This window comes from Vibrio panuliri (assembly GCF_009938205.1).
GTDB lineage: Bacteria > Pseudomonadota > Gammaproteobacteria > Enterobacterales > Vibrionaceae > Vibrio > Vibrio panuliri.
The window spans coordinates 2,076,017-2,306,702 of the sequence record NZ_AP019654.1; the positions used below are offsets into that span (position 1 = coordinate 2,076,017).

Here is a 230,686-nt window from a genome sequence, read left to right on the forward strand (position 1 = left end):
CGACCTGCAACGTCAACACAATAAGCGCTGAAATTGCCACCGCAACAAGGTTTGAACGTTTGGAAGAGATCACCATCAACAACGGAAAGAGGATCCAGACACTCACTGACAGAGTAATCGGCTGATGCGGCAGGGTTAAACCATAAACCAAAACGGAGACAAAAAAGACCGCAGAAGCAAAGCTGCGTTTCTGGATGAGCCACAGCGCAGGCACCAGCACAGCGACTAAAGGAATGTCTCCTTCACTCACTCCAAGTACTCGCGCACACACTATAGATAGTAGTGCTGCTATGAAAAACTGTATGGTAGAAACCAACATTCCCGCTCCTTATTCCTTCCTGGAATTTATGAAATCGGTTATTTATGTATTAATAGACCTTTAGAAACCAGTACCGAAGCATCCCCTTGCTTAATCGGTACTTTATTAATATTACTCTAGAGTAACTCAATAAGTATGGATCAGTTTTTAGCGCAAATCTTTGCAGTAATTCAACAAATTCCCACAGGAAAAATTACGAGTTACGGCGAAGTCGCCAAAATGGCGGGTTATCCAGGCTATGCGCGCCATGTCGGCAAAGCTCTGGGCAACTTACCCGAAGGTTCAAAGCTACCATGGCATCGTGTGGTCAACAGTCAGGGTCAAATTTCATTAAAAGGAAATGACTTAGAAAGACAAAAAAAACGGCTGCATGCTGAAGGTGTGGAATGCAGTGAACAAGGAAAAATAAACCTCCGAAAATACAAATGGCAACCGTAAGGCTGCCATTGGTTCGTTGTGAGTGCGCGTTTACTTATCGCCCTACGCCCACTAACATCAAATCACGGTGTTGTGTTTTCGCTTCATCGTTAATCACTGGATATACCGTATCAGTTGTAAAGTGAAGCTTACCGTTCACCTCAATGCGCGCGCTAACGGCATAAGTGTGGCCTGGTAAAATGGTGTCTGCATCATAATCAAGGGTAAACGCAAATGGCACTTGCTTGCCTTCGGTTTCCATCACTTGTTCCGCCACCAGTTTAGCTGGTGCGTCGGCCAATGAGATGTCTTGCAGACGAACGGTCACCACCGCGTTGTCTGGCAAAAGAATGCGCTCACGATACGCGACCGTACCTGTAACAGATTGCTGCATTTGAACTTGTGAAGTTGGTTCAGATTGACAACCGATTAGAGTCGCTCCGAAAACAACCGACGCCATTAACATCAGTGCTTTTTTCATAATGCCTCACTATGAGATTGAATACGGCGAAAATTATAGTCGCGATTATGCATAGTGTCATGAAGATTTAGCGTCTCTTGACGAACAATTAACTATGTTAGATTTTATGTCAGAGGCAATCAAAGCGCTTGAAGCTGCCATTCATTTAGCTATACGCTAAAGTCAATTGAGAAAAATATATATTGGAAAACAACGCTATGAGTAAACCTCTTAACGAACTGCTAAGTTTGCTGCAATTAGAGAAACTGGAAGAGGGGCTATTTCGCGGGCAAAGCGAAAACCTTGGTCTTCCTCAAGTCTATGGTGGTCAAGTGATTGGCCAAGCACTCTCAGCGGCTCGCTATACCGTAGACCCAGACCGCACCGTGCACTCATTTCATAGCTATTTCCTTTACCCTGGCGATCCGGAAAAGCCAATTATTTACGATGTCGAAAATCTACGTGATGGACGCAGTTTTAGCACCCGCAGAGTCAAAGCGGTGCAAAATGGACGCCCAATCTTTTACCTAACTGCCTCTTATCATGGTGAAGCACCTGGCTTTGAACACCAAAATACCATGCCGGATATTCCAGGGCCGGAGAACTTCGCCTCAGAATCTGAGTTAGCAGCAAAAATCGCCCATTTCCTACCGGAAAAGCTGCAGAAAACATTCTGCGGAGAGAAGCCTATCGAAATGCGTCCGGTTACCGTGGTCAACCCACTCAAACCTGAAAAAGTCGAGCCGAAACAATATCTTTGGATGAAAGCCAATGGCGAAATACCAGACAACCAACTGATCCACCAATACCTATTGGGTTACGCGTCTGACTGGGGTTTTCTTGTCACAGCTCTTCATCCTCATGGGGTTTCACTACTTACGCCAAAACTGCAAGTCGCGACTATCGACCACTCTATTTGGTTCCATCGTCCGTTTAAAATGGATGAGTGGTTGCTGTATGTTATCGACAGCCCAACTGCGAGTAATACCCGTGGTTTGGTTCGCGGTGAAATCTATAACCGCCAAGGCGATTTGGTTGCGACTGCCGTTCAAGAAGGGGTTATGCGCTTTACCAGCTAGCACTTTAATTCCACCAATAGGCGCAACAATAAAACACAACGCTTATTTTACCTTAGTTAATAGAAAAATTTTCTACTCGCGTATGAAATTGTAGGAAACAAAGCAAAGTATTTCTCCTCAATTCTGGCTAAATTATACCTAAGCAAATTGAGGAGAAAGCCAATGCCTAATCACCATGACTGGATCAACAATGCGGTACGTAAAATCGAAGCAGATTACCAACGCTCGGCCGACACGCACCTAATTAAACTCGATTTACCTAGTATTCAGGGTATCGATATCTATTTAAAAGACGAAAGTACCCACCCAACGGGTTCACTGAAACACCGTCTCGCTCGTTCACTATTTCTCTATGCACTCAGTAATGGCTGGATTGACGAGAACACAACCATTATTGAATCCTCCTCTGGTAGCACCGCGGTTTCAGAAGCCTACTTTGCTCGACTACTTGGCTTACCCTTTATCGCTGTCGTGCCACAAAAGACCGCACGAAAAAAAATCGAACAAATCGAATTTTACGGTGGTAAAGCCCATTTTGTAGAACGTTCTGACCAAATTTATGCCGAGTCCCGCCGTTTGGCTAAAGAGTTGAATGGTCACTATATGGATCAGTTCACTTATGCAGAACGCGCGACAGATTGGCGCGGTAACAACAACATCGCGGATTCGATCTTCAACCAAATGAAACTCGAAGATCATCCAGTACCAACTTGGGTTGTGATGAGCCCGGGCACTGGCGGTACATCAGCAACGATTGGACGATTTATTCGTTATCAGAAACATACCACTCGTCTGTGCGTCGTTGATCCAGAACATTCCGTATTCTATGACTACTACCAAACAAGAAACTGTGACATTACCTCTGATCAAGGCAGTCGAATTGAAGGTATTGGCCGTCCGCGCGTTGAGCCAAGCTTTATCGCAGGCGTGGTCGATGAAATGCGAAAAATCCCCGATGCCGCCTCAGTTGCCACCGCGCAATGGCTAGAAACGCTGCTGGGTAGAAAAGTAGGTGCCTCCACCGGCACCAATCTTTATGGCGCTTTACAATTAGCGTGCGAAATGAAGCAGCGTGGTGAGACAGGTTCGATCGTCACTCTATTATGTGACAGTGGCGAACGTTATTTGGATACCTATTACAACCCATCTTGGGTAGCCGAAAATATTGGCGATCTGCAACCCTATCTCGACAAACTCGCCGTAATTGAAACGACGGGTTGTTGCTAGTGTAGCGAACAAAACGGGTATCCATAACGATACCCGTTTTTATAGGGACACACACCTCTACCTAAAGGAACTGCTTATAGGGACAGACACTTTAATATCTCTGTAAATCAATAAGAGTTATAAGGACAGACATCTTAAGTAAACTGTTAGGCTTCACTTAATGCTTATAGGGACAGACGCTTTAATATCTCTGTAAATCAATAAGAGTTATAAGGACAGACACCTTAAGTAAGCTGTTAGGCTTCACTTAAAGCTGGAGGTAGACAGTCGAAAAAGATAGGTTCTGCTTGCTTGATAATCCCGTCACCTTGATGCCATGACACGCGACCATTAATCAGGTTGAGCGCTGCCCGCAACCACTCCCCATGTCCGACAACCACCACTAAATCCTGCGCATGGCCAGATGATAAACCCGAGAGAAATGTGCGAATTCGATGCTCAAACACGCTCTCGTCCTCAACGCAAAACTCGCCATTACACGGCTTGTGATAGCGCTGGTGATACCATTGCCAAGCGGCTTTTAACTGCGGTTTTTTATCAATCTGCTCACCTTGCAGCAAGCCAAAGTTACGCTCACGCAAGCGAACGTCATACCTAACTTGTGTGCCCAACTTATCGGCAAGAATTTGCGCGGTGTGAGCCGCACGCCCCAAGTCACTACTCCACACCACAAAACTGGCGGCAGTGGGAAGCTGAATATGATTGATTTGCTCAATAGCTGCTGGAGTTAAAGGACTATCAAGCCACCCATGAATACGACGCTCGATGTTCCAACTTGTCTCCCCATGGCGTAACAAGACCAGTTTCAAATCTCACCTTTGAAAATTTTCGCTGTCAACGCAGCGTTATAAGGGAAATACCAATGAACATACGATGCCACCACTTTGCGGTGAATCCACACCGGATCAAGTTTCTTTCCTCTTTGTGAGATAGGATGACATAACACCTCTTCATTCGAGTCTGTTTTTGAATAATGGAATGTGTGTCCTCGCAATGCTGCATCATGCAAGCTTGCCTCAAATACCCCTTCTACCAAGCCCAGCGCTTGCAGTGAGTTCTCCATTCGTGAGTGTGCATCCAACACCCCACACATATCGCCAATCTGGTCACTGCAATCTGTTAGGGTTTTATTCAAAAAAAGCATACCGCCGCATTCGGCAAGCACCGGTTTGTTGGTCTCGATATGCTGCGCAATCTGAGCGTACAACTGAGTGTTACTTGCCAGCTTATCAAGATATAACTCTGGATAGCCGCCCGGTAGATACAGCGCATCACAATCCGGAAGCCCCTCTCTAGCAAGTGGTGAAAAGTAAACGATCTTTGCCCCCATCTGCTCAAGCAGTTCAAGATTAGCTTGGTAGAGAAAGCAAAACGTATTGTCTCGAGCAATCGCAATGGTCACACCTACCAACTGCCGGGGGATAGGATTTTCAGCAAGCGCTTCAAATTCAATTGCCGGTGGCATATGGATATCCCCATGCTCGGCAAGCAGCGCAGCCGCAAGATCGAGCCTTTGATCAAGGTCGTCCAACTCTGAAGCTCGTACGAGTCCAAGATGTCGCTCGGGTAAAGTTAGGCCACTATTTTTTGGAAGATAGCCACAAAAAGCTAATGAGTGTGGCAGCGAATCTTTTAGCATTTGAGCGTGAGCAGATGAGCCCACTCGATTGGCAAACACACCATACATATCAATGTCTGAACGGAAATGCGCCAGCCCATAAGCTATCGCACCAAAGGTCTGAGCCATTGCACCTGCATCAATCACAGCCAACACGGGAATACCCAATGTTGCCGCAATATCTGCACTGGAGCACTGACCATCAAACATCCCCATGACACCTTCAATCAGAATTAAGTCCGCTTGCTGCGCCGCTTTGGCGATCATCGCTTTACAATGTTCTTCGCCACACATCCAAAAATCCAGTTGATAGACCGGATGACGAGACGCAAACGCTAAAAAGTCTGGGTCAATAAAGTCTGGTCCAGTTTTAAACACCCGCACTCTCTTGCCCTGATTTGTAAAGTAGCGAGCAATCGCTGCCACCACCGTCGTTTTTCCACTGCCAGAACTAGGGGCAGCAACGACCAGCGCAGGACAGCAGACCTTGGTTGAATTAGATATGTCAGGGTTCATCCATTGTCTCCTTGGGGTAAGTCGAGCGCTCTGTTGCGACGCTCAGAGAGTTTGAGCAGCGCCGCTTCAAGTGTTGCAAACTGCTGTGGATTTGCCGGCAGACCAAAACGCAATGCGTTGTTCTCATCACACAGTCGGGTTAGTACTCGGCTTTGACACAACCACTCATGGCACTGACGTGCATCGTGTAAGTAGACTGTGGTAAATAGATCGGTTCCCACTCTCTCTGACGGTAAATATTGGTCGAGTAGCCGATTTAAGGCTTGCGAAGCAAAGTGGATGTTTTTCCGCGCTTGGGTTTGCCAATCCCTATTTAGTAACGCTTGTTTAACGGCCCAACGTGCGGGGCCCGCTACAGTCCATGGTCCAAGGAGATCCTGCATTTGGTCAAGCGTTGTTTGCTGAGCAAAAACGAAACCGACCCGCGCGCCTGCCAAGCCAAAAAACTTCCCGACCGAGCGCAGCACAATAACGCCAGACAACATCCTTTCTTGCATATGATTAAACAGCGAGACATTTGGCGTGCAGTCGACAAACGCCTCATCAACAACCAAAAAACCGCCCTTTTTTGTCATGATGTCACCGAGATGCATCAACTCCGAAGGCTGGTAACATCGCCCATTGGGATTATTAGGGTGAATAATCACCACCACATCACAGTGCTCAATTTGCTGCTGGGATTGCAAGTCATCATAGAGTTCCACACGCCATTGATTCTCACCCAAGCGCATTTCTTGCCAAGCATGTTGATGTTCTTTGTAACCTATACGCGGTAGTGCGACAGTGCCACATCGTCCCAATGATAAAGTGACCAACTTGGGCAACACCATAATTGCGGCTTGTGTCCCCGCAACGGCCAAGGGTGAGCAAGGCGCGCCGTAGTATTCTTTCGCAGCGACAGCCAAGCCATCGTCTACCTCTGGTAAACGATTCCATACCGACAAAGGAATGCTCTCAACAGGATAAGGAAAAGGGCTAACCCCTGTTGAAAGATCAAGCCAATCCTTTGGATCACTGTGATATTTTCGGGCAAATTGATTGAGCTTGCCCCCGTGATCTATCGCCATTTACTCTCCTTAAGGAACATGGTTTCATCACACCTAATTAGCGACATAGCCATGCCATAATCAACAAACCATGGCTGAAATAGAGGCTGCCTCGAAAGACTAGTTGATTCGCCAGTGGAATTTCTCGCCAAGTTGCGACAGAGCCAATCCCCATCGGTTTCTTGTCGTGCAATACACCATGATAATAAGTCGGTCCACCAATAGTGACTTTTAACGCTCCGGCTCCGGCTGTCATCACGACTCCACCATTAGGACTACTGCACTGTCTCGCTTGCAGCCTCCAGCATCGAAGCGCAGTGAAGAAGCTACCTTGAATCGCGTAGAACAACGCTGTCACTCGAGCAGGAGCCCAACCCAAAACATCGTCTATTCGAGCGGCGCACCATCCAAAGTGAAAATAGCGCTCCGTTTTATAGCCCCACATCGCATCTAAAGTATTGGCAAGACGAAACAAAACCGCTCCAGGCGCACCGAGGATTAAAAACCACACGACCGGTGCAAACACGGCGTCGTTACCATTTTCCAACACCGACTCAATCGCAGAAGAAGCCATCTCTTTTTCACCCATCTTGTCGGTATTGCGACTCACAATCATTGAGACGGCATAGCGCGCACCTTCAAGGTCACCTGCTTTCAACGGGACAAAAATCGCTTGCGCATGGTCGAGCAAACTTCTGCCCCCAATAGTCATCGATAGAATGACTATGTTTAGCACTAACCAAAGAGATGGGGATTGTGATTCAATCTCGCCCAGAGCGAGATTGCAGATTGCGACCCAAGGCAAAACGCTAACTGACCATGCCAGCACGCCTTGCAAACGGACGTTGAGCGCGCTGAAACCCCGGCAGCGTTTTTCAACCGCATTAGCAAAGGCACCAAATCCCACCAACGGGTGGTACTTGCTTGGCTCACCCAACCAATAGTCAAGCCACAGTGCGCCAACAACAATCAGCGCTGCGACCAATAATGGCGCGTCACCGATGCCTATACCTGCCATGATATTGAGATCACTCATCAATCACTTTCGCTTTGCGACATCCATGCGAGAAGCTAGGGTCATACAACTTGGAATCAACGAAGTCATCAATTGCAAACACCTTGCTGACAATAATCATCGCCGTCGAGCGAATCTTAGCCTGATGCATTTTCTCAGCAATATCGGCCAGCGTTCCTCGAATGATCCTCTGCTCAGGATGAGAGGCCTTTTCGACCACACAAACTGGCCAGTTTTGCGGATAGACCTCACTCAGCTCTCGCACAACTTTTCGAATCAGTGTCGCACTTAAGAACAAGCACAGCGTCGCTTCATGTTGAGCAAGAGATTTTAAGTTCTCCTTGTCTGGCACAGGAGTTCGCCCGGATGCTCGACTCAAAATGATAGTCTGACACTCCTCCGGCAAGGTGAGTTCCTGCCCAAGCGCCGCGGCGGATGCCTGAAAAGATGAGACACCTGGAATCACTTGCCAATCGATACCCAGTTGATTCAAACGGCGAGTTTGCTCAGCCAATGATGAATAAATAGAAAGATCGCCAGTTTGTACCCGAGCCACATCTTGATTATTTTGCTGCGCTTGTTGATAAACAGCGGTTATCTCATCAAGATCCATATCTGCCGAGTTGAGCACTAAGGCGTCAGGGTGGGCACGTTCAATCACCGCTTTGGGCACCAAACTGCCCGCATAGAGAATCACTGGGCATGTTTCCACTAACTTAGCCCCTTTTACGGTGATTAAGTCGGGGTCACCCGGCCCAGCACCAATAAAGTAAACCTTCATCGCCATTACCTCTTATTTATCTGACATCACGGGGAATTCGATATCGTTAAGTGAGCGCCCCGGCGTCTGTCCATCACGGGTTTCACCATCCGCTAGGCTGTATTTGTTGCGATATCCACGTGGTGTCACAATCCAATCATCAAAGCGAAAGCTACTGCTATTCCCCACAATCACCGCCGCATTCATGCCAAACTCTAACTGAGTGAAGCTCTCTAAAGTGGAAAGCTGGACTGACTGCTCATCGCGATAGGCCGCATTGACCACTGCGACAGGCGTATTGACCGCTCGATGCTTAAGCAATATCTGTTGCGCTTCAACAATATGATGTTGCCGCTTTTTAGAGCGAGGGTTATAGAAGGTAATGGCAAAATCCGCTATCGCGGCGGCCTCTATGCGTTGGGTGATCACCGTCCAAGGGGTCAATAGATCTGACAATGAAATGGTACAACTGTCATGACCCAGCGGCGCACCAACCAATGATGCACACGCGTTGGCGGCGGTGATCCCCGGAATGGTTTCTACCTCAATATTGATCGCCTGTGAGGCCAGCAGTTCAAAAATAAGAGGGGCCATGGCATACATGCCAGCATCACCGGAACATACTAGCGCAACCTTATACCCTTGCTGTACCAACTGAATCGCTGAGTCAGCCCTTTGCCACTCTTTAGTCATCCCCGTTTTGACCAGCTTCTGCCCATCAATCAATGGTTCAACCATGTTGACATAAGGCGCATAACCGACGACAACATCCGCTTGTTTGATCACTGACTGTGCCCGAATCGACATAAGATCTAAGCTTCCTGGCCCAAGTCCCACTAATGATAATTTAGCCATTGCTATACTCTCCTGTCGCGGACTCCACCGTCGCGAAATACTTTTGGTCTAGTACGTCTGTCACCAATCCCTGATTCGCTAATGCATTAAACATTGCGCGCCACTCTGCATCTGACAGTTGGTCAACATTTTTAAGCCACAGCGCATTGTTTGCAGTGACCGAGCCCGACTGTTTTCTCTCATAAATCACTAACGTCGCGCGGTTACGACACGCTCCAGCACACAGGGTACGGCTAATTTTTATCCGCCGCTCGCCGCTCGCAAGATCCATTTCTTTAAGGATATTACGCAGATCATGCGCCAAGTTTTTACTGCCCGCTTTGGCACAACGCGTCCCCTCGCACAGGAGCAGATGATGACTGTGGTGAAGCATCGGGCGATTGAGGTCTACATGCTTGGGCTTGCACTGATACCCCTCAACCACCTCATTTCCATACGCGTTGAGTTTTACAGGGACAGGCACCTTATCATCCCCCGACGCAGGCTTTTCACCATATCGCTGCGCACTGCCGTGGATTTTGCTGCCAAACCAGTTTTTCTTTTTTTGCTGCACTAACGATTCTGAATAGGAACGTCGACAACAGGCGATGGTCATGTTGTATCCATCCAACTTGAACGCCCATTTCGCCACCAGCAAATGATCACTCTGGCAGTGCTTTAACGCCGCCGCCTCAGCGACTGAGTTACTCCCCGTCACCTGCTTAACGTAATCGGAAGGGTTTTCAATCCCTTCAATACCATCGAGCTGCTCGGCAGGATAAGTCACATAGGGCCATTGGTTTTGCTGAGAAAGAGCAATCAACCCCAGCTCATTCGCTTTAAGGTCGATACTGGCAATCGCCCCAACAGAGTCTAATGAGAGATCAAACTTATGGCTGAATGCACGAAGTCCTGCTTGGAGCGTCGACAGCGGCGTATTTCGGTCACACCCTAATCCCAAAACCAATGACTTAGGCCGCCAAACAACCAACTTACGTGACCACTGCTTGATAGGAATTTCATGTTTATCACTAATTAGAATCGCGCCTTGGTAATCACTCGGTTCAATATCTTGCAAGGTAGAATGGCAAATCACATTGGCAGGCATGCGCTTGTCATATTTCCACCAACTTTTCTCCCCGGTTTCTTGGGCGATCACCACAGGCTGTTGATTAACCAAGGCCGCTGATACTGGAGTGAGCGATGCTTCCGATACAGGATCTAACACCCATCCAAACGGGGCGCCTAGCATATCCGCGGCTATCCCCTCCGAGACATCAGAAGCCGTCGTGATAACTGGCGTCGCTTTTACAATATGAGCAATGCGCTGCGTTAGCTCGTTGGCCCCCCCTCGGTGACCAGAAAGCAGTGAAATAGCGAAGGTCGCTTGTTCATCAAGGCAGACAATAGCCGGATCTTGTCGTTTGTCTTGAAGTAAAGGACTGATCACGCGGGTGACGATTCCCGTGGCACAAATAAAGACATGACCATCATAGTGATGAAACTTTTCTGCCACAAAACGAGCCAGAGGTAGCACAAGCTCTTGGGCTTCACTATTGCTGGATTTAACCGCATCAGAAATAAACAAATCAGCAAATGGCAATGCTCTTTTTAAACGTTCTGCTTGCTGAGCACCATTGACCGTAATGGCGTAAATCGCGAGTTTTTTCATAGTGATTACGCCACCGCCGTTGAAGTGCCACGCAATACACCCTGTCTTGAGCGTATTGAAAGCTGCACCATTGAGAAATAGCGGTTTTCTGCTGGAACATCTTCAAGGCAGGCATAAATTTCTTCTTGTTCAGTGCTGGCATGAGAAACGTAAGTGGCGCACTCCAACAAACCAAGCGTCTTAAGCTTAGCGGTCAAGCTATCAATCACCCGACCGGCCTTAATCAACATGATGGTATCAAACTCATCCACTAGATATTCCAAACACTCGATACCATAAGTGGCAGGGACGACACAAAATCGCTCTTGTCCTTCAGCCAACGGAATTTTAGTCGCCGCTGGAACGGCGGTAATCGACGTCACCCCCGGCACAACAATCGGCTCAATCTGCGGCGCAATCAGGGCAAGTTCTTGTTGGACATACGCCCATGTACTAAACACGGAAGGGTCACCCTCAGTCACAAACACGACATTTTTCCCTGCTTGCAAAAAGGAGAGAATAGTTTGCGCAGCCTGCTGCCACGCTGGCACATTAAGTGCGGCATTGCGCGTCATCGGAAAGTGCAAAAAACAACGCTCGCCACTTAATTGCTCTAAAGGGATAGCACCTGAAATGATCTGCCATGCAAAGGAGTCCGCTTTACCTTTACTTTTTTCTGGCAAGGCGACGATATCCGCTTGTTTGATCAGCCGAACCGCCTTGAGCGTTAACAGTTCACTATCTCCGGTACCAAGACCCACTGCGTATAGCTGGCCTAATCTGTTATTGTTCATTAACGACTCCTACGCAGTCTTGTTGTGGTGTTTTTTCCAGTGAAAATATATGAATTGGGTTTTCTGCTTGATAGCGCTGATAATGCGCAAGCGGCTGGGTTTGTGAGATATTGGCAAGTAACGTGTTGATGTTCAAAGCGTGTTGTTTTGCCCACTGATAGACTTCTGTCACGGTATCAATCGTCACCGCCGTGATCACTAAGCGACCTCGCGGTTTTAACTGTTGCCAAGCCATATCTAAAATCGCGACCATCTCTCCGCGACTGCCACCGACAAAAACGGCATCTGGCTGAGGCAAATCGACCAATGCGACAGGTGCTTTGCCACGCACTAGCTTGACATGATCCGTACCATGGCAACGGATGTTTTCTTCAATCGACTCAAAGCACTGTTCATTGCTTTCAATAGCAAATACGCGACCATTCCAACACAGCTTTCCTGACTCAATGGCCACCGAAGCCGAGCCTGCTCCTATATCCCAAACGGTGTCATCGGGGCTGATTTTCAAACTGGTCAGAGCCAAATGGCGAACCGCCATTTTGGTGATCAATCCATTTTGTGGCATACGTTTGGCAAAACTGCTGTCAGCCGCAAATTGTCCGTTACCACCCCACCGCTGACTGTCCCCTCTGATTGCCACAATCACATTGAGTGGCGCAAACTCAGTTTCACAACATGCCAGTGCGGCGACGTCAAATCGACGCACTCGTTCGTCAAGACCTCCCAGTTGCTCGCAAACCGCTAGAGTCCAATGCGTTTCGTGATAGTGAGTTAAGTGTTGCGCAATCACTTGTGGGGTGTTTTTTCCATCCGTAAGAATCGCAAATAGATCGCCTTGTTGCAGTTTGCTGGTCAAACCGTCTAATGAGCGACCATGGCAGGATAAAAATCGCGCGTCATGCCAAGGCAAACCCAAACGGGAAAACGCTAACTGAGCGCAGCTCTGTGAGGGGATAAAACGCAGCTCCTTCGCATCCAATATGGTCAGCAAACGCGTGCCAATACCAAAAAACAGCGGATCACCTGAGGCCAATACCACAACATCGCCTTCTTCACTCTCATCAATCACTTGATTAAACCAAGTCGCGAAGCCTTGCGTCATATCGAGGAACAAACCATCAAACTGTGGAAACCATTCAAGATGTCGAGGATGACCAGCGACGACTCGTGCCGATGAGACCGCATTGCTGGCTCGGCTAGTCAGCCCCAGACAACCATCTTCCGGCACACCCACAACGGTAATACTAATTGGGCTAGGTGTATAACTCATAAGCACTAAACACTCTGATATAGAAGGGCGTGAATGGTCGATACCACAATAGGGCTGCCTCCTTTACGCCCTAAACTGGTGATAAACGGCACTTTAGCTTGACTCTCCAGTGCCAATTTTGACTCTTCGGCCTTAACAAACCCAACCGGGATGCCGATGATAAGCGCAGGTCGAACCTCATTCGCTTCGAGCATTCTGATCACTTCATACAGCGCAGTAGGCGCATTACCTACCGCAATAATTGCGCCATCCAAAAGTCCAAGATCACGCGCTTTACGCATCGCCCATATGGCTCGCGTCGTGCCATGTTGCTTGGCACTTTCAATCACATCTTCATCACTAATAAAACAGTGAGCCTTGCTGCCATGCACCGCGAGTCGTTGAGCGCTAATTCCGCTGGTTATCATCGTCACATCACTGATGATCGGACATCCCGTTTGCAGAGCTTCTATCCCCTTTTCCACCGCGTTAGTGCTAAAGCGAAACAGCTTAGCAAACTCAAAATCGCCAGTGGTATGAATGGCGCGCCGAACGACTGGCCACTGCTTGCTATCAAACTGATGCCCACCATGAAGCGTGGTAATTTCTCGGTCAATAATCGAGAACGAACTATTTTCAATGGCTTGTCCGCCTCGCGTCATTTGCTGCATCTTTTCCATATTCTTACCTATTGAGGTTATCTGTGGCTTTGTGCCAAAGCGTCGCAGCGTTTAGCCGCGTCATTGGGATAGCCAGCGAGCTTCACACCATCAAAATCAATTAAGGTGATATCAATGGTCAACTGATGGGAGGTGTAGTGATTCGCGTGCTGCCATGCCTCTTGGCATAACCCTTCTAAAAAAGCACCACCTTCGTCACCACCAACCAACTGTTGACGAACTAAGTCCAACACATGCCTACCTGTGTTTGCGCTGGCAATTTGCTGACAAAGAGAAGGCGAAAGCCCAGCTTGCTGAGCAAGTGCACTCATCAAGGTAAAATCAATCGCATGACCAGATACATGTGTCATCATTCGTCCTGAGATCAACTTACCCAACTTACCAATCATGACCACCAAAGAGACTCGGGAAACGCCATATCGTTTTGCCGCTCTTAACCCAATACCACTAAAGTCTCCGGCTTGCACAAAAGCTAAGTTCGTCAGTTCTGGCAGCAAAGCCATTGCCGCTTTTTCTGAACGGCTTCCTGTGGTTAACACCAGATGATTCAAACCATTCGCAGCGGCAATCTGCACAGACTGCCTCACCGAAGACGCAAATGCTGAGGTTGAATAAGGTTTCACCGTTCCTCTGGTGCCTAAAATTGAGATCCCACCCACTAAGCCAAGCCGCTCGCCTATCGTTTCTTTGGCTACTAGCTCACCTTGCGGAACGACTATCTCCAACTCCAAACCTAAGTTGTGCTCACCGCGACGACCATGCTGCTCCAACTCCAACATTGCCATTTCATGGATGTTAGCGCGGGGGACTGGATTGATCGCTGGCTCACCGACTGGCAGTTCCAGCCCTGGTAAAGTCACCGTGGCGACGCCTTTCCCCCCTTTTAAGTGGATACCGGGAGTTGTCACCCACTGCGCAATACATTGAATCTCGATGCCATGGGTGCAATCAGGGTCATCCCCCGCATCTTTAACGACACCAGCAATCACCGCAGCACGGTTGCCAGATTGATCAACAGTCCCGAGACGAGCGAGTTGAAAGCTTGCCAACTCACGGTTAGGCAACTGGATTTCAATCTCTTTAAATGCCTGCTCCGTTAGCAAAAATCGAAGTGCTGCTCTCGCCGCCGCCGCCGCACACGCGCCGGTGGTATACCCTCCACGCAAATCTTGATTGCTTCTAGAACGCTTTAGCTTCGCCACGATTCAAACCCTGTTTCTATTGCCCTTGTGGTGCAAGTTAACGCTCATTCGCCCGTTCACTAACAGGTGCTTTTAGCCGCTCAAGTCCTTGATCAATCTGAAGGAAAATAATCTCCGTAACCCGCTGGAAAGCCAATAAGTTGAATGACTCACCCTGTTCGGTCATAGCAATCTCAACTCGGCACAGCGAAGATAACTGCTGCTGAATCTCGACCATATCTTTGACAAAATGGTTTCCCGATACCAAAAGCAGCGGCACAATTCGCACCACAGGTACGCCATCGCAAGTGATAGATTGAATTCGCTGCTTGATGGCAGATTGCAGCACTTCAAAAGGCAACGCACCTTCGAGTGAACAGGAGAGGTTTTTATGCGAAAGCTGGCTCAATAATGTGTCGCAGTAGCTGACCGCTTGATGCCCTGCGTTATCTAAGTAAGGCGCACCATGATGAATAAATAAGTTGAGGTCTGAACCTTGAGAGAAGTGTTGATTAAGCTCGGATAACAGCTCATTAGCGCGATGGGTATGATGGATAATGGCTGGCGTATAATCGATGTGAGCAAGCGAAAAATGACGGAAACCATCAACTATCATTTCAACCTGCTTGTGTTCGTCGGTTGGGAACAAGTAGCAAGAAACCACTAAAATCCGTTGATACCCAGCAAGATCCAGCGCGGCTAACACCGCAGGAAGATGCTGATAGTCTCTATCTTGTTGTTTGAGCTTTTTTATCACCATACGCGAGCTCACCGCGAGTCGTACATCACACTCAGGGTAACGACTGGCAACCTTGCGCTTAAGTTCCTCATAACGGTCTTGTTCAACAACCGAGCCAAAGCAACTCAATACAATTGCGGTCCCTTGATCGTAATGCCTTAATCTTTTCATTTCTCTCCCTTAAATCGTCGTTAACGATAATTTTCCATCTTTAAAATGATATTCGCGCGTAGTTAATGCTCGGCGCAATTGTTCATCGTGACTGACCAGTACCATAGGCAGGTCGAGTCGTTGAATAATGTCGATAAACAGCTGACAGTTCTCTTCATCTAAGTCGTTAGTCGGCTCATCTAAGAGCAACACTTCCGGTTTCATCACTAAAATAGTGGCAAGTGAGGCTAGCCTTTTCTCCCCTCCAGACAAGTGGTAACCCACGCTTTGCGCTAGATGCCCAATCCCGAGTTCATCTAAAGTTTGCAGCGCCATTTTGTTCGCTTCTTGATTGCTATAACCTTGATTAAGCGGTCCAAAACAAACGTCTTCGAGTATGGTGGGGCAAAACAGCTGATCATCAGGGTCTTGAAATAACATTCCGATTCGCGTCCGTGCGTGAGCAAACGCCGCTTCACTGTCACATCGCTGACCAAACAGCCTAACCTCCCCGTCTACCCCATCAATCAAACCGAGCATCATCATCAAAAGGGTACTTTTTCCGCAGCCGTTACTACCGGTTATCGCCACCTTTTGCCCAGCACTAAGGGCTAAATTCACCCCTTGCGCACATAGCTTGCCATTGGGGCGCTTATAGGTCAGTTGTTTGAGTTCAAGCAGTGGTTTCAAATCCGTTTCCTTACTCCGTTTTGCTCATGCGCCAGTGGTAAGCCAATCAAGCGCCACCAGAATTAGCGCGAGTAAAATCCAGCCTAGCGCCTTAGGCGGAATCAACGCCGTGGCACGCTCACCTGCCGTAGCGGGGAAAATGCCGCGGTAACCGCGACACTTCATTGCCAACCAAATACGGTCTGCTCGCGCTAATGAGCGAATCAGTAGCATGCCAAACAGATAGCCATAATTTTTCCAATTTCGTCTCATCGAAGCGTTACCAAAGCCGCGGGCTCGCATTGCGGTTTCCAGCACCAATAACTCTTGCTCAATCACTTCAAGGTAGCGAATGCAAAACTGTAGGATCAGGATCAATTTATTCGGCACTCTAAGCACAGAAAGTGCGCGTGCCAGTTCAAGACTGGAGACCCCGCTGCATTGGCTCATCATCACAATGCTGCTAATGGTCGTTTTGATTAGAATGTCGAGCGCTTTGTCTACCCCGACTTGTGATAGCGTCAATGGCCCGAGTTCGATGATTTGCCCGCCAACAAAAGTAAAAGGCAGCGGAAGTATGGTGAGCACAACCACACTATCAATCATGGCAACTCTTTTTAAGCCCGCGCTTACGCCCATTGAACTCTGTATCCACAGCACACAGGCAATCAACGCAAAGCAGCCGTATACCCATGTTTGCTCTGACACTACCGTGGCGACAGTCACCACCACGGCGACCAACAGACGCGCGTGAACCGGCATCAGACTGAGGGTATTTTTTGAGGTTGAGCCAGAGAGCAATGCTTCCATCGGAGTCTCTATGGCCTGCTCAGTTGTTTGCGATTTCTGACCATAACCAGTACACCAAATAGGCCAAATATGTATCCGATTCCACCTAAAATATCGTGTAAGCGAGTTTTCGCCTCATAGCGGTCAATCTGTTCACGCAACGGGCGGATAGCTTGCGCTATCGCTTTTTGCAATTCTTGTTGTGTCAACGAGTTAGAATGCGAGCTCTCCTGCTGCGATGGTTCATTATCAGCGATGGCTTCTTGGGGTAAGAACTCTGTCACTTCGAGGTCGTAGAGTGCGACATGCCCCTGTCCTCCATCCGCTCGCACGGTGTAAGTGTCCGGAGCTATCTCACCAAAACTAAACAGTCCTTCCTCATCGGCAATCGCAGATTGAACCACCGCGCCTTGTTTAATCAATTCAATGCCTGCCCCTGCTCCCGGAGGACTGCCGCCTCCAACATAGTAGACCTCTCCTTCAACCAGGTTACCTTCAACGTACACTGATAAACGAAACTTGTGCGCGTTCGCAGCACTGCTGATGCTAAGTAATAACAATACGAGTGCGGCATATCCCGCCCGATTTATGAGATTTTTCATTGAAATTCACTCTGACAAGGTTGCTTAACCAGCTCGGGACGGACTTTCTTGAGAAGAGAAAAAGCGTAGGCACAAACGAAGCCTTCTAATAAGGCGATGGGTAAGTGCGTGATGATGACCAAAGAAGCGCTGTTTACGAATACATCTCCAGAGAGAACTAAAGCAATCGAGACCAGCACACTGGTTAAGAACACGGCCAAAAAGCCGGCAAGAAAACCAACCCGAGAAGGCGGCCATTTATCGATATAGGGTTTAAGCATCACGCCAACGACAACCGCCGGCAAAGCGATGTTTAACGTATTGACTCCTAAAACTAGAATGCCACCAAAACCAAAAAACACCGCTTGTAGAATCAGTCCCACCAAGACGACAGGAAAAACACTCCAGCCCAATAATAAGCCGATCAAACCATTGAAAATAAGATGGACACTCGACGGTCCAACGGGGATATGAACTAGAGAAGCAACGAAGAAACAGGCAGCCAACATCGCGGCTTGAGGAACCTTGTCATCGGTCAGATGGCGTAGTCCGATCACGGTGCCGACAACGCTCACTATGATGCCACTTGCCACGACAGGGATACTGAGTACACCATCGACAATATGCATGAATTACCCTTAATTCATTAATATGACGTCAAGACGCCATTAGATTTGCACTAATAAACCTGGGGTAATCATTCTGAATAACCTTCTGAGTGCTCCCGCCCAGATAAATACGTTTTGCTATCTGCCGGGATCTGACTCACGGTTATCACCGTTTACAGTTGCGGGTACAGTTTAGGATTCTCACCTAATTCACTTATGACAGATAGCGAGAGACAGTCTCTCACAGCACTCCATTAACATTATTGATACTGATCAATATAGAAAATTTCAACGAAATTTCATGACGTTGTCGCGTTGCTGATAACAATACTAGAGTTGAGTTTAATCGAGAGGTAACTAACTTGCGTTAGATGGCTAGACCGGATTTAAACAAACGGGTATCAGTGATGATACCCGAGCGCTTGAACACTATTTTTTCTGGCGCGCTTCAAATGCCGCCAACTGCTCTGGCGTCGCCGCTGGCTGATGGTTTTGCTTCCATTCATCATACGTCATGCCATACACACGCTCACGAGCATCATCGATGTCTAAATCTAAACCTTGGTTTTCCGCCTCAGCTTTGTACCACTTACTAAAGCAGTTACGACAAAAGCCAGCCAAAATCATTAAGTCGATATTCTGCACATCTTTGTTTTCATCAAGATGAGCGAGAAGTTTACGGAAGACCGCTGCATCCAACTGGTCTTGCTGCGATTGAGATAACTCTTTGTATTTAAAATCAGCCACTTTACTTTCCTTATTGGTATTTTATCTGCCAGTATACGCCAACTGGCAGATAAAAAAACGCCCAAGCGATTGGCTTGGGCGGATTGTTATTTGTTTGTCGTTAACCTTGGATACCAACGATTAACCACGGCGCGTTTGGCGCAGTTAAATCACGTTCAAGGTGCCAGATATCGGTGATATCTTCTTCGATACCTTCAACCGCGTCACGGTAGCGACCGCTGAACTGCAAGCTCAGTTGAGCTTTGCTTGCATCGTAGTCCGCTCGAACAATCTCTGCATCTACGTACATTACGTCAGTGTGCTGATCGCCGTCTAGCTTGGCACGTTCTTGCACCAAATCTGTGTATAGGCTTGGCGAAACATACTCTTCGATAGTATCAAGCTGGTTGTGGTTCCAAGCACCTTGAAGAATACGGTAGTGTTCACGCGCACCATTCACAAACGCCGCTTGGTCGAAACCCGGTGGATAGTTATGTGGTACGTCAGTCTGTGCACCGAAACCGCCAAAGCCGCCTTGATTAACGTTTTGAGGTTGCTCAAAGTTGTGTACGTTTGGTTGCTCAAACTTAGGCGTTGAACCACCATAAGCGTGTTGCTGACGCTGCTGATTCATGCTGCCTTGCTTGGCACCAAGCATCCCTCGCATCAGTTTGAAAATCACAAAGGCAATAAGGCCGATAATAAGAATATCCATAAACTGGATACCCTCAAACGCGCCACCGAAGAATGCCGCGAGAAGACCACCGGCTAACAAACCACCTAAAATGCCGCCCATCAAGCCTTTTTTGCTTGAAGACTGCTTAGCAGCTTGCTCTTTACCTATGGTATTGGTGTTCTGCTTTTGCTGTTTAGGCGCTGGTGCCGTCTTGAAGCTTTTACCAAAAGACTTACCACCACCGAACCTTTTAGCTTCCGCTACGGGCGCGACTACCACGGAGACCGAGACCATCAACAACGCCACTAGAGAAAAAAGTCGTTTCATGTATTTCCTTTAGGGTACTGGACTGAGTTGTACTTACTCACGTTCATTTTAGTTAGGATCTTAATCTTAGCTTTATAGATAGGAGAAAGATAGATACCGCAACTGTAATCATGTATCAGAATATTGCAATTTAAATGTGTTGTTTGGTTGACGCTCAAAAAACCGCCCCATAGAATATTGAACAACGTTCATTATATTTGATTCATTATGGCTAGAAGAAACGACCACACAAGAGAACAGTTGGTCGCATTAACACTTAACGAAGTGAAGCAGTTTCTCAATGAAAACTCTTATCACGAGTTGAGCTTACGCAAGATTGCCCAAATGATTGGTTACGTACCAAGCACGCTGGTCAACGTATTTGGTAACTATAACTTGTTGCTGTTGCATGTTGTCGCACAGACCTTAGATGAACTCTCAGCTGAGGCAAAAGTTGTGGTTGCCAAAAGCTCGGCACCTAACGAAGCGCTCTATCAACTCGCGTACTGCTATCACGACTTTGCTTTGCGTCATCCTTTTCGGTGGCAACTGATCTTCGAGCACAATATGAACGGGGATCCATTACCAGAATGGCAAGATGCCCGCATCAACCATATGACCGGAATGTTAGAAAGCCTACTAAGAGCATTAGCGCCAAACCGTTCTGACAACGAAGTGTTACAAGCCAGTCGAGTGTTATGGGCAGGAGTTCACGGTATTACTCTTCTAAGTGTCGATGACAAGTTTTTCGCTGCCGAGCCTGTCGATGGCAAGGAACTGATCGAAAACTTGATTTCTAACTACTTGAAGAACTGGTAAGACAAACAAGGAAGAGCAATGCCTCAGCAAAGCCAAACGTCTCTGTTAAAGCAGCGCCGTTTTCTGCCCTATTTTATTACTCAGTTTTTTGGGGCATTTAATGACAACATTTTTAAGAATGTTTTACTCCTGTTCGTTGCGTTTGCAGGGGCCGGAGCATTGCCGGTTTCAAGCAACCTCTTTATAAATCTCGCTGCTGGCTTGTTTATTCTGCCCTTTTTCCTTTTTTCAGCCTCTGCCGGAGTGTTGGCTGATAAATATGAAAAGTCTTGGTTTATTCGTAAAGTAAAGCTGGCTGAAATCGCCATAATGACCTTAGGTGCCATCGGCTTTATCACTCAAAGCTACCTTATTCTGCTGCTCCTGCTGTTTTTGATGGGAACGCAGTCTGCTTTTTTTGGGCCGGTAAAATACGCCTTACTGCCGCAGCAACTCAAAGCAAAAGAGTTGGTCCCCGGCAATGCCCTTGTAGAAACGGGCACTTTCTTAGCCATTTTGCTGGGAACACTTGGCGCAGGCATTATTGCTTCTGCTGAGTCTGCTAACTATGTCGCCGCCGCTTGCGTGGTGCTCTTTGCGGTGTTGGGGTATTTATCCAGCCGTTCGATTCCTGAAGCGCCTGCTTCTGCGCCTGAGCTTGAGTTCCGCTGGCAACCGATCAAACATACCAAGCAAACCCTCGCTATTGCCAAAGCTGACCGCGTAATTTTCCAAGCGTTGATGGCAATCAGTTGGTTTTGGTTTTTAGGTGCCGCTTACCTAACCCAGTTCCCCAACTTCACTAAGGTGTACCTTCACGGCAATGAGAGCGCTGTCTCTTTCTTGCTAGCCTTGTTTTCTGTGGGCATTGCGGTTGGGTCATTGGCGTGTGACAAATTGTCCAATCATCGTATCGAGGTGGGGATCGTCCCATTAGGCAGTTTTGGTATTACACTGTTTGGGTGGTTAATGGCCAGCTCAATACCTGCTGATCTCCCTCAATTTGAAACCTTTACCCAGTTTATTAGCCACCAAGCGTTGTGGCCTGTATTTGCCTACCTATTACTGCTAGGTGCATCTGGCGGTGTATTTATTGTTCCACTCTATGCGCTGATGCAACAACGTGCGAAAGCAACTCAGCGTGCACAAGTTGTCGCGGCGCTGAATATCTATAACTCACTGTTTATGGTAGGGAGTGCTGTGTTAGGCATTGTTTGCCTATCAGTGCTTGAGTTATCGATTCCGCAACTGTTCTTATTACTCGCGGCACTGAATCTGCTGGTGGCAGTTTATCTGTTTATTCAAGTGCCTATTTTTGTTGTGCGCTTTTTAGTCTGGGTGATCACTCATACTATGTATCGCGTTCAGCACAAAAACTTGCACCATCTACCAGAGAAAGGCGGTGCCTTAATTGTCTGCAACCATGTAAGCTACATGGATGCCTTATTGCTTAGTGCCGTATGCCCACGCTTGATCCGCTTCGTTATGGAGGAGGATTACGCAAACCTGCCACCGATTCGGGGCTTCCTTAAGCGAGCTGGGGTTATTCCTATCTCTGCCACCCGCCGAGGCAGCATTCGCCGCGCCTTCGATGAGGTGGAACAGGCGCTAAGTGAAGGTCACATCGTTTGTATTTTCCCAGAGGGACGATTGACCGCCGATGGCGAAATGAACGACTTTATGCGAGGAATGGACATTGTGTTGCGCCGCAGTCCGGTTCCGGTAATACCGATGGCACTCAAAGGGTTATGGGGCAGTTACTTCAGCCGCTATAAGGGACGGGCCTGCCAAGGACGCCCTACCCGTTTTTGGTCGAAAATTGAGATTGAAGCTGGGGTTCCAGTTGCACCACAAGATGCAACAACGCAGCTAATGCAACACAAGGTCGCGGAACTTCGCGGTGATTGGTATTAGATCAACCTGAGTAGTTGTTCAATTAAATTGAACTATTGTTCAAAACATTCAGACTTACTGATCTCAACAACTCAGTTAGAATGCCATCCTTTCTAAAAGCGAGGAGTACTTCCTCGCTTTTCTCTCTTTTTAACACAGATGAACCATGACCAATTATAAACGCACTCTTCCTTTTTTCTTCGCTTTAATGGTGTGTGTCACGCCTTGGGTAACCTCGCCAACGGCCCTGATTATCGGCTTTTTACTCGCGTCACTTGGCCTTGTGCCTGAACAGTTCAACTTGACTAAAATCACCAAAAAACTTTTGGCGTACTCGATTGTTGGTCTCGGGTTTGGCATTCATTTTGAGCAAGCACTGGCGGTCACCTCAAACGGAATTGGCATTATCATTACCAGTATTCTTGGCACCTTAACTGTCGGCTGGTGGTTAACCAAGTTACTCAAACTTGAGCAAAAGTTGGGCTATTTAATTTCGGCGGGTACCGCGATTTGTGGAGGTAGTGCAATTGCGGCGGTATCTCCAGCCATCAAAGCCAAAGATGAGGATATTGGTTTAGCTTTAGCAACGGTATTTGTACTTAACTCGCTCGCGCTATTTATTTTCCCTGTAATTGGTCACGCCTTAGGACTGGATCAGCAGACTTTTGGTACTTGGGCAGCGATTGCAATTCACGACACTTCGTCTGTGGTGGGTGCCGCTTCTGCCTACGGTGAAGAAGCACTGACTACCGCAACCACACTTAAATTGGCTCGCGCGTTATGGATTATTCCAGTGGCGTTTGTCAGTGCGTTTATTTTCCGCAATGACTCAAAAAAAATCACCATTCCATACTTTATCTTATTTTATTGCGCTGCCATTGCATTTAGCGATTTACTGCCACAGTTTGAGACGATTTACACCCTTATCTTCGATATCTCAAAACGCGCTTTGGTGATCTGCTTATTCTTGATTGGTTGCGGAATTTCGGTGACTAAACTAAAAGCAGCTGGCATGAAACCATTGATGTTTGGTGTGAGTTTATGGGTGATGATTTCGGTCAGCTCACTAGCTTGGCTGATGCTCGCTTAAGCAGAGTACAGCAATCACGAATATGAGCCTGATGTTAAAGATCTTCAGGCTCAATAACTAAGCGGCTTTTTTTCTCTTTCCGATAGTTCACCACCAAAGCAATCACCGCAATAAATCCAGCCAGTTCTGCTAACGCGCGATAAAGCCCTTCCGTCTGTGTCGCCAGTGCGATTTGCAACAAAACAAACACTATCAATCCAATCTTCATCGCTTTATATCCATATCGCTATAATTTAGCGGTAATTATGAATTAGAGTTATAAAGATGAGAAATTCAGTTTTGCTCTATTAAATAACTGTAAAGTCTGTATTGGCACTCACCCAAGCTTTGAGTTCGCTGCGCGACACCTTAATCCCGCCAGTCTGCAAACTCTGCGGCAGAGCGAAATAATGAGAGGGATGCTTAAACTTAACCAAGCGCTCGGCTAACCAAACGCTGAGATCCAGTTTCTCAATAGCAACTGAAGTGTCGATAAATGCAATCGGGCGAGCACCAAACTCGGCGTCTTGCACTGCAACCACCAAAGCAAGTTGCACGTCTGAATGGGAATTAATGGCTTGCTCAATCTCTTCACAGTGGATGTTCTCGCCACCAGAAATAAACTGATTGTCCGCTCGACCTTTGATCACCAATTCTTGATTATCCAGCCACCCCCCCAAATCTTTGCTATCAAACCACCCTTGCGGGTCAACAATCGGAGTAAGCTCTCCTTGCTGATAGTAACCACTTGCTAATGTATCACCAGCAATAAAAATGCGCCCATTTCTGAGCTCAATTTGGCGTCGTGGCAAGACTCTTCCAGCACTGTACTGAGCATCAATTTGCTTCGCGGTTACTGTCGATGCGGCTTCAGTCATACCGTAGCCGAGCCATGTTTCTATACCTTGCTGCGCAGCTTGCTGGCTCAGGGCTAGCGGCACATGGCTCCCCCCAAGCAAGACATGGCTCAGAGTAAGTGATGCCTCTGTTGCCAGTAAACGGCTAAGTTGGGTCGCGACCAGTGAAGCGTGCGTCACACCTTGTATATCCGCAGTCAATTCTCCACTACCGACTTTTAAACCCGCACCAGCCAATAGCCAACGATAAATAATCGCCAGACCAGAAACATGGTACATAGGCAAACTTAGCAACCAAGTATCTTGTGCAGTAAAGCTAAAACGCTCCAGCAAACCTTGAGCGGACGCGAGATGTTGTTGATGGGTGTGTGCGACAGCCTTGGGTGCCCCGGTAGAGCCTGAGGTGAAAATAATTGATGCCAAGCCATCGGCACGATAGCCAACAACTGTGTCGCTGCTGGCTTCATCGAAATCTATCAATTGAATGTTCGATAGTCGATAAGGCTGCGCGCCATTGCCAAACCAAACCCTAGCGATTTCGTCCTTGGCGTATAGGGTCGCCAACTTACTTTGCAGGCTAGCTCGAGGCTGAGGCATAGTAATCGCACACACTGCCCCAATCTCCATGCACGCAAGATAGATGAAAACCAGTTCAGCGCTATTTCTCGCCACGCAAGTGACCACGTCCCCCGCTGCGATTCCCTGTTGCTGCAACGTGGCAACGCAGCGCAGTACCGCTTGCTCAAGCTGTTGCCAAGAGTAGCGTCGGGCTTGGGTACTTAACGCGAAACAATTTGGGCTCTTACGAGCCCAATAGTGCAAAGGTGATTCGGTATCGAAGTCTGGTTGCATTACACTTGCCAGATGAGCGCTTGATCTGACAATTTAGCAAGCGGCAGTGGGCAGTCTGGCCAAGGCGTTTCAAGTTGCTGCGTAAACAAGCCAATCGTATCTAACCCTGGCACTTCATCAGGCAACTGCCATTTAGCTAGACGAGCGAGCTGCGTTAAGCCTAAGCTCGATTCAATACTTGAACTGATCACCGCCTTGATACCTAGCGATTTTGCACGCGCGATCAGTTCTAAACAAAGTTGCACTGAGCCTATCAACGTCGGTTTGATAATGATGGTCTTAACACCAGTAAAATCTTCCAGTTTAAAGTCAGGCTTGCGCACCGAGTGTTGTAAGGTTTCATCCCAAGCAATCGCAATGCCTGTACTGATGGCAAACGAGAAGCTGTCGCCTGGAACTTCACAAGGCTCTTCAATAAACTCGATACGTTGACGGAATGACGGGGTGATATAGCTGGCGAACTTCAGCGCTTTTTCTTTGGTCCAAGCGCGATTCGCATCTAAGCGCAGATTAAGATCTGGAATCGATTCAAGAAACAGATTCGCCACCATACCATCACGAATTGGCTCATAGAGACCAACTTTAATTTTGGCGACTTTTTTACCTTCCATCGCCATCAGTTTTGGCAATAGTTCATCAGGGTCACCACTGCATAGTGGTGCGGAGCGATAAATCCCCTCGAGAGGTAGACCTTCTTCTAGCTCCAGTAATGCCATCGATAAACCAAACGCTACCGAAGGAGCAAGTAACTGATAGTCTGGCTGATTGCCTTGTTTCCAACTCGTCAGTTGTTCGACGATTTGCGTGTAAGCCTCATCCATGGTTTCGGTGCTGAAACCGGGTAATGGCGCGATTTCTCCGCGACCCACTCGACCATTTTCGGTCAGTTCAATGACAAAACCTTCACGTTCTTTTAAGCGGTTGTCACGTAGGATCACGCCACTGTCCATTGGTAATGCGTAGCGATACAGTTTGGCAGATCTCATACCAATCTTTCCCTTGTTCTCTTTTTTATTGTTATAACTAACTGGTGCAACATTTAAGTAGCACTTAATAAATCAGAGTCATTGTAGCTAGGAGAAGAGGCGCTATTTACAAGCGTAAATGAGCATCTTCGACAACGCTAGAATGGCTCTGACGACCTAAGTGTTCTTAAATTACGGGTTGCGAGGAAACTTGTTAAAGTCCGGACGACGCTTCTCGTTAAACGCGTTGCGACCTTCCTGACCTTCATCTGTCATGTAGAACATCATGGTTGCGTTACCGGCAAGCTCTTGTAGACCAGCTTGACCATCGCAATCAGCGTTTAGCGCAGCTTTCAAACAACGTAGCGCCATTGGGCTGTGCTGGAGTGTCTCACGACACCAACGAACTGTCTCTTTCTCAAGATCTTCAAGCGGCACAACTGTGTTGACTAGCCCCATATCCAATGCTTCTTGAGCGTTGTAGAAACGACATAGGAACCAAATTTCACGCGCTTTCTTCTGGCCAACGATACGCGCCATGTAAGAAGCACCCCAACCGCCGTCGAACGAACCAACTTTAGGACCCGTTTGACCAAACTGTGCATTTTCAGCCGCAATGGTTAGGTCGCACATCATATGCAGAACATGACCACCGCCGACTGCCCAACCCGCTACCGAGGCAATCACTGGTTTAGGACAAGTGCGAATTTGACGTTGGAAATCCAACACGTTTAGGTGATGAGTGCCACCTTCATCGCGATAGCCGCCGTAGTCACCACGAATCTTCTGGTCGCCACCAGAGCAGAATGCATCTTCGCCAAGACCCGTTAAAATAATGACACCCACTTGCTCATCATAACGAGCGTCAGCAAGCGCGTTGATCATCTCTTTGACGGTTTGCGGACGGAAAGCATTGCGCACTTGAGGACGCGCAATCGTGATCTTCGCGATACCATCGTCTGATTTGTGGTACTGAATATCTTCATATTCACCGCTGCAGTCATTCCAGTTTACTGGTGCGTATAGTTCTTCTTCTGAAATACCTACTGTTTTAGCCATGGTGATTCCTGTTGTTGTTAATCACTCGCCTTCGCGAGTTTGAATTGATTTAATACTTCGACCGCAAAAGCTCTCGGGTGTTCATAATGAACATTGTGTCCAGCTTGTGCAATCTGGGAGAAAGACAACCCACTCTGTTTAGCAAGTTGGCTAAACTTGTCGTCTTTCTCACCGCAAATATAGTGCAAATCGATGTTAGCTGCGCTGAGCGCTGATAACAGATACGGCTGTTTTGCTAATGAGGTCGCTTTAAGCATTCGACTAATCGCTTCCCCTAGATTAGCACTGCGCTTGGCGATCAGTGTTTGTCTTTGCTCATGGTTTAATGAAGAAAACACCGCTTGTTGATACCAATCGGCTAAAACCCGCTCAATTGGTTCTGCGGCAAAACGCTCAGCCCAGACAAGATCGTTTTGCCATCGTGCGTGGCGTGCATCATCGTCAGGTAAACCAAAATTACCACCTTCAATAATCGCCTTGATTAGGTTTAGCTCATCAAAATGGTGTTTGGCAATACCATACATGGCAATGCGCCCGCCAAGCGAATAACCGACTAAAATAACCGGTCGCTGCGGTGAGACCACGCTCTGTACGGTTTGCTTAACTTGCTGGCAGACTTGCTCAAAGCTATCACACGAGATAGTTTGACTGTGCCCATGTCCGGGAAGATCAAGAGTAAGAATTGGCATATGGCGGAGGTGTTGAACACACCCCTGCCAATCAGCACCACTGCCCAACAAGCCATGCAGAAACACCAAGACTGGTGTCTCTTCATTATCCTGTTTTGGGCGGTGGTAACTATAAGCGAGCATGAAGGTTTTGGATAACCGCTTTAATCTGTTGTGAAGCTTGTTCTGGTGGCGTTTGCACTTCCACCAACAAACAACCTCTACCTTGGGTTAGGTGTTGCTCAACCCGCGTTTGATACTCAGCAAGTGTGGTCACTCGATGATAAGCGAGCTTGAACTGCTGAGCTGCTGCCGCAAAATCGTAGCCATGTGGCATTTGATACAAACTTTGCTTTTGAGCTTGAGGGACTGGCAATAAGTCAAATATCGCCCCGCCATCATTATTGGTCACAACAATCACACAAGGTGTTTGCTGCTGGGTAAATAGTGCTAGCGAGTTAAGATCATACAGCAAAGAAGTATCACCAATGTAAAGTACACTCGGTTTGTCACTAATGCGCATTGTGCCGGCGGCAGTCGCAACCAAGCCATCGATCCCTGACGCGCCACGGTTGGAGTAGACTTCGCTTTCTACGCGACCAAACATATCAACCATGCGTACAAACAAGCTATTACCGAGAAAGACATCGGTATCTGCCGGTAACTCAACTAATGAAGTCGCAAGTGCCATTTCAGTTAAACGGCTATCTTGATGAGTTTGTTCTAACACCGACTGAGCAACATGATCACTGAGTTGCTTACCAAACTCAGCCCATCCCTTTCCAGTCTCACGCCACTGATGACTCAGTGATTGATTCAACCAAGAGGTAATGTCCGTCAGATGGTGAATCTGCATTCGATGATCTTGGTTATTGCGCGCCGCACTGGGACTCACATAGTGATATTCAACATCTGCCTGCGCTAGCCATTGATTAAAACGTTTTGCAACAATGCGTGAGCCAATTTGCAGGACTAAATCCGCTTGATTGAGCAAACGACGACCCGCTTCTGTTTGTAACCATGCATCGTAGTATGCCCAGTCACTGCTTGCACCGGATTGGGGATCGCACAGCACTGGCCATGCCAATTTTTCCGCTAACTTTTTAGCAAGCTCAGCCTGCGACTTAGAAACACTACCAACAATGATTAGCCCTTTGCGCCCCTGCCATTGCGACACATCAAACCACGGGGTTGAAACCGCGCAATATTGCTCAGTGTAACGTTCCCCACTCTGCTGCCAATGAGCAACCGAGTCGAGGTAATCTTGATAGAGTGATTTAGCTTGATCTGAATATAGCGGTTCAGGGAAGGCACAATTAATGTGGATCGCACTGCCCTCACGAGCTTGCTGATGCATAACGTCATCAATCGAAGTCAGCAACCAGCGCAGAGGAACCTGTTGTGATGGGCTGGGTAATGCCAGCTCGGCGCAGACATGGCTGGAATAAATGCCCGCTTGAACAATCGCTTGGTTCGCACCACAGCCGACCAACTCCACAGGGCGGTCAGCAGTCAACACCACCAATTTTTCACCCGTTAACTTCGCTTCAGCAATGGCGGGTAATAAGTTGGCGACAGCAGTCCCTGAAGTCACTATCACCGCGACCGGTTTTTGGCTCGCTTTTGCCATTCCCAATGCAAGGAAACCTAATCCACGCTCGTCGAAATGAGTATGGATAGTCAATTTACTATTTGCATCAGCTTCTAGCGTCAGTGGCGTAGAACGCGAACCTGGGGCAACACATACTTGCTCAACGCCAAAGCGCGTGAGCTCTTCGAGCAATGTTTGACACCAAATTCTATTTAATACGGCTTGATCATGCATTATGACGCCACTCCTAATGGGGGCTGATCAGAAATCAGTGATAACAAGGTCGCCATTTTTTTATCCAATTCTTGCCATTCGTGCTCTGCAACTGAGCCCGGAACGATACCCGCTCCTGCATAGAGTGAGATTTCATCATCCACCACTTGCGCACTGCGAATCGCAACACAAAACTCGGCACGTTGTAAGCTAATAAAACCCATCGAACCGGCATACCAACTGCGCTCAAATGGCTCATGTTGCTGAATAAAGTCCATCGACTCGCGACGCGGCAAACCTGCCACAGCAGCGGTTGGCTGCAACGCGCCAAGTAATTGTACTCCGTTTACGCCATCATTAAGGTGTGCGTGAATACTGCGCTTGAGGTGCTGAACTTTACGCAATCTCACTAAACGCGCTTCTGGCTCGACTTCCACTAAGTCAGAGTATGGGGTAAGACGGTCAATAATATCGTCGACCACATATTGGTTTTCATTGAGGTTTTTGCTGTCTTGAGTCAACCAATTAGCCAACGCCATATCGTGAGTGGCGTTGTCACCACGACCGATAGTGCCTGCAAGTGCTTCCGTATAGAGGTCTTTGCCCTCTCGATAGTAAAGACGCTCCGGTGTTGAACCAAGAAAGCTATGGCGGTCATTTTGCGCCAACATAAAGTGAAAACTATGTTGATTATGCTCAGAACTGGATTTCAGCAATTGAGCCGCACAAATTGGGGAATGAAGCCCTAAGGTAGTACGGCGCGCTAACACCACTTTTTTATACTCATCCGCATCGATACCTTGAAGCACTTTCTCAACCAACCGATTCCACTCAGGTTGGGTTGGCGTATGCTCAATATGATCAATATGAGCAGATAGAGGCAGCAGACGAGGCACCTCGCAACGAAGCTGCTGTAAGCTTTTTATGACACATGACTTAGATCCAGCAACAATATTTGCCACCAAAGACCAAGTGTGTTCCTCACGAACCAACTCCACTTGTGGTAGGAAAAAAAACGATGCTGGGCAATGTGGATTTTTGGCACTTTGACCATCAAATGAGCGCCCACCCCAGATTCTTTGGGAGCCAGAAAGATAAGCGTATGCTGGCGCTGGCTCTTTGAAGGTTTTGAGTTGACCTAATGCGACCACTTCTTCGCGCGTATCGCGCGACTGCCAATAAAACTTGGGGAAAAGAGGCTGAGCTTGCAACCAATCAATGAAAGCAAAATCAGGCTTGTACTCCAGAACTTGAACCAGACGAGTCGCCTCGTCTTTTGCATCCTTTACTCGTTCAATCAGTTCGGTAATGGCTTGCTGAAAATATGACAAATAAACCTCGTTCACTGGAGATTTCGAACCATGCCTTGCGGCTAAAAGTTGCAACGGCGTTGACGGCGACAAAACCCATTATATAGCCACCTATACTCTGGGACTTTTACGTTGCTCATCTACCGACAACTCAAAAGTTGTTCAGGTTTAACAAAATAATTGAGTAATGTATTTCTACCGCGAGCCCAAATCAAGGATGTACTCAATCTTTTACAGATTCCTGTGATAATAAACAAACCTGAGCCAATTAAAAAAAGCCTCTTTTACAGATTTTAATTCTACCAAACATGATTTTGGTGTACTTTAATAAAGGATTTTAATAATTTTTAGGTTTTACACAATGCAAAATATCGGGATGTCGTCAAAACTTGATAATGTCTGCTACGACATTAGGGGACCAGTACTCAAACATGCTAAGCGCATGGAGGAAGAGGGGCATAAAATACTGAAGCTAAATATTGGTAACCCGGCCCCGTTTGGTTTCGACGCCCCAGATGAGATTTTAGTTGATGTAATCCGTAATTTGCCAACGTCACAAGGTTACTGTGATTCAAAAGGCATCTACTCGGCTCGTAAGGCCGTTGTACAGCACTACCAGAAAAAAGGTATCCGCTCACTGGATGTAGAAGATGTGTATATCGGTAATGGCGCGTCTGAACTGATCGTTATGTCGATGCAAGCACTGCTGAACAACGGTGACGAGATGCTGGTACCCGCACCGGATTATCCATTGTGGACAGCGTCAGTCGCGCTATCTGGCGGTAAAGCTGTGCACTATATGTGTGATGAAGAAGCAGACTGGTATCCAGATCTTGATGACATCAAACGCAAGATCACGCCGAAAACGCGTGGTATTGTGCTGATCAACCCGAACAACCCAACGGGCGCAGTATATAGCCGTGACTTCCTCTTAGAAGTGATTGAAGTGGCTCGCCAGCACAAGCTGATCATTTTTGCTGATGAAATCTACGACAAAGTCCTTTATGACGGTGCAACGCACACATCTGTTGCGACGCTGACTGAAGATGTCTTGGTCGTGACTTTTAACGGTCTTTCCAAAGCATACCGTGTCTGTGGTTTCCGCGGCGGTTGGATGTTCCTAACGGGGCCAAAGCAAAACGCACAAGGCTATATCGCCGGCCTAGAGATTCTCTCTTCAATGCGTTTGTGTGCTAACGTTCCAATGCAGCATGCGATTCAAACCGCGTTAGGCGGTTACCAAAGTATCAATGAACTGATTCTGCCGGGTGGGCGGCTGCTTGAGCAACGTGATCGCGCATGGGAACTGATCAACCAAGTACCGGGCGTATCGTGTGTGAAACCAAAAGGCGCAATGTACCTTTTCCCGAAAATCGACACGAAGAAATACAAAATCCATGATGACCAAAAAATGGTGTTTGATTTCTTGGTTCAGGAAAAAGTGTTATTGGTACAAGGCAGCGGCTTTAACTGGCCAAAACCCGACCACTTCCGTATAGTCACGCTACCGCATGTCGAAGATCTGGAAACAGCGATTGGTCGTTTTGAACGCTTCTTATCTACTTACAGCCAGTAATGGCAGTAGCAAATTAGCGCTAAGTTACATATTCTTAAAGGCACTCACTGAGTGCCTTTTTATTGTCCAACGCGCTACCCATTCATTGCGCAAAAGCGCTGGGCATTTTTCAAGTAGTAAGGGAATACAATGCAAGAGAGCCATTTTTTCGCCCACCTCGCCCGCATGAAGTTAATTCAACGTTGGCCATTGATGCGTTCAGTTTCGACTGAAAACATCTCTGAACACAGCCTCCAAGTTGCTTTTGTTGCCCATGCATTAGCATTGATTAAGAATAAGAAGTTTGGTGGGACGCTCAATCCTGAACGGATTGCCATACTTGGTATGTATCACGATACCAGTGAAGTGCTCACAGGGGATCTACCTACTCCGGTTAAGTACTACAATCCAGAAATAGCCAAAGAGTATAAAAAAATTGAAGCAGCAGCCGAGCAGCGCTTGTTATCAATGCTACCGGAAGAGTTTCAACAAGACTTTGCCCCCTATTTGCTGAGCCACTCAGCCCATCAAGAAGATGCCGACATCGTTAAACAAGCCGATACCATTTGTGCTTACTTAAAGTGTTTAGAAGAGCTCAGCGCAGGCAACCATGAATATGCATTAGCCAAAAAACGTCTCGATATTACGTTAAAAGAACGCCATAGCCCTGAAATGGAGTACTTTCTGCATACGTTCGCCCCAAGCTTTGAACTCTCTTTAGATGAAATAAGCTAACGGTTACTGCTTAATGGCGCGATTGGAACGACGTTAAAAGAAAATCAATTAGCGCTTTTTTGCGTTTAGGCATCAATTGACGGTCGGTATAGACCAAACTGACTTCGACTTCTGGCATGGCGTAGTTCGGTAACAACCGCACTAGCTTGCCTGTCGCAAAATGCTCCCGGCAAATAAACTCGGGTAAAATTGCGACCCCCAAACCATCTAGACAAGCTGTTAAGCAGGCAGTAATCGTATTCACTCTTAATCGATTAGGCAGTTCAAATGGATAGCTCTCACCGTTTTCAGCTTCAATGGTCCACTTAGGAATCCGCGCAGCTTTGTTCACGACCTCCACTTGTTGATGGGGAGCTTTCAGGTCAAGGTAACTTTCTATTGTGCCAAACTGCTGCAAATATTCCGCGCTCGCCACCAGCACTCGGGGCGACTTCGTTAAGTGGCGAGAAACTAGCGTTGAATCAACCAACTCACCGATTTGAGCATAGAGATCGATCCCCTCACCAATAATGTCCACTTCACGGTTACTCAACTCTAAGTTCATCGTCACATGAGGGTGTTGATGAAGAAATTGGTGTATATAAGAGCCCAACACCTGATGACCAAGCTCAACTGGCAAAACCACTTTCAGCGGCCCACGCACCAAATCTTGGTTGGCCGACACTTCTAGCTCCGCTTGATTAAGCACCTCCAACATTTGCATGCTCGCTTGATGAAATTTCTCTCCCTCCGGCGTCAACACTAAACTGCGTGTCGATCTTGTGAGCAGCTTCACACCTAAATGCTGCTCAAGCTCCGCCACCTTGCGGCTCACCGTAGATTTAGTCATGTCTAGATTTTCAGCCGCTTGAGTAAAGCTGCCGCAATCAACCACCTGAGCGAATACCGCAATTGCATTTAAATCCATCGCATGACTCCAATTCATCATTAGTAATATCTGTGCAACAGTGTTTCCTTTTTTTCCTATCTTATCAACCAATGTCTCAATCATTACACTGCCCCTCTTCAAAAAGTAGAGAGCAAGAGACGAAAATATGGCTGACAGCACTGCCCCAACCCAAGCACCGAAAACAAAAAAAACGCGCAAAGCCCCAATGATAGCAACAGCAATTATGCTTTCACTTGGTCTGCTAGGTGGCAGTTACTGGTTTGGCTACGGACAGTACTTTGAATCTACCGATAACGCCTACCTGCAAGGTGACATTACAAACATCAGTCCAAAAGTCTCTGGCTATATCGTCAAATCTTACGTAGTCGATAACCAGACCGTTAAGCAAGGGGATCTGCTGGTTGAAATTGATGACCGCGACTTTCAGGCTGCATTAGACCAAGCCATTGCGCACCTTAGTGTCACTAAAGCGAGTGTCGATAACCTTATCGCTCAGCAAAATCTACAACATAGTCAAATCAACCAAGCGCAAAGCCGTGTTGACTCAGCCCAAGCTGAATATGATCGTGCCATTCAACAAGTGGCTCGATCACGCAGCCTGTTAAAGCGCAACTATGCGTCCCAAGACGAAGTCGACAGCATGTTAGCGCAACAAAAAGTCACCCGTGCCGAGCTAGAAGAAGCTAAAGCAAACCTTGTCGCCAGCAATGATCAATTGGCGGTAATCGCCAGCCAGATCAAACAAGCGCAAGCGTCGGTCACCGAAGCTCAAGCACAACTGGAGCAAGCTCAACTCAATATTGATTACACCAAAATTTATGCCCCTGCCGACGGTATTATCGGTAAACGAAGTGTGCGCCAAGGCCTCCTTGTCCAAGCGGGCACACCATTGATGAGCTTAGTACCAAACAATCAGATCTGGATTGAAGCAAACTTTAAAGAAACGCAACTTAGCGGTATTCACAAAGGGCAAAAAGTCACCGTAGAACTGGATGCTTTCCCCAGGCAGCCATTAGAAGGGGTAGTAGACAGTTTCTCCCCTGCCACTGGTGCAAAGTTCGCTTTGCTACCCCCTGAAAATGCAACAGGTAACTTCACTAAAATTGTGCAACGTGTACCAGTAAAAATCGTGTTGCCTGCAGATAACGCATTGCAAGGACGACTGCTTCCTGGGCTATCGGTGGTTGCGACTATCGATACTCGAGGCTAAACCATGAGTAGCGTTGCTTCTTCGATGCCGAGTGAATTAGAACTCGAAAGCTCGAAAGTGCCGATGCGCAATTGGATCGCTTTATTTGGCGGTCTGATTGGCGCGTTTATGGCAATCCTTGATATCCAAATCACCAACTCATCGCTCAAAGATATTCAAGGTGCCCTATCGGCCACTCTCGATGAGAGTTCGTGGATTTCGACCTCCTATCTAGTTGCAGAAATGATCGCCATTCCACTCAGTGGTTGGCTATCTAAATCACTGGGTAAACGCCGCTATATTACTTGGACTACCGTTATTTTTACCCTTTCATCACTGCTCTGTTCTTTCTCTTGGAACATGACGTCGATGATCGTTTTTCGCGCAATGCAAGGTTTTAGCGGCGGCGCCTTAATCCCATTGGCGTTCTCTTTGGTGGTGCAGTTGCTGCCAATCCATAAACGTGCTGTTGGAATGGCGTTGTTTGGTATTACCGCCACCTTTGCGCCATCTATTGGCCCCACCTTTGGTGGTTGGTTAACAGAAAACCTGTCATGGCACTATATTTTCTATATCAATATTCCGCCAGCACTGTTGATGATCGCCATGATTCGCTATGGCTTGGATGATGAGAAACTCGACCTTAATCTACTAAAAAAAGCAGACTGGTTTGGTATCACTACCATGGCGATGGGTCTTGGCTGCTTAGAAGTGGTGCTTGAAGAAGGCAATCGCGAAGAGTGGTTTAGCTCTAGCTTGATCGTCACTTTGAGCATCATATCCACGGTGAGCTTGGTCTATTTTGTGATTAATGAACTTCAGCACAAAAAGCCCCTAGTTAACCTACGCTTACTTGCTAACACCCAGTTTGCAATGGCTTGTACAGCCTATCTTATTTTGGGTATGGCATTACTTGGCTCGATCTATGTACTGCCGCTTTATTTGACGCAAATTCAGCACTATAACGCGATGGAAATTGGTCAAGTCCTGATGTGGATGGGGCTTCCGCAACTGCTGATTTTCCCGTTAGTGCCGAAACTGACTCAGGTCATTAAACCCAAATATCTAGTCACGTTTGGTTTTGTCATGTTTGGCTTTAGTTGCTACGTGAACACGCATATGAGTGTGGATTTTGGCGGACAACAACTGATCCTTTCTATGGTTCTTCGCGCGGTAGGTAGCCCATTTATTATGGTGCCACTCTCTTTGGTTGCGATGAAAAACATTAAAAAGATCGATACGCCCGATGCATCTACCCTAACGAATGTGATGCGCAACCTAGGTGGCGCGTTTAGTATCGCGATTATCGCGACGTTGTTGGATAACAAAACCCGTGAGCATCTTGGCCATATCAGAGAGTCGATCACGAGTGTCAGTCAAACCGGTTGGCAAACGCTCCATCAACAACAAGCGTTCTTTATGCAATCAGGTAGTGACGCTGCAACGGCGATGCAGCAAGCCCAAGCCAGTTTGTTGGCTACCATGCAACGTGACGCCGCCATTATGGCGTACAACGATGTGTTTCTGGTAATGACCGGATTTTTGGCTCTCGCAGCGCTGCTAATCTTAGCAATGAGAGATTAATATCGCGCTCAAGCATAGATAAGCGATTAATATTTGCACAAACCCACGGAAGGGTGTACGGTTAGAAAAAACATCGGAGAGCAAGTATGACGTTTGAAATCAGCACCTTATGGCAACAACGTCATGATGACGAACATAAGATTCGCCGCGATGACCACCGTAGCCCCTATCAACGAGATCGGGCAAGAATACTGCACTCGGCTGCGTTTCGTCGCCTGCAAGCCAAAACTCAGATCCACGGCACCAGTATGGATGATTTTCACCGTACTCGCTTAACCCATTCGCTGGAAGCGGCTCAAATCGGTACTGGGATTGTTGCACAACTCAAGAAAAAGCAGGCTGAGTTTCGTACCCTACTTCCCTCTGATAGCCTAATTGATTCACTCTGTTTAGCCCACGATATCGGCCACCCTCCATATGGGCATGGTGGCGAAGTGGCGTTGAACTACATGATGCGCGACCACGGTGGTTTTGAAGGTAACGCACAAACATTTCGTATCGTCACCCAACTTGAGCCTTATACCGAACATTTTGGTATGAATCTGGTTAGACGCACACTGCTCGGGCTGATGAAATATCCGGCATTAATCAGCGCAACGCAATCAGACTCAAGGCCCGCGCCAGTGACTCACCAACGCAAACTGCGCGCCAAAGAGTGGTCACCAGCCAAAGGGATTTATGATTGTGATAGTGCCTTGTTTGATTGGGTCCTCCAACCGCTTTGTAGTGAAGAGAAAGCCCTTTTCTCCCAAATGCGTGAAGAATCGCTCGAGAGTCACCAACATCAAAAGACTCGCTACAAGTCTCTCGACTGCTCCATTATGGAGTTGGCCGATGACATCGCGTACGGTGTTCATGACTTGGAAGATGCGATTGTACTTGGGATGGTCACGCGTCATCAGTGGCACGAAGCCGCTGCTAGTCAATTAGCCGAGTGTGGTGCGCCATGGTTTGAAGAGCACGTAAAATCCCTAAGTGAAATGCTGTTCTCTAACCAACATCATCAACGTAAGGACGCGATTGGCGGCATCGTGAATGCGCTACTCACCAGTATCTCCATCAAACCGATTGATGCGCCATTTCAAACCCATTTACTCGCGTTTAATGCTGTGTTGGAGCCAAATATGGCGAACGCACTCGAAATACTTAAACGCTTTGTCAGCCTCTATGTCATCCAAGCACCGCATGTTCAGGTGATGGAGTATAAAGGGCAACAGATCATTATGGATATCTTTGAGGCACTCAGTGCCGATCCAGAACGCTTACTCCCACTAGAGATTCGTCACTCATGGCAAAGCCTTGAGTGTGAGACCCAAGGAATGCGAATTATCGCAGATTACATCTCAGCGATGACTGATGGGCGCGCTAAGCGATTACACCAGCAGTTATTCTCCGCTCAGTAACAGCGAAACCCCAGCCATATTGATTACAAGGCTGGGGCTTTCTTGATTAAACTTGCTTCGATCGTTCAACAAATGCATGCAACTTAGCTAAAAGTTGCTGCTTTTCTTGATTAGAGATAAAGCTTGCTTCAATCGCATTTTGAGTAAACTGCGCCATTTCTTGCAGCGTCACATCATGACTTTGTGCGACCGCCATAAAGTTATCGGTCATATACCCACCAAAATAGGCAGGGTCATCTGAGTTAATTGTCACTCTTACCCCTTGGCGCAATAACTCGACAATATTGTGTTGCTCCATTTTCTCGAACACTTTCAGCTTAGTATTCGACAGTGGGCATACGGTTAACGGCATGGATATTTCTGCCAGTTCCGCAACCAACACCGCATCATCAGAGCAGCGCACACCGTGGTCAATACGCGAAACATTGAGTAGCTCCAAACTATCATAAATATTGCTGACCGGGCCTTCCTCTCCGGCATGAGCCACGCTGAGAAATCCTTCCTCGCGAGCTTTAGCAAAGACTCGCATAAACTTTTCCGGTGGATGACCTAGCTCCGAAGAGTCCAAACCCACGGCAATAATTTTCTCTTTGTAAGGTAGTGCCTGTTCGAGTGTCTCAAATGCACTTTGCTCATCAAGATGACGAAGGAAACACATAATCAAACGGCTGGTAATACCAAGCTGTTTCTCACCCTCTTGCAGCGCGCGAGAAATTCCCTCGATGACCGTGGCAAAGGCGATACCGCGTGAAGTGTGTGTTTGTGGATCAAAAAAGATTTCTGTGTGTATGACGTTGTCCTGCTGACAGCGCTTTAAATAGGCCCAGGTCAGATCATAAAAATCTTGCTCATGAACCAACACATTTGCCCCTTGATAATAAATATCTAGAAAGGACTGTAAGTTATTAAACTCATAAGCAGCTTTGACTTCTTCGGGCGTTGCAAATGGCAATTCGATATTATTGCGCTGAGCTAGAGCAAACATCATTTCGGGTTCGAGTGAACCTTCAATATGCAAATGAAGTTCAACTTTTGGCAGTTGTTGGATAAATTGAGTTTGATTCACGCTTGTCTCCCCATTCATTAATTAGATTGGTCTGCAACAAGCACTTTTCTCGGCAAGAATTTTAGACATTACAAAGAGAAAAGCGCTAGGCACTTAACTCTTCGTAATCTGGAATTTACGGCTCCAGGTAGAGACTCCTGCACCTTATCAGCAGGATTATACGAAGCATCGCGATTGGTTAACTAAATTATAGACACCAATCAATCGATTGCGCGAGATTATAGTCAGCGTTATCGCAACTGACAAGCATGCTAAAACTTATCCGCGATAATTTCGTTCAAACACCCCGTGTGGCATCTGCTCAATTTGAAACTGAATCATATTGTCAAATGCTGTCAGTAAGGGGGTAAAGTCTCGTTGGGGTTCAAGCAGCGTCAGAATATGAAATCCCGCTTCCACCGTAGACAAGGCATTATCACTCGGCGCTTTACGAATGCGGTAGTTCCCCTTCAGCTCGGTCGGTAAACGCAACAGTGGTAGCGCTTGTAAGTTGCTCGACAGTTGCCAAATTTTGTAGGCCTTCTTCCAGGTACCATCAAGCAAAATCACCCGCATTTTGTGGTTCTTCTTCACCAACTCAGTTTGAACTTCTTGGGATGACTCTCCAGGATATAGCACAAAATGAGCGACATCTTGCTGCGATAATAACTGATTTAGCGGTTGATGCTGGCTAAAATCTTCACCAACAAAATAGTGGCTGTTGGGCAACGAAAGCGTCAAAATACGCGCGGTACCCATCGGGCGCTTGGCTTCAGATGGATGTTGCAGGATGATTAACTCAACATTCGATGATAGGCTTTGTATCCATTGACAAATACACGCTTTGAGTGACTTTCCGCATTGAGAACAATATCGAGACATGATGTGCAGTTAATCTTACTGTTAGTGATAGTGAGTGTTGTCTGTATAACGCTGCAAACTCCAAGCCTTTCGACACTTTACGAATGGCGGGCCGATTCTATCGCACAAGGAGATTGGTTGCGCATCCTATCAGGAAACTTCACACATACCAACTTTACCCACCTTGCAATGAACCTTGCCGCATTGTGGATTGTCGCATTTATTTTTCGTCCTACTGCTCGGATTTATGGACTATTGCTTCTGATCATAAGCGTCGCCGTTGGATTCGGGCTCTTGTTTACCGATACCCAAGCCTATTTAGGTCTCTCTGGCTCGTTGCACGGTATGTTTATCTTCTTTGCATTGACAGAAGCATTAAACGGACGCAAAAGCAGTTGGCTGCTCGTTGCTGGCGCGATAATTAAAGTGACGTGGGAACAGTATGCTGGCTCACCACTGTCTAGTGAAGTTGCAATCAACGCGCCAGTGGCAGTGGATGCGCACCTTTTTGGCTTACTCAGCGGAATAGGCTTTGCCCTTCTCTATCACTCAAGGTATAAAAACGTACCCTAAGTCGCACTCGTGCTATCCGGCACTATTGCCAAAGCGATAAAGCCTGATATGCTACACGCCCCATATTTGACCATGTTAATTAATGACCACCACAGCTCAACGTCGCGAAGAAATTCTTCATCATATTCAAACCCACCAGAAAGGTGAGGTGAACTATTTTGCCGAACGTTACAACGTATCGGAAGTGACTATTCGCAATGACCTCAATCATTTAGAAAAAAGAGGCTGTGTCACTCGATGCTATGGTGGAGCCTTACTTAATAACCAGTTTGCCTTTGACCAACCTCTTAACGACAAAAAACAACTTAACAGCACAATCAAAGCCAAACTCGGAGAATACGCAGCCTCTCTGATTAATGATGGCGATAAGGTGATCCTCGACTCTGGTTCAACAACCGAGCAGATTGCTTATCATCTTGAAGAAAAGCATAACCTAGTCATTATGACTAACGGCATTAACATCGCTTACCATCTGGCAAACCAAAACAACGTTTCGGTTATGATCACCGGAGGCGCGATGCGCAAGAACTCTTATTCAGTACATGGTACTGGTGGTGAAGAGTTTCTTACTGGTTACCGCTTTAATAAGTTGTTTCTCGGTGTGGATGGTTTTGATAAGTCCGCAGGGGTGACCACGCCCCATCAAGGCGAAGCTGATATCAACCGTAAAATGATAGAAGCGGCACAAACTGTCATTGCTGTGACTGACTCATCGAAGTTTAACCGCCAAAGCTTTTGCCTTATCGCACGCCCTGAGCAACTGAATATGCTGATCACCGACAGCGGTATCCCACAAGACTATGTTGATGAACTAACAGCGATGGGTGTCGATGTGCGAATCGTGGCCTGATCTTTGAAAAGGCTCTTGGGCATAAACAAATCAGAATTCATTTCTAGCGCGTTGATTTGACATACCGAAAGTAGACCTAGAGTCTAGATTATCATTCCATTTTGTTTAGCAAACTCTCGTAAACTGGCGATATCACCTTTCACCAAGATTGGTATGGCTTGCTCAATGATTTCTACTTCCCAATCCCACCATGCAAGCTTTAGTAGCCGTTCTTGGTCTGCATCATTAAACCTAGTTTTAACGACCTTTGCCGGATTACCAACCGCGATGCTATATGGTGGGATGTCTGTTGATACGACCGATTTAGAACCAATAATTGAACCATGGCCAATGGACACTCCGGGCATGACGGTAACGTCGTAACCCAACCAAACGTCATTTCCTATAACAGTGTCCTTGTGCTTTTTAAATGGGTAGTTTGATAAGGGCAAAGCGTCAGCCCATTTATCGCCAAAAATAGCAAATGGAAAGGTCGTGATACCAGAAGTGGCGTGATTTGCATCAGGCATTATGAATTGAACGCCACTAGCAAATGCACAGAATTTTCCGATATAAAGTGAGTTCCCTGAAATACCAAAATTGTACAGCACATTCTTAGTTAAGAAGTTGGTTGGGTCTTCAAAGTCACTGTAGTAACTATATTCTCCAGCATGTACATTAGTCACACTGCTTTGAGCGATAAGAGGTTTCAATAAGACAGTGTTCTTGAAATCTTTTATAGGGAAAAGGTTGTTTTCATCCATTACGCAACTCTCCGTATAGTTTGCGATGATTATTCCATATTGTCAGAAACAGCCACTATTTCAGTTGCCGACCTGTTTGAACAATTTCAGTGATATTAGATACCAACGAAAAGATCCATGTCGATTCTATGCATCCCCTTTCCCCATCCATCCGGTATGTTGGTCACTTCTGTCGCACCATATCTTGCAAAAAAAGGAGCCGATAAGTGACTGGTCGCTATTTTTATTTGCTTGGCGCCTAGCTGTTCTGCTTTGTTCATTGCTCTTAGCATAAACTGATGACCAAGCCCCTTACCGCGATAGTTAGACGAAATTAAAATCCAGTTCAACCCTTGAATATCACTAGTGCGGGAGCTCAAACCAAACGCACCAACGACATCGCCATTTAGCAGGCAAACTTCATAACCCTCTGGGTTACTATCCAAATAGTCTGCGTAGTCCTGTCGCTCATTTGTTGCGAAATACGCAGGACAGTTTGTATCAAAAATGTCCAAGCAAGCACTCTTATCATTTGAAGAATAAGCTCTAAAGCTAACGTCATTTCGCATATAGTTATTCCGTCCTAAGTCTTTGTTACTCATCATCTTAACACGTTCTTTGCTCACCATATTGACTAAACGTAAGTATCGGTACGACGACACTATGGCTTTCGCCTGAATTAGAGACTGAGTTGAACTTATCTGTTTGGCAGTCCCACATTGAGTGTGTGTCCTTATAAGCGCGTCCGTATAAGCGTGAGGCGGAAGTAATTTATTTACGAACTCTTGACTATAGGTTGATAAATACACTAACATCCAAAAACCGACCGGACGGTCAGTTAGGTACGCGAGTTAATACAATGGATAAACGGCAACAGATCATTGAAGTGGCAACACAGTTATTTTCGGAACACGGGTTTGAAAAGACACCAGTCTCGACTATCTGTGAAAAAGCGGAAATTTCAAAAGGCTTGGTGTTTCATCACTTCAAAAATAAGAATGAACTGTTGAGAGAAGTGTTTATTTACATCTCTCAAATTATCGAAGAAGCGGATAAGGGTGATGAAGATGCTGTTGAGAGTGATCATGCCCTAGAACTCATGATCAATTCAATCTTTGATGCAATGACGGTTGCTGAGCATCGTAAAATTTATCAGTTCAATTTTAGCGTAATGGTTCATCCAACAACCAGAGCCATCGTTGTCGATTTGATTGATGAACGATATCAGGGTTTGCAGGCATCGACTGAAGCAATCTTTCATGCTTCAGGCTATTCAAACGCCGCTGTTGTGACAAAAATGTTCATTGCTGAGATAGATGGTATAGCCATGAACTACCTACTTAATGATGACTTTCCAATTGAAGAAATCCGACAAGAGTTCATCAAAAAATACTGTTAACAAAATCAAAAGTCATGCCAATTTCAGTGCGTGATTTTTTTGACCAAACACACTGACCGACTAGACGGTCAGCATTAATATCAAACAAAAGGAAAGACAATGAATACACCATATGAAATTCAATACCAAGCGTTTGCTAACGCAGGTGGGTTATACGATGAAAGACACGCAAAACTCTACGCCGAGTTTGCCGATAATCTTATTGAAGATGGCAGTTTTTCAATCGTTTACCAAGGAGTAGCACACGCATGCTATACCCCTATAAAGATTGATGCGGCACCACACTTAAAATGTTACGTACTAGCACCACTTGCCGTGCTACCCGAATATCAAGGGAAAGGTTATGCGACAAAACTGATGGAAGAAGCAGAAAAGCAACTAGACGCTGATGTCATCTTTGTGATGGGTGAACCCTTCCACTACGGAAACCGTTACAACACACCTCACAAGGTATTGCCACCAGTAACAACTCAAGCACCTTTGGAGTGTTGGTTCGCTCGCGAACTAACTCCAGGCGCACTAGACGGCATCGGTGAATCAACCTCATCGATTAAAGGACCTTATGCGGAGCCATTAATGTGGGGACACCCAAGCGAGCAGGTTTAATTCAGCAAGCCATTCGCACCTAAAACATATTATTTGGGTATACACAGAACGATAAGGTTATTTTTTGACTAAAAAACTATTTAGCATTGTATAAAAGCGGTGTTTGACGCCGAGAGCGACAGGCACAATTTCCAAACAACCAGAAGGAATAATTTTTAAACATACCTGGAGAGATCCTGTGAATATATCTAAACAAGAACAACGCGTTCTTCATACTCTAGCAATGGGCGGGGAAATTCGTCGCTATATAGGCGACGACAGAAAATTAGCTCAAATCACTTGTTTCACCCGTGAGGGTTATGGTCTATCTAATTGCAATATAGACATTTTTAATAAGTTAAAAAGCAAGAAACTAATAAGCTCTAAAGGTGGAAAACCTTACCGCATCACCAAGCTAGGAGCGACTTCGGTACAAGCACAAATGAACCAACGTTAAAGCATACAATAGTCAACAATATTAAGCTCCGAAGTAAAATACAGCATCATCGCTTATAGTCGCGATGGATGCTGTATTTATATCGTTACCCACACTTTCGGCTAGGCGTTGTTCTATCTCGCCAAACCCCGAATCATTAACTGTCTCAGAACTCTTTCAAATCTCTTTCCCTACTTTTTATCATCACAGTAATTACAAACTCAGCAAGTTGAACTAAAGGGCTTATTTCGGCTCACGCAACAAATAGAGCATCAGTTTGAGAGGCGTATGAGCAACAATACTGTGCGGCAGGTGTGCATCCATTAGCACCCAAGCTCCTGCTCTCATCTCTTTTGTTTCGTTTTCTAAAGTGAAAGTACATTCGCCTTCAACTATCTGAGCAATTGCTGGTACTGCCGCGGTATGCTCGCTCATTTCTTCACCCGCCGCGAAACCAAAAATTACCGCTCTAAGCCGGTCGCTTTTATATACTGGTCGGCTGGTAATACCTGCTTTGGGGATGTCTACTGTATCTGCCAAATTTTCGTAATAGGTATACTCAAGCATTATTTATCATCCTTTATCTTAGTGGTTCTTTTTCTTCGCAACGAGTGTGATTGCCGCTAGGTGAGACCTGTGTTTACGGAAAATCTTACGCATACCTACCACTCGAGCTCTTGCTTCAGGCCTAATGAGGAGGTTCTTAACGATTTTTAGGAGACCTAATATGCCTTCATCATCGATCATTCGCTTTGGTTCAAGCAGATGCATTGGGGCGATCGCTTCAAACTCTATCTCGAAGCCGTTATCTTCCATCAACTGTTTCCATTCGGAAGGAGTGACAGGCTTCGCAGGGTGCTGGATGGTCTCAGAAATCTCTCTCTGAATCGCCCTCATTGTCCCAAGATCAATATCATCAGGGACAATACACAACTCATGAATACCGTAACGACCACCAGCGGCTAAGACACGACATGCTTCAGCAATGATTTCATTTTTTCGGTTGTCTGATTGCATAGTGAGCATCGCTTCACCGTACACAACCGACGCAACTTCAGCCTCAAGCCCCGTCTGCTGAGCATTGCCAACTTTGCACTCCTGCTCTACACCATTTAGGTAGCTACGTACAATTTCTACTGCTTGCTCATTTTGCTCAATCGCAGTATAGGTTTGGGGGTGTTTTTCAAGGCATAGGCGTGCGGTGTACCCCATCCCCGGCGCGAACTCAATTACCCTATCTGATGAGGTAATATCGAGAGCGTGCAACATTTTCTGCGTTAACTCCTTGCCGCCGGGTCGTAGAACCTTCTTGCCTAGTTGGGCAAGAACCCAGTGACCGGGGGTCTTAGACACCTTTCTACCTTCATTAGGTGTAACTAGCTTTTGTGCCATCGGTGCTTTCCTCTCAGGCAGATAACACTAAGGGTATAAACAATGCCAATATGGCGACTAAAAATATCCATCGAAAAACTGGGCTTACCGTCTCCATTGTTAATCCTTATGTCAGTTGCACTTTAGTTGATAATGGTTATCATTCTATGCAGTGGTACAACGATTACAGCTTGATAATTATCAAGCTAAGGAAAGCAGTGTGCCAGGCTCGATCATTTCTCTGCTCAATGAAGAGCAAAAACAACTATTGTTTGCAACGCGAAAGCAAATTACCTTGCAAGCAGGGCAGCAGCTGTTTGAATTAGGTGAACGTGCGGATCATATGTATCTTGTTGATAGAGGTAAGATTTCTCTTTATCGCCTGATGGCAAATGGTGACGAAAAGCTATTTAAAGTGTTTACTGCAGGTGGTCTTATTGCCGAAATGGCAATGTTTATGCAGCCGAGAACGTACCCGATGAGTGCTCGAGTTGACCAAAGTAGTGAACTGTCCATTTTCCACTATCAAGACGTGCTTGATTTAATCAGTAGTTCACCTGAACTATCACTCAAGGTGATGGGGTTTATGAGTAACCGTATCTGCCATTTAATGGATACCATGGATATCCTGACACAGGTAAATGCAAACCAAAGGTTGGTAATGAAGCTAGCAGATATTTACCGAAATCAAGAGACAAAACAAGATTGGGTTAACCTTCCGGTGACTAAAAGGCTCCTAGCAACTCAACTAGGTATGACACCAGAAACCCTTTCTAGGAGCATCAAAAAGCTTAAAGACGACGGTTATATCATCGAATCAGGAAATCATATCACTCTCGTCGATATTCCTTCTCTATGTAGTTCTGTCGATCTTACACCGGAGATTTTCGGTGTCGGAAACAACTAAAACAAGGTGGATAACAACAACGAAACCAAAGCGCCTTTCTAATGACTCATTCTTAAGCAGGACATTCCGATACAACGGATTGTTGTGGAGCAGACCTTAAGCCTGTGATTAAGCAAAAGTTAGATTCACACCAGTTTATGGTTATTGCATAACATTCAACTCATTTATCCTTTAAAGCAGCAACAAATCGGCGGGTTTTCCTACAATTTCACCGTCCAAAAATGAGCTAAAGTCCCATTTTGTGATCTCACGCATGTTGCATTCCGAAACCCTTTCACTTGATTGCATTTTCATCCCGCTTTCACTGCTTTAACCGCCAATACTAGCTTTCATGCCCCTTTCAGTGTCTTATTTATACAACAAAGTGAAAGTATGACCTTTCACTTTTCTTAAAACGAAAGCAAATAAGGCTTAAAACCGAAAGCAAGGCGAGTGTGATCTAGCTTTCATTTTTCCTTCGTTTGCCCTGCTTTAATACCAATCAAAAGAAATCGAAACATTTCAATCTTAAAAATGAAATGCAACGAAAGAGGAATTGGTAAATGACCAGTGCAGAACGAAGACAACAAATCATGGCGCATATTCGCAGCCATGGCGCGGGCAAAGTCGACGAGTTTGCCTCACAGTACAATGTTTCCGCTGTCACGATTCGCCATGACCTCAACCTGTTGGAAAAAGAAGGCTGTGTTTTCCGCTGCTATGGTGGTGCAACACTTAACCCTAACTTCGCTTTTGACCAGCCTCTTTATCGTAAAGACCAACTTAATCGCAGTGCAAAGCAGTCTATTGCTCAAGCAGCTGCCAACCTTATCCATGATGGTGAAGCGGTCATTTTAGATTCAGGTACCACCATCGGCCTGATGCCTCAGTATTTAGTCAATAAACAACATCTCGTTGTCATGACTAACGCACTGAACACCGCTTACCAGCTCAGCAAACTCGACAATGTCGATCTTCATGTCGTAGGAGGCAGCTTACGCCGAGCCTCTTGCTCATTGATTGGCAATCATGGCGAACAACAAATTCGTTCTTACTTGTTCGATAAGCTGTTTTTAGGCGTCGATGGATTCGACCTACAAGCGGGAATTACCACCCCCGACAACCATGAAGCTCAAGTGAACCGCGCAATGTGCGAAGTTGCTCGCCAAGTGATCGCTGTGACCGACTCAAGCAAATTCGGTCGCAAAAGCTTTTGCATGATCCGAGCGGCTAATCAGATCGACGTTTTAGTCACAGATAGCAACATTCCACATGCCACTCATCAAGCTCTGATTGAAATGGGTGTCGAAGTCATTCTCGCTGACCAAACTGTTAATTAGGAATCAAAATGAAAGCGTTACTTTCTCTTATCGAACAACACAAGCAAGGTCATGCAACAGGCATCTACTCTGTCTGTTCTGCACACCCCTTAGTGCTTGAAGCAGCAATTAAACAAGCTGCACAAGACAAGCAACTCGTGTTGATAGAAGCCACCTCAAACCAAGTCAATCAATTTGGTGGCTACACGGGAATGACACCGCAAGATTTTGCTAACCACGTATTTTCGCTTGCTGAGCGTCTAAACTTCCCCGCTGAGAACGTGGTACTCGGCGGCGACCACCTTGGTCCAAACTGCTGGCAAAGCCTTCCAGCAAGCCAAGCGATGGAATATTCCGCGCAGATGATTCATGACTATGTCAGTGCTGGATTTAAGAAAATTCACCTTGATTGCTCAATGCCATGTGCCGATGACGTGACACCGCTAAGTGAAGAAATCATGGCGCAGCGTGCCGCACAATTATGTCTAGTAGCTGAAGATGCGTGGAAAAAGGTGGGTGGCGAAGCGCCAGTTTATGTCGTAGGAACAGAAGTCCCAACGCCAGGTGGTGCTCTTGAATCTTTAGAAGAAGAAGGTATTGAGGTCACCAAACCTGAACAAGCACTTGCAACCTTAAATGCCCATCACCAAGCATTTAGCGATTTAGGATTGGGCTACGTTTGGCCTCGAGTGATTGGTTTAGTTGTGCAGCCGGGTGTTGAATTTGACCATCATACTGTCCACCACTACGACAGCAGCGAAGCGCAATCATTAAGCCATATGATCGATAGTCAGCCAAATCTTGTGTTTGAAGCACACTCTACTGACTACCAAAACCCACCGGCATACCATCAATTGGTGCGCGACCATTTTGCGATTTTGAAAGTTGGCCCAGCACTCACCTTTGCCCTTCGCGAAGCCCTTTATGGCTTAGAACGAGCAGAAATTGAATGGCTAGGTACTCATCACGCCTCGCATCTACGCGACACCATTGAACAGGTAATGCACGAACAACCCAATTACTGGCGTTCTCATTACTCAAGCAAAGGTCATCAACAATATCTTGATTGCAGCTATAGCTTGAGTGATCGCATTCGTTACTACTGGACTCATCCAGAAGTGAAAGCGGCGCAGCAAGCACTATTTGACAACTTAGCAGCTAAGCCGCTGCCAGTAACACTCCTTAGCCAATATCTCCCTAATCAGGCTAAGGCTATCTCTCAACACCAAATTCAGAATCAGCCCGCTGAGATTGTCATACACAAGATTATGGAAGTGACACAAGTCTATTCCGAAGCCTGTTATGCAAACGCAGTGGCTAGCAAGGAGACTATCAAATGAGTTCGTTTTTAGGCTATGAATTACCGTGGCTAGAAGCGCGTAACGGTGTTCACACTGCTCAAGAAATCAGCCACCAACCTCGTTTATGGCGTGCGCTTTCTAACCAGTTAGAACAACAATACGACGCAGTCACTGCGTTCTTAAATCCACTGTTGGCTCGCCCAGATCTGCGCATCATCTTAACTGGCGCAGGAACTTCGGCTTTCGTTGGTGACGCCGCAGCACCTTTTATTCAAGCAGGGTTACGCTTTCAAGTAGAGTCGATTCCAACCACAGACTTGGTTTCTAACCCAGAGCAGTACTTAGATGCCACTCGCCCAACACTATTGGTGTCTTATGCTCGCTCAGGGAACAGTCCTGAAAGTGTCGCAGCAGTGGCATTGGTTGATCAACTGGTCCCAGATTGTCATCACCTGTTCTTAACTTGTAATGGTGAAGGTGAGCTCTCGCGCTATTCCCAAACCGCGAAAAATGCCTTCTGTATGATCATGCCTGAAGGTTCAAACGATAAAAGTTTTGCGATGACCTCGAGCTTTAGCTGCATGTTGATGTCAACACTGACACTACTTGGCGGTCAAACACCAGCCCAATGGCACCAACAAGTTGAAGCGACCTCAGCACTGTGTGAAGCCAAGCTTGAACAGTGGCAATCGGCGATTAAAGCCTTAGCTGAGCAACCATACGAACGCCTAATTGTGCTTGGTAGTGGCGGCTTCGCAGGCTTAGCACGTGAAGCATCACTTAAGTCTCTTGAGCTTAGTGCTGGTCAAGTGATGACAACATTCGACTCATCATTGGGTTTCCGTCACGGTCCAAAATTCACTATCAACGACAAAGCGTTGGTTATCCAACTGCTTTCAAGTGAGAGCTATACCCGTCAATACGATATGGATCTGTTCAACGAAATCCGTGGTGACAAACAAGCTCTTGCTCATATTGCAATCAGTGAAATTGCACTCAATGAAGAAAACGTATTTGAACTCGGACACCTTGGTCTAGGCGACCAATGGCTCTGCTTCCCATTCATTCTGTTCTGCCAAATGTTGGCATTTGAAAAATCACTCCAGTTAGGCTTTGGACCAGATAACCCATGCCCAACTGGTGAAGTAAACCGTGTGGTGCAAGGCGTCACTATCTACCCATTCAATCAGTAACTCATTTAATAAGGAATTGACCATGCCAAATATCGTTTTAAGTCGTATTGACGAGCGTCTAGTTCACGGCCAAGTAGGTGTGCAGTGGGTAGGTTTTGCTGATGCCAACATCATCGTGGTGGTGAATGACGAAGTCGCTCAAGACAGCATTCAACAAAACCTAATGGAAATGGTACTTGCCGATGGCATCGCTATCCGTTTTTGGACGGTGCAAAAAACCATCGACACCATCCATAAAGCAGCAGATCGCCAACGCATTCTATTGGTTTGCCGCACACCAAAAGACTTCCGTCAGTTGGTGGAAGGCGGCGTGCCAATTAGCAATATCAACGTAGGTAACATGCACTACGTAGAAGGAAAAAAACAAATTGCCAAAACAGTTTCAGTCGGCACTGAAGACGTCGCGGAATTTGAACGATTAAAAGCGCTAGGAGTGAAGTGCACCATTCAAGGTGTGCCAACTGAAAGCGCAACTGACCTCTTTACTCTTATCTAACAATAAGGACACCAATCATGGAAATAGGACTCTTACAGGCACTGATGCTCGGCATCCTAGCCTTCTTTGCTGGCCTAGATTTATTTAACGGTCTCACTCACTTCCACCGCCCTGTGGTACTTGGTCCGCTCGTTGGTCTAATTTTAGGCGACTTGCAAACGGGTATCTTAGTCGGCGGTACGCTAGAACTGATTTGGATGGGTCTTGCACCACTTGCAGGCGCTCAGCCACCAAACGTTATCATCGGTACTATCGTAGGTACGGCTTTCGCTATCACTACCAAAGTTGAGCCTAATGTCGCGGTTGGTGTCGCGGTACCATTCGCGGTCGCAGTACAGATGGGTATCACCCTACTCTTCTCTGCTATGTCAGCAGTGATGTCTAAATGTGATGAGTATGCGCAAAATGCCGATACTGATGGCATCGAACGCGTCAACTACATGGCACTTGCTGTACTGGGCTCTTTCTACTTCCTATGCGCATTCTTACCCGTCTACTTAGGAGCTGAACACGCAGAAAAAATCGTTGAAGTACTACCAAAAGACCTGATTGATGGTCTGGGTGTAGCCGGCGGTATCATGCCAGCGATCGGTTTTGCCGTACTGATGAAAATCATGATGAAGAACGCTTACATCCCTTACTTCATCCTAGGTTTTGTCGCAGCAGCATGGCTACAACTCCCTATCCTAGCAATTGCAGCCGCTGCGACAGCGATGGCAATTATCGACTTTATGCGCAAAACAGAACCAACTCCTGTAACTGCACCAGCTGAGGACTTTGAAGATGGAATCTAATGTAAGCAACGAACTCGACCTCCGTAGCCAAAACGCTGACGTGCAACCTGCTCCAGGCGTGGCTCAAGATGAGTATGAGAACAAAGAGATTGGCGCAGAGCTAACGAAAGCGGACATCAACCGCATGGCATGGCGTTCACTACTGCTCCAAGCATCATTTAACTACGAACGTATGCAGGCTTCTGGTTGGTTGTACGGCCTACTTCCTGCACTGAAGAAGATTCACACCAATAAAGCTGACCTTTCCAAAGCTATGCAAGGTCATATGGGCTTCTTCAATACTCACCCATTCTTGGTGACATTCGTTATGGGTATCGTACTGGCGATGGAACGTTCTAAACAGAACATCAACAGTATTCAAAGCACCAAGATTGCCGTTGGTGCGCCAATGGGCGGTATCGGTGATGCAATGTTCTGGCTAACGCTACTCCCTATCTGTGGTGGTATCGGTGCCGACTTGGCATTGCAAGGCTCAATCATGGGTGCGGTGTTCTTTATCGTCCTATTTAACGTGGTGCACTTTGGTCTACGTTTTGGCTTAGCTCACTACGCATACCGTATGGGTGTGGCAGCAATTCCTGTCATCAAGGCCAACACTAAGAAAGTCGGCCATGCAGCATCCATGGTTGGTATGACGGTTATCGGTGCACTGGTTGCAACTTACGTACGCCTATCAACCACCGCTGAAATCACCGCTGGTGACGCAGTAGTCAAACTCCAAGCAGACGTTATCGACAAGCTAATGCCAGCGTTCCTACCACTGGTTTACACCTTAGGTATGTACGCCCTTGTTAAACGTGGTTGGAGCCCACTAAAACTTATCGGTATCACTGTGGTACTTGGCGTTGTTGGCCGCTTTATGGGCTTCCTATAAGTCACTTTCTCCACACAAGAACACTGGGGCTGATTTATCAGCCCCCCTAAGGAAACAAAAATGATTGCAGTTATTTTATCTGGCCACGGTGGCTTCGCTTCAGGTCTTGCTAAAGCGGTTTTTCAAGTAATTGGTGAACAACCTCAGTTTAAATTTATCGACTTTCCAGAAGAAGCAACCACACCACAACTTGAAGCGGCGATGCGTGACGCTATCAAAGAAATCGACTCTGGTGAAGGCATTGTATTCCTGACTGATCTACTAGGTGGCACTCCATTTAGAACCGCATCACTAATCAGCCAAGAGCGCGACGATATTCAAGTTGTTACAGGCACAAACATGCAAATGGCAGCGGAAATGTTACTTGAACGCGATGAACTCAACTTAATCGAATTCCGTGACCAAGCAGTTGAGTGTGGACATCGAGGAATCACCTCTTTGGCTGCCGAAATGGCACTCAAAGCCGAACACGCAGACACGGTAGAAGAAGATGGAATCTGAACGAAAAAGCGTGACTCAATTTAGCTATCGAGCTGAACGCATATTACACGGTGACACATGGCTCAACGATGCTGTGATTCAAATCGATGAGCAAGGCATCATCAATACGATTGAACCTTTTGATGCTAAACAACATATCAACGTCATGGATTTGGGCGACGTCAGTTTACTCCCAGGCCTAATCGACAGTCACGTTCACGGCGCGAGAGGCTGTGATGTGATGGATGCTAAGCATGAAAGTTTAGACACCATGTCGCGTTATTTTGCCAGCCTTGGGGTGACCGCATTCGTCCCAACCACCCTCACAGCGCCGGTGGCTAAAATTCGCGCTGCACTACAACAAATTACCAAAAGTAAGCAAATCGGTGTCGGTGGTGCCGAAATCCTAGGGGCTTACTTAGAAGGCCCTTATTTCACCGAAAAACACAAAGGGGCACAACCAACAGAATGGTTTAGAGATCTCTCTATTGAAGAGATCGACAACTGGATCTCATACAGTGACAACCATTTGATTACGTTCGCCCTCGCACCAGAAAAGTCGGGAGCGCTGGAGGCGATTCGCTACCTAAAAAAACAAGGCATCAAGGTGATGCTGGGTCACAGCGATGCCAGTTATGACATTGTCAAACAAGCACTGGATGCTGGCGCGAGTGGTTTGGTTCACTGTTACAACGGTATGCGTGGTTTGCATCATCGTGACCCTGGAGTGGTTGGCGCAGGTTTTGTCCACCCGAACAGTTATGTCGAGATGATTGCCGATGGGCACCATGTTCATCCCGCCGCAATAGATATCGCACATCGTTGCTGCGGCAATCGCATGACCCTAATCACTGATGCGATGAGCGCCACAGGCATGCCAAATGGCGACTATACCCTCGGCGAGTACACGGTGCATATGAAAGATGGCGTCGTCACTACAGACAGTGGTGGACTTGCAGGCAGTGCGTTAACGCTATCTCGCGCAGTACAGAACATTGCGCAGTGGCTTCAATTACCCCTTGAGCAGGCTTGGCTGATGGCCTCGTTAACACCGGCTCAATCGTTAGGTTTACAACATCAACTGGGCAGCTTAGAGGTCGGCAAACGTGCTTCTATGGTGGCAGTTCAATCAGATTTCTCAATTGCAAAAACTTGGGTAAACGGACGTCTTGTATTCGAGGCTGACTCAGTACCAAGTCAGGAGGCTTTATGTATCTAATCTCTTCTCGTGAAATGCTTAAACGTGCTCAGCAAGGTGGCTACGCAGTTCCTGCATTCAATATTCATAACCTAGAAACTGTGCAAGTGATCGTCGAAACAGCATCAGAGATGGGCTCTCCTGTGATTCTTGCGGGCACACCAGGTACTTATGACTACGCTGGCACCGATTACTTAATCAGTATCTGTAAAGAAGCTGCGCATAAGCATTCGATTCCTTTGGTACTGCACCTTGACCACCATGAAGATCTGCAAGATATCCGTACCAAAGTCGACCACGGTATCCGCTCGGTCATGATCGATGGTTCACACTATGCCTTCGATCAAAACATCGAAATCGTGCGCTCAGTGGTTGATTACTGTAACCGTTTCGATGCCAGCGTTGAGGCGGAACTGGGACGCTTAGGCGGCCAAGAAGATGACTTGATTGTCGACAGTGCAGATGCATTAATGACTGATCCTGCCTCTGCCGCTGAATTTGTGCGTCGTACTGGCATTGATTCACTGGCCGTGGCAATTGGTACTGCACATGGTCTTTACAAGGCAGAGCCTAAACTTGACTTTGACCGTCTAGCGAAGATTCGTTCGGTTGTTGATATTCCACTTGTGCTGCACGGCGCATCTGGTGTACCGGATGAGATGGTTCGTCGTTGTATTGACCTTGGTGTCTGTAAAGTCAATGTCGCAACTGAACTCAAAATTGCCTTCTCTAATGCAGTGAAGCAACACTTTGCTGAGCATCCCGATGCCAACGATCCGCGTAAATATATCACTCCGGGTAAAACGGCAATGAAACAAGTGGTGATGGATAAAATCCACATGTGTGGTAGCGAAGGTAAACTGTAATAAAACCTAACTTCCTCGCCTTGTTCGCTCTGGCAAGAAGAGGAAGTAACACCCACCCCCTATAGGTGTTACTTCAGGGAGCTCTTAGTCACAGCTCCCTTTTTTTTATTTCGGCATGATTACGCTATCAATCACGTGAATCACACCATTACTTGCCTTAACGTCGGTGGCTACAACCGTGGCATTGTCGACCATCACTTTGTCACCTTTCACCGCAATCATCACGTCTTGACCTTGCACCGTTGTGGCTTTATCCAACTTCACTACATCCGCTGCCATCACTTTACCCGGCACGACATGATAAGTGAGAATTGCTACCAGCTTATCTTTGTTCTCTGGCTTTAATAGCATCTCAACAGTCCCATCCGGTAGCTTAGCAAACGCGTCATCGGTAGGCGCAAAAACGGTAAAAGGTCCTTCCCCTTTCAACGTATCAACCAACCCCGCCGCTTTGACCGCAGCCACAAGAGTATTAAATGAACCATTTTCAACCGCAACATCAACAATGTCGGCTTTTTTCATTCCATGGTCATGGGCGTGAACCGGTGACAGCATTACGAGCGTGGCAAACATGGCGGTCATAATGACTAAGATGCGTTTTAACATAGATACTTTCCTCTGTAGTGAATATGGAATTACTGTTTCCATCCAATCGAAGGTGTTCTACGGTAGGAAAGTTTTAGCCGATCAGTTGTGCATGATAGATTTCATTGTGATGGTTTATCGCTATTTTCAGCATTAACACTGCCGTTTCATCATATTTTTGATGAAACTGGCGGGAGCGAATGGTTCAGATAATAAAAAACCGCACTATCAAAGTGCGGCCTCTTAAAGACAACAACTCAACTACACAATTGGACGTTGGCCTCGGTCAATCAATTTCATCAGCACATTGTCGGCAGCTTCACCCATTAGCGCAGCAAGCTTAGAGGTAATTTTCTTCTTCTCAACATAGTGAATTGCCAGCACAGTCTTGTCTTTACACGCTTCAACCACTAAATCGTCTGACGTTTTGATTTCATCAACCAGACCCAGTGACAATGCTTGTGAACCAAACCAATGCTCACCTGTTGCTACTTTTTCTAAATCAAGATCTGGTCGACGCTCACGAATAAAGTCTTTAAATAGAACGTGAGTTTCCTCTAGCTCTTGTTTGAATTTTTCACGAGCTTTATCGGTATTTTCACCAAACATTGTCAACGTACGTTTGTATTCACCCGCCGTCAGTTGCTCATATTCAATATCATATTTTTTCAGTACTTTATTAAAGTTCGGTAACTGGGCAATCACGCCAATCGAGCCCACAATAGCAAATGGCGCAGAGACAATTTTATCGGCAATACAGGCCATCATGTAGCCACCACTTGCCGCCACTTTATCGACAGAAATCGTTAGGGGTAGACCCGCAGCTTTCAAACGATCCAGTTGTGAAGAAGCTAAGCCGTAACCATGTACCATACCACCGCCAGACTCTAGACGTAGGAGTACTTCATCCCCTTCACATGCAACCGCTAATATAGCCGTCACTTCTTCACGCAGTGAGGCCACTTCTTTGGCATCAATGCTACCTTTAAAATCCAGTACAAAAAGATGAGGTTCGCGCTTACTCTCTAGCTCTCCCTCTTTGGCAGCTTGTTTGATCTCTTTTTCGCGCGCTTTGTTTTTCTCTTTCTCTTGCTTCTTCTCGGCTTTGCCTCGCGCCTTTAAGAACGCCTCATCGTGGAGATGATGCTCTAACTGTTCGACCGTATGTTTGTGCTGCTCGGTTAGGTCTGTAATTTCCAGTTCACCTTTTGCAGCTCCACTGCGTCCACCAGCGCTTTTAACAATAATAAGAATCGCAGCCAATGCGACTACCACAGTCACAATCTTGGCCAAAAATAAGCCGTAGTCCAACAAAAATTCCAAGCTGATTATCCTCTCAATATGCGAATTAGTGTATTGTATACCCAAGTAACCTCAAGGTGCGAGCTTCATTGGGAGTGAGTCACTGAGCCATCATTAAAGCCACATATACCCAAACCACTTCAAGTAGGACTGGGTATACCATCTTGTCACGAAGACAAAAAGTAGTTCATAACAAAAAGGAAGCATAGCGTGGATTATTCAGTTGCTGATAACGCCTTAAAAGATAAAGTCATCCTCGTTACTGGCGCAGGAGCCGGTATCGGTAAACAAGCAGCAATGAGCTTTGCCCAACATGGTGCAACGGTGATCTTATTAGGTCGCACGGTGAAGAAACTTGAGCAGACTTACGATGAAATCGAAGCGGTTGGTTACCCTCAGCCAGCGATTATCCCACTCGATATGAAAGGCGCAACGAAGCAAAACTACTTAGATATGGCTGACACTATTGAGAGTCAATTTGGTCGCCTAGATGGCGTTTTGCACAATGCTGGTATTCTAGGTGTGATCAGCCCATTTGATCAGATTGGCGAAGATAGCTTTGATGATGTGATGCAAATTAATGTCAAAGCACAGTTTTTGATGTCACAAGCGCTGCTGCCACTGCTACGCAAATCGAATGACGCTCGTATGGTTTTCACCTCGTCATCTGTCGGCCATATTGGACGCGCATTTTGGGGAACTTATGCGATTTCAAAATTTGCGACAGAAGGTATGATGCAGGTACTCGCCGATGAACTCAGCGATACGAATATCCGCGTTAATGCCATTAACCCCGGCGGTACTCGTACCGGTATGCGCGCCAAAGCTTACCCAGCGGAAGATACTGATTTACTGAAGACACCGGCGGATATTATGCCCCTCTATCTTTATTTGATGGCGCCAGAAGGCAAGGCCGTTCACGGCCAATGTTTAGACGCGCAACCAAAGAAAGCCCAGTAACACTTTCAAGACAATCACTGAAATTACTCGGCTGGTAAATCAACGCCTTGCAACTGAGCAAGGCGTTTTTTATTTCTTCCCTATTGCAGTGCTGACAGGATAAATTATACTGTACAAATATACAGGTATTTTATTTATCCACCGCCTATGTCTGAACTGATTGAACACTTAAAGCAGCAACACTTGCTATGGCAAGGTAATGCGCAACCTGAGCCAACCGAAAGTTATCCGACTGGTTTTGCACTGCTCGACAGCAAACTCGAAGGGGGGTTCCCTAAGCATGGCGTGGTTGAGTTGCAAAGTGCTTCTGGTATTGGCGAATTAAGATTACTGCTTCCTCACCTATTAGCAACCAGCGAAGAGCGCATGAGTGTGTTTATTCAGCCACCGGGCTACCTCTGCGCCGAAATGCTTATTGAGCAAGGGTTCGATCTTAACCAAATCCTACTGATTTACCCTGAGAGCCCACAGCATGCGCTATGGGCTGCTGAGCAGTGTTTAAAAAGCGGCGCTTGCAGCAATGTTCTATTATGGCAATCAGAGCTGGAAGTACACCAAGCTCGTCGTTTACAGGTCGCGAGTGAAACAGGCCACTGCCTCCATTTTTTATTTAAACAGAACCAGCAAGATATCTTTTCTCTTCCAGTCAGCTTGAGCATGCGCTTAGAACCGCATATTCATGGTTTAACCGTCACCATCACTAAACGTAAAGGGGGATGGTCACACGGCAGTTTTGTCCTAGATATGCGCTCACGCTGGTCACAGTTAACCATGACACAACCGGAGCCGGTGGTGATTCCTTTCCCACTGCGCAAGCAAGGTTAATTGATGCAATTGTGGCTTTATCTTCATTTTCCAGCACTACAACTGGATGCACTTTTTGCCGAACAAAGCGACCAGCCGATTGTGTTGGTCGATGGACAACGCTTTCAAATCACCCAAGCGAATTCGCTGGCATTGGAACATGGGATCAAGATTGGTATGGGATTAGGCAGTGCGAGCGCACTGTGCCACCAATTACAAGTTCACCCTTACCAAGCGGGTCAAGAACAGCAAACTTTACTCGATATTGCACAGTGGCTTTATTTAGTGACCTCCGATATCGTACTGCAACCACCGCAAGGTGTATTGCTAAAAGTCAGCAATATGCTTTCGCTCTATGGCGGGTTGAATGACTATTGGCACACATTGTCTCAGCACCTCGATCAATTGGGCTATCGTTACTACTATTCCACTGGATTTTCCCCTTATTCAGCGATGTTACTCGCTAAATCGGCGACGATGCTTATCTCCAACGACAAAGAACAATTACGAGAAAGGCTCGATAGCTACCCGATCTCTGCCACGGAGCTACCAGAGAAACAAGTGGACTCGCTGCTACGGGTTGGCGTCAACACCTTAGCTGAATTGTTGAACCTACCTATGTCTGAGTTGGCACGTCGTTTTGATATTGATTTGGTGAACTATGTAGGGCGCCTACTGGGGCAATTTAAGCATCCCGTAGACTTTTATCACCCGCCAGAGAAGTTCCATCGTTACCTTGAGCTGCTGTATGAAATTGAAAATATCCAATGGCTAGAAAGACCACTCAAAAAGCTATTGCAACATTTAGAGCTGTTTTTAACGCTACGTAACCGTGTTGCCTATGAGCTACAACTCACGTTACATCAACGAGACAAGCAAACCGATACTATTCACTTTACTTCGGCTTGTGGTGACTATATGGCACATCAATGGCTTAAATTATGCCAGTTAACATTGGAGTCTCTCAAGTTAACGGCCCCCGTGCAGGGGTTAACCCTCACCATTGTGCGTGGAGGTCAGTTAGATGCCACCAGCCGCGATATGTTTAATGGAACTCAAGGCAAACAGTCATCACTGGAGTTAATCGGTTTGCTGCAAGCTAAGCTTGGTAAAGAGAAAGTGCGTAAAGTGGCGCTGAGCCACGACCCTCGCCCAGAAAAAGCGACCCAATTGTGTGACCCTACGCTGCCGATCCCAGTCAAACCACATGTCAATCGCTGCCGACCAAGTTTTCTCTTACCTACGCCGGAACCTTTACAAGAGAAAGTGACCATTGAGCAAGGTCCTGAACGCTTTGTCACGGGTTGGTGGGATGGTGACGATATTACCCGAGATTACTTTATCGCCCGCAGTCACAGTGGTCGTTGGCTATGGGTTTTTCGTAACCAAGATAAGCAGTGGTTCCTCCACGGGCAATTTAGTTAGATAAGGAGCGACTATGGCCTACGCTGAACTATTTTGCCAAAGTAACTTCTCTTTTCTAACTGGCGCTTCCCATGCTGAAGAGTTGATTTTACAAGCCGATTTTCTTCGCTATCGATCACTGGCGATCACCGATGAATGCTCTGTTGCCGGCGTAGTAAGAGCGCACACGGCAATAAAGAGCCATCAACTTGGGGTAAAACTGATTATTGGCAGCATGTTCTGGCTCAATAAAGAGTGCCAAGTGGTGCTCTTGTGCCCAAACCGCCAAGCCTATGCCGAGCTGTGCCGTATTATCACCAACGCGCGCCGCCGCAGTGACAAAGGCGAGTATCAGCTTTCTGAGTGGGATTTAATGTCGATACGCCACTGTTTGCTGCTATGGTTGCCCACTCAACAAACCTATGATCAAAAATGGGGACGCTGGCTAGCACAACATCATGATGGTCGCCTTTGGCTTGGTATACAGCGTCATCTAGGCAGTGATGACCACACTTATCTAGCCCACTGCCAACAGTTAGCCGCCGAGTTACAACTACCGATCACTGCCTGTGGGGGCGTACTGATGCACACCGCTACCCGCCTACCGTTACAACATACCTTAACCGCAATCAAACATGGCGGTAGTGTCAATGCGCTCAGCGGGCATCTACTGGTGAATACTGAACGCTCGCTACGCAGTATCGATAAACTCAGTAAGCTCTTTAAACCACAATGGTTACAAGAGAGCGTACACATAGCTCAACGTTGTACCTTCAGTTTGAGCGAGTTGAGATATGAGTACCCGAGTGAGCTGATCCCCAATGGTGAAACACCAATGAGTCATCTACGCAAACTCGTTGATTACGGTACGCAACTGCGTTTTCCTCAAGGTGTCCCTGTTGATATCGAAGAAACCATCGAGAAAGAGTTAAGCTTGATCGAAGAGTTGAATTACCCGTTTTACTTCTTGACGATTCACGACATCGTTATGTTTGCTAAACGCAGTGGTATTCTTTACCAAGGGCGAGGATCTGCTGCGAACTCGGTTGTCTGTTATTGCCTTGAGATTACCTCGGTAGATCCAAGACAAATCTCGGTTCTATTTGAACGTTTTATTAGTAAAGAGCGTGATGAGCCACCAGATATTGACGTCGACTTTGAGCATCAACGCCGCGAAGAGGTGATCCAATATATCTACCAAAAATATGGTCGCGAGCGCGCAGCACTGGCCGCGACGGTGATCTCATACCGTTTTAAAAGTGCTGTTCGCGATGTCGGCAAAGCACTAGGTATTGAAGAAAGCCAACTCGATTATTTTATTAAAAACATCAATCGACGTGACCGCGCACAAGGCTGGCAAGCTCAAATCGTTCAACTCGGTATTGAACCCAACTCTCTTAAAGGCGAGCAGTTTATTCAACTGGTTAATGCCATCATCGGTTTTCCTCGTCACTTATCTCAACATGTGGGCGGTTTTGTTATTTCATCCGGCCCTCTCTATGAGTTGGTGCCCATTGAGAACGCTTCTATGGCAGAGCGAACCGTCATTCAGTGGGATAAAGACGACTTAGAAAGCTTGGCTCTTCTCAAGGTCGATGTGCTGGCATTAGGTATGCTCAGCGCTATACGCAAATGCTTCCAATTGGTTGAGCGTTTTCATGGTGAGCGCTTGTCAATTGCCGAGATCACCCGACGCCAAGACGATGCCAACGTCTATAGCATGATTCAGCGAGCGGATACCGTCGGCGTATTCCAAATTGAGTCTCGCGCACAAATGAGCATGCTACCAAGGCTCAAGCCCGCCAGTTACTATGATCTGGTGATCCAAATTGCTATCGTCCGTCCGGGCCCTATTCAAGGCGATATGGTGCACCCTTTTTTAAAACGCCGTAATGGTGAAGAGGATATTTCTTATCCCTCAGACGAGGTTAAACAGGTGTTAGAACGCACCATGGGTGTACCGATTTTCCAAGAACAAGTGATCAAACTCGCGATGGTCGCCGCAGGTTTTTCTGGCGGTGAAGCCGATCAACTGCGTCGAGCGATGGCGGCATGGAAGAAAAATGGAGACTTAGTAAAATTTCGCACTAAGTTGGTCGAAGGTATGCTCAGTCGCGGCTATGAAGAAGAATTTGCTCAACGCATTTTCGACCAAATTTTGGGATTTGGTGAGTATGGTTTTCCAGAGAGCCATTCGGCCTCCTTCGCGGTGCTCGCCTACTGCTCAGCATGGCTCAAGTTCTACTACCCTGAGGCATTCTATACCTCATTACTCAATAGCTTACCTATGGGTTTTTACAGCGCTTCACAATTGATTCAAGATGCCAAACGACATGGCTTAACGATCTTACCGGTCTGTGTTAATCACTCAGACTTCGACCATCAGGTGATCAGTACACCAAATGGGGTTGCAATTCGGCTTGGATTTCGACAGGTCAAGGGACTGAGCCAAGACAGTGCCGAGCGCCTTATCCGCGCCCGCCCAATACAGGGCTTTCATCATCCAACTCAACTTAAGCAGATTGGATTAAATCGACGTGATATTGAGTTGCTTGCATCCGCTAATGCGCTGCAGACGGTCGCCAATAACCGTTATCAAACTCGCTGGGCAATGATGGACTCACTGTCAGATTTACCGTTATTTCACAATCTCACCGAGGCTGATATAGCTACGCCGGTTAATGCTCCAAGTGAAGTGCAAACACTCTTAGAAGACTATGCCTCAATGGGGCTTTCTCTTACTCAGCACCCCATTACTTTATTAGCCAATGCGGGCGTGCTCGGTCGCTTTACTCGTATGACTCAGTTAAAAGATAAACCACACCAATCGTTAGTCACTGTGGTTGGTGTGGTCACAGGTAGGCAATCACCCGGCACCGCGGCTGGCGTGACCTTTTTTACTCTCGAAGATGACACCGGAAATATTAATGTCGTGGTTTGGCAAGCCACAGCAAGAGCGCAACAAAAAGCTTATTTGACAGCAAAAATATTGCGCGTTAAAGGCATCCTTGAACGCGAGGGAGAAGTCACTCATGTCATTGCCGGTCGGCTAGAAGACTTGACCGATTCGCTGCATGGCTTACAAAGCAAATCGCGGGATTTTCATTAAAAACCATGATCAAAAAAGGGAGCCTAAGCTCCCTTTCTATCAATCCAAACCTAACACCGTTTTTAATCGGTCTTGGGTAACTTCAACCAACAAATCTGGCTGGAACTTGGAAATAAAGCGGTCACAACCGACTTTCTTCACCATGGCATCGTTAAAACTACCACTGAGTGAGGTGTTGAGCACTACATGCAGATCTTTCATGCGCGAATCTGAACGAACCTCATGGGTCAGCTTATAGCCGTCCATTTCAGGCATCTCCGCGTCAGTAATCATCAGCAACAGCTCTTCTGCAACATTCTTACCTTCATCACTCCACGATTGAAGCAATCTTAAAGCTTGCAGACCATCACAACATTCGATGATGTTCAAACCAAGTTGAGACAGGGTTCCCTTCACTTGTGCGCGCGCAGTCGAAGAGTCATCAACGATCAACACATTGCGTCCAACCATTTGGCCCGCTAGCTGTTCGTCCAGCACGCCTTCAGAAATTGATACATCATAATCAATGATCTCAGCTAGCACTTTCTCCACATCGATAATTTCGATGATGTGCTCGCCTTCATTGTCTTTAATACGAGTAATCGCAGTGAGATAATTTGAACGACCCGCAGTGCGAGGTGGTGGCTGAATATCCGTCCACGTCGTGTTAACGATATTACGCACCTGCCCCACCAAGAAGCCTTGCACCGTACGGTTGTATTCCGTGATGATGAGGTTTTCTTCTTGGTTTTCAAGACGAGATGGTGGAAAGCCAATCGCTGCTCGTAAGTCAATAATTGGGACAGAAACACCGCGTAGGGATGCCACACCCGTAATGTTGTAATGGGCGCCTGGCATTTTAGTTAGAGGTGGAACTTTAATTACTTCACGTACTTTAAACACGTTAATGGCGAACATCTGGCGACTATTTAAACTAAAAAGCAACAGCTCCAAGCGGTTCTCACCAACCAGCTTAGTGCGTTGGTCTACAGTGTTTAATACTCCAGTCATATCGAATCTCTACAGCAGTTATCTAGATTGCACGATGTGTTACACCTCGCTGATAACCGATATTTAAAAACAGACCGTTCAACGAGATAAATTGATTACCCTTCTATCACTTTCATAAGCAATAAGCCATCATATAGTGCCTGTTTTACGAGGGCAGCACCAGTCATAGTTGCTTGTTTATAGAAGCGAGACTCAACTAATTCTAAATCAAGGTGATAAACGGGTAAACTCTGCTCTTTAATACACTGCTGGATAGCTGGATAAAGAATCTCTTTAGCTTGGTTAATCGCACCGCCAATCAGAATTTTTTCTGGGTTAAACAGGTTAATCATCAAAGCCGCAGCAGAACCTAGATAGCGTCCGAGTTTTTCAATCACATCAACCGCAAGAGGATCGCCATTCACAGCCGCCTCACAGATCTCTTCAACTGAAACATCATCAATGTCTGCAAGAACCGATGACTCACCATTTGCAATACGTTCTTTGACTTCATCGCGAATCGCTTGGGAGCTCGCTACCGTCTCAAGACAACCGCGGTTACCACAATGACAACGCTTACCGTTAGGATCGATTTGGATATGCCCTAACTCACCAATATTGCCATGACGCCCTTGTAAAACTCGGCCATCAAGAATGATCCCTGCACCCAAACCATGGTGAATTGAAATCAGAACTGAGTTTTCGTTTTCTTGCGAGTGACCAAACAACTTCTCCGCCAGCGCCCATGCTCGCGTATCGTTAGCAATAAACACTGGTAACCCGGTCGCTTTGTAAATTTCAGGACCGAGGGCAAGATTCTCAACATTGTAGTGCGGCATTTGCAGCACAATGCCCTGCTCAGAGTTAACTAAGCCTGGTAGTGTAACGGCAATGCTGGTCACGCGATCAAGTTGATCGGAATAGGTCTGGAAGAACTCTTCAATTTCGTGCAGTAAACGGGCAAGTACATCTTCTTGATCGATTTCATGAATATCAATCTTATTATCGATCAGCACATCGCCGCCAAGTTCATGCAAAGCAATCGTCAGATATCCACGCCCAAGACGCATTGATAAGAACTGCCAACCTTCATTATTCACTTGTAAACCGACAGCAGGACGCCCACGACTGGTCGCTTCCTGAACAGTGGTTTCATGAACTAGGTGTGCCTCAATCAACTCTCGGGTGATTTTCGTAATACTTGCTGGCGCAAGTTCACTCTCTTTCGACAAGTCGATTCGAGATATAGGGCCTTTTTGATCAATGAGTTTATATACACGGCCAGCATTGACCTGCTTGATGTGATCAATATGGCCAGGTTGAGCCATGTACATATAAAGAAACTCCGAGAATCAACAACTAACTAATTTTTTTACTTTGCGAAGTAATTGTGAAGCGCCTTGGTAGATCGCCGTGACAGGCATCACGTATAAGACTAATTGTTTGTGTTCCCTGTCATATAGCGGAGCAATAAATTCCTCCGCAAACATATTATTTTGCGTTGTGAAAAAATTGAATTTTTAGAGCTTCTACACAATTTTGCATAGATATTGACCGCAAATGCGCAAAAAAATTTGCAGTCATACAATTACGAAGTGAAATTAAACGCGTTAGGCAAACGGGTAAGACCGCATAAATCGAATGACTCAACGCAGCGCAATCCTGCATCTAAACCAAGCTGATAATCGTGCAGAATATCTTCTCGGCTACTCATCAGTGAACTGGAAAGTAATGGTTGTGATGGCGCAATCTGCACGATATAGCAATCATCTGGTGGAGACAGAAGGAAATCCCGCGTTAACGAATATGTTTGATAATGTACCATCAACATATCCATTAGACTGGAATCAAAGCCATCGCCCAAAAGGTGGCTCAAACGGTAGATATCATCTGCGCCAAACAACCAGCGTCCACCATTGAGTGAATCGAACAAATGCTGCTGCTTTTCCTGCTTCGAACGCTGTACTCGCTCGTTAAAAAAGACGTTCCAGTCGTTTTTCCATTGGCTTAACTTCTGTTGCCAATGTTCTTGCACCAGATTTAACGAATCACGATACCACTCAACATTGGTCTGCTCGCTCACCAAAGGTTCGGGAATCGGTGTATCGTCTTCTTCGGTACGTATCACCACAATGCAGCGCGCACCTTGCCGCCACGCCTCTTGCACGGGAATTGAAGCAGACACTCCCCCATCAATATAACGCCCATGACTAAACGCCACTTCGCGCTCATACAAGCGAGGTATTGCACAACTTGCTATCAGTACCTTTTTCCAATCTTCACCCAGCATCGGTAAGTAGCGGTCAATTAAACGCGTTGAATCCGTCACTGCCGCAAAAGCTTGTCGTGAGCCGAGCACTCGTCGCCCCATATCAATATCAAGACGATATGGAAAATCACAGATCTGCTCGAGCGCCCAATCCAATCCTAGGTACTGCTTACGTCGAATGTAACTAAACAGATGGAAAAACTCAGCAGAGGTGGTGAGTTCCAGAATAAACGACCGACCGATCCCTTTTTGCCGGCATAGGAAAGCGGACAGGTTAAGCGCCCCCGCAGAGGTGCCATAAAAACGGTGAAAAGGATCAAAATCAGAAAGGAGAAACGCATCCAAAACACCAGCGGTGAATATGCCTCTTTGTCCGCCTCCTTGAGCGACCAGAGCGTTCACTCCACTGGTGTACTTGGACAGTCGATCGATGTCGACCAAACTAGCAGTGTTCGTAATAACACCGCTGTTACTCATTTACAACGGCCTCTTAAGCGGTTGCGATGGCAATAATACCAAAGCCAATTAGTACAGCAAAAATGGTCGCTGTAATGACTAATGCATACTTTAGATCTGTTTCCATAAGCACCTCCCTTTACGCTTAACAAAAAAATAACACTTGCTTGAAAACCATTCAATTTATGCGTTTTTTTTGAGTGCAATTATGACGCTACTATCACATTTAGATTAGCTCAAATGAAAGGATATGCGTATGAAACTGACAATTTTAGTGATCAGTCATTCAAACCACCTATTCGTGGCCTTCCAGTCAAAACGCCAACCCATATGTGTATTGTTTTACTGTTGGCTCACGTACTAGCGAAAAAACGAAGGGTTCATCTAGAAATCAGTCATACTCGCTATCAATTAAAAAAGTTTATTATTTCAACAAAACTCTTCTCTTAAGTTATTTATCTAGGTTTAATCGGGATGAAACCACATCAATTGACCACAACAAAGCCAAACACACAATTTATACACCATAAAGAAACCTAACGTTAACAGTTCGATTCTATTGCCATAACCACATTTTCTCGTTAATCTTTGCCTTACGCGTAGCTGATTATTTCAGTTTTCGCAAACACACATCGTAATATTAAGAACAATATTCTGAGTTTTCTTTAGGCCCATAAAATTTAAATTCAAACTTTTGCCATTTCATGGATGATAGAGCAAAGCAACATGTGTGATTTACAGCACATTATTTCCTACATTCAGAACTAGGCAACCAAGCCTAAGAAAAGCTTCATATCTCAGGGAGTTGTATACAGGAGTCAACTATGAAGCGAGAACAATGGGGATCCCGTGCTGGATTTATTCTAGCGGCAGTAGGATCTGCTATCGGATTGGGTAACATTTGGCGTTTCCCATATATGGCCTATGAGAATGGCGGCGGCGCCTTCTTCATTCCTTACCTATTTGCCATGCTGACCGCTGGTATTCCATTTATGATTTTGGAATTCAGTATGGGTCAGAAGTATCGTGGCAGCGCACCAAAAACATTAGCTAAGATCCACAGTAAGTTCGAATGGCTTGGCTGGTTCCAAGTTGGCGTCGCGGCAGTTATCGCCATCTACTACGTTGCGGTCATTGGCTGGGCTATCTCTTACTTTGGGATGTCATTTACCCAAAGTTGGGGAACCGACACAAACGCTTTCTTCTTCGGCGAGTACTTAAAGCTTGGGGGTGACAACTCTCCAACAGCATTGGGTAGCATTCAGTGGAAGATCGCGATTGCGATGCTCATTGCATGGGCAATCACCTATGCGGCAATCGTCGGTGGCGTAAAAGCGGGGATTGAGCGTGCCTCGAAGATCATGATGCCAATTCTGTTTATTATGGTATTACTGCTTATTGGTCGCATGATTTTCCTACCAGGCGCACTGGATGGCGTGAACTATATGTTTGAACCAGACTTTAGCAAGATTTGGGATGTAAAAGTTTGGGCTGCCGCGTACGGTCAGATCTTCTTCACTCTAAGTATCGGGTTTGCCATCATGCTGGCCTACTCAAGCTACTTGCCTGAAAAGTCAGATATCACCAACAACGCCTTTATGACCGTGTTGATTAACTGCGGCTTCTCTATCTTAGCCGGGATTATGATTTTCTCTGTGCTAGGTTACATGGCGCAAGAGCAAGGCAAACCACTTACCGAAGTTGTATCGGCAGGTGTTGGCCTCGCATTTGTTACCTTGCCAGCTGCGATTAATCTATTGCCAGCACCTTATGTTCTTGGCCCACTGTTCTTCTTTGCTCTTGTAGTAGCAGGTTTAAGCTCACATATCTCTATCATGGAAGCCGTCACTTCTGCGATTATCGACAAGCTTAAGTGGAGCCGTAAAAAAGCGGCCAATGTCGTTGTTGGCACGGGTGTTATTCTCTCTATGGCATTTGCAACCAATGGCGGTCTGTTACTACTAGACCTCGTGGATCACTTCGCGAACAACGTCGGCATAATGGTTGGTGCGTTGGTTGAAGTCGTACTGATGGCTTGGCTATTGAATAAAGTGCCAAGTGTCCGCGAATACGTCAACGCGAAGTCTGACTTTACTATTGGTCAATGGTTTGATGTCTGTATCCGCTTTGTCACACCAGTGATGCTAGCCATCATTCTAGCCACTAAGCTACAAGCGCTATTTACTGAAGGCTATGGTGGTTATGACTTAACTCTTGGATGGGTAGTGATGGGTGCATTACTTGTCTTCGGATTCATTATCAACGGCGCATCAAGCAAGCCACAGGAGGTACAATCATGACAACAGGTGCAATTATTATGATGGTGATTGGGCTAGGCATCACTTGGGGTGGCGCGGTTATCTGCATCAAGCGAGCGATGAATAGAGAGTAACCCTATTTCACTGATAAATGCCGGCGTCATGCCGGCATTTTTAATCGCGGTCCACTGATGCAACAAGCAGTCGTGTTTAAAAATGGTATTTTGCACCCAGTGCCGCACCAATATCTAGCTTCCATCCCTTGTGCATATTTAACTCAGGTTGCACTTGTCCATACAGTTTCCAGCCATCACTGACTTGATAATTGATGCCTAGTGGGACTCGAGCGCCAAAACCATCTTCCCATTCCCCCCAAGCGCCGACACCAACATACCAACTTATCGGTTCGTCACTCTCAAACTGGCCCGTTTTGGCGATGTAGTCAAACGCAGCGCCTTGATTACCGATAATAAAACGGTACTGATTATCGAGTTCAACGACCACACTCAATTGCTGGTCAACCGCAAGCCCTACTGCCAACTCTGCTGGTTGGTTATTGCTCGCCTGTGCTACGAACGTCATTGCACCTAACATGCTACCTAGGGCAAACCTCGTTACCACTGCTTTCATTTGTCCTCCGACTTAATGGTTGTATCTGTACCCCTCTATTGTCGTGGTAGAGCCCGTATATAAGTCAGAGCAAAGTTAGCCTAAGGCTAGGTTCAAGAAAAGGTGGCAGGAAGTATGACCTGATGGAGTGCAACGGATAGCACCATTAGTGATGAGCAGAAACGAAAAAAGGAGGCCTGAGCCTCCTTTGTATACCTATAGGGGAAGGTATAATTCGTTATAGATTAGTGGTTACGAATCCACTCATCCATTTCAGTTTTTAGGTTGTCAGACTTAGTACCGAAGATAGCTTGAACACCACCTGCAACTACTACAACGCCTGCTGCACCTAGTTTCTTAAGTTGGTCTTGGTCAACGGCTGCTGTATCAGCAACTGCAACACGTAGACGAGTGATACATGCGTCTAGACCAGTGATGTTTTCTTTACCGCCGAATGCCGCAACTAGTTCACCAGCCATGTCTGAGCCAGAAGTTGCTGCTACTGCGTCATCAGATTCGTCTTCACGACCAGGAGTCTTAAGGTCAAGCGCAGTGATAACTGTGCGGAATACCACGTAGTAGATAGCTGCGTAAACAAGACCTACAGCGACCATTAGACCCATCTTCTGAGAGTTACCAGAAAGAACTAGGAAGTCGATTAGACCGTGTGAGAATGAAGTACCGTGTACAAAACCTAGAGTGTTAGCAACCACGTATGCAGAACCAGCTAGTAGAGCGTGGATACCGTATAGGATTGGAGCAACGAATAGGAATGAGAATTCGATTGGCTCAGTAATACCTGTTAGGAATGAAGTCAGAGCTGCTGACGCCATGATACCCATTACTTTCGCGCGGTTTTCTGGTTTAGCACAGTGAGCAATCGCGATTGCTGCAGCTGGTAGACCAAACATCTTGAACATGTAACCGCCCGCTAGCTGACCGAAACCGTTGCCCGCTGCGCGAGAAGCTTCGTCTGCTACTAGGTAACAAGTTAGTACGCCGTTTTGAGTTTCGCCTGCTGCGTTCACACAAGTACCCGCTTCGAAGAAGAATGGTACGTTCCAAACGTGGTGTAGACCGAATGGGATTAGAGAACGCTCAACTACGCCGTAGATACCGAACGCTAGTTGTGGGTTTTGGTGTGCAGCCCAGTCAGAGAATGCAGAAATTGCACCGCCGATTGGTGGCCATACGATAGATAGAACAACACCTAGGATGATTGCAGCAAAACCAGTGATGATTGGCACTGCACGCTTACCTGCGAAGAAGCCTAGGTATTCTGGAAGTTGGATCTTGAAGAAACGGTTGAATGCCCAAGCAGCCACACCACCGACAAGGATACCACCTAGTACGCCTGTGTCGATCTTCTCAACGCCCATGATGCCAGCCATAACGCTTAGCGTAGCAACCATGATGCCGTAACCAACGATTGCTGCAAGACCTGCAACACCGTCGTTGTTTGTGAAACCAAGCGCAACACCCACAGCAAATAGCAGAGCCATTTGACCGAATACTGAGCCACCCGCTTGTTCCATTAGGTTAGAAACGATTTCTGGGATAAAGCTAAGATGAGCTGCACCTACACCTAGTAGGATACCTGCAACCGGAAGCACCGATACTGGAAGCATCAGAGCTTTACCGACTTTTTGCAGGTTAGCAAAAAGGTTCTTAAACATGATTATGCTCCTGAAAGATTATTAGAGTTATCTGGGCTCTAACGGCACACCCCCGTAGCCTAAATGTTAGCACCCATTGAAAATGTAACCACTTGTAACGTTATATTTTCTGCCTCTAAATATATCTTGAGGTTCATCGCATTTGCTAGTGGACAATTAATTTTAATTTCAAACTAATAGATAGATCACACGCAAAAACACATTTTAACATACAAAAAACGCGCTTAAATTATTGATTTATAGAAATTAATTTCAAAAAAGCATTAATTTTAGCCGTCGAATAAAATACCACTCAATGTTATTTTTTATCACAAAATTACACTCGCTCGATTTTTAATCGAGATGGTTAACATTTAACGTTTTCAATCAACATAAAATCGTTTACATCAAATTTATTCAACTAAAAAAGGGGCTTTCGCCCCTTTTTTAGTCATTTTCCATTTTCTACTTCAAAAAAAGATTTCGGAAGTTTTCGCTGGTTTTTTGCCCAACCTGAGATAAAGCGACACCTTTGAGCTGCGCAATGTAGGCCGCGACCTCTACAACGTAAGCTGGTTGGTTCTGCTTACCGCGATGAGGGACAGGTGCTAAGTACGGAGAATCGGTCTCAATGAGTAAACGTTCGAGCGGAATGTTTTTGACCACTTCTTTAAGCTCGGTGGCTTGCCTGAATGTGACGATCCCTGAAATAGAGATATAGAAACCAAGTGCCATCGCAGCCTCGGCAAAAGCCATATCTTCGGTAAAACAGTGAATCACCCCACCACATTTCTCTGCGCCACCATTGCGTAAGATATCTAACGTATCTTGACGCGCATTGCGAGTATGAATAATCAGCGGCTTGTTCAACTCGACCGCCAACTCAACTTGTTGCTCGAAACGTTCAAGTTGCAGTGGTTTAGTCTCAGGCTGATAGTGGTAATCTAACCCCGTCTCACCAATCGCAACAACTTTAGGATGTTGAGCGTATTGCTGCATTAAGTCGAAACTAAAATCACTCTCCACATCTAACGGATGTACGCCGCAGGAGGCGTATACGTTATCAAAAGGAGTGATCATTTCGATCATATTTGGGAAAGCGTCTAGCGTAACGCCTACCGACAAAAGTTCCGTGACGTTAGCAGCTTGCGCTTTGGCCACCACATCTGCAATCCCTTGATGTAATTCTTGATAGTCCAGCTTATCGAGATGGCAGTGAGAATCTACGAACATGTTTCCCCGTTAAATTTAAATAACCAGTCTAAAATCAGTAATTCACGGTTAAGTCCCGTGTGCTCAGTCAGTTGCTCTATCAACTGTTGCAATGCCTGAGTCTGTTGATATAACAGATTATAATCAATTTGCTCAGACAACGCCTTTGCCCCAGGTACCGCTGAAGAAGACAATAAAGCAAAATGCGCTTTTTGGGCGTCAGTCAATAAATACCACACCCACTGTAATGACTTTTCAATATCACCACTAAGCTCCTTTGCTAGCTTCACCGCATCACCGCCTCGGCAGACAATATCGGTAAGTTGCCGCTCAATCTCAAGGTAGCGTTGCTGCTCCCCTTCTTCGATAAACCTTAATGTGTTTAACGGTGAGTGACCATTAATATGCACCGCATAACTCGGTACGCTCTGTTGTGTCTGTGTCGCTAGCCAATCCGCTAACTCAGCCGCATCTGGAGCGCTAATATGCCATTGCTGGCAACGGCTGGTTATGGTTGGTAACAACTGACTCGCAGCACTACTGACCAGCAAAAACAGACAGCTTGGTGACGGAGTCTCCAGTGTTTTTAGTAATGCGTTGGCAGCAGATTCATTCATGACATCTGCGGGTTGGATGACGATCACTCGATAACCAGACAGTTGCGAAGACTCTTGTGCGAGTCTGTTACAATGTCGAATTTGATCGACCGTGATCGCCTTCCCTTCTTTCTCAGGTTTTACCCAGTGAAAGTCAGGGTGATTGCTTGACTCCATCAGTTGACAGCTATGACAAAAACCACATGGCTCAGAAGTGTAATTGCTGCACATCACGGTTCGGCTGAACAGCGATATCAACTGTTCTTCACCAAATCCAGGCTTAGCAATCAACAAGGCGGCATTGGGGAAACGCTCAGCCTCTAAATGGGTCTGCCATTGCTGCCATAATGGTGTTAACCATGGATAAAGCGACGTCATTACTTAGTGTCCAACCATTGCTTGAGCGCGTTCTGAATATCTTCCGCAACCTTTTCCATCGCTTGCTCTGCGTTGATGACGACAATGCTGTCATCACTCGCGGCGATTTCTAGGTAGCGTTCACGAGTGCGGTCAAAAAAGCTCATGTCCATTTTCTCAATGCGGTCTAGCTCACCACGACCACGAGCACGCTCTAAACCCACACGCGGGTCTAAATCAAGGTAGAGAGTAAAGTCTGGCTTAAACTCGCCCAACGTGGTTTCACGCAATGCTTGCATTGTCTTACGCGGGATCTGACGACCACCGCCTTGATAAGCTTGCGAAGACATGTCGTGACGGTCACCCACTACCCACGTTCCTTGAGCAAGAGCAGGCTTAATGACATTCTCAACCAACTGGACACGAGAAGCATACATCATCAAAAGCTCCGTCATATCTTGCAGAACTTCACCTTCATGCTCTTGCTTAACCAGCTCACGTAGCTTCTCCGCTAACACGGTGCCACCAGGTTCACGAGTATGTCTAATCGATTCGATGCCCGCTTGCTTGAGTACATCGAGTACCGCATTAATTGCCGTACTTTTACCCGCGCCTTCAAGGCCCTCTACAACGATAAATTTAGCTTGTTTCATAAAATTATTTGTTACTTCTTAAGTGTCGTAAGTAAGCACGCACTGCGCGATTATGTTCGGTCAGGTTTTTAGAGAACACATGTCCTCCTTTACCACTGGCGACAAAATAGTAGTAGTCACTATCTTCAGGGTTGAGTGCCGCTTTGATCGATGCTTCACCCGCCATCGCGATTGGCGTTGGTGGCAGCCCAGCGATCACATATGTATTGTATGGTGTCGGTGTACGGAGATCTTTTTTGCGGATGTTGCCATCGTACTTATCACCCATACCATAGATAACGGTTGGATCGGTTTGCAAACGCATGCGCTTATTGAGGCGATTGACGAAAACCGATGCGACACGCTCTCGTTCAGACTCAACCGCCGTCTCTTTCTCAATGATTGAAGCAAGGATTAACGCTTCATAAGGAGAGGCAAGAGGCAACTTATCTTGGCGGTGCTGCCAAGCTTGATCCAGCACTGATTGCAGCTTATTTGCAGAGCGCTTAAGAATCTCAAGGTCAGAAGTACCGTAGGTGTAATTGAAGGTTTCCGCGAGGAACAAGCCTTCCAGTTTGTCATGTTCAATACCCAGAGCTTTGGCTATCTCTGCCTCACTCATCTGCTTGGTTTTGTGCTCAAGATAAGGGGCATTTTCAAGAATTGTACGCCACTCACTAAAGCGTGAACCTTCGACAAACGTCAGTGAAAACTGATGCTCTTTGCCCGTTTTAAACTGTTTGAGAGCTTGAGTTAAGTCCATCTCAGGCGTGATGAGATAAGTCCCTGCTCTTAACTGAGTCAACTCAGGATGAAAATGACGCACAACCTTTACCACATCACTGGTGGTAATAATCTCTTGCTTGCTGAGATCGCTTAACACCCCTTGAAAGCTTGTACCGGGTTTTACGGTAAAGATCTGTTCTTGGGTCAACTGCAAAGGCTGGCTTAAAAACTGTTCTACTTGCTTGGTAACATAGAAAAAAGCTCCAGTTGCAGCAATCGCAACCAGAACCAAAAATAGAGTGATCTTTTTAATCACGGGGACAACATCTCCTGAATACTTCTCGTCAGCTCTCCAAAGGGAAAACTTTGACCCTCAATTCCCTTCACCGGGACGGCACCTAAAATCGAGTTGGTTATAAATACTTCTTCTGCAGCCAACAAGTCTGCCAATGCAAACTCGCCAACACGCACGTTTACTTGGCTTTGCTCGAGATATTCGAGCACACGCCTTCTTGCAACACCCGCCACACCGGACATTGCTAAACTCGGCGTAAAGAGCGTGTCACCTTGCCGCCAAAACAGATTTGCCATACTGGTTTCAATCACATGCTCAGACAAGTTCAATACCACGCCATCCGTCAGTTGACGTTGATCAATTTCCGTTTTGACTAACACTTGCTCCAATCGATTATTGTGTTTGTGTCCAGCCAATAAAGGCATCAAACCTAGTCGAGTTTGGCAAACGCCTAATTTAATGCCTTCCCGTTGCCATTGGTGGTAATGTTGAGGGAAAGCAAAGTCGCTAATAGTAACATTAGGAGCACTCACTTGAGTAGCGCTATAGCCTCTGCCGCCTTCTCCACGGCTAATGTGCAGTTTCAAACCTGCCAGTGGTTGATGCAGAGCAGCCTTGCGCAACCATTGTTCTACAACCTGCCAATTGGGCTGAGCAATAGCAAGTGTATCTAAACATGCTTGCATTCGCTCGCGATGATATAACCAACAATCCAACTCGCCCTCTCGAGTGAGCATCGTGGTAAAACAGCCATCACCATATTGAAATGAGCGATCAAGCAGAGAAATTGATTCGCAAGGTTGTCCGTTAAGCCAATACACCATTGATGTCCTAATCTAAAAAAAACGGCCTAATACCAAAAGCATTAGGCCGTTTTATCACAAATCCGTTTCTCGATTAAATCTTTTTGAAGACTAGAGAACCGTTAGTACCACCGAAACCGAAAGAGTTACAGATTGCGTATTCCATATCAACTTTTTGCGCCACATGTGGCACAAGATCGATATCGAGACCTTCTTCTGGGTTATCTAGGTTGATCGTTGGCGGAACAATTTGGTCAACAAGAGACAAAACAGTAATGATTGCTTCAACTGAACCAGCAGCACCTAGTAGGTGGCCAGTCATCGATTTAGTTGAAGACACCTTAACTTGCTTAGCACCTTCTTCACCTAGTGCACGCTTAACGCCTTTGATTTCCGCTACATCACCCGCTGGTGTTGATGTACCGTGAGCGTTTACGTAACCAACTTGAGTACCAACGATACCCGCGTCACGCATTGCCGCTTCCATCGCTAGCGCACCACCTGAACCGTCCGCACTTGGCGAAGTCATGTGGTAAGCGTCGCCAGACATACCAAAGCCTACAAGCTCTGCGTAAATCTTAGCACCGCGTGCTTTTGCGTGTTCGTACTCTTCAAGTACCATCATGCCAGCACCGTCACCTAGAACGAAGCCGTCACGATCTTTATCCCATGGACGAGACGCTTTTTGCGGTTCATCGTTACGAGTAGATAGCGCTTTAGCAGCACCGAAGCCTGCCATGCCTAGTGGTGTAGACGCTTTCTCAGCACCACCGGCTACCATTGCATCTGCATCACCGTAAGCGATCATACGCGCCGCGTGACCGATATTGTGTAGACCCGTTGTACATGCTGTAGAAATAGCGATGTTCGGACCACGTAGACCACGCATGATAGATAGGTTACCTGCAACCATGTTTACGATGGTTGATGGAACGAAGAATGGGCTCACCTTACGTGGACCTTTTTCGACTAGCGCAGAGTGACCTGTTTCAATTAGGTCCAAACCACCAATACCCGAACCGATTGCAACACCAATGCGTGCTGCGTTTTCTTCGTTAACTTGTAAGCCTGAATCGTCTAAAGCTTGAATACCAGCTGCGATGCCGTACTGGATAAATAGATCCATTTTACGAGCATCTTTTTTAGACATGTACTCTTCGCAGTTGAAATCTTTGACTAGACCTGCGAAGCGAGTAGTGAAATTTGTAGCATCAAAGTGCTCGATATTAACGATGCCGCTTTGACCTTCTAGCAGGGCCTTCCATGATGATTCTACAGTGTTGCCTACCGGTGACAACATACCCATGCCAGTGACAACAACACGACGCTTGGACACGATTTTATTCTCCGGGAAATGAAATGATTCTATGAGAGATATAGAAGAGTGTTAAAAAACTCAGGCGGCCAGATGGCCGCCTGGGGGGAGAGATTACTGAGCGCTGTTCACGTAGTCGATTGCAGCTTGAACAGTAGTGATCTTCTCAGCTTCTTCGTCTGGAATCTCAGTGTCGAATTCTTCTTCTAGAGCCATTACTAGTTCAACAGTGTCTAGAGAATCAGCACCTAGATCATCAACAAATGAAGCTTCGTTTTTAACTTCTGCTTCGTCTACACCTAGCTGTTCAACAATGATTTTCTTTACGCGTTCTTCGATGTTGCTCATTTTTTCTTTTCCTTTACAGATTTCGCTCAATGCGATGATTCCGTAGTTTATTAGAACTATTGAAAGTTGCAAGGGGGACCTTGCTGGTCAAACCACAATTTTAGCGATTTTAACCGAAATTCAATACATTTTTGACTTATATCATGCACAAATGTTGTGCAAGCCAATAGCAAGTTTTACATGTTCTTGGCAAGAAGCTTAGAAGATCCTCGCCAATTTTGCACAAACTTAGCTATTAAACCATATACATGCCGCCGTTAACATGCAAAGTTTCACCTGTGATGTACGCAGCTTCTGGCGATGCGAGGAATGCAACAGCCGATGCGATTTCACGAGGATCACCTAGACGACCCGCTGGTACGTTAGCAAGCGTTGCAGCACGTTGGTCATCGTTTAGCGCTTTAGTCATATCAGTTTCGATAAAACCAGGCGCAACAGTGTTAACCGTTACACCGCGAGAAGCGACTTCACGAGCCATTGATTTAGTAAAACCAATCACACCTGCTTTCGCAGCTGCGTAGTTAGTTTGGCCTGCGTTACCCATAGTACCAACAACTGAACCCACATTGATGATGCGGCCAGCACGTTTTTTCATCATGCCGCGCAATACCGCTTTTGACATGCGGTAGATTGGCGTTAAGTTGGTGTTGATGATGTCATTCCATTCATCATCTTTCATACGCATCAGTAAGTTATCGCGTGTGATACCAGCGTTGTTAACCAAAATATCGATAACACCAAACTCATCGTTAATGGTTTTTAGTGTTGCTTCGATAGATTCAACGTCAGTCACGTTCAGTGCTAGACCTTTGCCATTCGCGCCAAGGTACTCACTGATTGCCGCTGCGCCGCTCTCCGACGTCGCAGTACCAATAACCGTCGCGCCACGCTCAACCAACAGTTCAGCGATAGCACGGCCGATACCACGGCTCGCACCAGTAACTAGGGCAATTTTGCCTTCTAGGTTCATCATTTTTTGCGTTCCTTATGCTTAATCGACAACCGATTATTTCGCCGCTTCTAGAGAAGCTACGTCATTCACAGCTGCTGCATCTAGCGTTTTAACGATACGTTTAGTTAGGCCAGTCAGTACTTTACCTGGACCAACTTCTAGCAATTTCTCAACACCTTGCTCGCTCATTAGCTGCACGCTTTCAGTCCAGCGAACTGGGCTGTATAGCTGACGAACTAGCGCGAGCTTAATTTTCGCAGGGTCTGTTTCTGCTGCAACATCAACGTTGTTGATGACAGGCAGTTGCGGTGCCTTGAACTCAATCTCTTCCAGTGCGACAGCAAGCTTGTCAGCTGCTGGTTTCATTAACGCACAGTGAGATGGCACAGAAACAGGTAGTGGCAGAGCACGTTTCGCACCCGCTTCTTTACATAGCGCGCCAGCGCGCTCTACAGCCGCTTTGCTACCAGCAATAACCACTTGACCTGGTGAGTTAAAGTTCACTGGAGAAACCACTTCGCCTTGTGCCGCTTCTTCGCATGCTTTAGCAATTGATTCGTCATCAAGGCCAATGATAGCAAACATTGCACCAGTACCAGCAGGTACCGCTTCTTGCATCAGTTGACCACGTAGTTCAACCAATTTGATCGCTTGTTTAAAGTCGATAACACCCGCACACACAAGTGCTGAGTACTCACCCAAGCTGTGACCTGCAAGGTTAGCAGGCTGCTCAAGGCCTAGCTCTTGCCATACACGCCAAATAGCAACAGAAGATGCCAATAGCGCAGGTTGAGTGCGGTGAGTTTGGTTTAAATCTTCTACTGGGCCATTTTGAACCAGTGCCCATAGGTCGTAACCTAGTGCTTCAGAAGCCTCGGCAAAAGTTTGTTTAACTACGTCATATTGTTCGCCAAGTTCTGCAAGCATACCAACAGCTTGTGAACCTTGACCTGGAAATACGATAGCAAACTTGCTCATGTTGTTTTCCTTAAAACAAAGAGAAGAAAGAAAGATGCACCATCTGTGCACCTTAAATTGAAATCTTAAACTTAGAACTTAACGAGCGCAGAGCCCCAAGTAAAACCGCCACCAAACGCCTCAAGTAGAAGAGTTTGACCGCGTTTAATGCGACCATCACGCACCGCTTCATCCAATGCCGTTGGTACAGTTGCCGCAGAGGTATTACCGTGTCGGTCAAGTGTCACAACTACTTGGTCAAGCGACATCGACAGCTTCTTCGCTGTCGCTGAAATAATGCGGTAGTTAGCCTGGTGTGGTACTAACCAATCCAGCTCAGACTTATGCATATTGTTCGCTTCAAGGGTGTCTTTTACCAGTCTAGAAAGCTGAGTCACCGCGACTTTGAACACTTCATTACCCGCCATATGTAGCCATTTGTCAGCATCTTTGCCGCGCTCTGGTACAGGAAGGCTCAGTAGATCGCCAAATGCGCCATCTGCATAAATGTGGGTAGAAATAATGCCCGGCTCTTCGCTAGCACCAAGTACCACTGCACCGGCTGCATCACCAAATAAGATGATGGTTGAACGATCGGTTGGGTCACACGTTTTCGATAATGCGTCAGCGCCAATCACTAGTACGTTTTTACACATACCCGTTTTGATATGTTGATCAGCAACAGACAACGCGTAAACAAAACCTGAACATGCAGCGGCCAAATCAAACGCAGGACAACCTTTGATATCCAACTGCGCTTGTACCTGACAAGCTGCCGAAGGGAATGTATGGCTGCCACTGGTTGTTGCAACAATGATTAAATCGATGTCATTTTTATCGATGCCAGCCATGTCAATTGCGTTGACAGCAGCATGATAACCCATGTCGGCAACGGTCTCGTTTTCAGCAGCGATGCGGCGCTCTTTAATGCCCGTACGTGCAACGATCCACTCGTCGGATGTTTCTACCATTTTCTCTAAGTCTGCGTTAGTACGCACTTGAGATGGCAAGTAGCTGCCAGTACCTAATATTTTGCTAAACATGAAGACTAATAATGCCTCTCGAGTAAAACCGCTTCCAAACGATCGCTTATACGGCTTGGTACCTGTCGTTTGACCTCGTGTAGGGCTTCGCCGATGGCATTCACGACCGCCTCTACATCTGCACTTCCGTGGCTTTTTATCACAATGCCGCGCAATCCTAGCAAACTTGCACCGTTATACTGGTCGGGGTTCAATGTTTTTAGTTCATTAATTAACCCAGAAAACAATTTTCTTGCTATCCAACCCTTTATAGATGAGGCCATCATAGTGTTTTTCAACTTATCTATAAAAAGCTGGGCTGTACCCTCACTGGTTTTTAAGCAGATATTGCCAACAAAACCGTCACAGACTACAACATCAGCATAGTCATTAAACAGCTGATTACCTTCGATATAGCCAATAAAGTTAACCGATTCTGTCTGTGAAAGCATCTCTGCGCAACGTTTAACAAGGTCATTACCTTTAATTTCTTCTGCGCCAATATTCAGTATCGCCACACGCGGTGGTCGACCTAAATTTTGCTCAGCCAACGCACTGCCCATCACCGCAAACTGAAACAAAGAGTCTGCATCACTGGAGACATTCGCTCCTAAGTCGAGCATCCACGTACGGTTACCGGATATCGTTGGTAAAGCCGAGACAAGCGCTGGACGTTCAATACCGGGCAATAGCTTAAGACGAAAACGTGACAGTGCCATTAAGGCACCTGTATTGCCGCCACTGACACACGCGTCAGCTTGACCAACAGACACTAGGTCAATCGCTTTACCCATGGAACTGTTCTGTCCATTACGAAGGGCGAGGGAAGGTTTTTCCGAGTTGGAGATCACCCGGTCACAGTGTTTAATACTCAAGCGAGTATCTGGCTGATAACCAAGAGAGGATAATTGAGTTGTGATCGAAGTCCGATCACCTAATAAGATCACTTTTAGCTCTGGGAAATGCGACAGTGCCTGCACGGCGGCAGGCACTGTTACGCGAGGACCAAAATCCCCGCCCATTGCATCAAGTGCAACGGTAATACTTTGCAAAGGTCAACCTTACTTGTTGATAACCTTCTTGCCGCGGTAGTAACCTTCGGCAGTCACGTTGTGACGTAGGTGAGTTTCACCTGAAGTTGCGTCTACAGAAAGTGCAGCTGTAGTTAGAGCATCGTGTGAACGACGCATGCCACGCATTGAACGTGATTTCTTGCTCTTTTGTACGGCCATGGACCCTACTCCTATGTAAATTCTTAAAGAATTACTTCTTTAAGCTTTTCAAAACATCGAATGGATTCGGTTTATCTTCCACAACTTCTTCTGGAAGTTCGCCAAACACCATATTATCTGAATCAACGCTACAATCAGCTACTTCATGCATAGCTACTTGGGGTAAGTTTAGAATGAACTCGTCTTCAACTAACTGTATTAGGTCGATTTCACCGTACTCGTTCAGATCTACCAAATCGTACTCTTCCGGTGCGTCCTCTTCACTCTTCTCATTATAATAAGGAGTATAAGTGAATTGAACTTCGCACTCATGTGCGAAAACCTCATTACAGCGTTGACACTCTAAATCAACTTCGATGTTAGCTTTACCAGAGATAACAACGAGTCGCTGCTCATCTAACCCAAATGACAATGACACTTGAGCGTCGCGTTGAACGCCTTCGACCGATTCCAACAAGCGCTTAAAAAGACTGACTTGAATGATACCTTCATAATCTAGTCGTTTCTGAGCCGCTCGAGCCGGATCAACCGTTCGCGGTATTTTTACCTTTTGCATAGGGCGCGAATTCTATCTTCCAAATCGTTTAGAGTCAAAGAAAAAGGCTAAAAAGTTGTACTTTTTTTCCTTTCTGCGGTTAAGGCTAGGCTAACAGTCATAACATCGATTATGCTGCTTCCCAAGCTCGCTTAGATTGTAAATTAAAATGACAAATTACCAACTAGTTTTAGCCTCAACTTCACCATTTAGGCAGCAACTGCTCAATAAACTCGCAGTACCTTTTACTGCGGCAACGCCAGATTGTGATGAAACCCCACTGCCGAACGAGACCCCGACTCAACTGGTGCTGCGCTTGGCACAAAGTAAAGCAACGTCCTGCCCTGTAAGACAAGACAGCCTTGTTATTGGTAGCGATCAGGTCTGTGTTATCGATGGTGAAATCATTGGCAAGCCCCACACCCGCGATAGAGCTATCGAGCAATTAACTCGTCAAAGTGGCAAAAGCATCACTTTTTATACTGGCTTAGCGCTATACAACTCTAAGACAAATACCGTGACATCTAAGCTGGATACGTTCACAGTACATTTTCGCCAGTTAAGCCAACAGCAAATCGAAAACTACGTCGATAAAGAAGAGCCCTTCTACTGTGCCGGCAGCTTCAAAAGCGAAGGCCTTGGTATCGCGCTATTCGAGCGCTTGGAAGGCAAAGACCCTAATACATTAGTCGGACTACCACTGATTGATTTGATTGATATGCTTGAGGCAGAAGGTTTTAACATATTGTAAGAATTGAGAGTCGAGAATTTAGAGTTGAGAGTGGAGAATTTGGAATTGAGAGCTTCGCTTGAGATTTGAGAAACGAGATTCCCGACTCCGGACTGTAAGCCCTATCGGGAATGACAAAATTTAGCCCAGGCACGAGCCAGTTCGGAAATATCAGCAACAAAAAAGGGAGCTATCTGCTCCCAATCTTTTCAGTCTTGATTCTAAAGTCTCAACTTTATTTTTCTCGACTCTAGCGTCTCAAATCTCAATTCTTCGCAAGCTTTCTAAGCCCAACCAGCACTTTCTCTAGCTTATCGCCCATCGGAGCACTGATGTCCATCTGCTCTTCCGTGCCAGGATGAACAAACTTGATGTTAGCAGCATGCAAGAACAAACGGTTTAGGCCCACTTTACCTGTGTAAGCATCAAAACGACGGTCACCATAACGATCATCCCATGCTATTGGGTGACCCGTATACTGGGTGTGAACACGAATTTGATGGGTACGTCCCGTGATCGGACTGGCTTGAACCAATGTCGCATCAGCAAACTTTTCAAGCACTTTAAAGCGAGTCTCCGAAGGCTTACCATTTGGGTTAACACGCACAATGCTGTTGACTTCGTTTTTCAACAACGGGGCGTTCACCACTTTACAGCTTGGTTTCCACTCCCCCATCACAAGGGCAAAATAGTATTTCTGAACGGTCTTTTCACGAAACTGTGCTTGCAGATGGCGCAATGCTGAGCGCTTCTTAGCGACCAACAAAATACCAGAGGTATCGCGGTCGATACGGTGCACTAACTCAAGAAAGCGTGCTTGAGGGCGCAGCGCGCGCAAGGCTTCAATCGCACCAAACTTCAAGCCGCTGCCACCATGCACAGCCGTGCCTGATGGCTTGTTAAGAATCAACATATGATCGTCTTCAAAAATAATCATATGCTCGAGTTCTGCCACTTTATTTAACTTGGTACTCGGCGCCACTTCTTCGGTTTTTTCTTCCATCGTGACCGGTGGAATTCTCACCAAATCGCCCGCTTGCAGTTTGTATTCTGCTTTAACGCGTTTTTTGTTTACACGAACCTCTCCTTTGCGAAGGATACGGTAAACCATGCTTTTTGGGATACTTTTCAGATGGTTGCGTAGAAAGTTATCAATACGCTGGCCAGCCATGTCAGAATCAATGTCGACAAACTGGACTTGGGTTCTTATTTCACTCATCGGGCTATTCTATCACTCAAAGCTGCGCAATTTCACATTTTCTTGGCAACAAACGTGCAGTTTACTTGTTTTCAATCTAACTACGAACTGTTTTTCCAGCGCCCATTTATAAAACTGAGGTTATCTTGAACAAAAAAACTTAAATACAGTGTGTTACAAAAAATAAAACTAGATTATTTAGCGTTTTATTATAAAGCAGATTGCTGAGTTTAGTGGGTACTGCTATAGTTCACACCTGCAATGATTAATTTGGTTGACTTTTGTACATTCCAAGTTGTTATTGCAATAAAAGAGTAGATCGCTAATCAATAGAAAGTGCAGCACACGGCGTAAGACCTTTCGAACATTAGCTTACTTGTTGCTCTACTCGATACCTTTCACGTTGAGTATATTCCGCCGATATCGCGGCTCACAACCAGAGATTGTGAGAACTGGAGTGCCCCAGAGCATCCCTCCAGCCGGGAGGCTGCACCGAACAAACCATGGGATCTGGCACCGTGAAAGAGAAAGCTAAGCAACAAGCACATAAAAAAATGACAACGAGATTTTTAAATGAAAAGAATGCTAATCAACGCAACTCAAAAAGAAGAGTTGCGCGTTGCTTTAGTGGACGGTCAACGCTTATTCGACCTTGATATCGAAAGCCCTGGCCATGAATCCAAAAAAGCCAACATCTACAAAGGACGTATCACTCGAATCGAACCTAGTCTTGAAGCTGCTTTCGTAGACTACGGCGCAGAAAGACACGGTTTCCTCCCTCTTAAAGAAATTGCTCGCGAATACTTCCCTGAAGGTTACAGCTACCAAGGCCGTCCTAGCATTAAAGAAGTGCTAACCGAAGGCCAAGAAGTAATTGTTCAAGTGGAAAAAGAAGAACGTGGCAGCAAAGGTGCTGCACTTACCACGTTTATCTCTCTTGCGGGTAGTTACTTAGTCCTAATGCCAAACAACCCTCGAGCTGGCGGTATTTCTCGCCGTATCGAAGGCGATGAACGCACGCAACTCAAAGCGGCACTAAGCACCCTAGAACTGCCTCAAGGTATGGGTCTTATTGTTCGTACGGCTGGCGTTGGCAAAAGTGCTGAAGAGTTAGAGTGGGACTTAAATGTTCTTCTAAACCATTGGGGCGCGATCAAGCAAGCCTCTGATTCGAATCCTGCGCCTTTCCTAATTCACCAAGAAAGTAACGTTATCGTTCGCGCGATCCGCGATTACTTGCGTCGTGACATCGGTGAAATCCTAATCGACAGCAACACTATGTTTGAGCGCGCGCTTGACCATATTCGTCTAGTTCGTCCAGATTTCGTTAGCCGTGTTAAGAAATACGATGGTGAAGTGCCACTATTTAGCCACTACCAAATCGAAAGCCAGATTGAATCTGCGTTCCAACGCGAAGTTCGTCTGCCTTCTGGTGGCTCTATCGTAATCGACCCGACTGAAGCTCTAACTTCAATCGATATCAACTCTGCTCGTGCTACTAAAGGCGGCGATATCGAAGAAACAGCGCTTAACACCAACCTAGAAGCAGCCGATGAGATCGCTCGTCAGCTACGTCTACGTGACCTTGGTGGTCTAGTGGTTATCGACTTTATCGATATGACACCAGTTCGTCACCAGCGTGAAGTTGAAAACCGTCTACGTGACGCAGTTCGTATGGACCGTGCTCGCGTTCAAATCGGCCGCATTTCTCGCTTTGGTCTACTTGAGATGTCTCGTCAACGTCTAAGCCCTTCTCTAGCAGAAGCAAGCCACCATATCTGTCCTCGCTGTACAGGTACTGGCGTTATTCGTGACAACGAATCTCTTGCACTTTCTGTTCTGCGTCTGATTGAAGAAGAAGCACTAAAAGACAACACGTCACAAGTTTTGGCTGTTGTTCCTGTGCCAATCGCTTCTTACCTACTGAACGAAAAACGCCGCTCTGTAAACCATATCGAGCGTAACCAAGAAGTGAAAATCACGGTAGTTCCTAACTCTGATATGGAAACACCGCACTTTGAAGTTATTCGCGTCCGTGAAGGTGAAGAATTCGATCTTCTTTCTTACCTACTTCCGAAGAAGCTTGAAGCAATGAAGGAAGCGGAAGGTAAAGAAACACCGGATACCGAATACAAACCGAAGAAGATTGAAGAGCCTGCGCTAAAAGGCTTTGCTGCTCCAGCTCAATCTGCGCCAACACCAGCACCAGTTGTGAAAGCGCCTGCTGCTAAGAAAGCGCCAGAAAAAGCGGAAGAAGCAAAACCAGAGCAACCAGGTCTATTTGGTCGATTCTTTAAAGCACTTGGTAACTTCCTGTTTGGTTCTGACAACAAAGAAGAATCGAAGAAAGAAGAAACGGTAGAGAAAGAAAAGCCAAATCGCAACAATCGCAATCGTCGTAACAACCGCAACGAGCGTGGTGATCAGCGTCGTCGTAATAACCGTGACGGCAATCGCGATAATAATCGTGATGGTAACCGTGACAACCAACGCGATTCGAATCGTGAAGACAAACGTGATAACCGACGTAAACCGACACGTGACAACCGTGACGAAGCGAACAACGAGCAGAAACAGACTGAACGTAAACAGCAAAACCGCAAGCCTAAGCAAGAGCGCCGTAACAAGCGTGATGATGCTAAGCCAAGCAAAGTTGCTGAAGAAGGTCTGAAGCTAGCAGCTGAAGCTCAAGTTGACAAACCTGACACTCGCAGCGAAGAAAAAGCGGTGAAAGTGAAAGAGCGTCGTCAACGCCGCAAGCTAAGTAAGCAAATTCGCGTGAAAGAGCAACTGGCAGCAGAAGCACAAGCTGAGGAGACACCAGTTGAAGCGGCAGTAGAGGCTGTTGAAACCGTTGCTGCAGAAAAGGCGCAAGCGCCAGTAAAAGCAGAAACGAACAACGAAGCTTCTAACAATGATAACGAAGCACAGGAAGGTAAACAGCGTCGTAACCGTCGCTCTCCACGCCATCTACGTGCAAGTGGTCAACGCCGTCGTCGTGGTCGCGATCGTCGTCCTAACCCATTCCGCCTACGTAAAGGTGGGGTTGCCTCTCCAGAGATGGCAATGGGTAAAGTGATGCCGCGCTACGATCTTGCGAAGCCAGCACCTCGTGCCAAGCAAAATCAAGACCAACAACCTGAAGTTGTCGCGGTTGCAAACGTTGCGACACTAGGTGGATTTGCTTGCCCTGAAATGGCAATGGGTAAAGTGATTATCCGTCGTGAGCAACCAGTAGTCGCTGTTGAAGCTGTAGTTGAGCCGGTGATCACTGAAGTCACAACCCCTGCTGTTGCAGAAGCGATTGTTGAAACTCCTGTTATCGACGAGCCAATCGTTGAAGTGGTTCAAGAAGTTGAAGCTCCGGTAGTAGACGCTGTCGTAGAGGCAACACCTTCTGAGGTTGAGGAAGTGGTCGCTTCTGAACCGGTTGTTGAAGCCAAAGAAGCAGTTGAGACGGCTGAAGTGGCTAACGTTACTCAAGTGACGGAAGCTAAGCCTTCAAATGCAAACGCCGTTAAAGCTCATGCGAGTGCACCAATGGCAAAAGCGCCGGGTACTCAAGAGCTAAAAGAAATCACTATCAATGCTGCGCCACTGCGCACTGAGCGTTACCAGCCTAAAGGCGCAGGTAGCCAAGTAGCAAAAAGCCAAGCAGGTTCAGGAATGATGAAGCCAACTGGTTTCTAATTTCACAGCCAACTTACAAAGGCTGCTAGCAATAGCAGCCTTTTCTTTTAGCTACTATTTCCACCCATACCGATAACAAATATTTAGCCTATTTATCGGTTTACATCTGGTTTATTCTTGAACTTAATCACAGTTTTCGGTAGCATGCGCCGACTCAAACTGAATTATGACTAAGTCACTCTGCTCTTTAAATTCTCATTTTGCTCCAGTGACATTCAACAATAGATTCAGCCTATAGCTAAGCGTTCTGCACGCTTAGTTGATGTTTTAACACTTAGCCAAACTGAGCAAATATGTTTGAATTTCCACAATTTTCCAAACACTCTGTCAAAAACGATGTGTTATCGGGCTTAACCGTTGCCCTAGCGTTAGTTCCTGAAGCGGTTGCGTTTGCTTTCGTTGCCGGCGTTGACCCAATGGTTGGTCTTTACGCGGCATTTATTGTCGGCCTCGTTACCTCTATTTTTGGTGGTCGCCCAGGCATGATTTCAGGTGCAACGGGTGCAATGGCCGTTGTGATGGTAAGCCTTGTCGCCACACACGGTGTACAGTACCTTTTTGCCGCGATCTTACTTGCAGGTATCTTACAAATCACTGCGGGCCTATTTAAGCTTGGTAAGTTTATCCGTATGGTGCCGCATCCAGTAATGATTGGCTTTGTAAACGGTTTAGCGATTGTTATCTTCCTTGCTCAGTTGGGGCAATTCAAAGCGCCGGATCTTAGCGGAGCTCTGACTTGGCTACCTGGCGATCAAATGCTGCTGATGCTTGGTCTTGTGGCGCTAACGATGGCAATTATCCATTTCTTGCCAAAGCTCACCACTGCCGTACCGTCATCACTCGTTGCGATTGTCACTGTTACCGCACTTGTGGTTGGTTTGGATCTTGAAACTCGTACCGTAGTTGACTTCCTACGCACTATGTCTGGTGATGAAGCTGCGACGCTGGCGGGCACACTACCAACCTTCTCTATTCCAGAAGTTCCATTAACGCTGGAGACACTTCAAATCATCCTACCTTATGCGATTATTCTTGCTGCGATTGGCTTAATTGAGTCGCTACTTACATTGACAGTATTGGATGAGATGACCAACACACGCGGTCAATCAAACCGTGAATGTATGGGTCAAGGTCTTGCGAACATCACTTGTTCAGTATTCGGTGCTATGGGTGGTTGTGCGATGATTGGTCAGTCAATGATTAACGTGAACTCAGGTGGTCGTGGTCGACTGTCGGGTATCGTTGCTGCAGTCATGCTTTTGGTATTTATCCTATTTGCTTCATCACTGATCGAGATGATCCCGCTTGCAGCACTGGTTGGCGTTATGTTTATGGTGGTTATTGGCACCTTTGAATGGGCAACATTCAAACTGGCTCGCCGTGTACCGAAACAAGACTTCTTCGTTATCGTACTAGTAACAGTAGTAACTGTACTGACTGACCTTGCAGTGGCGGTTGCCGTTGGTGTGATTGCTTCGGCACTAATGTTTGCATGGGAGCACGCAAAACATATCTACGCTTCAAGCAAAATCAACGAAGATGGTTCAAAAGAGTATCAAGTTCATGGCCCTATCTTCTTTGGTAGCGCGGCTAACTTCCTTGAACTGTTTAACGCGCAAAATGACCCGAATGATGTGATTGTTGACTTCGCCCATTCTCGCGTTACAGACCACTCTGCAATTGAAGCGATTGAGACATTGGCAGAGCGTTACGCTGCGGTTGGTAAAACACTGCACTTACGCCACCTAAGCCAAGATTGTCGCGCGCTATTGCACAAAGCGGGTAGCTTAGTTGAAATCAACGTAAAAGAAGACCCAAGCTATAAAGTCGCCACCGACGTTCTCGCTGGCTAACTATTAAGCTCAAATTTATAAGGCTTCCTTCGGGAAGCCTTTTTTGATGATGCTATGTGCATCGCGCAGAGCCTAAGAATTTGAAATGGTCAAACAACCGGAAAAGTGGTTGTCATCGATGACTAGCGAATAAAAAGCCCCGTGATATCACAGGGCTTACTAATTTAACTCTTTAGTTTAAATGATTAACCGCGACTGCCATTCGCAGGACGAGGCTTGCGGTTTTGTGCTGGCTTACGCGCTGCCTGCCCGTTTGGTTTTCCACCATTGCGTGAACGAGTGTCATTGCCGCTGTCTGAAGGTTTAGTGCGGCTAGCTTGTCCGCCTTTATTGGTCGGTTTGCCCTGACCTTTTGCTTTTGGCTTGCCGCCATGACTATTTGGTTTCTTACCTTCAGCAGGCTTGTCGCCAAAGTGGCGCTTGTTTTTGCCAGCCGGTTTATGACCGCGAGCTTTCTCACCTGAACGCTGACCATCGGCATGTTCTGTCTTTGGCTTCTTCGGTTTTTTCGGCTTCTTAGGCTTGATTGGGCGTGTATCAAGCACAGACTCAGGTAACTCATTGACCGCCTTATAACCCTCTAGCTCAAGACGAGGTAGTACCTGCTGAATCAAGCGCTCGATACCAAACAGTTCTGCTTTCTCATCAGAGCAAACCAGTGACACCGCTTTACCCACTTCACCTGCGCGACCAGTACGACCAATACGGTGAACATAGTCTTCTGAGACATGAGGCAGCTCAAAGTTAACCACTTGTGGCAACTGAGGGATATCAATACCACGCGCAGCGATATCGGTAGCCACTAGCACTCGCACTTCTCCAGATTTAAAATCAGCCAGTGCCTTGGTACGCGCCCCTTGGCTTTTGTTACCATGGATAGGCGCCGCAGTAATGCCTTCGCCATTTAGATAAAACGCTAGGCGGTTCGCTCCATGTTTGGTGCGGCAGAACACCAAGGTTTGGCGCCAATCACCGTCTTTAATTAACTTCACCAGCATGGGTGCTTTCTTGCGTTTGTCTGCTGGGTAGATAAATTGTTCGATGGTTTTCGCTGTTGAGTTTGCCGGATTGACTGAAATCTCAACTGGGTTATTGACTAGTCCTTTCGCTAGATCGCGAATTTCGTCAGAGAACGTCGCCGAAAATAGTAAATTTTGGCGTTCTTTTGGCAATAAATCGAGAATTTTACGAATGTCGCGAATAAAGCCCATATCCAACATACGGTCAGCTTCATCCAGCACGAGCACTTCAAGTTGATCAAACTTAACCGCATTTTGGTTGTAAAGATCCATCAAACGACCCGGCGTTGCCACCAGTACATCCACACCACGAGTCAACTTAAGCATTTGCGGGTTAATCTTAACCCCACCAAATACCACTGCAGAGTTGAGATCTAAATAGCGGCTATAGTTGTGTACGTTTTCGTGTACTTGTGCGGCAAGCTCACGAGTAGGGGTTAGGATAAGAGCTCGAATATGGTTGTTCTTTACACGTGGGCCGTTTGCCAAACGCTCAAGAATCGGCAGCGTAAAGCCCGCTGTTTTACCTGTACCAGTCTGAGCTGCTGCCATCACATCTTTGCCTTCAAGAACGGCTGGTATCGCCTTAGCTTGAATTGGCGAAGGTGTATCGTAACCTTGTTCTTTAATGGCTTTAAGAATTGGAGCAGAAAGAGCGAGTGAGGTAAAACCCATAAATTGTTTCTCAGTATAAAGTGGTTCACACCAAGCTTAGCGTTAAAATCTAGCTCGGATTGAAAAGTGCGACATTCTGAGGCTTTTGCCAACATGTCGCAACCATTGTTTCGGCCATTTGCTGATCTTTATAGACACCAGCAAAATGTAAAAGGCTGGGAATGTTGCCCAGCCTTTCCTTGTGCAGCGAATTGTGCAATAAGTTGCTCTAAACTATTTAATCAACTTATCTAAATTTTGTCCTAGCAACTCTAAACGCCAACCTTGCATCACATCCGGCAGTTTGCTGGTGTCGCGCTGACGTTTCCATACCCAGCTAATCACACTATTAAGCTGCTTTTTCGACGCAAGAAACTCACTGGCTAGGCCACTACGTTCAGACGCTTTCTTCACTTCATCCTTGAGGACTTTAAATAGTTGTTTGTAGCCTGGCTTATCCATTAAACGCACTATTTTCTCTGGGTATTGATCAGCAGGTGTGTTTTTTGCTGCTTTCACCAATGAAATAATCCGTGCGCTATGACGTTGCAGTGAGCGAGGATCCATCCCCTCTTGTTCCATTTGATGACGATTGGTTAAACCCAAGCGTGCAATCGTCAAAAGGTCGTTCTCTTTAAAAACAAAGTTAAGGGCTAAATCACGACGGATCGCCTCTTTATAGCGCCACGTCGCGAGCGGCTTCAATATAGCCAATTCTCGCGGCTTTAACTGCCATGCACCTTTGATATCTAAATAAGCATTCTCAGCATCCACGGTCTTGATACGCTTGGCGGCAATCAGTTCACACTCTTGTTGAGCTGCACTCCACCAGCCTGCTTGCTCAACTTGTTGCAGCAGTTTTTCATACAGAGGCTTAAGGTAGTATACGTCAGCAGCAGCGTAATCAAGCTGTTTTTGCGACAATGGACGCGCCATCCAATCCGTGCGCGACTCACTCTTATCTAGTGCCACACCGAGATTCGCTTCCACCAAGGCAGCAAATCCTGTCGACAAGCCGTTACCTAAGAAAGCCGCCATGATCTGAGTATCGACCATAGGTTGAGGTAAGCATTCAAAGCTATTGAAGAATACCTCGAGGTCCTCACCACAGGCATGCAGAACCTTCATTACCGAAGTATCTTTCAGTAGCTCAACAAATGCTGTCATATCTTCGATTTCTAACGGGTCGATCAATGAAAGCGTTTCGCCATCAAACAATTGGATAAGTCCCAATTGCGGGTAATAAGTACGCGTACGCACAAATTCGGTATCAAGCATCACAGCATCTACAGCTCGTGCTTGTCTACACACAGCCTCTAAATCTGCGCTTTGAGTAATAATCTGATAGTTCACTTAATTCTCGCATTAAAAATGCCGGCATGGTTTGCCGGCATTCTATCACTATTTATCTGCTACTGCTTGGCTTACTCAGCATTTGCCTCAGCCAGTTTTGCAAGCTTAACATCGTTCTCTTCACGAAGTACTCGACGTAAGATTTTGCCAACATTGGTTTTTGGTAGATCTTCTTTGAACTCAACCAATTTCGGCACTTTATAACCGGTCAGATGCTGACGACAGTGAGCAATCACTTCTTCTTTAGTCAGGCTTGGATCACGCTTAACCACGTAAAGCTTAACAATCTCACCCGACACTTCGTGTGCCTGAGCAATTGCTGCCGCTTCCAACACCTTACCATGCAGCGAAACCACATCCTCAATCTCATTTGGATACACGTTAAATCCTGAGACCAAAATCATGTCTTTTTTGCGATCGACAATGTGAATCAATCCTTCATCATCAAACTTAACGATATCGCCCGTCGATAACCAACCATCTTCGGTTAATACTTCTTTGGTCGCTTCGCTGCGCTGCCAGTAACCTTGCATGACTTGAGGGCCACGAACTTGCAGCTCACCAACTTCAGTGTATGGCAGAGCCATACCCTCTTCATCAACGATACGCACTTCTGTTGAAGGTACAGGCAAACCAATCGCACCCGTGTAATCAACCAAGTCGTATGGGTTGCCCGTTACCAATGGCGAACACTCGGTTAAACCGTAGCCTTCTAGTAGATGAATACCCGTGATTTTCTTCCACTTTTCAGCCACGCCACGTTGCACAGCCATACCACCACCAACCGACAGTTTCATCTTACTGAAGTCAAGCTCATGGAAGTCTTCGTTGTTCACTAGGGCATTAAATAGCGTGTTAACGCCAGTCACCGCTGTAAACGGATACTTTTGTAGCTCTTTGATAAAGCCTGGAATATCACGTGGGTTAGTAATTAGTAGGTTACGCCCACCCATTTCAATGAACAGTAAACAGTTCACGGTCAAAGCAAACACATGGTAAAGCGGCAATGCGGTTACTACCAACTCTTGACCCGCAGATAGTACTGGACCATAAGCCCCTTTCGCCTGCATGACATTCGCCACCATGTTGCGATGCGTCAAAATTGCGCCCTTCGCCACACCTGTTGTGCCGCCGGTATATTGCAAGAATGCAATATCGTCACCTGACATAAATGGCTTCACATATTGCAAGCGGCGACCTTTGTGCAGAGCTTTGCGCATGGAGATAGCACCCGGCAAGTCGTACTTCGGTACCATGCCTTTTACGTACTTAACCACAAAGTCTACGATGGTACCTTTCGCACGTGGAAGCATTTGCCCTAAGCTCGTTAGAACAACATGTTTTACTGGCGTGTTGTCGACGATTTGCTCTAACGTGTTAGCAAAGTTGGAAACGATAACAATCGCTTTAGCCCCTGAGTCATTAAGTTGATGCTCAAGTTCACGCGGCGTGTAAAGAGGATTCACGTTCACAGCGATAAGACCTGCACGCAGCACACCAAATAGTGCGACTGGATATTGCAACAGGTTTGGCATCATTAGCGCGACGCGATCGCCTTTTTGTAGTTTCAGATCGTTTTGTAGGTACGCGGCAAAAGCACGGCTACGTTCTTCCAACTTACGGAAGGTCATAACCGAACCCATATTCATAAATGCTGGCTGATCAGCGTATTTTTGTACTGATTGCTCAAACATCTCAACCAATGAAGGATATTGGTCTGGGTTGATGTGCTCAGGCACTTCGCTTGGATAACGAGATAACCAAGGTTTATCCACGATACTACTCCTCGAATTAGACAGGTATTGTAATTCAATGTTCAGCGTTGAAACGTGTTTATAGCACGTCATTCAAGCTCTATTACAACACAGGCTGAGTGCTCGAGCACCAAAAGCTCAAACACTTGTTTAAATTTTGTTAACTAAAGCAAAAATATGTTGCGCCACTAGCGCAGGATGCTGCAAATGGCAGTGATGTCCACCTTCAATGTAGACAACGTTAGCTAACTTGTCGCTATCTTGCTGCAAGTAGGCATAGCCATTGTTAGCCAAGATTATCTGTTGTGGACAGAGGATATGCTGACGAACGTGCGCCGCATGGGCAAAAGACATTCGATACAAAGAGTCACTCTGCAACTTGATATCGTGCCTTAATCGCCAGCCCGATGCTGTTGCTTCGCTGCCTCGCCAAACGATGGGAGCAATCTGCTCGGTAGTGAGATTATTTACCGAAGCTCTGCGTTCAATTATCTGTTCAACTGTCGCAAACTCACGTTGAGGCTTAGCGCGTACACGTCGGCGACTCTTGACTCCATCCCGCAACCTTTCGACGCTATTTTCACTCGATTCCGCAAGCGGGCCATTACCTTCAATTTGGATCAAGGCGGCAACTTGCTCAGGAAAGGCGGCACTATAACAACTTGCAATCAAAGCACCAAGAGAATGTCCCACTAAAATCAACTTGTTTGGCGAAAGATTAGCCAAAAACTGATAAAGGTCGTCAATATAATCGTGGAAAGGGTAATAATTGCCACCAGACTTGTGACTAGATAAACCGTGTCCGGCTAAATCTATCGCGCACTGATGCCAATGGGGAGCCAAGTGTTTAAGCTCTATCATGACAGACTCAAAACTCGCCGCATTATCGAGCCAACCATGTAAATAGACCACCGTCGGCTCATTTCCTTGCGCAAAGCCAATCTCGCGCGCTGCGATTCGAACATCCAACAGCTGAAAACGGGTTTCCTTAAACATTATCGAACGTCTTTAATCACTCGTCCTTGGCGGGAGTTATAGTAGTTGTCACGGCAATAAATGGTACGACATGGATAAACATAACTGCCCGGATCATTGATGATGATGCGTTCCTCAACTCGCCACAAACGGTAGCCGCGCGCATTCATCACTGGGAAAGTAGCGTCAAACTCGCCCACTTTGCCGTTTTCCGAGCCATTAGATTCACCCAAGAACGTAATCAAACGCCCAGGAGCAAAAGCAACCGGATCTTCAAAACCTTGTAAGTAAGCGACAAATCGACCATTTGGCTCTTGTCCAATATCAGGCTTACCAACAGAATCGATCGGCAAGTTCACCACCTCAATTCGGGTTCGGTCAGCAAGGTTTTCCACTTCAGCAATCACCCCACCCATACGCACTTCATTCTGCACAGCAGATTGTTGTTGCCAAGTGGCATAGTCACTAATTAGGTTGGGATTGTCAGAAACCAACTGCTCAGGTAGCGACGAACAGGCACTAAGGGCAAGCAAGGCAACAGAGCATAGGGCTAATTTTACAAATCGCAGATCTTTCATATTCATTACTCATCTGAACTGTTTGGTTAATTATATACCCACCCAGATTGGGCATATTCAGTCAAAGCTATATGTAAATATCGACACCGAGTAATTGAATCAGTTCATCGCGCTTAGCTTGATTCATTACCCGCATGTACTCTTCTAATGCTTTACGGCTTCGACCTTCTGGAAGATCGTACTGGATTTGCGCTTTGTGAATGTCAGATTCTTGTACATGTCGAATAGTATGGGCAACGGCATTCGCCACCTTCGAAGGTTGAGCTACATCGCCCTTCTGTTGGGCTTTCTTTACCTCATTCTTTTTCCCAACTCGTTGAGTCTTACCCGAGCCAGGAATCGAAGAAGGTAAACCATTAATTGACACCATACTATTTACCTACCATTTAGGTTGGGCGAATTATTCGCGACCCGGCAATTTCTTCCACGCGACATTGTCACGCAAGTAAACAGGGCTAGACTCTTCCACTGGTACGGTTTCGCCTTTTGCCAGCATATGTTTTGCGATTTGCACAATGTCTTGCGCATCTGGGAAGAGTACATCACCACTGTTTCGAGTTAACGCCAAACCAGTCATCGCGTCTTGATACGCCTCCCAGCCTGTTCCTGCCATCATCCACTCATGCTCGTCGGCTTCCACTTGCTCACACAATGTCGCTGGAGGGATAACGCATTCGCTATCAACCGCTAACCATTCACCATTCTCTTGACGGCTGTAACGTCCCCAGTAAACTTCGTTCATGCGCGCATCGATAGCAGTTGCGACATGTGTCGCGCCACTAAGACGAAAACTCCCTTGCGCCATTGCTGCCAGCGTTGACACACCAATCATTGGCAAATCAGCACCAAAAGCTAACCCTTGCGCAATGCCGATGCCAATGCGCACACCAGTAAAACTGCCTGGACCACGACCAAACGCGAGCGCATCAAGCTGTGCGAGAGTCACACCCGCTTCCTTTAGCACCTCATCAACCATTGGCAGTACCAATTTAGTATGGTCACGTGGCGCCACTTGGCTACGTGCATACACTTGGTCACCAATAAGGAGGGCAACTGAACAGTTTTCAGTTGATGTATCTAGGGCAAGAATCTTTGCGCTCATTGAAATCTCTAATCTTGATTATTTGTTACTGAAATTTGGTGTAGAAAGTCCTCTATCACGCCTAAATCGCGTGTGCGAGGAATAGCCGGTAAGCTCGCGAGAAACACACCGCCATACTCACGTGTCACTAATCGATTATCACAAATGATCAGTGCACCCTTGTCTTTCTTATCCCGGATTAAACGCCCAACCCCTTGCTTTAACGTAATAACCGCATCTGGCAATTGAACTTGTGCAAATGGGTCACCACCTTTTAAGCGACAATCTTCAATGCGCGCTTTTAATAGCGGGTCATCGGGCGCGGTAAACGGTAATTTATCGATAATAACACAGCTCAGCGTATCACCTCTAACATCAATCCCTTCCCAGAATGCGCCCGTTGCCACCAGCAAAGCATTTCCTAGCTCCATAAACTCCGCTAACGTCTTTTGTTTACTGGTCTCGCCTTGCATCAGCACCGGTACCGAGAGCACTTCTCTAAATCGTTCGCCCAATTCACGCATCATGCTGTGCGACGTGCAAAGAAAGAAACAGCGCCCTTGGTTTTGCTCAATCACCGGAACAAGCATTCGCACCAATTTGTCTGCTAGACCGGCGCTGTTGGGTTCTGGCAAGTAGCGCGGTACGCACAACCGAGCTTGAGATTGATAGTCAAACGGACTGGGAAGCGAAAACTGCGCAGAAGGCTTTAAACCTAAGCGTGATGTAAAGTGACCAAAGTCTTCATTTACCGCTAAGGTTGCGGAGGTAAATATCCATGTGCCTTGCTTGAGCTCGATCTGCTCATGAAACTTATCCGCCACACTCAATGGGGTAATGTGCAAGCTAAAGTGGCGAGGCGTAGTATCAAACCAGTAGGAGTAACCAGTTATCGAGACATCGCATACTCTATCAATCCGCCCTTTGATGGTGTGTGCGCGTTCAAATGCAACATCCAGAAGTTGACTGCGGCCCAAGGCAATTTTGAGCACTTCGATGGCGAAATCTAAAGCTTCACGCACGCGCTCAACCTCTCTCGCAATCGATGGCGAGTTAATTGCCTCACGCCAGTTACCGCGAAATCCGGGCTCTCCTAAACAAATGCGTAAGTCCATCGCCGACTGCACCAACTTATCCGCCACTTTTTGCAGTTGACGCATATCTTTCGCTTCAGTGCGATAGCCAATCTCAATATCTTTCGCCAACTCTTGGATCTGACGGCTTGATACCGACTGACCAAAATACTGACTCGCGATATCGGGGATCTGATGTGCCTCATCAAAGATAAACACTTCAGCTTCAGGAATTAACTCCCCAAAGCCCGTCTCTTTAATCGCTAGATCTGCCATAAACAGATGGTGATTCACCACCACCACGTCGGCATCCAATGCTTTTTTACGCGCTTTAAGCACGAAACAATCGGTGTAGTTAGGGCAATCTTTACCCAAGCAATTCTCGTTGGTCGAGGTAATCGTCGGAATCACTGGGCTATCTTCGGCTATCGCATCACACTCACCTAAATCGCCACTTTTGCTCTCTGATGCCCACGAACGTACTTTCACCAATTGAGTCAATAAGGTGGGGTCAGTGTGAGTACCATGACTTTCAATCATCTGCCGACCAAGGCGCTCAATACAGAGATAGTTCGCCCGCCCTTTGAGCAATGCCACTTGACCATAAAAGCCGAGCGCAGACGTCATTAACGGGAGATCGCGATGAAAAAGCTGTTCTTGAAGGTTTTTAGAACCGGTACTGATAATGGTTTTTTTCCCACTTAGCAGCGCAGGAACAAGATAGGCAAATGTCTTACCGGTTCCCGTACCCGCTTCAATCACCAATTGGCTTTGCTGCTTGATAGCTTGACGAACCGCTTCTGCCATATCGAGTTGCGCCTGACGCGGCTGAAAACCGGGAATGGCTTTGCCTAAAGCGCCATCTTGGGAGAAGGTTTTTGAAATCATGATGCGGGAACGTCGGTATTAAAAAATTAATTATACCCTGTTTAAAATGAAAAACGCGACTCCGAAGCGCCGCGTTAAAATTCGAACTCTATGTCTGATTAACGTTTATTAAGATAACGGGAAAGCCACGCTGGTCCATCAAACTCATTTTGACTATCGATAATCGCTCTTGCAGCTTCACTGGGTGACGCTTTAGATTCCCACATCTCGGTCAAAATGGATTCATCTAGCTGACAATCACCTAGCATGCTGGTTACTCGTTCGCTGTAAAGTTTACGGGCTAATAATTCTTTATCCATAACAACCACCTTAAGACACTCAATGAGGAGAGAAAACATCAACATTCGCTAACTAACTTGGTTTTAACCAAATAACTTGTTGAATTCCATTTGATATTAGTTTAATTGTTAACCTATTATTGCGGCTCAGCTCACCCTTCGGAAGCGCCGAAAAATTTCAGAATACGAAAAAAATAATTCACGGAAGTAGATACGAAATGGAAAAGAAAACACTGCTAACTCACTGTAGTGATGCACCAGGATTGATCTCAAAAATCACCAATATTTGTTATAAGCATCAGCTAAACATTATTCATAACAATGAGTTTGTTGATAACTCAAGCGGCCACTTCTTTATGCGCACCGAGCTGGAAGGCTACTTCAATGATCAAACTTTCCTTGCGGACCTTGACCAAGCCTTGCCAAGCGGAGCAAGACGCAAGTTAGTCGATTCAAGCCGCAAGCGTGTCGTGGTTCTTGTCACTAAAGAAGCCCATTGTTTGGGCGACATCTTGATGAAAAACTATGATGGTAGTTTAGACATTGATATTGCAGCGGTCGTTGGCAACTACGATACGTTACAAGCTCTCACTGAGAAGTTTGATATCCCTTATCACCATGTCAGTCATGAAGGGTTATCGCGTGAAGAGCACGAGCAGGCGATGCTGAAAGTGATCGACCAATACCAAGCGGATTTTTTGGTTCTCGCAAAATACATGCGCGTTCTGACTGCTGGATTCGTTGAAAAGTACCATCACAAAATTATCAACATTCACCATAGTTTCCTACCGGCATTTATCGGTGCAAAACCGTACCAACAAGCTTTTGACCGTGGCGTAAAAATCATCGGTGCGACGGCTCACTTTGTCACTAACGACCTTGATGAAGGGCCGATCATCAAACAAGATGTGATTCCTGTCGACCACACCTTTAGTGCCAAAGACATGGCTCAAGCAGGCCGTGATGTGGAAAAGAATGTCCTGAGTAAAGCGCTCAATAAAGTGGTCAACGATCACGTGTTTGTCTACGGCAACAAAACCGTCATTTTGTAACCCGCTGTACATGCTGATCCCTAGCAGGGATCAGCGTTTTTGCATCTCCAGAGAAAAGCTCGCAATTAATTAGTGAAACGATTGCGTTCTCTACTTATCATACCCGCTCGTGACCATGGTCTCATAGATAAGACTTAAAACACCTCTGCCGACTCGGCATTTTTATACTGGTCACTTGGCGATATAGCCAATGACAACCAACTAAAAACGAGCAACAAAATGAAAAAGACATTGGTACTTGCTGCTATCACCGCAGCCCTTTCATTCCCATCTATTGCTTCCGCTGCTGATCCTGTGGAATTTCAAAAGATCCCACAAATTATGCAGCAATTTGAGTCTGCGCAGTTGTATGTAAAGAAAGCACCAACATTGGGTCGTCTACCAAAGCAACAAGAACTAGGCCAAGATTTTCCAACCTACGTTTCTGATGGTAAAGGAGGTTATACTCTTGAAACCAACAATGTGATGACTGATGACGTGGTCATCGCCAGCATGAGCAAACCAATTGTTGCCGATGTCTACAACCAATGGTTGGTACCAAAAGATGTTTGGACCGGCACTTATGGCGAGCTTCCTACTTCGACTGAGTTCAAACCATTCAAACGCATTGCCACAATCAAAGCGATCAAAATTGACGATGCCATGCTGAAACTGCTTGGTTCAAATGATGGCGAAACGGCGGTGATTAAAGTCAGTTGGGACGACAAAGGCATGAAGGTTTACAAAGGTGGTTACTTAGCAGATTACGAATACGGCATTGCGCCACAAGAGATGCAAGAGAACTACGAACTGGCTAAATAATCACGCTGGTGACTCTGAAGGAAAGCCGCCCTCATAAATAGAGGGCGGCTTTACTTTTGCCGAGTATCTAAAGTTTTAAACCTAACTCGACACCTTGTCTAATGGCTCGCACTGCATCCAACTCTCCGGCATGGTCAGCACCACCAATCACGTGTAATTTATCGCCTAACTGTGCCCACTTATCTTCAAATGGACGTACCGAAACTTGTCCGGCGCAGATAACAATGCTGTCGGCATTAATGGTCTTAGTTTCACCTTGGTAGTTAATCTTAAGCCCATCTGCCGTTATACCTTGATATTCAACACCACCCAACAAGTTAACGCCGCGCTTTTCCAAGGTGCGTTTATGAATCCATCCGGTGGTTTTACCCGGCCCTTTACCCACTCGCCCTTTGCGACGTTGCAGCACCCAAACTTCCTTATCGCTTAATGAATCCGGGTATGGGTACAAGCCTCCGGGGTGAGCCATCTCTTTATCAATTCCCCACTCGTGCAGCCAATCGTCTAATTGATGGTTATCAGGTTCGGTAATCATGGTGGCTACGTCGATACCAATGCCACCAGCACCAACAATGGCTACTCGATCACCAAGGTAAGTTTTGTCTCTAATTAGTGTCTGATAATCAATCACTTTATCCGATTGCTGACTGCCGTTTATCTCCACTTTACGCGGCTCAACGCCCGACGCCATGATCACTTCATCATACTCTTTGAGCAGATCAAAGTTGGCTTCTGTTTCAAGATGCAGTTTGACGCCAGTTTCATCGATCTGATTGGCGAAATAACGAATGGTCTCACGAAACTCTTCTTTGCCCGGGATCTGCATCGCAAGACGGAACTGCCCACCAATTCGGTCATTACGTTCAAAGAGGTCAACCTGATGTCCTCGGCTGGCTAAAGTGGTTGCACAGGCAAGACCTGCGGGACCAGCCCCCACCACTGCGATATTTTTGGCGGTGTGAGTTGATAACGGGATCAACTCAGTTTCGCGACATGCGTAAGGGTTCACCAAACAACTTGCGGCTTTACCTTTAAATACGTTATCTAAGCAGGCTTGGTTGCAACCAATACACGTGTTGATCAAACGAGACTGCTGCTTCTCTGCTTTAACGACAAAGTGGGGGTCGGCAAGAAATGGGCGAGCCATTGATACCATGTCGGCTTGCCCAGAAGATAAAATCTTCTCCGCTTCTTCGGGCATATTGATACGGTTGCAAGTAATGATTGGCACTGAAACATGCGGCCTGACTTTCTCGGTTACCCATGCAAATGCGCCGCGAGGCACTTGAGTTGCGATGGTTGGAATACGAGCTTCATGCCAACCTATGCCGGTGTTAATTAAGCTCACACCGGCCTTCTCTAAGGCTTGCGCTAGCTCAATCACTTCATCAAAGGTACTGCCCTGCTCCACCAGATCCAGCATCGAAAGGCGGAAAATGATAATAAATCGCTCGCCCACTTCTTGACGAATCGCTTTGACAATTTCCAAGGCAAAACGAATGCGATTTTGATAGCTCCCCCCCCAATCATCATAACGGGTATTGGTGCGTTGGCAGATGAACTGGTTAATCAAGTAGCCTTCCGACCCCATCACCTCTACGCCATCATATCCAGCCAATTGAGCTAATGATGCACTGTTAGCAAACGCTTGGATGGTCTTTTTGATTTGGCGCTCACTCATTTCACTGGGCGAGAAACGTGCAATAGGCGCTTTAATTGAAGAGGCACTTTGCGCAAAAGGATGCATTGCATAACGCCCTGCGTGTAGCAACTGCAACGCAATTTTGCCGCCGTACTGATGTACCGCCTCAGTCACCACTTTGTGGGCTTGTGCATGCTTAGGTTTACTGAATTCCGCACTAAACGGGTGCAAACGTCCGCGCAGATTAGGTGAAAAGCCACCGGTAACAATTAAGCCGACACCGCCTTTGGCACGTTCAGCATAAAAAGCCGCCAGTTTATCGAGCCCTTGTTTATCCTCTTCAAGCCCAGTGTGCATCGAGCCCATCAACACACGATTCTTTAATTGGGTGAAGCCTAAATCCAATGGTTTGAGTAAGTTTGGGTACATGGCAGACATCGCTTTCATTATTCTAGTTGTGGTCTGACCAGACTAAGACTAAACAACACAAAAATCAAACATACGTTTACATTTTTGAAACATCACTCACTTTTCGAGCGAGGCAACGTATAACTCTTGTTGGTGCCCAACATTCGCCAACAGAAAAGGATACCAACGAAATCAATGGGAAATGACCGGATACTGATTTGGTTGGCTTTGGTGCCTTTTTAGGGAAATTGTCAGTTGATCCATTCAAGCTTGACTAGATTTAATAAAGAATCATTTAAAGGTTCTGGTGATACCCCTTAAGTTTCAGTAGGATGTAAGGTTAATCATTAGAACCTGTGGGGAACACAGCGGAGATACAATGAAAACCATCTTTAAATACATCGGGCTGTTTTTTAAGGGGATATGGAAAGCAGTCACTTTTATTCGCGTCGCGCTTGCAAACCTGCTGTTTCTCGCGTTTATCGCGTTAATTTACTTTGCGTATACCAACGTCGAGTCAACGGTTACGCCACCTCCGCCGAAAAAGTCAGCACTGATCGTCAATATTTCAGGTCCGATCGTTGAACAGGCAACTTATCAAAACCCAATGGACTCATTAACTGGGTCTATTTTTGGTCAAGATTTACCTAGAGAAAACGTGTTGTACGAAATCGTCAGCACCATTCGCCACGCAAAAGATGACCCAAATATTACCGGTATCGTGTTGTCACTGCGTGATATGCCTGAAACAAGTCTGACGAAGCTGCGTTACATCGCCAAAGCTCTCAATGATTTTAAAGCGTCTGGTAAACCTATTTTCGCCGCTGGTGATTTTTACAACCAGAGCCAATATTACCTCGCCAGTTATGCAGACAAAATCTATCTCGCTCCTGATGGTGCAGTGATGATTAAAGGTTATAGTGCCTACTCAATGTACTACAAGACACTACTTGAGAAACTGGACATCAACACGCACGTGTTCCGTGTCGGCACCTACAAATCTGCGATTGAACCTTTTATTCGCAACGATATGTCTGATGCAGCGAAAGAGTCTGCTTCTCGTTGGCTCACTCAACTTTGGGGTGCCTTTGTTGATGACGTGGCAACCAACCGTTCAATTGATGCCGATACGCTTAACCCCAATATGGATGAGTTCGTTGAACTGGTTAAAAGTACCAATGGTGACCTTGCCGCGCTATCACTGAAACTCGGCCTTGTTGACCAGTTAGCGACTCGCCAACAAGTACGCCAAGCCATGGTCGACGTATTCGGCAGCGATGACAATGATAGCTACCCATACGTTGATTACTATGAGTACCTTGCCTCTATTCCGCCTAGCTTTGATGTCAATGACGACGATGTCGCTGTCGTTGTGGCAAGTGGCGCCATTATGGATGGTTCACAACCTCGCGGCACAGTAGGCGGCGATACCGTTGCTTCTCTGCTACGTGAAGCCCGGAACGACAACAAAGTGAAAGCGGTAGTACTGCGTGTCGATAGCCCAGGGGGCAGTGCCTTTGCCTCTGAAGTGATTCGCAATGAGATTGAAGCGCTAAAACAAGCAGGTAAGCCTGTGGTGGTATCGATGTCGAGTGTGGCGGCATCTGGTGGCTACTGGATTTCCATGAGTGCCGATAAGATTGTTGCTCAGCCAACCACGATTACTGGCTCAATTGGTATTTTCAGCGTGATCACCACCTTCGAGAAAGGCTTGAATAACCTTGGTGTTTATACCGATGGTATTGGTACTACACCACTATCAGGTATTGGTGTTACGACGGGCATACCAGAGAAAGCAGCAGATGCAATCCAACTGGGTATTGAGCATGGTTATAGCCGCTTCATCAACTTAGTCAGCAGCAATCGCAATATTCCATTAAGCGAGATGGAAGAGATTGCGGAAGGCCGTGTTTGGACGGGTCAAGACGCTATGCGTTTAGGCTTGGTTGACCAAATGGGTGACTTTGACGACGCTGTTGCACTGGCTGCCAAATTGGCAGAGTTGGATAGCTACAACATTTACTGGGTTGAGGAGCCTCTCTCTCCAGCGCAGCAATTTATCCAAGATTTTATGAATCAAGTTCGCGTCTCTCTCGGACTGGATATTTCTGCGTTTGTTCCGGCTGCACTACAGCCTGCGGCTCAGCAACTCAGCCAAGATATGACGCTAATGCAGAGCTTTAACGACCCTAAAGGTCAGTATACATTCTGCTTAAACTGCCAAGTTCAGTAAGGATGATTCGCTGATTTTCTGAGCAACAGTACCGCTTAATAGTAGACAAGGGGCATATCTTCAGAATATGCCCCTTCATTTTTCGGTATGGCATCTATACTGTAGTTGGGTATATAATCCCCGCCTCTGTTCCCCCTACAACAATAACTGGTTTCGAACAATGGCAAGAAAACACATCTATATCGCCTACACTGGCGGTACCATTGGTATGCAGAAATCCCATGACCACGGCTATGTACCAGTTGCTGGCTTCATGGAGAAACAGTTAGCAAGCATGCCTGAATTCCACCGCCCTGAAATGCCAGAATTCACCATTCATGAGTACGAGCCGCTTATCGACTCTTCCGATATGACGCCAGCCGATTGGCAGCAGATCGCGGACGATATCCGTGATAACTATGATAAATATGACGGTTTTGTGATTTTGCATGGTACAGACACCATGGCTTATACCGCGTCAGCACTGTCATTTATGCTCGAGAATCTCGGCAAACCGGTAATCATTACTGGTTCACAAATACCTTTGGCGGAACTGCGCTCGGATGGCCAGGCAAATCTATTGAATGCGCTGCATCTAGCGGCGAACTACCCCATCAACGAAGTCACTCTGTTCTTCAACAATAAGTTGATGCGCGGCAATCGCAGTACCAAGTCTCACGCAGACGGTTTTAATGCCTTTACTTCACCTAACTTGCCACCGCTACTCGAAGCGGGGATCAACATTCAAGTCAGCAATAATGTGAATGTTGGTGAAGTGCCGGAAGGCCCATTTAAAGTCCATGATATTACGCCGCAACCTATTGGTGTAATCACCATGTATCCAGGCATCTCCCATGAGGTGATTCGCAACACGCTACTGCAACCAGTTAATGCGATGATTTTGCTCACTTTTGGTGTTGGTAACGCGCCGCAAAACCCGCAGTTATTGGCACAGCTTAAAGATGCTTCTGAGCGCGGTGTTATCGTCGTCAACTTAACTCAATGTTTGGCAGGCAAAGTCAATATGGGCGGTTACGCTACAGGCTGTGCGCTTGCAGAGGCAGGCGTGATTAGCGGTTACGATATGACACCTGAAGCGGCGCTGGCAAAACTTCACTTCCTGCTTAGTCAAGATTTAAGCTACGAAGAGGTGAAAGTGGAAATGCAACGTGTATTGCGCGGTGAAATGAGCATCTAGTTCCCACTATACTCGTCAGCAAGAACCAAAAAAGCCGACATCTATGTCGGCTTTTGTCTATCTCACATCGTTAACGTTAAAACTTATAGCCACCCGCAATCATAAACACCCACGGGTCGATGTCGACATCAGTGGTGACCCTTGTTGCGCCAACATCGTAACTTGCTTCGGTATCAATATCAGCGTACCAGACTGATGTATTGATAAACCAATTATCGTTGATCATATAGTCAATACCCACGTTAGCCGCTAACCCAAACGAATCATCAAGTGACAGGTTAGAGACGGTACCGACACCTTTCCCAACCACTTCTTCATCAAAGAAGAAGGTATAGTTTAAACCCGCCCCAACATAAGGACGCAACTTGCTGTTCGCTTCACCAAAGTAGTATTGCAACATTAAGGTCGGTGGTAAGTGCTTAATTTCACCAATATCGCCATCTACACCTGTAAGATTAGAAGAAATTTTATGCTGGAAAGGCGTTGCGGCAAGCAGTTCTACGCTGATGTTATCCGTCAACATATAACCAATCGTCAAACCAAGCTGAGTATTTGAATCAACACCAAACTCGGTACCCGGAACTCCTGCGATATTACCACTACTTTCATTAGGTGAGACCATCGCGGCACCAGCACGGACAATAAAATCACCTTCTTTATGGGCAAACGCTTGGGCAGAACTTAGAGCAGTAAGTACAGCGAGACAACATATTGCTTTTTTCATTGTTATTTCCTTATAGGGCTTGTTTTACAACTGGGCTCACATGCACGAAAGAAAACACCACTGCCTTACTCGCGTGCTATAAGCCCTAAGTTTTTATAATTGCGGTCAAGTTAACACAGCAATCCCCTACAAAATTGATGGAAATCAATTGTTCACTTTTAAGACACATTTCACCCCTAGCAACCATACATCGATCACTTCATGATGAAACATTTGCAACATATATGTAATGCGAATTTTATGTGCATCACATTAAGGCGAAATAGAATATGGCGTTTTCCCGGTTTAGCAGTTTTATCGGTGACAAAGGCTTTATTTCACAGAGATAAATAAATGCTTGTCGTAACATTACCGATAATAAGGAGGTGATACAAAGAGGGATAACTGGCGCAAGCTTAACCTCGTTGAAACAAGGTTGTCACTTTTCCATCGGTGCGATATAGGATTAAAGCAAATAAGATAAGCCCGCAACCAACCATCTTATTTAAAGACATCTGCTCGCCATACCAAGCAATGCTCAAAAACACGGTCCAGATTGGTTCAAGAATCATGATAAGTGCAGCGTTTCCAGGGATTATCTGTTTTTGCGCGGTGGTTTGCATCACATACCGTAATGCCGTGGCTAAGATGGTACTGGCGGTAAACCAACCCCAAATAGATGGTTCTATGTGCACGGGCACGGATTCAAACATCACGCTGGCACTCAAACCAATGACACCGGTGACAAACAGTTGAATGCAAGTTAACAACAAAATGGGCAACGTTTGTGAGTATTTGCTGTTCACATTAAAGTGCAGCGCCAATATAACCGCATTAAACAAAAACCACAGTTGGCTACTCGAACTTTGCCAACCGTCCTTCAGTGACAGAAATGCCAAACCGCTAATGGCTATCGGCAGTGAAACCCAAAAAATGCGCTTCGGCCTTTGCCCAAACAAGATCCAAGCGACAAAAGGCACCATGAGCATTGAGAGGCTTAAGATAAATGCCCCTTCCCCCAGCGTGTCGCTAATCGAAATGGCATGAATCCAGCTCATTAACGCCGTTGCCAGCAAACAGCCGACTAACGCTGCCGAACGGATATCACGCCAACTTGCACGGCGCAAAGAGCCTAAACAGAACGGCAAAAGACACAGCGAAGCGGTGAGAAAACGTAATCCAACAAATCCAAACGGTGGTAGGCCCTGAATCGTCTCTTTGGAAAAGATCCACCCCAATGCCGACAAGATCGTCGCAATTACAAGTATGGTTGCTGCTTTTCGTTCCGATTTCACTATAGGCGCTCACAGTGCATTCAATTAATTAAAGGGGCTTGGAGGTAAGCCACAAGCCCAGAATAGGGCTGAGTGACCATGATGCCAGTTTGACCACCTGAGCGCGACTTGACTTAAATTTATTTTCTCACTCCGCGAGAAAATTCAAGTTTAACTGTGATCACTGCGCTATTTTTCTGCTGCTTGTAAACGGCGTATCAACTTAGCTGGTGTTCCACCGTAAAGGCAATCTGGCTCGACATCTTTAGTCACAACAGAGTTCGCGGCTATCACGGAACGAGCTCCGATCGTCACCCCTTGATTAATCACCACGTTTCCTCCAATCCAAACATCGTCTTCAACCACAATCGGTTTACAAAAGGTTTCCCAATTGCGTCTGCTCATATGGTCAAGAGAATGACTGGCGGTATAAAACTGGGCATTGGGGCCTATCAGCACATGATTGCCAATCTTAATCGGAGCGCCATCTAAAAAGGTCGCATTCATGTTGATAAAGGTTTTTGCACCAATCTCAATCGTCTGACCAAACTCACAGAAAAATGGCGAGCGAATAATACTACCTGTTCCATAGTGGTGGAAAAGCTGCTGATAGAGCTCACTGCGACGAGTATCATCCGTCGCACCGTTCAGTTCTGCCAGCAGTAATGAAGCATGATTACGCACCGAGTCAACTGAAGCATCTCCACCATCAAATGCTTCCCCTGCAATCATTTTGTCAAATTCTGTCATTGTCTATCACACACTCTACGATTTGATTATGCGAAAAAAAACCGGCTCGCAAGCCGGTTTCATCATCAATACTGGAACTAACCGCCGATGTACTCAGCGCCAGCCATGTATTTTTGCAGTGCTGTTGGAATGCGAATACGACCATCAGCTTCTTGGTTGTTCTCAAGAATCGCAACCATAGTACGACCAACCGCTAGGCCAGAACCGTTTAGCGTGTGCACAAGTTCAGGCTTTTTCTCGCCTTTACGACGGAAACGCGCTTGCATGCGACGAGCTTGGAAATCCCACATGTTTGAGCAAGATGAAATTTCACGGTAAGTTTCTTGAGCTGGTACCCATACTTCTAAGTCGTAAGTTTTGCGTGAGCCAAAGCCCATATCGCCAGTACACAGTACAACTTTACGGTAAGGCAGTTCTAGAAGTTGTAGAACTTTCTCTGCGTGACCAGTTAGTTCTTCTAGCGCCGCCATTGAGTCTTCAGGTTTTGTGATTTGCACAAGCTCAACTTTGTCGAACTGGTGCATACGGATAAGACCGCGTGTATCACGACCGTAAGAACCTGCCTCTGAACGGAAACATGGTGTGTGAGCCGTCATCTTAAGTGGAAGATCAGCTTCTTCAGAGATGGTGTCACGCACTAGGTTCGTTACCGGTACTTCTGCCGTTGGGATCAATGACAGTTTACGAGGTTCTTCATCGTTCACTTTTTCCACTAGTGGCTCAGTGTGGAATAGGTCTTTACCAAACTTAGGTAGCTGACCTGTACCAAATAGGCTGTCTGCGTTCACTAGGTAAGGCACGTACATTTCTGTGTAGCCGTGCTCTTCAGTATGAAGATCCAACATAAACTGAGCGATTGCACGGTGCAGACGTGCAAATTGACCTTTCATCACGATGAAACGTGCACCAGTAATTTTTACTGCGCTAGCGAAATCAAGACCGTCACCCATTTCGCCAAGATCAACGTGATCTTTCAGATCGAAATCATAAGTCTTTGGCTCACCCCAACGAGAAATCTCTACGTTGTCGTTTTCATCTTGACCATCTGGCACTTCATCGGCAGGGATGTTTGGTAGAGACATAGTGATCTCTTCCAGTTTTGCCATCACTGCGTCTAATTCAACTTTCTTTGCATCAAGATCGCTACCAAGAGTACCGATTTGCTGTTTGATCGCTTCAGCACCCTCTTTATCGCCAGCAGCCATTAGTTGACCGATTTGCTTGGAGATGGAGTTACGCGTGGATTGTAAATTTTCAACTTCTACTTGAATGGACTTACGTTGTTCTTCAAGTGTACGGATTGTCTCTACGTCTAGCTTAAAGCCTCGACGCGCCAGTTTAGCAGCTGTTTCATCCAGCTCTGTACGAAGTAATTTAGAATCCAGCATTGTTAATCCTATGCTTTGAGTTGTGAAATCGCGCGCTCGCATCATGCGTGCACACTAAAAAATTAACCGAACAAATGTATCCAAAAATCACGGCTTTTCATAGCGCTTTTGTGGGCTATTTGCATCTAAATTAGCCAAGTAATCTAACTTTTCGCCAATTTTGGTCTCTAAGCCTCGATTTGTCGGCTGATAGTAACGGGTTCCTAACATTTCTGGGGGTAAATATTGCTCACCAGCAGCGTATGCGCCCGGCTCATCATGAGCGTAGCGATACTCGGCTCCATAGCCTAAATCTTTCATTAAATGCGTTGGCGCATTGCGTAAGTGGTGTGGCACTTCGTACTCTGGCAAGTTATGCGCATCGGTGAGAGCTTGTTTCCAAGCAGTATAAACGGCATTACTTTTTGGCGCACAAGCTAGATAAACGATCGCTTGAGCGATCGCACGCTCTCCCTCAGCAGGGCCAACGCGGGTAAAACAATCCCATGCAGAAAGTGCGACTTGCATTGCTCGTGGGTCAGCGTTACCGACATCTTCGGAAGCAATCGCCAATAAGCGACGCGCAATGTAGAGAGGATCACAACCCGCAGCGATCATTCGTGCTGCCCAGTAAAGCGCCCCATCAGGATTGGAACCACGAATCGATTTATGCACAGCCGAAATCAGGTCATACCAAATGTCACCTTTGTTATCGAAACGCGCCACCTTTTCACCAGCAACTTCCGCCAACAACTGCAAGGTGATCTGTTTTTCGCCATGCGCATTGTCTTGAGCCATATCGTAGAGCAACTCAAGATAGTTGAGTGACATACGCGCATCGCCATTCACGAGTTCTGCCAGTCTATCAAGCACGTTATCAGCAAAGTTTGCCTCAATCTTACCAAGACCTCGCTCTTGGTCGTTGATGGCTTGCTGAAGTGCCTGATGGATATCTTCCGTCGCGAGGGAGGTCAGCTTGTACACTCGAGCGCGTGATAACAGTGCGTTATTGAGCTCAAAAGAGGGATTTTCTGTGGTGGCACCAATAAAGGTAACCGTACCATCTTCAATATGCGGCAAAAACGCGTCTTGCTGTGATTTATTGAAGCGATGGACCTCATCAACAAACAAGATAGTACGCCGACCTGCCAGCTTGTTTTCTCGCGCACGCTCAATAGCCGCGCGGATCTCTTTTACCCCAGAGGTCACAGCAGAAACGCGCTCTACTTCAGCATTCGCGTAATTGGCAGCCACTTCGGCTAATGTTGTTTTCCCCGTGCCTGGCGGTCCCCACAAGATCATTGAGTGAATATGACCGGCTTCTAACGCACGACGCAGCGGCTTACCTTCACCAAGGATATGTTGCTGACCAATATATTGGTCAAGTGTTTGCGGCCGCATTCTAGCAGCAAGGGGACGAAAATCTTCGTCCCCTGAAAAATCAAACGAGTAATTACTCACTTGTTAGTTCCTTTGGTCATCAACCTCTACACCTTCAGGAATGATGAAAGTGAAGCGATTAGCACTTGGTTTACTTAAATCAATATTGGAGAAAGTAAATGCGCTGGTTTGTCCGTCTTGCTCTATCACGCTAAACCCTTTAACCGCCCCTTTCTGATTGATTTCTAGTTTGAATTGCCCTTGATTACTGTCTACTGCCGTTGGCGTTAATGTGAATACATCACCTTGCTGCGCCACCTTGTAGTTATCCCAGTCGCTAGCGCGATTGCGCGTCAACAATACAAAAGGTGTTTGCTCAGTCGCTTGTTCTTGCCAATAAATGCTGACTTGCTCGATAAACGGACTGTAATACCACAGCGTTTTGCCATCGGAAACCAATACGTTTTCATCAGGCAGTGTCGTGGTCCAGCGGAACAAACTTGGTCGAGCAATTTCAACCTTGCCTTGCCCTTCCATGACCACTTCACCTTCAGGACTTTTCACCTGTTGGGCAAAATTGGCACTAAAACCATCGGTCAGTTGAAGGCGTTCACTTAACTCTTGTTGCGGTGATGCCCAAACGGAAAAACTCGCCAATAACAGTAACAGTGTTTTTTTCATTTAATTCTTTCCTGAATGCTTTCGGTTCAAAGGTTATAACCAATTTCTGTGTCAGTTATGACCGAATAAAGTCAACATAGTTGCGGTTACTTGCCACAGCACTGTTTAAATTTTTTACCGCTTGCACAAGTACATGGGTCGTTACGTCCCACTTCTTTGTATGGGTTGACACTTTGCCCTTTTGCACCAACCAACGCCTCATCGGCTGCTTGAGCCACTTCATTGACCATCAAGTCCAGTTGGTCAACAAAATCAGCAAGAGCTGGTGGGGTCTCAACCCCAGCTTGTTTCATTTGAGCTTGGGTTTGCTCTTCGTCAATGGCGAGCATTAATGTGGTTAACAACGCTTGCAGCATACGCAAGGTACCATCACTGATATTGGTTTCAAGCCATTGTGGTTCGATGATTGGCCACAACGACATAAAGCCTTCAGCAAAGTCTGCTAGCTGTTCCGCTTGATGTTCTCCAGCAACCAAGTCAAGCAATGAGTATTCATTTCGCTTGAGGAAGCTGTACTGATGGTTGATTTGCCCAACCATCGGCTTAGATAGCTCATCGGCATTGTCGCCAAATACTTGCTCCAACCACGCTTCTGGTTGCAAAGGCTTAGTTGCCATATTTGCGGCAAGGGTGACGCCTTCAATAAATAGTTGGGATTCTTGGCATTGAGTATTAGCTAATGCGATAAGTTGGTAATTCATTTTGCAATCTAATTTATGAACAGAGTGGCGATTATACCCCGTGAAGCCTACAGGGTCACGGTTAATGCCCCCATCACTCTATGTCGCTTGATTTTCAACCTAACAAACTGGTGATGAATAGCAGATGAATGTATTACTCAGTATTGAGCAGAATCTGAGCACTTTTTTTGTTCGTTGTCTGACACTTGACGAAAAATTGACTGTTTATTCCATCAATAATAGTGCATTATTTCAGCGAAACATTTACTTACATTTATAATTTGCTGCTTGAATACGATGAAAAACAACAAAAACTCTGGTTTTACCCTTATAGAGCTAGTCGTCATAATTGTGATACTAGCAGTGTTGGCGGTGGTTGCCCTGCCACGATATTTAAACTACCAACGCGATGCTCATCTTGCCCGCGCGGATGCGGCTTTTGCCAGTTTGGATAATGCCATTCAGTTATATCACTCGAAATGGCTAACCCAAGGCGAAACAAAAGACGTGGTTGATTACGGGACTGGCGATATATACCCCTCAAGCACCGGCTACCCGCTGACAAAAGATCGCTCAACGAACCAAGGAACCGATCAAATTCATGGTAGTGATTGTCTCGATGTTTGGCAGTCGTTACTCAATACTGATCTAACCATCACACCACATAAAGACAGTGACCCTGTATACGGTAATAAAAACGATATTGTCTCTTGGTATACTGGAAACCAATGCTACTACTATTACACCAAGGGTTTTGAAGCGAAAGAGGAGCTACCTGCTCTCTACTACAATCCCGTGACTGGTGAAACCACGAGAAGCGTGGCGAAACCTTCCAAATAGCTTACGTGACATTTGACGCGCATCACTCTAAAATCACGCCTCCCTAACTGGAGGCGTTTTTTATGCGAGTTGTTTTGGGCCCTATGGAGGGCGTTTTGGATCACCTAATGCGTGAGATTCTCACCGACATCAATGACTACGATTTGTGTGTCACTGAGTTTGTGCGAGTTGTCGATCAACGCCTACCAGAACATGTATTTAAACGTCTCTGCCCTGAACTTGAGCAAGGATCACAAACCAAGTCGGGTGTGCCAGTCCACATTCAGTTACTTGGTCAAGACCCTCACTGGATGGCTGAAAACGCCGTCATGGCGGCAGAACTTGGCGCGAAAGGCATCGATTTAAACTTTGGCTGCCCCGCTAAACTGGTTAACAAGAGCAAAGGGGGCGCCGCTTTGTTGCAGCACCCTGAGCTGATTCATCGCGTTGTAAAAGCTTGTCGAGAAGCGGTTGATGAGCGCATTCCTGTCACAGCAAAGATTCGCCTTGGTTGGGAAAACCCTGATGACTGTTTTGAAATCGTTAGTGCCATTGAATCTGCTGGCGCTAACGAACTGACTGTTCACGCCCGCACCAAAGAAGGTGGATATAAAGCGAGTGAGATTAAGTGGGACTATATCAATCAAATTCGCCAACGTAGTTCGATTCCCTTAATCGCCAATGGTGAGATTTGGAACTATCAAGATGGTCAGAACTGTATTGCCACAACTGGCATCGATTCACTGATGGTATGTCGCGGCGCATTCAATGTGCCAAACCTTGGCAATGTCGTGAAACATAACGCCACTGTGATGCCATGGTCGGAAGTTGTCGAATTGATGTTGGTTTATTCACAATACGAAATCAAAGGCGACAAAGGGCTCTACTACCCAAACCGTATTAAACAATGGTTCGCATATTTGCGTAACCAATACCCTGAAGCTGCCGAGTTATTCCGTGAAATTCGCACTTTCAACAAAGCCGCGCCGATCGTTGAGCATCTGCAACGCTACCGCGATCAACTCGTCGCCGCATAACAAATAAAGCCCATCACTCGATGGGCTTTATTGTCTCTAGTCACGGGTATATAGACTGATATCTAATTCAACAACAGACTATCATCCGCCAACTCTTCACCTCGTACTTTGGAGAACATCTCCAGTAAATCAGGCACTCCCATATTTGCGCGCTGTTCACCCGTTACATCAAGAACAATCTCGCCTTGATGCAACATAACGGTTCGATCACCGCACGCTAATGCATCTTTCATTGAGTGAGTGACCATCATCACCGTAAGGTTAAATTCGGCTACGATACGCTTCGTGAGATCGATGATAAACGCTGCCATACGTGGATCGAGGGCTGCGGTGTGCTCATCAAGCAAAAGCAATTTACTGTCTGACAATGTTGCCATCACCAAGCTCACTGCTTGCCGCTGACCACCAGAAAGTAGACCAATGTTGTCCCCTAAACGATCTTCTAAACCTAACCCCAAAATACTGATGCGTTCTTGGAACAATTTACGTCGGTTGGTAGATAAGGAATGACTCCACCCTCGCCGCTTGCCACGCATATAAGCGAGTGCCATGTTCTCTTCAATGGTCAAGTCACCACACGTTCCAGCCAGCGGGTCTTGGAACACACGCGCACACCGAGTCGCCCGTTGCGCCACGGTTTGACGTGTCACATCTTGCTCATCAATCACTACCCGTCCGCCAACCATTGGGGTTTCACCAGTCACCGCACCTAATAAAGTCGATTTCCCCGCCCCATTGGAGCCGATCACAGTCAAAAATTGGTGTTCAGGCACCTCAAGACTCACTCCCTTCAAGGCCCGATTTTCCAAAATCGTGCCGGGGTTAAAAGTCACTTGAATATCATCTAAACGAATCATACCGCTTCTCCTGATCCTTTGGCGCCGGTGCTGCTGATACCGACGCTACGTGGCTTTTTTGCCCGATAATGGCTGCGAATCTTAGGGGCTATCAGTGCCATTGCGACCAATACCGCTGTGACTAAGTTGAGGTCTGACGCTTGCAAACCAAACATGCCAGTACTCAAGGCAAACGCCACCGCCAAACGGTAGAGAACCGAACCAACAATAACGGCAACCACCGCTATCCAGATTTTACGCCCCGGAATTAAGGTTTGTCCCAAAATCACCGCCGCAAGACCGACGACAATCGTACCCGTTCCTGAGGTCACATCCGCAAAGCTATTGGTTTGAGCAAACAGTGCACCAGCAAAACCAACAAAGCCATTAGAGAGCGCCAAACCGAAGTAGGTATAAAACGACGTACTCGCGCCTTGCGCTGAAACCATACGTGCATTCACGCCTGTCGCGCGCAGCCCCAAGCCAAAATCACTGTTTAGCAGCCTGACCACAAACCAAGCTGAAAACAGAACCAACACCCCAACCACCAGCGGGCGCATTAATACGGGATCACCCATAGTTTCAAACGGAGTCAAAATGGTTTCTTCCCCGAGTAACGCCATATTGGGCCGTCCCATAATGCGGATATTGATAGAAAATGCGGCGATCATGGTAAGAATTGAGGCTAATAGGTGCAAAATGCCACATTTAACCGCAAGAAAAGCCGTCACCCAGCCAGTCATGGCCCCAGCTATGATCGCCATGCCCGTCGCAACCCAAGGGTCGATACCAGCAACGATGGCTGTCGCGGCAACCGCAGCTCCCATGGGGAAGCTACCATCAACGCTCAGATCAGGAAAATCGAGTACGCGAAAGGTCAGGTAGACGCCAAGCGCCACCAAACCGTAGACAAGTCCTATTTCAAGCGCACCGAAAAAAGCAAAAGCAGACATAAAAACTCCCTTTCTGCTTAAGTAGGACGAGCGACAAAGCCACCCGCCCTATTTAATACGATGTCGGTTTACTTAACGCTTTTCGTTGCGCGCTCTAGAACAGATTGAGGAAGCTCAATGCCTAGCTTATCTGCCGCAGTAAGGTTGACCACAAGATCCGAACCTTTGGCGACTTTGACATCCAGCTCACCGGGTTGCTTACCCTCGAGGATCTCGGCAACGTAATCTGCCGTTTGAACCCCTACTTGGTAGTAGTCAAAACCTAAGCTGGCGATGGCACCTTTCTCAACATAAGACGTTGCCCCACCAAGGACTGGCGTTTTAGCTTGATTGGCAGCGACGATCATTCCTTCAATCGCACTTGCAACGGTATTGTCAGTTGGCGCATAGATAACATCTGATTTTGCCGCAATCGCTTGGGTTGCTGATTGAACATCCGCACTTTTTAGTGCTGTCGCCTCAACCACTTCAATACCTTGCTGCTGCGCGTGCTGTTTTAGCAACTCAACCAAAGTCACCGCATTGGCTTCACCCGGGTTAAACACTACGCCAATTGACTTCACATTCGGTAGGATCTCTTGAATCAACTGCACATGTTGACCAACGGGAGATAGGTCAGACAGACCAGTAACATTCTTACCCGGCTGCGCCAACTGGCTCACCAATTTGGCACCAACGGGGTCTGTCACAGCGGTAAAGACGACAGGAATATCCCGCGTCGCAGAGACAAGAGCTTGAGCGGTAGGCGTCGCGATACCAACCAAGACATCTGGTCTTTCACCCACATATTGGCGGGCAATTTGCACCGCTATAGCAGGGTTGCCCTGTGCTGTTTTGTAGTCAAAATCAAGATTCTTACCTTGTTCATAGCCTTTCGCTTTAAGGCCATCAACCAAACCTTGACGTGTTGCATCCAGTGCGGGGTGTTCAACAATTTGAGATACGGCAACTTTGGCTGTTTTTGCCATAACGCTTTGCGACGATAATAATGCGATACCTGCAAGAACGGCAGTTGCGATTGCTTTGCCTGCTTTCATCTTAACTCCTTGATTTAAGCAATGATGGGGATGTTGTGTTTTCGCCAATCGAGTTGGCTTTATATAATTAGTATTTTTCTGCGTACTTTTTGTACGTCACCATCATTATTACCAATAACTTCCTCAAATGGGAAGTGAGTTTTAACATCAAAGCAACAAAAATCAGCAAATCGCGATGTCTTAATCTGCCTGTCTATTCGCCTGAAGCAAAATGTTGCGTGGCGTCACGTCACGGCCACAAAACTCTCGTAGCGTGACTTGATAACCGTGTTGCTGCAAATAGATGGCTTTATCGAGTACAAGCCACAACTCCAGACCACGCTTAAACAGTTGCTGTACCAAGCTAAGTTTTTCCATACGCCAAAAGCGCAGTTCTCCTTTCGCCAGATATTCCTCACTGTCAAAGGCGGGTAACACTAAGTCTTTTTCTGTCGCTGCCCAGTGGCAAAATGACTCGAAGCCCTCACTCAGTTGCGATTTTTTAATGCTTGGAATCGGCACATATTCGGACAAAGCGAGTTTTTCTTGCAACAAAATATCGAAACCTAAACGGTAACTCATCTCCTCAAGTCGATGGCGTTTGACTCGCTCACCACCAGTCACCAACTCTTGCAATGGGATACGCAACTCTGACTTACTTAAACGCAATGCCGACTGTTTTGCCGGTTGCGACAGCGCTTGATAACTTTCTGATTGAATCAGATGATAACAACATGGTGACAGGCTGATTGCAGGCAATTGGCTCTTGACGGCTTTATCGATCAAACTGACATGCAGATCGCCGCAAGCATGCAATGCTACAGCGTGCTGTTGGCGATTAAAGACACCTATCGATTCTTCCGCAAACGCATCGCCTTGGATAAACTGCATGGGTAATTTCTGCTTAATCGCTTCGGCTTGCCCAGACTCACACAGTGCCTGTTGAAACTCAAAACTGGTGACTTTTTGTTGGCTTTGACTGGCGAGAATACGCCCGAGAAATCCTTTACCTGAACACCACTCCAACCATTCAGTCCCCGCTTTTAACTGCAGAGCAGACTCACCCATCGCGAGTATTTGTTGCAACTTACGTCCAGGAACACCGGTATCAATCCCCCGTTCCAGTTGTAAACCAGACAAAGAGACTTGCGGTAAACGAAGTTGCTCAAGGAAGTGAATCAACTTAGGGAAAAATGGGGCACAAGCTTGAGTTAATGCATCGCCATTTTGCTTGTAATACTCAACTTGCTGGGGAGTTAACTGACTAAGCCATTCACAAAGCGATGGATTGTGCTGTAACCAAGGCAAATGAGGTAGCTTTGAGGCAAAGAAGGGTTCAAAACGCCAATAATCTTGATATTGGGTTAGATAGGTATCTATGGAGTGAAACAGGTTTTGCATTCTTCCCTCTAGTTGGCGGCATTGCAAGCGCCAATTCTAGAGGGAAGTGCTCGATTTGAGTAGTCAATTATCGCACGGGTAGATCAATGTCTTTAAACATGTCTTCAATTTCGGCGTTTGACTTCAGTGACAGCGCCTGCTCCACGACAGGACGCGTAAGGTGCGGGGCAAAACGCTCCATAAAGTCAAACATGTAAGAACGAAGGAATGTACCACGACGGAAACCAATACTGGTGGTACTTGCGCCGAAGATATGGCTAGCATCAATAGCGACAAGATCATCATCTTGCTCCTTATCAATCGCCATACTTGCAATCACACCAACACCCATTCCCATACGCACGTAAGTCTTAATGACATCGGCATCGGTGGCGGTAAATACAACTCGTGGGGTTAAGCCCACTTTATTAAACGCAGTATCCAACTCAGAATGACCCGTAAAGCCAAACACATAGGTCACTAATGGGTAAGTCGCGAGATCTTCAATCGTGATGTGTGATTTCAGTGCTAGCGCGTGATCTTTGGGGACAACAATCGAGCGATTCCAGTGGTAACACGGCAGCATAATCGCATCCTGATACAGGTGCAGAGCTTCAGTAGCAATCGCGAAATTAGCCGTTCCTTTGGCAATCGCTTCGGACATTTGGCTTGGCGTACCTTGGTGCATGTGCAGCGACACTTTAGGGTAACGCGCCGTAAAGCCCTTAATCACATCCGGAAGCGCGTAGCGGGCCTGAGTATGAGTGGTCGAGATGTTGAGTGTTCCCATTTCTGGATGGGTGTGTTCACCAGCCACTGCTTTGATGCTTTCCACGCGAGCTAGAATTTCTTGTGAGATACGAATGATCTCTTCGCCGGCAGAAGTTACTTGAGTTAAATGCTTACCGCTGCGCTCAAAGATTTGAATACCTAACTCATCTTCAAGTAAGCGAACCTGTTTGCTAATACCAGGTTGTGAAGTGTACAAACTCTCAGCGGTCGCTGAGACATTCAAATTATGGTTAACTACTTCAACAATGTACTTCAGTTGTTGTAACTTCATTCTTTGGCCTCGTAATCCCTTATCGATATGCTGGTGAATATAACCAAGTTAGGTAGCAACTATGATTGGTTAAATGATTCGCTACATAGTTTATAATATTTAGTTATAACGTCTCTTTAGGTAAATTGGTAGTTAAATTGCTAGTTTGCCCGATACACAATAAGCAATTGAGGTTTACATAAACGAATTTTGCAATCGAAAGCTCAGTTTCTAACCTAAAAACTGTTTTTCGATGTCAATCGCACATTCATCAGTGTGATAATAGTTTGTGTGTAGGAAGTTTTGGTGCCGTCAGTCTACAGAATCGTGTATTCTTATCGGCTAGCCGTAGTAAACATAAGATAACGGAATTTATGAATATTGGTTTAATCATTGCTCTTGTAGCGATTTTGTTGGTACTCGTGCTGGGTTACAACATCATCCTGCAGTACAACGCAAAAGTCGCCACAGCGAAAAAGCAAGAAAGTGCACGTTATATCGCGATTATCGATGCCACCGAAGAGCTGATCGGACACGCCCATCACATGCCGTACAGCAAGAGCCTGCTGCTTTGCCTGAACAACCGTATTCTTGATGCTGTGCAAAATATGCATGAGCTTGATCCTAAGAACAAGCAACTAGAACAGCGGGTTGAGCATGTAAAACAGCAAATCGAAAACTTGCGAGAAAACTTCCAAGGTGGCGAAAGCGCAGCGTTTAAGGTGCCAAGCAATGACAAACAAGCGATTGTGATGCTGAAACTGGTGAAACGCCTACGCGATACAATTCGCAACGAACACAACAAAGGTCGTTTTGATACCGAAGCCTATGTTGCAGAAAACGCACGCCTCGAGACCATTCAAATTCGTATTAACATCGAAAACGTCATCAAGCGTTCAAATGATGCGATTGTACGTGGACAACCAGGCACTGCCATTCAGTTACTGCGTAAAGGGCTTGATGTACTGAGTACTAAAAATGACCCATACTCAGTGCAAGCTAAAGAGAAGTTAAAAACCATGTTTGACGACCTCGAAAAACGCCGTCAGACTCAAAACGCATCTGAGCAACAACAAATCCTCGACAAACAGCGCGAAGAGGATATGGACGTGCTCTTTGGTGAAAAGAAAAAGTGGTAATATAATCACTATTATTGTTTTAAAAGGTCGCAACTGCGGCCTTTTTTTATAAGAAGTAAAGTCATGCAATCACTAGAACAATACCAACAACTGCTCACACCAATAAACCAGTTTCTACACTGCCCCACCCCCGATGCGTGGATTAAAAAAGCCAGTCAACCTGACAGCTTGGCAACCATACTGATCGATCATCTACTTTGTGAGTTAAAGGCAGGGCAATCTGCAATGTTCCTTATTCGCAAATATGCCGTCGATAAAAGTAGCGCGCACAATCTCTTAGACTGGTTTAAGCCCTACGAAGATTTTGCTTATCGCGGAATCGGCTCCCTCGCCACATTGAAAGGAAAGAGTCATATCTCCAAAGCGATAATGGCAAAATCAGACTCACCGTATAGCCAAGGTCTGATCGACAAAATGATGCTTCTGATTAAAGAGGAGCTACATCATTTCTATCAAGTGCTGGAAATCATGGAAAGTCGCGGTATTGCCTATGAGCCTATTCCAGCCAGTCGCTATGCCAAAGGGCTAATCTCGAAAATGGCAACTCACGAGCCGCAAACGTTGGTGGATAAGTTGATTATTGGTGCCTATATCGAAGCCCGATCCTGTGAGCGTTTTGCCAAACTTGCCCCCTACATGGATGATGACATAGCCAAGTTCTACATCTCGCTACTGCGCTCTGAAGCGCGTCACTATCAAGATTACTTAGTGTTAGCGCAAGAAATCGCGGGGAAAGACATTTCTGAGCGTATCGCGATGTTTGGTCGAGTAGAAGCAGAGCTGATCTCAACTGCGGATAACGACTTTAAGTTTCATAGTGGTGTGCCGAACCCAACTTAACCATGGTTAAAAAGTAAAAAAGGTCAGCGTTTGCTGACCTTTTGCTTTCTGTTCGAATCAATTACGCCAAAGTGGCATTAATCGCGGCTAATACTGCGGCAGGATCGGCGGCTTGAGTAATAGGACGACCAATCACAAGGTAATCTGAGCCTGCTTGGATAGCTTCTACCGGTGTCATAATGCGTTTCTGGTCGCCTTGATCAGAACCCGCAGGGCGGATGCCCGGAGTGATCAATTTAAACTCTTGCCCCAACTCTGCTTTCAACATTGAAGATTCATGAGCAGAACATACCACGCCATCTAGACCCGCATTTTTGGTTAGGTTAGCAAGGCGAATCACTTGATCTTTCGGTGCCATATCTAAGCCAATTCCGGCAAGATCTGGTTGCTCCATGCTAGTCAGTACCGTTACACCAATCAGCAGTGGACGGTCTTTACCATATGGCTCAAGAATTTCACGAGATGCCGCCATCATGCGCTCACCGCCACTCGCGTGAACGTTCACCATCCATACACCCATTTCTGCTGCTGCGCGAACTGCTTTAGAGCAGGTATTGGGAATATCATGGAACTTAAGGTCAAGGAACACGGAAAAGCCACGTTGATGAAGCTCTTTGACGAAATCAGGACCAAACAGCGTAAACATCTCCTTACCTACTTTTAGACGGCATGACGCTGGGTCAATACGGTCAACAAAAGCTAATGCATCCGCACGGTTGTCATAATCCAATGCCACAATGACTTTTTGGTCGATCATCTCATCTCCTAATTAACTTATCGCTATCAATTTTGTTGTGCTTAAAAAAATGCAGTTACTGAAAAGCAACTGCATTAAAAAAATAGTTTATTCACCGTCTAAACCACGGATTGGCTTGATCGTCCCCCATCCTTTACATGAAGGACAGTGCCAATACATTGAATGTGTTGAGAACCCACATTTACGACAGCGGTAGTGAGGTTTCACTTTCAGTTGCTCACCCACCAACTTTTGTAAGGTCGCCAAACTCTCTTTTGCTCGGCCCTCTTCCGCATTCATCAGGTGATAGTCCATCAAGCGGAAGAAGCCTTTCATGGTTGGGTTCTTAACTAACTGACGAGTTAGAAGCTCTTGAGCCGCGCCCGAACCATCATGCTGCGCAACCAACTGCGCTAACATTAGCTCTGCAGATACACCGGACTTGTTAGCAATACATTGGCGTAAGAAATCAAGCAACTCATCTTCTTGTCCAAGATGATGATAACAGTCGGCTAATGTTGGCAGCACTTCACTGACAAAGTCTGAATCTTGGTCGAGTACCATCGTCATGTATTTGATGGTATGCAGGTAATCTTCACTTTCAAGGTAGAGCTTACCCAAGGCAATGCTTGCCCGCACGCACTTAGGATCTTCACTTAGAGCGCGCTTGAAATGGCTGATTGCTTGGCTACGCTCACCTTCCGCTTGGTCTTGCATCGCCATTTCACAGTAGAAGTGCGCGATACTCACTCGCATGCGTTTGCGCCCCAACTTATAAAGCTGGGTCGCGTAATAGATGGCTTTCTGCCATTCGCGTGTTTGCTGGTAAATCGCCACCAGTTGTTGCAGGGCTGCTTCACGATGATCCGGCTCTTCAACCAGTTGCTCGAAAATCTTCTCGGCGCGGTCTAAGAAACCCGATGCCATATAATCTTTCGCTAACTGCTGTAGGGCGATGTTTTTCTGATCGATGGTTAGACCCGAACGTGAAATGAGGTTTTGGTGGATACGAATTGCGCGGTCAACTTCACCGCGGGAGCGAAACAGGTTACCCAATGCCAAATGCGTATCTATGGTGTCATTGTCGACTTGAAGCAGCTCAATAAAGTGATCGACCGCTTTGTCAGATTGATCTGACAGCAGCAAGTTCAACCCCGTCACATATTGACGGGAGATCTGATTTGAGTGCTTCTGCTTGTCTTGCTGAGCGCTACGATTACCCATGTACCAGCCATAGGCTGCAGCAATCGGCAATAACAAGAAGAGTATTTCTAGCATTGAGGAAAAAGCCTACCAGTCTCGATTATGCTTTGCTTTGCTCGACCTCTGTCGAGGTTGGTGTTAGCTTTTTAAGTTGCTTATTCAGTTTGCGGACTTGCAGTTGAGACTTTAGATGAAGGCTGCCAAAGATAATCCATGCGATCGCAAAGCCTGTCACAAACACTACGCCAAGCAGCGTAGATAAGTGGAAATCGCCCTGAGCTAACAGGTAGTTAAATGTCACAACTGCTTGATTCTGCGAGCCTAAAGCTAACGCTATTAAGAACAAAGCTAATACGATAACGATTTTTATAATTTTCATAGTCCATTACCTATCCTAAAATCGATTGCTAAGATTATGCAGCAAAACGGACATTCAAACCACGGATATTAGCAATATTCTCGAATTTCGCTCTGAAGTGGCTATCTTATACTCAAATCGCGCGTCACAACGGTACGCGCTTCTCGAGTTTAAAACCGGACTTTGTCCTAAGAAAATCACACCCGCTGGCTTAACAGTTTTGCAATCAGTAAGTTATTTGCATCACGTATGGTCGGCAGTTGAAAACGAGCGTGAGTGATCTCCTCTAGGGTGACTTCACCAGTGATCAATTCTTCGCTAGCCCCAGCTTCAGCAATGACCTCACCATAAGCGTTTAAAATACGCGATCCACCCCAAAAACGACTAGTACCTTCCAAGGCACAACTATTTGCCATCAGTACAGGCACACCATACGTCATTGAGATGAAGTCTGTATTTGTTTTCCAACCGCTTGGATTTGAAAACTCATCGGAGACGATATCCGCAGCGGAGTTGATTGGTGCAAGCAGCAATGAAGGTCTATCGAGCATCGCTAAGTGTGGCAATGCAGGATTCCAGAGATCAGCACAAATCAAGGTGTGGATTGGCCACCCCTGTCGATGCTCACACATAGTCAACTCCGTCCCTTGACCATACCATTTGCCTTCTTCGAGACCACCATAGGTTGGCAAATTGATTTTACGATGCACGTGAATCACTTTACCACCACTGAGTAGCGCCTGTGCGTTGTAAAACTCACCCGGAGCAGCCTGTTCAATAAAGCCGACGCTGATTTGCATTTTGGGCGCGGCATCAGACAATTGACGAAAATAAGGGGAGTCTCGGTGTAGTGCGACTCGCGCAACATGTTGTTTGAGACTATAACCAGTTAATGAAAGCTCGGGGAAAAGCAAAACATCGGCGTCTTTTTTGCGTGCTTGCAAGATGAACTCTAAATGCTTTGCGATGTTCTCTTCAACCTCGCCCAGCACCGGAGCAATTTGCCCGACTGCCACTTTCAATCTGTTTCTTGTCATCGAGTATACCTTGAATCTCAAATAATAAAGGGCCAACACAAGTGTCGACCCTTTGACAGTAAGAGCGTGTGATTAGATCAGTTTGTTATCGATCAGAAATTGCTTGGCAACTGACTCAACACTTTTGCCTTCCACGTCAACTGCTGCGTTCAATGTTGCCATCACATCATCGTTAAGCAGTGCAGAAAGCGTGTTTAGCTGCTCAGCAAGGGCAGGATTGCTCTCCAACGTATCTTTACGTACCACAGGGGCAAGCGCATAGTTAGGGAAGAAGCCTTTATCATCTTGTAGCACTGCAAAATTAAATGCTTTGATGCGACCATCGGTTGCAAACACAAGTGAGATGTCTACATCACCATTTTTTAGTGCTTGATAAGTCAGACCTGAGTTCATCTTCTTGATGTTCTTGCGAGCAAACTTAAATTTGTACTCTTTCTGTAGCGGTTTTAGACCATCTGGGCGCGCTGCAAACTCGACGTTTGAAGCAAATACCGTATCTTTACCCTCGCCTTTTACGTAGTTCGCAAAGTCAGAGATAGAGACAATGTTCTTTTCAGCAGCATCAGTGGCACGCATTGCTAGTGCGTAAGTATTATTCGCTTTAGAAGGCGTTAGCCAAATCAAGCCTTTTTCACCATCAAGTTGCTTTACTTTGGCGTAAGCTTCTTCTGCTGACATGCGATCTTTGATCTTGTTGAACGTGATCAGAGATGTACCGGTGTACTCCCAGTAAAGATCGATTTGACCATTCTCCTGTGCTTTACGCAGCACTGTCGAACCCATGCCATCGCGCTTGTCGACTTTGTATCCTTTTTCGGCAAGATATTGCTCTGTCATTGAAGCAACAACCAGTTGCTCTGTGAAACCTTTACCACCAACGACCAAATCCGTTGCTTGAGCGAAAGTAGAGGTAAGCGCAATTAAAGCGGCGCTTAAAATAGGGGTAAATTTAGACATTTGTTTCAATCCTATATTCAAAGTTCTAATTATTGGTTTAAAAAGCGAATGCGGAAAATTCCGCTTAACTAGTTGCGTAGTGGGTTCACGCCTTTGCGGACGACAAGGAATGTTAGCATTCCTAGAACCATATCCATCACAACCGCAAGTGTGGCAGTTGGAATTGCACCTGCGAGCATCATGCTCAGCTCATCGAGGTCGATACCGGTGAAAATCAACTCACCTAACCCTGTGCCGCCGATTAAGAAAGCCAATGGCACAGTGCCGATATTGATGGCGAATGCAGTACGAATACCCGCCATAATTACAAACATTGCGTTGGGTAACTCAACCCGAATCAGCTGCTGAAATGGGGTCAACCCCATTCCGGTTGCCGCTTCTTTTAGATAGTCCGGAACAGAGATTAAGCCTGTGTAGGTATTGCGGACAATCGGTAAAATGGTCGCAATTGCGAGCGCAAAAATAGCGGGGGTATTGCCGATTCCCAGTAATGTCATTGATAACGCAAGCACTGCCAATGTTGGTACCGTAGTACCAATATTGAACACCTGCATTGCAGGTTCAGAATAGCGCTGCATCGAAGGACGGCTCAACCAAATACCGGCGGGAATACCAATGCATACGGCAATCGAACCAGAGATTAGCGTCAGTTTGATATGCTCACCGGCAAGGTAAGCAATATCTTCGCTGTAATACATAAACTCTTCGATAAAGCCGTTCGCTTGCAGACTCGAACCGAGCCAGAAAGCGGCGATCAATGCGACGAACAATAGGGCGTTACGAATCTTTTCTTGCTTCATAGCCTACCCTTTCGTTTGATATTTCGCGCCCAAATGGTGCGTGATACCACGTTGTGATACCTCGCCGCACAAGCGACCTTGCTGGTCAACAACGGGTAACCAAGATAAGTCGTAAGCAAACATTTTGGAGACCACAGAGCGCAGATCCTCGTCACGCTTAATCACCGCTTGGATACCGGCATAGTGCTCGCCACATAGACCACGGTATGACAAAGACATCTCTTTGGTGATGATGCCCACTGGCTGATGTTGCTTGTTAACCTTAACAATCATGCCATGTCCATACTCTTCCATCTTCTTCGCTGCTTCTTGCAAGGTCTCACCCGCAGTCACAACTGGGACGTGAGTTTCCATAACCTCGCCTGCAGTAGCCAATTGCAGACGTTTAAGCGTGCGGTCACTACCAACGAAGTCCGCAACAAAGTCTGTTTCTGGCTGAGCAAGCAAGCGGTCTGGACTTGAGAATTGCTCAAGTTTACCACCGCGGAAAATCGCGATTTTATCCGCCATCTTCACCGCTTCATCGATATCGTGTGATACGAACATGATGGTCTTTTTGAGTTCCTTGTTCATTTTCAGGAACTCTTCTTGAATAGCATCACGGTTAATTGGGTCGATAGCGCCAAATGGCTCATCCATTAATAACACGGGCGCATCGGCGGCTAAGGCACGAATCACACCAACACGTTGTTGTTGACCACCAGATAACTCATTAGGAAAACGCTTCATAAACGTGTTTGGGTCAAGCGCCACCATATCAAGGAGATCTTTTGCACGCTGTTTACAACGCTCTGCATCCCATCCCATTAGCTTTGGCACCAAGCAGATGTTCTCTTCAATGGTCATGTTTGGAAACAAGCCAGTTTGCTGAATCACATAGCCAATGTTACGACGTAGCGTAACAGTATCGATGCCCGTGGTATCTTCACCGTTAATCAATACTCGACCCGATGTCGGGGTAACCAAACGGTTGACCATTTTTAATGTAGTGGTTTTGCCACAGCCTGATGGACCAAGCAGTACACAAATCTCACCTGTTGGCACTTCCATGCTGATGTGGTCAGCAGCCATAATCACACCCTGAGGCGTTTCGAAAATCTTGGTTAGGTTTTCTAGTTGGATCATAAAATCAGTCTCTTCGAATCTGTTCGTCTCACAAGGAGTTAGCTATTAATCACAACACCATTGGGTGTTAGTTTTTTCTGCACTCTAGCTAAGCCACTATCAGCAATAATCGCCAATAAGCTCACCGCAAAAGCACCCACGATCAGTTGGCGTGGATCAGACTGGCTGATGCCCCTTGCGATAAAAGTGCCTAACCCACCCGCGCCGATATAGGTAGCAATGGCCATTACACCAATGTTCATCACCACGGCCATTCTGACCCCTGCCATAATGACGGGAATAGCCAATGGGATTTCTACCAAACGTAAACGCTGGAGACTGGTCAGCCCCATACCTCGCGCCGCTTCGCGCAGCGATGGATCAACGTTGTTGATCGCGGTATAGGTATTTCGAATGATCGGTAACTGCGAATAGAGCAGCACCGCAATAACAGCTGGTAGATAACCGATGCCCTGACCGATAAGAGAAAGCGCAGGAATCATGATGCCAAATAGGGCTATCGATGGGATGGTTATCACTATCGAAGCAACGTATAAAACGATATTCGCTGCTCGTTGATTTTGGGTGATCGCGATACCAATTGGCACGCCAGTAATAATCGCTAACCCCACTGCGAGGCTAACTAACGATAGGTGTTCTACCGTTCTCGATACGATGATCTCCCAATTTTCCAGACAAAAAGTTAATACTTCCAAATTAAACCTCTGGATAAATGTTGAATAAGGGCTAATTGGCCCGAGAAAGGATGTAGATTTAGTCGTGCGCTCAGCACGCTAGTTAGACAAATTTTCTGCACTCTGTAGTGTTAGTTTCACGATGGTCGTGAACGTTTTATGTGTCTAAGAAAAGACTAAAAGGCAGAATATTATCAGTGGAGTTTATGAACGACTCCGAATTACAGCGCGGAAAATAATATCAATACATTATTTTTTGTCAAATCCATCAATAATTTTTGTCTTAAGATCACAGTTCTCTGGAAATTCTCATCGAGTGATAAAGATCAAGAATTGGACAAAAATAGTGGTCTGACTTCTAATTTTGAATAAAAAAACGGCACACCAAAAGGCATGCCGTTTCATAGCAAGAAATCGATTTTTTTTGTTTTCGTCAAGAAAACTGTACTAAACGCCGGTTTTGTTAACCTAGGTTTACGCGTTCACGCAACTCTTTGCCTGGTTTAAAGTGAGGGACATATTTACCCTCTAACTCAACCTTCTCACCCGTTTTGGGGTTACGTCCAACACGCGGTTCACGGTAGTGAAGCGAGAAACTGCCGAACCCACGGATCTCAATACGTTCGCCTTTCTCAAGTGTTGATGCCATATGCTCAAGAATGTCTTTTACCGCATCTTCGACTTCTTTAGCAGATAGATGAGTTTGCTCAGCGCAAAGTCTTTCAATCAGTTCAGACTTAGTCATAGTTTCCCTCGTAGAGTAATTTATCACTTATTATAGTAACTAATACCAATTCCAACAAACACTTGCTACTAATTCTAGACAATATTTGCACAAGATGTGCAAATATGAATCGCTTTCTTAATAACCAGTTGCAGAAATTGGTATTAGCCCACACAAATAAAAAAGGAGCCTTTCGGCTCCTTTTTGCTTAAAGGGAATTAAATTATTCGCCTTTAGCTGCTTTGAAAGCGTCTGCCATAGCGTTACCGAATGCAGCGTCATCTTGTTTGTTGATAGATGCCATTGCTTCTTGCTCTTCAGCTTCGTCTTTAGCTTTGATAGATAGGTTGATTACGCGGTTCTTACGGTCAACACCAGTAAATTTCGCTTCAACGCTGTCACCAACGCTTAGGATTAGAGATGCGTCTTCTACGCGGTCACGTGCAACTTCAGATGCACGGATGTAGCCTTCAACGCCTTCTTCTAGCTCAACAGTTGCGCCTTTAGCGTCTACTGCAGTTACAGTACCGTTAACTAGAACGCCTTTCTTCTTCTCTGCAACGTAAGCATTGAATGGGTCATTTTCCATTTGCTTAACGCCTAGAGAGATGCGCTCACGCTCTGCGTCTACTGCTAGAACAACTGCAGAGATCTCGTCGCCTTTCTTGTACTCACGTACAGCTTCTTCGCCTGGAACGTTCCAAGAGATGTCAGATAGGTGAACTAGACCGTCGATGCCGCCTTCTAGACCGATGAAGATACCGAAGTCAGTGATTGACTTGATCTTACCAGTAACTTTGTCGCCTTTAGCTTGCGCTTCAGCGAAAGACTGCCAAGGGTTAGCTTTGCACTGTTTTAGACCTAGAGAGATACGACGACGTTCTTCGTCGATCTCAAGAACCATAACCTCAACTTCGTCGCCAACATTAACAACTTTAGATGGGTGGATGTTCTTGTTAGTCCAATCCATTTCAGAAACGTGAACTAGACCTTCAACGCCTTCTTCGATTTCAACGAAGCAGCCGTAGTCAGTTAGGTTAGTTACACGACCAGAAAGCTTGTGACCTTCTGGGTAACGCTTAGCGATTGCTACCCATGGATCTTCGCCTAGTTGCTTAAGACCTAGTGATACGCGAGTACGCTCACGGTCGAACTTAAGAACTTTAACTAGGATTTCGTCACCTACGTTAACGATTTCTGATGGGTGCTTAACGCGTTTCCATGCCATATCAGTGATATGTAGAAGACCGTCAACACCACCTAGATCAACGAATGCACCGTAGTCAGTAAGGTTCTTAACGATACCTTTAACTTCTGCGCCTTCTTGTAGGTTTTCTAGTAGCTCATCACGCTCTACGCTGTTTTCAGATTCGATAACTGCGCGACGAGAAACAACTACGTTGTTACGCTTCTGGTCAAGCTTGATAACTTTGAACTCAAGTTCTTTGTTTTCTAGGTGAGCTGTATCACGGATAGGACGTACGTCTACTAGTGAACCTGGTAGGAACGCACGGATACCGTTAAGTTCAACAGTGAAACCGCCTTTAACTTTACCGTTGATGATACCAACAACAGTTTCAGCTTCTTCGTAAGCTTTCTCAAGAACGATCCAAGCTTCGTGACGCTTCGCTTTCTCACGAGAAAGTTGAGTTTCACCGAAACCGTCTTCTACTGCGTCTAGAGCAACATCAACTTCAGAACCAACTTCAACTTCAAGTTCGCCAGCAGCGTTCTTGAACTGTTCAGCAGGGATTGCAGACTCAGACTTAAGACCAGCGTCAACAAGAACGTAACCGTTCTCGATAGCTACTACAGTACCTTTAACGATAGTACCTTGTTGGAATTCAGTCTCGTTTAGAAACTCTTCAAAGAGTTGAGCAAAAGATTCAGTCATTTATTTAATCTTCAATAAATTAAACGTCCACGGGTATCCTACCTCATGGGGTTATTAAATTCGCCAGTCATCATCCATGCGACCAACGCTCTGAGCTGACCCCGCTAATTACGCAGTCAGTTTAGATTCAATATATTGTAGTGCTTTTTCGACTACTTCGTCGATACTCATCGACGTCGAGTCAAGCAACAGCGCGTCCTCTGCAGGGCGTAATGGTGCCACTGGGCGATTACGATCTCGGTCGTCTCGCTCTTGGATCTCGCTTAAAAGGTCAGCAAATTTAACATCTAACCCTTTATCTTGCAACTGTTTAAGACGTCGCTCGGCACGTTCTTCTGCACTCGCATCCAAGAAGATTTTTACTTCTGCTTGCGGGAATACAACCGTACCCATATCACGACCATCAGCAACTAAGCCTACGCCTTCAGCGAAAGCACGTTGGCGGCGCAATAGCGCTTCGCGCACGCGTGGCAAAGCGGCAACTTTAGACGCAGCCATGCCCGTTTCTTCTTTGCGCAGTTCGCCTGAAACATCTTCACCTTCAAGGATAACTTTCACCAAGTCACCTTCGGCAATAAACTGCACATCAAGATGGGTAGCTAATGCAACTAAGGCATCTTCAGACTCAAGGTCGACGGTATGATGAATTGCTGCCAATGCCAGTACTCGGTAGATCGCACCAGAGTCAAGCAAGTGAAAGCCAAGTTTATTCGCCAACTGCATGCAAAGCGTGCCTTTGCCCGCACCACTTGGTCCATCAACAGTTATAACCGGTGTATGAGAGGACATGAAATACTCCAAGTTGCTCCTCGTCAGAGCAAACGGCCCTGACTTTTTCGGCGGGAAATTATAGAGCTAAATGGAGTCAGGTTCTAGGGAAGTTTTTGATTAAATCACGATTCGGAAGTTGAGAATCGCGAACCTAAGAAGCGTGAGCACTTCTTAGGCTCACGCTGATTAAAGCTTTATCCGCGCAACATTTTTCGCTACGGTCGCTTCACCAATACCACTGACCTTCGCCAAATCATCAATTTTCTCAAATGCCCCATGTTGCTGGCGATACTCAACAATGGCCTGCGCTTTTTTAAGCCCAATCCCTTGGAGTAAGTCTGCTATTTCTTGGGCGGATGCTTGATTAACATTGACGACAACCTCGATTCCCTCATATTTCGGGTTCTCTTTTGGCTGCTCATCAGCGAGTGCAAATGTCGAGGTCAAAGCGAGTAGAAACGTGACAAACAAAGTTGTGATTCTCATTGCGATTCCTTTTGTTGGGAGAGTTCGCAACCACGATAAACCTTGTTGATACCGCTTGTTAATTTCAACTGTGAGAAACGAAACGGGCTACCGAAGTAGCCCGTTTTGATAAGAATGTAACTTACAACGATACGTCTTACTGAGTCACAGCAAAATATTCAATATCGGTTGTTTTACGCAAAATGCTGATCACACCACTTAGGGTCTGCTGAGCATTCATTTGCATTAACTGGTTAGCGATTTGCTCATTGTACTGAGTAGAAAAGACGTCAGAAACGGCATCTAGCTCAACAACAACCACGTCACCGTTGAATGACTTAGATTGTGCATAACCAACACTACCTTCAGCAGGTTTAGGCATCGCAAACACAACTTTTGCCAATGGTGAACTACGGTCGATAGTCTCTACCTCACCAAATGCTAGACCATTGTCAGCCAACACATCGGTATTGCCAGCTTTCAGCTCACTTACCACCTTAGTCGCTAACTCAATCGCTTGCTGTTCGCCTTTCACACGTGATAGCTGAGCAATCACTTGCTCACGAACTTCCTCAAGCGGAAGGACTGTTTCATCACGAGTATCGTCAACACGAACCACCATTACATGCTCAGGAGCTACTTCGATCACTTCTGAGTTCAAACCATCTTCACGAACTTCAGGGCTTAGAATCGCTTGCATCACTGCTGGAGTCTTAAGCAATTCTGGCGCATCCATTTGAGAGATAAAGTCTGTGGTCACAATCTTAGCGTTAATTGCTTGCGCAGCATCATCAAGTGAATCAGGGAACTCAAACGCCACACGCTCTAGTTCGCTTTGCAGTTCATAGAACTCATCTGCCGCTTGCTGGTCACGTAAATCTTGCTTAATGCTCTCAGCAACTTCTTGGTATGGTTTTGCTTGAGAATCTTTCAGTTCATCCAACTTAATGATGTGGTAACCAAAGTCAGACTTAACAAGCCCAGTCACATCACCTACTTTCGCTAGAGCAAATGCTGCTTCTTCGAACGCAGGGTCCATCACACCGCGCTCAATCCAGCCTAGTGAACCACCTTCTTCTGCACTGCCGATATCTTCAGATTTTTCTTCAGCTAACGTTGCAAAATCTGCACCTGCATTCAGCTCGTCAAGAATCGCTTGTGCTTTCGCTTCATCATCGCCTTGTACCAGAATGTGGCTAACTTTACGTTGCTCATCTGAAGAGTACTTGTCTAAGTGCTCTTGGTAGTACTGTTGCGCCTGCTCGTCACTCACTTGAATGTTGCTCTTAATCGAATCTGCCGACAGTTCGATGTAAGACACTTTCGCTTGCTCTGGACGAGTATAACGCTCTGGATTCTGCTCGTAGTATTGCTGAATTTCTTCTTCGCTCAGCTCTACTTTTGCCGCAAAATCCGCTAACGCAAGGTTAATTGTTTTAACTTCACGAGTTTGGAGGATAAGTTGGCTTTGCGCAGACACTTCACTTGGTAGAGTGAAGTCACTGGCTTGCATAGCAGTTAGTAACTGGTTACGTACCAAATCACGACGTAGTGATTCAGCAAAGCTCTCAGGGCTGTAGCCCGCACGACGCAATGCTGATTGGTAAACATCTTGGCTAAACTGTCCATCAACTTGGAACTGTGGCATCGCTAGAATCAGTTCACGCACTTGACCATCGCTCACGCGCATGCCCAAAGTTCTTGCGTGTTGCTCTAGCAACGCGTCGTTAACCATACGATCCAAAACTGACTTGCGGAATGACGCAACGTAGCTAGGGTCAGCTAGCATGTTTGAGAAATAATCGCCAAGTTGAGCTTGCATGCGATTACGTTCGTTTTGGTATGCCTGTTCGAACTGACCACGACTGATTTCGACATTGCCTACTTTCGCGGCAACATCGTTGCCACCACCGACGATGTAACTACCTACACCAGCGAATACGAAAGATAAGATAATCAGGCCAAGGATAATTTTAACCGCGATGCTATTCACGCCCTCGCGCAATCGATCCATCATACTTTTGTTACTCTCCGCGAATGACCCGTACACACCTCTGAGTGAGGAAATACGATGTTCATTATTAATTTAAAATTCAGTAGCGCGATAATATCAGAAAAAGAAATGCGCATCAGTAGGATGCGCATAATTTAAAAAGGTTCTAACAAACTACTTAAAAAAGTAGCGTCAGTAGATTAGTTGCAAGCGTCTTTTAGTGCTTTACCCGCTTTGAAAGAAGGTACTTTCGCTTCAGCGATTTGGATCTCTTCGCCAGTTTTTGGGTTACGACCAGTACGAGCTGCGCGAGTACGTACGCTGAAAGTACCGAAACCGACTAGAGCAACTTGGTCGCCAGACTCAAGCGTGCCACTTACCGCTTCGATAAATGCGTCTAGTGCGCGGCCAGCTGCTGCTTTAGATAGATCTGAGTTTTCTGCAATTTTTTCTACTAATTGAGTTTTGTTCACGGTGATTCCCCTTTACGCCGTCAGTTATTATTTTGTAAGACGACTTTTCGTTCCATTTCATTTTAAAATTCAGCCTTAGCCCTTGATATACAAGGGTTCAAGCTACAGTCGCTAACGTTAGCGTCCAAAAAAAACGCTGACAAGCATTTTTCTGCTTATCAGCGTAATCTTTTACTTATTTTTGCTGCACATCACTATTTTTCTACAGCAAACTCCACACCTGATGGATCTCTTTCCAACGCAACGCTCAGAACCTCATCAATCCACTGTACTGGAATAACCTTCAAGTCTGCGATCACGTTCTCAGGAATCTCTTCCAAATCACGCTCGTTGTCTTTCGGAATTAGCACAGTTTTGATGCCGCCACGATGAGCTGCGAGTAGTTTTTCTTTCAAACCACCAATCGGTAAAACTTCACCACGCAGGGTAATTTCACCCGTCATTGCCACTTCGGCTTTCACCGGATTACCCGTTAAGCTAGAAACCAGCGCGGTGCACATTGCAATACCCGCACTTGGACCATCTTTTGGCGTTGCCCCTTCAGGAACGTGGACGTGGATATCGCGCTTCTCGTAGAAATCTGGGTTAATACCCAGTTTTTCTGCACGAGTGCGCACGACCGTCATCGCTGCTTGAATCGACTCTTGCATCACGTCGCCTAGCGAGCCAGTTTGCACCAACTTGCCTTTGCCAAGCATAGACTCAGTTTCAATCGTCAGTAGATCGCCACCCACTTCTGTCCATGCAAGACCTGTCACTTGACCAATACGGTTGCGGTCATCGGCTTTACCGTAATCATGGCGCTGAACACCTAGGTACTCTTTTAGGTTATCCATTGATACCGTCACTGATTTCAGCTCTGGATTCAATAGAATGTTCTTCACTGCTTTACGACAGATCTTAGAGATTTCGCGCTCTAAGCTACGTACACCCGCTTCACGCGTGTAGTAACGAATAATGCCGATGATTGCCGAGTCTTCAATCACAATCTCGTTTGGCTTAAGACCGTTGCGCTTAACCTGCTTCTCAACAAGGTGGCGCTTAGCAATATTAAGCTTCTCATCTTCGGTATAACCAGAAAGACGAATCACTTCCATACGGTCTAGAAGTGGACCTGGAATGTTCATTGAGTTTGACGTCGCAACAAACATCACGTCTGACAGATCGTAGTCCACTTCCAAGTAATGGTCGTTAAACGCATTGTTTTGCTCTGGGTCTAGTACTTCAAGCAGAGCCGATGATGGATCACCACGCATGTCAGACGACATTTTGTCGATTTCATCCAACAGGAACAGTGGGTTTTTCACACCAACTTTCGACATTTTCTGGATAAGCTTACCAGGCATTGAGCCAATGTAAGTGCGGCGGTGACCACGGATTTCCGCTTCATCACGCACGCCACCAAGCGCCATGCGCGTGTATTGGCGACCAGTAGCCGATGCAATCGAACGTCCAAGTGACGTTTTACCCACACCCGGAGGACCAACAAGACAAAGGATCGGACCTTTCAGTTTGTTGATACGATTTTGTACCGCGAGATACTCTAGAATACGTTCTTTGACACGCTCTAGACCGTAGTGATCTTCATTTAAGATCTCTTCCGCTTTGGCGAGGTTTTTCTTCACCTTGCTGCGCTTGCTCCAAGGCACACCCAACATCCAGTCAATGTAGCCACGAACAACGGTTGCTTCTGCCGACATAGGCGACATCATTTTTAGCTTTTGCAGTTCTTGCTCGGTTTTTTCACGAGCTTCTTGCGGCATCTTTGACTCGGCGATTTTCTGCTTGAGGGCTTCGAACTCATCGATACCATCTTCACCTTCACCAAGCTCTTTCTGAATCGCTTTCATTTGCTCATTCAGATAGTACTCACGCTGAGATTTTTCCATCTGCTTTTTCACGCGAGTGCGAATACGCTTTTCAACTTGAAGGATGTCGATTTCAGATTCCATTTGTCCCATTAGGAACTCTAGACGCTCTGACACATCTAGGATTTCAAGCACCTTTTGCTTATCGACTAGCTTAAGTGGCATGTGCGCAGCAATGGTGTCCGCAAGACGGGCAGCTTCATCGATACCATTGAGTGACGTTAGCACTTCAGGTGGAATCTTGTTGTTTAACTTGATAAAGCCTTCAAACTGGTTAATTGCGCTACGAACAATCACTTCTTGCTCACGCTCATCTAACTCGTTAGTTACGAGGTATTCAGCGTCAGCAACAAAGAATTCGTTGTCGATAAATTGATGGATTTGAGCTCGCTGCTGGCCTTCTACCAGCACTTTTACCGTGCCATCAGGCAGTTTTAGCAACTGTAAGATAGTCGCAACGGTTCCAACCTCAAATAGGTCATTTTTGCTTGGCTCGTCGGTTTCCGCTTCTTTTTGCGCGACCAACAACACTTGCTTGTTGGCTTCCATTGCAGCTTCAAGACAGGCAATAGATTTCTCACGACCAACAAACAATGGAATTACCATATGCGGGTAAACTACTACGTCTCGTAGAGGTAGTACGGGGATCTCGATACGTTCGGAACGTTCCAAGTTCATATTATTCTCTCTTCCGCTTAGTCTTATGAGCAGTATATGGGGGCTAATTGGTTGGAATCAATGGAGGAATAAAAAAAAGGAGGACTTGCGGCCTCCTTTTTTGATAACAATTGCTATTTAGCGAGTTACGACTCAGCACCTGCTGCTTGGTTGTCTGAATTGCTGTAAATCAGCAAAGGTTCAGATTCACCGTTAATCACTGATTCATCAATAACAACTTTGCTTACGTCGTCCATTGATGGCAGTTCGTACATAGTCTCAAGTAGTACTGCTTCAAGAATAGAGCGTAGACCACGAGCACCGGTTTTACGTTCCATTGCTTTCTTCGCAATCGCACGTAGGGCATCTTCGCGGAACTCAAGCTCTGAGTTCTCCAGTTCAAATAGGGCTGCGTACTGCTTGGTCAGCGCATTCTTTGGTTCACAAAGAATTTGAATTAGCGCTTCTTCATCCAGTTCAGTCAGTGTCGTTGTAACTGGTAGACGACCGATAAACTCAGGAATCAGACCGTATTTCACTAAATCTTCTGGCTCAACTTGAGTAAACAGTTCACCAACTGTTTTGTTCTCGTCTTTAGAACGCACTTCCGCGCCAAAGCCGATACCTGCACCAGTAGCAACACGTTGGTCGATCACTTTATCTAGGCCAGCGAATGCACCACCACAGATAAATAGGATCTTAGACGTATCAACTTGCAGGAACTCTTGTTGAGGGTGCTTACGGCCACCTTGAGGTGGTACTGAAGCTACCGTACCTTCGATCAGTTTTAGCAACGCTTGCTGAACACCTTCACCGGATACATCACGAGTGATAGATGGGTTTTCAGCTTTGCGTGAAATCTTGTCGATTTCATCAATGTAAACAATACCACGCTCTGCTTTCGCTACGTCGTAGTCACATTTCTGCAGGAGTTTTTGGATGATGTTTTCAACGTCTTCACCTACATAACCTGCTTCTGTCAGGGTAGTAGCGTCTGCCATTGTAAATGGTACATCCAAGAAACGCGCTAACGTTTCTGCTAGCAAAGTTTTACCACTACCGGTTGGACCGATTAGTAGAATGTTACTTTTACCTAGCTCAACACCTTCGCTCGTAGTATCACCATTGCGTAAACGCTTGTAATGGTTGTAAACGGCTACGGCTAGCACTTTTTTAGCGTAATCTTGGCCAATCACATAATCATCAAGGTGCTCACGAATCTCGCGTGGCGTAGGCAACGCTTCAGACTGTTTCTTAGGAAGCACATCTTTGATTTCTTCGCGAATAATGTCGTTACATAGGTCGACACATTCGTCACAAATGTAGACTGACGGGCCGGCGATCAGCTTGCGAACTTCGTGCTGGCTCTTACCGCAGAAAGAGCAGTACAGAAGCTTACTACTACCGCCCTCTTTGCTTTTATCTGTCATTCGCTAACCTCTTAGCCTTAAATCTATACGCTTTGAGTGTATATCAATTTAGGGCAAAATGCCCCCGCGAATTGAGTGAAAGCTCGTCTCAATTCGGCTAAATTGCACTCAAAGACCGTTTTATTAACCGCGATGGGTCAATACTTCGTCAATAATACCGTATTCAGCAGCTTGTGCAGCAGACATAAAGTTATCACGATCAGTGTCACGCTCGATAACTTCCATCGGTTGGCCTGTGTGCTCAGCAAGCAAGGTATTCAATTTCTGTTTGATCGAAAGAATCTCTTGCGCGTGGATTTGAATATCCGATGCTTGACCTTGGAAACCACCTAGCGGCTGGTGAATCATCACTCGTGCATTTGGTAGAGCAAAACGCTTACCTTTTGCGCCGCCTGCCAGCAAGAATGCTCCCATTGAACACGCTTGACCAGTACAAAGAGTCGCAACATTAGGCTTGATAAACTGCATGGTATCGTAGATAGCCATACCCGCCGTTACACTGCCGCCTGGAGAGTTGATGTATAGGTAAATGTCTTTGTCTGGGTTTTCAGACTCTAGGAAAAGTAGTTGGGCAACAATCAGGTTTGCCATGTTGTCTTCAACTTGACCAGTCAAGAAGATGATGCGTTCTTTAAGCAAGCGCGAGTAAATATCGTAAGAACGTTCACCGCGGGAAGTTTGTTCAACTACCATCGGCACTAGTGCATTCATGATAGTATTTTGTTCTTGGTAGCTCATATTCTGATGTCCCTAAAATAAATGGCCCGGATGATTAATATCATACGGACCATTGTTAGCAGAATAGTTAACGTCTAGTCAACTTTTCTACGCAAGATCTTGCTTATTAAGCAGGTTGGTTCATTAGCTCGCTGAAGCCAACTTCTTTTTCAGAAACCTGAGCTTTAGCGATGATTGCGTCAATTGCTTGCTCTTCTAGAGCGATATTGCGCATGTTGTTCATCATTTGCTCGTTTTGCTCGTAGTAAGCAACAACTTCTGATGGATCTTCGTATGCAGTTGCCATCTCTTCGATTAGAGACTTAACTTTAGCGTCGTCAGCTTTTAGCTCTTCAGACTTGATTACTTCACCTAGAAGTAGACCAACAACTACGCGACGTTTCGCTTGCTCTTCGAATAGCTCACGTGGAAGCTGAGCAGCAGCTTCTGGGTTGCCACCGAAACGTTGAGCCGCTTGTTGACGAAGAACATTGATTTCTTGGTCGATTAGCGCAGCTGGTACGTCAGTGTCGTTTTCTTTCACTAGACCGTCGATAGCTTGCTCTTTGATGCGGTTCTTAACAGCTTGCTTAAGTTCGCGTTCCATGTTCTTACGAACTTCAGCTTTAAGTGCGTCAACGCCACCTTCAACAACGCCGAATTTAGCAACGAACTCATCGTTTAGTTCTGGAAGTTCACGAGCTTCAACTTTGTTCACTTTGATTGCGAACTTAGCTGCTTTACCTTTTAGGTTTTCAGCGTGGTAATCTTCTGGGAAAGTTACGTCGATTTCGAATTCCATACCTTTAGTTTTACCTTCGATACCGTCTTCGAAACCTGGGATCATGCGACCTGCACCCATTTCTAGTGGGAAGTTCTCAGCTTTACCGCCTTCGAACTCTTCACCGTCGATAGAGCCAACGAAATCGATCGTTGCGCGCTTACCAGCTTCTGCAGCTTCTTCAACTTCAGTCCAAGTTGCTTGTTGCTTACGTAGAGTGTCGATCATCTCTTCAACGTCAGCGTCTTTCACTTCTGCTTGTGGTTTTTCTACAGTGATGTTCTCAAGACCTTTTAGTTCGATCTCTGGGTACACTTCGAAAGTTGCAGTGAACTGTAGGTCTTCGCCTTCTTTAGTTGCTACTGGAGCGAAAGTTGGCGCGCCTGCTGGGTTGATTTTTTCTTTAACGATCGCTTCGATGAAGTGACGTTGCATAACTTCACCCATCACGTCTTGACGTACTGCTTTACCGTACATCTGCGCAACCATTTTTAGAGGCACTTTGCCTTTACGGAAACCATCGAAACGACGGTTTTTAGCGATGTTGCGTAGTTCAGCTGTTACAGCGTCTTCGATGTTTGCAGCTGGAACAGTAATGTTTAGACGGCGCTCTAGGCCTTCTAGCGTTTCAACAGTAACTTGCATTATTCATTAACCTCAATACTGGCTCAGTATGGCTGAGCGTATGAGTTACCTAAGCGTAGCTTGGTAACTGCATCCTTGTTTGTACTCTAAGAGCACCTTTAAATTCGAGCATCGGTAACGTGAATTCGTTACCGAACTAATTAGCGATATCTTTTGCCGAATGGCTAAAGGTATCTCCGATTAGTCTCAGGACATAGATTTAGACGCAGCATTCTAACGACCTTGACTAGCACTGTCGAGCCGAACCCCTGCTAACATCTGCGAATATCCTAAATTCTCTACTGAATGCTACAAATTTGAGCATTTCAGCTGACGTGGTACCAAAACACTAAGAAGGGTCATTCAGTATTCTGGGGAGAGATTTCCAACCGTGTCAGAAATGGGGACATTAATGTGTTTTTCAAGAGAAACTAGCCTTTTTTTTAATTCAAGTAATAAAAGGAGATCTAAGTCCGGTTTTGCCGCCCAATTTGTTAACCTATCACAACACCTCAGTAACAAAAAAAGTTACGCTAAGGGGGATTGGATTTGCGCCATTAAGCTAGCGTCCTTCTCTCGATAGGCAGGCGCTCCACTTAAGGATAAGGATTTCGCATGCGCTCAAACCGACGCACTTTTTTGTACTTACTAGTGCTATTTCTGTTATGTGCCATTCTCGGTGGGCGCTGGGTATGGAACACCAGCTATCAAAACCAACTGTCACAACATCAGTCGCAGTTGGATCGTTTTTCGAGTCATATTGCTACCAAGCTGGACAAATACGCCCACTTACCTAAGTTGCTCGCCCAAGATAGAGACATCATTTCCGCTCTTCTCACTACGCACAATTCAGCACAAATCGACGTCACCAATCGCTATTTAGAAGATGTAAACCAAGTCATCAGCGCTGCCGACACTTATTTGCTGGATGCCCAAGGCACTACTATTGCGGCAAGCAACTGGAATATCGACCGCAGCTTTGTCGGTAGAAATTTCGCATGGCGTCCCTATTTTTATCAAGCAATGCAGGGCGAAGCGAGCCAATATTTTGCCCTTGGTTCAACCTCGGGACAGCGTGGCTATTACTATAGTTACCCTGTGGTTTACGCCGCTGAAATAATCGGTGTTATCGTGATAAAAATGGACCTTTCCGCCATCGAAGGCAGTTGGCAAAGTGAGCGCAACTTGTTTGTGGTCACAGACCCAAACAACATTATTTTTATGTCGAGCAACCCGAAGTGGCTATTCCATAGTTTCAGTGATTTGTCGCCTCAAGTGAGACAGCAAGTTCTTGCCAGTCGCCAGTACTTAGACACCGAAATACGCTCACTTGGTCTGCTTGGTGACCTAAGCGTGGCACAATCGGAACTAAGCAATCTGCGTAAAGGCGGTGGACAGGGTGATTTCATCGTTACCTCTCGACCAATTGACAAGTTGCAACTCACTATCCGCGTGCTAACGCCTAAACACACCATCTTATGGTCAACCCTCAGTTTTCTATTAGTCTTGACGTTGGTTTTTGCTATCGCATTTCTGTCGCTACAGTTGGTGCTACAAAAACAGTTGAAGCAGCGACAGTTTGAACAAATCCAATCGGAAGCGAAGCAAAAACTTGAATTTTTGGTGATGGAACGTACCGCAGAACTGCATGCAGAGATCAATGAACGCACCCGAACAGAGCAGATGCTTAGGCAGACTCAGAATGAGTTGATTCAAGCCGCCAAACTCGCTGTACTGGGTCAGATGTCTGCCAGCATCAGTCATGAACTCAATAATCCCCTTGCCGCAATTCGTAGTTTTGCTGACAATGGTCGACGCTTTTTAGCCAAACAGCAGACCGAACGGGTCGATGATAATCTCAGCCGAATTTCCGCCTTAACTGAACGCATGGCAAAGATCAGCGACCAACTTAAATCCTTCACCCGTAAATCCGATTCCCAAGAGCGACAAAAACTCGCTCTGACCCCAATGATAATCTCAGTCAAAGAGCTGATTGCTCCTCAGGTGAAATCACAACAAGCCAGTTTGTCGATAGATACACCAGACACGCCAATTTTCGTTACCGTCAATCCAATTCAACTCGAACAAGTCATGGTTAATTTGCTGACCAATGCCATTCAAGCCGTCAGTGATTCTCCTCGCCATGATGTGGCGTTAACCGTCGAAGTCACCCCAAAGATGGTCATGATCCATACCGATGACAGTGGCGAAGGTATTGAACCTTCACAGCGACAGAAATTATTCGAACCTTTTTATACTACTAAGAAAAATGGCTTGGGGTTGGGGCTCTCTATCTCGCAGCAAATTCTTGCCGCGATGGATGGCGAGCTCACCATTAGCACTTCGCCTCTCGGCGGAGCCAGATTCACCATCACGCTGCCGTATAAGGATAAATAATGGAAGACATTTTCTTTATTGATGATGAGAGTGATATTCGCGTTGCAATCGAACAGAGTTTCGAACTGGAAGACCTAAGCGCACGCTTTTTTGCTGACGCCGAAAGTGCTTTGATGGCCATCAAAGAATCAGGGATGCCGAAAGTCGTGATCACCGATATCTGCTTGCCAGGACTCTCTGGAGAAAATTTGCTAAGCAGCATATTGCATCAAGATCCCGATGTGCCGGTTATTTTGATCACTGGTCATGGAGATATCGCCATGGCTGTCAATGCACTAAGAAATGGGGCATACGATTTTATCGAGAAGCCGTTCGCTATCGACCGTCTAATTGACACCACAAGGCGTGCGATGGAGAAACGTAACTTAACATTGGAAAACCATGCTCTTAAACGCAGTCTTAAAGCCAGCCAAACTCTAGGACCAAGGATTATTGGCGATAACGGCCATATTCAAGCCTTACGCCAAACCATTTCTCATATCGCCGATACCAATGCGGATATTCTCCTATTTGGCGAGACAGGAACAGGCAAGGAGTTAGTCGCACGTTCAATTCATGAGCAAAGCTCGCGTCGTGAGCAAAACTTTGTCGCAATCAACTGTGGCGCCGTACCGGAAAACCTGATTGAAAGTGAACTGTACGGACACGAAAAAGGGGCGTTCACGGGTGCTGATAGCAAGCGGATTGGTAAGTTTGAACATGCTCACGGTGGCACGCTATTTCTCGATGAAATCGAAGCCATGCCGATGCAAGCCCAGATCCGGTTATTACGCGTGCTTCAAGAACGGGTGATTGAACGAGTCGGCTCGAATCAACTCATCCCCATTGATATTCGCGTGATTGCGGCAACCAAAGTCGACTTGAAACACGCAGCAACAAAGGGCGAGTTTCGCCAAGATTTGTATTACCGCCTCAATGTAGTCACGCTTGATTTACCGCCACTGCGCCAACGCAAAGATGACATTCCTGCCCTATTCCACCATTTTTTACTGGTGGCAGCAGCACGCTATGGAAAGGATGCGGCTTCGATACCAAGTGCAGACTTAAATACACTTGTAAGCCATGATTGGCCGGGCAATGTTCGTGAGCTACGCAACTGCGCCGAACGCTTTGTATTACTTGGGAAGTTGGGAGAATTGTCTGCAAGTAGCAATGATGGTGATGGGATATCTCCCCTCGCTCAACAAGTTGCTGACTTTGAAAAGATGGTGATTGAACAAGCTCTATCGTCAAATGAGGGGCGCATCAACGAAACCATGCAACAACTGCAAGTGGCGAGAAAAACACTCTATGACAAAATGCAAAAATACGGTCTAGATAAAAGTGACTTTAAAGAGTAGTCGCAACCAACGAAAGGTATGTTCACTGGCAAGGCGACGGTATTTACTGTTCGCCCTTGGCAGGGAAAATGTGCCCTTGCTGAAGGTGAACAAAATCAAGCAAATCATCACTGGAAACGTCATAAGCTTGGCCAAATCCTTTTACGTAGCGCCCTGACTTCGGTATGAGTCGGTAAAGATTAAAGTCTCCAAGTTGACTCAAGCTCGCGATGATATCACCAAAACGTCTGTCTAACGCCGCTAATCCTTGGTGCCATTGTTCACTCTTCCTCTCAATCAGTTGAGCCGTGGTATCAAAGGTCAGGCGCTTACGAGCATATATCTGCTTTGCCTCGGTTTCATCCTCAATCATCAAGATAGATACGTTTGGATTAACTTTCAGGTTTTGTCCGTGGGCAGCGATATCACTGACTAGGATATAGTAACCTTGGCGGTCAAATGCGAACGGTGCGTATGACGCATTCGCCATACCTTGAGCGTCGATGGTTGCCAATTGCAGCGTCTGTCTTGAATCTCGAAACTGCTGAACTTCTTCACCCAAGCGACTTTGCAAACGAGCTCGGCGCTCAGCCTCTTCTTGTGACTTTCTATTTGTTGGCTTGTTGTCTGAGTTCATACAGTTTGTTCCTATTCCATTGGCGAGAAAGTGACACCGAAGCGGATATCATGCCTTATTTGAGAGTATAACGACCTCAATGTTAGATGCATTTTGGCCCCTCCTCAACTCAGCATTCACGCGACTGAATTAGTGGTGATTTTGCCAGTTCTTCACAACTCTTCCATACTTAAACTTCATGTTATCGACGAAAGGACGAGCCTATGGGTGAAAGAATTAAGATCAAAGCCATCGCCGAAACAACTCTGATTGACGGCGTGTATCAAACAGACAATCGCAGCGGGAAAGATAGAAGAAAAAATCGCCATATAAAATGGCGATTTTATGAAAGGCGACAAGGGAGTGACCCCCGCCACCCGCAAGCAAAACAGATTGATGAGGAGGTGTAGCCCTCACCTCTGCTTAATTACTTGGTAATAATTTCAGGCCCCATCAGCGTGGTTGGCAGCCATGTCGAAACCCAAGGAACATAGGTAACGATAATCAGGAAGAGGAACATCACCCCAACCCAAGGTAGCGCGGCTTTCACGACCTGCATCATGGACATTTTCGCCACACCCGCTGTCACAAATAGGTTAAGCCCAACTGGTGGCGTTATCATGCCGATCTCCATATTCACCACCATCATAATACCCAAATGAATCGGGTCGATACCAAGCGCGATAGCGATCGGGAAAACCAATGGTGCGACAATAATCAGTAGCCCCGATGGTTCCATAAACTGCCCACCAATTAACAGCAACACGTTCACCACGATCAAGAAGGTGATCGGCCCTAACCCCGCCGACAACATTGATTCGGTGATCATTTGTGGGATGCGTTCTTCGGTCAGAACATGCTTCAAGATCAGTGCATTAGCAATGATAAACAGCAGCATAATGGTCAATTTGCCCGCTTCATACAAAGTGTGTTTGGTGTCTTTATGTACAAAGGCTTGGACGATTTTGACCAATACAGGCTTAGTATTCCCTTTGTCAGCGAATGGTCCCATGTCTTTATAGACAAAATTGGCGATAAAGAATGAGTATACCGCTGCCACGGCTGCCGCTTCCGTTGGCGTAAACACCCCGCCATAAATACCACCGAGGATAATCACCACCAGCAACAATCCCCAACTGGCATCCTTGGCTGCGGCAAACATTTCACCCCATCCAACAAACGGCTGCTTCGGTAGATTCTTGACTCGCGCAGCAATGTAAATGGCGATCATTAGCATCACACCAGCCAATAAGCCCGGAATAACCCCACCAAGGAACATCCGACCCACTGATACATCGGTCGCCGCGGCGTAAACAACCATTACGATGGATGGGGGGATCAAAATACCCAACGTTCCGGCATTACAGATTACGCCCGCGGCAAACTCTTTGGAGTAACCATTTTTAATCATACCTGCGATAACGATACTACCTATCGCAACCACGGTGGCAGGAGAAGAACCCGACAGGGCAGCGAACATCATACATGCCACCACCGACGCCATCGCTAAGCCACCACGGAACCAACCAACCATAGCGATAGCAAAACGAATGATCCGCTTTGCCACCCCTCCAGTTGACATAAAACTTGACGCTAGAATAAAGAAAGGAATAGCCAAGAGCGTGTAGTGCCCAGCAAAGGCGTTAAAAAGAGTCTGAGCGACTGAAGCTAATGACGCATCCGAGTGCATCATTAAGAACAACATGCTCGATAGACCAAGCGATACAGCGATAGGCACCCCAATCAGCATAAAGCCGACCACCATAACGAATAGCAACAAAATATCCATTGGTTAGCTCTCCTTGCCGTTTTTATTGTCTTTGGTATCCAGTGCATCCGCGGCATCGGCCATTTCGGCTTTGAGCGCTTCGAGGTCTTCTTCCGCTTCATGCCCTGCGATCAAGCGATCCAACTTGCCCGTCGCAATCTGCCAAGTCACTTGTATAAAACGGAAAGTGAGCAAAGCCATACCAATAGGCAGTGCCATATAAGGAATAAAGCGTGGCATTTTTTCGTAACGCTCACCCTCATTTAGCCAGTCCGCTAAAAACTGCAGCACTTCTGGCATAGGGATATCATCGGTTTCGTACCATGCTCGATCTGTGACAAATGGAAACCAATAGTTCCAAGAGCCAATTAATAACAAGATGGAGAACGCTAAGCAGCAAGCTGCGGCGAGTAAGGCGTAAACCTTACGTAGGTTATCTGGTGCCATATTAATGATGACATCGACACCAATATGAAAATGTTTTTTGACACCATATGAGGCGCCAACTAACACCATCCAAGCAAACATAAACACTGTAAGTTCAAGCGCCCAGAGTATGTTGTCGTTAAACACGTAGCGTGAAATGACATTGGCAAAGGTCAATAGCGTCATTGCCCCAAGGAAAAAGGCTATTAAAGACTCTTCAATGGCATCAGTTACCCGTCCAACTCTGGCAAAAAATGACTGTTCCATAGTTAATCGCTTCTTAATTGTTTCCCTAAAAGAGAAAGAAAAAAATGGCCCTTTTCCCGACAAAAGGGCCTAAATTGTTGTTATTAGTTATTAGAATCCAGTGCTGCTTGAATAAGCTCAGAGCCAATGTCTTTCTCGAACTTCGCCCAAACAGGTTGTAGAGCTGTAACCCACTGTTGACGTTGTTCTGCCGTTAAAGAACGCACCACGCCACCCGCTTCGATAATATTGGCTTTATTTTGGTTATTGACCTTAGTCGACTCGGCATTACGCGTTGCCGTCACTTCTTGAATAATGGTATTGAGCTGTTCACGCTGATCGTCTGGCAAACCTTTCCAGAAGTCAGTTGAGGTCACGACTAGGTAATCAAGGATGCCGTGGTTGGTTTCCGTGATGCCATCTTGGACTTCAAAGAACTTCTTGCCATAAATGTTTGACCAAGTGTTCTCTTGCCCATCAATAACTTTGGTTTGTAGACCGCCATACACTTCTTTGAATGACATCTTCTGAGGGTTAGCGCCAAGTTGTTCAAACTGAGCAACCAATACATCTGACGCTTGTACTCGGAACTTCAATCCTTTCGCATCTTCCGGAGTCAATAACGGTTTGTTCGCAGACATTTGCTTCATACCGTTATGCCAAAACGCCAGACCTTGCAGACCACGACGATTCATTGCATTTTTTAACTTATCGCCAGACTCCGAGTTTTGGAAACGATCCACCGCATCGACATCTTCAAATAAGAAAGGAAGATCGAAGATACGGTACTTTTTCGTGAACTTTTCAAACTTAGAGAGAGAAGGAGCAGCAAGTTGCACATCACCGTTCAGCAGAGCTTCGAGTACTTTGTTGTCATCATAGAGTGTTGAATTTGGGAAAACCTGCATACAGACTTTGCCATTCATCTCATCGTTAACACGCTGCTCAAGAAGAGAAGCGGCGATGCCTTTCGGGTGCTTATCTGTATTAGTCACGTGACTGAACTTAATCACGGTTTCACCTGGGTCACAGGCTGCCATGACATTAAAGCTCGTAGCTGCCAATACGGATACAGATAGTAGGGTCAAAGGCTTAGACATTGTTATTCTCCTTGTTAAGTAAACAACCCCATCACTGGGTGTTGATACTTAACTAAGGGCAAAATGCACGCCAAAATAGTTAATGCAATGTAAATTTATTGTTTTACAGTTAGTTACACGGGCTTGTTTGCGTGATAAGAGCCTGAATAAACAGGCAAGCAGTGAATAATGGGTGATAATCCACCCATTACTATTTAACAAATGGGTAACTTTCCCCACGTAATCGTCCGCTAAGAGGAGCAGCTAATCTCCATTCCTTTTCCCCAGTCTGGTGGTAGATTGGCATAGTCTTGATAAGCGAAATGCTCATCGTACGGATGAGCTAACAACAAGGCTAAGGCGTTGACTTGACTAAAATCCCCCTGTTCGGCTTTCTCTATCGCCAACTGAGCAAGGTAATTACGCAGGACATACTTAGGATTAACGCTTCGCATCTGCTGACAGCGCTGCTGTGGTGAAACTGGTTGACCGACATTGTCGACTTCTAGGGTCGTGCGTTCTAGGTAGCTATCTAGCCATTGCTGCGCTCGCTCGCGGTCAACAAAGAGATCTACCACTGCAGAACCATCACCGCTATCAAGATTCGACAGTTCACGCATAAAGCGTGGATAATCGACATGGGTCGTCTCAATCAAAGCAAAAAAGGAGCTAAAGAACTCACCATCATTGGCACAAACGGTATGTAGGCCTAGCTTGGCACGCATTTGTTGACTGTAGTATTGCTGTAAGCGCGGTTCATACTGCGCCAATATTTGCTCTACTTCAGCCTTATCGATCAATGGAGAAAGCGCATGACCAAGTGCACTCAAATTCCATAACGCCACCCGTGGTTGCTGATTGAACGCATAACGCCCTTGATAGTCTGAATGGTTGCAAATGTAACTTGGATCATAATCATCCAAAAAAGCGAATGGACCATAATCAAAGGTTTGACCAAGAATAGACATATTGTCGGTATTCATGACGCCGTGACAAAATCCGACCGCCTGCCACTGAGCAATCATTAACGCCGTGCGCTCCATCACCTCTGTAAACATCGCTGCATAAGGGTTTTCTGCACTCGCCAACTCAGGCCAATACCAGTCAATCACTTTGTCTGCTAGCAACTTAAGTTCAGCCATTTGATTGGTATAGAAAAAATGCTCAAAATGACCAAAGCGAACATGGCTTTCCGCCATCCGCAATAGTAGTGCTCCCCGCTCTTGCTTCTCGCGGTAAACTGGCGTGTCACTCTCCAACATACCAAGCGCGCGGGTTGTCGCGATTCCTAAACCGGCCATTGCCTCACTACACAAATACTCACGAATTGTGGAACGCAACACGGCTCGTCCATCTCCCATACGTGAATACGGCGTTAGCCCTGCCCCTTTCAAATGTAAGTCAAACAATTTGCCCTGCTTATCGGCCACTTCACACAACAACAGACCTCGTCCATCCCCCAGATCAGGGTTATATACGCCGAACTGATGCCCTGCATACTTCATTGCTAAAGGGGTAAAATGGTCAGGAACAGTTTCTCCGCATAACTGTTGTTTTAAAGCATTTTGAGGAACATCAGTCGGAAATCCGAATTTATCAGCAAGTTGACTATTCCAGATAATCCAACGGGCATTCTCTAGTGGTTGAGGATTGACTAAGGTAAAGAAGGATTGCGGAAGTTGGGCAAAACGATTTGAAAATTTAGGGGATGATTGGTTAGCCATTTATCGTCCGTTTAAACGCTAATACAGACTTAAAATTAGCAAAGAAAGCAGGTGGGTGCTAGCAAATATCGTGGAAAAGTTAGTACCCACACACTTGTTATGGCAATTAAAATCTATCAATTAACCATTAAAAAGACGCCGAGAATACCTACTAAAGAAAAAAGGCAAGTACGGCTAATCACTCCAAAATTGGAAGGTTGTATCATTTCTTGTTCTCTCATAACCACCTCACTTAATATGACATCTTAATTACAATAATATGAAAATTTGGCTAATTGACAATCAGATTAATGATGAATTTTTTGTGACACTACTTGAACAAGATCACAATAAGTCAGTCGAAAACACTCCAATCAAGTGAGTTAATTAATTATTTTACAGGTTTAATTTAAATGCTTCTGCCAAATGCTAGTTTTCAAACAGATAGTCTAACCCATTAGCAAAAGTTACACGCCAACTGTAATAATCATGCCCACTCGCCAGTTCGTCAAACTTCACATCATACTGCTTGTCTTGCAACACTTTATAGAGCTTACGATTAGTCTCAATAATGCTTGCTCGGTCTGGTTTGAGTTCAAACAATCCAGCATTCATGTAAACCTTAATTGAGTTCTGAGGAGAGTGGCTAATTTGATCAATTAACCATTCCTTTTGCAAACGACTAGGGGCCCACCAAAACGAACCCGACTGACTCAATACGTTGCCAAATATCTGCGGATATTGATGCGCAATATACATAGAAGCCAGACCGCCGTAACTCGACCCAGTTAGAATGGTTGTCTCTGCCTTTGGTTCAATTTGAAATTCTTGCTTTAGCCATGGGACTAACTCTGTCGCTAAAAATTTGGCAAAGTCCTGATTAGGCGGAAGTTCCTTTCCTCGCAATTTGTTGGTGGGATGGTTAATAAACACTGCGCGTAAAGGGGGAATTTCCCTAGCTGCAATTAAGTTGTCAAGAATCGTTGGCGTTGGCACTCGCGTTAAATATTGGTCACCATCAAATACGATTAACAACGGAGCATCTCTTTCTACACGATGAGTCGCATTCGGCAAATAGACCTTGATTGAACGCTGGTTGGCTAACACTCGACTGTCAAATTGATAAGTTAAAACCTCCCCACTCGGTGCCCCACTCTCTTTGGTGTATTGGTCTGAAGGGACATCTCCAAATTCCAGCGTAGATGCATCACCAAACTTGTCCTGACTCGCAGCAAATATAGGTCGAATGTTCAGAGGGTCAGTTTGAGCGGTAGCTAATACAGCTCTGCGCTGTTCAATCCATTCCAAACTTGATAACTGAGGTACATTGGGAGCAAAACGATATGACATTCGCGTGCCATTGGGCAGTTGATAGCTTTTATACCATACACTGCTCTCCCCTAGCCTAGATAGGTAGACGTGGCCATCATAAGGTGCACCAAATAATCGAACGTTATTCTCATCACCACGCCATAGAAAAGTCACTATGGCACTACCGTCGATATTGGGTTCGACAAGAGGTGTTCCTTTGCTTTTTATTTGTTGCCAAAAAGTTGTTTCATACTCAGGATCAATCTGTAGTTGCTTTTCCAACGCCATTAATAGTGGGCTAATGAGTGCTTCCTTAGGATTAACGTATTGATCTGACTTGAGTGATTTTTCATTTATCTTGATAGTCACTCGGTTATCTTTTTCAATTGAGTCAATCTCTAACGTATATAAACCCGGCTGTTTAACAAACCAAAAAAGCTCGCCATCACGTTGACCATAGTCGACTATCGTTTTAACGACATTACCGTCGACATCCACAATTTTCGCTACACCCAAAGGACGCTCACTCTCAATGCTACCGCGGAAATAAGCCATTTCATCAACATGGATTTCGGCAGTGTAAGCATCAGAAATAGTCACTGTTTGTTCCATCAAATCAGACGCATGCACTGCAGTTATACTCAAAGACGCAAAGAGACCGGTCAAAAAAGCCTTCATGTTAATAATTCTCAATATCATTAATAAACTCAAGATTATAAACATTGCCAGAGCTAATGATAGTGACATCCCTGATTAACTCTGTTAGTTGATCACATTGCACAATGAAAACCGAGGATGAGTTACAGTCCATCATATTTATTTATAATGTTTATTTTCCAATAATTTGCGAAAAAACAACTCGCTCGCTATGAGTAAATCGATATTCAAAATTCTTCGCTGTGACGTTTATTGAGTGGCGCAATGCTATAGGGAGTGCTTGGTTATTTTCAGTTAAAATTTGCAAAAACTCTTTAGTGGAAAGGTTGCGTACTCGCTTTATATATTTATCAAAACCTCCGACATCGGCCATAGGAGTTGTGATGTCATCGCATGGTCGATATTGACTTTGAAACTTCGCTTCACTCACTTGATAATCAATATCTTCAAATCTCAATGCAGCAGCATCAGGAATAGCTTTTACTCGGAGTTTTCCTTGCCGTTTTTCCCAACTAACGGCACAAACAGAGAGAGTAAATAGGGCTGGAATATCTGCCGTTTTTCGCGGTTGAGTCCAGTTTCCTCGCGAAATTTCACGACATAACGAAGCGAGCGATTCCTCATTCACATTCTCATAGGTTACTAGTCCTGCTTGACTTGAGTAACTTAGCTTTAGCGTATCCAGCAAATAATAAATATGCCCAGTAAAACGCCAGGTTTGAGGTTGGCAGGCCGCGACAACGGCATCATTTCTTTGATGGATTCTCGGCTCTCTTTTCATCAAATGGCCCATAATCTTGCGCATTACCTCTCCTCATATCACAAATTTCACCTAATATAGATCCAAATGATAATAATTACCATTACGATTTATAAGCAACTAGGTATAAGTTGCTAAAACAATCATGTGAAATAGAAAGTAAAGGAGAAACCTATGAGTTTCATCGTCGGTGTGAGGAATTTTCTGCTCAAGATCCTCTATAGAATCGCACGCCCAATAATATTCTTAATGGATCCAGAAGATGCACACTACATGTTCAAAAAAGTGGGTGTCTTTCTCGGCTCAAACCCTATCACCCGTTCAATCACCTCATTGTTGTTCAATTATGAGCATAAAAGCCTCAATACCACTGTTGATGGTATCGAGTATCGTAATCCAGTCGGTCTATCGGCGGGTTTTGACAAAGATGGCGAGCTAACCAGTATTTATCCTTCGATTGGATTTGGATTAGCTGAATTGGGTTCATTTACTGGCGAGGTATGTCCCGGAAATCCAGGAAAACGACTTTTCAGAATGGTTAAATCTAAATCTATATTAGTTTGGTATGGATTAAACAACCAAGGTGCAGAGAAGATATCCAGTCGATTACGTGGAACAAACTTTGGGAAATTAAGAGTCGGTATTAATGCTGCGAAATCAAATATTACCCCTGAGTTCGATTTACAAGACTCAATCGATGACTATGTAAAAACGATGCAACTATTCAAGGATATTGGCGATTATTACACTATCAACATTAGTTGTCCCAATACTCAAGATGGGGAGCCATTTGTCGACAAAAATAACCTTGATGCTCTATTAATCGCCGTCAACCAAAACCGCGTTGACGGTCGCCCCATCTACGTTAAACTCGCAGCGGATCTCGAGTTGGATGAAATTAACACTATCGTTGATTGCTGTGTCGCGCACAAAGTTGACGGCGTAGTATTAACCAATCTCGCAAAACCAAGCCACAATCAAGAATTTATTAAACAAGAATTGCCCTATCATAAAGGCGCAATGAGTGGCTTACCATTACAGAGAATCTCAACCAACGTTATTCGTCATGTATATCGACGGACTCGTGGCGAACTCACTATCATCGGGGTTGGTGGGGTATTCAGTGCTAAAGATGCTTACGAGAAGATTACTTCTGGTGCGAGTTTACTGCACATGATTACCACCATGATTTTCGATGGCCCCCAGAATATCAATGAAATCAATCGCGGCTTAGTTAAACTGCTTCAAGAAGACGGGTTTAAATCAATAGCGGAAGCCGTTGGTTCCAGAAACCCTTTACCAAAGCAAAAGCATGAACCAGCCAGCGAAGAAGTTAAAAACGTTGCATAGCTATATCGTTGTTTAAGCTTCCTTCGTTGAAAATGCCAGCAAACGCTGGCATTTTTTAATTAGGAAAGTTCTTCAATACGCTGCGCTCGCTTTTTCACCCGCTCAGCTTGTCGAACTTGCTCACTCACCTTACGCGCTTGCTGCGTAGAACGCTTAACTTGCTCTTTTTTCGCTGACCATTGGCGATTGAGTCCCTCATACTTGGCAGAAAGCTGCGCCTTTAGCTCCTGTTTTGCTTTCACCTGCCCTTCCTTAAAGTTGGTTTGGAGTTGACGATACTGCTCGGTTAATTGCTTAGCCTGCGCTTTTTGCTCATCACGACTGTTATCATAAGCAAGAGAGATGGATTCTAGTTGCTTAGCCGCATCTTCAATCGCTTGTGAAAACTGAGGATAATTGGCCTGTTTAATCTGCTCTTGACGCTGCTTGCTTGATGATTTTACCCCGTCCGTTTGCGTTTTTTGCTCTGCTTTCTGCTGGTCAACAGTCTGCTTGTATTGAGCATTTACGGCATCACGACGCTGTTTGTAGTCATCTCGAACTTGGTTTCTTGCCGTTTTATACGACTCTTTATCCAACGACGCTTTTTTCTCATTCAGTATGTTTTTCTCTTCACTCTTCAGAGCAGATATCTGGGCCTTTTTCTCATTCGAAGCCTCCGCTTTCAACTGTTTATAGCCATCTTTAAGTTCCGCTATTGCCTGCTTGGTCGTTTGTTTTTCTTCATCAAGCAACTGTTTAATATGTTCTTTTTGTTGCTTTTCAATACTTTTTATCTGCGAGCTAAGGTCCTTTTTCTGTTCTGCCAGCTGTTGACGCTTTTGCTCGAAACTCTGTTTATTATCTTTGAGAGCTTGCTGATAACGCGTTTCTTCTGTGGCGTAAAATGCTTTTTTCTCTTCATCAAGCTTTTGCGCTAACGTCGATTTTGCCTGATTGCTCTCTTGTCGCATCGCAAACTGCTGCTCTTGCAACTGTTTAAGTTCGTGCTGCAATGTTTCCAATTGCGCCTGCACTTGTTTGAGTGACGCGCCATCTCGTTTAATCGCTTGGTCGGCAATCTCTGCGACATCATCTAAATTGCGCTGCTTAACCAGTTGATGCTGGGATTTCATTGCCTGCAACGCTTTCGCGTGTTGGTTATTCGCATCTCTTAAACGCTTGCTATTAAAAATCGTTGCAAACTCATCCTTTGAGTCTTGATAATCAACAAAGACAAGTGCGCCTTTAAACTTATGGTTGTCACCAGATTCAATGAAAGGCGTTAGATACGCTTTGCCATCAATTGTCCCTAAATAAGCCAATAGATCCTTATCACCCACATACTCAAGCTCAACCTCGAGTCGATACTGCTTGATCTCGCTTTTCTCCGAGCCGAGTGATTGACCTAGCTTGTGTGCCAATAACCACTCTTTATCGACAGGCATCTCTTTACCAATATCGACATCTACTACTTCCCAATCGGAATAATGCGAAATATCGTTCTGAATCGATTTTTCCAGCTCTGAGCCACTGGGTAAACCTGAACCAAAAAAGGCATAACTGGGAGCGGAGAGCATCGAGCACGCGGTTAATATCGATAATAGAGTGTGTTTGAAGTGCATCTTGGAGTCCTTTACAGAATAGCGTGCTAGGACGTCCGATCTTGATTCAATCTCTGCCCTGAAAAACTGCAATTTAGGGCAGAGATTGAAGCGTCACTAGCAACAATTGAGTTGACGCCAATTTAGCACTATGACGCGATTAAACGATGTACGTTTTTACTAAAAAAACACGCAAAAAAATTACAGCTCGATCAATCGTTGGTAATAATCTTGATACTGTGTAGGCAGTTCTTGTACGCCCGTTGATTGCTGTAGCCACTGTTTTAGCTGATGTATCGTCTCGGCTTGTTCACCGCTGCGTAGCGCTAATCCGAGCTGGAAAAGGTAGTTCTTAGCCGCATGATAACTGGCCGCTTTTTCGTCATATCGTTGCAACTCAGCCTGCTGCCTTAACATGATTAATGCTTTGTGAGCTCGACCTGGTAGCTTTCGTCCATAGAAAAAAAGCACCTCGTTTTTCACGTCTTCTGCCAACCAGATCGGCACATCTCTAAACTGATAAACGTCCGGAATATCATCAAATATCGCCAACGCTTTTCCACTCTCGCCCCCCATTTGATAGAGGTAACTGGAGAATGCACGCCAACCGATTGAGGTGAGTTTGTTTTGCTTAATTATCTCTTCAAATCGAGACCATTGATGATTGCTTGCCGCAAGCAACAACGGGTATTCCAAGGCGAAATGGTTGCGCTTTTCCTCATCGCTCACCTCGCCGATGTAGTCGAGGGAATACTTGAACCGCTGCAGCTCAAACTGCATATATTGATCGACTGAAGTTTCGATGTTCGTTAACTCACGCTGGTACAAATCGAGCAGTATATTTGAGCGCAGTAGGCCACTCTGGCTATATTGTGGATTTTGCACAATTTGCACATCCTCAACTAAGCGCCCGATTTGCTCAGCCTTGCCAATTAGCCCCAGTTCTAAGGCATTCAGAGCCTGTCGATTCACCGCATCATAGAGGTTGGCAGATTGAGTGGAAAACTGAGCCAACAACGTCTCTTGATAGTCTTGAAGCAGTTGTCGATTTTCCGCGTAACTTGTCGCTACCATCATCATACCTGCGGTTTTCGTCATGGTAAGCAATTCGGTTGGCTGACGATCGGTTTGTGAGGTCAATAACTCGGCGACTTGCGAACCAAACTCCCTCACCTGTGAATGGTGCGAACGGGTCATTATGTGCTGCAACTTGGTTAACGTCCCTAGAGAGTACTGGACGTTATTTTGTGCCAAACGCAACACCTCTCGATCCACTGCATCCGGCAGTGGTGTCTGGAGTTGCTCTATCGCAAGATGAGAGAGGATAATATTATGATTAACATAACTGGCGAACAGGCTCATCTGCTCAATCTGCTGGTTAATACTGAGGGTTTGCCAACTGGATGTCTCCAACCAAGAGAGTAGTCGCTGTTGTAACTTGTTATACCGCTCGGTTTGCTGCTCTTTTTGATACGGGCGAATCACACCCAGAGCATAAAACGCTGTGAGCAGCTCTTCATTCTCCAATTGATTGTTGTCTATGCGAGTCAAGTAGTCGTCGAGCTTGTTTTGATCAAACTCGGTGGGCTCGATAAGTTCAGGATTTGCCAGCCACTTTTCTTGATTCGAATAACTGCCACCCAACGCATAGTTGGTTTCGATATAACTCGCCCCCGCCAGGCGAAAACCCCAACCATCTAAAACAATTTTCTCTGAACGGTTAACTGGTTGCGTCACCAATACCGACAACAACTGTTTCGCGAGCTTAATTTGCTGTGTGTCGAATAAGCCTGAAATTAATCCAAGTCCAGTTTGGTATTTAGCTTCAGGCTCTAGTTCAGCCTCACCTTTCAGCCAGTTTTTCGCCGCAAACTGGTAAAGAGAATCAACGCTTTGAGACTGATAGTAATAGCTTAATGAAGGCAAGTTATTGCTGAGGGTTTGCTCCATTTGCGCAATAATCTGCTCACTGGAACGCTGTTTTCTCATTAACTGCGCGTTATGATTCAAAGTCAAACCAACAAAAATCGCCGCACTGGCAACACCAATTGCAACGCTGCCAAATCGCCACGGATGACGACGAAACTGCTTTTGCAAACGGTAAAAAACATCTTGTCGATACACATCCACTGGGTAGTGGTTTAATGCGCGACTTAAGTCGAGGTAAAGTTCAGCGGCAGAGAAATAACGCGCTTGAGGGGTGAGTTCGGTGGCTTTAGTAATAATGGCATTAAACTCTGCACGAGTTTGCTTTTTAAGTACAACACCGGTGAACAACGCTTCTATCAACAGCCCCAAAGAAAAGACATCAGATTGTGAGTAGCTCCAGCGCCCTTTTTTTTGCTCCGGTGAAGACCATTGCTCAGAGTAGCCTTGAATATAAGCCTGCTCACCTGATGAAATCTGCGATTGTTCAATCCGTTTTGCTAACCCTAAGTCAATAACCTTAAGTCGGTTACTCGACGTCACCATAACGTTTTGCGGCTTGAGATCCGCATGAAAAATATGCCGAGAGTGCGCATATTCTAGCGCTTGGCACAACTGATGAAGTATCGCGATACGCTCATTTAGCGTAGGGTTGTGTGCCAGCCACGCCTCAAGTGTCACGCCTTGAATGTACTCCATCACAATGCAGGCGCTGCCTTGAATATTATCAAAGCCATAAACACGGCAAATATTGGGATGATCCAGTTCAATTAAACTTGATGCTTCACGGAAAAAGTACTTTTCTAATCGCTGAGCACTGATCACTTCTTTTCGCAGAACTTTAATTGCCGCTTGGTGCTTGCTGGTTTGGCCTTCAGCGCCATTGACGATTTGCTCGCCTAGATAGATCCGCCCCATTCCCCCCGACTCAGACAATGGGGCAACAATTTCAAACCCCATCGCACAGTAGCCAGTTAAATCACTTTCTTGAGGCACATAACGAACGAAAGAGCGTAAGCCGTCATCATTGAGCTCGGTCACATTGAGTGCCAACATATCCGCCAGATCATTAGCAAGATCGCGATCGAGTTGAGCAATTTGCGCTAAGCGCTCACGTTGATCCGCCGCACTTAATGACAATAACTCGATATACAGCTCTGTTGCGTCCAAACCCTGATTCATAATCCTAACTTAACTTCTTTTGCAGCCATACTTGGGCAAACTTTAAATCATTATCGACGGTACGCTTAGATACCCCCTTCAACTCAGCAATGTCCGTAATGGATGCGGTAGAAAAATGTTTTAGCTCAAACACTTCAAACTGTCGCGGGTATCGGGCGCGCATTTCTTCCAAGGCGATGTAGAGATCGCGATTTAACTCGTGCTGGCTGGTGAACTCAGCGGGAATCGCCTCTTCCAGTTGGTCAAGCAGTTGTTCAGATGAGCTGAGCATCACTAAATTATGGTGCGCTTTACCAAACAATAAATGCCACACAGAAACCCGCACATATTCAAAAAAATCGCGACGACTTTCCATTGGCACTTCATCATGTCGCCAACGGTGAAGCTTGACGATGGATTCATTCGCGAGCTCCGTTACGGAGCTTTCACGCAGCAGGGTGTCTGTTGGGCGCTGAGTTTGCATTAAGTTTGCAATGACCGCTTTAATATCATCATAAACATGATGAAATAGCTCTTGGCTTGCATCTTTGTCTCGGCTTTGCCACCCCATCAACAGCTTTGTAGCGTGCTCGATGTCATATAGTGACACAATATTCTCCAAGGTTTCATACAAAGAAGCTATGCTACTCGACGAGCATAAAAAGCAACAACAGCGATGTTGTGTTTTGTTAACTATTTCCGTAATTAAACCGAACCACAACAGATTGTCAGCTTGCCAATCATTGTTCATGCAATCGAGGGACGTTTTTCTCCTCATTTCGCGCACTTTGTTTCAACTTATCATTGGCGCGAGTATCCCACTCAACTGGTCGTTCACATTGAGGGAAGAGAGATGCAAAAGATAATCATCAGTGCTCTGCTTGCCTGCAGCTTTGGCGCGAGTGCCGATTACAAAAACTTTGCTTGGTCAATCAGTGATAAAGCAGGAAACCGAGTTTATGACACCAGCAATGTCATCAAGGCCGCAATTGAGCAAGACAACTTTATTTCGCTGGCTTATCACTCTCAGTTTGAAAGCGCATCTGCCGATCTCTTTCGGCAAGTAAACACGTTAGGTAAGTTTGAACTGGACGCGTTTGCTTCCCCTAGCCTTATCAAAGGCATTCAACAACTAGTCAATGAGTTTGCTTGTGCAACCTACCGATTTCATGCAGGTGACGGTGAGAGCCGTCGTTGCAATGGGCTTAGTATTGATAACAAAACCAAAGAAGGTAAGCCGTTCCAAGGTGGGCAGTTCGTCGAGAATCGACTTCAAGTGGCGATAAACAGTATTCGCTCCAATATGCCCAATCGCAGCTATGATATCTATCTGCCGAGCACTCAAGAAGTGTCGCTTGATTACACTTGGGGCGCCGTCCATGAACTGGGATCATTTTTTGTTCACCAACGAGACCGCAAAGACACGGTGCTCACTGTGTATATTGAAGGGTATAAACTCGATGCCAATGGAGAAAGGGGCGCGAAAGTTACATCACGCCCTGAAATTATCTTTGTCGTCATTCCGCGAGCATCAAACATCGGTAAGCAGGGCAGCGAAAATGCCGCTGCGTCATTTGCACGAGCGAATGCCGATATTATCGTCCCGCTATATTAGCAACATGCCCTCAACGAAGGAGGGCATCGACACTATTATTTAGGTTGCTTAGCTAGAGCTTGATCAATATCGTCAGCGCTATGACGCTCAGCGACTTGCTCCCACTCTTCTCCCCAACTACGATTCACAATTCGACCACGTTGAACGGCTTGGCGCTCAGAAATATCCTCTGCCCAACGGAGTAGATTCGGATAGCTCGCAACATCCAAAAACTCTGCGGCATCATACAACTTACCAAGCACTAAATTGCCATACCAAGGCCAGATGGCAATATCAGCAATGGAATATTCATCCCCGGCAAAATAACGGTGTTCAGCTAAATGCTGGTCAAGCAAGTCAAGTTGGCGTTTGGTTTCCATCGTAAAACGGTTGATTGGGTATTCAAACTTTTCTGGCGCATAAGCATAGAAATGACCAAAGCCACCACCCAAATATGGGGCACTACCTTGTAGCCAAAATAGCCAGTTCATCGCCACGGTTTTATTGGCTGGGTCTTTGGGTAATAGGTAGCCAAATTTCTCGGCTAGGTAAAGCAGGATATGTCCCGATTCAAATACGTTAACAGGCGGTGATACCGACCGATCAACCAAGGCTGGAATCTTTGAATTTGGGTTAACTTCGACAAACCCCGAGGAAAATTGATCGCCATCGCCAATTCGAATTAAATACGCATCATACTGTGCTTCATTCACACCCAGCGCGAGCAACTCTTCGAGCATAATGGTGACTTTCTGACCATTTGGCGTACCCATCGAGTAAAGCTGCAATGGATGCTGCCCCACTGGGAGTTGCTGCTCATGTCGAGCGCCTGCCGTTGGACGATTGATACTAGCCCAAGTGCCGCCTGTTTCGGTATCCGTAGTCCACACTTTTGGTGGGATATATTCACTTGCCATGACCATTCCTTATCGATTGTGGTTTGTGCCCAAGTCACTTAGTGTCTGTTCATTTTAGTCTTAAACGTTCTACAACATCGACAAGCTCAACTCAAGCGAGGAACTCAATCGCAGCAAACAGCCAACTTGGGTTATCGCGATCAATTATCTGGCGATAACTTGCGCAAATACAACCTTTAATTAACCAATTTGTTATTGTCTTACTTATGCTGGTCACATTTCTCCTTGACCCATCTACTGAGCTAGGGTTTAGTGTGCGGCCCTAAATAGTAAATGTTGAGGAAATCATGTCTCTTGGATTCGATTTTGGCACGGCCAATTGCTGCGTCGCCCACCTTGTTGAAGGCAAAGTGTCCCCTATCCCATTGGTCGATGACAATATCTACCTCCCCTCAACCTTGTGCGCCCCCAATGCTGAGTCTGTCTCGGAGTATTTATTTCGTTGTTTAGATATTACCCCTAGCAATGACACTAACCAAGCCGTGTTGAGACGAGCAATCAAGATCAACCGCGAAGAAGGGCTGGATATCCACGCTGACGACGTAAAATTTGGTCATCAAGCACTCAAGCTTTACCTAGAGGACCCTAAAGACGTTTACTTCGTTAAGTCACCAAAGTCCTTTCTTGGTGCGATGGGACTTAGAGACATGCAACTCTCTTATTTTGAAGATCTTGTTTGCGCAATGATGAGCAACATCAAACGCAGCGCCGAGGCCAATACTAATCAGTCGTTTGAACAAACCGTGATTGGCCGACCAGTGAACTTCTTGGGACGCGGCGGTGAAGCGTCAAATATTCAAGCCGTCGACATCTTAACTCGCGCAGCGAAACGAGCCGGGTTTAAAGATATTGAATTTCAATATGAGCCTGTCGCAGCGGGTTTGGATTTTGAAGCAACACTAACCACTGACCAAAATGTGTTAGTGGTCGATATTGGCGGTGGTACCACCGACTGCTCAATGATCCAAATGGGGCCATCGTGGCAGGGTAAAATGGAACGCAAAGAGTCACTATTGGCGCACACGGGGCAAATGGTGGGCGGTAATGATCTTGATATCTTTATTGCCTTTCGCTGCCTGATGACGGAATTTGGTCTTGGCAGCAAACTGAAGAGTGGATTGGATCTGCCGTTAATTCAATTCTGGAATGCGATTGCAATCAATGATGTACAAGCTCAGCGCGATTTCTATGCCCACGATAACTTGTCGATGTTACGTCAGTTTCACAAAGAAGCACTTGAGCCGCAAAAACTGCAGCGTCTGGTCGCATTACATCAAGAGACTCTTGGGCATAGCGTAATTCATCAGGCGGAGTTGGCTAAAATTGCCATGTCAGAGCAAACCGACTATGTCACCAATATTGATTTGGTCAGTGAAGCCTTTGAAGTTGCGACCGATCGCGCCAGTATCGATGCTGCGATTGAAAACCCAATGAACAAAATTCGTGCACTCGTCCAAGAGGCGGTAACTCAAAGTGGGATTAAGCCCGATGTTATCTATATGACAGGGGGTTCTTCACGCTCAACAGCGCTGACGTCAGCCGTTGCTTCCGTGCTACCTAATACCGAAATTATCAGTGGTAACTATTTTGGTTCTGTTACCGCGGGACTGACCCACTGGGCAAATCTCATCTATCGCTAGAGAGTCAGTTTATCATCGCGAATCACTCATGCGCTTAGTTCAATCCAACGCGATAAGGTTGTGATTGAATTAAGCGATGGGAAGAGTAATTACGCCATTTCTTGTGCAGTTATGCAGGCTTTATAAGTCACACAATTTCGGTTATTACTCTTCGATTCATACAGAGCTTCGTCTGCTGCCTCAGCCAAATAACGGCGAGAAAGATCCCGATTAGGATAGATGGAGCTCACTCCTAAGCTCGCTGTTACGATGGATCTTCCCGATTCATCATTGTGAGGGATTTGCAGTTCAGCGATCACGTTTCTCACTTTTTCCGCAACCAACTCAGCCCCCGACTGTTCGGTATCTGGTAACACAATCGCGAACTCTTCCCCACCTACTCGCGCCACTCTATCGAGTTCTCGTAGTTGCATGGTTTGTAGCGCTTTCGCGACAGTTCTTAAACAATCATCGCCAAGATGGTGACCAAAGGTGTCGTTATAAAGTTTGAAATGGTCAATATCGAGCATGATCAGCGACAATGCCGTTCCAGCACGTGACGCTCGCTCCCACTCTTCAGCAAAGATTTGTTCAAAACGACGACGGTTGTACAAGCCAGTTAAGCTGTCTGTGGTTGAAAGCATCAACAGCTGCTCGTTGGTTTCTTCTAGTTGCTGCTGCAGTTCCTCAAGCTCTGCCAACTTTTGGTCAAACTCAATGGTCTTACGGCGCAAGGCTTCTCGCTGCTCATACAACTCAATAAACACCCTTACTTTGCCTCTAAACACCACAGGTTCAAGCGGCTTGAACATGTAATCGACTGCACCAGACTCATAACCACGAAAAACTTGGGTTTCGTTCTTTGAACGTGCGGTAACGAAAATTATCGGAATAGTTTTGGTTTTCTTATTGCCGCGCAGCAACTCCGCGACCTCATAACCATCCATTCCCGGCATTTGCACATCGAGTAGCACTAAAGCAAATTGATGATCCAGCGTATGTGCTAACGCTTCCTCACCGCAGCTTGCGCGCACAATATCGACATCAAAAGACTCCAATAACACTTCTAGCGCAATCAGGTTTTCAGGACGGTCATCCACGATTAAAACACTCGGACGTTGCGTCATTTTTCACACTCACATAGGCTGTTTAAAAAATCACCCATTTGCTCAATAGGAACAATATGGTCCACCTCCACAGCTTCAATAGCTGCTTGTGGCATAGCTTGCGCTTCAGCACTTTCGATTGACTGAACCACTGCAATGCCTCCTTTTTGTTTGATTCGGGCGAGTCCTTGCGCACCATCCGAGTTTGCCCCAGTCAACACCACCCCGATTAAGTGTTGACCATAATACTGAGCTGCAGTCTCAAACAACACATCGATAGAAGGACGCGAATAGTTCACTGGAGGGTCAATAGACAAGGCAATTGATCCATCAACTTCCACCATCATGTGATAGTTAGGTGGCGCGATATACAACGTGCCACGGCGTATCGGTTCTTTATCCTCCCCTTCCTTAACCGTAAGTTGAGAACGATATTCGAAGTGGGTCGCCAAATAACTTTCTACATTTGGGCTGATATGTTGCACCAACAGGATTGGTAGACAGAAGCTTGATTTTAGCTCCCGCAATACCTTTTCCATTGCCGCTAAACCACCCGCTGATGCACCAATCACAACAGCATGATATTGCTCATTACCACAGTTGATTGCCACACGACCTCCGCTACACATTCAACGCTGAGCGCTTCTTGCGATAAATCTTCTCTCGTTCAGAGACCAACTCAAACTTATCGGCGACATCGGCGAAGCGCAGGCTCTCTTTGGAACCCAAACATAAAAAACCACCTGGGACTAAGCTGTCGTAGAAAAGCTGAAACACCTTGTTTTGCAACTCTCGATTAAAGTAAATCAAAACGTTACGACAGAAGATAACATTCATTTCGCCAAAAACACCGTCTGTGGCTAAGTTGTGCGGCGTAAACAGTACTCGCTCGCGTAAACGGCTCTGCATAATGACGTGGTCATAATCAGCAGTGTAATAGTCAGAGAAAGAGTTAATCCCCCCGGCCGCCTGATAGTTTGTGGTGTACTGACGCACCAGATCCATCGGGTAGATCCCTTTTTGCGCCTTCTCTAAAATGGCTTCATTAAAGTCCGTTGCATACAACTGTGCCCGCGAGGTCATGCCTTCTTCTTCAAGCAAGATCCCCATAGAGTAGACTTCTTGACCAGCAGAACACCCTGCATGCCAAATCTTGACGAATGGATAGGTGTGTAGATGCGGCAAAACGATCTCACGCACTTTCTTATAGAACCAAGGATCACGAAACATCTCAGTAACGTTAATCGAGAGATCCAGCAAAATCTGTTCGAAAAAGCGTGGGTCGTAAATCACCTTATGTTGCATTTGCGAATAGTTCGTCATGCCCTCTAATGCGCGTCGATACTCTAAGCGACGGCGAGTATGCGCCACAGAGTACTCACGAAAATCGTAGCCGTACTTGCGATAAATCGCTTCTAGAAACAGTTGGATTTCCAATTGCTCGTCGTCAATGTCAATCACATCACTCATATCAGTACAACCACACTCTCATCATTGAAATTAGCTTGCTGGTGTCAATTGGCTTAGCCAAGTAATCACTGGCGCCTGCTTCGATGCATTTACTGCGATCTCCTTTCATGGCTTTGGCAGTTAAGGCAATAATTGGCAGTGACGCATGTTTTTTCTGTTGGCGAATAGCCTGCATCGCCTCATAACCATCCATTTTCGGCATCATGATGTCCATCAGCACCAAGTCAATATCTGGGTTGTCTTTCAGTTTATCGAGACTCTCCAATCCATCTCGGGCAATCGTGACATTCATGCCCTTATCTTCTAAGACATTGGATAGCGCGAACACATTGCGCATATCGTCATCAACCAACAAGATGTGCTTGTCTTTAAGCAAGGTTTCTTTGTCATGTACTGCTTTCAGCATGCCACGCTGCTCTGCCGGTAATGCCGATTCTACTCGATGCAGAAACAGGGCTGATTCATCAAGCAACCGCTCTGGCGACTTCACCCCTTTGATGATGATGCTTTCTGCGTACTGGTTAAGCTCTTTTTCTTCCTCACGCGTTAATTCACGACCGGTATAGACAATAATTGGCACTCTCGCTGCGGTTTCACTGCGGCGAATGTTCTCCAGAAGATCAAAGCCCGTCATATCTTCTAGGCCTAAATCTAAAATCATGCAGTCATAGTTATGCAGTTCGAGCTCATCCAACGCGTCTTTGCCCGTTGATACCGCGACAATATGCACATCATCTTCACCAATCAGTTGGCGGATGCTGTCGCGCTGAACTTCATCGTCTTCAACGATAAGCAAGCGTTTGACCGGTTTGGAAATGATGTTTTCAATGCTAGCAAATGCCATATCGAGTTTTTTCATATCCACGGGTTTGGTTAGATAACCAATCGCCCCCATCCGCATCGCATCTAAATTGGCGTCATTGGCCGACATAAAGTGCACTGGAATATGACGCACCGCAGGATTGTCTTTTAGACGTTCCATAACCGTCCAGCCATCAATACCCGGTAGACCAATGTCGAGGATAATCGCACTAGGCTTATAGTACTCAGCAAAGTGGAGACCAATTTCGCCCGTCTCAGCCACGATGCACTTAAACCCGCGTTCACGCCCAAAATCACGCATTACGCCGGCAAACGCGCGATCATCTTCAATGATCAGTAAGGTCTTATCTTCAGCGGCTATCGTTTGACGGTCATCTTCAATAAAGTTCTCGTTCTTGACCGCCATCGGTAATGGTGGCTCGACAGCTTGTGCTTCAAGCTGGTCTTGCTTAACGGCGGACATCCGCTGAGAAGGGAGTGGTGGTACTGCCGATGACTCATCTTGCTGAGGCACAATGTTGATGATCGGTTTCAGCGACACCTCTCCAGTTGCATTCGCGCGCTCCTTACCTGAGTACTCAAGCGGCAAGACAATGGTAAAGGCACTGCCTTTACGCTCTTCACTCTTGAGCAAAATCATACCGCCCAGTAGGTGGGTAAGCTCTTTGGAAATCGAAAGCCCCAAGCCAGTGCCGCCATACTTACGACTGGTGCTACCATCGGCTTGTTGGAATGCTTGGAAAATCGCAAGCTGCTGTTCTTCTTTGATGCCAATACCATCATCTTTAACGCGGAATGCCACCAAAGACTCTCTTGGTCTTTGCATCCGCTCTGCGGTTTCTGGCGAAGGCAGCGCAACGCTTAGTGATACCGACCCTTCGTGAGTAAACTTGAAGGCGTTGGTTAATAAGTTACGTAAGATTTGCTGTAGGCGCTGGGAGTCGGTTTCGATACTTGCCGGCAAGTTGCCCGCGATCGACACCGAGAAATCTAGCCCTTTATCCGCGGCGATATCTTTGTATAGACGATTAATATCTTGCTCAATGGTTGCAAACGGTACGTCTTCGATATGGAGATCAACCTTACCCGCCTCTACTTTGGACAAGTCCAAAATTTCATTAATAAGCGATAGCAAATCAGATCCTGACGAGTTAATCGCTTTGGCTGACTCTATCTGTTTATCGTTGAGGTTGCCGTCTTTATTATTGGCAAACAGTTGCGACAAAATCAGGATACTGTTGAGCGGTGTACGCAACTCGTGCGACATATTGGCAAGAAACTCAGACTTGTACTTACTTGCAATCTCAAGCTCTTTCGCTTTTTCTTCAACGATTTGCTGAGCGCGATTCAACTCGCTGTTTTTCTCTTGCATCTCAAGCTTTTGGTCTTCAAGTGCTTTAGTACGCTCTTCAAGCTCTTCATTGGTGACACGCAACTCTTCTTGCTGAGCTTGCAGTTCAGCTTCGGACTCTTTAAGCACTTTCGTCTGCTCTTCAAGTTCCTCATTAGTGACACGCAACTCCTCTTGTTGAGTTTGCAGCGCACTTTCCGACTCACGCAACGCCGCGGCTTGCTCTTCAAGGTCTTTATTTGCTTGGGTCAGATTTTTTTGATCTTGTTGTGACTGTTCAAGCAACGCACTGATCGTCTCGCGTGCGTTCGCCGCGTCAAAAATCACCGCAGCATTGGTGCAGGCTTCATTCACGTAGCGTTTTTGCAGTTTGCTAAACGGGGTTAAAGAACCAAGCAGCACGACACCGATGAGATGAGAATCTGTCACCAATGGAATCGACATAAAGTTCGCTGGCGTTACTTCACCTGCACCATAGTTTAACGTTGGCGCGTCATGGGTGATGTCACTATAAGCGATAACCTCTTGCTCAACGGCCGCTTGGCCGACCATGCCCTCGCCTAACTCGACCAGATTGAAATTACCGCTGCGGTCACTAAAAGCGTAACTTGAGGTTAAAGCGAGAGTTTTGCTCTCTTGATCATACAAGTACAAAGCGCCCAACTCGGCACTCATATGCTTAGTGAAAAAGGTAACGAAACGCTTAGCAAGCTCAGCCAAGGTGAGATCACCACGCAACTGGTCATCTAAGCTCTCCTTGCCGACTTTGAGCCAATCAAGATCGCGTAACTGAACCGCCATATCATTCAAAGCGCCAGAGAGTTGACCCAACTCATCGTTGCGTTCCAGTTTTAATGTCGAGTTGAGCTTGCCAGAAGCGATATCATTGGCAAACGCCATGCCTTGCTCCAAAGGATCGGTGACCGATTTAGCAAACTTAACTGCAACCAGACCCACCACGGCAATCAGTACTAATGCCGCCACCACTAAGCTGATATAGAGAAAATAAACAGGCTGAGTCACCTCGTATTGATCAATCTTGGAGATCATGTACCAGTTGTGACCTGGAACAGGGATCTTACTGTAAGCAATCAAGACGTTTTTTCCTGCGCTATCGAAATAAACGTCATGCCCGCCTTTGTCTCCTGCTGCTTTCGCATCTCCCCAATATGGCGGCTCTGTGGGGAGACGATAACCAACGACATACTGACCATTACCCATGGTAGTCACGTCACTGCGCAATTCAAACTGCCCCGTTAGTCGATTGCTGCCAATCAAATAAGACTCACCAGTTTTGCCTAGCCCAACCCGAGAGTCCAAAATATGGTTGATCAGTTCTGGTAAGATTTTTACTGCCACAATTGCATGCATTTGGTTTTGCTGATCAAACATTGGAGCAGCAAGATAGGAGACTTGCTTTTGCTCATGTTCGCTAAAACTAAAATCCGAAAACGCGGGCTTGCCAGTCCGCTCAACTTCCGACCAAACTCGGCTCAATGCCAAGTCAAGACTATTGTTGGAAGCCAGTCGCGTACCGAGACGTTGCTTGTCTTGATAGGAATAGAGAATTTCGCCGCGGTCTGGGCTGAGGATCAATAAGTCGCTGTAACGATAGCTTTGAACAAACTTGCCCACCAGTTGGTTGTACTCTTCATCGACCATTAGTGATTGCTTGTTTGACAAAATCTGAGAAAGATTTTTCACTTGCTCACTTTGGGCAAAAACTTCAACATCAAGAGTACGATCAAGAAAAAACTCTTCGATTTCATTGCTACGCAGCAATTGAATCGCGAGCAATTCTTCAAAGGATTTTTCAATCAAAGCATCTGAAGCGATTTTTCCGTTGAACATCGTCGCAGCTAATAGTGGTATTACGCCAAAAAACACCAATATCGCGACAAGTTTGGTTCGGATTTTTATGTCTGAGAACTTGGGCATAGTCAAATAAGTTGGTTTTATTAACAATAATCTCAAATTCTTGCAAAGCAAAACTGCAATCTCAATTACGAAACACACTCATTTTGATGTACGTCATACGAGTCACGATTAAATTGCGGCGCCAAACAAGATTTAAGGTTTGAAACGCGATAGTGACCACATTCCAACACACTGCAACTGCGAATTAAGCAAAGTAATATTTCACCAGAGAGAGTGTGCCCTCGATTTTCCACACCAAACCGCTATTTCTCCTATTGAAGCCCCTCGTTTAAACCATTGTGCGACGTGGGTTTGCGCCAATCTATTATTAAGTCGCACAGCTCTCATCTTTGCCGCTGCCATATTGATAGAATTGAATAAATTTTAAAGATTTATCCTCACATGAGCTTAAATAAACAGCACTTTGATATTGTGACAGCACTGACCATGCAAGGGACCAGTATCAATGCCCTTGCCTCTGTTTTTAATATGACCTCGCGTAACCTTCGCTACGCGATAGAGAACATTAATTTCTATCTCGAAAAACTGGCGATGACACCGATAGAACTGACTAACGGTGAACTGCATTATCCCTATGATGCCAGCCAGTTTTTTAGTGATGTCGTTGCCAACAATTTTATCTATTCAAAACATGAACGTGAGGAATACATTGCTGTCATTGCGTTATTTTCTCCGCAAACCCTACTTAGCGATATACAACAATATTTACGTGTCAGCCGCCCAACGCTGAATAAGGATTTACGTAACATCAATGAGATGTTCAATAACTTGGCGATTAAGCTGGAAGTTATCGAACAACAACTGCACGTCTCAGGCAAAGAGAAGCAAATCCGCTATCTACAGATGTGTTATGCCTCCAAGTACCTATTTTGCAAAAATGAGCAGGTTCACTATCTTCAGAAACGCTATTTCTACGAGCGAGATGTTGTGGCGATCGTGCAGGGATATTTGGAGAAATATCGGCCATATTCAGCATTTTCGGCGGTGAGTCGAATTGAGCAGAATGCGAACTGCGTTCTTAGTGACGAGTTTAGAAATCTATTTACCATCTACCTGATGGTCACATTGAGTCGCATTGAACAGGGCGTGTTAATTAACCGCAAAAATAACGGTATGTTTTTGCAGTCAACGAAAGCGTTTGGATACATTAAGCAGGCGCTTGGTTGGCAACAAGAGAGCCATCACTATGAAGCCTTGCATCTTGCGGAATACTTCCTCGGCGGTATCAATACCGATGGTTTTTACGAAAAGCGTTTTCAAGCTGAAAGTTTTATTTTCCAGCTACTCAGTGAAGTTAGCCATGACTGCGGTAAAGACTTGCTGTGTGATACAACATTACTCAACGATATCGTCAACTATCTCACCACCGCGGTCTATCGGGCGAAGAACAATCTCAACACTCAAATTGGCGCACAAAGTGCCTACTCAAAAGCCTTATTTGAACAGATAAAAGCGGTCGCTGAGCAGTATCGTCATCATTTAGTTGAACCGCTACGCAATGAAGAAATTGGCTACATTACACGGTTAGTAAATCGAACTATCGAGGTACGTAATCAGCAGTCTGTATCACTCAAACAGTTGTTAGCCATTGCGAAGAATCATTGTCGCGAACTCAACAGTGAAGGCTTTGTCAGCCAGTTAGTGGAGCAATTGGGCGATCAAGTGATTGATGACCGAACCTTACCCGGCCTCGACGACCTACTTATTACACTTAAAGATACTTCTCAGCTAATAACCGAGACCGACTTAGTGGCCGTTTTATCTTGGCTCAGCGGTGAAATGGAGAGGTTGGGACTGGTCAATCATGAGTATAGCGGTGGAATCGTTAGCCTTTACTATGCTCGAAATCACGCTTATTTTGCTCAACATGGCTTATTGGTTTGTCACGGAAAAAGTGCCAGTCACTGCCAAGGGATTGCGATTGTGCATCTACCGTTACCAAAACCAATTACCGATATATTCCAGCGTAATATTCGTCAAGTGATGCTGATCAGCCATATGGATAATGTCCAACATGTTCGAGCTGTGCACCAACTTCATCAAAAGCTCACCGAGCAAGGGCCATTCGCCCTAGCTACGGATAGAGAAATGCCACTTAGCAATAGGAGTACAAGTGCGCTGTCTGCCTTTCATCCAGTTGAGTAACAACGTGACTTAGCAACTTAACGCAACTGATCGCATCATTGGGATTAACTTGGGTGTAAGCTGAGTGACAGTTGCGGACAGGCAGAATAATGGCAAGCCCCGCGATACCGCTACCCACCAAGGTGGCTGGCCCATTGTCTGTACCGCCCCCAGCAAGAAAATCTCGTTGTACGCCGATACCAAATTCATTGGCGACATCACTGACATAATTCAATAGCGAATAATGACCTAACGCCATCTTATCCGCGACAACCAAGCAAGGCCCTTGACCAAATAACCGCTGCGCTCCCGATTTTACTTCAAGGTGCTTTGCGGTCGCGACATCAAGCACAATGACAATATCCGGATTGAGTTGTTCGATGGCGGTTTTACCGCCTTTGGTGCCTACTTCTTCTTGCACGGTCGCCACAAAATAGAGATCACAAGCGAGTGACTGTTTATCGAGTGAACGTAGTAGTTCAACCCCTACCCAACACCCAATGCGATCATCCATCGCTTTACCGATCATCACACCACTGTTATTTAATTCAAAATGGCGAGTCGCAAACACGGCACTGTCGCCAATTTGAATCCCCATAGTGATGACTTCTTCGCGACTACACGCACCAACATCAAGCCATAAATCATCAATGCTCAACTCAGCCAATGGTTTATCTGTCCAAATCAGACCAGTAAACTTATTGCCACAACGCGTTTTAACTTCAATCTCACTATTTACTGCCACTTTAGGGTCAATTCCCCCCAACTTGAACAGTTTAAGCAGACCATCATTACGAATTTCTCTGATCAGGAAGCCAACTTCATCCATATGTGCAACCACTGCAACTTTGGGACCAGTGGCATGACGATTAAAGCGTGCAATCAAGCTACCGAGCCCATCAAAGCTAATGTCATCAACAATGGGGTTAAGCACTCCACTTAATATTTGGCGAACCTCATCTTCGCGACCTGATGGGCCATGGGCATTGTTCAACTCGACCAACAAACTAAAGTCTTTCATTATTGTTACTCCTGACGGTTCTTGACCATATCTGCTACTTCAAAAATATTGCGTAGCTGTCTCGGTAATTTGGTGAGGCTCTCACAGCCACTTGGCGTAATGACTAAGGTATCCTCCACTCGCGCCCCGCCTAATCCACTTAGGTAAACGCCAGGTTCAACCGTCACCACCATACCCACTTCCAACGTCGCCAAACTGTCGGGGGTCAGCAGTGGATACTCATGCCCTTGCAACCCAACACCATGCCCCAAGCCATGGCAAAATGCTTCGCCATAGCCCAATGAGCCGAGATACTCTCTCACAGTGTGATCCACGCGATTTGCCGCAATACCTGGCGCAAGCATCTCAACACCCAGTTTTTGTGCGCAGTAAACGGCGTCAAACAGCTGTTGCAACTGCGGTGCGACTTCACCGGTACAGAACGTTCTGGTGACATCCGAATGATAGCCTTGGTACACCACACCAAAATCTATGGTAACCAGTTCATTACGCCCAATAATTCGCTCAGAGGGTCGTCCGTGAGGCAATGCACCTCGCTCCCCCGAGACCACAATTAAAAAATCGATACTTTCTGCACCAAGCATACGAGCGTAGAACTCAAGGTGCGCAGCTAGCTCACGCTCACTCATCCCAAACCGGAAATGAGCGAGCCCTTGCTCAATAGCCGCTTCAGTGATTTCACAGGCCTTGCGAATCAAGGCGATTTCCGGTGCTGATTTCCAGCGTCGTGATGGGGTGACAACATGGTCTGTTGCCACCAATTGTTGTGATAATGCCTGCGTAAGCTGCATTACTTGCTGATAACTTAGCGCATGAGCTTCGAAACCGAGTCGCTCAATCGAATGGACATCCAAACGTTGTTGCAGAACATTCAACCAGCCATCTTGATCAGTACAGAATCTCTGGCATTGGGGACTTTGCTCGGCAACTTGCTGCCAATATTTTCCCGCCACCAGCAACTCACTGCCCGAGGGCGTCAGCAATAGATACCCTCCACTGCCCGTGAAGCCACTTAAATAGCGCTTGTGGTGCGTATCACTAACCAGTAAAGCATCAAACTCTTGCTGATAAGGCGCTAGGCTAAATGTCTGCATATTGATTTCCACTCAATTGATACTCTTCGTTACTCTGCGCTTGGCGTTAGAAGTCCAGCCCGAGCTCATCCAGCAGCTCATCATCTTTCTTACTGAACACCGATTTCTTCTCTTGCTCAGCTTTTAGCGCGGCCTCTCTTGCCATCTCTTGTCTATCCATAATTCTGAAGAATGGGTAGTAGACGAAGAATGAAGCGACAATTTGCAGTGCTTGAACGAATGGTGTTTTCCAGTCAAAGCTTGTTAAGTAACCTTCAAAGAACAAAGGCAGATACGGGGGATCAAAGAACGGTTTGGCTAAGAAACCATATTTCATCAGTACCAGTGGGAATATACCGATTAGCGAGCCACCCAATACAAACGGAATAAACAGAATCGGGTTTAAGATAATAGGCGCACCAAACAATACTGGCTCATTAATGCCAAACAAACTTGGCACTAGAGATACTTGACCAACTTTACGATAACGTTGAGTTTTGGCAATCATCATCGCAATAACTAAGCCTAAGGTAACCCCTGACCCAGTGAAGTTAACAAATGCTGAGAATGTACCGCCAGTAACGAAGTGAGCAAGCTCTACCCCAGCCGTTTTCGCAGCGATGTTCTCCGATAGATATTGGACAAAAATCGGCGATAGAATTGGGCTAAGCACGGCCGAGTGGATACCAAAGAACCAGAACAACAGACGCAACATAATGACAAACCAGACCACCCACAGATTGTCTAAGCTGCCAACCACAGGCGCCAGTACCTGCATTAAGATCTCTGGTAGCAGCAAGCCACCGGTCCATTGAGCAATAAAGTAACGGGCAGAAACAAACAGAACGGCGATAAAAGCAGTCGGAGTGATTAATTCGAATGAGCTTGAAACGAAATCAGGCACACCTTCTGGCATTCTGATCACCAGCCTCTTTTCGGTAAAGAATCGATAGATCTCAACACTGGCAATCGCGACAAATATGGCGGTAAATAAGCCTTTTGAATCAAAGAAGCGAATATCAAGTGAGCCATCAGGATTCACTGAGGTGGTCATGATCAAATAAGCAAAAAGGGATAGGGCCACCGCACCAACTGTGTATATTTTGTAGCCTTCACTTAGAAAATAAGCGATTGCTATCACAGTGTAAATGGCGATAAAACCGAGTGAAAATTTAATTAAAAGATCGATAAGATAAGTGTTATTAATAAACCACTCTTGCACCGCAGCCGAATCAGAAAATACGTTTTTAAGTGCTTTTAATGGATAAGCCATCGAGCCGAGCAATAGGATTGGCGTTAATACAACCATGCCTTTTTTCACAGCACTAAGATGGACTTGCTTATCTATTTTTTCTGCTATTGGCAGTAATATACTGCTGAGCAGCTTTTCAAAAGATGCGAATAGGCTCATATACGTAACCTTCATTCATTATTATAGGTAACACCTGCGTGTTTTCGCAGGTGGTAGGGAGTGAGGTATCTCTTAGTCAGTAAGACTCATCTGGTGCTTTTTGTGTGCTAACAACGCTTGTTTTAGCACTGTTGCTCCATCCATCGCGCCGTAAATCTCTGCTGAAAGCAGCACAGATGGTTTATTATTTTCTAGTGCTGATGCTTCGATGTTTTTGTATTTATGACTAAGTTGAGGCCCTACCAAAATAACATCAAAGCTATTAATTTTTTCTGATAGACGGTCAACAGAAATAGCTTCAAGAGTAAAGTCTTCAATATTTAGCTTTTGGCTACCATTGATGGTTTTCTTCATCTCTTCCATCATCATCGTGGTTGAAAAACCACCCGCACACACCAATAAAATATTCATCATACAACCCTTTGTGGTTTACATTTGAGTACAGGTTAATTAATAAATATTTGCTTACATTCGTCAACGAAACTTGATTTCACTAATATTGTGAAATCAAGTTTCGTCGCTTTTTATAACGCTTTTGTTAATGTGAAAGCGTCCAATGAACACCAAGGAATATCCCGTGAGCAATTCCCAAGAAATGAATGAAGATTTTGAGAAAGTCATAATATCGATTGTCAGTTATTCTGGCGAAGCTAAGGGCTACGCTTATGAGGCTTTAACACTCTCTGAAGAGGGTAAGTTTGATGAAGCTGAAGATATGATGGAGCAATGTAACGTTAGTGTTCGTAAAGCACATGCTGTGCAAACTGAATTGATTCGCCAAGAGATCAGTGGTGAAAAAATCGTGGTAAGTATGATTATGGTGCACGCTCAAGACCATCTTATGACGACCCTATCTGAGCGCGAACTGATCCGTAAAATGATCGAGCAAAACCGCCGCCTCTACAAATTAGAACAAGCATTGCTGAACAAATAATCTCTCCCCCCGAGACTTATTGCTCCTGCAGTGATGCTGACGCGATGGCTCCGTCATCGCGTCTTTCTCTTTGATCTTGTTCAGGTATCCATGCCATGCAATTTGACTTTTCCACACCGACCCAACGATTAAATAGCTACTCAACTCAATGGGATTATGTTGGCGATCGTTTTGGCTGTTCTGACCTACTGCCTTTTACCATCTCTGACATGGATTTTGCTGCTGCGCCTTGTATCATCAAAGCCCTTCAACATCGCCTAGATCATGGCATCTTTGGCTATAGTCGCTGGAATCACTCTGATTTTAAACAAGCTATCTGTCACTGGTTCGAAAGCCAGTACCAAGCTCAAATTGATCAAGACAGCTTGGTCTATGGTCCTTCTGTCATCTACATCATCGCAAAATTGATCCAATTATGGTCAAAACCAAATGACAGTGTGCTGTTTTTTGACCCAGCATATGACGCTTTCAGACCTTTGATAGAAACCAGTCAGCGCAGAGCCGTCCCTTGCCCATTAACATGTCAAAGGGACGAGCAATCATCGAGCTATCAGGTTGATTGGCATAAATTGGATCAGCAAGCTTCTGATCCTCGTTGTACCATTTTGCTGCTCTGCAACCCACACAACCCCACAGGTAAAGTCTGGAACCATCAAGAACTCAGCAAAATTGCCCACATTGCGCAGCGCCACAACCTTAAAGTCATTAGCGACGATATCCATATGGATATCTGTTTCGCCCCCTATACTCCGTGGAGTAAGGTGGCTCAAAACGATCAATGGGCGCTGGTCAGTTCAGCATCAAAGTCATTTAATATCCCTGCCCTAACTGGTGCGTACGCTGCTATCGCTTGTGAAGAAACCAAGCAAGCGTATCTAAATGTTGTTAAACAAACGGAGGGTTTATCTTCGCCAGCCATTCTCGGTGTGATTGCCACAATGGCGGCTTATCGCGAAGGAGCTACATGGTTACATGCCCTCAAAGAGTATCTGCATGGCAACTTACTTTGGGTAACAGAGCGACTCAATCAGGAGTTTCCACAACTTAATTTGCATCCACCACAAGGGACTTACCTAGCGTGGCTTGACCTCTCTGCGCTCAATATTGATATGGATAAACTGCAACACGCCCTCATCCATGAGCAAAAAATCGCGATTATGCGGGGAGATGCTTACGGCCCTTTGGGTGAAAATCATCTACGTTTTAATGTCGGATGCCAAAGAGATAAGGTAGAGAAAGGAATTGAAGGCTTGATTAACGCGATTCACTCATTGCGTTAGACTTCTACAGAGCCAAAGCAACGCGAGTTGACAGATAGTCCGTTGCTTATCGGCTGATTTATCCAAAGAATAATTGCAGACATAAAAAGGGCTTGTTGAATACAAGCCCCTGCAAACGAAAGATAAATGGGTTAAACGCTAAACCAGTTCTTTAATGATCTTCTCGAGTTTATCCAGACCTTCATTTAGAATTTCTGATTCAATGGTCAATGGTGGAAGAAGGCGAATTACGTTACCTTTCACCCCACATGACAGCAAGATCACCCCATTTTCTTGTGCTTTACCAATAATGGCCTTGGTTAAATCTTGCAATGGTTGACCCGAGTGCGGATCCGCAAACTCAATCGCCATCATTGCACCATGAGTGCGCACTTGAGCAATTTGTGACACAGTCTGTTGTAGTTTGGTCATTCGGCTGTTCACCACTTCACCGATGCCCATCGCTTTGGCGCACAGATCTTCCTCTTCGATGATTTTCAGTACCTCCAAACCCGCAACACAGCCCAGTGGTGAACCTGCATATGTCCCGCCAAGACCGCCTGCCGGTGCTGAGTCCATCACGTCTGCTTTCCCGACTACAGCTGAAATAGGAAAACCACCAGCAATGCCCTTGGCGAGCGTCATCATATCGGGCTCAATCCCTAAGTTCTCAGTGGCAAACATCTTACCGGTACGTGCAAAGCCCGCTTGAATTTCATCAGCAATCAACATGATACCGTGCTTATCGCAGATCTGACGCAGAGCCTGAGCAAACACCGCAGGGGCTTGATAGAAACCGCCTTCCCCTTGCACTGGTTCAAAAATAATCGCGGCAACACGTGATGCTTCAATATCGCAAGTAAACAGATCTTCCAATGCTTGCAGGCTTTGCTCAACCGTTACCCCATGAAACTCATTCGGATAAGGAGCGTGGAACACTTCACCCGGAAATGGACCAAAACTGGCTTTATAAGGGGTCACTTTACCCGTTAATGCCATGGTCAAATTTGTCCGTCCGTGGAAAGCCCCCTTAAACGCAATCACACCACTTCGTCCCGTATGTGCGCGAGCAACCTTAACGGCATTCTCAACCGCTTCTGCCCCTGTGGTTAAGAAGGCGACTTTCTTAGGTGTCGTTCCCGGGGCGACTTGCGTTAACTTCTCCGCCAGTTCAACAAATGATTCGTAGGGGGTCACCAACGCACATGTGTGCGAAAAATTGTCCAACTGAGCTTTGACTGCTTCCGTAATCCGTTTATTGGAGTGACCGGTGTTGTTGACTGCAATACCTGCGGCAAAGTCGATGTATTTATTGCCTTCCACATCCCATATCAAAGCATTTTCAGCTTTAGCAACATACAGTGGGTACAGCGCCCCCATACCGTTGGAAAATACCTGATTTCTTCTCTGGTGCAGTTGTTGGTTGGTCATTGTCTATTCCTTGAGTTTGTGAGTGTACCTCCGCCAGGAATTACTCCTTTTGTGGCGACTTTGTTTGTAGTTATTTTTATGTGCGCCAAACTGGCGCGAAGATTAGCTATGCCGGATCATCTTTCACCACGAACACTGAACAGTGGGAGTGACGAACAATCTTGGCGGCATTTGAACCGAGAAAATAGGAACGAAACTTGGGCTTTGCCGAAGCCATAACAATCGCATCCACCTGTGAGCGTTTGGCTTGCAAGACAACTTCATCAAATACGACCCCATTACGCACAATCGCCTTGCCTCGATGTGCTTTGGGCACATACATCTCAAGCATGGTGTGCACACTATCAAATGCATTTTGGTGTTGCGCAGAAAAAGCACTGCCTGAAGCGGTGGGAACCATACTGCGATGAACTCGCGCTTCATCGACATACAGCATGTCAATAACGCCCTGCTCATCAATTAACTTAAGTGCCATATCCACCTCCTTTTTCACCACATCTGGGTAAGCAAGGTCTACTGGCATCAAGATTCGCTTAAGGCTCATATCAGTTCACTCCCATCACTTTATTTGGTAACCACATCACGACCTCAGGGAACATCATGCAGAGAATGAGCACACATAACTTGAGGGCGATAAATGGCAATATTGAACGATAAATATCCATCATACTGACCCCTGGTGGGGCAATACCTTTCAGGTAGAAAAGTGCGAAACCATACGGTGGCGTTTGCACTGCAATTTCAATGTTCAAAATCATCAGAATGCCAAACCAAATTGGGTCATAACCGAGTGAGACGACAATAGGTGTAAACAGTGGTGCGCACATTAAAACGATAATGAGTTCATCGATAATAAAGCCGAGTAACAGCATGATCACTTGCATCAAAATAATCACACCTAGCGGAGGCAACCCAAGGTCCTGAGTGATTTGCGCCACCATATTTTGCACACCACTTAACATGTGGAAATTGCTAAATAGAGACGCACCGAGAATGATCCACATCGAAACACTAACGAGCATGGCGGTTTCAAAACCGGAAGATTTGAACATTTCAAAGCGGAAACGTTTGAAAACGATGGCAAGAATAATCGCCCCGACAACCCCTATCGCCCCAGACTCAGTTGGCGTGGCAATGCCGGTGATAATACTGCCCAACACCGCTACGATAAGTAAGAGTGAGAACAGGCCATCACGAGCAGTGGTAAACTTTTCCTTACCACTCATTTGGCTTTCGCTGCCCGTACCCAGTGGCGCTTTCTTGGGATTAAGCTTACAGCTGATCACAACGTAAGCCATCAACAAGATGATTGAGATCAGTGCAGGGATAATCGCCGCAAGGAACATACGCCCCACCGAGTTTTGCGTAGTCGCCGCGTACATGATCATCGGAATACTAGGCGGAATTAAGATACCCAATCCGCCACCCGCCATAATCACGCCCAGTGCCAAACGTTTATCGTACCCGCGCTCTAACATCGGCTTAAGTGCGATACTGCCTGACGTCATGATACCTGCACCGATAATGCCAACCATGGCGCCAATCATTGAGCAAACACCAATAACACTCACCGCCAAGGAACCACGGATACGCCCGATCACCATTTGACTAGCATTAAACATTGCGTCACCAATGCCTGAGCGAGTCAACAACTGCCCCATATAGATATACAGCGGAATGGCAAGCAGGATAAAACTAAAGAAATTACTTTCGATGGTCGTGGGGACAAGGTTAAAAATACCCTCCCCCCAAGTAAGGTAACCCATCCCCATCGCGATGCCACCAAGCGCTAGACCCACAGGCGCACCTAAAGCGAAACTAGCAAGAACACAGCCGATCAGTAACAACGTCAATACTTCGATACTCATAAATCCCCCGCCTGCTCAACCAAGGTTTCACTCTCCTCGCTCTCTTCTGGTGTCTGCTCAATCAGCGATTTCCCAGTAAGCAAGTAGTAGAGATCTTGTACAATGTCGCTAGTGAACTGAACAATGAACGCCCCACAAGCGACCACCATCATCACCCAGAAATGCGCCATCGATGGAGCCCACTCTGACTGGCGGCGGTAATTAAACTCCACAGCCTCTTCAAACTTACCCAGTGCCATCATCAGCACCACTGCAAGAAAGAAGATCGCGAGAGAGTATGAAAAAAGATTAAACAGTGAACGTACTCGCATCGAAACTGATAGATAGAGTACATCGACGTTAATGTGCGCTTTCTTTTGTTGAGCCAGCGCACCACCCAAGGCAGCGATATAACCAAACAAGAAAAGTGAAACGTCATACGCCCAGATAGTTGGAGCACCAAGCACATAACGAGAGAAGACTTCAAAGGCGACGGTAACCGCTAAGATTGGCATTAAGAGTGATGCTGAAACACCGATCCAATAAATCACCTGATTCACGCCGCGACAATATGTTGCTAACACCGTACTCAACATAAACTTCATCCCTAACAGCATAAAAAGAGAAAGGGGCAACTCGCCCCCTTTTAGTCGGTGATTCAACCTGAGGGTACAATGGGCTTCAAATCACCTTTTGATTGTTATTGTGTGTCTTGCACGATTTTGATTAAGCGTTGACTGTACTTGTCTGAATCTGCGTACTCAGTCCAAAGTGAACCGGCTGCCTCATTCCATTTAGCCGTATCTGCTGTACTTGGCTCTGGGCTCCACTTCATGCCTTTTGCTTGCATATCGGCGATCGCTTGAGATTCCCAAAGACGTGACTTCGTCATCTGCTCACGAGCGTGAACGGCACTTGCCGCACGAACAATCGCTTTCAAGTCATCAGGTAATTTGTTCCATGCACTCTTGTTAACCACGATTGGCAACGTCTGTGCACCTGCAATTGGTAGGCGGTACATATATTTAGCCACTTCGACATGGTTACCATCGCGGTGGTCAATGATGTTGCTACCGATAGAGCCATCGATAACTCCTGTCGCAAGGCTGGTGTAGATTTCACTGTAGGAGAGTGATGCAGGAGAAGCGCCTAAGTTACGCAAGAACTTACCATAGGCACCAGGAGCGCGGATTTTCAACCCTTGGAAGTCTTCAATTGAGTTAATCGGCTCTTTGGTCAGTACATAAACTGGAAGCTGGATATACGGTTCTAACCAAACCAGATTCTGCTTGTCATACGCTTCTTCAAGTACTTCGCCCCAACCTTTTTCATGGAACAATGCACTTAGCTCACCAACATCATCAGTCATGCCCGGTAAGCCCACTTCTACCACACCCGCAGGAAACTCACCTGCGTGCATAGGTTGGAAAGGTGCTCCCATAGTGATAAGACCTGATTTTACCGAGCCGAGAACACCGGTTTGACCTACGCCTTCCCCTGAGTACATAACTTGAACCGAGATGCGACCGTTTGACATTGCTTCAATATTCTCAGCAAAGCCCTTATACACTTCACCATAGGCTGTGCCACGCGGGTAAAGGTTTACAAAGCGCCAGTTGTGCTCCGCGGCGAAAGCTTGAGAAACGGTTAAAAAAGAGCTTGAGATAGCAATCGCGCAAGCCGCCACTTTTTTAGTTAAGCTTCTTTTGTTCAGTTTACTTAAGGTTTTAAACATCGACTTTCTCCTTGATTATTCTGTTTGCTCTGGCTCGGCCAGTAACAGCTTGTCGTGACCTATTAATCCTTAGTTGTCACTGTGTTACTTATAATTACATTCTGTTTACATTCTTTAAATTCATATTTCTCCACCTAAAGTTTTATCACCATCAAACCATTGCGTGAGTTCCCGTAACCTCTGGCTTAGTGCTGTAGTACAGATAAAAAAAAGCAGCACTTTAAGTGCTGCCAAAACATTTTGCCCCAATGTCTGGAAGGGGACTATTTAGGGAAAACATGTCAAAACTAAGAAAGGGAAATCTGTTAATCCATCAAATACCGTGACACAAATATTTGATCTCTAGGTAGTCATCAATGCCGTATTTCGAACCTTCTCGGCCACTGCCCGACTCTTTCACGCCACCAAACGGAGCCACTTCGGTTGAAATAATGCCCTCATTAATGCCAAGAATGCCGTATTCAAGCGCCTCACTCATACGCCAAACGCGCGCATGATCTTGAGTATAGAAGTATGCCGCTAAGCCATAAGGGGTATCGTTAGCTCGGCGTACCACATCTTTTTCATCATTGAAGCGGAAAATAGTCGAGACCGGACCAAACAACTCTTGATGAGCTATCTCCATCTCTTCTGTCACATCCGTTAAGATGGTCGGTTGATAAAATTGCTCGCCAAACTCATGCCCCGCCCCACCAAGCGTTAGCGTCGCACCTTGTTCAATCGCTCTTTGCACCAAAGCGGCCACTTTTTCGTGCGCTTTGCGGTTAATTAAAGGACCAATTTCTGTCCCTTCCACCAAACCGTCGCCAACCACTAGCGCTTTGACCGCATGGGTGTATTTAGCGAGAAACTCATCATAAACCGCATCATGGATATACAAACGGTTGGTACAAACACAAGTTTGACCAGCATTACGATATTTGGAGATCACCGCACCCAATACTGCCTTATCAATATCGGCATCATCAAACACGATAAATGGCGCGTTACCGCCCAACTCAAGCGAAACTTTTTTCACTGTATCTGCTGCTTGACGCAGAATCAGTTTCCCGACAGGCGTTGAACCTGTGAATGAGACTTTGCGCACCAAAGGGTGGCGACACAGCACATCCCCCACTACCGCAGGTCGAGACGTGGTAACAACATTGACCACACCTTTGGGAATACCCGCTTGTTGCGCAAGTTTCACCATTGCCAGCGCGCATAACGGAGTATCTTCACCGGGCTTAATCACCACAGTACAACCTGCTGCGAGCGCAGGGCCAACCTTGCGAGTGATCATCGCGACAGGAAAGTTCCATGGCGTGATCGCGGCAACAACGCCGATTGGCTGCTTAATGGTCATATAACGGTTATTAGGATTTGCCGCCGGAATAACGTCGCCATAAATACGCTTTGCTTCTTCGGCAAACCATTCAATAAACGACGCACCGTAAAGCACCTCGCCATAGGCTTCTTTATAGGGTTTTCCTTGCTCTGTGGTCAGCAACTTAGCTAACGTATCGGCATTTTCTACAATTAAGTCAAACCACTTTCTCAACAACCCCGCGCGATATTTCGCCGTCGTTGAGCGCCACTCTTGAAATGCAGTGTGAGCCGCACTCACTGCTGCTTCTGACTCTTCTTTGCCCATATCAGGCACAGTGGTAATAAGCTCACCAGTGGATGGGTTCACAACATCAACTTGCTTGCCATCTTGGGCTTCAACCCACTCCCCATTGATAAAACCACGGGATAAGACCAAATCTGCCATTAATTCCATTCCTACTGTTATAACTATTAACAATGTCAAAGATTTAAAAAAACGAATCGCGCATAATTACGCCAGAACGTAACAAAATTATAACAAGCGATTAGGGAACATAAATGTTCCTCGATAAACATAAAGTTTTACGGATCTAAAACAATGACTAAAAATCCTGTGCCCATCGGTCACATTGGTGACTATGAAATCAAACAATTGAAAATTTTTAAAGTGGTAGCTGACTGTGGAGGCTTTTCTGCAGCAGAAACAGAGCTAAACGTCAGTCGTTCGACCATCAGTATTCATATTTCTAACCTTGAATCGCGCTTAAACCTTATCTTGTGTCGCCGGGGACGCTCAGGATTTGCACTCACTGAAGAAGGCACAGTGGTGTATGAAGCGACGGTCAAACTACTCGGAGAGCTTGATGATTTTCGAAATACAATTAACCATTTAGATATTCAACCTTCCGGCAGTTTAACGGTTCTATTTAGCGACAACATTAGCTTAGATACTCGGGCAAAAATGCCCGAAGTCATTCGTAAGTTCGCCAAAATAGCCAAAGAAGTGTACCTTACGGCCGAAGTCGCCCGCATGACTGAAATTGAGCGTAAAGTGCTGCAAGAAGAAGCCGATATTGGCTTTATCCCCTTTCATCGCGAATTAGATGGCTTGGAGTATGAGCATATCTATACCGACATCTGTTATCTGTACGCCAGTAAAGATAACCCTTTGGCTAAGCTCGATAAAAATGAGCTCTCTGATGAGGTGATCAATGGATTTCCCGTCGCTTATGCGGGAATTAAAACGCAAGAGCGGCTCAATTCACACTTGGCGAAAATGAACTTGAAGGCCACCGCCTATAACTACGAATCACGGATGGCATTGGTGCTTTCTTCTAGGTTCATTGGTTACCTGCCGGAAAACTACGCCAAGCCGTACGTTGATTCGGGGCAGTTAGTACCTATCGCCCCAAAGGAGCGCTACTACTATCTTGAGATCATGGCAATCACCAAGAAAACCAACTCAATCAACAAGGTTCGCTCACTATTTGTTAAAACCATGCGTGATTTCTATCGAGAGTTACATGAGTAACCATTAAGCGAAAAAAACCTGAAGCTTTGATGCTTCAGGTTTAATGGGGACACAGTCAGTTTAAGCCACTTGCGCAGAAGAGGTTTGCGGATGTTCAATGCCTTGTTTTTGCATAATTTTATCGCAAATATAACCGCCAATTGGAATCGCTGAGGTTGCCGCTGGCGATGGGGCATTGCACACATGCAAACTGCGCGCGCTTTCTGCGAAAAGGAAATCGTGAACCAAAGTCCCGTCGCTCAATACCGCTTGGGCACGAATACCTGCCGGATACGGCTCTAGGTCCTCAACTTTGATTTTCGGGCAATACTTATTAACCAACTTGAGGTAGCCAGGCTTCCACCAAGAGTTTTTGGTTTCTATCAAACCAGTTTTTAGATGCTTAGCGGATACCTTCCAAAAGCCGGCAAAACTAAACATCTCCATCACATCACGCAAGCTGAAATTGATCTTTCCATAGCCCTCTCGTTTCCAACCTTGCACAGCGTTGGGACCCACCGTCACTGAGCCATCAATCATTCGCGTTAGGTGCACGCCTAGAAATGGTAAATCAGGATCTGGGATGGGATAAATTAAGTGGTTAACAATGTCATTGTATTTGGCGGGTAAACGATAGTATTCACCGCGATATGGGATGATTTGAAAGTCGGTTTCAATGCCCATCAAGCGCGTCATACGATCTGCCATTAAACCGGAACAGACCACGATAAACTGGCTATAAAACGTTTTAGCAACCCCTTGAGACAAGGTCGAGATAACCACTTTGTCCGGTTGCTCGCTCAAGCCTGTCACTTCCGTTTCTAGTGATATCACACCACCTGCATTGACAAACTCTTGCGCCATTTTTTCCGTCACTTGGCGATAATTAACGATACTGGTGGTCGAAACAAAAATGGCCCCCAAACCGACGATATTCGGTTCACGCGCTTTAAGCTGTTGCTGATCCAACAGCTCGACGTCTAAGCCATTTTGATGACAACGCTCAAACAACGCCTGCATCCGCTCAACTTCAAGCTCTGAGGTGGCGACGAGTAACTTGCCGCAGTTTTCTACTGGAATATCATGCTTGGCGCAAAAGGCCGTGGTTGCCTCCACCCCAGCTTTACAAAATTCAGCTTTAAGACTGCCGGGCGCATAGTAAACACCCGCATGAATCACGCCACTATTATGGCCCGTTTGATGGCAAGAAAAGCCCGACTCTTTCTCTATCAATAAAATCGATTTCTCAGGAAAGCGGCTTTGCAGCTGCCATGCCGTTGAGACGCCGACAATGCCGCCACCGACCACGACGTAATCATACATTTTGCTCACTTTGGTACTCCTTCACTCTCTTTATTTTAGTTATAACCAAGAAACCTCGTGGAGATTATTACCACACTATCGATGCAGGGATGAGAAGTCTCTTGGGTATCGCACAAAAACAATGATTCCATTTCGACAAATAAATCGAAGTTGCAGCTAACCCGGCTGCAACCTCAATTTAAGGAGATAACGCTTTATTTAAACCGCATCAATGCTTAACGGGTAAAGTGACCACGCTGGCGCAATAGCTCACGCTTTAAGCCTTCATGGGCAACAAATTTGTCTCGACCGTGCAGCCAGCAGTGATTTTGCACCACCAGCATGCTACCGATACGCACACGTACATTGAAACAGTTGCTATCACTCTCTAGCGATTCACTCATTTGGTGAAGGTACAAACCTTGCTGCATATTTTGTGGCTGAGCAAATTGGTCGATAAACAGCATATGAGGTTTGCCATTTTTATCCTCTTCAAAGAATACCGGATGCTCAATGCTATAACCGACATTCTTACTTGGTGGCGCACTCCACACTATGTTTTGTTTCGCCATTGGATGATGGTAAAACTTTTCAAGATCTTGCCAATCATCCACATGCAGTAGTAGTGAATCGCCCATCTGCATGTTTTTCTCATCCATTTTCATCATCAGTACAAAATCAGTACGCTCATCAACGTAAGTACCATCATTGTGTAGTTCCATACGGCGATGCGCTTGGCGTAAGTAGCTGTCGCTATTATCAGAATTTTTTACCGTAAAACGCGCATAATATTTGCCATACATTGCATCAAAGTTTGGCAAACCAATAAGATGAGAAATCGCCGTAGACAGAATGACAAAGAAGTCACGCTGCGCGTCGCTATCTTCAAAAAACTCTGTCGCTTCTTCAGAAGGCTCAAGTAAGAAAGCCGCTCTTTCACGATCTTCCATCAACTCTACGAGAAATTTACCCAGTTGGTATTCGCATGCTTTATCCAATGCATCAGCAACAGCAAAGCGAAGAAATGGCTTATATTCCAAAGATTGCAAACTGTAATTCTGGATAAGGTCGGCAAATGTATCTAAGGTTTCTTTGCTCAAAGTCACCACTTGTAGGCGAGCATTTTCTGGATGATCAGATACATTAAAGCCGCAACGTTCTTCAACGTTATGATTGAAAACCTTAGCAATATTCATGGATAAACTTCCTTATTTGGCTGAGCAGGCAACCTGCATTTCACGTTATTTATTGTCATCGCGGTTGAGTTAAACGCTCACCGCCTTAGTTAACAAAACTATAACTTCCGCAAGCCTATATTAACAATATATGGTATATATACTTTCCATACATAAAATAGATTGGGCAGCAAAATGGACTTTAAACGGCTTCAATATTTTCATCAGCTTGCACAAACCGGAAACTTCACTAAAGCCGCCGATCAATTAGGGATTGCGCAATCAGCCTTAAGTACGAGTATCAAGAAACTCGAGCAACAGACCGGACTCAAGCTGATCAATCGTACTGAGCGCCAAATGAGCTTAACCGCAGAAGGGCAAGTACTGCTTCGCCATGCCAAAATCATTCTCGAAGATGTCGAACAAGCAGAAAAAGAGTTGCAAGAGTTAAAAGGATTAACCAGTGGTGTCGTCAGTTTTGGCGCATCGGCAATGCTCGCCTCTTATTTCCTACCTGACGCCCTTGAGCAGTTCAAAAAAGCCTATCCCGGCATACAAATTAAGATTCAAGAGGCGGGGACAGCCACTCTTGAGCAAATGCTGATTAATGGAGAATTAGATTTAGCGTTGATCCGCGGAGATCGAGAACATGAACAAATAAGACGAATCTTCTTGGCCCAAGACCATATTTCAGCATGTGTCCCAAGTCATCATCCCTTTGCTAACCAACAAAGTGTTACCCTTGAAGAGTTCTGTCAACAACCGTTGGTGTTGTTTAAAAACGGCTATTTTCTGCGAGAGGCGGTAAATCGCTATTGCCAAAGCCACAAGGTAAAACCCGATATCCACTTTGAAACCAACTTACCTGAATTATTAAAAAGCATGGTCAAAAGAGAAATTGGTATCGGCACTTGTTTACCCGTCTTGGTCGCCAATGAGCCACAATTGAAAGCGATACCGTTTGATCCGCCCATCCCTTTGAAGTTAGGCATTGGGTGGAAATCCAGTCATTATCTATCGTCCGCAGCCAAGGCGTTTATTCACTTTTTACAGCAAACCATCAACGTTGATAAAGTGAATCCAACGTAACTAGAAACCCTATTTTTAACTCAATAATTAAATTACTTAACGTACTAGAACATTGCGTTAAAAATAAACAACCCAGATATGATTCATATTCTCTTTTAATTTAATCAAAACACTATTCAGCAATAGTATTTATATATTTTCAATTATAATAAAGCTGTAATTAATCAAGATATTATCCATTCAATCATAGAAAATACCTCATGATATTAAATTAAATTCATACCAAGAGAATCGAGAGATAGCCACATAGAAAGCCAGACTCTCTTTTTAGTCGCCTTGAACCACCAGAAAGAAAAAATTAACTATAACTAATTGATTTTAAACAATGTTAGTCGCTAACAGTTTTTTTCGTGACTGCCTGATAAGTATCTAAACTCTATTTATTAGATATTAACTCCAACAACAAACCACTCATCATTTGGAGTTAAACATGGCTTTAGTCACTATGAAATCTTTGCTTGAAAAAGCAAAACAAGGACATTATGCGGTTGGTGCATTTAATGCCTGCAATTTAGAAAATGCGATTTGTGTATTTGAATCCGCTCGTCAAACTCAATCTCCAGTTATTATTCAACTTCATGGTTCAGAAGTAATTTATAGTAAAGGTCAACCTTTGATTGACGCTATTATTTCTCTCGGCGATCAATACCGCGAAATTGATTATGCGATTCATTTGGATCATGGTGAATCTTTTGCAGAAGCGACCAAATGCGTGCGTTTAGGTTTCTCTTCTGTGATGTATGACGGCTCATCACTGCCTTTCGAAGAAAACGTGGCTATCACTAAGCAAGTAGTCGAAATGGCACATGCGGTTGGCGTCACCGTTGAAGGTGAACTCGGCGCCATTGGTAATACCGAATTTGGCGAGAGCAACGGCCCTGCAACACTCACCGACCCGGCTGAAGCAAAAGAGTTCTGTGAGCGAACTGGGATTGATTGCCTAGCCGCTTCTTTTGGTACTGCGCATGGCCTCTACAAGTCCGATCCTAAGCTGGATTTTGACCGTGTTGCTGCCCTATCAGAACTAACGGGCCTACCGATTGTAATGCACGGCGGTACTGGCGTACCTGAAGCTGACATCAAGAAAGCAATCTCTTTGGGTGTTGCCAAAATCAACTTCTCTACCATCTTACGTAAGTCATTCCTTGACGATATGAAAGAGTACCTCAACCAGAATCCTGATGACCTAATGGTAATGGATATCTTCAATGCGGGTAACAAAGGCATGATTAAAGCCATCGTCAACGCCATCAATATGTGTGGCTCAAACAACAAGATGTAGGGATGCATGATGACCAGTTTTGATTTTGATCGTTTGACTCGTAAGGAGCTCATGAAGCGCATTGGTGACATTAGCCAAGTCGCTGGTGTTACCCAAAGCACTATCCATGATGGTGAAGGGTACGGAGTCAGGATCTGTGATGTGAAAACCGCAAGCGGGCTGAGATTTACTGTCTTACCAGACCGCTGCATGGATATCTTTGATATGAGCTACAAAGGTATACCTCTTTCACCCATATCCAAAACTGGTCTTAAAAACCCTGAGTCCTATAACTCGCAAGGCTTTAACTGGCTACGCCAATTTTATTGCGGTTTATTAACGACCTGTGGTCTCGACCATGTTGGGCCACCAACATCAGAGCGAGGTTTGCATGGCTTTGCCTCAAACACGCGCGCAAAAGATGTTTCGGTTGAACAAACTTGGCAAGGTGAAGTATTCACCATGCGTATCTCTGGCACCATTAAGCAAGCAACGATGTTTGGCGAAAATATCGAACTACGACGAACCATTTCGCTTAACCATCTCGCCGATTGGGTAGAGATCGAAGACCAGGTTACAAATCTCGCTTTCCAACCTCAAAAAATAGAGCTGTTGTATCACGTGAATTTTGGTTTTCCGTTACTCGATACTTGCAGTGAAATGATTCTGCCAACGACCAGTGTGGTGCCTAGGGATTGCATCGCACAGCAGAATCTAAAGTCTTCTGAACAAGTATCTCCCCCGCAATGCGGATACCAAGAGCAAGTGTATTTTCACCAAGCTAACGAGAGTGCCACGGTCGAACTTGGCATCTCCAATCCGGAGCTAGGGCTGAAGTTCAGTTATCAATACGAGAACCAAAGCCTTCCTTGTATCACGCAATGGAATCAGTTTGGTGCTGGCGACTATGTTTTGGGGTTGGAAAGCGGCACCGCATACCCTGCGAGCGAAGCAGATCCTACGCCTGCTTATTCAAGACTTGTTTTAGCGCCATTCGAAACAAAAACCATCAAACTCAAGTTTAAGGTTGAGGAACTACCATGCTAAGCGACAGACAAACACACATGCACCAAGTGCTAAAAAACAACGGTTTCTTTTTAACCGACCAAGAAGCAGAAAACATTGAGATCGCTGACTTTGGTCTCAATGATTTTGAAACCACAGGTTTGTATCTCTACACCTACGAAAACAATCATCGCTATTGCGCCAAAGAGCTTTACTTGGCGCCTGGGCAAACCTGCCCTGAACATCGTCATCCTCCCGTCAATGGTCAAGATGGGAAAATGGAAACGTTTCGTTGCAGAAAAGGCATTGTTTACTTATATGTAGAAGGCGATGCTACGCCTTCTATCAGTGCTACGTTACCCGCAGGTCGCGAAGCTACCTACTCAGCCTTTCACCAAATCATTCTGCGCCCCGGAGAACAATACACCATTGCTCAAGATACCAAACACTGGTTTCAAGCCGGACCGGAGGGAGCGATTGTTTCTGAGTTCTCATCCACCTCTAGTGATGAAAACGATATTTTTACTGATCCTGAGATCACGAGGTAGTTATGGGGAAATATATTGGCATTGATGTCGGTACGTCATCAGTCAAAGCCGTGCTAATTGAACATGGTAAAGTGCTTTGTACCGAATCTCGCACCTACTCGACCCACTCTCCATGTGAGGGATGGTTTGAACAATACCCACGAGACTGGTGGGAAACCACCGCTGATGCGATTCGCAGTATTGCCTCAAATCACTATGGTCAAATTGATGCCATTGGTTTAACTGGGCAAATGCATACCGCGGTGATGATAAATAGCCTCGGTGAACCCATTTATCCTGCCATTCTTTGGTGTGATGGACGCTCTGCCGAACAGTCAAACTACATCAATCAACACGTTGGCGAACACGCTGTGATTGAACACACTGGTAACGTAAGCATGGCTGGATTTACCGCCTCTAAAATCTTATGGCTAAAAGAACATCATGCAAAAAAAGCAAAGCTGATTCATAAAGTTATGATGCCAAAAGATTACATTGCCTATCGGTTAACTGGCGTTGTTGCGACCGACTATTCTGATGCATCTGGCACAATGCTGTTCAATGTCCGAGAAAAACGCTGGTCAGCGCATATGCTCGACAAATTGGAACTAGACCAATCACTATTACCCGATGTTTATCCAAGCGACACCGTGATTGGCTCGGTTTCAAGTTCAGTAGTAAAGCAGCTCTCGCTAGGTTGTCAGCCCAAGGTGGTGATCGGAGGTGGTGACAACGCGATGGGCGCCGTAGCTTGTGGCGTGGTCTCTGAGGGTATGGCAACCGCTTCTATTGGCACTTCCGGAGTCATCTTTGCACCCAAAGCAGACTACCCAAACCCAGGCGATGGCTTCCAGCACACCTTCTGCGATGCGACAGGAAACTATCACCAAATGGGGGTCATGCTCAGCGCAGCCAAAAGCTACCAATGGCTCAAGAACATTGTTGGTCTTAGCTATGAACAGCTCAATACCGAGTTAAAAAACGCAAATCCAGTCACAACACCACTGTTCTACCCCTATTTATCAGGAGAACGTAACCCATTCTATAGCCCTAACGCTCGAGGTGCATTTGCCAGTTTAGATGCCGCAACAGACGTCGGCGATCTTGCACGCAGTGTGATCGAGGGGGTGAGTTTTAGTATGAAAAATCTTTGGCAAATGATGGGCAGTCCACAACGAGTCAGATTAACCGGTAGTCCAATCACCCGAAGTATCTGCCCTGAAATTTTTGCTACCACTTTAAATCAAAGCATTGAAGTTATGCCGGAAACCTGTTCTCCGGCACTAGGTGCCGCGATCACTGCCGCAGTTGGCGCAGGCGAGTTTGCAACGTTCAAAGAAGCGACAGACCACTGCGTTCCTAAGGGGAGGATGATAGCCCCTATCACTAAAGATATAGAGCTACTTCAAGCAAGATCGGAGAAGTTCAATACAAAATTACAACATATAAAAGCTACATTCGATTAAATCAATTCGGTGTCTTTGTACCCTACAGACAAGACACGCTAAACATGGAGTTTGGTATGAGTACACGAAATTATCTTTCGTTTGATCGCCTACAAATGGTAGGTCGAGCACTGATGACTCCCGTTGCGATATTGCCCGCAGCGGGCCTATTTCTAGCAATTGGAGCACACTTAGATATTGCTACTATGCGTGACGTTGGCGGCGTCATTTTGGCTAACCTTCCATTGATCTTTGCCGTTGGCGTCTCTATGGGATTGAGTAAAAACGAAGGGATAGCCTCATTGGCAGCCACCATCGCGATGTTGGTCATGTGCATTACCATGTCTAACGTAGTCGGAATTACACCAGAAATGGCAGCACAAGGCGGCGCATACGCAATGGTGCTCGGCATACCTACCCTGCAAACTGGTGTGTTTGGAGGCTTACTTGCTGGTGTAATCGGTGCGGTAATGTGTAACCGCTTTAAAGACATCGAACTACCACAATACCTCGCCTTCTTTGGTGGACGTCGCTTCGTTCCAATCATTTCAGGTGTGGTGGGTTTTGGTGTGGGCTTAGTGCTGCCATTTATCTGGCTACCTATCCAAAGCGGACTGGAAGTCATGTCTGTTTGGGCCAGCCATTCCAACGTTGAAGCCGCCGCATTCTTGTATGGTTTTGTTGAGCGTGCTTTAGTGCCTTTCGGGCTGCACCACTTGTGGAATGTACCTTTCTACTGGGAGTTTGGCTCCTACACCACGCAAGCTGGCGAAGTGATCAAAGGTGACATCCCAATCTTCTTAGCCCAATTGCAAGATGGTGTGGATATTACTGCGGGCGCGTTTATGGCTGGTCGTTTCCCATTTATGATTTTCGGCTTGCCAGCAGCAGCGCTTGCGATGTACCACGAGGCAAAACCAGAGAACAAGAAGTATGTGGGTGGTTTAATGTTTGGTGCAGCATTTACATGTGCACTAACCGGCGTGACTGAGCCACTAGAGTTTGCCTTTCTGTTTATTGCGCCAGTGCTATACGGTATTCACGTGGTGATGTGCGCATTGAGTTTCTGGCTAATGGCAACACTCCAAGTCCACATTGGACACACGTTCTCAGGCGGGTTAATCGACTTCCTACTCTTTGGTGTGTTCAACGAACACAGTTCGGGTTGGATCTACGCGGTCATTACCGGGCTGATTATGATTCCTCTATATTACTTTGGTTTTAGATTCGCCATTCGTAAGTTCGACCTCAAAACACCTGGGCGTGAAGGCAGCGCAACAACCGCCAAAGAGCTCGATGAAATTACCCCTGAAATTTGCAAAGAGATTGTTGATGCTCACGGTGGTATTGAGAACATGTCCAATATTGATGCGTGTATTACCCGCTTGCGCATCACCGTTAAAGATCGTTCTAAAGTAAAAGAGGATTTGATCAAAAACATCGGTGCCCATGGCGTCATCTTCAAAGACAACGGGGTGCAGAGTATTTTCGGCACGAAATCGGACGTTATCGCAACACGGATACGCAGCCTCTATAATCAATAAATCGATATTGGCCGCCTCATTACCGAGGCGGCTCTCGATGCTTAAGCCCGATTAGAAACCACAGTTTACAAATAATCTCTTTCAAGAATTTCAAAAGCCATGGAACACTGTCGTGGCAAAAAATTCTTTTTTATTAGTTAGAGGTGTTGATGATTACCATCAAAGATGTCGCTGCGCTCGCCGAAGTTTCCATGATGACCGTGAGCAGATATTTTAACCATCCAGATCAAGTATCCCAATCAACACGTGAGAAAATCGAATCGGTGTGCGAAAAGGTTGGCTATGTTCACAGCTCTCGCTCTGTCACCCTCCCCCTTGAAAATGCCAATTTGCTTGGCGTTGTTGTTCCCGACAGTGGTAACCCCTATTTCGCGGAAACATTCAAAGAAATCAATAACCAAGCAATGGCAAAAGGCTTTCAATGCATCCTAATCGATACTGGCAATTGCAAAGAAAGAGAGATGATCGCGATTAAACGCCTCCTCAGTTACAAAGTAAAAGGCATTTTCTTATCACCCATTTTTGAGAACGAAAATTACAAGCCCGCCTACCTAACTCAGCTTGCGAGCTCTGGCGTTAAAGTGGTGTTTATTGAACAAATCATCCAAGGCACTGACTACCCTTTAGTGGAATTTGATAATGCCTCCAACGCTTATGACTTAACCAAGTTAGCGGTCTCCATGGATAGCAGAAAGCAATTTCTAATCTTGGCAGGAAGCGCTCACAGTAGTGTGTCAAACGAGAGATTGCGGGGGGTCGAATCATTTCTTAAAAGCGTACAAATCTATAACTACGACGTCGTGCAAATTGATTTCAACTCAAGAGCAACCAAGAAGCGCTGTATCGAGTTGTTTGATACCAAGCGATACTCTTCCATTCTGGCGCTCAACAACCTTATTGCGAAAGGCGCGATTCAAGCGCTCAACCATCACGGCCTAAACTCAATGGTGTTCAGTTTTGACTTGATCCCTGGCGCCGATATCTTTGGCTATAGCATTCCTTATGTAAAACATGACTATCAAGAGGTCGGCTCATCGGCCTTCAAAATTATGGATGCCATGCTTCATTCCACAGGTTCTTATGCTCAACGTACATTAATTGAAGGTGATATCGAGCGGGCATTTTCATCTCGTTTGTAAATTGATTGTCTTATGAGCGGTTAAGCACACACACTCTAGATTGCTGATGTTATCAATTTGAAAAGTCATTAACTTCAAAAATTAACTTTAAAACCAGTGGTAAACACCACACATAAAATGATCTATAAGCAAATTAACTTATTTTATACTTTAGGGTTGTATCAATAGCTAGATGTTAGGTAGGGTAAAAGCAGACCAAGGCAAACGTATGCTTTGGCCCGTTTTCGTTATTAAGGATCAACTATGTCAGCTACAACGCAATTACAATTTGCATTGAAACGCCCTTCAGGCGTTGCTGCTGCGATCCTCCTGCTCTCTCTGAACCTGATTCAGGGCTGACAGGCTATATCTAAAATTTCTGTCAGCTTGAGAAGAAGCTGACGGAAATGTCTCAATTCCCCCATTTTCCTTTTCAGTCTCTTCCAAGCGAAACTTAAGAGGAAAAACAATGTTAAGCGCACGCAACATCGCCGCCTTAGGCTTTATGACTTTTGCCATGTATTTAGGCGCTGGCAATCTTATCTTTCCACCCTTTTTAGGCTACCAAGCCGGTGAAAACTTTCTTAGTGGAATGTCTGGTTTCCTCTTAACTGGCGTCGGCTTACCCGCTTTAGCATTAGTTATGGTGGCAATCGTCAATGGCTCAGACAAGTTGACCGCCGCGTTACCTAAGCCGCTTGCCACCAGTTTTTGGGTGATGGTTTTCATCGTGATTGGTCCTGCGTTTGTTATCCCTCGTGCTATCACAGTGGCTTATCAGTTCAGTTTTGCTCCCATATTTGGAGAGGCCGCTTTGGTACCATTTACGCTCTCGTTTTGCATTATCACGGTGCTTTTTGCCCTTTACCCTGGCAAGTTGGTCGATAACTTGGGGAAAATATTGACACCAGCATTGATGGGCATCTTGATCATTCTGTCTGTAACTGCACTGGTGTACCCTGCCGGAGAGCTGACTACGGCAACAGGCGCTTACGTTGAAGGGGCGTTTGCTGAAGGTTTAACTCAAGGTTATATGACCATGGACGCGCTAGGCTCGATTGGGTTTGGTTGGATCATTTTCCGCGCGATTCGCAGTATGGGCGTCGAGTGTCCAAAAGCGACCGCTAAATACACGTTAATCGCAGCGCTGATGTACGCAGTTGCAATGGCCTTCGTCTATATCTCACTATCTTACATCGGTTCGACCAGTTCATACTTAGGACACGAGTTCACTAACGGTGGTGATATCCTAACCGCATTTACCTTCGCCCACTTTGGCGCTTTAGGTTCATTGCTGTTGGGTGCAGTAATGGTACTAGCATGTATAACCACCGCCATTGGTGTAACTACCGCTGGTAGCGAGTTTTATGACAACACTTTTAGCAAAGTGAACTACAAAACCTGCGTGATCGTGACCATGACATTATCGGGATTGGTGGCAAACATTGGGTTAGAGCAGTTATTGGCGATCACTTTACCTGCAGTGGTAGCGCTGCATCCCGTTGCGATTGCATTAATGATTATGGCGCCTGTGCGCAACAAGATGTCACAAGCTATGGTCGTGATTACTGCGTTTACTGCCTTAATATTTGGCTGTGTTGATGCCATTCATATTCTTGGCTACATGCCAGAAGGCATCGATCAGTGGTTAGTACGAAATATGCCGCTGTATCATTATTTTGCTAGTTGGATTTGCCCGACAGTCGTCATGGTGGTGGTCGGTGTCGCCGCGCATCGATACGCTGCTAACCAGCAAGCAAAATTAGCGACTCAATAGCACTATCGACGCACAAAAATCCCAGCCACTAGCCTTGTAAAACCCGTTATTTATTCATGAGTTTTATCGAATCCTAGTGGCTGCTCTAAAAGCAACCTTAGCTTGCTTTTAGAGAGAGCACTCATCATCAAATAGCCGCTAAGTCGTGCGGCAACTTAGTGCTATGGATGATTTTTATGCCAACTAAAAAAGCCATCGTTTCTCGCAATAAATCGTTATCTTCACCGCAATAATTCATTCGAACCACAAAATAATTACAAGAAAATGTGACGTGAAACATAAAACCATTTGCACATTGAGACTTCAATCACAGTGACACGACATATTTTTAGTCAATAATTTTCCTCGCGAAACAAATTGTTACACATTGAGGGAAACGAATGAAATACAAACACTTACTATTGCCTCTGTCTCTAGTCGTCTCTGCAACCGCAATGGCGGGAGGACATCGTGAACCTTATCAAGCCCAAACGGACCTGATTAATAAAACTTTTTCAGCTCAAGAAGCGCCGACATTACGTGTCGCAACTTTTAATATGGCGGCATCCCGAGTTTCATCATTAACTGATATTGCTCAAGCAATCAAAGCACTCAATGCTGATATCGTCGCTATTCAAGAAGTTGATGTTCTAACAGGCCGCAGCGGAAAAGTGGATCAAGCGAAGAAATTAGCACAACTGACCGGACTCAATATCGAATTTGGCCGAGCGATTGATTTTGATGGTGGTCAATATGGCCTAGCGATCGCTTCTAAATACCCAATCTTAAAAACTGAAGTCACTCAACTTCCTTCCGGCAACCGAGAACAACGTATTGCGTTTGAAGCACATGTTGATGTACCAGGATTCGACGCGCCAATTACGGTATTTAATGCGCACTTAGACACTAAAGAAGATCCAGCAATGCGTGTTGATCAAGTGCGTAAGTTAAATGACACGGCAATAGATACTCGTGGTATCAAAATCCTGATGGGTGATATGAATGACGTGCCTTACTCTGCGACTTACCAAGAGTTAACTCGCTACTGGAACGTGATTACGGATGAAACTGTTGATTTTCGCAGTTGGCCGGCAAGTAACCCTGAGATCCAAGTTGATTACATCATGACGGGTAAAGCGCAAAAATGGCAGGTTGAAGATATCACCGTTCCTCAAGTTCAAACACCATACAGTGATGTAAACTGGCCAGCAGTGACCGACCACCTTCCAATCATTGTTGAAATGAAAATGCTTGAGCAGTAAAGCGCTCTCGTAAACATTGAAACTTAAGGCACAGCGGCACAACGCTGTGTCTTCTTATCGATAAGCCAAACTAGGTTAAGAACAAGAGACAACGTTTTGCTACGTTTTTCGCTTCAAACTTCATTCATAAACCCAGTTTAAGCGCAGCACCATTACCCTAACTTGTTGTATAAAATTAGCGGCTTACAACAATCACAACCTTCCCTTTCTGCTGAGTAAAGTTGATTGCCACCTTGTTGCCCATTTAAAGCGTGAGTGCCTTCTACTTTCTTGCCTAACTTTCGATTTTTAAAGTAGAAATATTTTCAACTCAGGAGTACAGTCTCGCTGAAATCTGTTGTTCTCTAGGTCGTTGATTCAAGGGTTCCAAGTATTTTCACTACAATAGAGCCATTATCACAGCGCTAAAGTTCGCCTGTTGATAGGAGATTATTTTAACTTCTTGATTTGAAAAGAGCATGAAAGTAAGACTTGACGTAAAACAACTGCAGATTGGCCACTATATCTATTTACCGCTTAAATGGGATCAGCACCCTTTCTTGCTCAACTCATTCAAAGTGAAAAATAAAGAACAATTGAACATCATCAAGCAGCTAGGGTTAAGCTCCATCACCATCGATGCGCTTAAAAGTGATGTTCATGAACTGCCAGATGCGCAATGCGATAGTGACAGCAGAGTTGATATACCGTCAGAAAATCCCCCGACAACGGTGGAAACTTTGGCTCTTGATGAGATGTGGCAAAAAAAGCAACAGAGTTGCAATCAGTTTGCTGCAATTGAAGACCGTATTCACCGTTCAAAGGAAGCATTCACTAACACGTTAAATGACGTTGAAGAGATTTTTGCTATCGATGACCCTAGCAAAAAACCAAGCATCAGTAAGTCGTTGGCAATCGTCAATTTTATCTATAAAAACATCGATACTGAAAGCGGCAGCGCAATACACTTAATGAATGACTCGGTTGGCTATAGCAGGCTTCACTACCACTCTCTAAATGTTTCTTTGCTGTCGGTATTAATATGTCAAGCCAAAGGGCTAACACCAAAGCAATGTCAGTTGGTCGCTTTTGCAGCCTTATACCACGACATAGGTAAAACTCAGTTACCGCTTAGTTTACTCAGTACAACGCCTAGCGACGAGAGCGAAAAGCAACGGCTGGCCACTCATTTAGAAAAGAGTTTAAAAATCTGCGCTAAGCTACCTAATTTCCCCGATGCGGCATTGAAGCTGATCGGACAACATCATGAGCTCAATGACGGCTCAGGCTACCCCAATCACCTCACCAAAGACCAAATACACCAGCTCGCGCGCATCCTAATATTAGCGAATGCTTACGACAATCTTTGTAACGGGGTTGCGAGCCAATATAGCCCGCATGCGGCGCTTACCCACTTATACAATAAGTGCCGAGGGCAGCATGACGTTCAAGATATAATGGCGTTGATTCGTGTCGTTGGTGTCTATCCGCCAGGCACATTAGTCACGCTCTCTGACCATCAAACGGGTGTGGTTATTTCAACCAATACCGAGGCTAGACTGAGCCCTTACGTTTTGGTCTACGACCAAAATGTACCTCGCGAACAAGCAGCGATTATTAACATTGCAGAACATGGTTTAACTATTCTCAAGGTACTTGAAAGCAAAGAGTTAACCCTTGATCAATACCACTACTTAAACCCAGCTTCGCAATCCACTTACTTTATTGATGTTGAGTAGTTTTGCGTGCGCAAGCGTAAACTGAGCGTCGCTCTATCCAATAAGCAGCAGAGCAACTTTAAGCTTACGCACCGGCAAGATTACGGTTTAGCCGCTAGAGGTTGAGTCAGCAGTTTCAGCACTAAATCACGACAGGCAATAATATCGGATTTCTTAATGCATTCTTGTACGCTGTGAATGTGCATCATACCAACGCTGATATCCATGCAAGGAATGCCATTTTTGTTGAAAATGTTGGCATCTGAGCCCCCCATTCCATCATTGAACTGCACCGTTATTCCTTGCTGCTGACAGCTGAATATAAACCGATTGAGCAACTCTGAATCTTGCTCTAAACGAAAACCCGGTGTCCCTTCAGCAATACTGTTTTGGTATTGGATAGGCATCTTTTCCTGAAGCGCTTCTAACTGACAAGACACCTCTTTAATGAAAGCCTGCACTTTGCTTTGCACTCGAGAGCGCACCTCAAAGGTGATATCAACCTGCTCCATAATGATGTTAGTTGCGCTGCCACCATGAATAATACCGATGTTACTTGTGGTTTCATCATCAATACGCCCAATCGGTAACTGCGTGATCAGTTGTGCTGCGGCAACCATCGCGTTAAAGCCCGTTTCTGGCTCACTGGCATGCCCAGCTTGACCGGTGATCGTGACCACGCCTTTCGCTGAATAAGGCGCTGAAATATATGCGGTACCAATATCGCCCCCAGCATCAATCACGTAGGCGAGGTCAATCGGTGGTAAGCGTGAGAAATCGAGCATCTTGGCGCCTTTTAAACCCACTTCTTCACCAATAGTAAAAATCGCTACAACTGTAGGATGCAGTTTCGGGCTCGCCGCTAACTGAATCAATGCATCCAAAATAACCGCAATACCCGCTTTGTCATCCGCCCCCAACACGCTGGTACCATCGGTTTTTATCCAGTCACCTTGTTCAACAATATTGATCAAATCACAAGGCGTCACGGTATCCATGTGGGCAGACAATGCAATCGTGCCGGTTAGAGAGCCGGGTAACACCGCGATTAGATTGCCACACTGCGCCCCTTCTGCTTGATAATGCAAGTGCGCGTCGTCTTGGTAACACGAAATACCATGTTGGGATAATTGCGTTTGAATGTAGTCGCAAACTTGTGCCTCACGATAAGAGGGAGAGCTCAACGCCGCCATCGCTAAAAAATGGTCGATTACCTTAGTCATTTTCTCTCCTTACTGCCTCTATCGCTTGTTGTAAACGCTCAAGTCCTTGTTCTAATTTCTCTCGTGGGCAAGCAACATTGAGTCGCAGATAGCGTTGTCCACCAACGCCATATACATCGCCCGTCATAATCGCGACACCGGCTTTAACCATTTGCTCTTTCAGTTGTTCAACACTCACATTTAGTGATGAATAGTCTATCCACGCAAAATACAAACCTTCTGGAAACCGCATCGTCAACTCAGGTAACTGTTGTCCTAAATATTGTTGAACGAAGTGCAAGTTATCCTGCAAATAGTTTTTTAACTCATCGATCCAGTAGCTGCATTGCCGATAGGCCGTCATGGTTGCTAAAACCCCAAAAATTGAGGGGGATGACACTCCCTGCTGATACTTCAATACCTGAATAAAACGCTCATACAGCTCTGTCTCTGGGATAAGCACATAAGAACCACCGAGAGCGGGTGTATTAAAGGCTTTCGATGCCGACGTACAAATGGCAACACCTTGCTTGCTCAAATTAGTAATTGGGCAATACGGCACACCAAAACAGATATCCATATGAATATCATCAGAAATCACAAACACATTGTGCCGTTGGCATACGTCCAATAAATAGCTGAGTTCGTCTTTTTGCCACACGCGACCTACTGGGTTGTGCGGATTGCAGAGTAACAAAACTCGGCAATCGGCTATTTTGGCTTCAAAATCAGGTTTGTTAATCTCAAAGTAACCTTGGTTATCGAGCAAGTCACAGGTCACCATATGGCGACCAGAATGTTCAATACAACCGAAAAATCCGTCATAAGCTGGGGTGAATAGCATTACCCCCTCACCCGGCTCACTCGCCAAAGAAATGAGCGTCGCAATTGAATAAATCACACTCGGGCTATAAGCGATCCAGCCCGCCTCAATCGGGCTCGCAAACTGGCTATCATACCAATGGCAGATAGCCTGCTTGTAGTCATCATGATTCCAACGGCTATAACCATAAACCGGGTGTTCCACACGCGCCTTCAAGGTCTGTTGTATTTCAACCGGTGAGGCAAAATCCATATCAGATATCGTAAAAGGCAAAAGCCCCGGCTGACCAAAACGATCTTCAACATAATCCCACTGGGTACAATACGTATTGGTTCTATCGATTACGCCGTTGAAATCTATCTTCATGCCATTGCCAACTCTATTTTCTTGCGCATTGTATGCACTTGAGGGCCAATAACGACTTGCAAGTTTGTTGCATCAAGGCGAACCACACCAATCGCGCCGGCACTCTTGAGCTGCTTCTCATTAACAATTTCTGTCGAACGTAGCACCAGTCGCAGACGGGTCGCACAGTTGTCGATCGTCACGATGTTATCTTTACCACCAAGCGCCTCAAGCATATGAATAGCAAGGCCATCAGCACCTAACTTGCTGGCAACAGACTCGGTGTCATCTTCACGCCCTGGCGTTTTCAGATCTTTCTTGATAATCACGTATGTGAAAACAAAGTAGTAAGCGGCAAACCACACAATGCCCAGTAGCGGAACAAAGAACCAATTGGTTTTGAAGCCTTGCAACACACCAAAGACAAAGAAACCAATCACATCCCCCGCAGGACCAATATTGACGTCAAACAGAGACAAGGTTAAGTAGCCTAACCCCGTCATAAACGCATGGAACAGGTAAAGCAGTGGCGAAATAAAGAGGAAAATAAACTCAATCGGTTCGGTAATACCACTGACAATCGCAGTAACCGCACCAGAGATCAGTAAACCGCGAATTAGAGGACGGTTTTTCACTTTCGCGGTTCGATACATGGCAAACGCGGCAGCTGGCAAACCAAAGAAGAAGCTCAGCATACGACCTTGAGAAAGCAAAGCCGTTGTTTCCATAGGCGTTTCATGTCCAGCCGCTAAGTTGGTATAGAAAATGTTCAACGCACCAATCACTTGATGCCCATCAATAATCGCTTCACCACCCACTGGCGTAAAACGAATCATCGCGGTCAAAATATGGTGTAAGCCAAGAGGAATCAGTAAACGCTCACTCGCGCCAAAGATCATTGGACCAAACATTTCAGACTCTTGGATGATGTAACCCAAGCCTTTAATCAGCGCATCAAATAGTGGCCAGATGTAAGGGATAAGCATACCAAATACAGACAACACCACCAGCGAGACAATTGGCACAGCATGAGGGCCGGCGAAAAAGGCAAATGCATCCGGCAGTTTGGTATCTTTATAACGCTCATGCAGGCGAGCAACAATCACACCTGAGAAGATACCGCCTAATACGCCAGTACCAATTGTTTGCACACCTAAGATCATGGTTTGTCCTGCTTCACGCATTTCATCAGGACCGACCAACATACCGGTATGTTTAAGAGCAAAGTTTGTCCCCATCGTCATAATGAGGTAGCCAACAAAACCGGAGAATGCAGCCACTCCTCTCTCTTCTTTTGCTAACCCAAGAGGAATCGCAATCGCAAAAAGAACAGGCATGTTTTTAAAAGTGAATACGCCAACCATGGTGACGTATTGGAAGAAAATATTGATCGGTTCATAAGAGAGGAACGGCCACAGTTTTTGCAACTGTGCGCCAGAAAGTGCACTGCCTAATCCTAATAGAATACCGGAGATTCCGAGAAGCGCGATCGGCAAGACAAACGTCTTACCCAGCCCTTGTATAAAGCCCCAAAGCTTTGTTTTATGACTCATATAGCCACTCCATTTTGATTCACATTATTATATTTTGTAGGGAAATCGATGTCGTTTTCGCCGATACAGTACGAAACAATCTCAACAAACAAAATCGAAATGTGCTTCTGTAAAAGTGGAAGAGAATTTTCATATTATTGAGTGGTTTATGCGAAAATTACGCTTATAATCACATTCTTCAGGGCACTAAGCGAACCCTACTGTCCTGCCTCACTGTTTTGTGTGATTTAGCCCATAGTTTATCGCTGGATGCGAGCGTTGGAGAGTGTGTGAGTATCAATTCAAACCAAGTTAAGTTGATCGGTGTCCTACTACAGGGGAACTACCCCATTACTGACCTCGCGAAGAAAATGGCTGTCAGTCGTCGCCATGTCCACAACTATATTACCAATATCAACTATTACATTGACCAAGCGATCTGCGTGACAAAAGGCATTGCTTCATTGCAATTAACCCCTGAACAATGGGCACAAAAAATCACTGAAATTCCGCTTAATCACTACCGACCAATCTCGAATGAGAGACAAGATTATTTGCTCGACAGTTATCTGTTTTTAGAGCAATACAGATACTTAGAAATCGAGAAAAAGCTGGGGATATCACGACCAACACTCAAAAAGGATCTCAGTGAACTAGAACGACGTTTACAACTCAGTGGATTAGTGCTGCGCTACCTCGACAACGGCTTTGCAATTGAAGGAACCGAGAAAAAGTTGCGCCACCTAATGATGGAGCGAATTAACGAGCAAGTCATTGCGATTCAACCACAGATAACGTATCGCATCGCAACCACACCACTGCAGCATCACACTCAACGCGTGATGTCTCAGTTACTCGCAAGATTACCAGTCAAAGAAATCAACGTAATTATTCGCAATATTTCGCAAGCCATTGGCGGTAAGTTTCCTGTCCACTTTACTAAATTGATGTTTCTCTATTTAAGTATTTCTTTGCATCGAATTAATCAAGGACATCTGATTTTGCAAAAGAACAATGCTGACTACCTTAGACAAACAGACAAATTTAAACTGGTGCAGCACCAATTAAGCCTGCTTATTAATCAACAACTTGAATTTGAACACTTGCACTTAACTGAGTACTTTTTTAGTGGCTGCGCAACAGACAACTTTCATGAAAATCAAGTACGCGTTGAGATGTGCGCGATGCTGTTTCTACGCGAGATCAGACCACGATTATCCTTATCTCATAGCCAAACAACGCAACTGCACACTCAGCTTTGCCAATATTTGCCATCAGCGATCTATCGAATCAAAAATCACGTGCGTTTACAGTCCGTCTTAAATCATGACATTGAACAGTGCCATGAGTATAAAGTTACCGTCGACGCGCTTTCCAACTGCCAACATTGGCTTCCTGAGCCTCTCAGAAACGAAGAACTTCATCAAATACATCAATTTGTCGAACAGTCTCGACAGGTCTCAACATTAGAGCGACTCTCGCTCAATGAACTGCTTTGCACGGTGCAAGATCATGCAACAGACGTCGCGTACGAACCATTAAAACGGGCATTGCTAAGCCAGTACCCTGCGCTGTTTTCTGACGATACTCAACCCGACTATCTGCAACCCAATTGGTTTACTCACGCCGACATTCATTGGATACACTCAAGTGCGACTCGAGCGCAAATCTCCGAGTTCGCCGCGATACAGTTAGCCAATAAACTCAACCTTCATTACCAAGACGTGCAACCGCCACTGACAAAAGTGCTGACCGCATTTATTGACTACCTGCAGATTGGATCAAACGTCTATCTGTACTCAGCACAAGCCAACTCAGCCACTGAGCAATCGACGCTGCAACTGGTGATACAAGAAGATGAGAGTGGCGAGCAAACATCCGCGAATTACTATTTTTTCTTACTCAGAAATGAAAGCACCACGCCACTGAACTTGCTCTACGCCTTACATCAGTTTGAGCAACATAAGCAACCACAAGAGCAGCAACTCGCTGGCGACGCCTACCTCGATTGGCTGGTCACGCTGATTGAGCAAGAAGTGAAATAATCAAAGCGGATTGCCATTTTGGGCGGTGATCAGGTCAACAAAACGCGTTGCGACTGTGCCTTTGGGCTTATCCATTGGCCACAGCGCATCGACAGACCATTTTAAGTTGTGCTCGTGTACCCCGATAAACTCAATCAGTTCACCTTGGCGAAGCTCTTTTTCACATTCAACCCTCGGTAAGTTAGTCCAGCCAACACCATCCATTGCGAGTCGCTTTGCCATTTCAAAGTTATCAACATTCAACAAACGGCTGCTGTAGTTTTGTGTGCTTACCCCCAACTCATTTAATGGCGACAACACGATTTGCGTTAATCCTCGAATAAGCGCTGACTCAACCTCTTTACCGCTATTGATCCCCGCTTGCTCCGCGTAACTCGGTGCCATAACGCGCACGATATCAAACTCAAACAACTTGTTGTTCATTAAGCTACTCGGTACTTTGAAATTACTCAGCACCAAACCTACATCCGCTTCTTGCTTATTCATCAAGCCCATAACTTGGGTCGAGTTAACGCTAAAGATGTTCACTTCTGTTGCCGGAAACTCTTTAATTACCAGACTTATTGCTTTGTTCGGTGCAAAACAATGCAACGCAGAGTCGATGGCAATATTGAGCTGTGTTTCATCGTCAGCTAAGCAGAGCTCAACGCGTTGAGCAAAATGTTCAGCCTCTGCTAGCAAAGACTTCGCCGGATGATATAACACCTTGGCATGTTCAGTAGCCACTAGGTGTACGCCATTTCGCACAAACAGCTCTACACCTAAGTCAATTTCCAAATTACTGACTCTGCGACTGTATGTAGAAGAGTGCTTACCATATTTTTGAGCCACCAACGAAAAGCTACCTAGCTCATAGGTGAATATAAACGCTTTCAGTTTCGCCATATCTAAACTGTCTAAAGTGTCGAGCATATCTGACGTCCGTTAATTAAACTTATCATGCATAGTACGCACGATAGCGAAGTTTGTCATCCCAAAAGAGTCGCTTAAGATGCCTCTAAATCTTAAGAATATTACGCATCCAATACATTCATTTAACTTATGATTTGGACGCAAAGACAATTCAGAGTATGGGGAAGACAATGAAAAAGACCATGATTGCACTATCGATTGCACTCTCTACTTCGCTTGCAGCACATGCAGCAACAGACAAAGTGACATTCCATTCTGAAGATAAAGCAATGCTGGAAAAAGTCGCTGCACTGGGCATTTCTCAGTCCAACTGGGATTCAAACGAGTTCGCTTCAATGTTTTTCATCGAACCTCAACGTGTCAGTGAACATGCCATCATTGCTAAAAGTTCTAACCCACGCACATTTGATCAATCTGACAAGTCTATCGACCTCAACCACATCATGGTGCAAGACGTTGATGGGTGGGAGCTGTCTCTAAACGATTTGCTTCGTGACCGCATGCATAATCGCTCTATGGTCATCCTACAAGACGGTAAACTCGTTCATGAACACTATTGGTCTGGTATCAATAAAGAGACCAAACAGCTGACTATGTCAGCAGCGAAATCTTTCACTTCTTCATTAGCGGGTATTGCGCAAGCGGAAGGTTACTTCAAATTCAGTGACAACGTGGAAAAGTGGCTACCGGAAGCGAAAGGGACGGTGATCGGCGCTTATCCAATTCAGTACGTATCTGATATGCGTTCGGGCTTCGATTTGATCGATGACACTAAGAACGTATACGGAAGCGACTGGGATACTTCTATGGAACACGCGATTTCGTGGAAAGGTCACACTGACTCCGAGTGGGTTGGCATCAAAGACTACACCCCTCATCTTACTCAGCTTTCTTACGAGCAAGGTAAAAAGTACGAGTACCATTCATACAACACCGAAGCTTTGGGTCTAATCACCCAGCGCGCCGTGGGTAAGCATTGGACAGAGTACTTCCAAGAGAAGATCTGGGAGAAAGGTCAATTCACTTCAGATACTTCGATCATGGTTGACAAAGAACGTACGGTTATCGCCTGTGGTTCTATGGGTATGACGACTCGTGACTTCGCTAATATGGGCGATATTTGGGCACACGATGGTAAGTCACAAAACGGTACACAAGTTGTGCCTAAAGAGTGGCTAGATAATGTCTGGGCTGGTAACGACGAAGTAAAAGCCGCTTGGGCAAAAGGAAAAGAGGCGCCACTCGCAGAGGGCTTCTACAAAGACCAGTTCCGCGTACTCAACCTTGGTGGCGAAGAATGGCTACTTGCCATTGGTGTTAACGGCCAAGTTATCGCCGTAGAGAAAGAGTCTAAGACCGTTATTGCGATGATGGGCAACTATAACCTGCCAAGTGATGCACGTTGGGCTGTTGATGTTCTACACATGGCCATCCCAACAATCAAAGCAAACATTAAATAACCAGATTAATCCAGCAAGCCAGCGATGCGAATTTAGATGCTTCGCTGGCTTACATCCGAAAAATAGAGATGAACTTGATTTTACTCATCGGTAAACCCACCCCAGTTGAGATTTGACTATGAAAAAAACACTTCTAGCCACAGCCATTGCCCTAACCGCCGCATTCAGTGCCCATGCAGTCACCTTTAATCAACCAGATCAAGATTACATTGCAGCAGCAGAAACGATTGGTATGACAGGAGAAAACTGGGATGCACCTGAGTACGTCTCTGCTTCCATGCCACATGTTTACAAGTTTGCCCATAGCTACACACTACACAAAGGCGATTACGTTCTTGACCTTAAAAAGAGTGCTAAGCCGCTCAACCTTGATAAGGTAATCATTCAAGACTACGATGGTCCAATCTCCGCCACTCAGTTCCTAATGAATCGTTTCCAAAACCACAACGCCGTTATTCTAAAAGATGGAGAAATCGTCCACGAGCACTACAGCAACGGTCTGAATGAGTTCTCTCCACATCTAGGTATGTCGGTATCTAAGTCTTTTACAGCAATGTCCGCAGCGATTGCTGTCGGCAAAGGGTTACTTAACTGGGAAGATAAAGCGATCCAATACGTGCCAGAACTAAAAGGGACAGCATTTGAAACTGCAACCGTTCAAGAAATATCCGATATGCGTACCGCTGTCGTACTAGCCGCTGGCACGGCTGAAAAGTATTGGGATACACGCTTATCTGAAGCGCAGGGCTATTATGGTCAGGAAATGTCAGCCAAATATCCAGGCGGTACGATGGACTTTTTCCCATTGATCACAGAACGCCAAGACTACGCTATGGGTGAGAAGTACGACTATCAGGACGTCAATAGTGAGTTATTAGGCCTAATCGTTGATCGAGCAACGGGTAAATCATTCACTCACATTCTAGAGCAAGATCTACTGCAAAAAGTTGGCGTCGCCGCAGATGCCTACTTTATGTCTGATAAGCATGGTCTAGGTATGGGCTCTACTGGTATGAACATGCCAACTAAAGACCTCGCACGTGTTGGTCTTCTGTTTCTCAACCAAGGTAAAAACGAAAAAGGTGAACAAGTACTGCCGGCTAAATTCGTTCAAGATCTATGGGAAGGCAACGACGCAGTTCGCAGCGCATGGCAAAAAGGTAAAGAATCTGGCCTAGCTGATGGTTATTACAAAGACCAGTTCCGTATGCTAGAGATCGGTGGCAAGCGCTATCTTGCGATGGTGGGGGTGAACGGCCAAATGTGTGTCATGAACAAAGAAGCAAACTCGGTTATTGCTCTAAATGGCGCATACCCAATGGCTGAAACACCACGCTTTGCTGTAATGCAGTTCCACCAATTCGTACCAGCGATTGTTGAAGCACTGAGTCAGTAAGAAGTCCCAAGCAAAGGTTAGAGATAGCTCTTAAAAAGCAAAAGCCCCGACAACTCATTGAGTTATCGGGGCCTTCTTAAATAAATGGCACGCCCTGTAGGATTCGAACCTACGACCACATCCTTAGAAGGGACGTGCTCTATCCAGCTGAGCTAAGGGCGCGCTACAGGGACAGGATTATACGAGTTAGAGCGGCTAAAACAAGGGCTTTTACTAACATTCTGATCTGAATGCTTAAAAAAAGTGCACCAGCCGCGTTATTGTTTAAAATCACCACGAAGCAAACGTTTGCTTATAGATGTTCGTCAAATTTTTTGCGACAATGCACCGCGTATTTCTCGCCATTCAATAGTGAAGGAAAGTCATGACAGCTCAAAACATAGATGGGACGTTAATATCGCAAACAGTGCGATCTGAAGTTGCAGCACGAGTAAAAGCGCGCAAGGAAGCCGGCTTACGTGCGCCGGGCTTGGCTGTAGTGCTCGTGGGTGAAGACCCTGCATCGCAAGTTTACGTAGGTAGCAAGCGTAGAGCGTGTGAAGAAGTTGGCTTTGTCTCTAAATCATTCGACATGCCCGCTTCTACCTCAGAAGAAGAACTACTTAGCCTAATCGACGAACTGAATGGCGATGCTGAGATTGACGGTATTCTTGTACAGTTACCACTACCAGCCGGTATTGATACCACTCACGTCTTAGAACGAATCCACCCAGAGAAAGATGTGGATGGTTTCCACCCATACAATGTGGGACGCCTTGCACAGCGTATTCCTAAACTGCGCTCATGTACGCCTAAAGGTATCATTACACTGCTAGACCGTTACAACATCAACCTACGTGGTAAACACGCGGTGATCGTTGGCGCTTCAAATATTGTCGGTCGTCCAATGACACTAGAGCTACTGCTTGCTGGTTGTACAACCACAACATGCCACCGCTTTACGAAAGATTTAGAAGGTCATGTTCGCCAAGCTGACGTCGTGGTTGTAGCCGTTGGTAAACCAAACTTTATTCCTGGAGAGTGGATTAAAAAAGGTGCCGTTGTGGTCGATGTGGGCATTAACCGCCTCGATACTGGCAAGTTGGTTGGCGACGTTGAATATGATAAAGCCAAAGAAAATGCGAGCTTTATTACGCCTGTACCTGGCGGTGTGGGGCCGATGACCGTTGCAAGCCTGATTGAGAATACTATGTTGGCTTGCGAGCAGTTCCATACTGAGAAGTAACAAACGGCAACACTGGCTAAAAAACCAAAGGGCTGACGATAACTGTCAGCCCTTTTTTATTTCCATTTGCTAATAGTATTAGCTTTACGTTGTCATCCTCAAGAGGGAGGTACGACCGAGTTGGGGATCTCTAGTTTCACGCAACGAAAACCAGATTCCCTACTCGCGCTACGCGCTCTATGGAATGACAGAAATAAGGAACGATGAAAGCCAAGTTCCCTACTCGCACTCTTTTGCTCTTAAAGACTCAGAATGACACCCGCTAGAGATGCACTCATTAGGTTTGCCATTACACCCGCTGCAATTGCGCGGAAGCCAAACTTAGAAATAAAAGTACGTTTCTCTGGCACTAAGCTACCTAGACCACCAATCAGCATTGCCATACTTGAGATGTTGGCAAAACCACACAGTGCAAAAGTCACAATCGCTTGTGAGTGCGCGCTAAGCAATGGCTTGGCTTCAATTAGCTGAATAAATGCCACAAACTCGTTCACGACAATCTTGTTACCAATCAATGCACCAGCAATCGTAGCTTCACTCCAAGGCACACCAAGCAACCAGGCAACAGGCGCAAATAGGTAGCCAAGGATCAGCTCGAAGCTCAGCTCAATACCAAATAGCCCACCAGCCCAACCAAGTAGACCATTCAGCAGTGCAATCACACTCACAAAAGCCAACAAAGTCGCACCAACAGCAGCAGCAATACGTAGGCCTGACATCGCACCGTCCGCTAACGCTTCTACCACATTGGTTGCTTTCGCTGTATCTTCGTCTTCAAGCAACACTTCTGGCTTCACTTCTTCACTTTCTGGCATCATGATTTTTGCCATCAGCAAACCGGCAGGCGCTGACATAAATGCTGCAGCAATGAGGTAATTAAGCTCGACACCCAGTGACGCATAACCCACCAAGGTACCACCTGCTACTGATGCAAGACCACATGTCATCACCGTAAAGAACTGAGAGTCCGTCATATGTTTTAGGTAAGGACGCACAACTAAAGGTGCTTCGATCATGCCAACAAAAATGTTTGCTGTTGCAGAAAGGGATTCAGCACGACCAATACCCAAAAGTTTTTGTAGACCACCACCAATTAGGTTAATCACCTTTGGCATCAGGCCAATATGATACAGACCTGAAATCAACGCTGAGAAGAAGACAATAATACCGAGTACGTTGATTGCAAAAGTAAAACCACCTGTCGCGAGACCGCCAAATAGAAACGCAATACCTTCTTGACCGTAGTTGATTAGGTTAGAAACCGCTGCAGTAACGTTACCTAAAGCTTCTTTGCCCGCAGGAACGTAAAGAACAAGCAAAGCAAAAGAGATTTGCAAAGCAAACGCTAATGATACCGTTCGGTAATTAATATTTTTTCTATTTGTAGATAGTAGCCATGCGGTAAGCAAAATAGCCACAATACCAAGGATTGAGTTCATAAAATGAATCCGACAAAAGTGGGGGAATAAGATTGGCGCCGGATAATAACCGCGAAAAAATGAGATGCAAATCACATTTGTTGCAAAGTTGTGGTTTTGAGTGGTTACTTTTAAACCATCAGTGTAACCACATGTTTTATAAAGAGATAAACGATTGCCAAAAACTATTATTTCCAAATGGAAAATATGTTTCTGACTTAAGAAATAATAACTAAACGTTTGGTCGGCTAATATACGGAGCTAATTGAACATCCCAATGGCATGGTGAACCAATCTTTTTTTTGATGAATTCAATGACTGCAGAGGTTTTTTTCGGCATATAGTGACGGCTTGGATAAACTGCATAAAACGGCATGCTTTGGCTCGCGCGCCACTCTGGCAGTAATTGGATCAGCTGGCCTTGTTTAAACTCATCACGAATTAGGTAAGTCGCTAAATAAGCAATCCCCCACCCTGCAACCGCAGCATCACGCACCGCTTCAGCTAAGTCGACAGAATAGTTACCACTCACCTTAACCGCTAGTTGCTGCTCAGTATTGCTAAAACTCCAGTTGGTGTAGTCACGTTCCCAACTGCGATAGATCAGACAATTGTGCTCTGCTAGCTCTTGCGGATGAGTCGGAGCGGCGTGGTGCATAAGATAATCTGGAGAAGCGGCAACGACGAATTGGCAATCCGCAATACGCTGCGCTACGTAGCCCTCAGGCAACCGCTCATTATTGGTGATCCATAGATCAAGCCCTTCTTCGAGCATGTCGACTTTGTAATCAAACAGGTGCACTTCTACCTGCAAATCTGGGTGTTGCGCCCGAAGCTCTTGAATCGCCGGAATAATATGCAAGGTGCCAAATGATTGTGAAAGTCCGATTTTCACTAAGCCTTCTACTTCATCACGTTGACTTTCAATCTCGGTTTGCGCTTCATCGATAGTGAGTACAATCTGTTGGCAATGGCGGAAAAATCGCTCACCCGCTTCGGTCGCCGTAAAACTGCGAGTTGTTCGCTGAACTAATTTAACCCCAAGGGATTGCTCTAACAAAGCAAGTTGCTTACTCACATGAGATACCGATACTCCTAAGCTCTTCGCTGCGAGAGTAAAGTTTTTATGTTTGAGTAGTGCAGCAAACACCACCATTTGGGCGGCTCGTTCTGAAAGCACAGCGTCTCCTAGAAAAGTCAAAGGGGCTCAATGAGCCCCTTACTATAGTTTGAGTTGCTAACTAAGGCTAGCGCGTGTTGAACACGTTTAGTCGAGCATAATACGGTCAGCTAAGTGACTCACCGCCAATGCAAAGTAGTATGAGCGATTCCACTTCATCAACACATTGTAGTTGTTGTAAACCAAGTAGACTCGACCATTAGCATTATCAGGGGCCGTCAACCAAGCATCGACGTCAACATTGGGCAATGGCGAGCCGTCAAAACGAGTAATACCGAGTTGATTCCATTCTGCCAATGTTTTCTCTTTACCTTCAACACGTCCCTCAATACTCATGTCAAAGCCTTTAGGTAACTTAACCTGGCGACCCCATGTGTAGGTATCATCCCAACCAGATTGATGAAGATAATTTGCTGCCGAGGCAAATACATCTGCTTCAGTGTTCCAAATATCTTTCTTACCATCGCCATTACCATCAGCAGCAAAGTTGATAAATGAGCTTGGCATAAACTGACATTGTCCCATCGCGCCAGCCCAAGAGCCCTTCATATCTTCAACTTGAATGTGCCCTTGCTGCAAAATGGTTAACGCAGCCATCAACTCCGAGCGGAAAAACTCTTCGCGGCGGCCGTCATAAGCCATGGTAGAGAGAGCATCAACCACACTGTAATTGCCCGTGAAGCGACCAAAATTACTCTCGATTCCCCAAAGCGCGACAATAAATCTTGGCTGTACACCGTATTCTTCACCAATTCGAGAAAGCTCAGCTTGGTGTTTTTGGTAGAGCTCTTTCGCCTGTTTTACCTTCCAATCAGGTACCGCTCGTGGGATGTACTCATCGAGCGTTAAACGCTTCTCTGGTTGGTTCCGATCGGCTTTCACCGCTCTTGGTTTGTAGGTCACGTCAGCAAAAGCATCAGTCACAATCTGTTGCGAGATTCCTTGCTCAAGCGCTTGAGCTTTTAAGCCTTCGACATATTGATCAAAGTCTTTGTCTTGCGCAAAAACAGCAGAACTCAAAGTTAAACCTAAAACAACTGACAGCACTTTCTTCACGATTGCCTCCTTGGACGACGGTGCATTATTCTGATTTTAGACGGGCTTTTTGCTCTTTGTACTCATCTAATAGGTTCTTTGGTGGCGGCGGCAATTGCAAGAAATATCCTTGCTCATTCATGGACTGTTTCACTTTTTCGATATCAACCTGTGCCAAAATGCGACCCGATAAGTTCACCACCATCACCATAGTCGGTTTACCAAACATCTGCATTAGTTGGTCAGGAACTTGTGAAAAGTCGTCCTTTTTTGGCACATATAGGTATGCACCCTCTTTTTTAGCACTTTTGTAAATAGCACAAAGCATGAGAAGCCTTTAGTTCATCAATCATTGGAAATATGTATGTTTTGTATTTTTTTTTAGCAAAACACTCAATTGACAGCAAGATAACTTGCTGAGCTTATTGAGGGAATATAACATGATACCCCTACTCGCAGGCAACGTCATTTCTGCAACAGCGATTAATAAACGAGGTCCAAAGTAAAAGATGTCACATACACCGGATTTAAAAGGTAGTAGTTTTACTTTGTCAGTTTTGCACCTTTCTGATCACGATGTCGAAAAAACGATTCGTTTTCTACAAGAAAAGGTCGAACAAGCTCCCGCATTTTTCACATCGGCCCCTGTCGTAATCAATGTCTCTTTAGCGGAAGGTGATATTGATTTCGCTGCGTTAAAACAAGGGATTTCTGATGTGGGTATGATTCCGGTAGGGATCACCGGTAGCAAAGACAAACGAACACAAAATATGGCGCGTGACGCAGGTTTCGCCATTATGTCGGCGAGTAAATCTCCGGCACAGGCACCCGCTAAAATGGGGCCAACTAAGATTATTCGTACTCCCGTTCGCTCTGGGCAACAAATTTATGCCAAGGATGCCGATCTTGTGGTGTTAAATCACGTCAGCGAAGGGGCAGAAGTCATTGCTGATGGTTCGATACATATCCACGGTACGTTGCGTGGACGCGCTATCGCCGGCGCGAGCGGTAATACAGGAGCTGTGATAGTGTGTAACAAGCTACACGCAGAGCTTATGTCTATCGCTGGTCACTATTGGCTTACCGAACAATTTGCCGAAGAGTTTTGGCAGCAAAAAGTTTTATTTAGTTTGGAAAACGACTCGCTCAAATTTGAGTTGTTAAAGATTTAAAAATTATAAGGAATAAATAATGGCACGCATTATTGTTGTGACGTCAGGTAAAGGCGGCGTAGGTAAAACTACATCTAGTGCTGCAATTGCTTCTGGTCTTGCTCTCAAGGGCAAAAAGACCGCGGTAATTGATTTTGATATTGGTCTACGTAACCTTGATTTGATCATGGGTTGTGAACGTCGTGTCGTTTATGACTTTGTTAACGTTATCAATGGTGAAGCAACGCTGAACCAAGCGATGATCAAAGACAAACGCACAGAGAACCTTTTCATTCTGCCTGCATCACAGACTCGTGACAAAGATGCGCTAACCAAAGAAGGGGTTAGACGAGTGCTTGATGAGCTTGATGAAATGGGCTTTGAGTTCGTCATTTGTGACTCTCCAGCTGGTATCGAGCAAGGCGCACTGATGGCACTTTACTTCGCCGATGAAGCAATCGTCACTACTAACCCAGAAGTCTCCTCTGTTCGCGACTCAGACCGCATCCTCGGCATCCTTGACTCTAAGTCAGTACGCGCAGAACAGGGCCTAGAGCCAGTAAAACAGCACCTTCTATTGACACGCTATAACCCAGCGCGCGTTAATCAAGGCGAAATGCTTAGCGTTGAAGATGTGGAAGAGATCCTACACATTTCTCTTTTAGGCGTTATTCCTGAAAGCCAAGCGGTGCTAAATGCTTCGAACAAAGGTGTACCAGTAATTTTTGACGATCAGTCTGATGCAGGCCAAGCTTACTCTGATACCGTTGATCGTCTGCTTGGTGAGCAAATTGACTTCCGCTTCTTAACCGAGCAGAAGAAAGGGATTTTTAAACGACTATTTGGAGGCTAATTAGGCATGTCACTACTGGAATTTTTCCGTCCACAAAAGAAGACGTCAGCAAACTTAGCCAAAGAGCGTTTGCAAATTATCGTTGCTGAGCGCCGCAGCCATGACGACCCAGCGCCATCTTACTTACCACAATTGAAGGAGGATATCCTCAAGGTAATCAGTAAGTACGTGGCTATCGACCCTTCGATGGTTGAGCTCTCTTTCGAACATAAAGATGATGATATTTCAGTGTTAGAGCTGAATGTTAAACTGCCGGAAGATGAGAAGTAAGCGGCAACGCTAACTCAAGCAGTGATTAAAAGGTTGATGTGCAAGCATCAGCCTTTTTTGTTGGCTGAAGATTGGGATTTGAGAACGTTTCGCTGCGCTCCACTTCGGGATGCGAGAACGCGAAGCAGAGCTTCGCTCCGGGAATAAGCGAGCGCTACTCCAAAAAGTTATCATCCTCAAGAGGGAAGAACAACAAAGCCCAACATTTGCCATCACAAAAAGGGATACAAACAAACCCCAAAATTGTCATCCCCGAGAGGGAGGAACGACCGAGTTGGGGATCTCGTTCTTCACACCAAGAATAAGATTCCCTACTCGCGCTACGCGCTCTATGGAATGACAGAACAGGTACGCCCTATGAACTGACAGAAAAGGCATAAGCATGTTCTATGGAGTAGCAGGTAAAGGATAAGCGTGTTCTATGTAGTGACAAGAAAAGCAGAAACCCACTCTATGAAATTACAGAACAGGCACAAGCACGCTCAAAAAGGCGTACAACGCTTCCCTTTGCAATCCCAAATAACGCGCATAAAAAAAGCCCCCATCTTACGATGAGGGCTTTGAACCTTTTTCCCGAATTAAGGTTACGTGCTAGCGAAAACTTAATTCATAACGGAGAAGCTAATTAAGCACCAGCTTTCTCTTTCTTACCTTTTTTTGCTGCTTCTTGGTCTGCTTTCTTCTTGATTACAGTAGTACCTTCGAAAGTTTCACCTTCAACAAAAGCTTTACCGTAGTAAGAAGCTAGTAGAACTTCTTTCAGCTCAGTGATTAGAGGGTAGCGTGGGTTCGCACCAGTACATTGGTCATCGAACGCTTCTACTGCTAGCTCATCAACTTTCGCTACGAAGTCAGCTTCGTTTACGCCAGCCGCTTGGATAGACAGTGGAATGTCTAGGTCACCTTTAAGCTCTTCCAACCATGCTAGTAGACGTTCAATCTTCTGAGCAGTGCGGTCACCGGCTTGGCTTAGGCCTAGGTGGTCAGCAACTTCAGCGTAACGACGACGTGCTTGTGGACGGTCGTATTGAGAGAACGCAGTTTGTTTAGTTGGGTTGTCGTTCGCGTTGTAACGTACCACGTTAGAGATAAGTAGCGCGTTAGCCAAACCGTGTGGTAGGTGGAACTCAGCACCTAGTTTGTGTGCCATTGAGTGACAAACACCTAGGAATGCGTTCGCAAATGCCATACCAGCGATAGTTGCTGCGTTATGTACTTTCTCACGAGCGATTGGGTCGTTAGCACCGTTCGCGTAGCTTGAAGGTAGGTACTCTTTAAGCATCTTAAGTGCTTGTAGAGCCTGACCGTCTGAGTATTCGTTCGCTAGAACTGATACGTAAGCTTCTAGAGCGTGAGTTACTGCATCGTAACCACCGAATGCTGTTAGAGACTTAGGCATGTTCATAACAAGGTTCGCGTCAACGATAGCCATGTTAGGAGTTAGTTCGTAGTCAGCTAGTGGGTATTTAGCACCAGTTTCGTCGTCTGTAACAACCGCGAATGGCGTAACTTCTGAACCTGTACCTGAAGTTGTAGTGATACATACAAGCTCAGCTTTTTGACCCATTTTAGGGAACTTGTAGATACGTTTACGGATGTCCATAAAGCGCATTGCTAGTTCTTCAAATGCTGTTTCTGGGTGCTCGTACATAACCCACATGATCTTAGCCGCATCCATTGGTGAACCACCACCTAGCGCTAGGATTACGTCAGGTTGGAAGCTTTGCATTGCATCCGCACCTTTCTTAACTACAGATAGCGTTGGGTCAGCTTCAACGTCAAAGAACGTTTGAACTTCCATACCTTGAGCTTTCAGTAGTTTCACAACTTCATCTGAGTAGCCATTGTTGAATAGGAAACGGTCAGTTACTAGGAATGCGCGTTTCTTACCTTCTAGGTCGCTAAGAGCGATTGGAAGGCTACCACGACGGAAGTAGATAGACTTAGGTAGTTTGTGCCACAACATGTTTTCAGCTCGCTTCGCTACAGTTTTCTTGTTGATTAGGTGCTTAGGACCTACGTTCTCAGAGATAGAGTTACCACCCCAAGAACCACAACCTAGAGTTAGAGAAGGCGCTACGTTGAAGTTGTAAAGGTCACCGATACCACCGTGAGTAGTTGGGATGTTTACAAGGATACGTGCAGTCTTCATCTTGTCGCCGAAGTAACGGATGCGATCAGCGTTTACGTCTTGGTTAGTGTATAGGCCAGATGTGTGACCGATACCACCGATTTCAACCATAGTTACCGCTTGAGCAACTGCGTCTTCGAAGTTGTCTGCACGGAATAGACCTAGAGTTGGAGATAGTTTCTCGTGAGCAAATGCGTCATCGTATGAAACTTTACCAAGACCTTCACCAACAAGAACTTTAGTGTCAGCTGGAACTTTAACGCCTGCCATTTCAGCGATTGCTGCTGCTGGCTGACCTACGATTTTCGCGTTTAGGTTACCGTCGATTAGCAAAACTTTACGAACTTTGTCCGCTTCAGCTTTGTTTAGAACGTAAGCTTTGTGAGAAGCGAAACGCTCTTTAACTTCGTCGTATACAGAGTCAACAACGATTGCAGCCTGCTCAGAAGCACATACTACGCCGTTATCGAAAGTTTTAGACATTAGGATAGATGCTACAGCACGTTTGATGTCTGCTGTTTCATCGATAACAACTGGAACGTTACCTGCACCTACACCGATTGCTGGTTTACCAGAAGAGTAAGCTGCTTTAACCATGCCTGGACCACCAGTTGCAAGGATAAGAGCGATACCATCGTGCTTCATAAGAGCGTTAGAAAGCTCAACTGAAGGTTGGTCGATCCAACCGATGATGTCTTTTGGTGCGCCTGCTGCAACTGCTGCATCTAGAACTAGTTTAGCTGCATCGTTAGTTGAGTTTTTAGCGCGTGGGTGTGGTGAGAAGATGATACCGTTACGAGTCTTCAGAGAGATTAGAGATTTGAAGATCGCTGTAGAGGTTGGGTTAGTTGTTGGAACGATACCGCAAATGATACCTACAGGCTCTGCGATAGTCATTGTGCCTAGGTTGTCGTCTTCTTCAAGAACGCCACAAGTTTTCTCATCTTTGTATTTGTTGTAAATGAACTCAGATGCGAAGTGGTTCTTGATTACTTTATCTTCAACAATACCCATACCAGACTCTGCAACCGCTTGTTGTGCTAGCGGGATACGAGCTTGGTTAGCTGCTAAAGATGCTGCGCGGAAGATCTTGTCTACTTGCTCTTGAGAGTAAGTAGCAAATTCAGCTTGAGCCGCTTTTACGCGTTCTACTAGAGCATCTAGTTCAGCTAAGTTAGTTACAGGCATAGGGAATCTCCTAAAATTAACAAATATTAAAAACTTTTTATTAAGTCTGTTGCTCTATATTGCTTCGCCAATACTGTCTGAAGTCCGACTTACAACACGCTTAGTAAATTGCTTTCAGGGCTGAGTATATTATTTCAAGTTGTGAAAAAAATTGACTTAGATCAGTTCTCGCAATCTAATTAACCCTAAAGTGGTGCCAACTGGAAACAAATCACCATAACTAATTGAAATAAAACAATAAAAACCCAAAACAAAAACTGAACAAAAAAGTAGCAATCGAACCAAAAAACATAGAAAACGACAATAATCTGTAAAAAAATTTCATTTTTTAGCCACACACTTTCATGTAGCTCCTGAAATTTGTGCTACTAGGAGTATATCGCAACCACATTATCTCTCTACAACTCGACATAATTTTTGTTGAAAGTGTGCGAATGTTAACGTTTATGAAGCAAAACTCAGAATTGAAAGCCTTGTTGATTAACATTCAACCTCATCTGTATTTACAACAAGCAAACGATAAGATTTTCTCACTCGTAGCAACCTTTATACGTTAGTTTTTTTCATTCGTTTACTGAGCCGTTATGCACTACATTATGCGCCGCAATTTACATCTTTATCATTTCAACTCTGTGGACCTTTGAGCGCGACTATGCAGACTATTGAGCTAGCTATTTTCCTTCAGTTCTTTCTAGGACTGGTTGCTGCAGTAAACCCAATTGGCATCATGCCTATCTTTGTTTCTTTGACCGGTCATATGACTTTAGAAGAAAAACGTAAGACCGCACGCACCGCCCATATTGCCATTGCCAGTATTTTGATTATCTCGCTGGTTGCAGGTCAGGTGTTGCTGGATATGTTCAGCATTTCGCTAGATTCGTTCCGAGTGGTAGGTGGATTGCTGATCCTAACTATTGCCTTTTCGATGATGAGCGGTAAGTTGGGTGAAGATAAACAGAACAATCAGGAAAAAAGCGAATACGTTAGCCGCGAGCAAATTGGCGTTGTGCCACTTGCCATGCCTCTATTAGCGGGCCCTGGTGCAATCAGCTCGACGATTGTCTACGGAGCTCGTCACCCTAACCTTCTTGATACGGTCGGCATCGCGCTGACTATTGTGGTTTTTTGCTTCTGCTCATGGCTTCTCTACCGCTCTGCCCCGTTTATCGTGCGTTTTCTGGGTCAAACAGGGATCAACATTATTACCCGTATTATGGGTTTGATTTTAGGTGCGCTGGGTATTGAATTTATTGCGAATGGTTTACGCGGACTGTTTCCAGCATTAATGGGGTAATATCCCGTTGGCTATGTTGATTAGCCTAACGTTTGCTTTCTGGTATGATGTGACATAAAGAAAACCACTATGTTGCGTCATGCCTAAATCTTCTTTACAGCATCAGCTATACGTCATTATCTTCGGTACTCACACAACTGCAGGTCGAGTATTTGATATTGGCTTAATCATCGCTATCTTAACCTCGCTGCTAGTCCTTGTTCTCGAGTCACTGCCCAATGTGATGGTCGAATGGAGCACTCAACTGCGTTACGGTGAATATTTCTTTACCGGGCTATTTACGATTGAGTATATCCTGCGCCTCTACTGCTCTCCGAAACCAAGAGCTTATGCAACCAGCTTTTATGGCATTATCGATTTACTAGCCATCCTGCCCACCTATATCGCTATTTTCTTCCCGTCTGTAGCATTTATGGGTGTCATCCGCTTGTTGCGTGTTATGCGGATCTTCCGCGTGCTTAAATTAGTTCGTTATCTACAAGATTCGAATATTCTCTTACGCTCGCTGTTAATGGCAAAACGTAAGATTTTTATCTTCTTTAATACGGTTGCCATCTTAGTGACTATTTTCGGCTCTTTGATTTACGTAATCGAGGGGCCACAAAATGGCTTTACCAGTATTCCGCAAAGTATTTATTGGGCAATTGTTACCATTACAACGGTGGGATATGGGGACTTAGTACCACAAACCGCATTAGGCAAAGGGCTAGCTTCGCTGACAATGCTCTTGGGCTACTCAATTCTTGCGGTACCAACAGGGATTATCACCGCCGAGCTCAACAATGAAATGAAGTCGCACCGGACTCTGGTGAAATGTCCTAACTGCTCTAAAACGGGCCATGAGGCGGACGCAATGTACTGTAAACACTGTGGTAGTGACCTAGCGGAACCGGATGAACGGGTCGTTCCTGTTGATAAATAGCAAAAAAGCTCCCTCGGGAGCTTTTCTTCTATTGCTAATCGCTAGCAACCATCATCGACCGTTTCAATTTGAACATCCGCCCCCACTTCCATTGCTGCGGTGTATTTTACGTAACACTCTGTCGCTTCAATCTCTGCATTAAAATCAGAACCGGAGTAATTTTTTAAGTAGCTAGAACGAGTAACAATCCAGTAATCAGGATCTGCAATGCTGCCTTGGTTCTGAGCAGCCCACACCCATTCTTTTGTTAGGTCATGGTAGCCCTCATCGAGCTCTAGAAACTCCACTAACCCTTGCTTGTTGACCGAAGGATAACCAAATTGAATGCCACCGTACCCATCAATGGTATAGGTTGGTTCGTTTTCTTTCCCTAATACAAGCGCTTTGCTGTGTGCAAGCTCAACCGCATCATGCACTGCGCCAGATACACCCTGTAATGCTGCGCGATTGGCGTCATCACTGAGATTGAGAAACTTAGGCATCGCGACCGCTGATAAAATACCCAAGATCACTATCACCACCACCAACTCAATCAAAGTAAAACCTTGCTTGTACACTCTCATTTTTTCCTCCGCAATTCGTCACAAAGTTGCCACACTAAGTTGGTCACGTCAGAGAGAAGTCAACATTGAGTCAATATCCTTCGAGCAATTGTGTCACTCTAAGTTTTTGTTTTTGATCGCACTTTCATGCAAAACCTCAGTTTTTCGCTGTTCACTTACAAAAGCATCAACAAAAAACAAAACCCTATATTGGCCTAGAAAACAAAAAGCCACCGCGAAATACGGTGGCTATCAATCACTAACGATTAAGTAAGTAGTCGGTTATTGCTTTTCTGCAAGGATGATACGCAACGTACGACGTAGTGGCTCTGCCGCCCCCCAAAGAAGTTGGTCGCCCACTGTAAACGCATTTAAGAAATCGTCGCCCATTGCCATTTTACGTAGACGGCCTACAGGGATAGATAGCGTTCCGGTTACTTTCGCCGGTGTCAGCTCTTGCGCGGTAATATCACGGTCGTTCGGGATCACTTTCACCCAATCGTTATGCGTCGAGATAATCTCTTCGATTTCATCCATCGGCACATTTTGCTTTAGCTTGATGGTAAGCGCTTGAGAGTGACAACGCATCGCACCGATACGAACACAGGTACCATCAATTGGCACTGGCGAGTCTTGGAAGCCTAAAATTTTGTTAGCTTCTACACCCGCTTTCCACTCTTCTTTGCTCTGACCATTATCGCGCTTAACATCAATCCACGGAATCAATGAGCCCGCAAGCGGCACGCCGAACTTGTCTGTTGGAAAAGAACCGCTGCGCATTGTATCTGCAACTTTCTTGTCGATATCAAGGATAGAGCTTGCAGGGTTGGCTAATTCTGAACTCACTGCATCATTAATCACACCCATTTGGGAGATAAGTTCACGCATATTTTGCGCGCCTGCACCTGATGCTGCTTGGTAGGTCATCGCACTGGTCCACTCGACTAGACCTTTTTCAAACAGACCGCCCAATCCCATCAACATTAAACTGACCGTACAGTTACCACCCACAAAGGTATTGGTACCTGAGTGAATACCTTGTTGAATCTGAGCATGGTTAACCGGATCAAGCGTGATAATAGAGTCAGATGCCATGCGTAAAGTTGAAGCGGCATCAATCCAGTAGCCTTTCCAACCCGCTTGGCGAAGAGCAGGATAAACCTTCTCTGTATAGCCACCACCTTGACAAGTAATTACTGCATCAAGCTGTTTTAAACTCTCAATATCAAATGCATCTTGCAGATCACCAGCATCTTTACCCAAGAAAGGCGCGGGGATGCCCACTTGTGAGGTGCTGTAAAACACGGGTTCAATAAGGTCGAAATCGCCTTCTTCTACCATTCGTTGCATCAGCACAGAACCTACCATGCCGCGCCACCCAACTAAACCTACTCTCATCATCAACTCTCCATGTATTCAATTAAATTGCGTATACCCAATTCCCCTCAGAGCGCTCATCCCCTTAAATAAAGTGAATTGGGTATACTCTGACCATCTTTCAATTTTCAAACAAAAATCTCAAGCTAAAAATTGAACTTTAGTCAGTTATTTTTAATAAAATGTTGCTATCGAACCTTTTTTATCGCGTTTTCACGCTTGCTCTCGTCACTGACACTCCATGCAACTGAACAAATAACCACCGCCACTGTGGCACATTAAGATTACACTTCAACCAAAGCAAAGCTACAGCTCGAATGCACAACTTTAACCAAATTAACTATATTTTCACCAATCAGAAGCTAATTTATACAATTAGACCTCATATTCTCGAATTATTCACTCACTTGATGTATGGTTTCGCCGCAAATAAAAAGGAGTTAACACTCAAAGTCCTTACCTAATGCAACTGTTCCAATAGAAAACCATCACAAACTGATGATTTTCACTAAAAATAGAGCGAACACGCCATTTATGTCACAAAGTGCATAAACTGGGTAAGGAGTTCGATTTCAATAGCAAAGAGGCTCGCTATGACGCAACATCTACCTCGACTGCCAAGTTTGACACAAGTCGTTGTCTCACTTGGTTTATTTCTACTGATGGCTTTTTCGTTCACAGCCCAGTTAAATCTACCAATCCAGCTAGCACTTTACATCGGCTGGTTCATTATCATTACCTTAGGCTTAAGACTTGGTCACAAGTACAAAGAACTTGAACAAGCCGCCTTAAATGGTATTTCGAATGGCCTTGGCGCGGTACTTATCTTACTCGCCGTCGGAGCATTGGTTGGTACTTGGATCTCTGGCGGTATTGTACCTACCATCATTTACTATGGTCTTAAAGCTATCCACCCTTCAATTTTCCTTTTAGCTACCATGGTGATCTGCTCATTAACCGCACTGGCAACGGGCACCTCATGGGGTGCAGCAGGTACAGCGGGTATCGCGATGATGGGAATCGGTCAAGGTTTGGGAGTCCCTGCACCTGTTACTGCCGGTGCGATTCTTTCTGGCTGTTATTTTGGCGACAAGATGTCACCATTATCTGATTCAGTGATCCTTGCTTCTTCTATGTCTAACGTAGAAGTCATGGAACACATCAAAGGTATGCTACCTATCGCGCTCATTAGCTATGTTATCACTGGTATTCTATTTACATTGTTTGGTTTCCACTACGCCGGCAACGTCGATATGTCACAAGTACAAGATGTGATCGCAGCAATGGACAATCAGTTCTACATTACGCCACTTTCATTTGTACCCGTGGTGGTTGTATTGGTATTGCTAGCGATGCGAATGCCGTCGTTCCCTGTTATTAGCTTTGGCTCATTGCTCGGCATCATCTGGGCAGTCACTGTGCAAGATGTTGACTTTCTAACAGCGTTTAACACCGCTTGGGCACCATTTGCCATTTCTTCTGGGGTGGATTTTATTGACTCGATTTTAAACCGAGGCGGGATGTCTTCAATGCTTGGCTCTGTCGCGGTAATTGTATTTGGTCTAGGCTTTGGCGGTCTGCTGGATAAAGTCGGTGTGCTAGAAACCATCGCCAAACTGTTCGAGCGTCGAGTAAACAACGCAGGCTCGTTGGCGACCTCAACAATTGCCACAGCCTTTATGGGTAATGTTTTTGGCTCGGCAATGTATGTTTCTTTGATCCTGACACCAAAGATCTGTGCTAAAAACTACGATCGCCTTGGATTTAAGCGCAAGAACTTATCACGCAACGCTGAGTTCGGCGGTACATTAACATCCGGTATGGTGCCATGGAGTGATAACGGTATTTACATGGCGAGCATTCTTGGTGTCGCGACGTTATCCTACGCACCATTTATGTGGTTAAGCTTTGTTTGTATTATCGTCACCATTACTTGCTCATACATGGGTTGGTTCATTGACCGTTGCGAGCCACAAGCGCAAGTAACCACAGATGAAGAAGCTGAACTAAAACAGCAAACCGCATAAAAACATTACTTGAGCGCAGCTAATTTAGCTGCGCTTTTTTATTTTCCCAGTCAGCCCAGACTAACTTTTTGCTTTGCCTGCTGATCGTTTCCCTAGTAGATAACCTAACCCTAGTGGAGCGAAAAAGATCACCGCAATAAACAACACAAAGTACAAAATAGTACTCTTAATCAGTTCGATTAACTTATCCATCGCCAACGTGACCACTTGTTGAGAAACATGGTCTAAGTCTTGAGCAAACTTCTCACGCTCTAAAGAGATAATCGCTGCCACTTCTTGTCGTTCACGCGCCACCATCGCCTCGAGAGCCTTACGTTCTTCACTCAGCTGTTCTAAGCGCTGCTCGGTTTTTTGATCGATATCTTCTACCAGCGGTTGCAGTTCGGTCGCCATCTTCTGCGCTAAGTCAGTCATATATTGAGGGTTGTTGATAATGAAATCATTCAACGCATCCGACGTCACTTTGAGACTATCCAAGGCTTGGTTTACTTGCTCAATGCTTGCACTGCTATTCAGCGCCAAAAGCTGAGCCTTCCACGTCATAATCTTCGGTGTTTGTTCTGAGACTAAGCTCAAACGATCTGAGACATCCCCAATGGCTTCCGGCATGGTTCCTAATGTTGTCACCGCATCTTCTTCACTAATTTGGTTGGCCGCCAACCATGCGCGATAAGCCGGAGTTCGGATGAAACTTAAGTCACTAAATGGATATTGTTCGACAAACTCTGCAACAAACTGGCGAGATTTTTTATAAGAGCTCCCTTTAAGCAGCGATTGAGCTAAGTCATCAATTTCATTCGCCAGATGAGCCGACACTTGCTTAGCGGCGTCCAACTCAAATAGATCCTTACCTTTACCCTGTTGGTAGAACTGGTTCATTTGGTGAGTAAATACCCAAGTATCAATCAAAGCTGCCATTGGTGAGACTTGATAAGCGGCAGATTGCAGCCCCTCTTCTGCATTGATTTTCCACAACAGCACATAGGATTGGTACACCTGATCACGAGAGTCATATTGCTGATGCAGTACATCTGCCGCTTGTTCAACTTGAGCAAAAAACTGCTGCGCGTACTCACGTGTCATAATGCGCATGTTGAGTTCTTGCTTAGTCAAAGGAACGGTTTGGCTATCAATTTTCACTTCAAGTAGTGAACAGCCTGAAACAAGAACAGCTAATAAAAGGGTAAAGAGTGAAACCGCGCGCCTAATAAACATAATCCAACCTATAGACCACCAATCGTTACTGCTGTGCACTCTGTAGTAAGCATTCAGCATACGTCTTAAAACCGAGCAATTAGGTTGAGAGGTAGGGAGCCAAGCAAAGGCAATAAAAATGTTGTCACTGGGCGTACTCACCCATACCACTACAACGTCAAGCTAGGTTGCATATTTATACATCAAACCGTTACTGATTAGGTCAGAGTAACATCAAGGTTTGAGAGATTTATCAGCC

Annotated in this window: 208 protein-coding genes, 1 tRNA gene and 2 riboswitches (1 of these 211 only partly in view); of the genes, 73 read left to right on the forward strand and 136 right to left on the reverse strand. The window is 45.8% G+C overall.

The window, feature by feature from the left end:
* Positions 1 to 319, reverse strand: partial view of a VP0952 family biofilm-associated protein gene (locus GZK95_RS09365; protein WP_075708037.1) — the 5' portion only. It extends 422 nt beyond the left edge of the window; only the first 319 of its 741 coding nucleotides appear in the window; its start codon is at positions 317 to 319; its stop codon lies beyond the left edge, outside the window.
* A gap of 135 nt (positions 320 to 454) precedes the next feature.
* On the opposite strand from GZK95_RS09365, the gene GZK95_RS09370 reads away from it, so the two are divergent.
* Positions 455 to 757: a DNA base-flipping protein gene (locus GZK95_RS09370; RefSeq protein ID WP_075716452.1), complete on the forward strand. Its 303-nt coding sequence runs from the start codon at positions 455 to 457 to the stop codon at positions 755 to 757.
* A gap of 34 nt (positions 758 to 791) precedes the next feature.
* Here the strand turns inward: GZK95_RS09370 and GZK95_RS09375 are convergent, their stop codons facing one another.
* On the reverse strand, positions 792 to 1,217 hold the full coding sequence (locus GZK95_RS09375) for a YbaY family lipoprotein (RefSeq protein WP_075716451.1): 426 nt from the start codon (positions 1,215 to 1,217) through the stop codon (positions 792 to 794).
* A gap of 197 nt (positions 1,218 to 1,414) precedes the next feature.
* On the opposite strand from GZK95_RS09375, the gene tesB reads away from it, so the two are divergent.
* Together tesB and GZK95_RS09385 are read left to right on the forward strand one after the other, a co-directional pair.
* Positions 1,415 to 2,275, forward strand: a complete 861-nt coding sequence (tesB, locus tag GZK95_RS09380; RefSeq protein ID WP_075708043.1) for an acyl-CoA thioesterase II — start codon at positions 1,415 to 1,417, stop codon at positions 2,273 to 2,275.
* Between the two features lie 162 nt (positions 2,276 to 2,437).
* Complete coding sequence (locus GZK95_RS09385) at positions 2,438 to 3,502, forward strand: PLP-dependent cysteine synthase family protein (protein WP_075708045.1); 1,065 nt, start codon at positions 2,438 to 2,440, stop codon at positions 3,500 to 3,502.
* Between the two features lie 236 nt (positions 3,503 to 3,738).
* Here GZK95_RS09385 and GZK95_RS09390 read toward each other — a convergent pair whose 3' ends face one another.
* From GZK95_RS09390 to GZK95_RS09475, 18 genes are all read right to left on the reverse strand, one after another.
* A complete protein-coding gene (locus GZK95_RS09390) occupies positions 3,739 to 4,311 on the reverse strand; it encodes a histidine phosphatase family protein (protein ID WP_075716450.1) in 573 nt (190 codons plus the stop codon).
* The gene (locus tag GZK95_RS09395; protein ID WP_075716449.1) at positions 4,308 to 5,636 is read right to left on the reverse strand and encodes a cobyrinate a,c-diamide synthase; all 1,329 of its coding nucleotides are present in this window, start codon (positions 5,634 to 5,636) and stop codon (positions 4,308 to 4,310) included. Before GZK95_RS09395 ends, GZK95_RS09390 begins: the two co-directional genes overlap by 4 nt.
* The gene (cobD, locus tag GZK95_RS09400; RefSeq protein WP_075716448.1) at positions 5,633 to 6,703 is read right to left on the reverse strand and encodes a threonine-phosphate decarboxylase CobD; all 1,071 of its coding nucleotides are present in this window, start codon (positions 6,701 to 6,703) and stop codon (positions 5,633 to 5,635) included. The genes GZK95_RS09395 and cobD overlap by 4 nt, the downstream gene beginning before the upstream one ends.
* 37 nt (positions 6,704 to 6,740) lie before the next feature.
* Positions 6,741 to 7,718, reverse strand: coding sequence for an adenosylcobinamide-phosphate synthase CbiB (gene cbiB / locus GZK95_RS09405; protein ID WP_225623984.1), 978 nt, complete (start codon positions 7,716 to 7,718; stop codon positions 6,741 to 6,743).
* Positions 7,711 to 8,478, reverse strand: a complete 768-nt coding sequence (cobM, locus tag GZK95_RS09410; RefSeq protein ID WP_075716473.1) for a precorrin-4 C(11)-methyltransferase — start codon at positions 8,476 to 8,478, stop codon at positions 7,711 to 7,713. Before cobM ends, cbiB begins: the two co-directional genes overlap by 8 nt.
* Before the next feature lie 12 nt (positions 8,479 to 8,490).
* Positions 8,491 to 9,312 carry a precorrin-3B C(17)-methyltransferase gene (cobJ, locus tag GZK95_RS09415; protein WP_075716447.1) on the reverse strand — a complete coding sequence of 274 codons (822 nt, stop codon included), beginning with the start codon at positions 9,310 to 9,312 and terminating at the stop codon, positions 8,491 to 8,493.
* Complete coding sequence (locus tag GZK95_RS09420) at positions 9,305 to 10,963, reverse strand: cobalamin biosynthesis protein (RefSeq protein ID WP_075716446.1); 1,659 nt, start codon at positions 10,961 to 10,963, stop codon at positions 9,305 to 9,307. Before GZK95_RS09420 ends, cobJ begins: the two co-directional genes overlap by 8 nt.
* Positions 10,964 to 10,968: 5 nt before the next feature.
* The gene (gene cobI, locus GZK95_RS09425) at positions 10,969 to 11,736 is read right to left on the reverse strand and encodes a precorrin-2 C(20)-methyltransferase (protein WP_075708057.1); all 768 of its coding nucleotides are present in this window, start codon (positions 11,734 to 11,736) and stop codon (positions 10,969 to 10,971) included.
* Entirely contained in the window at positions 11,726 to 13,006 is a 1,281-nt protein-coding gene (locus GZK95_RS09430) for a bifunctional cobalt-precorrin-7 (C(5))-methyltransferase/cobalt-precorrin-6B (C(15))-methyltransferase (protein WP_075716472.1), read from the reverse strand. Before GZK95_RS09430 ends, cobI begins: the two co-directional genes overlap by 11 nt.
* Before the next feature lie 5 nt (positions 13,007 to 13,011).
* Entirely contained in the window at positions 13,012 to 13,665 is a 654-nt protein-coding gene (locus GZK95_RS09435) for a precorrin-8X methylmutase (protein WP_075716445.1), read from the reverse strand.
* Positions 13,666 to 13,682: 17 nt separating this feature from the next.
* Positions 13,683 to 14,867, reverse strand: coding sequence for a cobalt-precorrin-5B (C(1))-methyltransferase (locus GZK95_RS09440; RefSeq protein WP_075716444.1), 1,185 nt, complete (start codon positions 14,865 to 14,867; stop codon positions 13,683 to 13,685).
* A 37-nt stretch (positions 14,868 to 14,904) separates the two neighbouring features.
* Positions 14,905 to 15,756, reverse strand: coding sequence for a sirohydrochlorin cobaltochelatase (locus GZK95_RS09445; RefSeq protein WP_075716443.1), 852 nt, complete (start codon positions 15,754 to 15,756; stop codon positions 14,905 to 14,907).
* A gap of 9 nt (positions 15,757 to 15,765) precedes the next feature.
* Positions 15,766 to 16,425, reverse strand: coding sequence for an energy-coupling factor ABC transporter ATP-binding protein (locus tag GZK95_RS09450; RefSeq protein WP_075716442.1), 660 nt, complete (start codon positions 16,423 to 16,425; stop codon positions 15,766 to 15,768).
* A gap of 24 nt (positions 16,426 to 16,449) precedes the next feature.
* Positions 16,450 to 17,214, reverse strand: a complete 765-nt coding sequence (locus GZK95_RS09455) for an energy-coupling factor transporter transmembrane component T family protein (RefSeq protein ID WP_075716441.1) — start codon at positions 17,212 to 17,214, stop codon at positions 16,450 to 16,452.
* Between the two features lie 8 nt (positions 17,215 to 17,222).
* Complete coding sequence (locus GZK95_RS09460; RefSeq protein WP_075716440.1) at positions 17,223 to 17,795, reverse strand: hypothetical protein; 573 nt, start codon at positions 17,793 to 17,795, stop codon at positions 17,223 to 17,225.
* Positions 17,792 to 18,403: a cobalt transporter CbiM gene (cbiM, locus tag GZK95_RS09465; RefSeq protein WP_075716439.1), complete on the reverse strand. Its 612-nt coding sequence runs from the start codon at positions 18,401 to 18,403 to the stop codon at positions 17,792 to 17,794. Before cbiM ends, GZK95_RS09460 begins: the two co-directional genes overlap by 4 nt.
* Positions 18,404 to 18,508: 105 nt before the next feature.
* A riboswitch (cobalamin riboswitch) is annotated at positions 18,509 to 18,622 on the reverse strand.
* A gap of 189 nt (positions 18,623 to 18,811) precedes the next feature.
* Positions 18,812 to 19,129, reverse strand: coding sequence for a DUF1244 domain-containing protein (locus GZK95_RS09470; protein ID WP_075708073.1), 318 nt, complete (start codon positions 19,127 to 19,129; stop codon positions 18,812 to 18,814).
* Positions 19,130 to 19,229: 100 nt separating this feature from the next.
* Positions 19,230 to 20,111, reverse strand: coding sequence for a Tim44 domain-containing protein (locus tag GZK95_RS09475; RefSeq protein WP_075716438.1), 882 nt, complete (start codon positions 20,109 to 20,111; stop codon positions 19,230 to 19,232).
* Between the two features lie 207 nt (positions 20,112 to 20,318).
* On the opposite strand from GZK95_RS09475, the gene GZK95_RS09480 reads away from it, so the two are divergent.
* The 3 genes from GZK95_RS09480 to GZK95_RS09490 all read left to right on the forward strand — a co-directional run bounded on the left by GZK95_RS09480 (position 20,319) and on the right by GZK95_RS09490 (position 23,871).
* Positions 20,319 to 20,909, forward strand: coding sequence for a TetR/AcrR family transcriptional regulator (locus tag GZK95_RS09480; protein WP_075708077.1), 591 nt, complete (start codon positions 20,319 to 20,321; stop codon positions 20,907 to 20,909).
* Positions 20,910 to 20,927: 18 nt separating this feature from the next.
* Positions 20,928 to 22,802, forward strand: a complete 1,875-nt coding sequence (locus GZK95_RS09485; RefSeq protein ID WP_075708079.1) for an MFS transporter — start codon at positions 20,928 to 20,930, stop codon at positions 22,800 to 22,802.
* Positions 22,803 to 22,947: 145 nt separating this feature from the next.
* Positions 22,948 to 23,871 (forward strand): YeiH family protein, encoded by a 924-nt coding sequence (locus GZK95_RS09490; protein ID WP_075708081.1) that lies wholly within the window; start codon positions 22,948 to 22,950, stop codon positions 23,869 to 23,871.
* A 34-nt stretch (positions 23,872 to 23,905) separates the two neighbouring features.
* Here GZK95_RS09490 and GZK95_RS22095 read toward each other — a convergent pair whose 3' ends face one another.
* The 7 genes from GZK95_RS22095 to GZK95_RS09520 form a co-directional block, all read right to left on the reverse strand.
* Positions 23,906 to 24,079 (reverse strand): hypothetical protein, encoded by a 174-nt coding sequence (locus tag GZK95_RS22095; RefSeq protein WP_167369916.1) that lies wholly within the window; start codon positions 24,077 to 24,079, stop codon positions 23,906 to 23,908.
* A 79-nt stretch (positions 24,080 to 24,158) separates the two neighbouring features.
* The gene (gene menE / locus GZK95_RS09495) at positions 24,159 to 25,559 is read right to left on the reverse strand and encodes an o-succinylbenzoate--CoA ligase (RefSeq protein WP_075716437.1); all 1,401 of its coding nucleotides are present in this window, start codon (positions 25,557 to 25,559) and stop codon (positions 24,159 to 24,161) included.
* A complete protein-coding gene (gene menC, locus GZK95_RS09500) occupies positions 25,559 to 26,545 on the reverse strand; it encodes an o-succinylbenzoate synthase (protein WP_075716436.1) in 987 nt (328 codons plus the stop codon). The genes menE and menC overlap by 1 nt, the downstream gene beginning before the upstream one ends.
* A 171-nt stretch (positions 26,546 to 26,716) precedes the next feature.
* On the reverse strand, positions 26,717 to 27,583 hold the full coding sequence (gene menB, locus GZK95_RS09505; protein ID WP_075708088.1) for a 1,4-dihydroxy-2-naphthoyl-CoA synthase: 867 nt from the start codon (positions 27,581 to 27,583) through the stop codon (positions 26,717 to 26,719).
* A 17-nt stretch (positions 27,584 to 27,600) separates the two neighbouring features.
* Positions 27,601 to 28,395: a 2-succinyl-6-hydroxy-2,4-cyclohexadiene-1-carboxylate synthase gene (gene menH / locus GZK95_RS09510; protein ID WP_075708090.1), complete on the reverse strand. Its 795-nt coding sequence runs from the start codon at positions 28,393 to 28,395 to the stop codon at positions 27,601 to 27,603.
* Positions 28,382 to 30,076 carry a 2-succinyl-5-enolpyruvyl-6-hydroxy-3-cyclohexene-1-carboxylic-acid synthase gene (gene menD, locus GZK95_RS09515; RefSeq protein WP_075716435.1) on the reverse strand — a complete coding sequence of 565 codons (1,695 nt, stop codon included), beginning with the start codon at positions 30,074 to 30,076 and terminating at the stop codon, positions 28,382 to 28,384. The genes menH and menD overlap by 14 nt, the downstream gene beginning before the upstream one ends.
* A complete protein-coding gene (locus GZK95_RS09520; RefSeq protein ID WP_075716434.1) occupies positions 30,076 to 31,386 on the reverse strand; it encodes an isochorismate synthase in 1,311 nt (436 codons plus the stop codon). Before GZK95_RS09520 ends, menD begins: the two co-directional genes overlap by 1 nt.
* 340 nt (positions 31,387 to 31,726) lie before the next feature.
* Between GZK95_RS09520 and GZK95_RS09525 the strand changes: the two genes are divergently transcribed.
* Positions 31,727 to 32,941, forward strand: coding sequence for a pyridoxal phosphate-dependent aminotransferase (locus tag GZK95_RS09525; RefSeq protein ID WP_075708096.1), 1,215 nt, complete (start codon positions 31,727 to 31,729; stop codon positions 32,939 to 32,941).
* A 129-nt stretch (positions 32,942 to 33,070) separates the two neighbouring features.
* Positions 33,071 to 33,655, forward strand: a complete 585-nt coding sequence (yfbR, locus tag GZK95_RS09530) for a 5'-deoxynucleotidase (RefSeq protein WP_075708098.1) — start codon at positions 33,071 to 33,073, stop codon at positions 33,653 to 33,655.
* 10 nt (positions 33,656 to 33,665) lie between these two features.
* Here yfbR and GZK95_RS09535 read toward each other — a convergent pair whose 3' ends face one another.
* The gene (locus GZK95_RS09535; protein WP_075708100.1) at positions 33,666 to 34,562 is read right to left on the reverse strand and encodes a LysR family transcriptional regulator; all 897 of its coding nucleotides are present in this window, start codon (positions 34,560 to 34,562) and stop codon (positions 33,666 to 33,668) included.
* 127 nt (positions 34,563 to 34,689) lie between these two features.
* Here GZK95_RS09535 and GZK95_RS09540 point away from each other — a divergent pair, with 127 nt between their 5' ends.
* From GZK95_RS09540 to GZK95_RS09550, 3 genes are all read left to right on the forward strand, one after another.
* Entirely contained in the window at positions 34,690 to 35,754 is a 1,065-nt protein-coding gene (locus GZK95_RS09540) for an HlyD family secretion protein (RefSeq protein WP_075716433.1), read from the forward strand.
* 24 nt (positions 35,755 to 35,778) lie between these two features.
* Positions 35,779 to 37,317 carry a DHA2 family efflux MFS transporter permease subunit gene (locus tag GZK95_RS09545; RefSeq protein ID WP_075716471.1) on the forward strand — a complete coding sequence of 513 codons (1,539 nt, stop codon included), beginning with the start codon at positions 35,779 to 35,781 and terminating at the stop codon, positions 37,315 to 37,317.
* A gap of 86 nt (positions 37,318 to 37,403) precedes the next feature.
* On the forward strand, positions 37,404 to 38,720 hold the full coding sequence (locus GZK95_RS09550) for an anti-phage deoxyguanosine triphosphatase (protein WP_075708104.1): 1,317 nt from the start codon (positions 37,404 to 37,406) through the stop codon (positions 38,718 to 38,720).
* Positions 38,721 to 38,766: 46 nt separating this feature from the next.
* Here GZK95_RS09550 and GZK95_RS09555 read toward each other — a convergent pair whose 3' ends face one another.
* Positions 38,767 to 39,804 (reverse strand): adenosine deaminase, encoded by a 1,038-nt coding sequence (locus GZK95_RS09555; RefSeq protein ID WP_171972089.1) that lies wholly within the window; start codon positions 39,802 to 39,804, stop codon positions 38,767 to 38,769.
* A 66-nt stretch (positions 39,805 to 39,870) separates the two neighbouring features.
* A riboswitch (purine riboswitch) is annotated at positions 39,871 to 39,970 on the reverse strand.
* A gap of 74 nt (positions 39,971 to 40,044) precedes the next feature.
* A complete protein-coding gene (locus GZK95_RS09560; protein ID WP_075713584.1) occupies positions 40,045 to 40,647 on the reverse strand; it encodes a tRNA-uridine aminocarboxypropyltransferase in 603 nt (200 codons plus the stop codon).
* 3 nt (positions 40,648 to 40,650) lie between these two features.
* Between GZK95_RS09560 and rrtA the strand changes: the two genes are divergently transcribed.
* Entirely contained in the window at positions 40,651 to 41,199 is a 549-nt protein-coding gene (gene rrtA / locus GZK95_RS09565) for a rhombosortase (protein WP_139315017.1), read from the forward strand.
* 82 nt (positions 41,200 to 41,281) lie between these two features.
* Positions 41,282 to 42,049 carry a transcriptional repressor AgaR gene (gene agaR, locus GZK95_RS09570; protein WP_075708112.1) on the forward strand — a complete coding sequence of 256 codons (768 nt, stop codon included), beginning with the start codon at positions 41,282 to 41,284 and terminating at the stop codon, positions 42,047 to 42,049.
* Positions 42,050 to 42,132: 83 nt separating this feature from the next.
* Here the strand turns inward: agaR (GZK95_RS09570) and GZK95_RS09575 are convergent, their stop codons facing one another.
* Both GZK95_RS09575 and GZK95_RS09580 read right to left on the reverse strand, forming a co-directional pair.
* Positions 42,133 to 42,792, reverse strand: coding sequence for a CatB-related O-acetyltransferase (locus GZK95_RS09575; protein WP_075713588.1), 660 nt, complete (start codon positions 42,790 to 42,792; stop codon positions 42,133 to 42,135).
* A 95-nt stretch (positions 42,793 to 42,887) separates the two neighbouring features.
* Positions 42,888 to 43,433: a GNAT family N-acetyltransferase gene (locus GZK95_RS09580; protein ID WP_225623983.1), complete on the reverse strand. Its 546-nt coding sequence runs from the start codon at positions 43,431 to 43,433 to the stop codon at positions 42,888 to 42,890.
* Between the two features lie 197 nt (positions 43,434 to 43,630).
* Here GZK95_RS09580 and GZK95_RS09585 point away from each other — a divergent pair, with 197 nt between their 5' ends.
* The 3 genes from GZK95_RS09585 (at position 43,631) to GZK95_RS09595 (ending at position 45,212) form a co-directional block, all read left to right on the forward strand.
* Positions 43,631 to 44,170: a TetR/AcrR family transcriptional regulator gene (locus GZK95_RS09585; RefSeq protein WP_075713590.1), complete on the forward strand. Its 540-nt coding sequence runs from the start codon at positions 43,631 to 43,633 to the stop codon at positions 44,168 to 44,170.
* A gap of 99 nt (positions 44,171 to 44,269) precedes the next feature.
* A complete protein-coding gene (locus GZK95_RS09590) occupies positions 44,270 to 44,776 on the forward strand; it encodes a GNAT family N-acetyltransferase (protein WP_075713592.1) in 507 nt (168 codons plus the stop codon).
* 178 nt (positions 44,777 to 44,954) lie between these two features.
* On the forward strand, positions 44,955 to 45,212 hold the full coding sequence (locus GZK95_RS09595) for a YjhX family toxin (protein ID WP_161987207.1): 258 nt from the start codon (positions 44,955 to 44,957) through the stop codon (positions 45,210 to 45,212).
* Positions 45,213 to 45,434: 222 nt separating this feature from the next.
* Here GZK95_RS09595 and GZK95_RS09600 read toward each other — a convergent pair whose 3' ends face one another.
* Positions 45,435 to 45,758, reverse strand: coding sequence for a cupin domain-containing protein (locus tag GZK95_RS09600; protein ID WP_075715894.1), 324 nt, complete (start codon positions 45,756 to 45,758; stop codon positions 45,435 to 45,437).
* 18 nt (positions 45,759 to 45,776) lie between these two features.
* Positions 45,777 to 46,583, reverse strand: a complete 807-nt coding sequence (locus GZK95_RS09605; RefSeq protein ID WP_075715895.1) for a class I SAM-dependent methyltransferase — start codon at positions 46,581 to 46,583, stop codon at positions 45,777 to 45,779.
* 199 nt (positions 46,584 to 46,782) lie between these two features.
* Here GZK95_RS09605 and GZK95_RS09610 point away from each other — a divergent pair, with 199 nt between their 5' ends.
* From GZK95_RS09610 to GZK95_RS09655, 10 genes are all read left to right on the forward strand, one after another.
* The gene (locus tag GZK95_RS09610; RefSeq protein ID WP_075715896.1) at positions 46,783 to 47,469 is read left to right on the forward strand and encodes a Crp/Fnr family transcriptional regulator; all 687 of its coding nucleotides are present in this window, start codon (positions 46,783 to 46,785) and stop codon (positions 47,467 to 47,469) included.
* Positions 47,470 to 48,011: 542 nt separating this feature from the next.
* Complete coding sequence (agaR, locus tag GZK95_RS09615; RefSeq protein WP_075708114.1) at positions 48,012 to 48,788, forward strand: transcriptional repressor AgaR; 777 nt, start codon at positions 48,012 to 48,014, stop codon at positions 48,786 to 48,788.
* Between the two features lie 8 nt (positions 48,789 to 48,796).
* Positions 48,797 to 50,107 (forward strand): D-tagatose-bisphosphate aldolase, class II, non-catalytic subunit, encoded by a 1,311-nt coding sequence (locus GZK95_RS09620; protein ID WP_075708116.1) that lies wholly within the window; start codon positions 48,797 to 48,799, stop codon positions 50,105 to 50,107.
* Positions 50,104 to 51,261, forward strand: coding sequence for an SIS domain-containing protein (locus tag GZK95_RS09625; protein ID WP_075715897.1), 1,158 nt, complete (start codon positions 50,104 to 50,106; stop codon positions 51,259 to 51,261). The genes GZK95_RS09620 and GZK95_RS09625 overlap by 4 nt, the downstream gene beginning before the upstream one ends.
* A gap of 22 nt (positions 51,262 to 51,283) precedes the next feature.
* Positions 51,284 to 51,757: a PTS N-acetylgalactosamine transporter subunit IIB gene (agaV, locus tag GZK95_RS09630; protein WP_075715898.1), complete on the forward strand. Its 474-nt coding sequence runs from the start codon at positions 51,284 to 51,286 to the stop codon at positions 51,755 to 51,757.
* 17 nt (positions 51,758 to 51,774) lie between these two features.
* Entirely contained in the window at positions 51,775 to 52,551 is a 777-nt protein-coding gene (gene agaW / locus GZK95_RS09635) for a PTS N-acetylgalactosamine transporter subunit IIC (RefSeq protein ID WP_075715899.1), read from the forward strand.
* Positions 52,541 to 53,425, forward strand: a complete 885-nt coding sequence (gene agaE, locus GZK95_RS09640) for a PTS N-acetylgalactosamine transporter subunit IID (RefSeq protein WP_075708124.1) — start codon at positions 52,541 to 52,543, stop codon at positions 53,423 to 53,425. Before agaW ends, agaE begins: the two co-directional genes overlap by 11 nt.
* Positions 53,426 to 53,485: 60 nt before the next feature.
* Entirely contained in the window at positions 53,486 to 53,926 is a 441-nt protein-coding gene (agaF, locus tag GZK95_RS09645; RefSeq protein ID WP_075715900.1) for a PTS galactosamine/N-acetylgalactosamine transporter subunit IIA, read from the forward strand.
* Positions 53,916 to 55,124 (forward strand): N-acetylglucosamine-6-phosphate deacetylase, encoded by a 1,209-nt coding sequence (gene nagA, locus GZK95_RS09650; protein WP_075715901.1) that lies wholly within the window; start codon positions 53,916 to 53,918, stop codon positions 55,122 to 55,124. Before agaF ends, nagA begins: the two co-directional genes overlap by 11 nt.
* Entirely contained in the window at positions 55,115 to 55,969 is an 855-nt protein-coding gene (locus GZK95_RS09655; RefSeq protein ID WP_075708130.1) for a tagatose bisphosphate family class II aldolase, read from the forward strand. Before nagA ends, GZK95_RS09655 begins: the two co-directional genes overlap by 10 nt.
* 105 nt (positions 55,970 to 56,074) lie before the next feature.
* On the opposite strand, the gene GZK95_RS09660 is transcribed toward GZK95_RS09655, so the two are convergent.
* Both GZK95_RS09660 and sohB read right to left on the reverse strand, forming a co-directional pair.
* Positions 56,075 to 56,575 carry a fasciclin domain-containing protein gene (locus GZK95_RS09660; protein ID WP_075708134.1) on the reverse strand — a complete coding sequence of 167 codons (501 nt, stop codon included), beginning with the start codon at positions 56,573 to 56,575 and terminating at the stop codon, positions 56,075 to 56,077.
* Between the two features lie 240 nt (positions 56,576 to 56,815).
* The gene (sohB, locus tag GZK95_RS09665) at positions 56,816 to 57,877 is read right to left on the reverse strand and encodes a protease SohB (RefSeq protein ID WP_075708136.1); all 1,062 of its coding nucleotides are present in this window, start codon (positions 57,875 to 57,877) and stop codon (positions 56,816 to 56,818) included.
* A 189-nt stretch (positions 57,878 to 58,066) separates the two neighbouring features.
* Here sohB and GZK95_RS09670 point away from each other — a divergent pair, with 189 nt between their 5' ends.
* The 4 genes from GZK95_RS09670 to GZK95_RS09685 all read left to right on the forward strand — a co-directional run bounded on the left by GZK95_RS09670 (position 58,067) and on the right by GZK95_RS09685 (position 64,133).
* Positions 58,067 to 58,816, forward strand: a complete 750-nt coding sequence (locus GZK95_RS09670; protein WP_075715902.1) for a YciK family oxidoreductase — start codon at positions 58,067 to 58,069, stop codon at positions 58,814 to 58,816.
* A gap of 147 nt (positions 58,817 to 58,963) precedes the next feature.
* Positions 58,964 to 59,641: a translesion DNA synthesis-associated protein ImuA gene (gene imuA / locus GZK95_RS09675; RefSeq protein ID WP_075715903.1), complete on the forward strand. Its 678-nt coding sequence runs from the start codon at positions 58,964 to 58,966 to the stop codon at positions 59,639 to 59,641.
* A gap of 3 nt (positions 59,642 to 59,644) precedes the next feature.
* The gene (locus GZK95_RS09680; RefSeq protein WP_075715904.1) at positions 59,645 to 61,045 is read left to right on the forward strand and encodes a Y-family DNA polymerase; all 1,401 of its coding nucleotides are present in this window, start codon (positions 59,645 to 59,647) and stop codon (positions 61,043 to 61,045) included.
* A gap of 13 nt (positions 61,046 to 61,058) precedes the next feature.
* Positions 61,059 to 64,133 carry an error-prone DNA polymerase gene (locus GZK95_RS09685; protein ID WP_075715905.1) on the forward strand — a complete coding sequence of 1,025 codons (3,075 nt, stop codon included), beginning with the start codon at positions 61,059 to 61,061 and terminating at the stop codon, positions 64,131 to 64,133.
* 39 nt (positions 64,134 to 64,172) lie between these two features.
* On the opposite strand, the gene GZK95_RS09690 is transcribed toward GZK95_RS09685, so the two are convergent.
* The 4 genes from GZK95_RS09690 to cydH form a co-directional block, all read right to left on the reverse strand.
* Entirely contained in the window at positions 64,173 to 65,123 is a 951-nt protein-coding gene (locus GZK95_RS09690; RefSeq protein WP_075708146.1) for a chemotaxis protein CheV, read from the reverse strand.
* Between the two features lie 95 nt (positions 65,124 to 65,218).
* Complete coding sequence (gene mlc / locus GZK95_RS09695; protein WP_075715906.1) at positions 65,219 to 66,436, reverse strand: sugar metabolism global transcriptional regulator Mlc; 1,218 nt, start codon at positions 66,434 to 66,436, stop codon at positions 65,219 to 65,221.
* Positions 66,437 to 66,690: 254 nt separating this feature from the next.
* Positions 66,691 to 67,848 (reverse strand): patatin-like phospholipase family protein, encoded by a 1,158-nt coding sequence (locus GZK95_RS09700; protein ID WP_075708150.1) that lies wholly within the window; start codon positions 67,846 to 67,848, stop codon positions 66,691 to 66,693.
* Positions 67,849 to 67,861: 13 nt separating this feature from the next.
* Positions 67,862 to 67,954, reverse strand: a complete 93-nt coding sequence (gene cydH, locus GZK95_RS09705) for a cytochrome bd-I oxidase subunit CydH (RefSeq protein WP_139312634.1) — start codon at positions 67,952 to 67,954, stop codon at positions 67,862 to 67,864.
* Positions 67,955 to 68,651: 697 nt separating this feature from the next.
* Here cydH and GZK95_RS09710 point away from each other — a divergent pair.
* Together GZK95_RS09710 and GZK95_RS09715 are read left to right on the forward strand one after the other, a co-directional pair.
* On the forward strand, positions 68,652 to 70,127 hold the full coding sequence (locus GZK95_RS09710; RefSeq protein WP_075708154.1) for a sodium-dependent transporter: 1,476 nt from the start codon (positions 68,652 to 68,654) through the stop codon (positions 70,125 to 70,127).
* Positions 70,124 to 70,219 carry a MetS family NSS transporter small subunit gene (locus GZK95_RS09715; protein ID WP_139315089.1) on the forward strand — a complete coding sequence of 32 codons (96 nt, stop codon included), beginning with the start codon at positions 70,124 to 70,126 and terminating at the stop codon, positions 70,217 to 70,219. The genes GZK95_RS09710 and GZK95_RS09715 overlap by 4 nt, the downstream gene beginning before the upstream one ends.
* Positions 70,220 to 70,295: 76 nt before the next feature.
* On the opposite strand, the gene GZK95_RS09720 is transcribed toward GZK95_RS09715, so the two are convergent.
* The 15 genes from GZK95_RS09720 to yceD form a co-directional block, all read right to left on the reverse strand.
* Positions 70,296 to 70,679: a hypothetical protein gene (locus GZK95_RS09720; RefSeq protein ID WP_404817699.1), complete on the reverse strand. Its 384-nt coding sequence runs from the start codon at positions 70,677 to 70,679 to the stop codon at positions 70,296 to 70,298.
* A 260-nt stretch (positions 70,680 to 70,939) separates the two neighbouring features.
* Positions 70,940 to 72,370 (reverse strand): PTS glucose transporter subunit IIBC, encoded by a 1,431-nt coding sequence (gene ptsG, locus GZK95_RS09725; RefSeq protein ID WP_075715908.1) that lies wholly within the window; start codon positions 72,368 to 72,370, stop codon positions 70,940 to 70,942.
* Positions 72,371 to 72,814: 444 nt separating this feature from the next.
* On the reverse strand, positions 72,815 to 73,582 hold the full coding sequence (locus GZK95_RS09730; protein ID WP_075708160.1) for a TatD family hydrolase: 768 nt from the start codon (positions 73,580 to 73,582) through the stop codon (positions 72,815 to 72,817).
* Positions 73,573 to 74,535 carry a DNA polymerase III subunit delta' gene (gene holB / locus GZK95_RS09735; protein ID WP_075716586.1) on the reverse strand — a complete coding sequence of 321 codons (963 nt, stop codon included), beginning with the start codon at positions 74,533 to 74,535 and terminating at the stop codon, positions 73,573 to 73,575. Before holB ends, GZK95_RS09730 begins: the two co-directional genes overlap by 10 nt.
* The gene (gene tmk, locus GZK95_RS09740) at positions 74,535 to 75,167 is read right to left on the reverse strand and encodes a dTMP kinase (RefSeq protein WP_075708164.1); all 633 of its coding nucleotides are present in this window, start codon (positions 75,165 to 75,167) and stop codon (positions 74,535 to 74,537) included. Before tmk ends, holB begins: the two co-directional genes overlap by 1 nt.
* 4 nt (positions 75,168 to 75,171) lie before the next feature.
* The gene (gene mltG, locus GZK95_RS09745; protein WP_075716585.1) at positions 75,172 to 76,188 is read right to left on the reverse strand and encodes an endolytic transglycosylase MltG; all 1,017 of its coding nucleotides are present in this window, start codon (positions 76,186 to 76,188) and stop codon (positions 75,172 to 75,174) included.
* On the reverse strand, positions 76,185 to 76,988 hold the full coding sequence (gene pabC, locus GZK95_RS09750; RefSeq protein WP_075708649.1) for an aminodeoxychorismate lyase: 804 nt from the start codon (positions 76,986 to 76,988) through the stop codon (positions 76,185 to 76,187). The genes mltG and pabC overlap by 4 nt, the downstream gene beginning before the upstream one ends.
* A gap of 76 nt (positions 76,989 to 77,064) precedes the next feature.
* Complete coding sequence (fabF, locus tag GZK95_RS09755) at positions 77,065 to 78,306, reverse strand: beta-ketoacyl-ACP synthase II (RefSeq protein WP_075708168.1); 1,242 nt, start codon at positions 78,304 to 78,306, stop codon at positions 77,065 to 77,067.
* A 93-nt stretch (positions 78,307 to 78,399) separates the two neighbouring features.
* Complete coding sequence (gene acpP, locus GZK95_RS09760) at positions 78,400 to 78,633, reverse strand: acyl carrier protein (RefSeq protein ID WP_004406112.1); 234 nt, start codon at positions 78,631 to 78,633, stop codon at positions 78,400 to 78,402.
* Positions 78,634 to 78,868: 235 nt separating this feature from the next.
* A complete protein-coding gene (fabG, locus tag GZK95_RS09765; RefSeq protein ID WP_075708651.1) occupies positions 78,869 to 79,603 on the reverse strand; it encodes a 3-oxoacyl-ACP reductase FabG in 735 nt (244 codons plus the stop codon).
* Between the two features lie 36 nt (positions 79,604 to 79,639).
* Positions 79,640 to 80,563, reverse strand: a complete 924-nt coding sequence (gene fabD / locus GZK95_RS09770) for an ACP S-malonyltransferase (protein WP_075716584.1) — start codon at positions 80,561 to 80,563, stop codon at positions 79,640 to 79,642.
* A gap of 71 nt (positions 80,564 to 80,634) precedes the next feature.
* The gene (locus GZK95_RS09775) at positions 80,635 to 81,585 is read right to left on the reverse strand and encodes a beta-ketoacyl-ACP synthase III (protein ID WP_075708172.1); all 951 of its coding nucleotides are present in this window, start codon (positions 81,583 to 81,585) and stop codon (positions 80,635 to 80,637) included.
* A gap of 5 nt (positions 81,586 to 81,590) precedes the next feature.
* Positions 81,591 to 82,616: a phosphate acyltransferase PlsX gene (gene plsX, locus GZK95_RS09780; protein WP_075708174.1), complete on the reverse strand. Its 1,026-nt coding sequence runs from the start codon at positions 82,614 to 82,616 to the stop codon at positions 81,591 to 81,593.
* Positions 82,617 to 82,625: 9 nt separating this feature from the next.
* Complete coding sequence (rpmF, locus tag GZK95_RS09785) at positions 82,626 to 82,796, reverse strand: 50S ribosomal protein L32 (protein WP_004414666.1); 171 nt, start codon at positions 82,794 to 82,796, stop codon at positions 82,626 to 82,628.
* Positions 82,797 to 82,827: 31 nt separating this feature from the next.
* A complete protein-coding gene (gene yceD / locus GZK95_RS09790; protein WP_075708176.1) occupies positions 82,828 to 83,352 on the reverse strand; it encodes a 23S rRNA accumulation protein YceD in 525 nt (174 codons plus the stop codon).
* A 148-nt stretch (positions 83,353 to 83,500) separates the two neighbouring features.
* Between yceD and GZK95_RS09795 the strand changes: the two genes are divergently transcribed.
* Positions 83,501 to 84,082, forward strand: a complete 582-nt coding sequence (locus tag GZK95_RS09795; protein ID WP_075716583.1) for a Maf family protein — start codon at positions 83,501 to 83,503, stop codon at positions 84,080 to 84,082.
* Between the two features lie 244 nt (positions 84,083 to 84,326).
* Here GZK95_RS09795 and rluC read toward each other — a convergent pair whose 3' ends face one another.
* Positions 84,327 to 85,280: a 23S rRNA pseudouridine(955/2504/2580) synthase RluC gene (gene rluC / locus GZK95_RS09800; RefSeq protein WP_075708180.1), complete on the reverse strand. Its 954-nt coding sequence runs from the start codon at positions 85,278 to 85,280 to the stop codon at positions 84,327 to 84,329.
* 552 nt (positions 85,281 to 85,832) lie between these two features.
* Here rluC and rne point away from each other — a divergent pair.
* Entirely contained in the window at positions 85,833 to 88,949 is a 3,117-nt protein-coding gene (rne, locus tag GZK95_RS09805; protein ID WP_075716582.1) for a ribonuclease E, read from the forward strand.
* A 293-nt stretch (positions 88,950 to 89,242) separates the two neighbouring features.
* Positions 89,243 to 90,802: a SulP family inorganic anion transporter gene (locus GZK95_RS09810; RefSeq protein ID WP_075708184.1), complete on the forward strand. Its 1,560-nt coding sequence runs from the start codon at positions 89,243 to 89,245 to the stop codon at positions 90,800 to 90,802.
* A 185-nt stretch (positions 90,803 to 90,987) separates the two neighbouring features.
* Here GZK95_RS09810 and GZK95_RS09815 read toward each other — a convergent pair whose 3' ends face one another.
* From GZK95_RS09815 to GZK95_RS09855, 9 genes are all read right to left on the reverse strand, one after another.
* Positions 90,988 to 92,496, reverse strand: coding sequence for a DEAD/DEAH box helicase (locus GZK95_RS09815; protein WP_075708186.1), 1,509 nt, complete (start codon positions 92,494 to 92,496; stop codon positions 90,988 to 90,990).
* A 213-nt stretch (positions 92,497 to 92,709) separates the two neighbouring features.
* Positions 92,710 to 93,828, reverse strand: coding sequence for a ribonuclease D (gene rnd, locus GZK95_RS09820; protein ID WP_075716581.1), 1,119 nt, complete (start codon positions 93,826 to 93,828; stop codon positions 92,710 to 92,712).
* 71 nt (positions 93,829 to 93,899) lie between these two features.
* Positions 93,900 to 95,603 carry a long-chain-fatty-acid--CoA ligase FadD gene (gene fadD, locus GZK95_RS09825; RefSeq protein ID WP_075716580.1) on the reverse strand — a complete coding sequence of 568 codons (1,704 nt, stop codon included), beginning with the start codon at positions 95,601 to 95,603 and terminating at the stop codon, positions 93,900 to 93,902.
* A gap of 129 nt (positions 95,604 to 95,732) precedes the next feature.
* Entirely contained in the window at positions 95,733 to 96,578 is an 846-nt protein-coding gene (locus GZK95_RS09830) for an alpha/beta hydrolase (protein WP_075708192.1), read from the reverse strand.
* Complete coding sequence (locus tag GZK95_RS09835; protein WP_075716579.1) at positions 96,578 to 97,135, reverse strand: Slp family lipoprotein; 558 nt, start codon at positions 97,133 to 97,135, stop codon at positions 96,578 to 96,580. The genes GZK95_RS09830 and GZK95_RS09835 overlap by 1 nt, the downstream gene beginning before the upstream one ends.
* A 67-nt stretch (positions 97,136 to 97,202) precedes the next feature.
* A complete protein-coding gene (locus tag GZK95_RS09840; protein WP_075708196.1) occupies positions 97,203 to 97,505 on the reverse strand; it encodes a chromosome partitioning protein ParA in 303 nt (100 codons plus the stop codon).
* A gap of 30 nt (positions 97,506 to 97,535) precedes the next feature.
* A complete protein-coding gene (tsaB, locus tag GZK95_RS09845) occupies positions 97,536 to 98,237 on the reverse strand; it encodes a tRNA (adenosine(37)-N6)-threonylcarbamoyltransferase complex dimerization subunit type 1 TsaB (protein WP_075716578.1) in 702 nt (233 codons plus the stop codon).
* A gap of 8 nt (positions 98,238 to 98,245) precedes the next feature.
* Positions 98,246 to 100,177 (reverse strand): ATP-dependent DNA helicase, encoded by a 1,932-nt coding sequence (locus GZK95_RS09850; protein ID WP_075716577.1) that lies wholly within the window; start codon positions 100,175 to 100,177, stop codon positions 98,246 to 98,248.
* 98 nt (positions 100,178 to 100,275) lie between these two features.
* Positions 100,276 to 100,476 (reverse strand): hypothetical protein, encoded by a 201-nt coding sequence (locus GZK95_RS09855; RefSeq protein ID WP_075708203.1) that lies wholly within the window; start codon positions 100,474 to 100,476, stop codon positions 100,276 to 100,278.
* Positions 100,477 to 100,673: 197 nt separating this feature from the next.
* Here GZK95_RS09855 and purU point away from each other — a divergent pair, with 197 nt between their 5' ends.
* Complete coding sequence (gene purU, locus GZK95_RS09860) at positions 100,674 to 101,507, forward strand: formyltetrahydrofolate deformylase (protein ID WP_075708205.1); 834 nt, start codon at positions 100,674 to 100,676, stop codon at positions 101,505 to 101,507.
* Positions 101,508 to 101,726: 219 nt separating this feature from the next.
* Entirely contained in the window at positions 101,727 to 102,308 is a 582-nt protein-coding gene (locus tag GZK95_RS09865; RefSeq protein WP_075716576.1) for a hypothetical protein, read from the forward strand.
* A 67-nt stretch (positions 102,309 to 102,375) separates the two neighbouring features.
* Here GZK95_RS09865 and GZK95_RS09870 read toward each other — a convergent pair whose 3' ends face one another.
* Positions 102,376 to 104,388 (reverse strand): NADPH-dependent 2,4-dienoyl-CoA reductase, encoded by a 2,013-nt coding sequence (locus GZK95_RS09870; protein WP_171972128.1) that lies wholly within the window; start codon positions 104,386 to 104,388, stop codon positions 102,376 to 102,378.
* 349 nt (positions 104,389 to 104,737) lie between these two features.
* Between GZK95_RS09870 and sppA the strand changes: the two genes are divergently transcribed.
* Together sppA and ansA are read left to right on the forward strand one after the other, a co-directional pair.
* A complete protein-coding gene (sppA, locus tag GZK95_RS09875; protein WP_075716575.1) occupies positions 104,738 to 106,591 on the forward strand; it encodes a signal peptide peptidase SppA in 1,854 nt (617 codons plus the stop codon).
* Positions 106,592 to 106,751: 160 nt separating this feature from the next.
* Positions 106,752 to 107,768 (forward strand): asparaginase, encoded by a 1,017-nt coding sequence (ansA, locus tag GZK95_RS09880; RefSeq protein ID WP_075708211.1) that lies wholly within the window; start codon positions 106,752 to 106,754, stop codon positions 107,766 to 107,768.
* Between the two features lie 76 nt (positions 107,769 to 107,844).
* On the opposite strand, the gene ompW is transcribed toward ansA, so the two are convergent.
* From ompW to GZK95_RS09915, 7 genes are all read right to left on the reverse strand, one after another.
* Positions 107,845 to 108,492 (reverse strand): outer membrane protein OmpW, encoded by a 648-nt coding sequence (gene ompW / locus GZK95_RS09885; protein WP_075708213.1) that lies wholly within the window; start codon positions 108,490 to 108,492, stop codon positions 107,845 to 107,847.
* 395 nt (positions 108,493 to 108,887) lie between these two features.
* Complete coding sequence (locus GZK95_RS09890; protein ID WP_075708216.1) at positions 108,888 to 109,766, reverse strand: DMT family transporter; 879 nt, start codon at positions 109,764 to 109,766, stop codon at positions 108,888 to 108,890.
* 168 nt (positions 109,767 to 109,934) lie between these two features.
* Complete coding sequence (locus GZK95_RS09895) at positions 109,935 to 110,495, reverse strand: sugar O-acetyltransferase (RefSeq protein WP_075708218.1); 561 nt, start codon at positions 110,493 to 110,495, stop codon at positions 109,935 to 109,937.
* 77 nt (positions 110,496 to 110,572) lie between these two features.
* Positions 110,573 to 111,883: a serine--tRNA ligase gene (gene serS, locus GZK95_RS09900; RefSeq protein ID WP_075708220.1), complete on the reverse strand. Its 1,311-nt coding sequence runs from the start codon at positions 111,881 to 111,883 to the stop codon at positions 110,573 to 110,575.
* An 87-nt stretch (positions 111,884 to 111,970) separates the two neighbouring features.
* On the reverse strand, positions 111,971 to 113,323 hold the full coding sequence (locus GZK95_RS09905) for a replication-associated recombination protein A (protein ID WP_075708222.1): 1,353 nt from the start codon (positions 113,321 to 113,323) through the stop codon (positions 111,971 to 111,973).
* A 3-nt stretch (positions 113,324 to 113,326) separates the two neighbouring features.
* Positions 113,327 to 113,923, reverse strand: coding sequence for an outer membrane lipoprotein chaperone LolA (gene lolA / locus GZK95_RS09910; protein WP_075716574.1), 597 nt, complete (start codon positions 113,921 to 113,923; stop codon positions 113,327 to 113,329).
* An 86-nt stretch (positions 113,924 to 114,009) separates the two neighbouring features.
* Entirely contained in the window at positions 114,010 to 114,624 is a 615-nt protein-coding gene (locus GZK95_RS09915) for an SEC-C metal-binding domain-containing protein (protein ID WP_075716573.1), read from the reverse strand.
* Positions 114,625 to 114,900: 276 nt separating this feature from the next.
* On the opposite strand from GZK95_RS09915, the gene GZK95_RS09920 reads away from it, so the two are divergent.
* Positions 114,901 to 115,443, forward strand: a complete 543-nt coding sequence (locus GZK95_RS09920) for a type II secretion system protein (protein WP_075716572.1) — start codon at positions 114,901 to 114,903, stop codon at positions 115,441 to 115,443.
* Between the two features lie 62 nt (positions 115,444 to 115,505).
* Positions 115,506 to 116,459, forward strand: coding sequence for a tRNA dihydrouridine(16) synthase DusC (gene dusC, locus GZK95_RS09925; protein ID WP_075708230.1), 954 nt, complete (start codon positions 115,506 to 115,508; stop codon positions 116,457 to 116,459).
* Positions 116,460 to 116,521: 62 nt separating this feature from the next.
* Here dusC and GZK95_RS09930 read toward each other — a convergent pair whose 3' ends face one another.
* The 5 genes from GZK95_RS09930 to cysB form a co-directional block, all read right to left on the reverse strand.
* Positions 116,522 to 117,316 (reverse strand): ABC transporter ATP-binding protein, encoded by a 795-nt coding sequence (locus tag GZK95_RS09930; RefSeq protein WP_075708232.1) that lies wholly within the window; start codon positions 117,314 to 117,316, stop codon positions 116,522 to 116,524.
* Positions 117,313 to 118,248, reverse strand: coding sequence for an ABC transporter permease (locus GZK95_RS09935; protein ID WP_075708234.1), 936 nt, complete (start codon positions 118,246 to 118,248; stop codon positions 117,313 to 117,315). The genes GZK95_RS09930 and GZK95_RS09935 overlap by 4 nt, the downstream gene beginning before the upstream one ends.
* A 68-nt stretch (positions 118,249 to 118,316) precedes the next feature.
* A complete protein-coding gene (locus tag GZK95_RS09940) occupies positions 118,317 to 119,285 on the reverse strand; it encodes an ABC transporter substrate-binding protein (protein WP_075716571.1) in 969 nt (322 codons plus the stop codon).
* A gap of 180 nt (positions 119,286 to 119,465) precedes the next feature.
* The gene (locus tag GZK95_RS09945) at positions 119,466 to 120,665 is read right to left on the reverse strand and encodes a methyltransferase (RefSeq protein ID WP_075716570.1); all 1,200 of its coding nucleotides are present in this window, start codon (positions 120,663 to 120,665) and stop codon (positions 119,466 to 119,468) included.
* A 67-nt stretch (positions 120,666 to 120,732) separates the two neighbouring features.
* On the reverse strand, positions 120,733 to 121,707 hold the full coding sequence (gene cysB, locus GZK95_RS09950) for an HTH-type transcriptional regulator CysB (protein ID WP_075708240.1): 975 nt from the start codon (positions 121,705 to 121,707) through the stop codon (positions 120,733 to 120,735).
* A 353-nt stretch (positions 121,708 to 122,060) separates the two neighbouring features.
* Between cysB and GZK95_RS09955 the strand changes: the two genes are divergently transcribed.
* Together GZK95_RS09955 and miaE are read left to right on the forward strand one after the other, a co-directional pair.
* Entirely contained in the window at positions 122,061 to 122,825 is a 765-nt protein-coding gene (locus tag GZK95_RS09955; RefSeq protein WP_075708242.1) for a DNA repair protein, read from the forward strand.
* A 63-nt stretch (positions 122,826 to 122,888) separates the two neighbouring features.
* Positions 122,889 to 123,665 carry a tRNA isopentenyl-2-thiomethyl-A-37 hydroxylase MiaE gene (gene miaE / locus GZK95_RS09960; RefSeq protein WP_075716569.1) on the forward strand — a complete coding sequence of 259 codons (777 nt, stop codon included), beginning with the start codon at positions 122,889 to 122,891 and terminating at the stop codon, positions 123,663 to 123,665.
* Between the two features lie 61 nt (positions 123,666 to 123,726).
* Here the strand turns inward: miaE and pyrF are convergent, their stop codons facing one another.
* The 18 genes from pyrF to tig all read right to left on the reverse strand — a co-directional run bounded on the left by pyrF (position 123,727) and on the right by tig (position 142,973).
* Positions 123,727 to 124,422 (reverse strand): orotidine-5'-phosphate decarboxylase, encoded by a 696-nt coding sequence (pyrF, locus tag GZK95_RS09965; protein WP_075708246.1) that lies wholly within the window; start codon positions 124,420 to 124,422, stop codon positions 123,727 to 123,729.
* A gap of 87 nt (positions 124,423 to 124,509) precedes the next feature.
* Entirely contained in the window at positions 124,510 to 125,679 is a 1,170-nt protein-coding gene (gene lapB / locus GZK95_RS09970; protein ID WP_075716568.1) for a lipopolysaccharide assembly protein LapB, read from the reverse strand.
* Between the two features lie 25 nt (positions 125,680 to 125,704).
* On the reverse strand, positions 125,705 to 125,983 hold the full coding sequence (locus GZK95_RS09975; RefSeq protein WP_075708250.1) for a LapA family protein: 279 nt from the start codon (positions 125,981 to 125,983) through the stop codon (positions 125,705 to 125,707).
* Between the two features lie 176 nt (positions 125,984 to 126,159).
* A complete protein-coding gene (locus tag GZK95_RS09980) occupies positions 126,160 to 126,999 on the reverse strand; it encodes a nitrilase-related carbon-nitrogen hydrolase (RefSeq protein ID WP_075708252.1) in 840 nt (279 codons plus the stop codon).
* A 72-nt stretch (positions 127,000 to 127,071) separates the two neighbouring features.
* Positions 127,072 to 127,956, reverse strand: coding sequence for a glycine betaine ABC transporter substrate-binding protein (locus GZK95_RS09985; RefSeq protein ID WP_075716567.1), 885 nt, complete (start codon positions 127,954 to 127,956; stop codon positions 127,072 to 127,074).
* Positions 127,957 to 128,024: 68 nt separating this feature from the next.
* Positions 128,025 to 128,756, reverse strand: a complete 732-nt coding sequence (locus tag GZK95_RS09990) for an ABC transporter permease (RefSeq protein ID WP_075716566.1) — start codon at positions 128,754 to 128,756, stop codon at positions 128,025 to 128,027.
* A 3-nt stretch (positions 128,757 to 128,759) separates the two neighbouring features.
* On the reverse strand, positions 128,760 to 129,881 hold the full coding sequence (locus GZK95_RS09995) for an ABC transporter ATP-binding protein (RefSeq protein WP_075716565.1): 1,122 nt from the start codon (positions 129,879 to 129,881) through the stop codon (positions 128,760 to 128,762).
* A 38-nt stretch (positions 129,882 to 129,919) separates the two neighbouring features.
* On the reverse strand, positions 129,920 to 130,576 hold the full coding sequence (locus GZK95_RS10000; protein ID WP_075708260.1) for an ABC transporter permease: 657 nt from the start codon (positions 130,574 to 130,576) through the stop codon (positions 129,920 to 129,922).
* A gap of 442 nt (positions 130,577 to 131,018) precedes the next feature.
* On the reverse strand, positions 131,019 to 131,300 hold the full coding sequence (ihfB, locus tag GZK95_RS10005; RefSeq protein ID WP_075708262.1) for an integration host factor subunit beta: 282 nt from the start codon (positions 131,298 to 131,300) through the stop codon (positions 131,019 to 131,021).
* A gap of 202 nt (positions 131,301 to 131,502) precedes the next feature.
* Positions 131,503 to 133,173: a 30S ribosomal protein S1 gene (gene rpsA / locus GZK95_RS10010; protein ID WP_075708264.1), complete on the reverse strand. Its 1,671-nt coding sequence runs from the start codon at positions 133,171 to 133,173 to the stop codon at positions 131,503 to 131,505.
* A gap of 108 nt (positions 133,174 to 133,281) precedes the next feature.
* The gene (gene cmk / locus GZK95_RS10015; protein ID WP_075716564.1) at positions 133,282 to 133,962 is read right to left on the reverse strand and encodes a (d)CMP kinase; all 681 of its coding nucleotides are present in this window, start codon (positions 133,960 to 133,962) and stop codon (positions 133,282 to 133,284) included.
* Between the two features lie 168 nt (positions 133,963 to 134,130).
* Positions 134,131 to 134,430, reverse strand: a complete 300-nt coding sequence (locus tag GZK95_RS10020; RefSeq protein ID WP_075708269.1) for a ComEA family DNA-binding protein — start codon at positions 134,428 to 134,430, stop codon at positions 134,131 to 134,133.
* Positions 134,431 to 134,566: 136 nt separating this feature from the next.
* Entirely contained in the window at positions 134,567 to 136,426 is a 1,860-nt protein-coding gene (gene ppiD, locus GZK95_RS10025) for a peptidylprolyl isomerase (protein WP_075716563.1), read from the reverse strand.
* 176 nt (positions 136,427 to 136,602) lie between these two features.
* Entirely contained in the window at positions 136,603 to 136,875 is a 273-nt protein-coding gene (locus GZK95_RS10030) for an HU family DNA-binding protein (RefSeq protein WP_075708272.1), read from the reverse strand.
* A 194-nt stretch (positions 136,876 to 137,069) separates the two neighbouring features.
* Positions 137,070 to 139,421, reverse strand: a complete 2,352-nt coding sequence (lon, locus tag GZK95_RS10035; RefSeq protein WP_075708274.1) for an endopeptidase La — start codon at positions 139,419 to 139,421, stop codon at positions 137,070 to 137,072.
* 125 nt (positions 139,422 to 139,546) lie between these two features.
* A complete protein-coding gene (gene clpX / locus GZK95_RS10040) occupies positions 139,547 to 140,830 on the reverse strand; it encodes an ATP-dependent protease ATP-binding subunit ClpX (protein WP_075708276.1) in 1,284 nt (427 codons plus the stop codon).
* Between the two features lie 123 nt (positions 140,831 to 140,953).
* Positions 140,954 to 141,568: an ATP-dependent Clp endopeptidase proteolytic subunit ClpP gene (gene clpP, locus GZK95_RS10045; RefSeq protein ID WP_075708278.1), complete on the reverse strand. Its 615-nt coding sequence runs from the start codon at positions 141,566 to 141,568 to the stop codon at positions 140,954 to 140,956.
* 106 nt (positions 141,569 to 141,674) lie between these two features.
* The gene (gene tig / locus GZK95_RS10050) at positions 141,675 to 142,973 is read right to left on the reverse strand and encodes a trigger factor (RefSeq protein ID WP_075708280.1); all 1,299 of its coding nucleotides are present in this window, start codon (positions 142,971 to 142,973) and stop codon (positions 141,675 to 141,677) included.
* Between the two features lie 594 nt (positions 142,974 to 143,567).
* On the opposite strand from tig, the gene GZK95_RS10055 reads away from it, so the two are divergent.
* Complete coding sequence (locus GZK95_RS10055) at positions 143,568 to 145,349, forward strand: sensor histidine kinase (RefSeq protein ID WP_075716562.1); 1,782 nt, start codon at positions 143,568 to 143,570, stop codon at positions 145,347 to 145,349.
* Positions 145,349 to 146,689, forward strand: coding sequence for a sigma-54-dependent transcriptional regulator (locus GZK95_RS10060; RefSeq protein WP_075716561.1), 1,341 nt, complete (start codon positions 145,349 to 145,351; stop codon positions 146,687 to 146,689). The genes GZK95_RS10055 and GZK95_RS10060 overlap by 1 nt, the downstream gene beginning before the upstream one ends.
* A gap of 43 nt (positions 146,690 to 146,732) precedes the next feature.
* Here the strand turns inward: GZK95_RS10060 and hutZ are convergent, their stop codons facing one another.
* A complete protein-coding gene (gene hutZ, locus GZK95_RS10065; protein ID WP_075708286.1) occupies positions 146,733 to 147,305 on the reverse strand; it encodes a heme utilization protein HutZ in 573 nt (190 codons plus the stop codon).
* Between the two features lie 203 nt (positions 147,306 to 147,508).
* On the opposite strand from hutZ, the gene GZK95_RS10070 reads away from it, so the two are divergent.
* Positions 147,509 to 147,694, forward strand: a complete 186-nt coding sequence (locus GZK95_RS10070; RefSeq protein ID WP_075716560.1) for a hypothetical protein — start codon at positions 147,509 to 147,511, stop codon at positions 147,692 to 147,694.
* A gap of 17 nt (positions 147,695 to 147,711) precedes the next feature.
* Here GZK95_RS10070 and GZK95_RS10075 read toward each other — a convergent pair whose 3' ends face one another.
* From GZK95_RS10075 to GZK95_RS10100, 6 genes are all read right to left on the reverse strand, one after another.
* Positions 147,712 to 149,073 (reverse strand): TRAP transporter large permease, encoded by a 1,362-nt coding sequence (locus GZK95_RS10075; RefSeq protein ID WP_075708290.1) that lies wholly within the window; start codon positions 149,071 to 149,073, stop codon positions 147,712 to 147,714.
* 3 nt (positions 149,074 to 149,076) lie between these two features.
* A complete protein-coding gene (locus GZK95_RS10080; RefSeq protein ID WP_075708292.1) occupies positions 149,077 to 149,745 on the reverse strand; it encodes a TRAP transporter small permease in 669 nt (222 codons plus the stop codon).
* Positions 149,746 to 149,828: 83 nt separating this feature from the next.
* Positions 149,829 to 150,824: a TRAP transporter substrate-binding protein gene (locus tag GZK95_RS10085; protein ID WP_075716559.1), complete on the reverse strand. Its 996-nt coding sequence runs from the start codon at positions 150,822 to 150,824 to the stop codon at positions 149,829 to 149,831.
* A gap of 230 nt (positions 150,825 to 151,054) precedes the next feature.
* Positions 151,055 to 152,527, reverse strand: a complete 1,473-nt coding sequence (locus GZK95_RS10090) for a protein adenylyltransferase SelO (RefSeq protein WP_075716558.1) — start codon at positions 152,525 to 152,527, stop codon at positions 151,055 to 151,057.
* A gap of 408 nt (positions 152,528 to 152,935) precedes the next feature.
* Positions 152,936 to 154,417, reverse strand: coding sequence for an enterochelin esterase (gene fes, locus GZK95_RS10095; protein ID WP_161987208.1), 1,482 nt, complete (start codon positions 154,415 to 154,417; stop codon positions 152,936 to 152,938).
* Positions 154,418 to 154,646: 229 nt separating this feature from the next.
* A complete protein-coding gene (locus GZK95_RS10100; protein ID WP_083626431.1) occupies positions 154,647 to 155,279 on the reverse strand; it encodes a hypothetical protein in 633 nt (210 codons plus the stop codon).
* Positions 155,280 to 155,408: 129 nt separating this feature from the next.
* Between GZK95_RS10100 and GZK95_RS10105 the strand changes: the two genes are divergently transcribed.
* Positions 155,409 to 156,584: a quinone-dependent dihydroorotate dehydrogenase gene (locus tag GZK95_RS10105; protein WP_075716556.1), complete on the forward strand. Its 1,176-nt coding sequence runs from the start codon at positions 155,409 to 155,411 to the stop codon at positions 156,582 to 156,584.
* A 59-nt stretch (positions 156,585 to 156,643) separates the two neighbouring features.
* Here the strand turns inward: GZK95_RS10105 and GZK95_RS10110 are convergent, their stop codons facing one another.
* The 3 genes from GZK95_RS10110 to GZK95_RS10120 all read right to left on the reverse strand — a co-directional run bounded on the left by GZK95_RS10110 (position 156,644) and on the right by GZK95_RS10120 (position 161,864).
* The gene (locus GZK95_RS10110) at positions 156,644 to 158,188 is read right to left on the reverse strand and encodes a coiled-coil domain-containing protein (protein ID WP_151148844.1); all 1,545 of its coding nucleotides are present in this window, start codon (positions 158,186 to 158,188) and stop codon (positions 156,644 to 156,646) included.
* A gap of 180 nt (positions 158,189 to 158,368) precedes the next feature.
* Entirely contained in the window at positions 158,369 to 161,275 is a 2,907-nt protein-coding gene (locus GZK95_RS10115) for a serine/threonine protein kinase (RefSeq protein WP_075715712.1), read from the reverse strand.
* Positions 161,276 to 161,279: 4 nt separating this feature from the next.
* A complete protein-coding gene (locus tag GZK95_RS10120) occupies positions 161,280 to 161,864 on the reverse strand; it encodes an ECF-type sigma factor (RefSeq protein ID WP_161987209.1) in 585 nt (194 codons plus the stop codon).
* Between the two features lie 243 nt (positions 161,865 to 162,107).
* Here GZK95_RS10120 and GZK95_RS10125 point away from each other — a divergent pair, with 243 nt between their 5' ends.
* The gene (locus GZK95_RS10125; protein WP_075715714.1) at positions 162,108 to 162,869 is read left to right on the forward strand and encodes a hypothetical protein; all 762 of its coding nucleotides are present in this window, start codon (positions 162,108 to 162,110) and stop codon (positions 162,867 to 162,869) included.
* A gap of 35 nt (positions 162,870 to 162,904) precedes the next feature.
* On the opposite strand, the gene yghU is transcribed toward GZK95_RS10125, so the two are convergent.
* Positions 162,905 to 163,765, reverse strand: coding sequence for a glutathione-dependent disulfide-bond oxidoreductase (gene yghU / locus GZK95_RS10130; RefSeq protein WP_075708306.1), 861 nt, complete (start codon positions 163,763 to 163,765; stop codon positions 162,905 to 162,907).
* A gap of 287 nt (positions 163,766 to 164,052) precedes the next feature.
* Between yghU and yegD the strand changes: the two genes are divergently transcribed.
* Positions 164,053 to 165,405 carry a molecular chaperone gene (gene yegD / locus GZK95_RS10135; protein ID WP_075715715.1) on the forward strand — a complete coding sequence of 451 codons (1,353 nt, stop codon included), beginning with the start codon at positions 164,053 to 164,055 and terminating at the stop codon, positions 165,403 to 165,405.
* Between the two features lie 89 nt (positions 165,406 to 165,494).
* On the opposite strand, the gene GZK95_RS10140 is transcribed toward yegD, so the two are convergent.
* Genes GZK95_RS10140 through GZK95_RS10155 form a run of 4 tightly spaced genes read right to left on the reverse strand, consistent with a single transcriptional unit; the run spans position 165,495 to position 171,984 of the window.
* Positions 165,495 to 166,511 (reverse strand): GGDEF domain-containing response regulator, encoded by a 1,017-nt coding sequence (locus tag GZK95_RS10140; protein WP_075715716.1) that lies wholly within the window; start codon positions 166,509 to 166,511, stop codon positions 165,495 to 165,497.
* Positions 166,508 to 167,101 carry a chemotaxis protein CheB gene (locus GZK95_RS10145; protein ID WP_225623982.1) on the reverse strand — a complete coding sequence of 198 codons (594 nt, stop codon included), beginning with the start codon at positions 167,099 to 167,101 and terminating at the stop codon, positions 166,508 to 166,510. Before GZK95_RS10145 ends, GZK95_RS10140 begins: the two co-directional genes overlap by 4 nt.
* A 10-nt stretch (positions 167,102 to 167,111) precedes the next feature.
* The gene (locus tag GZK95_RS10150; protein ID WP_075708312.1) at positions 167,112 to 167,960 is read right to left on the reverse strand and encodes a CheR family methyltransferase; all 849 of its coding nucleotides are present in this window, start codon (positions 167,958 to 167,960) and stop codon (positions 167,112 to 167,114) included.
* A 1-nt stretch (position 167,961) separates the two neighbouring features.
* Positions 167,962 to 171,984 (reverse strand): response regulator, encoded by a 4,023-nt coding sequence (locus GZK95_RS10155; RefSeq protein ID WP_225623981.1) that lies wholly within the window; start codon positions 171,982 to 171,984, stop codon positions 167,962 to 167,964.
* 468 nt (positions 171,985 to 172,452) lie between these two features.
* Here GZK95_RS10155 and GZK95_RS10160 point away from each other — a divergent pair, with 468 nt between their 5' ends.
* On the forward strand, positions 172,453 to 174,216 hold the full coding sequence (locus tag GZK95_RS10160; RefSeq protein WP_075715718.1) for a BglG family transcription antiterminator: 1,764 nt from the start codon (positions 172,453 to 172,455) through the stop codon (positions 174,214 to 174,216).
* Here GZK95_RS10160 and GZK95_RS10165 read toward each other — a convergent pair.
* The 4 genes from GZK95_RS10165 to GZK95_RS10180 all read right to left on the reverse strand — a co-directional run bounded on the left by GZK95_RS10165 (position 174,167) and on the right by GZK95_RS10180 (position 178,114).
* Positions 174,167 to 175,216 carry a M42 family metallopeptidase gene (locus tag GZK95_RS10165; protein WP_075715719.1) on the reverse strand — a complete coding sequence of 350 codons (1,050 nt, stop codon included), beginning with the start codon at positions 175,214 to 175,216 and terminating at the stop codon, positions 174,167 to 174,169. The genes GZK95_RS10160 and GZK95_RS10165 overlap by 50 nt on opposite strands.
* Positions 175,217 to 175,221: 5 nt before the next feature.
* Positions 175,222 to 176,310 (reverse strand): M24 family metallopeptidase, encoded by a 1,089-nt coding sequence (locus tag GZK95_RS10170; RefSeq protein WP_075715720.1) that lies wholly within the window; start codon positions 176,308 to 176,310, stop codon positions 175,222 to 175,224.
* Between the two features lie 46 nt (positions 176,311 to 176,356).
* The gene (locus GZK95_RS10175; protein WP_075708322.1) at positions 176,357 to 177,700 is read right to left on the reverse strand and encodes a PTS sugar transporter subunit IIC; all 1,344 of its coding nucleotides are present in this window, start codon (positions 177,698 to 177,700) and stop codon (positions 176,357 to 176,359) included.
* 72 nt (positions 177,701 to 177,772) lie between these two features.
* Positions 177,773 to 178,114: a PTS sugar transporter subunit IIB gene (locus tag GZK95_RS10180; protein WP_225623980.1), complete on the reverse strand. Its 342-nt coding sequence runs from the start codon at positions 178,112 to 178,114 to the stop codon at positions 177,773 to 177,775.
* Between the two features lie 163 nt (positions 178,115 to 178,277).
* Here GZK95_RS10180 and GZK95_RS10185 point away from each other — a divergent pair, with 163 nt between their 5' ends.
* The gene (locus tag GZK95_RS10185) at positions 178,278 to 178,634 is read left to right on the forward strand and encodes a PTS lactose/cellobiose transporter subunit IIA (protein ID WP_083626296.1); all 357 of its coding nucleotides are present in this window, start codon (positions 178,278 to 178,280) and stop codon (positions 178,632 to 178,634) included.
* A 95-nt stretch (positions 178,635 to 178,729) separates the two neighbouring features.
* Complete coding sequence (locus GZK95_RS10190) at positions 178,730 to 179,914, forward strand: MalY/PatB family protein (protein ID WP_075715721.1); 1,185 nt, start codon at positions 178,730 to 178,732, stop codon at positions 179,912 to 179,914.
* A 138-nt stretch (positions 179,915 to 180,052) separates the two neighbouring features.
* Here GZK95_RS10190 and gabT read toward each other — a convergent pair whose 3' ends face one another.
* The 6 genes from gabT to GZK95_RS10220 form a co-directional block, all read right to left on the reverse strand.
* Positions 180,053 to 181,324, reverse strand: coding sequence for a 4-aminobutyrate--2-oxoglutarate transaminase (gabT, locus tag GZK95_RS10195; protein ID WP_075715722.1), 1,272 nt, complete (start codon positions 181,322 to 181,324; stop codon positions 180,053 to 180,055).
* Positions 181,325 to 181,430: 106 nt separating this feature from the next.
* Positions 181,431 to 181,868 (reverse strand): universal stress protein, encoded by a 438-nt coding sequence (locus tag GZK95_RS10200; protein WP_075715723.1) that lies wholly within the window; start codon positions 181,866 to 181,868, stop codon positions 181,431 to 181,433.
* A 1-nt stretch (position 181,869) separates the two neighbouring features.
* Positions 181,870 to 183,192, reverse strand: coding sequence for a TRAP transporter large permease (locus GZK95_RS10205; protein ID WP_075708332.1), 1,323 nt, complete (start codon positions 183,190 to 183,192; stop codon positions 181,870 to 181,872).
* Entirely contained in the window at positions 183,189 to 183,767 is a 579-nt protein-coding gene (locus GZK95_RS10210) for a TRAP transporter small permease subunit (protein ID WP_075708334.1), read from the reverse strand. Before GZK95_RS10210 ends, GZK95_RS10205 begins: the two co-directional genes overlap by 4 nt.
* 104 nt (positions 183,768 to 183,871) lie before the next feature.
* Positions 183,872 to 184,906, reverse strand: coding sequence for a TRAP transporter substrate-binding protein (locus tag GZK95_RS10215; protein ID WP_075715724.1), 1,035 nt, complete (start codon positions 184,904 to 184,906; stop codon positions 183,872 to 183,874).
* Positions 184,907 to 185,219: 313 nt separating this feature from the next.
* Complete coding sequence (locus GZK95_RS10220; protein ID WP_075715725.1) at positions 185,220 to 186,659, reverse strand: NAD-dependent succinate-semialdehyde dehydrogenase; 1,440 nt, start codon at positions 186,657 to 186,659, stop codon at positions 185,220 to 185,222.
* A gap of 153 nt (positions 186,660 to 186,812) precedes the next feature.
* Here GZK95_RS10220 and GZK95_RS10225 point away from each other — a divergent pair, with 153 nt between their 5' ends.
* A complete protein-coding gene (locus GZK95_RS10225; RefSeq protein WP_075708340.1) occupies positions 186,813 to 187,745 on the forward strand; it encodes a LysR family transcriptional regulator in 933 nt (310 codons plus the stop codon).
* A 60-nt stretch (positions 187,746 to 187,805) separates the two neighbouring features.
* Here GZK95_RS10225 and lhgO read toward each other — a convergent pair whose 3' ends face one another.
* Both lhgO and glaH read right to left on the reverse strand, forming a co-directional pair.
* Positions 187,806 to 189,056 (reverse strand): L-2-hydroxyglutarate oxidase, encoded by a 1,251-nt coding sequence (gene lhgO / locus GZK95_RS10230; RefSeq protein ID WP_075715726.1) that lies wholly within the window; start codon positions 189,054 to 189,056, stop codon positions 187,806 to 187,808.
* A gap of 206 nt (positions 189,057 to 189,262) precedes the next feature.
* The gene (glaH, locus tag GZK95_RS10235; protein WP_075715727.1) at positions 189,263 to 190,222 is read right to left on the reverse strand and encodes a glutarate dioxygenase GlaH; all 960 of its coding nucleotides are present in this window, start codon (positions 190,220 to 190,222) and stop codon (positions 189,263 to 189,265) included.
* Between the two features lie 174 nt (positions 190,223 to 190,396).
* On the opposite strand from glaH, the gene GZK95_RS10240 reads away from it, so the two are divergent.
* The 10 genes from GZK95_RS10240 to GZK95_RS10285 all read left to right on the forward strand — a co-directional run bounded on the left by GZK95_RS10240 (position 190,397) and on the right by GZK95_RS10285 (position 202,926).
* Positions 190,397 to 191,290: a LysR family transcriptional regulator gene (locus GZK95_RS10240; RefSeq protein WP_075708346.1), complete on the forward strand. Its 894-nt coding sequence runs from the start codon at positions 190,397 to 190,399 to the stop codon at positions 191,288 to 191,290.
* A gap of 430 nt (positions 191,291 to 191,720) precedes the next feature.
* Complete coding sequence (locus GZK95_RS10245) at positions 191,721 to 192,572, forward strand: class II fructose-bisphosphate aldolase (protein WP_075708348.1); 852 nt, start codon at positions 191,721 to 191,723, stop codon at positions 192,570 to 192,572.
* Between the two features lie 6 nt (positions 192,573 to 192,578).
* A complete protein-coding gene (locus tag GZK95_RS10250) occupies positions 192,579 to 193,598 on the forward strand; it encodes an aldose 1-epimerase family protein (protein WP_083626095.1) in 1,020 nt (339 codons plus the stop codon).
* Entirely contained in the window at positions 193,592 to 194,104 is a 513-nt protein-coding gene (locus tag GZK95_RS10255; protein ID WP_075713214.1) for a D-lyxose/D-mannose family sugar isomerase, read from the forward strand. The genes GZK95_RS10250 and GZK95_RS10255 overlap by 7 nt, the downstream gene beginning before the upstream one ends.
* A gap of 2 nt (positions 194,105 to 194,106) precedes the next feature.
* Positions 194,107 to 195,549, forward strand: coding sequence for a xylulokinase (gene xylB / locus GZK95_RS10260; RefSeq protein WP_075713216.1), 1,443 nt, complete (start codon positions 194,107 to 194,109; stop codon positions 195,547 to 195,549).
* A gap of 56 nt (positions 195,550 to 195,605) precedes the next feature.
* Complete coding sequence (ptsG, locus tag GZK95_RS10265) at positions 195,606 to 197,072, forward strand: glucose-specific PTS transporter subunit IIBC (protein WP_075708356.1); 1,467 nt, start codon at positions 195,606 to 195,608, stop codon at positions 197,070 to 197,072.
* 149 nt (positions 197,073 to 197,221) lie between these two features.
* On the forward strand, positions 197,222 to 198,211 hold the full coding sequence (locus GZK95_RS10270; RefSeq protein WP_075708358.1) for a LacI family DNA-binding transcriptional regulator: 990 nt from the start codon (positions 197,222 to 197,224) through the stop codon (positions 198,209 to 198,211).
* A 448-nt stretch (positions 198,212 to 198,659) separates the two neighbouring features.
* A complete protein-coding gene (brnQ, locus tag GZK95_RS10275; protein WP_075713218.1) occupies positions 198,660 to 199,967 on the forward strand; it encodes a branched-chain amino acid transport system II carrier protein in 1,308 nt (435 codons plus the stop codon).
* 380 nt (positions 199,968 to 200,347) lie between these two features.
* Positions 200,348 to 201,208, forward strand: a complete 861-nt coding sequence (locus GZK95_RS10280) for an endonuclease/exonuclease/phosphatase family protein (RefSeq protein WP_083626097.1) — start codon at positions 200,348 to 200,350, stop codon at positions 201,206 to 201,208.
* 458 nt (positions 201,209 to 201,666) lie between these two features.
* Positions 201,667 to 202,926 carry an HD-GYP domain-containing protein gene (locus tag GZK95_RS10285; RefSeq protein ID WP_151148843.1) on the forward strand — a complete coding sequence of 420 codons (1,260 nt, stop codon included), beginning with the start codon at positions 201,667 to 201,669 and terminating at the stop codon, positions 202,924 to 202,926.
* Between the two features lie 80 nt (positions 202,927 to 203,006).
* Here GZK95_RS10285 and GZK95_RS10290 read toward each other — a convergent pair whose 3' ends face one another.
* From GZK95_RS10290 to malX, 3 genes are read right to left on the reverse strand one after another with little or no spacing between them, the layout of a single operon-like run.
* Positions 203,007 to 204,128, reverse strand: coding sequence for a M20/M25/M40 family metallo-hydrolase (locus tag GZK95_RS10290; protein WP_075714909.1), 1,122 nt, complete (start codon positions 204,126 to 204,128; stop codon positions 203,007 to 203,009).
* Entirely contained in the window at positions 204,121 to 205,296 is a 1,176-nt protein-coding gene (locus GZK95_RS10295) for a MalY/PatB family protein (protein WP_075714907.1), read from the reverse strand. The genes GZK95_RS10290 and GZK95_RS10295 overlap by 8 nt, the downstream gene beginning before the upstream one ends.
* Positions 205,293 to 206,828, reverse strand: a complete 1,536-nt coding sequence (malX, locus tag GZK95_RS10300; protein ID WP_075714905.1) for a maltose/glucose-specific PTS transporter subunit IIBC — start codon at positions 206,826 to 206,828, stop codon at positions 205,293 to 205,295. The genes GZK95_RS10295 and malX overlap by 4 nt, the downstream gene beginning before the upstream one ends.
* A 269-nt stretch (positions 206,829 to 207,097) precedes the next feature.
* Here malX and GZK95_RS10305 point away from each other — a divergent pair, with 269 nt between their 5' ends.
* Positions 207,098 to 208,852, forward strand: coding sequence for a helix-turn-helix domain-containing protein (locus tag GZK95_RS10305; RefSeq protein ID WP_075714903.1), 1,755 nt, complete (start codon positions 207,098 to 207,100; stop codon positions 208,850 to 208,852).
* Here GZK95_RS10305 and GZK95_RS10310 read toward each other — a convergent pair whose 3' ends face one another.
* Positions 208,853 to 209,764, reverse strand: coding sequence for a LysR family transcriptional regulator (locus GZK95_RS10310; protein ID WP_075714901.1), 912 nt, complete (start codon positions 209,762 to 209,764; stop codon positions 208,853 to 208,855).
* 170 nt (positions 209,765 to 209,934) lie between these two features.
* Between GZK95_RS10310 and GZK95_RS10315 the strand changes: the two genes are divergently transcribed.
* Together GZK95_RS10315 and GZK95_RS10320 are read left to right on the forward strand one after the other, a co-directional pair.
* Positions 209,935 to 211,224, forward strand: a complete 1,290-nt coding sequence (locus GZK95_RS10315) for a serine hydrolase domain-containing protein (RefSeq protein ID WP_075714899.1) — start codon at positions 209,935 to 209,937, stop codon at positions 211,222 to 211,224.
* Between the two features lie 118 nt (positions 211,225 to 211,342).
* Positions 211,343 to 212,620 carry a serine hydrolase domain-containing protein gene (locus GZK95_RS10320; protein WP_075714897.1) on the forward strand — a complete coding sequence of 426 codons (1,278 nt, stop codon included), beginning with the start codon at positions 211,343 to 211,345 and terminating at the stop codon, positions 212,618 to 212,620.
* A gap of 85 nt (positions 212,621 to 212,705) precedes the next feature.
* Here the strand turns inward: GZK95_RS10320 and GZK95_RS10325 are convergent.
* Positions 212,706 to 212,782, reverse strand: a tRNA-Arg gene (locus tag GZK95_RS10325).
* A 202-nt stretch (positions 212,783 to 212,984) separates the two neighbouring features.
* Between GZK95_RS10325 and folD the strand changes: the two genes are divergently transcribed.
* The gene (gene folD, locus GZK95_RS10330) at positions 212,985 to 213,845 is read left to right on the forward strand and encodes a bifunctional methylenetetrahydrofolate dehydrogenase/methenyltetrahydrofolate cyclohydrolase FolD (RefSeq protein WP_075714895.1); all 861 of its coding nucleotides are present in this window, start codon (positions 212,985 to 212,987) and stop codon (positions 213,843 to 213,845) included.
* 239 nt (positions 213,846 to 214,084) lie between these two features.
* Here folD and GZK95_RS10335 read toward each other — a convergent pair whose 3' ends face one another.
* The 4 genes from GZK95_RS10335 to GZK95_RS10350 form a co-directional block, all read right to left on the reverse strand.
* Complete coding sequence (locus GZK95_RS10335; RefSeq protein ID WP_075708380.1) at positions 214,085 to 215,284, reverse strand: NupC/NupG family nucleoside CNT transporter; 1,200 nt, start codon at positions 215,282 to 215,284, stop codon at positions 214,085 to 214,087.
* 211 nt (positions 215,285 to 215,495) lie between these two features.
* Positions 215,496 to 216,443 carry a LysR family transcriptional regulator gene (locus tag GZK95_RS10340; protein ID WP_075714893.1) on the reverse strand — a complete coding sequence of 316 codons (948 nt, stop codon included), beginning with the start codon at positions 216,441 to 216,443 and terminating at the stop codon, positions 215,496 to 215,498.
* Positions 216,444 to 216,530: 87 nt separating this feature from the next.
* Entirely contained in the window at positions 216,531 to 217,499 is a 969-nt protein-coding gene (locus GZK95_RS10345; protein ID WP_075708384.1) for a lytic murein transglycosylase, read from the reverse strand.
* 25 nt (positions 217,500 to 217,524) lie between these two features.
* On the reverse strand, positions 217,525 to 217,806 hold the full coding sequence (locus GZK95_RS10350; RefSeq protein WP_075714891.1) for a YcgL domain-containing protein: 282 nt from the start codon (positions 217,804 to 217,806) through the stop codon (positions 217,525 to 217,527).
* Between the two features lie 181 nt (positions 217,807 to 217,987).
* On the opposite strand from GZK95_RS10350, the gene minC reads away from it, so the two are divergent.
* The 3 genes from minC to minE are packed head-to-tail and all read left to right on the forward strand — an operon-like array spanning position 217,988 to position 219,752.
* Positions 217,988 to 218,650, forward strand: coding sequence for a septum site-determining protein MinC (minC, locus tag GZK95_RS10355; RefSeq protein ID WP_075708388.1), 663 nt, complete (start codon positions 217,988 to 217,990; stop codon positions 218,648 to 218,650).
* Between the two features lie 19 nt (positions 218,651 to 218,669).
* On the forward strand, positions 218,670 to 219,482 hold the full coding sequence (gene minD / locus GZK95_RS10360) for a septum site-determining protein MinD (RefSeq protein ID WP_075708390.1): 813 nt from the start codon (positions 218,670 to 218,672) through the stop codon (positions 219,480 to 219,482).
* Positions 219,483 to 219,488: 6 nt separating this feature from the next.
* Positions 219,489 to 219,752 carry a cell division topological specificity factor MinE gene (gene minE / locus GZK95_RS10365; protein WP_075708392.1) on the forward strand — a complete coding sequence of 88 codons (264 nt, stop codon included), beginning with the start codon at positions 219,489 to 219,491 and terminating at the stop codon, positions 219,750 to 219,752.
* A gap of 625 nt (positions 219,753 to 220,377) precedes the next feature.
* Here minE and adhE read toward each other — a convergent pair.
* Entirely contained in the window at positions 220,378 to 223,071 is a 2,694-nt protein-coding gene (adhE, locus tag GZK95_RS10370; RefSeq protein WP_075708394.1) for a bifunctional acetaldehyde-CoA/alcohol dehydrogenase, read from the reverse strand.
* A gap of 652 nt (positions 223,072 to 223,723) precedes the next feature.
* On the opposite strand from adhE, the gene GZK95_RS10375 reads away from it, so the two are divergent.
* Both GZK95_RS10375 and GZK95_RS10380 read left to right on the forward strand, forming a co-directional pair.
* Positions 223,724 to 224,365, forward strand: coding sequence for a YchE family NAAT transporter (locus tag GZK95_RS10375; RefSeq protein ID WP_075708396.1), 642 nt, complete (start codon positions 223,724 to 223,726; stop codon positions 224,363 to 224,365).
* A gap of 79 nt (positions 224,366 to 224,444) precedes the next feature.
* Positions 224,445 to 225,287 carry an ion transporter gene (locus GZK95_RS10380; RefSeq protein ID WP_075714889.1) on the forward strand — a complete coding sequence of 281 codons (843 nt, stop codon included), beginning with the start codon at positions 224,445 to 224,447 and terminating at the stop codon, positions 225,285 to 225,287.
* A 41-nt stretch (positions 225,288 to 225,328) separates the two neighbouring features.
* Here the strand turns inward: GZK95_RS10380 and GZK95_RS10385 are convergent, their stop codons facing one another.
* Together GZK95_RS10385 and asd are read right to left on the reverse strand one after the other, a co-directional pair.
* Complete coding sequence (locus GZK95_RS10385; protein ID WP_075708402.1) at positions 225,329 to 225,850, reverse strand: type II secretion system protein; 522 nt, start codon at positions 225,848 to 225,850, stop codon at positions 225,329 to 225,331.
* Between the two features lie 261 nt (positions 225,851 to 226,111).
* Positions 226,112 to 227,227 (reverse strand): aspartate-semialdehyde dehydrogenase, encoded by a 1,116-nt coding sequence (asd, locus tag GZK95_RS10390; protein WP_075708663.1) that lies wholly within the window; start codon positions 227,225 to 227,227, stop codon positions 226,112 to 226,114.
* A gap of 572 nt (positions 227,228 to 227,799) precedes the next feature.
* On the opposite strand from asd, the gene nhaC reads away from it, so the two are divergent.
* Positions 227,800 to 229,233: a Na+/H+ antiporter NhaC gene (nhaC, locus tag GZK95_RS10395; RefSeq protein ID WP_075714887.1), complete on the forward strand. Its 1,434-nt coding sequence runs from the start codon at positions 227,800 to 227,802 to the stop codon at positions 229,231 to 229,233.
* Between the two features lie 60 nt (positions 229,234 to 229,293).
* Here the strand turns inward: nhaC and GZK95_RS10400 are convergent, their stop codons facing one another.
* Positions 229,294 to 230,448 (reverse strand): chemotaxis protein, encoded by a 1,155-nt coding sequence (locus GZK95_RS10400; RefSeq protein WP_075714885.1) that lies wholly within the window; start codon positions 230,446 to 230,448, stop codon positions 229,294 to 229,296.
* Between the last annotated feature and the right edge of the window lie 238 nt (positions 230,449 to 230,686).

Coding starts and splice junctions, on each gene's coding strand:
- cysB (WP_075708240.1), bottom strand. CDS start 121,707: ATGAAGTTACAACAACTGAAGTACATTGTTGAAGTAGTTAACCATAAT.
- GZK95_RS09955 (WP_075708242.1), top strand. CDS start 122,061: ATGAATATTGGTTTAATCATTGCTCTTGTAGCGATTTTGTTGGTACTC.
- cydH (WP_139312634.1), bottom strand. CDS start 67,954: ATGGAAACAGATCTAAAGTATGCATTAGTCATTACAGCGACCATTTTT.
- GZK95_RS09835 (WP_075716579.1), bottom strand. CDS start 97,135: ATGAAAGATCTGCGATTTGTAAAATTAGCCCTATGCTCTGTTGCCTTG.
- GZK95_RS10380 (WP_075714889.1), top strand. CDS start 224,445: ATGCCTAAATCTTCTTTACAGCATCAGCTATACGTCATTATCTTCGGT.
- GZK95_RS10200 (WP_075715723.1), bottom strand. CDS start 181,868: ATGAGCCTTAAGCGAATCTTGATGCCAGTAGACCTTGCTTACCCAGAT.
- folD (WP_075714895.1), top strand. CDS start 212,985: ATGACAGCTCAAAACATAGATGGGACGTTAATATCGCAAACAGTGCGA.
- GZK95_RS10280 (WP_083626097.1), top strand. CDS start 200,348: ATGAAATACAAACACTTACTATTGCCTCTGTCTCTAGTCGTCTCTGCA.
- GZK95_RS10020 (WP_075708269.1), bottom strand. CDS start 134,430: ATGAGAATCACAACTTTGTTTGTCACGTTTCTACTCGCTTTGACCTCG.
- GZK95_RS09655 (WP_075708130.1), top strand. CDS start 55,115: ATGTATCTAATCTCTTCTCGTGAAATGCTTAAACGTGCTCAGCAAGGT.
- acpP (WP_004406112.1), bottom strand. CDS start 78,633: ATGAGCAACATCGAAGAACGCGTAAAGAAAATCATTGTTGAACAGCTA.
- minE (WP_075708392.1), top strand. CDS start 219,489: ATGTCACTACTGGAATTTTTCCGTCCACAAAAGAAGACGTCAGCAAAC.
- GZK95_RS09605 (WP_075715895.1), bottom strand. CDS start 46,583: ATGGCACAAAAGCTAGTTACACCTAATGAAGGTAGAAAGGTGTCTAAG.
- yfbR (WP_075708098.1), top strand. CDS start 33,071: ATGCAAGAGAGCCATTTTTTCGCCCACCTCGCCCGCATGAAGTTAATT.
- GZK95_RS09935 (WP_075708234.1), bottom strand. CDS start 118,248: ATGTCTGCTTTTGCTTTTTTCGGTGCGCTTGAAATAGGACTTGTCTAC.
- cmk (WP_075716564.1), bottom strand. CDS start 133,962: ATGTCCTCTCATACACCGGTTATAACTGTTGATGGACCAAGTGGTGCG.
- GZK95_RS09480 (WP_075708077.1), top strand. CDS start 20,319: ATGGCTAGAAGAAACGACCACACAAGAGAACAGTTGGTCGCATTAACA.
- GZK95_RS10155 (WP_225623981.1), bottom strand. CDS start 171,984: ATGTTCAACGGAAAAATCGCTTCAGATGCTTTGATTGAAAAATCCTTT.
- GZK95_RS10225 (WP_075708340.1), top strand. CDS start 186,813: ATGACTAAAAATCCTGTGCCCATCGGTCACATTGGTGACTATGAAATC.
- GZK95_RS09680 (WP_075715904.1), top strand. CDS start 59,645: ATGCAATTGTGGCTTTATCTTCATTTTCCAGCACTACAACTGGATGCA.
- clpP (WP_075708278.1), bottom strand. CDS start 141,568: ATGAGCTACCAAGAACAAAATACTATCATGAATGCACTAGTGCCGATG.
- lolA (WP_075716574.1), bottom strand. CDS start 113,923: ATGAAAAAAACACTGTTACTGTTATTGGCGAGTTTTTCCGTTTGGGCA.
- GZK95_RS09535 (WP_075708100.1), bottom strand. CDS start 34,562: ATGGATTTAAATGCAATTGCGGTATTCGCTCAGGTGGTTGATTGCGGC.
- GZK95_RS09940 (WP_075716571.1), bottom strand. CDS start 119,285: ATGAAAGCAGGCAAAGCAATCGCAACTGCCGTTCTTGCAGGTATCGCA.
- GZK95_RS09600 (WP_075715894.1), bottom strand. CDS start 45,758: ATGCTTGAGTATACCTATTACGAAAATTTGGCAGATACAGTAGACATC.
- imuA (WP_075715903.1), top strand. CDS start 58,964: ATGTCTGAACTGATTGAACACTTAAAGCAGCAACACTTGCTATGGCAA.
- lon (WP_075708274.1), bottom strand. CDS start 139,421: ATGAACTTGGAACGTTCCGAACGTATCGAGATCCCCGTACTACCTCTA.
- mlc (WP_075715906.1), bottom strand. CDS start 66,436: ATGTACATGGCTCAACCTGGCCATATTGATCACATCAAGCAGGTCAAT.
- menH (WP_075708090.1), bottom strand. CDS start 28,395: ATGCTCGCTTATAGTTACCACCGCCCAAAACAGGATAATGAAGAGACA.
- GZK95_RS10060 (WP_075716561.1), top strand. CDS start 145,349: ATGGAAGACATTTTCTTTATTGATGATGAGAGTGATATTCGCGTTGCA.
- GZK95_RS10240 (WP_075708346.1), top strand. CDS start 190,397: ATGGACTTTAAACGGCTTCAATATTTTCATCAGCTTGCACAAACCGGA.
- GZK95_RS10215 (WP_075715724.1), bottom strand. CDS start 184,906: ATGTTTAAAACCTTAAGTAAACTGAACAAAAGAAGCTTAACTAAAAAA.
- GZK95_RS09550 (WP_075708104.1), top strand. CDS start 37,404: ATGACGTTTGAAATCAGCACCTTATGGCAACAACGTCATGATGACGAA.
- GZK95_RS09690 (WP_075708146.1), bottom strand. CDS start 65,123: ATGACTGGAGTATTAAACACTGTAGACCAACGCACTAAGCTGGTTGGT.
- GZK95_RS10070 (WP_075716560.1), top strand. CDS start 147,509: ATGGGTGAAAGAATTAAGATCAAAGCCATCGCCGAAACAACTCTGATT.
- GZK95_RS09385 (WP_075708045.1), top strand. CDS start 2,438: ATGCCTAATCACCATGACTGGATCAACAATGCGGTACGTAAAATCGAA.
- GZK95_RS09915 (WP_075716573.1), bottom strand. CDS start 114,624: ATGAATTACCAACTTATCGCATTAGCTAATACTCAATGCCAAGAATCC.
- GZK95_RS10385 (WP_075708402.1), bottom strand. CDS start 225,850: ATGAGAGTGTACAAGCAAGGTTTTACTTTGATTGAGTTGGTGGTGGTG.
- GZK95_RS09590 (WP_075713592.1), top strand. CDS start 44,270: ATGAATACACCATATGAAATTCAATACCAAGCGTTTGCTAACGCAGGT.
- GZK95_RS10140 (WP_075715716.1), bottom strand. CDS start 166,511: ATGACGCAACGTCCGAGTGTTTTAATCGTGGATGACCGTCCTGAAAAC.
- GZK95_RS09435 (WP_075716445.1), bottom strand. CDS start 13,665: ATGGAAAAGATGCAGCAAATGACGCGAGGCGGACAAGCCATTGAAAAT.
- sppA (WP_075716575.1), top strand. CDS start 104,738: ATGAAAACCATCTTTAAATACATCGGGCTGTTTTTTAAGGGGATATGG.
- GZK95_RS10290 (WP_075714909.1), bottom strand. CDS start 204,128: ATGACTAAGGTAATCGACCATTTTTTAGCGATGGCGGCGTTGAGCTCT.
- GZK95_RS09710 (WP_075708154.1), top strand. CDS start 68,652: ATGAAGCGAGAACAATGGGGATCCCGTGCTGGATTTATTCTAGCGGCA.
- cobM (WP_075716473.1), bottom strand. CDS start 8,478: ATGAAGGTTTACTTTATTGGTGCTGGGCCGGGTGACCCCGACTTAATC.
- serS (WP_075708220.1), bottom strand. CDS start 111,883: ATGCTGGATTCTAAATTACTTCGTACAGAGCTGGATGAAACAGCTGCT.
- GZK95_RS10375 (WP_075708396.1), top strand. CDS start 223,724: ATGCAGACTATTGAGCTAGCTATTTTCCTTCAGTTCTTTCTAGGACTG.
- malX (WP_075714905.1), bottom strand. CDS start 206,828: ATGAGTCATAAAACAAAGCTTTGGGGCTTTATACAAGGGCTGGGTAAG.
- yghU (WP_075708306.1), bottom strand. CDS start 163,765: ATGGCAAGTGAATATATCCCACCAAAAGTGTGGACTACGGATACCGAA.
- xylB (WP_075713216.1), top strand. CDS start 194,107: ATGGGGAAATATATTGGCATTGATGTCGGTACGTCATCAGTCAAAGCC.
- rne (WP_075716582.1), top strand. CDS start 85,833: ATGAAAAGAATGCTAATCAACGCAACTCAAAAAGAAGAGTTGCGCGTT.
- GZK95_RS09720 (WP_404817699.1), bottom strand. CDS start 70,679: ATGTTAGGTGCAATGACGTTCGTAGCACAGGCGAGCAATAACCAACCA.
- GZK95_RS09575 (WP_075713588.1), bottom strand. CDS start 42,792: ATGGATGAAAACAACCTTTTCCCTATAAAAGATTTCAAGAACACTGTC.
- GZK95_RS10210 (WP_075708334.1), bottom strand. CDS start 183,767: ATGTTGAGTACGGTGTTAGCAACATATTGTCGCGGCGTGAATCAGGTG.
- GZK95_RS09455 (WP_075716441.1), bottom strand. CDS start 17,214: ATGGAAGCATTGCTCTCTGGCTCAACCTCAAAAAATACCCTCAGTCTG.
- GZK95_RS10220 (WP_075715725.1), bottom strand. CDS start 186,659: ATGGCAGATTTGGTCTTATCCCGTGGTTTTATCAATGGGGAGTGGGTT.
- agaF (WP_075715900.1), top strand. CDS start 53,486: ATGATTGCAGTTATTTTATCTGGCCACGGTGGCTTCGCTTCAGGTCTT.
- GZK95_RS09445 (WP_075716443.1), bottom strand. CDS start 15,756: ATGAAAAGATTAAGGCATTACGATCAAGGGACCGCAATTGTATTGAGT.
- GZK95_RS09775 (WP_075708172.1), bottom strand. CDS start 81,585: ATGTTTAGCAAAATATTAGGTACTGGCAGCTACTTGCCATCTCAAGTG.
- GZK95_RS09375 (WP_075716451.1), bottom strand. CDS start 1,217: ATGAAAAAAGCACTGATGTTAATGGCGTCGGTTGTTTTCGGAGCGACT.
- GZK95_RS09430 (WP_075716472.1), bottom strand. CDS start 13,006: ATGAGTTATACACCTAGCCCAATTAGTATTACCGTTGTGGGTGTGCCG.
- GZK95_RS09585 (WP_075713590.1), top strand. CDS start 43,631: ATGGATAAACGGCAACAGATCATTGAAGTGGCAACACAGTTATTTTCG.
- GZK95_RS10115 (WP_075715712.1), bottom strand. CDS start 161,275: ATGAATCAGGGTTTGGACGCAACAGAGCTGTATATCGAGTTATTGTCA.
- GZK95_RS09985 (WP_075716567.1), bottom strand. CDS start 127,956: ATGTCTAAATTTACCCCTATTTTAAGCGCCGCTTTAATTGCGCTTACC.
- GZK95_RS09945 (WP_075716570.1), bottom strand. CDS start 120,665: ATGCAAAACCTGTTTCACTCCATAGATACCTATCTAACCCAATATCAA.
- adhE (WP_075708394.1), bottom strand. CDS start 223,071: ATGCCTGTAACTAACTTAGCTGAACTAGATGCTCTAGTAGAACGCGTA.
- GZK95_RS10320 (WP_075714897.1), top strand. CDS start 211,343: ATGAAAAAAACACTTCTAGCCACAGCCATTGCCCTAACCGCCGCATTC.
- menD (WP_075716435.1), bottom strand. CDS start 30,076: ATGCATGATCAAGCCGTATTAAATAGAATTTGGTGTCAAACATTGCTC.
- GZK95_RS09855 (WP_075708203.1), bottom strand. CDS start 100,476: ATGGATAAAGAATTATTAGCCCGTAAACTTTACAGCGAACGAGTAACC.
- menC (WP_075716436.1), bottom strand. CDS start 26,545: ATGAGATCTGCCAAACTGTATCGCTACGCATTACCAATGGACAGTGGC.
- GZK95_RS09460 (WP_075716440.1), bottom strand. CDS start 17,795: ATGAAAAATCTCATAAATCGGGCGGGATATGCCGCACTCGTATTGTTA.
- GZK95_RS09795 (WP_075716583.1), top strand. CDS start 83,501: ATGACAAATTACCAACTAGTTTTAGCCTCAACTTCACCATTTAGGCAG.
- ansA (WP_075708211.1), top strand. CDS start 106,752: ATGGCAAGAAAACACATCTATATCGCCTACACTGGCGGTACCATTGGT.
- GZK95_RS10315 (WP_075714899.1), top strand. CDS start 209,935: ATGAAAAAGACCATGATTGCACTATCGATTGCACTCTCTACTTCGCTT.
- GZK95_RS09540 (WP_075716433.1), top strand. CDS start 34,690: ATGGCTGACAGCACTGCCCCAACCCAAGCACCGAAAACAAAAAAAACG.
- GZK95_RS09995 (WP_075716565.1), bottom strand. CDS start 129,881: ATGATCCAACTAGAAAACCTAACCAAGATTTTCGAAACGCCTCAGGGT.
- GZK95_RS10190 (WP_075715721.1), top strand. CDS start 178,730: ATGCAATTTGACTTTTCCACACCGACCCAACGATTAAATAGCTACTCA.
- GZK95_RS09895 (WP_075708218.1), bottom strand. CDS start 110,495: ATGACAGAATTTGACAAAATGATTGCAGGGGAAGCATTTGATGGTGGA.
- holB (WP_075716586.1), bottom strand. CDS start 74,535: ATGACGTCGCTTTATCCATGGTTAACACCATTATGGCAGCAATGGCAG.
- purU (WP_075708205.1), top strand. CDS start 100,674: ATGGAAAAGAAAACACTGCTAACTCACTGTAGTGATGCACCAGGATTG.
- GZK95_RS10170 (WP_075715720.1), bottom strand. CDS start 176,310: ATGCAGACATTTAGCCTAGCGCCTTATCAGCAAGAGTTTGATGCTTTA.
- GZK95_RS09865 (WP_075716576.1), top strand. CDS start 101,727: ATGAAAAAGACATTGGTACTTGCTGCTATCACCGCAGCCCTTTCATTC.
- GZK95_RS10075 (WP_075708290.1), bottom strand. CDS start 149,073: ATGGATATTTTGTTGCTATTCGTTATGGTGGTCGGCTTTATGCTGATT.
- GZK95_RS09975 (WP_075708250.1), bottom strand. CDS start 125,983: ATGAAAATTATAAAAATCGTTATCGTATTAGCTTTGTTCTTAATAGCG.
- asd (WP_075708663.1), bottom strand. CDS start 227,227: ATGAGAGTAGGTTTAGTTGGGTGGCGCGGCATGGTAGGTTCTGTGCTG.
- gabT (WP_075715722.1), bottom strand. CDS start 181,324: ATGACCAACCAACAACTGCACCAGAGAAGAAATCAGGTATTTTCCAAC.
- GZK95_RS10150 (WP_075708312.1), bottom strand. CDS start 167,960: ATGAGTGATGTGATTGACATTGACGACGAGCAATTGGAAATCCAACTG.
- GZK95_RS10180 (WP_225623980.1), bottom strand. CDS start 178,114: ATGATGAATATTTTATTGGTGTGTGCGGGTGGTTTTTCAACCACGATG.
- ppiD (WP_075716563.1), bottom strand. CDS start 136,426: ATGATGGATCGATTGCGCGAGGGCGTGAATAGCATCGCGGTTAAAATT.
- cobI (WP_075708057.1), bottom strand. CDS start 11,736: ATGAACAATAACAGATTAGGCCAGCTATACGCAGTGGGTCTTGGTACC.
- GZK95_RS09370 (WP_075716452.1), top strand. CDS start 455: ATGGATCAGTTTTTAGCGCAAATCTTTGCAGTAATTCAACAAATTCCC.
- GZK95_RS10085 (WP_075716559.1), bottom strand. CDS start 150,824: ATGTCTAAGCCTTTGACCCTACTATCTGTATCCGTATTGGCAGCTACG.
- GZK95_RS10205 (WP_075708332.1), bottom strand. CDS start 183,192: ATGAGTATCGAAGTATTGACGTTGTTACTGATCGGCTGTGTTCTTGCT.
- agaE (WP_075708124.1), top strand. CDS start 52,541: ATGGAATCTAATGTAAGCAACGAACTCGACCTCCGTAGCCAAAACGCT.
- GZK95_RS09700 (WP_075708150.1), bottom strand. CDS start 67,848: ATGAGTAACAGCGGTGTTATTACGAACACTGCTAGTTTGGTCGACATC.
- GZK95_RS09980 (WP_075708252.1), bottom strand. CDS start 126,999: ATGACAAGAAACAGATTGAAAGTGGCAGTCGGGCAAATTGCTCCGGTG.
- GZK95_RS22095 (WP_167369916.1), bottom strand. CDS start 24,079: ATGAAGATTGGATTGATAGTGTTTGTTTTGTTGCAAATCGCACTGGCG.
- GZK95_RS10165 (WP_075715719.1), bottom strand. CDS start 175,216: ATGAAAGACTTTAGTTTGTTGGTCGAGTTGAACAATGCCCATGGCCCA.
- glaH (WP_075715727.1), bottom strand. CDS start 190,222: ATGAATATTGCTAAGGTTTTCAATCATAACGTTGAAGAACGTTGCGGC.
- GZK95_RS09545 (WP_075716471.1), top strand. CDS start 35,779: ATGCCGAGTGAATTAGAACTCGAAAGCTCGAAAGTGCCGATGCGCAAT.
- rluC (WP_075708180.1), bottom strand. CDS start 85,280: ATGAGTGAAATAAGAACCCAAGTCCAGTTTGTCGACATTGATTCTGAC.
- GZK95_RS10055 (WP_075716562.1), top strand. CDS start 143,568: ATGCGCTCAAACCGACGCACTTTTTTGTACTTACTAGTGCTATTTCTG.
- menB (WP_075708088.1), bottom strand. CDS start 27,583: ATGGCTAAAACAGTAGGTATTTCAGAAGAAGAACTATACGCACCAGTA.
- GZK95_RS09870 (WP_171972128.1), bottom strand. CDS start 104,388: ATGTCTGCCATGTACCCAAACTTACTCAAACCATTGGATTTAGGCTTC.
- nhaC (WP_075714887.1), top strand. CDS start 227,800: ATGACGCAACATCTACCTCGACTGCCAAGTTTGACACAAGTCGTTGTC.
- GZK95_RS10125 (WP_075715714.1), top strand. CDS start 162,108: ATGCAAAAGATAATCATCAGTGCTCTGCTTGCCTGCAGCTTTGGCGCG.
- tmk (WP_075708164.1), bottom strand. CDS start 75,167: ATGAAACAAGCTAAATTTATCGTTGTAGAGGGCCTTGAAGGCGCGGGT.
- GZK95_RS10110 (WP_151148844.1), bottom strand. CDS start 158,188: ATGCACTTCAAACACACTCTATTATCGATATTAACCGCGTGCTCGATG.
- GZK95_RS09490 (WP_075708081.1), top strand. CDS start 22,948: ATGACCAATTATAAACGCACTCTTCCTTTTTTCTTCGCTTTAATGGTG.
- GZK95_RS10160 (WP_075715718.1), top strand. CDS start 172,453: ATGAGCTTAAATAAACAGCACTTTGATATTGTGACAGCACTGACCATG.
- cbiM (WP_075716439.1), bottom strand. CDS start 18,403: ATGCATATTGTCGATGGTGTACTCAGTATCCCTGTCGTGGCAAGTGGC.
- GZK95_RS09850 (WP_075716577.1), bottom strand. CDS start 100,177: ATGATTTCAAAAACCTTCTCCCAAGATGGCGCTTTAGGCAAAGCCATT.
- fabG (WP_075708651.1), bottom strand. CDS start 79,603: ATGAACCTAGAAGGCAAAATTGCCCTAGTTACTGGTGCGAGCCGTGGT.
- GZK95_RS09730 (WP_075708160.1), bottom strand. CDS start 73,582: ATGTTCGTAGATTCTCACTGCCATCTCGATAAGCTGGACTATCAAGAA.
- cobD (WP_075716448.1), bottom strand. CDS start 6,703: ATGGCGATAGATCACGGGGGCAAGCTCAATCAATTTGCCCGAAAATAT.
- GZK95_RS09810 (WP_075708184.1), top strand. CDS start 89,243: ATGTTTGAATTTCCACAATTTTCCAAACACTCTGTCAAAAACGATGTG.
- GZK95_RS10350 (WP_075714891.1), bottom strand. CDS start 217,806: ATGCTTTGTGCTATTTACAAAAGTGCTAAAAAAGAGGGTGCATACCTA.
- GZK95_RS09475 (WP_075716438.1), bottom strand. CDS start 20,111: ATGAAACGACTTTTTTCTCTAGTGGCGTTGTTGATGGTCTCGGTCTCC.
- brnQ (WP_075713218.1), top strand. CDS start 198,660: ATGTTAAGCGCACGCAACATCGCCGCCTTAGGCTTTATGACTTTTGCC.
- GZK95_RS10285 (WP_151148843.1), top strand. CDS start 201,667: ATGAAAGTAAGACTTGACGTAAAACAACTGCAGATTGGCCACTATATC.
- cobJ (WP_075716447.1), bottom strand. CDS start 9,312: ATGGCTAAATTATCATTAGTGGGACTTGGGCCAGGAAGCTTAGATCTT.
- tig (WP_075708280.1), bottom strand. CDS start 142,973: ATGCAAGTTACTGTTGAAACGCTAGAAGGCCTAGAGCGCCGTCTAAAC.
- rpsA (WP_075708264.1), bottom strand. CDS start 133,173: ATGACTGAATCTTTTGCTCAACTCTTTGAAGAGTTTCTAAACGAGACT.
- dusC (WP_075708230.1), top strand. CDS start 115,506: ATGCGAGTTGTTTTGGGCCCTATGGAGGGCGTTTTGGATCACCTAATG.
- miaE (WP_075716569.1), top strand. CDS start 122,889: ATGCAATCACTAGAACAATACCAACAACTGCTCACACCAATAAACCAG.
- GZK95_RS09685 (WP_075715905.1), top strand. CDS start 61,059: ATGGCCTACGCTGAACTATTTTGCCAAAGTAACTTCTCTTTTCTAACT.
- GZK95_RS09990 (WP_075716566.1), bottom strand. CDS start 128,756: ATGAAGCAAGAAAAGATTCGTAACGCCCTATTGTTCGTCGCATTGATC.
- GZK95_RS09920 (WP_075716572.1), top strand. CDS start 114,901: ATGAAAAACAACAAAAACTCTGGTTTTACCCTTATAGAGCTAGTCGTC.
- GZK95_RS09560 (WP_075713584.1), bottom strand. CDS start 40,647: ATGTCTCGATATTGTTCTCAATGCGGAAAGTCACTCAAAGCGTGTATT.
- GZK95_RS10250 (WP_083626095.1), top strand. CDS start 192,579: ATGATGACCAGTTTTGATTTTGATCGTTTGACTCGTAAGGAGCTCATG.
- ptsG (WP_075715908.1), bottom strand. CDS start 72,370: ATGTTTAAGAACCTTTTTGCTAACCTGCAAAAAGTCGGTAAAGCTCTG.
- rpmF (WP_004414666.1), bottom strand. CDS start 82,796: ATGGCCGTACAAAAGAGCAAGAAATCACGTTCAATGCGTGGCATGCGT.
- GZK95_RS10090 (WP_075716558.1), bottom strand. CDS start 152,527: ATGGCTAACCAATCATCCCCTAAATTTTCAAATCGTTTTGCCCAACTT.
- GZK95_RS10295 (WP_075714907.1), bottom strand. CDS start 205,296: ATGAAGATAGATTTCAACGGCGTAATCGATAGAACCAATACGTATTGT.
- GZK95_RS09485 (WP_075708079.1), top strand. CDS start 20,928: ATGCCTCAGCAAAGCCAAACGTCTCTGTTAAAGCAGCGCCGTTTTCTG.
- agaR (WP_075708112.1), top strand. CDS start 41,282: ATGACCACCACAGCTCAACGTCGCGAAGAAATTCTTCATCATATTCAA.
- clpX (WP_075708276.1), bottom strand. CDS start 140,830: ATGACAGATAAAAGCAAAGAGGGCGGTAGTAGTAAGCTTCTGTACTGC.
- GZK95_RS10175 (WP_075708322.1), bottom strand. CDS start 177,700: ATGAGCCTATTCGCATCTTTTGAAAAGCTGCTCAGCAGTATATTACTG.
- pyrF (WP_075708246.1), bottom strand. CDS start 124,422: ATGATCGACCAAAAAGTCATTGTGGCATTGGATTATGACAACCGTGCG.
- agaW (WP_075715899.1), top strand. CDS start 51,775: ATGGAAATAGGACTCTTACAGGCACTGATGCTCGGCATCCTAGCCTTC.
- GZK95_RS09625 (WP_075715897.1), top strand. CDS start 50,104: ATGAGTTCGTTTTTAGGCTATGAATTACCGTGGCTAGAAGCGCGTAAC.
- fabD (WP_075716584.1), bottom strand. CDS start 80,563: ATGAGCAAGTTTGCTATCGTATTTCCAGGTCAAGGTTCACAAGCTGTT.
- GZK95_RS10400 (WP_075714885.1), bottom strand. CDS start 230,448: ATGTTTATTAGGCGCGCGGTTTCACTCTTTACCCTTTTATTAGCTGTT.
- GZK95_RS10100 (WP_083626431.1), bottom strand. CDS start 155,279: ATGCGCAAGATTATGGGCCATTTGATGAAAAGAGAGCCGAGAATCCAT.
- GZK95_RS10310 (WP_075714901.1), bottom strand. CDS start 209,764: ATGCTCGACACTTTAGACAGTTTAGATATGGCGAAACTGAAAGCGTTT.
- menE (WP_075716437.1), bottom strand. CDS start 25,559: ATGCAACCAGACTTCGATACCGAATCACCTTTGCACTATTGGGCTCGT.
- GZK95_RS10245 (WP_075708348.1), top strand. CDS start 191,721: ATGGCTTTAGTCACTATGAAATCTTTGCTTGAAAAAGCAAAACAAGGA.
- lapB (WP_075716568.1), bottom strand. CDS start 125,679: ATGCTAGAAATACTCTTCTTGTTATTGCCGATTGCTGCAGCCTATGGC.
- tsaB (WP_075716578.1), bottom strand. CDS start 98,237: ATGAGCGCAAAGATTCTTGCCCTAGATACATCAACTGAAAACTGTTCA.
- yceD (WP_075708176.1), bottom strand. CDS start 83,352: ATGCAAAAGGTAAAAATACCGCGAACGGTTGATCCGGCTCGAGCGGCT.
- GZK95_RS09525 (WP_075708096.1), top strand. CDS start 31,727: ATGCAAAATATCGGGATGTCGTCAAAACTTGATAATGTCTGCTACGAC.
- hutZ (WP_075708286.1), bottom strand. CDS start 147,305: ATGAACTCAGACAACAAGCCAACAAATAGAAAGTCACAAGAAGAGGCT.
- GZK95_RS10105 (WP_075716556.1), top strand. CDS start 155,409: ATGAGTTTCATCGTCGGTGTGAGGAATTTTCTGCTCAAGATCCTCTAT.
- cbiB (WP_225623984.1), bottom strand. CDS start 7,718: ATGAGTGATCTCAATATCATGGCAGGTATAGGCATCGGTGACGCGCCA.
- ptsG (WP_075708356.1), top strand. CDS start 195,606: ATGAGTACACGAAATTATCTTTCGTTTGATCGCCTACAAATGGTAGGT.
- ihfB (WP_075708262.1), bottom strand. CDS start 131,300: ATGACTAAGTCTGAACTGATTGAAAGACTTTGCGCTGAGCAAACTCAT.
- minD (WP_075708390.1), top strand. CDS start 218,670: ATGGCACGCATTATTGTTGTGACGTCAGGTAAAGGCGGCGTAGGTAAA.
- GZK95_RS10080 (WP_075708292.1), bottom strand. CDS start 149,745: ATGGAACAGTCATTTTTTGCCAGAGTTGGACGGGTAACTGATGCCATT.
- agaV (WP_075715898.1), top strand. CDS start 51,284: ATGCCAAATATCGTTTTAAGTCGTATTGACGAGCGTCTAGTTCACGGC.
- GZK95_RS09840 (WP_075708196.1), bottom strand. CDS start 97,505: ATGGTGTCAATTAATGGTTTACCTTCTTCGATTCCTGGCTCGGGTAAG.
- GZK95_RS09930 (WP_075708232.1), bottom strand. CDS start 117,316: ATGATTCGTTTAGATGATATTCAAGTGACTTTTAACCCCGGCACGATT.
- nagA (WP_075715901.1), top strand. CDS start 53,916: ATGGAATCTGAACGAAAAAGCGTGACTCAATTTAGCTATCGAGCTGAA.
- GZK95_RS10255 (WP_075713214.1), top strand. CDS start 193,592: ATGCTAAGCGACAGACAAACACACATGCACCAAGTGCTAAAAAACAAC.
- GZK95_RS09420 (WP_075716446.1), bottom strand. CDS start 10,963: ATGAAAAAACTCGCGATTTACGCCATTACGGTCAATGGTGCTCAGCAA.
- GZK95_RS09620 (WP_075708116.1), top strand. CDS start 48,797: ATGAAAGCGTTACTTTCTCTTATCGAACAACACAAGCAAGGTCATGCA.
- ompW (WP_075708213.1), bottom strand. CDS start 108,492: ATGAAAAAAGCAATATGTTGTCTCGCTGTACTTACTGCTCTAAGTTCT.
- tesB (WP_075708043.1), top strand. CDS start 1,415: ATGAGTAAACCTCTTAACGAACTGCTAAGTTTGCTGCAATTAGAGAAA.
- GZK95_RS09815 (WP_075708186.1), bottom strand. CDS start 92,496: ATGGGTTTTACCTCACTCGCTCTTTCTGCTCCAATTCTTAAAGCCATT.
- minC (WP_075708388.1), top strand. CDS start 217,988: ATGTCACATACACCGGATTTAAAAGGTAGTAGTTTTACTTTGTCAGTT.
- GZK95_RS10270 (WP_075708358.1), top strand. CDS start 197,222: ATGATTACCATCAAAGATGTCGCTGCGCTCGCCGAAGTTTCCATGATG.
- GZK95_RS09830 (WP_075708192.1), bottom strand. CDS start 96,578: ATGTTTAAGGAAACCCGTTTTCAGCTGTTGGATGTTCGAATCGCAGCG.
- GZK95_RS10335 (WP_075708380.1), bottom strand. CDS start 215,284: ATGAACTCAATCCTTGGTATTGTGGCTATTTTGCTTACCGCATGGCTA.
- GZK95_RS09395 (WP_075716449.1), bottom strand. CDS start 5,636: ATGAACCCTGACATATCTAATTCAACCAAGGTCTGCTGTCCTGCGCTG.
- agaR (WP_075708114.1), top strand. CDS start 48,012: ATGACCAGTGCAGAACGAAGACAACAAATCATGGCGCATATTCGCAGC.
- GZK95_RS09660 (WP_075708134.1), bottom strand. CDS start 56,575: ATGTTAAAACGCATCTTAGTCATTATGACCGCCATGTTTGCCACGCTC.
- GZK95_RS09555 (WP_171972089.1), bottom strand. CDS start 39,804: ATGAATGGGGAGACAAGCGTGAATCAAACTCAATTTATCCAACAACTG.
- yegD (WP_075715715.1), top strand. CDS start 164,053: ATGTCTCTTGGATTCGATTTTGGCACGGCCAATTGCTGCGTCGCCCAC.
- GZK95_RS09715 (WP_139315089.1), top strand. CDS start 70,124: ATGACAACAGGTGCAATTATTATGATGGTGATTGGGCTAGGCATCACT.